Raw genomic sequence first — 228,904 nt, 5'->3', positions numbered from 1 at the left:
AGGGCAGGACATCCGATGAGGGGCCACGGCTTCCTCCTCGCCAACTACGTCCCCGGGGACTCCCTGGTCCACCGGACCCCACTGGCAGTGAAGTTCCTCCTGGTCTTCGCCTGCGGCCTGGCCTCGTTCATCATCCAGGACTGGCGTATCTCGACGGCGGTGCTCGCCGGGCTCTGCGGCCTCTTCCTGCTGACCGGTGCCGGCATCAAGAGGCTCTGGCGGGCCATCCGCCCGCTTGCCGCGGTGCTGCTGGTGATCGGACTGTTCCAGTGGTGGCAGCTCGGCGCACCCACAGCCGCGCGGATCGTCCTGAACATCCTGGTCTGCGTGGTGGCGGCATCACTGCTGACCGCCACCACCCCGGTGCAGAAACTCCTGGACGGCGTGGTCAAGGCCGCCACTCCGTTCAAGAGAATCGGGGCGGATCCGGAACGGTTCGCCCTCACAATCGGCATCATGCTGCGCAGCATCCCGTACATCGCCGGCACCTTCGCCGACGTCCGCGATTCCGCCCGCGCCCGCGGGCTGGAACGCAATCCACGCGCACTGATCCTGCCCGTCTTCATCACGTCCGTGGCCTTCGCCCGTCAGACCGGCGAGGCACTCGCCGCCCGCGGTTTGGGCGAAGCAGAGGACTGAAGCGCCGGAAGCTAAAAGCTCTCGTACCGCAACAACGCTGCCGTACCCATGCCGCCGGCGATGCTGATCATGGCAAGCGCGAGGCTTCCAGACGTTCCGTTCCTGCGCGCCTGGGAAAACAGCCGCGTCACCAAAACAGCGCCCGACGCACCGTACGCGTGCCCCAAAGCCAGCGCACCACCGTCGAGGTTAACCCGCTCAGCAGCAATCCCCAGCTCATCCAGGCTCGCCAGCGTCTGCGACGCGAACGCCTCGTTGAATTCCACCAGGTCCAGCTCATCCACGGTCACGCCCGCATCATCCAGCACGCTGCGCGCCGCCGCGGCCGCACCGATGCCGAGGACCTCGGGTTCCACCCCGGCGGTGCCGCTGCCGAGCACCAGCAATCCGTCCGTCACACCGAGGTCCCGTGCCCGTTTCAGGGAAGTGATAACGACGGCGGAGGCAGCGTCCGCATCGAAGCATGAGTTTCCGGCGGTGACTGTTCCCCCGTCTACGAAGGCGGCAGGGAACCGCGCCATCACCGCGGCATTTAGCCCACTGCGGGGGCCGTCATCCGTGGAGACCAGTCCCGCACCCGTCTCCAGTGCCACCAGTTCGTCGTCGAAGTGGCCCGCGCCAGCTGCGGCCAGGGCCCTTTGGTGGCTCAGCAGCGCGAACCCATCCTGTCGGTCCCTGCCCACGCCGAAATTCTGCGCCACGGTTTCTGCCGCCACACCCATGTCCGGATCGCCGAAGCCTTCCGGCACAAACTGGGCACGCCGGTAAAACTTCGGACCGCCGTCGTCATTCCTATGGGCGCGCAGCGGTGCGGTGCTGGTGCTCTCCACCCCACCGGCGAGGTACAGCGGATTGCCGCCCGCCGCCACCAGCCCGGAGGCAAGGACGATGGCGTCCAGGCCGGAACCACACTGCCGGTCCACCGTGAGGCCCGGCACGCTCACCGGCAGCCCGGCTTCGAGCAGGGCGAGCCGTGCCACGTTGCCGCCGCCGCCCACGGCGTTGCCGATCACCACATCGGTAACATCGGCCGGCCGGATTCCGGGAAGGGCCGCCAGTTCCCGCAGCACCGGCGCCAGGAGCCTATGGGCGCGAAGCGTCCGCAACGCCCCGTTGGTCCGGCAGACAGGGGTGCGCCGTGCCGCGATGATGACGGGCTGGCGGTCCGGGGGAAGGAGCTCAGGCGCCAAGGCTGCGGATCCTGGGATCTCCGGCACTGATCCAGTCCAGCAACAGGTTCCGGCTGACTTTGCCGCGGTCCGAGGTGGGAAGTTCGGTGACGGCGTAGTACTGGAGTGGCCACTTGTCGCGGGCCAGGATATTCTCCAGCCCCGACTTCAGCTGCGTGGCGGTAACGGCACCGGCGGACGGAACAACCGCAGCCACCACCCGCTGGCCCCGCAAGTCGTCCGGCATCCCGGCGGCCATGGCGGCAGCCACACCGGGCACGGCCGCCAGGGCCAGTTCCACCTCATGCGGATACACGTTTTTGCCGGCCGTGAGGATCATGTCCGCGCGGCGGCCGAGGATATGCAGTTCGCCGGCTTCGAGGTAGCCCTGGTCCCCCACCGTGAACCAGCCGTCCAAGGATCTGAGGGCCTGGCCGTCGTCGCCCCACAGGTAGCCGTTGCTGACCATCCCGCTGCGGACGCAGATATTGCCTGCAGCTCCATCCGGAAGGGCGTCGCCGTCGTCATTCAGGATGCGGACCTCAGCGCCGGGGAATGGCCGCCCGATCCCTGTCCTGCCCGCTTCCGCGATGTCCCCGGCCGGCAGTCCCATCCCCGAGACGAAGCTCAGCTCGGAGGCGCCGTAGTACTCGTAAATGGTGGCGTTGGGGGCCCAACGGCGGGCGGCTTCGAGGGTCCGCGCGTCCAGCTTCGACCCCGCGCAGATGATGGTGCGCACCCCGGACGCATCCACGCACCCTGCCATGCCGCGTTCGCTGAGCATCCTCAGCATGGTGGGCACCAGCACCAGCCGGGTGACCCTGTCATGTGTGATGGCCGCATGCACGGCACCGACGTCGAATGACTCGAGGGTCTGGAATTCGGAACCCGCGTACAGGCACTCGGCCAGTGCATACAGGTTCAGGCTTGCCGCCAGCGGGCCCGGGGCCAGCGTCACGTCGTCCTGGCCCAGCCCGAAAAACTCGATCGACGCCTCGAAGGACTCCTGCCAGGAGCGCCGCGACCGTGTGAAGGCTTTCGGGACGGAGGTGGTGCCCGACGTTAGGCCGATCAGGAAGGTGGCCTCCGGCCCGCCGTCGGCCAGTTCATCGTCTGGGGAGACAGCCGCCGGCTGTGCTGAGGACTCAACGCGGCGCATGATGTCCTCCTGCAGCGGTGCAGGCCAGGCTGGATCAAGGACGGCGCACTGGCGTCCGCCGGCCACAGCGGCGGCGAACTTCACGGCGAAGCCCACCGAGTTGGCTTCGCACAGGGAGGTTACAGCCTTGGTCCCGGGGACCAGGCCGGCGGCCCTGTCGCGGAGCTCCGCCCAGGTAAGCCGCTGACCGGCCACTACGACGGCGGTCTCGTGCGGGCGCTCTTCGGCCCAGCGCTGGATATGGTTGAGGAAAGGCATCGGATCAACTTTACCGGCCCACCCGGCTTGAACTTCCGGCGCGCGGGTATTGTGACAATATGAGCTTCAACGACAATGTGCAGCTGGATCCATCACAGGTCCAGGACCGGCGCGGCGGCGGCCGCGGAGTGCTGGTTGGAGGCGGTATCGGCGGCGGCCTGATCCTGTTGATCGCGACGCTCCTGGGCGTGAATCCGCAATTGCTGGAGGGGCTGACCGGCGCGGCGCAGGAACCACAGAGCCAGGGCACCGCACCCGCCTGCGACACGGGCGCCGATGCAGACGCCCGGGTGGATTGCCGCATCACCGGAACCGTGAACAGCCTGAACGCCTTCTGGCCCGGCTACCTGCAGCAGTACAACGTGCAGTACCCGCGGCCGGAAGCCGTTATTTTCACCGGCGGAACCAACACCGGCTGCGGGTCGGCCACCACCGAGGTGGGCCCCTTCTACTGCCCCACTGACACCACGGCCTATTTTGATCCCGGCTTCTTCCAGGAGCTGGTGGACCGGTTTGGCTCTTCAGGCGGCCCGCTCGCCCAGGAGTATGTGGTGGCCCATGAGTTCGGGCACCACATCCAAAACGTCCTCGGCAACCTGGACCGCGCCCAGCAGGATCCGCAGGGACCCGAATCCGGCTCCGTCCGCACCGAGCTGCAGGCCGACTGCTATGCGGGGCTCTGGGCAAAGTACGCGTCCACCACTCCGAACCCGGACACCGGGCAGCCGTACCTGGAGCCGTTGACGCAGCAGGATATCAACGACGCCCTCTCGGCAGCCTCAGCCGTGGGTGACGACCGGATCCAGCAGGCAGCCACGGGCAGGGTCTCCCCCGAGGGCTGGACACACGGCTCCAGTGAACAGCGCCAGCGGTGGTTCTACCAGGGCTACCAGACCGGCGACATCAACCAGTGCGACACCTTCTCGGCGCCGAGTCTCTGACCCGGGCCCAACTCTAAGTACGACGACGGCCGGTCACCTTCCAAAGGGGCGGTTTCTAGGAGTCGTTGCAACACCTGTTGGTTAGGTGGTTAGTAGTAAATCACGTAGACGCTCGGCTGGAGTTTTCCAGCCGAGCGTTTTGCGTGGGCGGCCGTTGAGTTCCTGGGCGACGTGTTCGAGGTCTTCGGGCCCGTAGGCGGACAGGTCGGTTCCTTTGGGGAAGTATTGGCGCAGCAGGCCGTTGGTGTTTTCGTTTGAGCCGCGTTGCCAGGGGCTGGCCGGGTCGCAGAAGTAGACCTGCATGTCGGTGGCGAGGGTGAAGGATTTGTGGGCTGTCATTTCCGCTCCCTGATCCCAGGTCAGGGAGCCTCGCAGGTGTTCCGGCAAGGCGGACATGGTTTTGATTAGGCCGTCGCGGACGGTTTCGGCGGTGTGGTCATTTGGCAGGTGAACGAGCATGACGTATCGGGTGGTGCGCTCGACTAAGGTCGCGATCGCGGACTGGTTCCGGGCCCCGGTGATCAGGTCGCCCTCCCAATGGCCGGGCACCGCGCGGTCCTCGATCTCAGGGGGCCGTTCGGAAATCATGATCATCGGGTCCACGAACCTGGGGGTGCGCTGCTCGTCCGTGCGGTGGGGTTTACGGCGGGTCCGGCCGGTGTAGCGCTGCCTGGACCTCGCGTTTGAGTCCGCCCCGAGACTGGAGGTAGAGGGCCTGATAAATGGTCTCGGTGCTCACGCGCATCTCCGGTCTGTCGGGGAATTCTTCGACCAGGGTGTGGCTGATCTGCTCTGGAGACCAGCGTAGGAGCAACTTGTCTTTCACGTAGTTGCGCAGGCCCGACTCAATGGCCAGTTTGGCGGACTTGGGCCGCCTCCGCCGGGTAGCTGCCTTGCGATGCGCTCCGTGTGGCAAGTAGCCCAGGAGAGGATCGGTATTTCGTGCCAGCTCGCGGCTGACTGTTGAAGGCGATCTGCCGATGGTGCGGGCGATCGCCCTCACCGAGGAGCCAGTTGCCTGCAGATCCCGGATCAATTCCCGTTCCTGAACATTGAGGTATCGCGGGTCAATAGATTTCTCTAACGCCGCTACCTGGACCGGTACCACTCCTGGTGTGCCGGTGGAAGAGGTCTTAGTGCTCACACCACGTTTGTAATCGACCACCCGGCCATCCGGATAAATGCGTCGCCCACCGGACTTCCGGATCCCGCGTTCCCACTCCCGGGCGGTCTTGGGATTGACGCCTACGGCAGTGATGGCTTCGCTTCGGCTCATTCCGATCTCACGCAGCCTGAGGAATTTCTCCCGTCGGTCGGATCCTGGGGCTTTGCTGGCAATTCCCGCTTCCGAGGCCCAGCGGTGGCAGGTATTGACGTTCAACCCAAGTTCGGCAGCGGCCAGAGTCACGCTCTCCACGCGCCGGAGGACCGTGAAGAACTCTTCCTTCTGCTCTGGCGTGTATTGCATCCTGACGGCCTGCTCGTTCCGGACGCCGGCCTTCCGGCACCACTGGTAACAAGTCACCCGATTCAGTCCAAGTTCCGAAGCTGCGGCAGTGACGCTGCCAAGACGATCAAGGGCTTGAAAGAACTTAGTCTTTTGCTCAGGCGCGTACTTCCGCCGGCTTACCGGCTCCTTCTCTAAACACGACACGGTCGCTGCAACTCCCAAAAATTCTGGGTGTTGCAACGACCGCTAGAACCGGCCAGGGAAGTTGACCGGCCGTCGTCGTACAAAAGCGGGGCTCCCTGGCCGAGCTTGCGGGGTCAGGGAGGCGGTGGGGATCAGATGTTGAAGCCGAGGGCCCGCATCTGGTCCTTGCCGTCGTCGGTGATCCGTTCCGGACCCCATGGCGGCATCCAGACCCAGTTGAGGCGCCAGTCGTCAACCACGCCGTCCAAAGCCTTGCCCACCTGCTCCTCGAGGACATCGGTGAGCGGGCACGCCGCGGTGGTCAGGGTCATGTCGATCAGCAGCGCGCCGTCGTCGTCGGAGTACTTCAGCCCGTACAGCAGGCCGAGGTCCACCACGTTGACACCGAGCTCAGGATCGATCACATCCTTGAGCGCTTCCTCAACGTCCTCCAGGCTGGTGCGGGACGCATTGATTTCAGTCATGGCAAAGTCCTTACTAGGCCTGTGCCGCGGCGGGTGCAGCGGCAGCGCCGGCGCCCTTGGCGTAGCGGTCGTAGCCCTCTTCTTCCAGGCGGTCGGCGAGCTCGGGGCCGCCTTCCTCAACAACCTGGCCGTCCACGAACACGTGCACGAAGTCAGGCTTGATGTAGCGGAGGATCCGGGTGTAGTGGGTGATGAGCAGCGTGCCCATGTTGCCGTCGGCGTGGGCACGGTTGACGCCCTCGGAGACAACCTTCAGTGCGTCGACGTCCAGGCCGGAGTCCGTCTCGTCCAGGACGGCGAACTTGGGCTTGAAGAGTTCCAGCTGCAGGATCTCCACGCGCTTCTTCTCGCCGCCGGAGAAGCCTTCGTTGACGTTGCGCTGGGCGAAGTCGGCGTCGATCCGCAGCTGTTCCATGGCGGCCTTGACGTCCTTGGTCCAGGTACGCAGCTTGGGCGCTTCGCCGTCGATGGCGGTCTTGGCGGTGCGCAGGAAGTTGGTCATGCTCACGCCGGGGACCTCCACCGGGTACTGCATGGCCAGGAAGACGCCGGCGCGGGCGCGCTCGTCCACGCTCATCTCCAGGACGTCTTCGCCGTCGAGGGTGATGGAGCCGCTGGTCACGTTGTAGCGCGGGTGGCCGGCGATAGTGGAAGCCAGCGTGGACTTGCCGGAGCCGTTGGGGCCCATGATGGCGTGGGTTTCGCCGGTCCGGATGACCAGGCTGACGCCCTTCAGGATTTCCTTGCTGCCCTGTTCCGTCTCAATGCTGACGTGCAGGTCCTTGATCTCAAGAGTAGACATGTGTCTTGTTCTCCTCTGCACCGTGCCTGGCGGCGGCGGTGCGGTCTCTGTCTGGAAGTTGGTTCGTAATTCTGTGGTGCTAGCTGAAGTTGGGGGCTTCGGCGCCGTTGAGGACGGTGGTGAAGTCCACGTAGACTTCGTCGCCCCGGATCTCGACGGCGAACACGGGCACGGGATCGTAGGCCGGCAGCTGCAGCGGTTCGCCGGTGCGCAGGTCAAACTGGGAGCCGTGGCCCCAGCACTCAATCGCGCAGCCTTCCACATCGCCCTCGGACAGTGAAATGTCCGCGTGCGAGCAGGTATCGCCGATGGCATGGATCTCCCCCATGGAATCTTTGACGATGGCCACGGGGTAGTCGTCGATCAGGATCCGCAGCGCCTGCTTCAGCTGGATTTCATCCACCTTGCAGACAAGCTCGCCCTTTGGCTGGTCAGTCATCTGTAAACCGTGCTCCGTGCCCTCTAGTTGTCCGTCAGCGCGAGTTCGCGCTCAACAGCGTCGGTCAGCCGCTCCTCGATGGAGGGGACCTTGATCTGCTGGATGATCTCGTTCAGGAAGCCGCGGACCACCAGGCGGCGGGCAACATCCTCGGGGATGCCGCGTGCCATCAGGTAGAACAGGTGCTCGTCGTCCATCCGGCCGGTGGCGCTGGCGTGGCCGGCACCCTCGATCAGCCCGGTCTCGATTTCGAGGTTGGGCACGGAGTCGGCGCGGGCTCCGTCGGTGAGGAGCAGGTTGCGGTTGGCCTCGTAGGTGTCGGTGCCTTCAGCTTCCTTGCGGATCAGGACGTCGCCAACCCAGACTGCGTGGGCGTTGCGGCCCTGCAGTGCGCCCTTGTAGAGCACATTGGACTTGCAGTTGGCCACGGCGTGGTCCACGAAGAGGCGCTGTTCCAGGTGCTGGCCGGCGTCGGCGAAGTACAGGCCGAACATCTCAGCCTCGCCGCCGGGGGCGGTGAAGCGGGCCGACGGCGTGATGCGGACGAGGTCTCCGCCCAGGCTCACCATCACATGCTTGAGCTTGGCGTCGCGGCCGATCTTAGCCTGCTGGGAGGAGGCGTGGACGGCGTCGTCGTTCCATTCCTGGAGGGTGATGACCGTCAGGCTGGCACCGTCTTCCACGATGATCTCGACGTTTTCCGACACCACGGCGGAGCCCTTGTGGTTCAGGACAACAACGGCCTTGGAGAACTTTTCAGCCACGATCACCAGGTGCTGGGCTGCGGCCTCAAGGGAGGTGCCCTCGATGTCCACGGTGATTTCCGCTGTCGCCTCGAACTCGGACGGGATGGTCACCACGGTGGCCCCGGCGAAGTTCTCCCAGGCGTTGGCGGACACCCGGTCCTCGGGGATGCCGGCGGTGCCGATGCGCTGGTCGTCGCGGCCAACGCTTTCAACGATGACCTGCTCGGGGCCGTTGACCACCACGGTGGGTGCGGCGCCGGCCAGGACCTCGGAGTGCAGCCCGCGGAGGCGCTTGAGCGGGGTAAAGCGCCAGTCTTCCTCCAGGCCGGTAAGCGGCTTGAAGTCGGCCAGCTTGTAGGACGTGAGGCGTCCGGCGCGTGAGCTGTCCGGAATGCCGACGCCGCCGCCGTGGGAGTGGCTCTTGGCGGAGTCCCCGGCAAGCGGTGCCTTGGTGGTGCCCGCGTTGATGGGTGAGAGGCTCTCGCCTTCTTCGGTGAAGCCGTCGATGAACGGCTGGGCTGAGGGCGCGCCGATGCGTGCCTTTTCAGTAGTGATTTCAGTCATCGTTATCCGACGGACCCTTCCATCTGCAGTTCGATCAGGCGGTTCAGCTCAAGTGCGTACTCCATGGGGAGCTCGCGGGCAATCGGCTCGATGAAGCCGCGGACGATCATCGCCATGGCCTCGTCTTCGCGCATGCCGCGGGACATCAGGTAGAAGAGCTGCTCTTCGCTGACCCGGGAAACAGTTGCCTCGTGGCCCATGACAACGTCGTCCTCGCGGATGTCGATGTACGGGTAGGTGTCCGAGCGGCTGATGGTGTCCACCAGCAGGGCGTCACAACGGACGGTGTTGGCGGAGTGCTTGGCGCCTTCACGGACCTGGACCAGGCCGCGGTAGGCTGCACGGCCGCCGCCGCGGGCCACCGACTTGGAGATGATGGAGCTCTTGGTGTTCGGCGCGATGTGGACCATCTTGGAGCCGGTGTCCTGGTGCTGGCCTTCGCCGGCGAACGCGATGGACAGGGTCTCGCCCTTGGCGTGCTCGCCCACGAGGTAGACGGCCGGGTACTTCATGGTCACCTTGGAACCGATGTTGCCATCGACCCATTCCATGGTGGCGCCCTCTTCGCAGATGGCGCGCTTGGTCACCAGGTTGTACACGTTGTTGGACCAGTTCTGGATGGTGGTGTACCGGACGCGGGCGCCCTTCTTCACGACGATCTCCACCACGGCGGAGTGCAGCGAGTCCGAGGTGTAGATGGGTGCGGTGCAGCCTTCGATGTAGTGGACGTAGGAGTCCTCGTCGGCAATGATCAGGGTGCGCTCGAACTGGCCCATGTTTTCCGTGTTGATACGGAAGTATGCCTGCAGCGGAATGTCCACGTGGACGCCCTTGGGGACGTACACGAAGGAGCCGCCGGACCAGACGGAGGTGTTCAGCGAGGCGAACTTGTTGTCGCCCACCGGGATGACCGTGCCGAAGTATTCCTGGAAGATCTCCGGGTGTTCCTTGAGCGCGGTGTCGGTGTCCAGGAAGATGACGCCCTGGGCTTCGAGGTCCTCGCGGATCTGGTGGTACACAACCTCGGACTCGTACTGCGCGGCAACGCCGGAGACGAGGCGGCTGCGCTCAGCTTCCGGGATACCCAGCTTCTCGTACGTGTTCCGGATGTCCTCGGGCAGGTCTTCCCAGGTGGCTGCCTGCTTCTCGGTGGAGCGGACGAAGTACTTGATGTTGTCGAAGTCGATGCCGGACAGGTCCGCACCCCACGTGGGCATGGGCTTCCGGTCGAAGTACTTCAGGCCCTTGAGGCGCAGGTCCAGCATCCACTCCGGCTCGCTCTTCTTGGCCGAGATATCCCGGACAACCTCTTCGTTGAGTCCACGGCGTGCGTTGGCGCCGACATCGTTCTTGTCAGCCCAGCCGTACTCGTAGTTGCCGATGCCGTGGAGCTCGGGATTCTTTTCCAGAATCTCCGAGATCACAGTGTTTTCGGCGACTGCTTTCTCTGATAGTTGGTCCGTCATCACGGCCTTTCTTGCTGATGGTTGTTTACTTCATGCAGGCTGGCGGGGGCTGCGGGCTGCCTTGTGGGCACCGGGACAGACAGCCTGCCTGTAGGTATGTGGGTGGTGCAGACGTGCCCGCCGCGGGCCAGGGTGGAGAGCCGGCGGACGTCCACGCCCACCAGCCTCGCGAACACTTCGGTTTCCACGTCGCAGAACACGGGGAACCGGGCGGCAAGCTGCTGGATGGGGCAGTGGCCCTGGCACAGCTGGACGCTGGACAGTGCTGCCGGGAGCGGAGGCTTGGCTTCGATGGAGGCGGCGCTGGCAACGAAGTTGTCGCGGCTCAGTGCTTCGGCCAAAGCCCTGGCGCGGTCAGTCACATCGGGCCCGGCCTTGTCGATTTCCGGCGCGTACCGGCGCTCCATGTCAGCAAAGCGTTCAACGGCGAAGGCTCGGACAGCGTCCGGGCCCGCCATTTTCTGGAGCTGCTGGAGGGCCAGGGCAGCGATATCGAGGTAGTCGTTGCCCAGGCTCGACTGGCCCTGCGAGCTCAGGACGTAGCGGCGGGCAGGCCGGCCCGCGCCGGCGCCGGACTTGGCCACGCGCTTGACCTCGATCACGCCTTCGCGCGAAAGGTGGTCCAGGTGGCGCCGCACGGCTGCCGGGGTGAAGCCCAGCAGCTCACCGAGTTCGGCGGCGCTGACAGGCCCGTGCTCCAGAACGGCGGAGAGGACCCGGTCCCGGGTACGCTCATCGGCGTCAGCCACAGGACCGCCGGCCGGGCGGCCGCGGTCAGCGGGAGCCAGCGGCGCCTCGTGCCCGGCAAGGGGCACAGCAGTAGCGTTGGTCATGGAATACACAACACAATAGTGTCGTAATTTAGTCCCGCGTTCCAGTAAGGACAGGCTGACCTGAGCAGGCAGCCAGCTTCAGGATGCAGCAGCGGCTCAAAGGACGGCGGAGAATACTACATCCCGTAGAATACTGGGGTGCGATCCCCCCAAGCCCCGGTTCTGTCCATCAGCGGGCTAGTTAAGGATGTTGGTCCGCTTGCCGGCCTGGACGGAAAAATGCTCCGGGTGGTGAGCGGCGTCTCCCTCGTCGCTGAACGCGGACAAGTGACTGCATTGCTCGGTGCCAACGGCGCCGGAAAAACCACCACTCTCGAGTGCGCGCAGGGCCTCCAGAAGCGCTCCGGCGGCACCATCTCACTGCTTGGCCAGGACCCGGCGGCGGCAGGGGCGGACCTGCGCTCCCGCGTCGGTGTGATGCTCCAGGACGGCGGGCTGCCGCCGTCGTCCCGGCCCGTTCCCTTACTGCGGCACATCGCCGGACTCTACCAAAACCCGTGGCCCGTGGACGACCTCATTCAGCGGCTCGCCATCGATACCTTCAGCCGCACCACCGTCCGCCGCCTTTCCGGCGGGCAGAAGCAGCGCCTGGCCCTGGCCGCCGCGCTGATCGGCAGGCCGGAAGTGCTCTTCCTGGACGAGCCCAGCGCCGGCCTGGACCCGCAGTCCCGCCAGCTGGTGTTCGACCTCATTGCCGAACTGCGCGACGCCGGAATGGGGATCATCCTCACCACCCACCTGATGGACGACGCCCAGCGACTGGCTGACTATGTTTACATCATCGACGGCGGCCGGAACGTCGCCGAGGGCACCGTCCAGGAACTGCTCCAGCGCAATCCTGGAGTGGAGGCGGGCGCCGAACACATCCGTACCCTCGAGTTTGAGGCAGCGGCGGGATTGGATGTCGACGCCGTCCTGCCGGACGGCATTGCCGTGTCCGAGACCCGCGCCGGGAGCTACTCCGTTACGGGCAGCCTGACCCCGGCCCACCTCGCGGCCCTGGCCCGCTGGTGGGAAGAGCACAACATCATGCCGGCTTCGATGAGCCTGCAGGCGCGTAGCCTTGAAGACGTCTTTCTGGACATCTCGGGAAAGGACATCCGATGAACGGGACAGCGCCCGGTCCGGCCGCAGGCAATGCCCCTCTCGGCGGCGTCTCCGGAATCCAGCAACCCGCCCCCCTGCTGCGGCGGGTCCTGCTGCAGGGCAAATACGAGGCCCTGGCCATGCTCCGCAACGGCGAGCAGCTGATCCTGGCAGTGGTGTTGCCGCTCCTGGCTTTGGTTGGCCTGACGGTGACGCCCTTCCTTGACCGAATAGGGGGCAGCCGCGTCGATGTTGCCGTCCCGGGAATCCTGGCCCTGTGCGCAATGTCCACGGCCTTCACCGGCCAGGGCATCGCCACCGGCTTCGACCGCCGCTACGGCGTGCTCCGCTTCCTTTCCACCACGCCGCTGGGCCGCGGCGGCCTGATCGCCGGCAAGGCCCTGTCGGTCCTGGCGGTGCTCTGCCTGCAGGTGGCCGTCGTCAGCGCCGTGGCCTTTGCCCTGGGCTGGCGGCCCGAGCCTGCCGGGTGGATCCCGGGGCTGCTCCTCCTGGCGCTGGGCGCCGCCGCCTTTACGGCGTTGGGCCTGCTGGTGGCCGGAACGGTCCGCCCGGAAGCCACCCTTGCCATCACCAACCTGCTGTGGATCCTGCTGGGCGCCCTTGGCGGAATCGTCATCCCGGCGGAGCGGCTGCCCGCCGGTCCCCAGTCATTGGTTCACTTCCTGCCCTCCGGCGCCCTGGGGGAATCCCTGCGCGAAGCTTTCCTTGGTGGCACCTTCAATGGTGGCGCCGCCCTTATCCTGCTGCTCTGGACGGTCATCGCCGGAGCAGCTGCCATCCGTTGGTTCAAGTGGAATTGAGATATCCGTGAGCACGGCGTCACGCCTTCCCCAGTTCGTTAACCGCCTGTCGTCCCGGCTGCCCCGCACCGTAGACGTCCGGGTGCGGCGCCTCGCCGTTGCTTCGCTGATCGGGCAGACCCTCCTGGTGGTGACCGGCGGCGCGGTCCGGCTGACGGCATCCGGGCTGGGCTGCCCCACGTGGCCGCGCTGCACCGACACGTCACTGGTTAACACCCCGGAGATGGGCCTCCACGGTTTCATCGAATTCGGGAACCGCCTCCTCACGTTCGCCCTCGCCGCCGTAGCGGCGCTCATGCTGGTCTACTTGTGGAACCTTCGCAAGGAGCGCCGCGACCTTTTCCTGCTGGCACTGGGCCTGCTGGCCAGCATCCCGGCGCAGGCCGTGATCGGCGGCATTACCGTCCTGACCAACCTCAACCCGTGGGTGGTGGGCCTGCACTTCCTGGTGTCCATGGCGCTGGTGGTGTTTGCCACCCTGCTGGTGAACCGGGCCTACGGCCGCACCGGACGATTCCCCGCCGTCCGCCACCATGCCTTGCCGGGGATCATGCGTCCGGTGACGGCCGCCGTCGCGCTCTTTTCCGCCCTTGCCGTGATGCTTGGGGTGGTGGTCACCGGAGCCGGGCCGCACGCCGGCGACGCCGATGCTCCGCGCAACGGTCTGGACTGGGACTTGTTTTCGCACATCCACGCCGTGCCCGCCTACCTGGTGACGGCCGGGACCCTGGTGGCTCTGGTCCTGGTATTCCTGCGCCGGATTCCGGGACCCTTCCGTACCGCTGTTTTGGGGCTCCTCGGCGTGACTCTTCTGCAGGCGGTCATCGGATTCACCCAGTACTACAACGGCATTCCGGCGCTACTGGTTGGTGCCCACATGCTCGGGGCGGCGCTGCTGATGGTGGCGTCCACCAACGCCTGGGATCTCGCCAGGTCCAGTCCGCTGGCGTAACAAGTCCAAGCAACACAGCGCCCCCGGTTCGCTTCGAACCGGGGGCGCTGTGGCATTAGCCGCAGATGGATATCGCTCCTGTCACCGGGAAAACGCCGGGGCAGCAGCCTTCGCGGCTGCCTGCGCGGGATCAAGGAACTGGATGCCCGCCGGCTCCACCAGCAGAACGCGGGCGGTGGCGATGTCGTAGAACAGGCCCGTTGCCTGCACCCGGCCTGCAGCCAGTTCCGGGCCAACCACCGGATGGCACTCCAGCTTGCGCAACTGGACGGCCACATTGACCATCGCCAGCTGGTCCACCCGGTTGTAGCCCGCGGCCTCAGCCGCCAACGCTACGGGATGGTCCGCGAGTTCCTGATAGCTGGGCCGCGCGTGGTTCAGCCAGGCATTAAATCCGGCGCCGAGCGAATCGATGCCGTTTCCTTCGGCGTCCGCGATCAGGGCTTTCATGGCGCCGCAGTTGGAGTGCCCGCCGATGACGATCGAGTCCACGTGGAGGGCCTTCACCGCGAAAGACAGCGCCGAGTCGATCGAGGCGTCCTGGCCCTCGTGGCACACCACATTGCCGATGTTGCGCAGCGTCAGCAGGTCACCGGGGCCACTGCTGGTAATCAGGTTGGGGTTCACGCGGGAATCCACGCACGCAACAAACAGGGTGTCCGGGTTCTGGGCGTCCGCCAGGTCCTGGACGAGGGGCTGGACCTGGTCGGCGAAGCGCCGGTGGTACTTGCTGATCCCCTGCAGGAGCGATCCCGTCGCCCCGGTATCCCCGACGGGTGCGTGGTCGGCCCCGTCTCCCGGGGATCCGGCAGACTGCCAGGAGGTCCTGGGCGGAAGCGGAAGTTCCCTGGCCTCCTGACGCTGCGGTGTCCGGTGTGCGGCGTCCCGGAAGAGGGTGTTTCCGTGTTCCTCCAGGCGGACGTTGCCACCGGCGGCCTGGTGCTGCTTCTGCCAGGCGATGAGGGCTTCGCGGAAGGCGTGGTCAACGTAATCCGCGTTCAGCTCCACCACAACATCCTCCCCCGCCGGAACCGAGTGCAGCACCCGGTTCAGCCGCGGCAGGGCGAAAAAGCTGCAGGACCCGGCGATGGTGATCCGCCAGGGGTCCGACGGCGAGACGGGCCGGTGAGCGTGGACTGCGGCCCGCAGCACTCGCCACAGCACGCTGGCCGCGGCCAACGCCAGGCCAATCATCACGCCCTCGAGCAGGTTCAGGAACACCACGCAGAGCAGCGTCACCACATAGATCAGGAGGTCGCCGGTCCGCAGGCTCGTGCGGATATCGGCAACCTTAATCAGGCGGGCGCCGATTACCACCAGCAGGCCGGCCAGGACGGAAAGCGGGATCAGCTGGATCAGTCCGGCGAAGATGGCCGAGAACGCCAGGATCCAAATGCCATGCAGGACGGCAGAGGCGCGGCTGGCGGCGCCGGCCTCCACATTCGTGGCACTGCGGACAATCACGCCTGTCACCGGCAGCCCGCCGAGGGAGCCGGACAGGATGTTGGCCGCGCCCTGGCCCACGAGCTCCCGGTTCAGGTTGGTGCGTGCGCCGGTGTGCATTTTGTCTACCGCGACTGCGGACAGCAGTGATTCGATGCTGGCGATCAGGGCCATGGAAATGACGGCGAAGGCGACGGCACGCCAGCTGCCCTCCGGCAGCTGCGGCAATGCAACGGCGTCGAAAATGGACCCCTCGAAGGAGATGCGCTGGACGCCTGGAGCGAAAGCTACGGACAGTGCGGTTCCGACAACGACGGCGGCCAGCGGCCCCGGAACGCGGCGCACCGCGCCGGGAAGGTACTTCCAACCCAGCAGGATGCCCACGACAGTGAGCCCCAGCAGGGCTGCGTGCAGCTCAACGTTGGTGATGGCCGCCGGCAGCGCGCCCAGGTTCTCCAGGGCCGAGCCGGCGGGTTCGGAGCCCAGCCACACGTGGATCTGCTGCAGGATGATGGTGATGCCGATGCCGGCAAGCATCGCCTTCACCACCACCGGAGAGACGGCCAATGCGGCGCGCCCCACGCGGCTGATGCCGAGCAGCAGCTGGACGACGCCGGCCGCCGCTGTAATGGCGCACGTCGCCTGCCAGCCGAACTCCTGGACCAGCCCGGCCACGACGACGGTCAGCCCCGCCGCGGGTCCGCTCACCTGGAGCGGCGATCCGCCCAGGCTGCCGGCCACGATGCCGCCGATGGCGGCGGCGATCAGCCCGGCCATGATGGGCGCCCCGGATGCTGCGGCGATGCCGAGGGACAGCGGCAGGGCCACGAGGAAGACCACCAGTGAGGCCGGAACGTCGGCACCGGGATGGCCGAGGAAATCCGGCCGCCGGAATTTCCTGCCGTCTTTTCCTGGTGTGGGTGGACTGTGGACTGCAGTGGGGACGGCGGAGGGACCTGGCGCCTGTGTCATGGAATTTCCTTTGCTCGCGGGCAGGAGTCCATTCCACCGTAGCCAGATAGTCACGCTAACTGACAGACCAGGTGACGCATATGACAAAGTTGTCAACCGTTTGGGCTTAACAAAGTTTTTTGGGGAACGGTGCGGGAGCGTCAGCCGTTGAGGTGCCGCAAGCGGGTGCGCGTTGGGGGCGAGTCAGCCACAGGTGAGCGCGCGTTAAGGACCAGGCCGGCACGAGTGAGCGCGCGTTGGCCCTCGGGCAGCCGGGAGCGAGGAAGCGTGGAGACGCTGAGGTGCCGGGTTCAGCCGGCCATCACAGCGGGACCGACGAACGGGTCCACTGCGAGGGCGATGAAAAGCAGGGTGAGGTAGCTGATGGAGCCGTGAAAGACCTTCATGGCCCGCTTGTCCGAGATGTCCTCGCGCTGGGCCCGGTTGTAAAGGGAGTGCGATTCGTACAGGAACCAGGCGCCCGCCAGGACGGCCGTCACGGTGTAAACCCAGCCCGCTCCGCCGGCGGGAACCATCAGCAGCGAGCAGACCACCATCGCCCAGGCGTAGAGGACCACCTGGACCGAGACCACCTTCGCGCCGGCGATGGCGCCGAGCATAGGCACCTTGGCGTTGCGGTAGTCTTCGCCGTACCGCATGGACAGCGGCCAGTAGTGCGGCGGCGTCCAGAGGAAGATCACCATAAAGAGGATGACGGCGGGCCACTCCACCGAGTTGGTGACGGCCGCCCAGGCGATGAGGACGGGGAAGCAGCCGGCGGCACCGCCCCACACGATGTTCTGCGCGGTGCGGCGCTTGAGGATGATTGTGTAGATCACTACGTAGAAGAAGATGGCGCCCAGTCCGAGCCAGGCGGACAGCGGGTTGGCACCAAACCACAGGATGGCGATGGCGGCGGCGCCCAGCAGCCAGGAGAAAATGAGCGCTTCGCGCGGGGTGACTTCGCCGGTAACCAGCGGGCGGTTCTCGGTGCGGTGCATCAGCTTGTCGATGTCGCGGTCGATGTAGCAGTTGAACGCCCCGGCGCTGCCTGCGGCGAAGGCGCCGCCCACCAGGGTGGCCAAAATCAGCCCGATGGAGGGAAAGCCTCGTTCGGCGTAAATCATGGTGGGCAGCGTGCTGACCAGCAGCAGCTCAATCACGCGGGGCTTGGTGAGGGCGAGATACGCCTTTGCCTTACGGGCAATCCCGGCGCTTGTCCGGGATGCGTTCAGCGGCGTATCTGTTGTGCTCACGGTGGCAGTCACCCGTTCTGTTGGCAGTTCTGTCTGGCTGTCCAGCTGTGTCGTTTGGCCTTGCCCGTCCGGGCGCCAGCGGAACCATCGTTCAGTGATCCGCGCACCGGCCGGGAGTCCCCGGGTGGCCACAGAGGTCCGCAACCCGGTGCTGGCCTCCAAATATCATACCGTGCCGCTCCCCTCCCAACGGCCCGTCACGCAGCCACGGCAATCGTCCCCGGATTGGTGCTGGTGATTGCTCGCGCAGCGATTCGAGCAGATTAACTCACGCTCACTTCAGAAGGATTCACATAAGCTGAAATTGCGTCCACAACGTGAGATTTTGGCCGCCCGAAGAGTGGAATGGAGCTAAGCTGTCACCAGATCAGCACGCAGCAGGAAAGCGGTGGAAAACGCATTCCCAGACTGTCCAGCGGCTGAGTGAAAGATCAACGTTTCGATGGTGAGCGGCTGGTACAAACCGCAGCGGGCGCCCCACGGCGTGCCCTGTAAACGGAGCCCGTGTACAGCCTGCCATCAGCACAGAGAGGGGCCCGGTTTTCGTGCCACATTTGGAAGAGCAAGAACTGTCTTGGACCAGCTTGGACCAGCGCGCGGTAGACACCATCCGCGTCCTGGCCGCGGATGCGGTGGAGAAGGTGGGCAACGGCCACCCCGGAACGGCCATGAGCCTCGCGCCGGCCGCATACCTTCTCTTCCAGAAGCTGATGCGCCATGATCCGCGGAATCCTGAGTGGCTGGGTCGTGACCGTTTCGTCCTGTCGCCGGGCCACACCTCACTCACGCTCTACATCCAGCTGTTCCTCTCCGGCTACGGCCTGGAACTGAAGGACCTTCAGGCACTGCGCACCTGGGGGTCGCTGACCCCGGGCCACCCCGAGTACAAGCACACCGCGGGCGTGGAAATCACCACCGGCCCGCTGGGCCAGGGCCTGGCCTCCTCCGTGGGCTTCGCCTACTCGCAGCGCCGCCAGCGCGGCCTGTTCGATGCCGACGCCGCCCCCGGCACCAGCCCCTTCGACCACACCATCTGGGTGATCGCTTCCGACGGCGACCTGCAGGAAGGCGTCACGGCTGAGGCTTCCTCGCTCGCCGGCCACCAGGAACTGGGCAACCTCGTGGTGATCTACGACGAGAACCACATCTCCATCGAGGACGACACCGACATCGCCTTCACCGAAGACGTCCTGAAGCGCTATGAGGCCTACGGCTGGCACGTCCAGCGCGTGGACTGGACCAAGACAGGCGAATACAAGGAAGACGTGCAGGAGCTCTACTCCGCACTCCTCGCCGCCAAGGCCGAGACCTCCAAGCCCTCCATCGTCTCGCTGCGCACCATCATCGGCTACCCGGCCCCGAAGAAGCAGAACACCGGCAAGATCCATGGTTCCGCCCTCGGTGCCGAGGAAGTGGCAGCACTCAAGGAAGTCCTGGGCTTCGATCCGGCCAAGTCCTTCGACGTCGACCAGGAAGTCCTGGCCCACGCCCGCTCCGTGGTTGACCGCGGTGCAGCCGCCAAGAAGGAATGGGAAGAATCCTTCAACGCCTGGCAGGCAGCCAACCCCGAAGGCGCTGCCCTGCTGCAGCGCATCGAGGCCAAGGAACTCCCCCAGGACGTGGACGCTGCCCTTCCGGTGTTCCCCGCCGGTAAGGACGTCTCCACCCGCGCTGCATCAGGCAAGGTCCTGAACGCGCTCGGCCCGGTGCTGCCCGAACTGTGGGGCGGCTCGGCCGACCTCGCAGAGTCGAACAACACCACCATCGAGGGCTCGCCGTCGTTCGTCCCCACGTCCAAGCAGACCGACGCATGGAAGGGCAACCCCTACGGCCGTGTCCTCCACTTCGGTATCCGCGAGCACGCTGCCGCGTCGATCGTGAACGGCATCAGCCTGCACGGCCGGACCCGTGCGTTCTCCGGCACGTTCCTGATCTTCAGTGACTACCAGCGCCCCGCAATCCGCCTCGGCGCCCTGATGGGTGTGCCGTCCCTTTACGTCTGGACGCACGACTCCATCGGCCTCGGCGAGGACGGCCCCACCCACCAGCCGGTGGAACAGCTTGCCTCGCTGCGCGCCATCGTGGGGCTGGACGTGGTCCGCCCCGGTGACGCCAACGAAGTGGCAGTGGCGTGGAAGACCATGCTGGAGAACCACAGCAACCCGGCCGGCATCGTGCTGACCCGCCAGAACATCCCCACCTGGGAGCGCGGCGACGGCGCAGCCGACGGCGCCACGTTCGGTGCTGCAGCAGGCGTCGCCAAGGGCGGGTACGTGCTGGCCGAGGCAGCCAGGGACGGCGCCACCGTCCCGGCCGACGTGATCCTCATTGCCACCGGCTCCGAGGTCCAGCTGGCAGTCCAGGCCCGCGAAGCCCTGCAGGCTGAAGGCATTGCCGCCCGCGTGGTCTCCATGCCGTGCGTTGAATGGTTCAACAAGCAGGACGCCGCCTACCGCGAAGCCGTCCTGCCCGCCGCCGTCAAGGCACGCGTGTCCGTTGAAGCAGGACTGGCCCTGGGCTGGAAGGAATTCGTCGGCGACGCCGGCCGCTCCATCAGCCTCGAGCACTACGGCGCTTCCGCCGACTACAAACGCCTCTTCCAGGAGTTCGGCATCACCGCGGAAGCAGTTACCGCCGCTGCCAAGGACTCCCTCGCAGGCCTGAAGGCCTAACAACCCATTTCTGAGGAGATAAACACCATGACTACTCCCACCCAGCAGCTCTCCGACGCCGGAGTATCCATCTGGCTCGATGACCTTTCCCGCGGACGCCTCGAAACCGGCACCCTTCGCAAGCTCATCGAAGAGAAGAACGTGGTTGGTGTGACCACCAACCCGTCCATCTTCCACGCCGCGATCACCTCCGGCACGGACTACGACGCCACCATCGCCGCCCAGGCAGCAGCCGGCGCCAGCGTCGAGGACACGATCTTCGAAATCACCACCACCGACGTCGCCGACGCCTGCGACCTGTTCGCCCCCGTGGCAGCAGCCACCAAGGGCGTGGACGGCCGCGTGTCCATCGAAGTCGACCCCCGCCTCGCGTGGGACACGGCCGGCACCATCGCCGAAGCCAAGCACCTGTACAAGAAGGTCAGCAAGGACAACGTCCTGATCAAGATCCCGGCCACGCTCGAAGGCCTGGAGGCGATCACCGCCACCCTCGCCGAGGGCATCAGCGTCAACGTGACCCTCATCTTCTCCCTGGAGCGCTACCGCGCCGTCATCAACGCCTTCCAGGCCGGCCTGGAGCAGGCCAAGGAAAACGGCCACGATCTCTCCAGGATCCACTCCGTGGCTTCCTTCTTCGTCTCCCGCGTGGACACCGAGATCGACAAGCGCCTGGACGCCCTGGGCACCGACGAAGCCAAGGCACTCAAGGGCAAGGCCGGCGTCGCAAACGCCCGCCTGGCCTACCAGGTCTACGAAGAGCTGTTCGCCACCGAGCGCTGGGCCCTGCTGGCCGAGTCCGGTGCGCTCCCCCAGCGTCCGCTGTGGGCTTCCACCGGCGTGAAGGACCCGGCCTACCCGGACACCCTCTACGTCACCGAACTCGTTGCTCCCGGCGTGGTGAACACCATGCCCGAGAAGACGCTGGACGCCACGTTCGACCACGGCGTGGTCACCGGTGACACCATCACCGGCACTTACGCCGAAGCCAACGCCACGCTGGACGCGCTCGAGAAGCTCGGCATTTCATACAACGACGTCGTCGCCATCCTCGAATCGGAAGGCCTGGACAAGTTCGTGGCCAGCTGGAAGGAACTGCTCGGCGACGTCGAGGGTGCCCTCGCCTCCGCACGGAAGGCTTCCTAACCAACAATGAGCACACTCAGCTACGAAGCCACCGGTGCCGCCCAGCAGGCACTCGAACAGCACCTTCCCGCCCTGGTGGAGGACCGGATCGCCACCAGGATCTTCGCGAAGGACCACACCCTGTGGGGTCCCGACGCCGAAGCCGAGGCGGCCATCCGCCTCGGCTGGGTTGAGGCGGCCACCGTCTCGCAGCCGCTGGTAAAGGACATCCTTGAACTCCGTGAGGCCCTCCGGGCCGAAGGTGTGACCCGCATCGTGCTTTGCGGCATGGGCGGATCCTCGCTGGCTCCGGAGGTCATTGCCGGTACCGCCGGCGTCGAGCTGACTGTGCTGGACAGCACGGACCCTGACCAGGTCCGTGCTGCCCTGGCGGACCGGCTGGCGGAGACCGCCATCGTGGTCTCCTCCAAGTCCGGCTCCACTGTTGAAACCGACTCGCAGCGGCGGGTCTTCGAGAAGGCGTTCACCGACGCCGGCATCGACGCGAACAGCCGGATCATCATCGTTACCGATCCCGGCTCGCCGCTGGACAAGGCGTCCCGCGAAGCCGGCTACGGGGCCGTCTTCAACGCCGACCCCAACGTCGGCGGCCGCTTCTCCGCCCTGACCGCCTTCGGCCTGGTGCCTTCGGGCCTCGCCGGCGTGGACATCCAGGCCTTCCTGGACGAAGCCGAGGAGGCAGCCGAGGTCCTCAACGAGGACGCTCCGGAGAACATCGGGCTTGCACTGGGAACGGCTTTGGGCGGTACCAGCCCGCTGCGCAACAAGATCGTCATCGCCGAGGACGGATCCGGCATTGTGGGCTTCGCCGACTGGGCCGAGCAGCTCATCGCCGAGTCCACGGGCAAGCTCGGCACCGGCGTCCTGCCGGTGGTGGCGGGTCCCAACTCACCCGAGGTAACCTCCGGCGCCGACGACATCCTGGTGGTCCGGCTGGTAGCCGCAGATGCCGACGTCGAACTCGGTGACAACCAGGTTGCCATCGCCGGCGGTCTTGCCGCCCAGATGATGGTCTGGGAGTTCGCCACCGCCGTGGCCGGCCGCCTGCTGGGGATCAACCCGTTCGACCAGCCAGACGTCGAGGCCGCCAAGGTGGCTGCCCGCGGCCTGCTGGACGCACAGCCTGAGCCCACTCCCGCAGCTTTCGTCGACGGCGTCATCGAAGTGCGCGGCGGTGAATGGCTCGGCAGTGCAGCAACCGCCGAAGAGGCAGTGCGTGCGCTGCTGGATACCCTCGAGGAAGACAGCTACCTCAGCGTCCAGGCCTACTTCGACCGCCTGGCGTTCGCGCAGCTCGAAGGCGTCCGCGACGAACTCGCAGCGGTCACCGGCCGTCCCGTAACCTTCGGCTGGGGTCCGCGCTTCCTGCACTCCACCGGACAGTTCCACAAGGGCGGCCCGGCTATCGGCGTCTTCCTTCAGGTTACGGCTGCAGCTGCGCAGGACCTTTCCATCCCGGACCGCCCCTTCACCTTTGGGGAACTCATCGCCGCGCAGGCCGCTGGCGACGCCCAGGTCCTGGAGGAGCACGGCCGTCCCGTGCTGCGCCTGCACCTGACCGACCGCGCCGCGGGTGTGGCACAGTTGCAGGACATTATTGCTGCGCTGTCCGCCAGGTCAGCCTCCGTCACCGAGAGCTAAGGCACATAAGCAACCATGCCAGAAACTGAATACGGCAGGTCACCCGGGTCACGTTCCGGGACTGCAAAGCGGAATCCCCTCCGGGATCCGCGTGACCGCCGCTTGAACCGGATCGCAGGCCCGTCCTCGCTGGTGCTCTTCGGGGTGACCGGCGACCTTGCCCGCAAGAAACTGATGCCGGCTGTGTACGACCTCGCCAACCGCGGGTTGCTGCCGCCGAGCTTTGCCCTGGTGGGCTTCGGGCGGCGGGCCTGGAGCGATGAGGAGTTTGCCGCCGAGGTGAAGTCCTCGGTGCAGTCGTATGCGCGGACGCCTTTTGATGAGGCGGTCTGGAACCAGTTGTCCGAGGGCATCCGTTTTGTCCAGGGTGAGTTCGACGACGACGGTGCTTTCGAGCGTCTCGGCGAAACCATCAAGGAACTCGACGACGTCCGGGGCACCCGCGGGAACCACGCGTTCTACCTGTCCATTCCGCCGAAGGCGTTCGAGCAGGTCTGCCGGCAGCTGTCCAAGCACGGCCTGGCTCAGGCCGAGGGCGACAAGTGGCGCCGCGTGGTGATTGAGAAGCCGTTCGGGCACGACCTCGAGTCGGCCCGGAAGCTGAACGACATCGTGGAGTCGGTGTTCCCTGCCGACGCCGTGTTCCGGATCGACCACTACCTGGGCAAGGAAACGGTCCAGAACATCCTGGCGCTGCGGTTTGCGAACCAGCTGTTCGAGCCGTTGTGGAACGCGAACTATGTGGACCATGTCCAGATCACCATGGCCGAGGACATCGGAACCGGCGGCCGGGCAGGCTATTACGACGGCGTGGGCGCGGCCCGCGACGTCATCCAGAACCACCTGCTCCAGCTGCTGGCGCTGACCGCGATGGAGGAGCCCATCTCCTTCAACGCCGATGACCTGCGCGCCGAGAAGGAAAAGGTCCTCGCCGCCGTCAAACTGCCTGAGGACCTGTCCACGCACTCTGCTCGCGGCCAGTTCACCGGCGGCTGGCAGGGCGGGGAACAGGTACAGGGCTACCTGGAGGAAGACGGCATCCCGGCCAATTCCACCACCGAAACTTTCGCGGCGATCCGGGTGGACATCCACACCCGCCGCTGGTCCGGGGTTCCGTTCTACCTGCGTGCGGGCAAGCGCCTGGGCCGCCGTGTAACCGAGATCGCCGTGGTGTTCAAGCGTGCACCCAACCTGCTGTTCCGCGACCATGGTGAGGACGACTTCGGGCAGAACGCCGTGGTGATCCGGGTCCAGCCGGACGAAGGCGTGACCATCCGGTTCGGGTCCAAGGTCCCGGGCACGCAGATGGAAGTCCGCGACGTCACCATGGACTTCGGCTACGGGCACTCATTCACCGAGTCGAGCCCCGAGGCGTACGAGCGGCTGATCCTGGACGTGCTCCTGGGCGAGCCGCCGCTGTTCCCGCGGCACGAGGAAGTGGAGCTGTCCTGGAAGATCCTTGACCCCTTCGAGGATTACTGGGCCACCCTGGACGAACAGCCCGAACCCTACGCCCCCGGATCCTGGGGCCCGGCCTCGGCTGACGAGCTGCTGGCCCGCGACGGACGAACCTGGAGAAGGCCATGATTGTAGACCTGCCGGACACCACCACCTCGAACGTTTCCAAAAAGCTGATGGCGCTGCGCGAACAGGGCGGCGTCATCGCCCTGGGCCGTGTGCTCACCCTCGTGGTGGTCACCAAGTCCGGGCTTGAGGAAGAAGCGATCGAAGCGGCCAACGACGCCAGCCGCGAACACCCCTGCCGGATCATCGTGCTTGCCGACGCCGGAGCGGACGCCGAGGACCGGTTGGACGCCCAGATCCGCGTTGGTGGTGACGCCGGCGCCTCCGAGGTGATCGTGCTTCGCGGTTACGGCCAGCTCGCGCACGAAAGCGAGTCCCTGGTGGCCGCGCTGCTCCTGCCGGACGCACCGATCGTGGCCTGGTGGCCGCACGGCGCCCCGGAGAACGCGTGCGAAACCTCCATCGGCCGGATCGCGCACCGCAGGATCACCGACTCCGCGAACGAACCCGACCCGCAGGCAGCCCTGGAGCGCATCCATAAGACCTACCGGGCCGGGGACACGGACCTGGCCTGGACCCGCCTGACCAACTGGCGGATCCAGCTCGCCGCAGCCCTGGACGAGGTGGACTCCTCGCCGGTGACTGCCGTTGCCGTCGAAGGTGCTTCGGACTCCCCGAGCACCATCCTCCTGGCGGCATGGCTCACCCTTGCCCTGGAAGCGCCGGTGACCATCGTGGCGGATCCCGCCGGAACCGGCATCCGCCGGGTCCGGCTTTCCCGCCCCGGCGGGGACGTCCAGCTCTTCCGTCCGGGATTGTCCGTGGCGGAACTGACCCAGCCGGGCCAGCCCGCCCAGCGGATCTCGCTGCCGCGCCGGAGCCTGCGCGACTGCCTGGCCGAAGAGTTGCGCCGCCTGGACCCGGACGAAGTCTTCGGCGAAGTGATTACTATGGGACTGCCACGAACCAATTTAAGGAGCGTCCGACCCAGTGAGCGTTGAGCCAAGAGTAAGCATTCATCCTGATTCGTCGGTGCTGATGGCGGCCATTGCGGCCCGCCTGATAACCAAGCTTGTTGATGTGCAGGACAAGTACGGCGAGGCTACCGTGGTGCTGACTGGCGGCACGGTGGGCATCGGCACCCTGAAGGCTGTTGCTGACTCTCCGGCGGCTCCCGCGGTGGATTGGTCGAAGGTGAATTTCTGGTGGGGCGATGAGCGCTTCGTCGCTTCCAGTGACAGCGACCGGAACACCAGGCAGGCCTACGACGCACTGCTCTCGCACATCCCCGTTGATCCGGAGCGGATCCACGAACCGGGTTCCTCGGATGACTTCGACAGCCCGGAGGAGGCTGCCGAGGATTACGCGCGCCGGTTGCGGGAAGCAGCGGCCGCGGAGCACGCGGCCGACATGTCCGACGACCGCCCGGAGGAGCCTCCCGCGCTTCCCCGCCTGGACGTTGTCCTGCTGGGCGTGGGCCCGGACGCGCACGTTGCGTCGCTCTTCCCGGAGCAGGCCGGGATCCGGGAGAAAGCCCGCACCGTGGTGGGTGTCCGGAATTCGCCGAAGCCGCCGCCGATGCGTGTGTCCTTGACGCTCCCTGCCATCAACACGGCTGCGGAAGTGTGGATGGTGGTGGCCGGCGAGGATAAAGCGGGCGCTGTGGGGCTGGCCCTGGCCGGGGCGAACCCCGTGCAGGTTCCTGCTGCGGGGCCCCGTGGCACGTCGCGGACCCTGTGGCTTATTGACGAAAACGCGGCGTCACGCGTCCCCCGGCAGCTCGTCCGGAAGGATGCTGCGGGCGCGTAGTTTTTCCAGCGCTCCAGCCAGGAGGTCTTCGGCGTCCTGGCTGGAGCGCCGCTCTTTAACGTATTCAAGGTGGCTCTTGTAGCCGTCGTCAAAGGCCTGCAGGCCGGCGGGCGCCACGCCATCCCTGGCTGCCGCCGTCCCGCAGCGCCGGCAGTCCCAGACTGCCGGGATCTGGTCCTCGGGCAGTTTGAGGAAGACCAGCTGCGTCTCATGCCCCTTTGCGCACCAGTAGGAGATCCTGATGCGTGGCAGGCTGCTCCCCTGGTCCTGGCCCTGCAGGCTGGTTCCGGTCCCTGCCGTTACACCGGCGCGGGTGCCCCGGAAACCTGATGTTGGATGGATCATCGCAGGACTCCTGCCTGTTAAACAGAACTGTGGCCGCCGGGAAACCGACAGCCACAGTTTAGTTCTCAGACCGGCGCCGCGGCAGTGCCCGCGCCGAACGTCTTAGGCAGGGATCAGGAGTCGCCGGCCCCGGTGAAGCGCATGATCAGCCCCAGGGCGATGATGACAACACCCCAGGTGACGCCGAGGATGATAGTGAACCTGTTCAGGTTCCGCTCTGCCACGCCTGAGGAGCTCAGCCCGGAGCTCATGCCGCCACCGAACATGTCGGACAGACCGCCGCCCCGTCCCTTGTGGAGGAGGATCAGCAACGTCAGCAGGAGGCTGGTGATGCCAAGGAGGATCTGCAGAATGACATGAAGAACGTCCACGACGGCCTTTCAGAAGGTTGGAATTGCGGGAGTGTGCGCGCGGGACGGACTAGTCCGTCACCAAGTGACTCTCGAACCTGACAATATTAGCAAACTCGGCCGGATCGAGGCTTGCCCCGCCCACCAACAGGCCGTCCACGTCGTGTTCCTTCATGATGGCGGCGGCGTTGTTGGCCTTGACCGAACCTCCATAGAGGAGCCGGGTCTTTGCAGCCGTTGCGGCGTCGAACAGGGACTCAAGCTCGGCGCGGATGGCAGCGCACAGTTCCTGGGCGTCTCCCGGGCCGGCAACCTCCCCTGTTCCGATGGCCCAGACGGGCTCGTAGGCGACAACAAGCTCAGCGGCCTGTTCCGGGCTCAGGCCTGCAACACCGGCGCGGAGCTGCGCCAGGGTGTGCTCGACGTGCGTACCTGCCTGGCGGATCTCCAGGCCTTCACCGACGCAGAGCACGGGCACCAGGTTGTGCCTGAAGGCGGCCTTGACCTTGGCGTTGACGACGTCGTCGGATTCGTTGTGGATGGTGCGCCGTTCGCTGTGGCCCACCAGGACGTACTTGCAGCCCAGCTTGTTCAGGAACTGGCCGGAAATGTCACCGGTGTACGCGCCGGAGTCAAACGGGGAGAGGTCCTGGCCGCCGTACTCGATATCCAGGTCGTCGCCCTGGACCAGGGTCTGCACACCGCGGAGATCGGTAAACGGCGGGAAGACGGCAACCTCTACCCGGCTGTAGTCGTGCTTGGCATCCGAGAGCGTCCAGGCAAGTTTCTGCAGGAGGGTGATGCCCTGGACGTGGTCCATGTTCATTTTCCAGTTGCCCGCGATGAAGGGCTTGCGGTCGAAAGCGCCGTTCGTTGACGATGTCACTTAATCTCCAAAAAAGTCTTGATATGTGTTCGGCCGGCAGGCTGCCGCGGGGCAACCTGCCGGCCGGAGGACGTCCGGTACGGCTACCGGACGCTGTTACTACCGGTCCAGGACGCTGAGCCCCGGGAGTTCCTTGCCTTCGAGGTATTCCAGGCTTGCACCGCCACCGGTGGAAATGTGCCCGAACTGGTCATCCGCGAACCCGAGGGTACGGACTGCGGCGGCTGAGTCACCGCCACCCACTACGGTGAACGCGCCGGTCTCGGTGAGGGCCTGCGCAATGGCGCGGGTACCGGCGGAGAAGGCCTCGAATTCGAAGACGCCCATGGGGCCGTTCCAGAAGACGGTCTTTGCGCCCTTGATCTGTTCGGCGAAAGCTGCCGCCGACTCGGGTCCGATGTCCAGGCCAATGCCCTGCGCACCGAAGCTGCTGCTCTCGATGGCGTCCGCGGCAACGGTTTCGTGGGCTGCGTCAGCGGCGAACTTTTCCGCCACCACCACGTCCGTGGGCACTACGAACACGGTGCCGGCATCCGCTGCCCGCTTCAGGTAGTCCTGGACCACGGGAATCTGGTCTTCTTCCAGCAGGCTGGCGCCAACCTTGTGGCCGGCCGCGGCGAGGAAGGTGAACAGCATGCCGCCGCCCACCAGGATGGTGTCCGCCTTGCCGAGCAGGTTGTCGATGACCGCAAGTTTGTCCGAGACCTTGGAGCCGCCGAGCACCACCACGTAGGGGCGCTGGGTGTCGGTGGTCAGCTTCCGAAGGACCTGCACCTCGGTGTTCACGAGGTCGCCCAGGTAGGACGGCAGCCGGGTGGCGACGTCGTACACGCTTGCGTGCTTGCGGTGCACCGCGCCGAACGCGTCGTCCACGTAGGCGCCGTTGTCACCGGTCAGGGCCACCAGCTCGTCGGCGAAGGCGCCGCGCTGGGCGTCGTCCTTGCTTGTCTCACGGGCATCGAAGCGCACGTTCTCGAGGACCAGCACGTCACCGTCCTGGAGGGAGGCGGCAGCGTCCTTCGCGGAGCTGCCCACGATGTCCGCGGCCAGCGTCACCGTGAAGTCCGCCAGCTCGGCCAGGCGGCTGACCGCAGGCTTGAGCGAGTACTTTTCCTCCGGGGCGCCCTTGGGGCGTCCGAGGTGGGCTGCTACCAACACGCGGGCACCGGCGTCCGTGAGCTTTCGCAGCACTGGCAGGGAGGCCTTGATCCGGCCGTCGTCAGTCACTGTAGAGCCGTCGAGCGGCACATTCAGGTCACTTCGAACCAGAATGTACCGCCCGCGGACACCTTCAGCGATCAGTTCGTTGAGGGTGTGAGATGTCATGTGTCTAACCCTAGCCCAGCTTGGACGCGACAAGCTCCGTAAGGTCAACGAGTCGGTTGGAGTAGCCCCATTCGTTGTCGTACCACGAAACAACCTTGACCTGGTTGCCGATCACCTTTGTGAGTCCGGAGTCGAAAATCGAGGATGCGGGGTCGCCAACGATGTCGGAGGAGACGATGGGCTCGTCCGTGTAGGTCAGGAAGCCCTGCAGGTCCTCGGAATCAGCGGCACGCTTGAGGGCGGCGTTGACTTCCTCCACGGTGGTCTCGCGGGAAACGGTGACGGTGAGGTCCGTGGCGGAGCCGGTAGGGACGGGAACGCGGATGGCGTAGCCGTCCAGCTTGCCCTTGAGCTCGGGCAGGACCAAGCCGATGGCCTTGGCTGCGCCGGTGGACGTGGGCACCATATTGATGGCTGCGGCGCGTGCACGGCGCAGGTCCTTGTGCGGGCCGTCCTGCAGGTTCTGGTCTGCGGTGTACGCGTGGACGGTGGTCATGAGGCCACGCTCGATGCCGAACTCGTCGTTGATCACCTTGGCCAGCGGGCCGAGGCAGTTGGTGGTGCAGGAGGCGTTGGAGATGATGTGGTGCGTGGCGTTGTCGTAAAGGTTGTGGTTGACACCCATCACGATGGTGATGTCCTCATCCGATGCCGGAGCGGAGATCAGGACCTTCTTGGCGCCGGCAGCAATGTGCTTCTGCGCATCGGCGGCCTTGGTGAAGAAGCCGGTGGATTCGATCACGATGTCCACGCCCAGCTCGCCCCAGGGGAGGTTTGCGGGATCGCGCTCCGCAAGGACCTTGATGACGTTGCCGTCGACGACGATGTTGCCGTCCTTGACCTCGATGGTTTCCTTCAGGCGGCCGCCGACGGAGTCGTACTTGAACAGGTGGGCAAGGGCCTCCGGGCTGGTGAGGTCGTTGACTGCAACGATCTCCAGGTCCGCGCCCTGTGCGAGTGCTGCGCGGAAGTAGTTGCGGCCAATACGGCCAAAGCCGTTGATACCAATACGGGTCGTCACTTTTTCAGTCTCCTTGGTGCTTTCAGAAGCACAACTAGTTGAGCGGGCGTTCAAGCCAACTAACAGATCCCGCACGCCATTGGGCAGAGATGATTTACATACGGAGGGCGACCAGCCTCATTGCTGAAGGCTAACCGCCTTCCGTGACCTATCTTACGTTTAACTGGGTCCGCCCCCGCAAGTGCGGGGGCGGACGGTCCACATTGCGGTTGGTTTATGTCCGTAATGTGAGGTTTGTTACAGGCATGTGAAGCGCCGGTCACTACGGGAGGGTGATGAGTCCCGTGGCGTTGGTGCGTGCGGCCTCGAAGCGCTTAGCGACGTCGGCCCAGTTCACGATGTTCCAGAACGCCTTAACGTAGTCGGCCTTGACGTTGACGTAGTCCAGGTAGAAGGCGTGCTCCCACATGTCCAGCATCAGCAGCGGGGTGGTGCCCAGCGCTACGTTGCCCTGCTGGTCGTAGAGCTGCTCGATGACCAGGTTTCCGCCGATGGGCTCGTAGGCCAGGAAGCCCCAGCCCGAACCCTGCAGGCCGAGTGCGGCTGCGGAGAACTGGGCACGGAACGCGTCGAAGGAACCGAATGCGTCATCGATGGCCGCGGCCAGCTCGCCTTCGGGCTTGTCGCCGCCGTCCGGAGAGAGGTTGTTCCAGAACACGGAGTGGTTGATGTGGCCGCCGGTGTGGAACGCGAGGTCCTTCGAGAGCCGGTTGATGTTGGCGAAGTCGCCCTTTTCGCGGGCTTCGGCCAGCTGGGCCAGGGCGTTGTTGGCGCCCGCCACGTAAGCCGCGTGGTGCTTGCTGTGGTGCAGCTCCATGATGCGCGCAGAAATGTGCGGCTCCAGGGCAGCGTAGTCGTAGCTGAGTTCAGGCAGTACGTACTCGGTCACAAAATCCTCCAAAATCGTGGACACTCGGTCCGGTTGGTATATCTCGGATTGTGCATCCGGGCGTCTGGCACCCGGAATCTTTTTGATTCTATGGGCCCGTTACTCGTCCAGCATTTCAGGCGTCACATTGGCGTCCGTTCCGGGGATGCCCAGGTCAAGGGCGCGTTTGTCCGCCATGGCCAGCAGCCGGCGGATCCTTCCGGCAATGGCGTCCTTGGTCATCACGGGATCGGCCAGCCGGCCCAGCTCGTCGAGGCTGGCCTGCTTGTGCGCCACCCGGAGTTCTCCTGCGTATTTCAGGTGCTCCGGGACGTCGTCGCCAAGGATCTCCAGGGCCCGGTCCACGCGGGCACCGGCGGCCACGGCGGCCTGCGCTGAGCGGCGGAGGTTGGCGTCGTCGAAGTTGGCGAGCCGGTTTGCGGTGGCGCGGACTTCCTTGCGCATCCGGCGCTCCTCCCACACCATCAGGGCGTCGTGGGCGCCCATGCGGGTGAGGAGTGCCGCGATGGTGTCACCGTCGCGGATGACTACGCGGTCCACTCCCCTGACCTCGCGTGCCTTCGCCTGGATGTCCAGCCGGCGTGCCGCCCCCACCAGTGCCAGCGCCGATTCCGGGCCGGGACAGGTGACCTCCAGCGAGGAGGAGCGCCCGGGCTCGGTGAGCGATCCGTGCGCCAGGAACGCGCCGCGCCACACGGCTTCGGCGTCGGCTGCGGAGCCGTTGACGACGGCGGAGGGCAGCCCCCGCACGGGGCGGCCGCGGCCGTCAAGGAGGCCTGTCTGCCGGGCCAGCGCCTCGCCGTCCCGCACCACGCGGACCACGTAGCGGCTGGCGCGCCGCAGTCCCCCGGCCGAGACCACAATGATTTCGCTTTGGTGTCCGTAGACTTCTGCGATGGCCGCGCGGAGGCGGCGGGCAGTGGAGGCCAGGTCCACTTCGGCTTCGATGACGATCCGGCCGGAGATGATGTGGAGTCCGCCGGCGAAGCGGAGCATGGCTGAGACTTCCGCTTTGCGGACTGATGACTTCTTGATGTCCAGACGGGAAAGTTCTTCCTTGACTGATGCTGTCAGTGCCATGGCACCTTCCTAACTGTTCCCGAAAATGTCGTGGTACGCCGTGGCCAGACGCAGGGGGTCATGGACGGGTCGGCGGCCCGACGCCCCTACTTTACCCAAGACCACCTCGGCTCCGATCATCGCGGCGGCCTTCTCGAACTCGGGCCGGTCGGGAACCGAGGCGGGGTCGGCCAGGACAACATCCACGCTGAAGTCCGGCGCGTACCGCCGCAGGACATGCAGGTGGTCGGCGGCCGTCATGCCGGAGGTTTCCTTGGTGTCCGTGGCCAGGTTCATGGTCAGGAGGCGTTTGGCCGGAGTGTGGCACAGCGCCTGCCGCATTTCGGGCAGCAGCAGGTGCGGCAGGACCGACGTGTACCAGGAGCCCGGGCCCAGGATCACCCAGTCCGCCAGTTCGATGGCCGAGAGTGCTTCCACGCAGGCGGGCGCCGCTTCGGGCAGGAGCCGGACTTCTTCCAGCGACCCGGCCACGGCGCAGCGGGCCTGGCCGTGGATGGTCTGCAGGTGCGAGGTACCGTCAGGGGCGGTGACCCGGACGTCGCCTTCAATGGTCAGCGGCTCGGTGGACATGGGCAGGACCTGCCCGCGGGCGCCGAGCAGCGCACCCGCCCACCGGAGTCCGGCGACGGCATCCCCGAGCAGTTCCCAGAGGGTGACGATCAGCAGGTTGCCGGTGGCGTGGTCGTCCAGGGAGCCGCCGGGTCCCTTGCCGGGGCGGAAGCGGTGCTGCATTACATCGCGCCAGGTGCGTCCCCAGTCCGTGTCGTCGCACAGGGCGGACAAGGCCATGCGCAGGTCCCCGGGCGGGAGGACGCCGTACTCATCACGCAGACGCCCGGAAGACCCGCCGTCGTCCGCTACCGTGACGATGGCCGTGAGCTCGCTGGTAAGCAGGCGCAGCGCCGAGAGGGAGGCTGACAGGCCGTGGCCGCCGCCGAGTGCTACAACATTCCGCCCTTTATCCTGCTGGTTCGCCGCCGTTCCGGCCGGTGGAACCAGCGGCAGGGCCCCGGTGAACAGCGACATTACTCGCGGCCCAGGTCCCGGTGCGTGGTGGTCACGGTGACCCTGGGGTACTGGGCCAGTTTCTTGGAAAGTTCGACGGCGACCGCCACCGAGCGGTGCTTGCCGCCGGTGCAGCCCACTGCGATGGTGGCGTAGTGCTTGTTCTCGCGGCGGTAGCCGTCGAGGACGGGTTCCAGCGCCAACACATACCGGTCCACGAAGTTCTTGACCCCTTCGGCTTCGAGCACGTAGTCGCTGACATCCTTGTCCAAACCGGTGTGCGGGCGCAGCTGCGGCACCCAGTGCGGGTTGGGGATGAACCGGACGTCCGCCACGTAGTTGGCGTCCACGGGCAGGCCGTACTTGAAACCGAAGCTCATGATATTCAGGCGCAGGGCCACCGGGCCGGTTTCGCTGAACAGCTCGGTGATGGCTGTAGCCAGGCCATGGACGTTGTAGCCCGAGGTGTCCAGGACGACGTCGGAGCTGTCGCGCAGTTCCTGCAGCAGCTCGCGTTCGGCGGCGATGCCGTCGAGGATGCGGCCGCCGCCCTGCAGCGGGTGCGGCCGGCGGCCCTGTTCGAACCGGCGGACCAGCACGTTGTCGCTGGCGTCGAGGAAAAGGACGCGGAAGGTGACGCCGCTGGCGGCCAGCGCGCCCAGGGCCGCGCGGATGTCCGCGAAAAGTCCCTTGCTGCGGACGTCGATGACAACGGCCAGCCGCGGGATGGACTGCGGGGCGTGCGAGACGAGCTCAGCGAGGGTGCCCAGCATCTGCGGCGGCAGGTTTTCCACGACGTACCAGCCGTGGTCCTCCAGCGCGTCCGCAGCTGTGCTCCGGCCCGCTCCGGACATCCCGGTGACCACCAGCAGTTCCGCTTCGAGCGGCTTGACGGGCTGCATCCCGTCCTCCCCCGCTCCGGATTCCGCCGTTGTGTCTGCCATTAAGTCCGCCCCGTTTCCTAAGTTGCCTGGTGGGGTTTCCGGCGCCCGCCGTTACCCCTCCCCAACCCTAGCTAAGTTTGAATCAACTCCGCCAAGTTTCACCGTGTCCGGTCAGGTTTCGATGACTTCGCCGGTGGTCATGTTGATGGCGGGCACCGGGGAAGCCTCCGGCCCGTTGCCGGAGAAATGGTGCACGATGGCGCTGGCCAGGGCAGGACCGATCCCCTTCGCTTCGGAGAGCTGCGCCGCCGACGCCGCCTTGACGCCCTTGACAGATCCGAAATGCGCCAGGAGGGCCTTGCGTTTGGAGGCACCGAGTCCCGGCACGCCGTCCAGGGCGGACACGGTCATGGCCTTGCCGCGTTTCTGCCGGTGGAACGAGATGGCGAAGCGGTGGGCTTCGTCGCGGATGCGTTGCAGCAGGTACAGGCCCTGCGAGGTCCGGGGCAGGATGACCGGGAAGTCGCTGTCCGGCAGCCAGACTTCCTCCAGCCGTTTGGCCAGGCCCACCACGTACACGTCGTCGATACCCAGATCGGCGAGGGCCCGGGCCGCCGCATTGACCTGGGGCTTGCCGCCGTCCACTACCACCAGGTTGGGCGGGTAGGCGAACTTCGCCCGGGGCGCGGGCGTGGTGGTATCCAGGAGGGCGGTGTCCTGGCCGGGTGCTGCCAGGCTGAGGTCCACCTCGCCGGGTTCCGCGGGCACCGGGTCCTGTCCCGCCGGACCGCCCGCGTTGAGGACGGACTCGTCCACCTGGGCCGATTTGTCCTGCAGGTAGTGCCGGAACCGCCGCGTCAGAACGTCGTGCATGGCGGCGGTGTCATCGGAGGCCGCGGCGCCGGTGATGGAGAACTTCCGGTAATCGGACTTCTTCGGCAGCCCGTCCTCCACCACCACCATCGAGGCCACCACGTTGGTGCCCTGGACGTGCGAGACGTCAAAGCATTCGATCCGCAGCAGCGGCACGGGCAGGTCCAGCGCCTCCTGGAGTTCCTGCAGCGCCTGCGACCTGACGGTGATGTCGCCGGCACGGCGGGTCTTATGGAGTTTGAGGGCATGTTCGGCGTTTTCCCGGACCGTGGACATCAGCGCGGCTTTGTCCCCGCGCTGCGGAACCCGGATGTCCACCTTCGCGCCGCGGATGCCACTGAGCCACTCCGTCAGCTCCGCCTGGTTGCTGGGCGCCACGGGCACCAGGACTTCGCGTGGCAGCCTGCCATGGCTTTGCCCTTCATCGCCGTAGACCTGCTGGAGGAGGTGCTCCACGAGGTCGGGTGGGGTGGAGTCCTCCACCTTCTCCACCACCCAGCCACGCTGGCCGCGGATCCGGCCGCCCCGGACGTGGAACACCTGAACGGCGGCTTCCAGTTCATCCTCGTGGAGGGCGAAGACATCGGCGTCGGTCTCCTCCGCGAGCACCACCGCGTTGCGTTCGAACACCTTGCGGAGCGCAGTGATGTCATCGCGCAGCCGCGCTGCCCGTTCGTAGTTCAGCTCGGACACGGCGTCGGCCATCTGCTTCTCCAGCTTGCTGATGAAGCGTTTCGCTTCACCGCCCATAAAGGCGCAGAAGTCTTCGGCGAGGGCCCGGTGGTCGTCCGGGGAGATCCGGCTGACGCAAGGTGCGGAGCACTTGTCGATGTAGCCCAGCAGGCACGGCCTGCCGCTCGCCTCGGCGCGCTTGAACACCCCGGCACTGCAGCTGCGCACCGGGAAGACCCGGAGGAGGGTGTCCATGGTTTCCCGGATGGCCCCGGCGGTATACGGGCCGAAGTAGCGCGTGCCCTTCTTCTTGTCGCCGCGCAGTACCTGCACGCGCGGGTACTTTTCGCCCATGGTGACCGCGAGGTACGGGTACGTCTTGTCGTCGCGGAAAACCACATTGAACCGCGGTTTGAATTCCTTGATCCACGTGTATTCCAGCTGCAGCGACTCCAGCTCGCTGCCCACCACGGTCCATTCCACGCTGCTGGCCGCGTGGACCATGGCATAGGTCTTGGGCAGCAGCCCGGCAGGGTTGGCGAAGTACGAGTTCAGCCGGGAGCGGAGGCTTTTCGCCTTGCCCACATAGATGACCCGTCCGTTCGGGTCGCGGAACCGGTACACCCCCGGGTTCGTGGGAATTTCGCCCGTTTGGGGCCGGTAACTAGCTGGATTTGCCACCTATCCAGTCTACTGAGGCCTGCAGGGTGCCATGGCCGGCCCCGGCTACTCCGTGATTTTGCTCTGGTTATAGCTGGTGGAGCGTTCCTGGCCGCTGAGTTCGGCGATGGCGTCCATGATCCGGTCAGTGACTTCCCGGCGGGCCGGGAGGGAATGGTCCGGCCCTGTCTTGTCGAAGTACAGCGGTTCCCCCACCTTCATGGTGAAGTGCTGCGGCCTGACGCCCTTCTCCCCGGCGCGCTGCAGGTTTTCGGTGCCGATCAGGCCCACCGGGATCACGGGTGCGCCGGTGGTCAGCGCCAGCCATCCCACGCCGGTGCGGCCGCGGTAGAGGATGCCGTCACGGGAACGCGTTCCTTCCGGGTAGATTCCGATGCCACGGCCGGACTCGAGGATGTCCAGCAAGGTTTTGAGCGCCTGGACGCTGGCGGCCTGCTCGCCGCGTTCCACAGGGATGGAACCCACGGATTCGAAGAAGGCCTTCATGACCTTGCCCTTGACTCCGCCGGTGGTGAAGTACTCGGCCTTCGCGAAGAAGGCCACCGGCCGGGGCATCAGCGCCTGGACAATGACGCTGTCAAAGAAGGACAGGTGGTTGGGTGCCACGATGAACGGCCCGTCAGCGGGCACGTTCTCAATGCCGACGACGGTGGGCCGGCAAGTGCCGGCGATCAGGCTCCGGGTGGTCCAGCGGACGGCTTCAAACATTTCCATCGTTGGTCACCTCGCTCATGGCCGCCGCGTGGATGGACTCGAGGCGGTTGATGGTGGTCACCAGCTCTTCGGCGGTCTCCACGACGGCAACGGCGCCGGCAGTTTGAAGTTCGCCGTCGGGGGCAAATCCCCAGGCAACCCCAATACAATCCAGGCCGTTGGCCAGGGCCCCCGCGACGTCCTGTGCGCGGTCCCCCACCATCAGGGCATGCTGCGCGCCCAGGCCCCTCAGTGCAGCAGCGATAATCTCTGTCTTGCCCACCGGGACCCCGTCCACGGCGGACTCGTCATCCGCCGATCCGTGGATTCCGTGGAAGACTCCGTCGATACCGTGGTGCTGCAGGACCGTGCGGGCCAAACCCTGGGGTTTCTGCGTGGCCACGGCCACCGGCCGGCCTTCAGCCGCGTAAGACTCCAGGACTTCACGGACACCCGGGTACAGCCGGCTCTGGCCGATCCCGGTGGCGACGTAGTACTCGCGGTAGCGGCGGATGACGTCCTCCAGCAGGTGGGCCGGGACGTGGGCCACGTTCAGCAGGGAATCGCTCAGCTTCGGGCCGATCATCGCTTCGAGGAGGTCCTGGCCGGGAACCGGAAGCCCCAGCGCCCGGAGGGCCACAGCAATTCCATCTGTTATTCCGCCGGCCGGATCGACAAGAGTGCCGTCCAGGTCAAAGATCACGGGCACTGTTGTTTGAGTCACCGGGTTAGTTTCTCACGACAGCGCTGATGCCTGAAACTCGCATTCCCGACACGGAATACTTCCCGGCTGAGGGGGCCCTATGGCAGGATCTCGGCGAGGAAGGCCGCGGTGTGGCTGGTGGTGGACTTCGCGATTTGCTCAGGCGTGCCGGCAGCCACCACCTGGCCACCGCCCGAACCGCCATCCGGGCCAAGATCCACAATCCAGTCGGCACTCTTGATGACGTCCAGGTTGTGTTCGATGGTGATCACCGTGTTGCCCTTGTCCACCAGGCCCTGCAGCACCATCAGGAGCTTGCGGATGTCCTCGAAGTGCAGCCCGGTGGTGGGCTCATCAAGGACGTAGACGCTGCGGCCGTTCGACCGCTTCTGCAGTTCGGCGGCCAGCTTGACGCGCTGGGCCTCGCCACCGGACAGCGTGGTTGCAGGCTGCCCCAGCCGGACGTACCCCAGGCCCACATCGACGAGCGTGTTCAGGTGCCGTGCGATCGGCGAGAACGCAGCGAAGAACTCCGCACCCTCCTCGATGGGCATGTTGAGGACGTCCGCGATGGTTTTGCCCTTGTAGTGGACTTCCAGGGTCTCGCGGTTGTAACGGGCACCGTGGCACACCTCGCACGGCACGTAAACGTCCGGCAGGAAGTTCATCTCGATCTTGAGCGTGCCGTCACCGGAGCAGGCCTCACAGCGCCCGCCCTTGACGTTGAAGGAAAAGCGTCCGGGAAGGTAGCCGCGGACCTTCGCCTCGGTGGTCTCCGCGAAGAGCTTGCGGATGTTGTCGAAAACGCCGGTGTAGGTGGCCGGGTTGGAGCGCGGCGTGCGGCCGATGGGGCTCTGGTCCACGTGCACCACCTTGTCCAGGTGTTCCAGGCCCTGCACGGTCTTGTGCCGGCCGGCCACCTGCTTGGCGCCGTTGAGTTTGTTGGCCAGGACCTTGTACAGGATCTCGTTGACCAACGTGGATTTCCCGGAGCCGCTGACGCCGGTGACGGCGGTGAAGAGACCCAGCGGGAACGCGGCATCAACATTGAGGAGGTTGTTCTCCCGGGCGCCGACCACCTTCAGTTCGCGCTTTTTGTCGTACTTCCGGCGTTTCTTGGGGACGTCGATCTTCTTGCGCCCGGACAGGTAGTCGCCGGTCAGCGAAGCGGTGTTTTCCAGCAGGTCCTTGTAGGAGCCGGAGTGGACCACCTGGCCGCCGTGCTCGCCGGCGCCCGGTCCGATGTCCACCACCCAGTCCGCCACGTGAATGGTGTCCTCATCGTGTTCCACCACGATGAGCGTGTTGCCCATGTCGCGGAGCCTGGTCAGGGTGTCGATCAGGCGCCGGTTGTCCCGCTGGTGCAGGCCGATGGATGGTTCGTCCAGCACGTACAGGACGCCCACCAGGCCGGACCCGATCTGCGTAGCCAGGCGGATGCGCTGGGCTTCGCCGCCGGACAGTGTGGCCGAGGGACGTTCGAGGTTGAGGTATTCCAGCCCGACGTCCAGCAGGAAGGTCAGCCGCGCCTGGATCTCCTTGAGGACCTGGTGCGCGATCTGGGCTTCACGGCCGGTCAGCACCAGGTTGTTCAGGAATTCGGCGCAATCGCGCATGGGCAGGGCCGCGACGTCGGCGATGGACTTCCCGTTGATGAGCACCGACAGGGAGGCCGGGTTGAGGCGTGCACCGTTACAGGCAGGGCAGGGGATCTGCCGCATGTACTCTTCGTAACGGTCCCGGGCCCACTCGGAGTCCGTCTCGCCGTGTTTGCGGTGGACGTATTGGATGGCGCCTTCGAAGCCGGTGCTGTATTTCCGTTCCCGGCCGAACCGGTTCCGGTACTGCACCACCACCTTGTGGTCCTTGCCGTGCAGCACCGTCTGGCGGACATCGCTGCCCAGCTTCTCCCAGGGCGTGTCCATGGAGAACCCGAGTTCCTTCGCGAGGCCTTCCAGGAGCCGGTTCCAGTATTCGGTGGTGGCAGTACCCAGGGACCAGGGTGCGATGGCGCCCTCGGACAGGGAGAGCTCGGGGTTGGGGACGATGAGTTCCTCATCCACCTCCAGCTTGGTGCCGATGCCGCTGCAGGCGGCGCAGGCGCCGAAGGGGTTGTTGAAGGAGAAGGACCTCGGCTCGATCTCGTCGATGGCGAGGGGATGTTCATTGGGACAGGCCAGGTTCTCGGAGAACGCGCGGAGCCGGTGCGGATCGTCGGCTTCCAGGTCCACGAATTCGGCCAGGACCCTGCCCTCGGCCAGGCCCAGTGCGGTTTCGATGGAGTCGGTGAGGCGCTGGCTGATGCCTTCCTTCACCACCAGGCGGTCCACCACTACCTCGATGGTGTGCTTGAACTGCTTTCCCAGTTTGGGCGGATCGTTGAGTTGAACAAGGTTGCCGTCCACCCGGGCGCGGGAGTAGCCCTTGGCGGTGAGTTCTTTGAAGAGGTCAACAAACTCCCCCTTCCGGCCGCGGACCACGGGGGCGAGTACCTGGAAGCGGGTGCCTTCGTCCAGCTCGAGCAGTTGATCGACAATCTGCTGAGGTGTCTGCTTGGCTACCGGTTCGCCGCAGACGGGGCAGTGCGGGCGGCCGACTCGCGCCCAGAGCAGGCGCATGTAGTCGTAGATCTCCGTGATGGTGCCCACGGTGGACCGCGGGTTCTTGCTGGTGGACTTCTGGTCGATGGAGACCGCCGGCGACAACCCCTCGATGAAGTCGACGTCCGGCTTGTCCACCTGGCCCAGGAACTGGCGCGCGTACGCGGAGAGCGATTCGACGTAGCGGCGCTGGCCTTCGGCGAAGATGGTGTCGAAGGCCAGGGATGATTTGCCGGAGCCGGACAGCCCCGTGAAGACGATCATGGCGTCCCGGGGCAGGTCCAGGTCCACGTTGCGCAGGTTGTGCTCCCGGGCACCCTTGACCACAAGGCGGGACAGGTCTGGACGCTTGGGCGCGGCGGAGCGGGCCAGCGAAACTTCAACGGATTGGAGGGCAGATTCTTCAGCTACGGCTTTAGGCACCCACTAATGCTAATCGAAAACTTCTTCGAACACCCACGCGGGGGCCATCAGGAGCCGTCGTAGGCTGCAGCGAGCAGTTGGACGGCCTCCGCGAACGATGCGCCCTGTGCCTTGGCGGCCGCAGCGTACTCGGCGGCTGCGGCCGACAGCCCGCCCAGGCGCTCATCGCGGGCACAGACGACGGTGCCGTTCCTCCCCCGGGTGGCCACGACGCCGGCTGCTTCGAGTTCCTTGTAGGCCCTGGCCACGGTGTGGGGTGCCACGTCCAGCCGTTCCGCCAACGCACGCACAGCGGGCAGCCGCGTTCCCGGCGGCAGCTTCCCGCCGTCGGCCTGATGGATCACCTGGAGCCGCAGCTGCTCGAACAGCGGCACCGAACTGGCCGCATTGGGCTTCCAGGACCCCGGGAAGTCGGGCACCGTTTTCAAATCCCGGCCTCCAGCACGCCGCCCCGTCCCGCCTGCAGTGCGAACTGGGCGTTGTAGAGGCGCGTGTAGTAGCTGTTGGCAGAAAGGAGCACGTTGTGGGTGCCCTGCTCAACGATGCGTCCGTGGTCCATAACCAGAATTAGATCAGCGTCGCGGACTGTGGCCAAACGATGGGCGATCACAAAGCTGGTCCGGCCCCGGCGCAGCCGCTGCATGGCCTGGCGGATCAGCAGCTCAGTCCTGGAGTCCACGGAACTGGTGGCCTCATCAAGGATCTGTACCGCCCGTCCCGCCAATTGTGCCCTGGCAATGGTGATCAGCTGCCGCTGGCCCTGGCTCAGCCCGTCTCCGCCGTTTTCCAGCACGGTGTCGTAGCCATGCGGCAGGGACCTCACAAAACGGTCCACGTGGCTGGCTTCGGCCGCGGCCAGGATGTCAGCCTCGGCGGCTCCGGGGCTGCCGTATGCGATGTTGTCCCGGATGGTGCCGGCGAAGAGCCATGCGTCCTGCAGCACTACGCCGAACCCGGCCCGCAGGGTGTCCCGCGGAAAGGCCGCGATGTCCGTCCCGCCGATGGTGATGCGCCCGGAGTCCGGTTCGCAGAAGCGCAACAGGAGGTTGATGACGGTGCTCTTGCCGGCCCCGGTGTGTCCCACGATCGCCACGGTCCGGCCCGGTTCCACCGCAAAGGACAGGTTGCGCACCGCCGGCGCAGCGTCCGGATACGCGAACGTTACGTCGTGAAATTCAATGCGGCCGCGCTCCTGGACCACAGTGTCAGGTGCCGGCCGCTCGGGCGGCTCCTCCTGTGTATCGAGCAGCGCGAAGACGCGGGACGCCGAGGCCATGCAGGACTGCATGAGGTTGAGCATGCCGCCGATCTGGCCCACCGGCGTGGTGAACAGCCTGCTGAACTGGATAAAGGCCTGGATGCCCCCGATTGTCATGGCTCCGGCGGTGACCTGGAGGGCACCGACCACCGCCACCGCGATGTAACTGAGATTGGACATCAGGACCATCAGCGGCTGCACGACGCCCGCCGAGTACTGGGCTTTGGTGGCCGCACGCGCCAGCCGGTGGTTGCTCCGGGCCACGACTTCCGCTGCCTGCGCCTGCCGGCCAAAGGCCTTAATGACCTCGTGGCCGGTGATGAATTCCTCCACGTTCGCGTTCAATTCGCCCGTTTCCGTCCACTGCCGGTCGAACTGTGACTGGGATTTCCGGGCCACCTGCACGGTGACCAGGGTGGTCAACGGGACCGCGGCGATGGCGATGGCGGCGAGCAGCGGCGAGATCCACAGCATCATGGCCAGCGAACCGCTCAGCATCAGCACGGACATGATGAGTTGGGTCAGGAGCTGGTTCATGGCCTGGGTGATGTTGTCGATGTCGTTGGTGGCCCGGCTCAGGACGTCGCCCCGGGACCGCTCCCGGAAATACGTCACCGGCAGCCGGTGAAGCTTCTCCTCGACCGACTCCCGGAGCCCGTACATCACTCCCTGCACCGAACGGGCGGCAAGTGCCCCCTGGATCCAGTTGAACAGGGAAGCGCCGACGTACATGAGTGCCACCGCGCCCAGGATGACCCCCAGCATTTCCTGGTCGAGGTTCCCGCCCATAGCGGCGTCCACCACGACGTCGGTGGCGTCGCCCAGGTACTTTGGCGCGGCGACGTTGAGGCCCGCGAACGCGCAGGTGGCAGCAACGGCGCCCAGCATGTGCCGGCGGAAGGGCCGAAGCAGTCCAAGGAGCCGGCGGGCAGTAGGCCAGAACCGTCCTGCCGTCTCGGCTGCGGGGGCCGGCGAAGTCATGGGCGGCCGTCCAAGGCAAGCTGCGATTCCGCTATTTCCCGGTAGGTGGCCGATGTCTCCAGCAACTCCCGGTGTGTTCCCTGCGCCACCAGCCGCCCGCCGTCGAGCACCAATATCAGCCCGGCGCCTTCCACCGCGGAAATCCTTTCCGCCACCACAATGACCGTGGCCGGGGCCAGCACCGCCTGGAGGGCCTGCCTCACCCGGGTATCGGTGTCGTAGTCCAGCGCGGAAAAGCTGTCGTCAAAAAGGTACAGGGGGGCCTTGCGCAGCAGCGCACGGGCAATGCAGAGCCGCTGCCGCTGGCCGCCGGAAAGATTGGTGCCGCCCTGGCCCAGCGGCGTGGCAAGCCCCAGCGGCAGGTCCCGCATAAAGCGCATGGTCTGGGCGGTTTCCAGGACCTCCCACAGTTCCGCGTCTGTCGCGCCAGGTTTCGCCATCCGGAGGTTGTCGCCGATGGTGCCCATGAAAAGGTGGGACTGCTGGGGAACGATAGCCATGGATTCGCGGAGGCTCTCCAGGGCCACATCCTTGATATCCACCCCGCCCAGGCTGATGTGCCCGGCCGTGGAATCGAGGAAACGTGGAATGAGGTTGAGCAGGGTCGATTTCCCGCTTCCGGTGGAGCCCACAATCGCGGTCACGGTGCCGGGGCGGGCGGTAAAGCTGATGCCGGACAGCACCGGCGCCTCCGCGCCTGGATAGGAAAAGCGCACCTGGCTGAACTCGAGCGTTGCCGGCACCAGGCGCGGTGGCCGACGGCCGTTTCCGACGGCGGCATCCGCCAGTGGGAACGGCCGCGGCACATCCGCAGCCAGGGCCGGGGGCTGCAGGGGCGCCAGGAACAGGGATTGGGGGTTCACTGGCTGGCGCACGGATGGTTCTGTACTGAGGACGGCGCCGATCCGTTCGGCACTGACGGAGGCGCGCGGCGCCGTCATCAGGACGTACATGGACATCATGATGGCGAGGAGGATCTGGAAGATGTAGGCAATGAACGCCGTCAGGGCACCAACGTTCATCTCCCCGGCCTGGATCCGGTGCCCGCCGAACCACACCACCGCCACAGAGGAGATGTTCACCACGAGCATGACCAGCGGAAGCATGCCGGCAACCAGCAGCGCGGACTGGAGATTGTTGGTGGTGAGGCTGCTGTTGGTCCGCGCGAAGCGGCGGATCTCATGGTTCTGGCGGACGAACGAACGGATCACGCTGGCGCCGATGATCTGCTCCCGAAGAACGCTGCCGGCACGGTCCAGCAGTTCCTGGCCCTCGCGGTAGAGCGGGATCAGCCGCCGGACAATCAGGTACATGGTCAGCAGCAGCAGGGGCAAAATCACGATGATCACCGAGGACAGCGCCACGTCCTGGTGCAGTGCCAGGACCACCCCGCCAACGCCCATTGCGGGACCGGCCACCAGCATAGTGAAGACCAGCACGGCGAACGCCTGGATCTGCTGGGTATCGTTGGTGGCCCGGGTGGTCAGGCTCTGGGTGCCGAACACGGCGACGTCCTGGGAGGACAGCGACTGGATCCTGGCAAACAGTTCGCCGCGGAGCTGTTGGCCCATCCTCATGGCCACCACGGCGGCAAGGTAGCCCGCGGTGATGGCGGCCGCCGCCTGCAGGACGGCGATGACCGCCATCACCATGCCCAGGCGCCAGATGAGTGCGGTGTTGCCCGCAACGATGCCGTCGTCAACGATCGCCGCATTAACGGTGGGCAGCAGGAGGTTGGCGGCAGCCTGGACCAGTTGCAGGAGCACGATGGCGGCGATACGGACTTTGTGGCCCATGAGCAGCCGCCTCATCAAAGCGATCAGCACCAAACCTCCACTGCGTTCTGGGATAGCCGGGAAGGGCGGACGGCGGCGGCTCCCGTACGGCCAACTCCGCCATTGTAAGGCAGATCACTTTTCTGTGCTGTCACGCAGCGTGACTGCCACGTGGAGAACGTCCAGCGAATGGACTTTACCTCCTATCCCTTGCGCCCTACAGCGAAGATCCTGCGGAAAGGGAAGACGGTGCCGTGCTGCATTGCAGGGTAGGCCTCGCGCAGCGCCGCGGCGTAGTCCGCCTCGAAGGCAGCACCGTCCTCCGGTGACAGGACAGCCAGGACGGGTCGGAGCGCGGTGCCGCGCACCCACTCCAGCACGGGGTCCGGGCCGGCCAGCACCTGCTGGTAGGTGGTCTCCCACGCATCGGCCGTGAAGCCGGCGTCGAGCAGAACGCCCAGGTATTCCGCGGGCTCATCCACCGATTCGCCGCCCCGCAGGACACCGCGCAGCTTCGGCTCCCAGCGGGACGAGCCGGCCAGGGCCCGCATCAGCGCGTGGGACGGGGCATTGAAATTCCCCGGAACCTGCATGCCAAACCACGAGCCGGGCCGGAGCGCCGCCGCCCACTTCCGGATCAGTTCCTGATGACCGGGCACCCACTGCAGTGCCGCGTTGCTGACTACCACTTCCGTATCAGCGGACGGCATCCAGTGGGCCATATCCCCCAGCTCGAAGCGCAGGGACGGCGTTCCGTCCGCAACGGCCGCAGCCTTGGTGAGCATCTCGGCCGAGGAATCGACGCCCACAACGTCGGCTCCCGGCCAGCGCTCCGCCAAAGTGGCGGTGAGGTTCCCCGGACCGCACCCCAGGTCAACCACCTGCACTGGCCGGTCAGCATGGATCCTGCCGGTGAGGTCAAAGAACGGGCGGTCCCGGTAGTCGCCGAACTGGACGTACTTTGCCGGATCCCATTTCATACAGTTCTCCACTTTCTGGTTCGGCAGGTATCCGGAAGCCTAACCCGCTGGACGCGGAAATCCCGGTGCATCCGGGCACTAAGCTGGAAAACAATGAAACTCGTTGACCAGCTGCCTGATGTCTCCGCCCCCGGTCTGCCGGCGTCCGCCGTCGACCCTGACGCCCTGTACACCCGGTTCCTGGAGTGGACGGAGAGCCGGGGCCTGGTACTGTACCCGGCCCAGGACGAGGCGATCATGGAGCTGGCCACGGGCGCCAGCGTGATCCTGGCGACGCCCACGGGCTCCGGAAAGTCGCTGGTGGCCATCGCCGCGCACTTCCAGGCCATGGCACAGGGCCGGCGCAGCTACTACACAGCCCCCATCAAGGCGCTCGTCTCCGAGAAGTTCTTCGCGCTGTGCGATATCTTCGGGGCCGAAAACGTGGGGATGATCACGGGCGATTCGGGCGTCAACCAAGACGCGCCCATCATCTGCTGCACCGCCGAAATCCTGGCCAACACCGCCCTCCGGGAAGGAGCGGCCGCGGACCTGGGATCTGTGGTGATGGACGAGTTCCATTTCTATTCGGACCCGCAGCGCGGCTGGGCCTGGCAGGTGCCCCTGCTGGAGCTCCCCCAGGCGCAGTTCCTTCTCATGTCCGCCACACTGGGTGACGTCAGCCGCTTCGAGAAGGGCCTGACGGACCTGACCGGGCGTCCCACCACCACGGTGAGTTCGGTGGAGCGGCCCATCCCGCTGCATTACTACTACCACGAGACTCCCGTCCACGAGACGCTGGAGGAACTGCTGTCCACCAAGCAGGTGCCGGTGTACGTGGTGCACTTCAGCCAGATCGAGGCCATCGACCGCGCCCAGACCCTGATGAGCATCAACGTCTGCACCCGCGAGGAGAAGGACAGGATCGCGGAGCTGATCGCCAACTTCCGTTTCGCCGCGGGCTTCGGCAAGACCCTCAACCGGCTGGTGCGGCACGGCATCGGGGTGCACCACGCAGGCATGCTCCCGAAGTACCGCCGTCTGGTGGAGCAGCTGGCGCAGGCAGGGCTGCTGAAAGTCATCTGCGGCACGGACACGCTGGGCGTGGGCATCAACGTGCCCATCCGCACCGTGGTCCTGACCGCCTTGAGCAAGTACGACGGCGTCCGCACCCGGCTGCTGAACCCGCGTGAGTTCCACCAGATTGCCGGCCGGGCCGGGCGGGCAGGCTACGACACAGCGGGCACGGTGGTGGTGCAGGCTCCGGAACATGTCATCGAGAACGTGAAGGCCATGGCCAAGGCCACCGCCAAGTTTGGCGACGACCAGCGGAAGCTGCGCCAGGTGGTGAAAAAGAAGCCGCCGGAGGGCTTTGTCTCCTGGGGAGAACCCACGTTCAAGCGGCTGGTGGAATCCGTCCCCGAGCCGTTGGCTTCCAGCTTTACGGTGACGCACGCGATGCTGATGAACCTGATGGAACGCCCCGGCGACCCCTTCGCGGCCGCCCGCCGGCTGCTGACGGAAAACCATGAGACCCGGCCCGCCCAGCTGCAGCTGATGCAGAAAGCGCTGGGAATCTACCGTGAGCTGCTGGCCGCCGAAGTAGTGGAGCGGATTCCGCCGGAACAGCAGGGCCCGGATGGCCGCACGGTGCGCCTCACCGTCCACCTGCAACCCAACTTCGCCCTGAACCAGCCGCTGTCCCCCTTCGCACTCGCGGCGCTGGAGCTCCTTGACCCGGAGTCGCCGTCGTACGCCCTGGACGTGGTGTCCGTGATCGAGGCGACGCTCGAAAAGCCGCGCCAGATCCTCTCTGCCCAGCAGAAGAAAGCCCGCGGCGAAGCCATCGCCGCGATGAAGGCCGACGGCATCGAGTACGACCAGCGGATGGCCATGCTCGAGGAAGTGACCTACCCGCAGCCGCTCGCCGACATCCTCGGCGAAGCGTTTGAGGTGTACCGCAAGGCGGCCCCGTGGGTTGGAGACTTCGAACTGGCGCCCAAATCAGTGGTGCGGGACATGTACGAACGTGCCATGAACTTCGGCGAGTTTGTGCAGTTCTACGGCCTGGCCCGCTCCGAAGGCATTGTGCTGCGGTACCTCGCGGACGCATTCAAGGCGCTGCGGCAGACGGTACCGCAGGACATGCTGCGCGACGACCTGGAAGATCTCAATGCCTGGCTTGGCGAGCTGGTCCGGCAGGTCGACTCGAGCCTGCTGGACGAGTGGGAGGAACTCGCATCAGGCGCTGCGCCCACCCCGCACGACGCAGCGCCGCCTCCCCCGCCGTCCCTCACGTCCAACATCCGCGCCTTCCGTGTGATGGTGCGCAACGAGATGTTCCGCCGTGTGGAGCTGTTCGCTGACGAGGACGCCGCGGCCCTGGGCGAACTGGACGGCGCCGCCGGCTGGGACGCGGACCGTTGGGAAGACGTCCTGGACCTCTACTTCGACGAGCACAACGACATCGGCACTGGCCCGGATGCCCGCGGCCCCGGGCTGTTGATCATCACCGAGGAGCCCGGCGTGTGGAAGGTCCGGCAGATCTTCGACGACCCCGCCGGCAACCACGACTGGGGCATTTCCGCGGAAGTGGACCTGGACGCCTCGAACGAAACCGGAACGGCCGTACTCCGCGTGACGGACGTGAACCGGCTCTGACGGCGCGGCCCCGCTGCCGCAACTGCTGCCCGGCGCTGCTGCTGCAGAGGCCGGGATGGCGGCGGTAAGCTCGAACAATGAGTGTAATCCGCCCGGCAACCCCGCACGATGTCCCTGCCATCCTCCGTATGATCCACGAGCTGGCGCACTACGAGAAGGAACCGGACGCAGTCCGGAACACCCCGGAAATGCTGGAGCGTGTCCTCTTTGGCGAGAGCCCCCGGGTTTTCGCGGCCATGGCGGAAAACCACAACGGGGACGTCCGCGGCTTCGCGCTGTGGTTCCTGAACTACTCCACTTGGGAAGGTGTGCACGGGATCTACCTCGAGGACCTGTACGTCAGTCCGGAAGCGCGCGGCGAGGGACACGGCAAGGCGCTGCTGCAGCACCTGGCCGGGATCGCCGTCGCGAAGGGCTACGCGCGGGTGGAATGGAGCGTGCTGGACTGGAACGAGCCGTCCATCAACTTCTACCGGCGGTTGGGCGCCCGCCCCATGGACGGCTGGTCCACCTTCCGGCTCACCGGCGAGGCGCTCGAGCAGTTCGGCAGCAGCGTTCCGGCGTCCGCCCATGGCTGACGTGGCCGAGGCGCGCGCAGCGGCCAGCCAACTGACGGCAGGACGCCTGACCTCCGGAACGGGTGCTGTCCGGCACGAGATCAGGGCCCGGCACGAGTTCCGCGGCCTGCGGACCGTTGAACACTCCTTCACCGTGCCCCTGGACCACTTCGGCGCCTCGGGCAGCTCCGAAACGATCACCGTTTTCGCCCGCGAGTACGTTTCGGCCGCCCACAGCCCCGAAGAGGCGGCAAAGCTGCCGTGGCTGCTGTTCCTCCAGGGCGGTCCGGGGGGACGCGGCAACAGGTTCGGTTCCCTGGGCGGCTGGAGCAAGGCCGCAGGCAAGGATTTCCGGATACTGATGCTGGACCAGCGCGGCACCGGGCTGTCCACTCCCCTGGACCGGAACACGCTGCCCCTGCGCGGCACGGCAGCACAGCAGGCGGCGTACCTGGAGCATTTCCGCGCGGACTCCATCGTGGCCGACGCCGAACTGATCCGTGCCGCGCTGGGCTCACCGCCCTGGAGCATCTACGGCCAGAGCTATGGCGGTTTCTGCGCGCTCACATACCTCTCGTTCGCGCCCGAAGGCCTTCGGGAGGCTCTCATCACCGGCGGCCTGGCGCCGCTCGCGGGCCCGGCGGAGGACGTGTACCGGGCCACCTTCAAGCGGGTGGCCGCACGGAACGCCGAATATTTCGCCTGGTACCCGGAGGACCGGGCCACCGTTGACAGGATCGCGCACCACCTGCGGAGCACCCCGGAAGTCCTGCCCGACGGCGGCCCCCTGACCGTGGAGCGCTTCCAGATGGTGGGTGCTTTCCTGGGCGGCAACACCCGGGTGGACAGCCTCCATTACCTGCTCGAGGACGCCTTCACGGAGGCCGACGGCGGCACCCGGCTTTCGGATGCGTTCCTGGAGCAGGTGCAGGGCGTGGTGTCCCGTCGGTCCAACCCCCTGTATGCCCTGATGCACGAGTCCATCTATGGGCAGGGCGAAGGGACGGACTGGGCGGCTTGGCGGGTGCTGCGCGAGTACCCGGAGTTCCGGCCGGACGCGGACCCCCTGCTGCTCACCGGTGAAATGGTGTACCCGTGGTATTTCGACCAGGACCCGGCGCTGCGGCCGCTGCGCGACGTCGCCGGAATCCTCGCGGCGAAGAATGACTGGAAGCCGCTTTACGATCCTGACCGATTGGCCGTGAATACCGTTCCGGTCGCCGCGGCTGTCTACTCGGACGACATCTATGTGGACCGCGGCCTCTCCCTGGAGACGGCCGCAGCGGTCCGTGGGCTGCAGGTCTGGGAGACGCCTGACTTCCACCACGACGGGATCGCCGACGACGGCGAGGGGATCTTCAACCGCCTCCTGGGAATGGCACGCGGGGCCTAGGAAACCAGTTTGTCACGCCTCTGCACCACCCGCGTGGCCATGGCGACGGCCAGCACCGCAGCCAGCACCGCGGCGCCTGCCATATTCAGTCCCAGGTAGCCGGCCTGGCTGAGGACCAGGCCGGAGGTGGCGCCTCCCACCGCGCCGGCGAAGCCCATCAGCATGTCCGATACACCTTGGACCACCACCCGGGATTCCTGGCCGACGCTTTCGGCCAGGAGGGTGGAGCCGGAGATGGTGGACGCGGACCAGCCCACGCCCAGCAGGACCAACCCTGCCGCCACAGCCACAGTGGACGCCTGGCCAAATCCCGCCACGGCCACGGCTGCGAGCATGGTGGCGAAACCAATCATGATCGTCTCGGTCCTGCCGGCCTTGTCCGTCAGCCAGCCCATCACCGGTGACAACGCAAACATCCCCGCGATATGCAGGGAGATGGTGAACCCGATGATCACCAGCATGTCCCCGGTGGCGGCATGCCCGGCATGCCCCGGCCCGGCCACCAGATCCTGCAGGTGCAGCGGCGTCATGGACATCACGCCCACCATCACCCCGTGGGCTCCAATGACGGCGGCCAGCGCGAGCAGGGCGCCGCGTGATCCACGGACCGCCCGCACCCCCAGGACAAGGGACCCGGGCGCCCGCGCCTGCAGCACTGCCGGCTGACTCACGGGCGGAGCAGCGGGCTTTAGGGCCTGTTGGCCGGCGGCCAGTTCCCGCGACAGCATCAGGGGGTCCGGCCGCAGGCCAACAAAGAGCAGGACGACGGCGAGCAGGAGTCCCGCCGCGGAAATCACGAATGGACCCGCTACGGGCGGGAGGCCAAGCGCCACACCCACCACGGCGCCGGGCTGGATCAGGTTGGGCCCGGTCACGGCCCCGATCGTCACCGCCCACACCACGGCGGCCAGTGCCCGGCCGCGATGTTCGGCGTCCGCAAGGTCCACGGCCGCAAAGCGCGCCTGCAGGCTGGCAGCCGTACCGATGCCAATTCCGGCCGCACCCAGCATCAGCAGGACAAAGACGCCGGACACCACCGAAAGCACCATTAGCCCGGCGCCCACCAGGGCAGCAAGAAGTCCTGCCACCTGGCCCACACGACGTCCCCGCCGGTCGGACAGGGCGGCCAGCGGCAGGGCAGCCAGCGCGGCGCCGAGTGTCATTACCGTGGCTACGGCGCCCGCCCAGGCGCTGGAACCGGATAGCTCCACGGCCAGGATTGACCCGATGGAAACCGTGGCACCCGTACCGATCCCGCCAAAAACCTGGGCGGCACTCAACAGCATCACGGTGCGCCGCTGCACCTGGCGCACTCCACTTTCCGTCATCAACGGGCCGGCCATAATCCGAGCATAGCCCCGGCGCGCGGGTCCCGCAGTGCCGATTTAAGCAAGTGATCCCGGCCGCCACGCGGCCGGGATCACTTTCGTTCAGCAGTACAGCGGATCAGTCGACGTCGCTGTGGCTCTTCCGTGCGTCTTCCTCGAGCCGCGGATCAAGGTGGGTTTCCTTGGCCTTGGAGCTGAGCAGGCTGGCCACCACTGCGATGATGATGGTGCCAACGATGACTGCCAGGGACACAAACGTGGGGATCTCGGGAGCCCATTCGATGTGCTTGCCACCGTTGATGAACGGCAGCTCGTTGACGTGCATGGCGTGCAGGACCAGCTTGACGCCGATGAACGCCAGGATGAAGGACAGAGCATGCTTCAGGTAGATCAGTCGGTTCATGAGGCCACCCAGCAGGAAGTACAGCTGGCGCAGGCCCATCAGGGCGAAGAGGTTCGCCGTGAAGACGATGAACGGGCTCTGGGTCAGGCCGAAGATGGCGGGAATGGAGTCCACGGCGAACAGCAGGTCCGTCAGGCCGATGGTGATGAACACGATCAGCATGGGGGTGAAGACCTTCTTGCCGTTCACCTCGGTGCGCAGCTTGCCGCCGTCAAACTTCTCCGACATGGGGATGACCTTGCGGATCCTGGCGATGAGCGGGTTTTCCCGATCCTCTTCGTCTTCGCCCTCATCCTGTGCCTGCTTCCAGGCGGTCCAGAGCAGGAAGGCGCCGAAGATGTAGAAGACCCAGCTGAACTGTTCGATCACGATGGCGCCGAGCAGGATGAAGATGCCGCGCAGGATCAGGGCGATGATGATGCCCACCATCAGCACTTCCTGCTGGTACTTCCTGGGAACTGAGAACCTGGCCATGATGATGATGAAGACAAACAGGTTGTCGATGCTGAGGCTGTATTCCGTCACCCAGCCGGCAACGAACTGCCCGCCGAATTCAGGTCCGGTGAAGGCGAACATGGCGCCGGCGAACGCCAGGGCCAGGCTGACGTAGAACGCCACCCACAGTCCGGCTTCCTTCATGGAAGGTTCGTGGGGGCGGCGGATGACCAGGAGAAGGTCGATCAGGAGGATCAGGCCGAGGACGACAAAGGAGCCGACCTCGAACCACACGGGCAAATCGAGCACAGGGTAGCCTTTCGCAGGGTACAGAGATGCAGTGTAAGTCTCTCCGGCCTGCCTGTGCACTTGGTGCTGATGTGGCGGCCCGCTACGCCCGGCGGGGCAACCATGCCCTGCGTGTTGACGATCGTAGCGCTCAGGATACTCCCCTACGTGACGTTAACTGTACCCCAGGCAGATCCCCGGGCCGTCCAATCGTTGCTATTGCGTCAGGCGTGCCCGGCGGCCTGCATCTGGCGCAGCTCCTTCTTCAGTTCGCTGACTTCGTCCCTGATCCGGGCCGCAACTTCGAACTGCAGCTCGGCGGCGGCACCATGCATCTGTTCGGTCAGCTGTTCGATGAGGCCCACCAGGTCCTCTGCCGGCGCCGCTGCGAGACCGTCGGAGCGCACTTGGGCAGCGCCCTTCGCCGCGGACTTCCGCTTGGCGCCCTTGGCCAGGCGGTTGTTGCTGAGCAGCTCCTGGGTATCGGCGTCTTCCTTGGCCAACTGATCAGTGATGTCCGCGATCTTTTTCCGCAGCGGCTGCGGGTCGATGCCCTTTTCGGTGTTGTAAGCGACCTGGATGGCGCGCCTGCGGTTGGTCTCGTCAATGGCGTGCGCCATGGAATCCGTGATGCGGTCGGCGTACATGTGCACTTGGCCGGAGACGTTGCGGGCAGCACGGCCGATGGTCTGGATCAGGGATGTGGAGGAACGCAGGAAGCCTTCCTTGTCCGCGTCCAGGATGCTGACGAGCGAGACTTCCGGCAGGTCCAGGCCTTCGCGGAGCAGGTTAATGCCCACCAGGACGTCGAAGCTGCCCATCCGCAGTTCGCGGAGCAGTTCCACACGGCGCAGGGTGTCGACGTCGGAGTGCAGGTACTCCACCTTGACGCCGTGGCCCAGGAGGTAGTCCGTGAGGTCCTCGGCCATGCGCTTGGTCAAGGTGGTGACCAGGACGCGTTCGTCCTTTTCCACCCGGGTCCTGATTTCGCCCAGGAGGTCGTCGATCTGGCCCTTGGTGGGCTTGACGATGACCTCGGGATCGATCAGGCCCGTGGGGCGGATAATCTGCTGGACGAAGCCGTCAGCCTTGCCCAGCTCATACTTGCCGGGAGTCGCGGAAAGGTAGACGGTCTGGCCGATGCGCTCCAGGAACTCATCCCATTTCAGCGGCCGGTTGTCCATGGCGGACGGCAGCCGGAAGCCGTGGTCCACCAGGGTGCGCTTGCGGGACATGTCCCCTTCGTACATGGCGCCGATCTGCGGGATGGTCACGTGGGATTCGTCCACCACCAGCAGGAAGTCGTCCGGGAAGTAATCGATGAGGCAGTGCGGGGCCGTGCCGCCCGCACGGCCGTCGATGTGCCGTGAATAGTTTTCGATGCCGTTGCAGAAGCCCATCTGCTGCATCATTTCGAGGTCGTAGGTGGTCCGCATCCGCAGCCGCTGCGACTCCACCAGTTTGTTCTGCCCCTCAAGGACTGCCAGCCGGTCGGCGAGTTCGTCCTCGATGGACTTGATGGCGCGGGTCATCCGCTCGGGCCCTGCCACGTAGTGCGAGGCCGGGAAGACGTACATCTCGGTTTCTTCCCGGATGACTTCGCCGGTGAGGGGATGCAGCGTGTAGATGTTCTCCACCTCGTCACCGAAGAACTCGATCCGCAGCGCCAGTTCCTCGTACATGGGAATGATCTCAACGGTATCGCCGCGCACCCGGAAGGTGCCGCGGTGGAAATCCATGTCGTTGCGGGCGTACTGCATGGACACGAATTTGCGCAGCAGCGCATCGCGGTTCATTTCCTGGCCTTTGCGGAGAGTCACCATTCCGGCGATGTACTCCTCGGGGGTACCCAGGCCGTAGATGCAGGAGACCGTGGCCACCACGATCACGTCCCGGCGGGTCAGGAGGGCGTTTGTGGCGGAGTGCCGAAGCCGCTCCACTTCCTCGTTGATGGAGGAGTCCTTCTCGATGAAGGTGTCCGTCTGCGGCACGTAGGCTTCGGGCTGGTAGTAGTCGTAATAGGAGACGAAGTACTCCACCGCGTTGTTGGGCAGCAATTCCCGGAACTCGTTGGCCAGCTGCGCGGCGAGGGTCTTGTTCTGCACCATCACCAGGGTGGGGCGCTGGACCTGCTCGATCAGCCAGGCAGTGGTGGCGCTTTTGCCGGTACCGGTGGCGCCGAGCAGCACCACGTCCTTTTCACCGTTCTTGATGCGTTCGGTCAGCTCAGCGATGGCGGCGGGCTGGTCGCCTGCCGGCTTGAACTCGCTGATCACCTCGAAGGGCGCTACAACACGGTTGATCTCCTGCGCAAGGCTCATGGATCTAATCTACAACCGGGCACCGACACCGGAGGCCGAGTCCGTTACGGGCGAACAGGCGCGGGCTCCGCGGTAAGGCTTCAGGACGTGTACGACGGCGGGACCCACCGGGTTGCCTCGGCCCAGGCAGCCATCCGCGGCCAGGCAACATCCGCGAACCAGGGTTCCTTGGCTTCCGCATACTCCCGGGTGCCGCCCGAGCCGGCATAGCGGGCGGCAAGGCCAGCCTTGTGCTCCGAATAGAGCATGACCGCGGACGGGTTGTCCCGCAGCCAGTCGCGGAACAACAGCGCGTAGCGCCATCCGGGCGAGCCGGCCACCCGGACGTGGAGGTTCACTGGCCGGCCGGGGTCGGCGTTGGCATGGAAACGCTTGTGCCACTGGCCGGGGTCCGGGTCCGTCGGCTTAGGGGTATCAAAGCCGGCGCCGGGGACCAGGGGAAATCCCGCTGCCGCCAGCGCGGGGGCAAGGGCGTCGGCAGCATCCAGGTCCGGCACGGCCAGCTGCAGGTCGATGACGTCCTTGGCGTTCAGTCCGGGTACTGCCGTGGAACCGATGTGGTGCAGCCGCGCGGTGTCCCGCTCCTCCGCGGGCAGGACTTTTGCGATCCGGTTCATCAGCCGCTGCGCCTCCTGCGCCCAGTCCTCGCGGTGCGGTTCCAGCACGGGTCCGCTGTTCCGTGCCGCGCGCTTCCCTGCGGCGAGGTTCCGGGCGAAGGGCACCAGCCGGTGGTCCCAGAGCCGGTCCACCTGGTCCAGCAGGTCCTGCACGTTGCGTGAGTTGTCCAGGAAGACGTCGGCGGCGGCCAGCCGGTCCTCCCGGGTGGCCTGGGCGGCGATGCGTGAACGGGCAGCTTCGGCGGTCATCCCCCGGTGCTCCAGCATCCGCTGGAGCCGGACGTCCTCCGGTGCGTCCACCACCACCACGAGGTGGAAGTCGCTGCCTTGGCCGGTTTCTACAAGCAACGGAATGTCCTGCACCACCACGGCGTCGTCAGGTGCCGCCGCGATGATCTCCGCAGCGCGGGAGCGGACCAGCGGGTGGACAATCGAGTTCAGGACAGCCAGCCGTTCCGGGTTGCCGAACACCGTCTCGCCGAGCCTGGCCCGGTTGAGGCGCCCGCCGTCGCCGAGCATTTCATCGCCAAACTCGGCGACGATCCGCGCAAGACCCCGCGTTCCGGGTTCCACCACTTCCCGCGCCAGCGCATCGGCATCCACCAACAGCGCTCCGCGTTCCCTCAGCCGTGAGGCAGCGACTGACTTCCCGGACGCAATTCCGCCCGTCAACCCGATTTTCAGCACCCTCCCACCCTAATGGCCCTTAGACTGGGGCGGGTGCAGGAGCAAGAGAGCCGGTCGGCGAGCTACACCACGCTGGCATGCGGACCGGATGTCCGCCATGAGATCGAGATCAAACGCTCCCGGTTCATCACCGTCCTCCGGCGGGCAGGCACGGAGGACGCCGCGCGTGACCTGGTGGCTGGCCTCCGCCGCGAGTTCCACGACGCCCGCCACCATTGCTCGGCGTTCATCATCGGCCCGGACCGGGACATCCAGCGGTCCAGTGACGACGGCGAACCCTCCGGAACGGCCGGGATCCCCATGCTCGATGCCCTGGCCAAAAGGGAAACCGCACCCGGGGTGGCCGACCTCAGCGACGTCAGTGCCGTCGTCGTACGCTACTTCGGCGGGGTTCTGCTGGGCGCGGGCGGCCTGGTCCGCGCCTACTCGGAGTCCGTGTCCTCAGCGCTTGCGGTGGCGCCCATGGTACGTCGCGGCCGGCTGCGCCTCTGCGCGGCCGAAGTTCCGCATGCTGCTGCAGGCAGGCTGGAAAACGACCTTCGTGCAGGAGGCTTCGTAATGGCCGAAACAAGCTACACCGCCCGGCACACCATCCTGCGCGTGGCCGTGCCGGACGACGCCGCGGCGATTGCCGCCGCGGCCGGACGCCTGCAGTTGCTGACTGCCGGCGGTGCTGTCCTTTCCCCCGAAGGAACGGAGTGGGTGGATGTCCCCCTCGCCTGAGGTGACGTTGTTGGACGTGGATGAGGAGATGCTGGAGAGACTCCTGGAACTGGCTAAGCGCGACGCCTCGCCGGACGAGGTGGCTCCCCCGCTGGGCGGACCCGGCTGGAACCTGGAACGGACCACTTGGTTCTTCGGCTACCACCGCGCTGCAGCCTACGGCCTGGACGGTGACGCCGGGGAGAAATCCTGGGCCATTCTGGCCGGTGGGGACGTTGCCGGGTCCGTCCGGCTCAAACGCGTCGACACCGGCAACGGCCGGAAAAGCGCGGAAACCGGGATCTGGCTCGGCAGGAGCTTCCGCTCGCGCGGCATCGGAAGCGCGGCGCTTCGCCTGGTCCTGGCGGAGGCGCGCCGGGCCGGGCTGGCTGAGGTGACTGCCCGCACCCTGGCCGGAAACGCCGGCGCCCAACGGCTTTTGGCGGCGGCGGGGGCAATCCTGACGTCCGGCGACGACGGAACGGTACGTGCCGTCGTCGTCCTTGAAGGAACCCGCTGACCGGAGTGCGCAACTCAGGCGTCCTGGCAGACCTGCGGGCCCCGCGATAGCTCGCAGCACCGGGGCCCGGGCCACCATAAGCCAGGGTCCCGCGAGCCGGCGGAGCGGCGGATTAAAAGCAACGGACCCCCTGCCTGAAGGCAGGGGGTCCGTTGTGTCAGCCCGGAAAGGCCGGGCCGGCGGCAATTAGTTGCCGGTCAGCTTCTCGCGGAGAGCAGCAAGTGCCTCGTCCGATGCCAGGGTGCCGGCACCGGTGTCGGTGGCAGCAGGCTCGGAGGAGTAGCTGGTGGTGCCGGAATCGCTGTCACCGGACGTTGCAGCTGCAGCGTCGTCGGCAGCGTGCTGGGCAACCTGCTTCTTGTGGGCTTCCCAGCGGGTCTGGGCGTCAGCGTACTGCTGCTCCCAGGCGGCGCGCTGGTTCTCGTAGCCTTCGAGCCATTCGTTGGACTCGGGGTCGAAGCCCTCGGGGTACTTGTAGTTGCCCTCTTCGTCGTACTCTGCGGCCATGCCGTACAGAGCCGGGTCGAATTCGGTGCTGTCGGCGTCGACGCCCTCGTTGGCCTGCTTGAGGGACAGCGAGATGCGGCGGCGCTCGAGGTCGATGTCGATGACCTTGACGAACAGCTCGTCGCCAACGGACACAACCTGCTCGGCCAGCTCCACGTGGCGGACAGCCAGCTCGGAGATGTGGACGAGGCCTTCGATGCCGTCTTCGACGCGGACGAACGCACCGAACGGAACCAGCTTGGTGACCTTACCCGGAACAACCTGGCCGAGGGCGTGGGTGCGGGCGAAGGTCTGCCACGGGTCTTCCTGCGTAGCCTTGAGCGACAGGGAGACGCGCTCGCGGTCCAGGTCCACCTCGAGTACCTCGACGGTGACTTCCTGGCCAACTTCGACAACCTCGGACGGGTGGTCGATGTGCTTCCAGGACAGCTCGGAAACGTGAACCAGGCCGTCTACGCCGCCCAGGTCCACGAAGGCACCGAAGTTGACGATGGAGGAAACGACGCCGGGACGGACCTGGCCCTTTTCCAGCTTGTTGAGGAACGTGGAGCGGACCTCGGACTGGGTCTGCTCGAGCCATGCACGGCGGGACAGCACAACGTTGTTGCGGTTCTTGTCCAGCTCGATGATCTTGGCTTCGATCTGCTGACCGATGTACGGAGCAAGGTCGCGCACACGGCGCATCTCGACGAGGGATGCGGGCAGGAAGCCGCGCAGGCCGATGTCGAGGATAAGACCACCCTTGACAACCTCGATGACGGTACCGGTGACGACACCGTCTTCTTCCTTGACCTTCTCGATGTCGCCCCAGGCACGCTCGTACTGCGCGCGCTTCTTGGAGAGGATCAGGCGGCCTTCTTTGTCTTCCTTGGTGAGCACCAGGGCTTCGACCTGATCGCCAACGGAGACAACGTCTCCGGGATCAACGTCGTGCTTGATGGAAAGCTCGCGGGAGGGGATGACACCTTCGGTCTTGTAACCGATGTCGAGCAGAACTTCATCGCGGTCGACCTTGACGACGGTACCTTCGACGAGGTCTCCGTCGTTGAAGTACTTGATGGTCGCGTCGACTGCTGCGAGGAAGTCCTCAGCGGTACCGATGTCGTTAATGGCGACTACGGGGGTACCGGGCTTCTCGGTGGAGGTGATGGTCATGTAGTAGGGGCTCCGTTGTGGATAGTTAGTCGGTCAGGCAAACCGGCGCGCCCGCGTTATGGAACGCAGGCGCGATGTGCGGTGGATCCGAACGGAACCACCGGGTCATCCTGATTTTGTGGAATCTTTCAATGCAGCCCTTACAGGACTGCAAAAACGTGCACGTGGTACACGCCCGTTTATTCTAGTCGGTGCGGCCAACACGGGTCAAAGCGGCCACCTGGTGCTCCTAGAAGTGGGTGAGGCAGTGCGTTGACCGCTCGACGGCGAACAGCTGCCGTGCCTTCAACGCCGAGCCCGGGGTGTTTTCTACGATCCGGCCCGCCGCCGTGAGCGTGACCGGACAGACGGCGCCAAGATAGATGGAGGACAGGGCGGAGATGTCCAGTGACAGGTCCGCTTCCGCTGATTCCGGCAGGCGTTCGACGGCGGCATGGCCACCTTGGACGTTGACGGCGAACGTTCCTGCCGTGAGGCCGAGGGGGTCGTTGACTTCCAGGACCAGGTGTCCGTCCGCCGGATAGTGCCTGGCTTCCAGCGCCTTCGCGGCGTCGAGGATGCGGAGCCAGAGCATGTCCCGGCTGTCCGAGGAAACGATGCAGCGGGGATCGGCCAGTGCCCAGGCCAGCGGGTCGTCGAGGGGCGCCTCGGCCCAGGAGACCCGCTCCACGAGGTCGATGGCGCCGAGGAACTGCCAGAGCTCGAGGTAGGCACTGTTTCCGGCGGCCACGAGGTCCACCACTTCCACCGTGTAGGGCTCGGTGTCCCAGCCGAGGAATTTGTAGGAGACGTAGCCGTCCACGGTTCCGTCCGCTGAATAGTGGAGGGCCACCTTGATGGCAGGATCTTCCTTGCCCTCCCGGCCCAGGGATCCCGAGGCAAGCTGCCGGTACCAGTCCTGCCGGCCGATGGAGCCCGGGGTGAGCCGGTGGACGCGGCCGAAGATTTCCGGCGCCAGCTCCAGCAGGACCTTGGGGTCCGCGATCTCTACACTGCCCGTGGGCTGGTGCCGCACGCTGAACCGGGCCGTGGTGTCCACGTTGACCTGGCGTTCGAAGCTGGCCACGCCGAAGCCGAAGCGGCCGTAGATGGTTCCTTCCGAGGCGGTCAGGGCGGCCATTGCGATGCCGTCCTCCCGGGCCAGGCGCAGGTCTTCGCCCATCATCCGGCGGAGCAGTCCGCGCCGGCGGTGCGAGGTGCGCACGGTTACGGCCGTGACGAGCTGGCTTTCAAGGGTCCTGCCGAAGCCGATGTTGAGGCTCTTCCGGAGGGTGGCGAACGTGGCCACCGGGACGTCCGCCGGGAGGGACGACGGTGCCACCTCTCCGGTCTGGTACACGCCGGTCAGGATCCGGCCGTCTGCTTCATAGGTGGCCAGCGACTTCGCCACGTGTTCCGGTGTCCGCCTGGACTCGTGGAACCCAAAGGCCACGGCCCGGATCCAGGTGGCAGCCTCGGCATAGCCGTCTTTGCCTTCGGATGCCGCCGGGAAGCGCCGGATCTCATAGTTACCGCTCAGTTCAGCCACTTGCCCGAGCCTAGCCAATGATTCCGGCGCCCCGCCAGCAGCGACACGCTAGTGCCCGGCGTCGTACCAGCTGGGGCCAACACCGATCTGTACTTCCAGCGGAACGCTGAGGTCCGCGGCGGCGGCCATCTGTTCGGTGACCAGCTTCTCCACGGCTTCACGCTCCCCCGCGGCAACTTCGAGGACCAGTTCGTCGTGGACCTGCAGCAGCATCCGGGACTTCAGGCCCTGCGCCTGGAGTTCGCCGTGAACGCCGAGCATGGCGCGTTTGATGATGTCCGCGGCTGAGCCCTGGATGGGGCTGTTGAGGGCGATCCGCTCGGCGTTCTCCCGGAGCTGCCGGTCGGTGCTGGTCAGGTCCGGGAGGTAGCGGCGGCGCCCCTCGATGGTTGCCGTGTAGCCGTCCACCCGGGCCTGGTCCACCACGCCGCGCAGGTAGTCGCGGACGGCGCCGAACCGGTCGAAGTAGTCCTTCATGAGGGTGCGGGCCTCGTCCACCGAAATCTCCAGCTGCTTGGAGAGTCCGAAGGAGGTCAGTCCGTAGGCCAGGCCGTAGGACATGGCCTTCACCTTGGAGCGCATGGCGCTGGTGACTTCTTCGGTGGGCACGTGGAAGATGTTCGAGCCCACGAACCGGTGCAGGTCTTCCCCGTCCTTGTACGCCTGGATCAGGCCGGCGTCGCCGGAGAGGTGCGCCATGATGCGCATCTCGATCTGCGAGTAGTCGGCGGAGAGCAGGCATTCGTAGCCGTCGCTGACCACAAAGATCCCGCGGACGCGGCGGCCCTCTTCACTGCGGATGGGGATGTTCTGCAGGTTCGGGTTGTTGGACGAGATACGCCCCGTGGCGGCAACGTTCTGGGCGTAAGTGGTGTGGATCCGGCCGTCCTCGGCAACGGACTTTTTCAGCGACTCCAGCATCTGGCGCAGCTTGGAGGCTTCGCGGTGGGCCATGAGCTGGACCAGGAACTCGTGGCCGGTTTTGTCCAGGAGGTTCTTCAGCGAGGCGGCATCCGTGGTGTAGCCGGACTTGATCTTCTTGGTCTTGGGCAACTGCAGTTCCTCGAACAGCACGGTCTGCAGCTGCTTGGGCGAACCGAGATTGACCTCGTGGCCGATCGCCGCGAACGCCTGCTCCTGGGCGTTGTCCACCACCCTGTCCAGGTCCGCGATCTGCTCGTCCATCCGGGCCAGGTCGATCCCGATGCCGGCAAGCTCCATGTCTGCGAGCACGCGGCTGACCGGGAGTTCGAGGGTGGAGAGCAGTTCCTCGGCGCGGCGCTCCTTCAGTTCCGCTTCGAAGTACCGGCTCAGTTCACGGACGACGGCGGCGGCCTGTACCAGCGCACCCGCGGCGGCTTCGTCGTCGCCGTCGAAGGAGAGTTCCAGCTGTCCGGCCTTGGCTGTGGCGGCCGGGATGCCAACGTTGAGGTGGTGCTGGGCCAGTTCGGCGAGTTCGTAGGTGCGCCGGTCGGGCTGGATGAGGTAGCCGGAGATGGAGGTATCGTCCACCACGCCTTCGAGTTCCAGTCCGCGGGAGGTGAGGGCTTTCAGCGCGGCTTTGAACCCGTGCAGCACCTTGGGCGATTCGGGATCGCGCAACCATCCGGCGAGGACGTTTTCGGCTTCCGCGTCCTGGGTGGCGAGGTCGATGTAGGCGGCCGCGCCGTCGCGGACGATGGCCAGGGCGGCAGCGTCCTCACCGATCCGGCCGGGAACCAGGTCCACGGCGACGGCGGACCGCTGGCCGGCGCCGGCCGCCAGGAACGCGGCCAGTTCAGCAGCTCCAGCGGGTGTGATGAAGTCCGGGGTTTCGATGCTTGCCCGTTCGGGGGCCGGGGCGTTGTCATCGCCGTAGAGGGCGAAGAGCCGGCCGCGGATGGCTTTGAATTCAAGCTGGTCGAACAGGTCCTCGAGGGCTGCCTGGTCCGGGCGGGGCTCGTAAAGTTCGTCCAGGGTGACCGGCAGTTCGAGGTCCGTGTGCAGCTGGTTCAGGCGGCGGTTGCGCTTGACGGCGTCGACGTTTTCGCGGAGTGCGTCGCCCACTTTGCCGCCGATGGCGTCAAGGTTTTCCAGCACGCCTTCGAGGCCGCCGTACAGGTTGATCCACTTGGCTGCCGTCTTCGGGCCGACGCCGGGCACGCCGGGAAGGTTGTCCGCAGTCTCCCCCACCAGCGCCGCGAGGTCCGAGTACCGTGCGGGGCTGACGAAGTACTTTGCCTCAATGGCGGCGGCGTCCATCCGCGGGATATCGCTGACACCCTTCTTTGGGTACAGCACAAACACGTTGTCCGTGATCAGCTGGAACGCGTCCCGGTCGCCGGAAACGAGCAGGACCTCGAAGCCGGCCTTTTCGCCCATCGCGGCGAGGGTGGCCAGAATGTCATCGGCCTCGTAGCCGGGCATCTTGATGGTCTTGATGCCCCAGGCCTCCATCACCTGGCCGATGAGGTCTATCTGGTTGTTCATCTCACGGGGCGTCTCGTTGCGGCCGCCCTTGTATTCGCTGTAGTCGGCCTTGCGGTGGGTGGTTTCGTCCGAGACGTCGAAGGCCACGGCGATGTGCGTGGGCTGCTGTTCCTTGATCAGGTTGATCAGCATGGACGTAAACCCGTGGATGGCGTTGGTGTGCTGGCCGTTGGCGGTGGAGAACTTGTCCGCCGGCAGGGCGAAGAAGGCGCGGAACGCCATGGAGTGTCCATCGAGTACCAGCAGCCGCGGCTGCCCGGTCATCGGAACCACCGGGGCTGCAGTTGCTGAAACCGATCCGCCGGCCCCCGCCGGGCCCTTGTCCTGAAGCGCAGCGTCCTGGCCTGCGGTGTCCTGGACTGCAGCGTCCTTAAGGGCGGTTGAGCCCTGCTGGGCGGTGTCCTCCTGGAGAACGTCGGACGGGAAAGGGGCCGGTTTGGTTGTTTCACTCACAGGTGCCAGCCTAGTTGCCATGATGGACAATTTCACGCCCGGCCCCTACGCCGGGGAGCTCACGGCCGCCGGAGTACCGGAGCAACTGCACGGCTGGCTCAGCCAATTCGGGATCGGCGCGCTCGTGGTGAAAATGGGCATCCATTTCCTGGAGATGAGCCCCGAGCTGACGGTGGCCACCATGCCGGTGGAGGGGAACACCCAGGTGGCCGGCATCCTCCACGGCGGCGCGCATGTGGTCCTGGCGGAAACGCTTGGATCGTTTGCTGCCGGGATGCACGCGGGACCCGGCCGGCATGCGGTGGGCATCGAGGTCAGCGCCACCCACCACCGGTCCATTTCAACCGGTACAGTGACCGGGACCTGCACCGCCATCCACCTGGGCCGGACCCTGGCAACACACGAAATCGTGATGACGGACGAGCAGGGCCGCCGCCTGTCCACGGCCCGCATCACCAACATGATCCGGGACAACGCACCGCGCCAGGGCTGAGGGCATGACCGGCAGGTACGACGACGGCACGCAGGCAGCCTTTTGGCCCACCCTTGGCGCCGCTCCCCTGAAAAGCTGCGCCGCCGCCATCGGACGCTGCCCAAAAACGTGCTCCGTGTGACGCCGTAAGGGTCAGGCGGCGCCGCTGGAACCGGCCGCTGTGTTGCCGTTCAACTGGTACCGCAGCTCCACGATGCCCCTGCCCATGGCGCGGGACGCAGTCAGCTCAAGGGGCGGCGTCGGGCCTGACAGCGGCAGGAGGCGCTTACCGTTTCCCAGCACTACCGGGATAACGGAGAGGATGAGATCGTCCAGAAGGCCGGCGTCGGCGAACTGTGCGGCGAGGTCGCCGCCGCCCACCACCCAGACATTTTTACCCGCGGCGTCGGCCGTGAAGTCCGCGATGAACTCGCTCACGTTCCCGCGGACGAACGTGATGTCGGCACCCAGCGGTGCTGTGTGCTCATGCCGGGTGAAGACGTAGCAGGGTGTTCCGGGGTATGGCCACCGGCCCGGCTCGTGCTCCATGAGCCAGGCGTAGGTGCCACCGCCCATCACGATGCAGCCCACGCCGGCCATAAAGGCCTCGTAGCTTTCCATGCCGCCGTCGAAACCATCGAACTGCAGCAGCCAGCCAAGGTCGTCGGTGGGTGTGGCGATAAAACCGTCAAGGGACGCGGCTACGAAGTACTGAATCCGGGACATGGCTCCAGACTAGCCACCCGCCCGCGCCGGGCCAATGGCTGACGCGCTAAGGGCCGGCAGGGCCTCGACCTGACGTGGTCAGCGCGAGAAGTAGGGAATGATCAGGTACAGCCCGAAGAGCACGGCCAGCCCGCAGAGGCCGAAGCAGGCGTAGGCAAGGGACCGCTTCAGCCCCGGCGAGGGCTGCTCCGCGTCACCGGCAATCGCCGTCAGCCGGACGCCGAGCGAGTAGAGGACCACCACAGTTACTGCGGCCGCCAGGGTGGCACCGGCCACGGTCAGCAGTTCCAACCACTTCATCGCTGGGCATCCTTCGTTGTGATGGCTTCGGCTTCCGCGTCAGCCGGGGTTTCCGTGGGCGGGCTTTGTGTGGCGCCCGGCGTTTCCGCAGTAGACGGGGCCTGCGGGTTCGCTTTGGCCCTTGCCTTGGCTTCGGCCTTGGCCTTCGCTTTGGCTTCCGTACGGGCACGGGCCATGGCCTTCTTCTTGGCAAAGCGGACGGCCTGGCCGGCTTCCTCGACCTCGACGGCGTTGTGGTGGCCCACAACAGACTTGCGGGAGTAGAAGAACATAAAGAGGACAGCGGCGGTACCGGCGACGGCGGCGATCAGCACGCCCACCACTCCGGTCTTGACCAGCAGCGCCGTAAGCGCCCCCACGATCCCTGCAGCGGGGAGCGTGAAGAGCCAGCCCAGGGCGATCTTGCCCACCATGCTCCAGCGCACCGTGGTCCCCCGGCGTCCCATGCCAGAACCGATCACGGAACCGGACGCCACCTGAGTGGTGGAAAGCGCAAAGCCGAGGTGCGAGGACGCCAGGATGGCGGAGGCGGTGCTGGTTTCAGCGGCGAAGCCCTGCGCGGGCTTCACCTCGGTAAGGCCTGAACCCATGGTGCGGATGATGCGCCAACCGCCTGCGTAGGTGCCGATGGCGATGGCCAGGGCGCAGGCTGCGATCACCCAGAACTGGGGGCCGGAGCCGGGCGTCTGGGTGCCGGCCGCAATCAGGACCAGCGTAATGATGCCCATGGTCTTCTGTGCGTCGTTGGTGCCGTGCGCCAGTGCCACCAGGCTCGAGGTGAAGATCTGGCCGGTACGGAAGCCGCCACGCTTCTGTGTTAGCTTGCTTCCCGTTTCGGGGTCGTGGCGGGAGGTGAGTGCGTAGGCAAGCCGGGTACAGACGTAGGCAACGGCGCCGGCGATGAGCGGGGCGAAGATCGCCGGGAGGATGACCTTCTGCAAGAGGGTCTCAAGGTTGATGGAGTTGAACCCGATGCCGGCGATGGCCGCGCCGATCAGGCCGCCGAACAGCGCGTGCGAGGAACTCGACGGCAGGCCCTTCAGCCAGGTGATCATGTTCCACAGGATGGCCCCCATGAGGCCTGCGAAGATGATCTCCGGCGTGATCTGCACGCCCTCCGAGCCTTCACGGATGATCCCGCCGGAGACGGTTTTCGCCACTTCCGTGGACAGGAATGCGCCCACCAGGTTCAGGATTGCGGCGAGGGTCACGGCTGTCTTCGGCTTGATGGCACCGGTCGCGATGGGCGTGGCCATGGCGTTCGCAGTGTCGTGGAAACCGTTCGTGAAGTCGAAAAAAAGTGCCAGTGCGATGACCAGCGCCACCATAAAGGTGATATCCACCTGTTGCCCAATCTGCAGAGTCGACGTTCAGCAGTTTCTGTCCCCGGCTGCCTTGCACAGCATAATTCACCAGCTGTTCGCTTGGAATGACCTGTGGCGTTAACTCAGCCGGCGTGAAACCTTATCGATCGTACGCGCCCCGGGCAGGAGGTCAAAACACCGGCTGTCCGAGAAAGGAACTGACGGCTTCGAGTTCCGACGGCGAAATTCCCCGCCGGGGATCCGGCGAGACCACCAGCAGCCGGTGGCCCATTATCCGTGCCCAGGCCTGGGCTTCGGCCTCGTAGGCGAGCTGGTCGTCCACCCATGCGACGGCATCCGGCCCGGTACGTTCCACATCGTCCCGGATGGCGTCGAGTTTCCACCACCCGGGCCCGCTTCCGGCTCCTTCAGCCGTCAGGTACGGCCAGCGGGCCCCGTGCAGCCCGATCGCCCGGCAGAGGTACCTGGGCGCCAGTTCCTCCCAGCTGGTAAGCCACACGCAACGCACTTCGGCCGTCGCCGCCAGGCTGTTGAGCCCGGCCACGAGTTCGGGCGAGAACGCCACGGGCAGGAGGCCGGCATCGGCACGCCGCCACGCGGTTCCCCAGCCGTTGCGCCCAGTGGGACCAAAGGGACAGACGACGCCGTCGACGTCGAGATAGAGCGTGCGGAAGGCCATGGTTCCTCCACGGGGATTTCAGCTTTGCTGCGGGTCCGCCGGCCGCGCGCCCGGCTCCAGCATGGGAGCGATCTTGTCCTCCAGTGCCGCCACGGTGACATCGGGCAGCACGATCAGGCCGTCCAGTTCACGGCGTGCACGCTTGTACGCCGCCTGCCGCTCGGCGGGCGTCGCTGCGTGGTCTTCGGCGATCTTCAGCAGCTGCCGGGCGGTGGCCAGCCGCTCACGTTCCGGTCCCGTGAACTTGCTGTCCCGGAGGCGCCTGGCCTCCCGCTCGGCAACATCGAGGGCCACGCTGAAGGCGTCTACGGCGTTCCGATACGACTCAACCCGGGCAGGAGAGGTCATGTCCCCCGCTGATGCGGGCCGCAGGCCGTCGGCTTCCCGCTTGGCGCGCAGGAACGCCACGGTGAGGGGTTCACGGACATCCGTCATCAGCGGAAAGTCAATGAGCTTGCCCACGTCCAGTTCGTACTCGAGCCAGCGCTTGTTCGTCACCTCATGGGCGGCCATCAGCGATTCGACGTCGGCCGTTGATGCTTTCTCCGCCTGGTCCGCCTGGTTCCGAAGCCTGTACAGCTCAACCTTCCGCTGGTGGCGCCGGTCGCCGGCCTTGCGCCATGAATTTGCCCAGTGGCCGGCGAGGGCACTCATCGGGAAAACAAGCCACCATTTGTCGGAGAGGAAATCAAAGAGGGACTCCACGCGTACATCGTCGCACTGCGTAGCGCCCCTCCTCAACAGAGCATGCCGGGTCCTGCCCGGCCGCCGGTTTGTTCAGGCTCCGGCCGCCTGCGGATTGTTGACGTTGACCAGCCAGGCCACCCCATACCGGTCGGTGCACATGCCGAAGATGTCGCCCCAGGGAGCCTTCTCCATCGGCACTGTCACGGTGCCGCCGTCACCACTGAGCTTGTCGTAGTAGCCGCGCAGTTCCGCCTCGTCATCGCCGCTGAGCGAGATGGAGATGGATGAGCCCGCGCTGTACTCCATCCCGTTCGGGGTGTCCGCCCCCATCAGCACCAGGCCCTGGCTGGTGGTGAGCATGGCATGCATGATCTTGTCGGCTTCAGCCGGGTCCTCGGTTGCCTGGAACTCCCCGAAGGTGCTGACCGTCAGGTCACCGCCAAAAACCGCCTGGTAGAAGTTCATGGCCTCCCGGGCGTTGTCACGGAAGCTGAGGTACGGATTGAGGGTGGTGGGCATGGCTGGATCTCCTTGAGTCGTACCGAAAGGGATGGAACCAGACAACATCCTGCCCCAAAGGGCTGCCTCTTGGGTAGGGGCATCTCCCCCGCCCCGCGTTTCCCCGTTTTCAGGGCACGAAGCGGTACCCGATTCCGGGTTCGGTGAGGAGGTGCCGGGGGTTGCCGGGATCGGCCTCCAGTTTCCGGCGGAGCTGCGCCATGTAGACGCGCAGATAGTTGGCTTCCTTTTGGTACGCAGGCCCCCACGCATGGGCCAGCAACTGCTGCTGCGTGATGAGGCTTTTCGGGTTCCGGACCAGGATTTCGAGGATGTTCCACTCCGTCGGGGTGAGCCGGACCGCGGTCCCGTCACGCAGCACCTGCCGGTGGACCAGGTCCACGGTGAAGCCTGAGGACGCCACCACCGGGACGGATTCCGGGCCCGGGACGCGCCGCATCAGCGCACGGAGCCGGGCCAGGAGTTCGTCCAGCCCGAAAGGCTTGGTGATGTAGTCGTCCGCGCCGGCATCCAACGCCCCCACCTTGTCCGATGATCCGTGCCGGGCTGACAGGACCAGCACCGGGACCGCACTCCATCGCCGAAGGTCGCCCAGGACATCCGCGCCTTCCATGTCCGGCAGGCCGAGGTCCAGGACCACAACGTCAGGGATGTTGCGGCCCGCGGCGAGCAGCGCGGACGTCCCGTCGTTTGCCACGTCCACGTCGTAGCCGTGCGCGGCCAGCGTGATGCGCAGCGCCTTGAGCAGGTGGGGGTCGTCATCAACCACGAGGATCCTGGCACCGTGCCGGGGCTGGACGTCACCGGAACCCGTGTCCTGCCCCGCCGTCACGTCAACACCGTCCCCGTGCTCTGCGCCGCACCCACATCCTCCACCGGGCCGGTGGACAGCGGCAGCCGGATGATCATGGTGAGCCCTCCTCCTGGCGTACCCTCGGCCGTGAGGGTCCCCCGCATCGCCTGCACGAAACCCTGGGCAACCGCCAGCCCGAGGCCCAGCCCGCTGGCCTGCGGAAGGTCGTCCATCCGCTGGAACGGCCGGAACATGTCCAGCACCTTCCGCTCCGGCACTCCCGGACCGTGGTCGACGATGCGGAGTTCGCCGCAGGGATGCCCGTCCGGAGTGACCCCGCCCAGCCCGTCCGCCGTCGTCGTGATGGCAACTCCCGACCCCGGGGCATGCTTGAGTGCGTTCTCGAGGATGTTCGCGATGACCCGTTCCAGCAGCCCGCGGTCAGCCTCGACCGGGGGCAGGTTGGCGGGCAGCGCCACGGCTACGGCACCTTCCGGGAGCCCGCGCAGCGCGGCATCGATGGCCTCGTTCCACCGGACCGGCCCCAGCAGCGGTTCCACCGAACGGGCCGTAATTCTGGACATATCCAGCAGGTTCCCCACCAGCAGATCCAGCCGGTCAGTGCACGCGTCGATGGTCTCCAGCAGCTCCCGCTGTTCGGCCGGCGTATAGGCGACGCCGTTTTGCAGGAGCCCGCCCGCCGCCAGCTTGATGCCGGCCAGCGGGGTGCGCAGGTCGTGGGATACGGCCTGCAGGATGGCCGTGCGCATGGTGTTCCCTTCGGCAAGGCGCAGGATCTCGTTCCGGCTGGCCTCCAGTTGCCGGCGCTCGAGCTGTGCCTTGACATGGACTGCGAACGCGCCCAGCAGCCTGCGGCCCGACGGCGGTACCTCCCGGCCGAACAGGACCAGCCACGTGGAGGGGTCCACTTGGACCGTGGTCATCCCCGGCAGCCCGCGGGGGTCCTGCTTCCCGTCCTCCCAGCCGGAGATGTCACCGGCACCGGCCAGCAGTAGCGGTGTGTGCCCTGATCCCTGGCCCGCCCGGCCCTGGTTCCCGGCTGCGGGAAGGTTGCTGACGACGGCGGCTCCCTGGGCGCCGAACGCATCGAGGGCTTCGGCGAGGAGCCCGTGCAGGGTGTCCTCGGAGCGCGAGGCACCCAACGCAAGATCACCCAGCGTGGCGGCTTCAGCCTGTGCCCTGGACGCCTCCCGGGAACGCCGTGCGGACCCGTCCACCACCCCTGCCACTGCCACCGAAACACCCACAAAAACGGCCAGCGACAGGAGGTCCTGGGGGTCGTGGATGGCGAGGTCGCCGAGGGGCGGAGTGGAAAAGTAGTTCACCAGGAGGCTGCTCCAGAGCGCGCCGGCAACAGCGGGCCATAACCCGCCCACCAGGGCAACCGCTACCGCCCCGGTGAGCTGGATCAGCACCGCGGTGGCCACACTGTGGTCGAACACGGCCAGGAGCAGCTGCAACAAGGCCGGAAGCACTGCGGCAAGGGCAAATCCGGCAGCCGTCCGGGCCCGGCCCAGCCCGGTCCGCGTCCGCCGCGTGCTGGCAGACCGGTGGAGGGGCACTACCTGGACATTGATGTCCGCTGCCTCGCGCACCACCTTGGTATCCACGCCCACGGTGAAGGGGGCCGTAAAACGGTGGCGGGACTGGCCCACCACGATGTGCGAGGCCCGCGCCGAGCGGGCGAAGTCCACCAGGGCCGACGCGGTCTCGGACGCGGATACCGTGTGGTAGCTCCCTCCCAGGTCTGCGACCAGCCGGCGCTGGGCTTCGAGTGCCTGCGGGGACTCGCTGCGGGTGCCGGCCGGGGTGCGGACGTGGACGGCGAGCAACTCGCCGCCGTCGCCCCGGTGGAGGAGCCTCGCGGCGCGGCGCACCAGGAGTTCCCCGCCGTCGTCGCCCTGGAGGCCAACGACGATCCGATCCATAGCCATGAGCCACATTCTGCCACTCCAGCGGCCACGCGGGTGCGCCCTGCGGGGCCTGGCCGGGCCCGCCTGTGCCGCCTGTCACGGCGGCGTTAAGGTCGCGTCAAGATCTTCGGAGTTCCGGCGGCGCGTCGCGTTGCCGGTGTTAGGTTCGGCCTTGCCCGGCGCGTGGTGCGCGGGGCAAGGCGTTGCGAAAGGCGTGGCAATGACCACCATGAGCCGGCCGCCGGCTGATCCGTCAGTTCTTCCCCTGCCACGAAGGGTTGCTCTGAAAAACTGGCTCCTGTTGGGCCTGCAGGATGCCAAGGGCGCGCACCAGGGCCCCGGCGGCACCCCGCGCGGTGACCAAAAGAAGCACCACTGGTGGCAGGTGATGTGCCTGACCGGGGTGGATTACTTCTCCACCCTCGGATACCAGCCCGCGATCGCTGCACTCGCCGCCGGCGTCATCTCCCCCCTGGCCACCCTGGTCCTGGTGGCGGTGACGCTCCTGGGCGCACTGCCGGTGTACCGCCGGGTGGCGGGGGAAAGCCCGCGGGGCGAAGGATCCATCGCCATGCTGGAGCGGCTGCTTCCGCGGTGGGGCGGCAAAATCCTGGTCCTGGTCCTGCTGGGGTTCGCCGCTACCGACTTCATGATCACCATGACCTTGTCCGCGGCCGACGCCACGGCCCACCTGATCGAGAACCCTTTCGTGCCGGACTGGCTGCACGGCCAGCAGGTGATGGTCACCGTGGTCCTGCTGGCACTGCTCGCCGCGGTCTTCCTGCGGGGCTTCAGGGAAGCCATCGGCGTGGCCGTGGTCCTGGTGGTGGTGTACCTGTCCCTGAACGTGGTGGTGATCGGCCGGGCACTGCTGGAAACCGCCGGCCACCCGGCAGCCATCAACGACTGGTGGCAGGCGCTCGCCACGAGCCACGGAAACCCGCTGATGGCCGTTGCCATCGCCTTGCTGGTCTTTCCCAAACTCGCCCTGGGGCTGTCCGGCTTCGAGACCGGCGTTGCCGTGATGCCCCAGGTCCGCGGGCACGCCAACGACTCCGAGGCCAACCCTGCGGGACGCATCCAGGGCGCCCGCCGGATGCTGACCACCGCGGCCCTGATCATGAGCACGTTCCTTGTTACCAGCAGCTTTGCCACCGTGGTGCTGATACCGGAAACGGAGTTCCAGCCGGGCGGCCAGGCCAACGGCCGCGCCCTGGCATACCTCGCCCACCTGTACCTCGGACCAGAATTCGGGACCGTCTATGACGTGAGCACCATCGCCATCCTGTGGTTCGCGGGCGCCTCCGCCATGGCCGGCCTGCTGAACCTGGTGCCGCGCTACCTTCCCCGCTACGGTATGGCCCCGGCCTGGGCCAAGGCGGTCCGGCCGCTCGTGCTGGTGTTCACCGCCATCGGGTTCCTGGTCACTTGGCTTTTCGAGGCCGACGTCGATGCCCAGGGCGGTGCCTACGCCACCGGCGTCCTGGCGCTGATGACGTCCGCCGCGGTGGCCGTGGCCCTTTCGGCACGGCGGCTCCGGCAGCAGCGACGGACGGTTGGCTTTGGTGTCATCGCTGTCCTGTTTGTGTACACCACGGTGGCCAACATATTTGAACGGCCTGAGGGAATCCGGATCGCCGGCTTCTTCATTTTGGGCATCATCGCCATTTCACTGCTGTCCAGGCTGCTGCGTTCCTTCGAACTGCACGCCACCCACGTCCGCCTGGACACTGAAGCGCTGGAGTTCCTGGCGCCCACCCTGTCCGGCCCCATCGGCATCATCGCGCACGAACCGTTGCGGCAATCAGCGGAGGCCTACCAACGGAAGCTGGCGTCAGCGAGGGAAGCCAGCCACTATCCGGCCGACGTCCGGCCGCTCTTCCTGGAGGTCGTCGTCGACGATTCATCCGATTTCGAGACGGCACTGGAGGTCCGCGGCGTGGTGCGGCACGGTTTCGCCGTCCTGGAAGTCCACGGGCCGGGAATCCCGAACACCATTGCCTCGGTGCTGCTGCACATCCGAGACGTCACCGGGCTGATGCCGCACATCTACTTCCGCTGGACGGAGGGCAATCCGGTCCGGAACCTCCTGCGCTTCCTTATCCTGGGTGAGGGTGAAATAGCGCCGGTCACCCGGGAGATCCTGCGGGAGGCCGAACCGGACATCCAGCGGCGGCCCTGGGTCCACGTGGGCTGAGCCGTCCGCGCGTCCCTTCGCGAAGTGGTGCGGCGGCCGGGCGGGGAACGTAGGCTCGGGTGCATGGCCAGATATTTTGATGTTCACCCCCAGGATCCGCAGCCCCGGGCCATTGCCCAGGCAGTGCGCATAGTGCTCGACGGCGGCCTGATCGCCTACCCCACGGACTCCTGCTACGCGCTGGGAGCCCAGATGGGCAACAAGGACGCCCTGGACCGGATCAGGGCCATCCGCAGGCTGGACACCAAGCACCATTTCACGCTGGTCTGCAAGGACTTTGCCCAGCTGGGACAGTTCGTGAACATCGGCAACGACGTCTTCCGCAGTATCAAGTCCGTGACGCCCGGGGGCTACACCTTCATCCTGCCGGCCACCAAAGAGGTTCCGAAGCGACTCCTGCACCCCAAAAAGAAGACCGTGGGCGTCAGGATCCCGGACAACAGGGTGGTCCAGGCGCTGCTGGCAGAACTTGGGGAGCCCCTGCTGTCGAGCACCCTGCTGATGCCGGACGAGGAGGACCCGCTGACACAGGGCTGGGAGATCAAGGAACGGCTGGACCACCAGGTGGACGCCGTGATTGACGCCGGCGACTGCGGATCGGAACCCACCACGGTGGTGGATTTCTCCAGCGGCGTGGCCGAGGTGGTCCGGCGCGGGACCGGCGACCCGTCCCGCTTCGAATAGGCTTTCGGTCCTTCCGGCGGCCTAGTCCTGCTTCCGGGCGCGGCTGGGCTGGACCCTGGGCGGTTCACCCGGCATCTTGGGATAGTCCGGCGGGAATGGCAGTTCCCCGAGGCCTGCCTTCAGGTCCCGCTCCCACCACTCCAGCAGGATGTCGATGGTCCCCCGCTTGCTGTGCATGTCAGCCCACGGATCACCCACGGTTTTGAGCCGGTCCGGAACAGTGAGGATGGTGAAGTCCTTAGGGTCCGCGGTCTCCAGCTCATCCCACGTGATGGGGCAGGACACGGAGGCGTGCGGGAGGGCCCGGGGGCTGTAGGCGCCGGCGATGGTGCGGTCGCGATTGGCCTGGTTGAAGTCCAGGAAGACCCGCTCGCCCCGCTCTTCCTTCCACCAGGCGGTGGTGACCTTGTCCGGCATCCGGCGCTCCACTTCACGCGCCGCAGCAATAACCGCATGCCGGACGTCGAGGAACTCCCGCGTGGGTTCGATGGGCGCGTAGACGTGCAGGCCCCGGTTGCCTGAGGTCTTGATGAAGCAGGTGAGCCCCGCCTCGGCCAGCACCTCCTTCAGCACCAGCGCGGCGGGGACGGCGTCCCCGAAGTCCGTGCCCGGCTGCGGATCCAGGTCAATGCGCAGCTGGTCCGGGTTGTCGGTGTCCGCGGCGCGGGACGGCCACGGGTGGAACACCACGGTGTTCATCTGGACTGCCCATACGGCAGCGGCGGGCTCGTCCAGGATCAGCATGGGATGGGAGCGGGCACTGGGAAACACCACTTTTTGGGTCCGGATGAAGTCCGGCGTCCCCTTGGGCGGGTTCTTGGAAAAGAACATCTCGCCGTCCACGTTGTCCGAGTACCTCTGCAATGCCACGGGCCGGTCACCGTTGGCGGCAATGAATGCCTCTCCCACGTCGCAGATGTAGCGTGCCAGGTCCAGTTTGGTGAGTCCGAGGTCCGGCCACAGGACCCTGCGGGGGCTTGATATCCGCATCTCGCGATCGCCGTGTGGGCCCGGAACGGTGATGGTGGTCTGTTCGCTCGCCATGGGGACAACGTACACCCCGGCCGCGGGAACCGGGCGGATTTCGGCGTTCCCGTCCGGCATGATGGAGGAATGCCAGCTCCCGAAGTGCCCCTGACTCTTGCGGTGGGCGACGCCACTGTCAGCGCCGCCTACGCCCGCCCCGACCATCCCGCCGCCACGGTGGTGGTGGCCCACGGCGCCGGCGCCGGGATGGAGCACCCGTTCCTGACGGGGTTCACGGCGGCACTGAACGGGCTGGGCGTGGCCACGCTGCGTTTCAACTTCCCCTACCGCGAAGCCGGCAGGAAGTTTCCGGACCGTCCACCGGTGGCGATCGCCGCGTGGCGTGTTGCCATGGCTGCCGCCGCTGACCAGGCTGCCACCCACGGTGACACCGGCCCTCTCTGGGCGGCCGGTAAATCCTTTGGCGGGCGGATGGCGTCCATGGCCGCAGCCGAGGGCATGGCGGCCGCAGGGCTTGTGTACCTGGGTTATCCCCTGCATCCGCCGGGAAAACCGGAGAAGCTGCGGGATGAACACCTGTACGGGCTTACCACCCCGATGCTGTTCCTGCAGGGCAGCCGGGACACGTTCGCCACCCCGGAGATCCTGGCGGACGTGGTGGCCCGCATCGGCTCCACTGCTGTCCTTACATGGGTGGAGGGAGGCGACCACTCCTTCGCCGTCGCCGGGCTGAAGCGCCCGGCAGCGGAAGTGGGTGCCTCCCTCGCCCCGCCCGTGGCTGACTTCGTCCTTGGCAAGTCCTAGTAGGGGCTGTCCTGGGTGGGCAGCGGCCTAAGCTGCCGCCTCCTCGTGCCACCAGCCTTCCCAGGCGGCGGACGTCAGGCGGCCTGCAGGGAACCCGCCCGCTGCGGCGCCGTTGTGGGACCGGCCGTCCTCCAAACGGCGGCCGTCGAGCAAAAGGTTAAGGCTGTTCAAAAGAAACATCATTACGTCCTTCCATGTCTGATGTGGACCACGCTGTCCAGGTAGGAAAGAGCCTAATCACGGCATGTTTCAGCCCATCGACGGCACGTTTCGGCTGTGTATCCTTGTTCTCACCCGCCCTGCCGGTGTCGTGCAGGAGTACCCGGAAAGAAGCTATTGGTGCGGTTTGACCCGTGCGGTGGCGGCCGCTGACCAGGGATCCTCGGGCCAGGGGTGCTTGGGGTAGCGTCCGCGCATTTCGGCCCGGACCTGGGCGTAGGGGCCGGACCAGAACGAGGTGAGGTCGTCTGTCACGGCCAGGGGGCGCCGCGCCGGTGAGAGCAGGTGGAACAGGACCGGCACGCGGCCGCCCAGGAGCCGGGGCGTTTCCGCCCACCCGAAACACTCCTGCAGCTTGACGGCCACCACGGGCCGGGCTGCAGCGTCCGCAACAGCCGGGTACTCGATCCTGATCCGCGAACCACTGGGCACCTCAAGGGTTTCCGGTGCGAGGTCATCAAGCTTCGCGGCCTCGGGCCAGGGCAGCAGCCGGCGGAGCGGGTGGGCCAGGTCGACGGACCGGGCGGCGGCGCCGCCGGCGAGGGCTTCCAGCTCAGGACCCAGCCACTCCTCGAGCCGCAGCAGCAGGGCCTGGTCCGAGACGTCCGGCCACGGCGCGCCCAGTCCGTGGTGCAGGAAGGCGAGCCGACGCCGGAGTCCGTCCGCCGCCGTCGACCATTCCAGGACGCCGAGCCCGTCCTTCTTGAGGGCTTCCGCGACGGCGGAGCGCCCCTCAGCCTGCGAAGGCCGCAGCGGAGTGGACGCCAGGATGATCGCGCCGAGGCGCCGGACCTTCCGGGCGGAAACGCGCCCGCCGGAAAACTGAGCCTCGACCGAGTCCGTCAGCAGGTGCGAGGCCGCGGTTTCGGCGAGCCCGGGCGTCAGCGGTGCAGCGGACCGGATCACGGCGCCGGTGCCGGCGGCGTCCCGGCCATCAGCCCGCGTCACTTCCGCGACAGCCAGCCATTCGTGGCCGGAAAGGGAGCTGCCGGCGGGCAAGCCGGCCCGGGTTCCGGAGGTCAGGAGGTACCGGTCGGGTGCGCCTCCGTCCACCAGGCGTGCCACCCGGTCCGGGAAGGCGAGGGCGACGACGGCACCCACCACCGCGGACCCGGTCACCGGTGTCTTCGCCGCGGGAGAAGCGGAGCGCGCGCCGCGCTGCGCCAGGGCCGCCAGGCGGCGCGTGTCCTCCGCCCAGCGCCGGGCAGCCGCTCCCGGCTCGGTCCGGAACTGGGCCAGGAGCCGGGTCAGGTCGGCCCCGGGGGCGCGGTGGTCACCCGAGACCAGGGCTACGGCCTCCGCCGCAGCGACGTGACCGGCGGCCGCTGCCCCGTCCAGCAGGGCGCGGCCCAGTCGAGGATCCGCCGGAATGGTTGCCAGGAGCCGACCTGTGCCGGTGGCGTGGCCGTCGTCCGCCACGGCGCCGAGTTCGCGCAGGATTTCCACCGCATCGTCCATGGCCTGCTGCGGCGGCTGGTCGGGCAGGGCGAGGCCAGCACCACGCGGGGATCCCCAGACCGCGAGCAGGAGGGCGGCTCCGGTGAGGTCCGCCACCTTGATTTCGGGGGTGACGTGGGCCGGGGCGGCGCCGTAGGCCTGCTGGTCGTAACAGCGCACAACACGTCCGGGACCCTGGCGGGCGGCGCGGCCGGCGCGCTGGTCCGCGGACGCGCGGGAGCAGGAAACGGTGACGAGGCCGCTCATGCCCCGGCCGGAGTCCCGCCGCGGTTCCCGTGTCAGCCCGGAATCAATCACCAGCCGGACACCGGGAACAGTCAGCGAGGACTCGGCGAGATCGGTGGAGACGATGACCCTGGCCCTGCCGCCAGGCGGCCGTCCCGAGACGGCGCGGTCCTGCTCGGCAGCTCCTGCCTGGCCGTGCAGTTCCAGGACATCGATGCCGTTTCCCAGCCGGTTCCGCAGATCCGCAGCAACCCGGGAAACTTCCCTCGCACCGGGAAGGAAGACGAGGGCATCAGTGGAGGTGTCGCCGCTGAGGGCCTGCCTGAGCTCCTCCGCGGCCGTCCGTGCCACATGGTCCAGGAACGCCGGGGTCACTCCCCGGCCATCCAGCCGTGGGCCCGGCGCGGGCCGCCAGTCTGTCTGCAGGGGGTGGAGCACCGAGGGGCAGTCAACGACAGGAGCCGGCATCCCGCCGTCGCCCGTTTCGCCGGTGTCCGCCTCTCCGTTGTGCGTGGGGAGCAGCGCGGCAAACCGGGGCGCGTCCAGGGTGGCGGACATGGCGACGACGGTGAGGTCGCCACGCAACGCCCGGACCTCGGCGAGCATGCCCACCAGCAGGTCCGTTTCGAGCCCGCGTTCGTGGACCTCGTCCAGGACCACGGCCGCTACGCCGTCGAGGCCGGGATCGGTCAGGAGCCGGCGCAGCAGGATGCCGGGGGTCACGAATTCGACACTTGTTGCCGGCCCCGCCTGCCGCTCGCCGCGCACGGAGTAGCCCACGCGGCCGCCCAGGGGGCTGCGGTCCAGCTGCGAGAGACGCCGGGCGGCGGCGCGGGCGGCGACCCTGCGGGGCTGGGTAACGATCACCCGTCCGCCGCCGTGCACCGGAAGGTTCGCCAGCAGCGGCGGCACGAGGGTAGTTTTGCCGGTGCCTGGCGGGGCCTGCACTACAGCCGCCCCGCCTGCTTCAGCACCCAGGGCCCGCGCCAGGGCAGGCAATGAGCCGGCGAAGGCCAAGCCCGCCCCTATCGCCCCGAGGTCGAACGCGTTGCCGGCGGATGGCTGCCGCTGCCTGCCCGGAGAAGTCATCCGTCCATTGTGCCCGGAACTGCCGCTAGGGTTTTCCCTTGCCTTTGCCCTTACCTTCCTTGCCATCCTTGGCGGGTGCCGGCCACACCGGTTCCTGCCGGCCCGGGCGCGGGGCAGGGACAATGGCCGGTGGTGCGACGGGGGCAACCTGCTGTGCCTGCTGGGGCGCCTCCGGGAGAGCCGGTGCCGAGGTGTCCGATACGGTTGCCGCGGGGACTTCCGCAGTGGCCGCGACGGCCGCCAACTGGCCGGTGATGTCTGCCCGCACATCCTTGACTGCGGCTTCGATTCCGCGGTAGCGGGACAACGAGATCCTGCCTTGGCCGGCCGCCTCGTTCAGGTCCTTCTCAAGCGCTTCGAGTGCCGCGAGGGCACCGTCCATCCGGTTTTCCGCTGCCGCCTGGCTGATGTTCAGGACCCTGATCTGCAGGCCGCGGAGCGTACCCTCGGAATCCGCAGGCCGCAGGAGCGCCGGGGCGGCATACACGGCCACGGCAAGGCCCGCGGCCGCTGTAAGGGCGACTGCCGCGGGCCACAGCCAAAGGTTTTTCCTGCCTGGTTTGGCGGCCTTGTCCCCGGCAGGTCCCGGAGCCTCAGGCGGCATGCCGGCCCCGAAGCGGGGTCAAGGCAGCTGACGGAGCCGGCAGAAGGGTCACGGGGGCGGTGGCCGCCCGGGCAGCGTGCGCCGAAACCAGTGTTGCGGGGCGTGCTGCTGCCGGCGCCGCTGCTCCGGGCTGGCGCCGTGCGGCGCTGACGGAAGCATCCTGCCCCGGAGCGGCCCGTACAACGTCGCTGCCCAACCGCCTGGCAACGGACCGTGTGACAACCAGCCGCTTGGCGGCGGTCCGCAGCATGAGGGCGATCGACTGCCCGAGTCCGAGCCCCAGCAGGACGTGGCCCGCCAGGTACTGGCCACCATTTCCGGCAGCGCCAAAGGGAGCACTGAGAGCGGCGGCCGCGCCGACGGCGGCCACTACCAGTGCTGAGGCGGCAGCAAAAACCGTACCCATTGCCCTGCTCCTGTCCTCGCTTGATCAGCAGGCTTACCAGTATTGATCAGCAAGCTTACTACCTGACCGGGGGGAAGCAAACACGGATCCCATCGGTGCGGTCGGTTCGCCCGGGGAGGCCGGCAGGATCAGCGTGGCCGGCAGGATCAGCGTGGCCGGCGGGATCAGGGTGGCCTGGGCACGCCAAAAGGCTGCCACCCGTTACAGCACGGGTGGCAGCCCCCCTTCTTAATCCCTTTGTTGCGTGGGGAACGTCAGCCTGCCGCCTCCAGCACGCGCCCCGCTGCTGCCAGTTCCACGTACCGGCCCTTAAAGAACAGCAGCGGCTCCGCATTCTCCCGCGCACTGAGGTGCCGCACCGCTGCCACCACAATGGTGTGGTCGCCGCCGTCGTACTCCGCGTGCAATTCACAGTCGATCCAAGCCAGGGCGTCATCCAGGATCGGGTTGCCCAGCGGCGAGGACTTGTGGCTCACCCCGGCGAACTTGTCGGCACCCGAGCGGGCGAACTGGCCCGCGAGGTGCTGGTGCTCGGCGGGAAGGATGTTGACCGTAAACGACCCCGCGTCCCGCAGCACCGGCCAGGTGGTGGACGTCCGCGCCGGGCTGAAGGTAACCAGTGCCGGGTCCAGGGAGAGCGATGCGAAGGACTGGCATGTGAAGCCGGCCGGCCCCTGCGGGGTGGAACTGGTGATCACCGTCAATCCGGTGGCAAAAGTTCCAAAGATATCGCGAAGCCGGCGCGGAGCAAGATCTGATGTGGCTGTCATGGATGTGGCCTCTCGTTGGATCGTTACCTCACCAAACCATCACGGGATTGGTTTATTCAACCGCCTTTGAAATGGTCAGACGCGTACCGCAACGAATTGTCATGGGGCTTCTTTAGGCGTAACCGATGAATATTACGAGACGCAGAATGTCGCTGTTTTACGAACCGCGAATTCCAGTTACCCGGCATCTCGAACTATTGATGGACGTGTCATTCCAAGTGGCGGCGCATTCCCGCGCCCGCCTAATTTCTCAACAATGAGTCCCGGCCACCTGCTGCCGGTGAATCATCACGACGCCTGCGGAGCCCGGCGGATCGAGGGCTCCGCAGGCGTCGTGCCGCATGTGCGGAGTTGGCCGGGTACGGGCCACGGAAATTCTTCTGCAGGTGCATCCACGGGGCGGCTGCCGGCGGTAGTACGGGTGTAAGCAAAAACCGCCCGCCCGGCGGGCCGAAGAAGGAGCAATCATGCGCACCCGCATTTTCGCATCAGGAGCAGTGGCCATCGCAGCGGCACTGGCTTTCGCCGGCCCGGCCCAGGCCGCCGAGGGAGACGCCCGGCTCTCCGTCCTGCACGGCGTCCCAGGCCTGACTGTGGACGTCTGGGTCAACGGGGAACGGACCCTGGACGACTTCACACCCGGCACACTGGCCGGTCCGCTGTCCCTGCCGGCAGGAAATTATGCCCTTGCCATCACCGCCGCCGATGCCGCAGACGCTTCCGCCGCGGTGATCGGACCGGTCAACGTGACTCTCGCGGCCAACGGCAACTACACCGCGGTGGCCAACGTGGATGCCGCCGGGAAGCCCACCGCGAACCTTTTCACCAACGACGTGTCGACGATTGCCGCCGGCAAGGGCAAGCTGACCGTCCGGCACACCGCTGCCGCTCCCGCCGTGGATGTCCTGGCCGCCGGGTCCGCCGTCATCTCCAACCTCGCGAACCCGAACGAACAGACCCTCACCCTGGATCCCGGGACCATCCCGGCAGCAGTGGCGGCGGCTGGAACCACCCAGCCCGTCATCGGCCCCGCGGACGTGGCAGTTGCCGAAGGCACGCACACCATCGTGTACGCCTGGGGCAGCCTGAACGACAAGAACCTGCAACTCGCAGTACAGACCATCGAGGGGCTGCATTCGGCTCCGGCAGCCGTCCCGGGGAGCCGGCGGGGTGCAGCGGAGGAGGCTGAAGCAGGACAGGCCCTGGCAGTTGCCGGCATGGGAGCGGCAGGACTTGCCCTCATCCTGGGCACCCTGGCTGCCTCCCGCACCGTGGTCCTGCGCACGGCGGGCCGCAAGTAGCCGGCACCATGGAGATCACGACGGCGGCACCCAGGTTCCGGACGTACCCTGGCGTTCCGGCACAGGCAGCCACACCGTGCCCCGCCGCCCGTGTGCGGGCGGCGGGCGGCGTCGTCGTCTTTGCAGCCGCGCTGCTCTCTGCCTGCGGCACCGCGGCACCAACGGAGGCTGTCCCGAACGGGACAGCCTCCGTTGCACCCGATGCACCCGATGCACCCGTGGCGACCGCGCTTCCGCCCGCGCCTCCGGCCGGCCCCGCAGCCCCGGTGCCGGCCGCAGTCCCCCGCGTCCCCCGCAGGGAGGCAACCCCTGCCCCGGCGGCTCCCCGGGACCCGGCACCGCGCTTCCTGACAGTGGAGGGCACCACCATCGGCATGGAGATCGTAAACGTGGGCGTGTCCCCGGACGGGGCGATGGAGATTCCGGAAGCCTTCACCCAGGCGGGCTGGTACAGGTATGGACCGGCGCCTGGCGCGGAGTCCGGCGCAGCCGTCATCGCCGCCCACGTGGACACGACGTCGGACCGGGCGCCCGTCTCCCACTTGAAGGATCTGGCGGCGGGAACACTGGTGACCGTTGAGCGCTATGGTGCCCCGGCACTGAATTACCGGGTCCGTTCCGTGGAGCTGATGGCCAAGGACAGGTTCGACGGCGGTTCCCTGTTCCGCCGTGACGGGCCGCACCGGCTCAGGCTTGTCACCTGCGGCGGCCGGTGGCTGGACGATCAACAGGACTACGGTGACAATGTCATTGTCACTGCGGAACTGGAATGAGCCGCGAGTCAGCCCTGACACTCACTGCCGGGGAGGGGAAGGAGGCCGGTATGGCACCTTCGGGCCAGCCGTCCTCCGGCGACGCTGAGCACCTCAACCAATCCGGCCACCAACTGGCCGCCGGCTGGAGCCAACAGCTTGACCAGGCATTCTCGGCCGGGGACGAAGCTGCCCTGGCCGAGGCATACCGCCAGTTCTCGCCGCTCGTCTACACACTCGCCCTGCGTGCGCTCCGGAACCGCAGCGCTGCCGATGACGTCACCCAGGAAGTATTCATCCGCGTATGGAAGTCACGCGCCGCCTTTGATCCGCACATAGCCGCACTTCCTGCGTGGGTTGTCGGCATTACCCGCAATGCCATCTCCGACGCACTCGGCGCCTCTGCCCGCGAGGCCCGCACAGTGACCGCGGCAGCGGAACTGCGGTCCGGGCCGGAGGACGCGGTAGCTTCCCCGTCCGCCGAAGTCCTGGCGGACCGGCTGCTCCTGGACGGCGAACTGGCCCGGCTCGGCGAGCCCCAGGGCTCCATCATGCGCCTGGCGTTCTATGACGACCTGACGCACGACCAGATTTCACGGAAACTAAACCTTCCCCTTGGTACGGTCAAGAGTCACATCCGCCGCAGCCTTAGCCACCTGAGACACCGATTGGAGGTGGACCATGCAGCACCTTGACCCCGAAGCCCTGAGCCTGTTCGCCCTGGACGAGCCGTTGGACGCCGAGGGCACGCACCACCTCCGCTCCTGCCCCGAGTGCACCGCCGAGGTCGCCTCGTTGCGCCGCGCCGTCCATGCAGCGCGGACCGCCCCGGACACCGGCTGGCTGGAGGCGCCGGGAGCCAACGTCTGGGCGGGTATCCACCGGAGTCTCGGACTCGGCGACGCGGTGGCCGCAGACCCGCTGGGCCCTGACAGCAGGGCAGATACCGCCCCTGAGGCAGAAGCCCCGGGCCCCGGGGAGTCAGGGCAGCCGGCAGGGAAACCGCCCGCCAGTGTGACCTGGCTGCGCCGGCCGGTGACCTGGCTGGCAGCGGCAGCGGCCGCCGTGCTCATCGCGGCCGGTGTGGTGGTGGCCGTCAACCGAACGGCCGCGCCAGTGACCCTCGCCTCCGCGCAGCTGGAACCGCTGGACCGGTTCACCGCCACCGGTTCGGCCACCGTGACGGAGTCCGGCGACGGCTCGCGCACCATCGAGGTGCAACTGAACAAGGCAGAAGCCCGGGGCTACCAGGAAGTCTGGCTGATTGCCCCGGACCTGACCCGGCTGGTCAGCCTGGGAATCATGAACTCGGCGTCCGGCCGGTTCGAAGTACCGGCCGGACTTGACCTGTCCAGCTACCCCATTGTGGATGTGTCCGACGAGCCGCTTGACGGCAACCCGGCACACTCCAGCATCAGCATCGTCCGGGGCACGCTCACCTCCTGAAGGCCGGTGCCGTCAGCGGGCGGCAGCGGCGGCGGCCAGGTTGCCCGGCACGGGGTCATGCCGGAGGTAGCGGCGGCTGAAGGTGCCGGTGCCGGCCGTCAATGCGCGAAGTTCCACCGCATATTTCAGGAGTTCCTGGTCCGGCACTTCCGCGGTGATTTCGGTCCGGTCCCCGCCCGATGACGTTGTCCCGGTGAGCCGGCCGCGGCGGCCGGAGAGGTCGCTCATCACTGTTCCCACGTGCACTTCCGGAACGCTGATGACCACCGACGAGACAGGTTCAAGGAGCTGGACGCTGCCCGCTGCGGCCGCCTCCCGCAATGCCAAAGCGCCGGCTGCCTGGAAAGCTGCGTCGGAGGAATCAACGCTGTGCGCTTTGCCTCCCACCAGGGTCACGCGCAGGTCAACCACCGGGAAGCCGGAGGCCACGCCTTTCTGCATCTGCGCGCGGACGCCCTTCTCCACGGAGGAGATGAACGTTCCCGGGATGACGCCGCCCACGGTCTTGTCAACGAATTCGAAGCCGGCGCCCCTGGCCAACGGTTCCACCTCGATGTCGCACACCGCGTACTGGCCGTGCCCGCCGGACTGTTTGACGTGGCGCCCGTGCCCCGCGGCCGGGGTGGCGAAGGTTTCCCGGAGGGGTGTCACCACCTCCACAGTGTGCAGCTTGACGCCCTGGTCCCGCAGCCGGTCCAGCACCACTTCGGCGTGCGCCTCGCCCATGCACCACAGGATCAGCTGGTGGGTTTCGGCGTTCCGTTCCACCCTGAGCGTCGGATCCCCGGCGGCCACCTTCCCCAGGCTGCGGGCCAGGGCGTCCTCGTCGCTGTGGGAATCGGCTTCGATGGCGACCGGCATCAACGGTTCCGGCATCTCCCACGTGGCCAGCAGCAGCGGCTGGTCTTTGGCCGAGAGGGTGTCGCCGGTCTCGGCCGTGCCCAGCTTGGCGACGGCCGCGATGTCACCGGCAATACAAAAGGGGACGGGCCGCAGGGTGGCCCCCAGCGGCGAATAAAGGTGGGTGAGCCGTTCGTCGGTGTCGTGGTCCTGGTGGCCGCGGTCCGCCAGTCCGTGTCCGCTCACATGGATGGGGGTGTCGCCGCTGAGGGTCCCGGAAAAGACCCGGACCAGGCAGACCCGGCCCAGGAAGGCGTCCACCGTGGTGCGGACCACCTCCGCCGCGAGCGGCCCGTCGGGGTCGCAGGCCAAGGCGCGGACGGGGGAACCGGACAGGTCAGTGGCCCGCGGCAGGCCGCGCTCCGGAGGCGATGGAAACGCTTTGGTCAGGAGTTCCAGCAGTTCGGCGGTTCCCAGCCCGTTCACTGCCGAGGTGGGCACAGCCGGGAAGAAGGACCCGCGGGCGACGGCGGTTTCCAGATCCGCGGTGAGGACGTCGGCATCGATGTCCTCACCACCGAGGTAACGGTCCATGAGGGACTCATCTTCGCTTTCGGCGATGATTCCCTCGATCAGCTCGGACCGGGCGGACCCGGCGGCCACCAGCTCGGCCGGTTCCGCCGGACGCGGCGACGGGCCGGAAGTCCCGGCCGGATACTCGAAGACTTTCCCGGACAGCAGGCCCAGCAGTCCGGTGACCTCCGCGCGGACCGGGACGTACAAGGGAAGCACCGTCTCGCCGAACGCGTCGCGGCAGGCGGCCAGGACGCCGTCGTAATCAGCCCGTGGATGGTCCAGCCGCGTGATGACCACTGCGCGCGGCATCCCCAGGTATTGGCACTCCTGCCAGATGGCCGTGGTTCCCGCATCCACCCCGTCCACGGCGGAAACGGCGAACAGGACCGCATCCGCGGCGCGCAGCCCGGCGCGGAGTTCGCCAATGAAGTCCGGATAGCCGGGCGTATCGAGCAGGTTGATCTTCATTCCCGCCACGGGCAGCGGCACGACGGACAGTGCCACCGAACGCTGCTGGTGGATAGCGGCGGGGTCGGAATCGCTCACCGTGGTTCCGTCAACCACCGAGCCCTTCCGGGCGATCATCCCGTTGGCTTCCAGCAGCGCCTCGATCAGGGTGGTCTTGCCGGCACCGGAGCGGCCCACCAGCGCCACGTTCCGGACCAGGGCAGGGTCCCTGGGCGTGAGGCCGGCGGAGCCATTGCCCTGGCGCCCTTCCGGCCCGCCCCGGCCTGCAGTGCCTGCTGCGTCCTTGGTACTTTTGACAGACATCGGAACCTCCTGGCGTCTTTGCCTGGTTGTTTTTATTTGCCGCGTGCCTTGCGGGTAGCGGAGTCGTTTGCCTTTTGCAGCGCCTTAACGAGTTCTTCTTTATCCATCCTGGACCGCCCGCTGATATCCAATTCCCTGGCACGTTCCAGCAGGTGCTTCTTCGAGGCGTTCGCGTCCACGCCGCCGGCGGTGGGCTTGGACGTGCCGGGCCCCTTTTGTTCGGCCCGCTTGTCCGACGGCCCGCGCTTCTCCTTGGCCTCCCAGTGGTCCCCCACCTTTTCGTAGCTGTGCTTCAAGGAGGCGTAGGCGGCGCGTGCAGCCCGCTCTTCGTCGTTGTTGTACGACTCCATGGCGGAATCGTAGGTCTTGGCGAACGTGTCCTGGGCCTTTTGGTCCGACCGCTGCAGGGTTGAAGGAAGCTCGTCCTTGCGGGCGTGGTCATTCTTTCCAGTCTTCGGCACCGCATTCACCGCACTTTCATCAGCAGGACTGATCGTGGCAGAACATACCCCAGCTTAGCCACGCCCTGCTTTGCTTGTCTGCTGTTAGGCGGGACCGGAACCTGTTTCCTGAAGCCTCATACGCCACCGGGCATCAGTGTGACTCAGGCCACTGGTCCGGGTCGTAGCCATACAGGCCCGGCGGGCGGCGGGGTGCTTCCTCCGGGACGGCAGGCGCTGCTTCGGGTGCGGCTGCCTCTGGTTCTTCCTGCGGCAGCTCCCCGGCATCACCGGGACCAACGGCCGGGTGTTTTTTCGGCTCGTCGTCTTTTCCTGCGCCGCGCGTGCCCGGGCTGTCAGCCATGACCCACTCCAATCCCCCGATGAAGAGGTCCGGCTGCTTGAACCATTGAATTTCACCCTAGCCCGGAGCCAAGGTTCCCAATATGCCAATTTTGCTCAAGAAATAGGCAGTTTCCCCGCCACGAACCCGGCAGGCAATCGGCGAGGGCGCCTCTCCTGCGCTGTCACGCCTGCTGGATCCGGTCCAGCGCGTCGAGGAGGCGGCGGACAGAGCCGCCCAGGTTCCATTCTGTGGCGAGGCGTTCCAACTCGGCGCGGGCTTCCCCGGTGACGGGGCGCAGGTGGGCGCCGGCCTCCTTCAAGGTGGGCAGCTCGAGGTCCCGGACAAGGCGTACGACGGCGGGCGCGGCCCCGAGATAGGCGGCGGCGGCTTCCAGCTTGGCCCGGACGGGTGACGACAGGCCGCTGCCGGCGTCGGCCGCAGCCTCAAGAAGGTTTTCGAGGGATCCGTATTTCAACAGCAGTGACGCCGCAGTCTTCTCGCCGATGCCGGCCACGCCGGGGAGCCCGTCCGAGGCGTCGCCGCGCAGGGTGGCGTAGTCGGCATACTGCTGGGGCAGCACGCGGTACTTGCCCACCACCACTTCCTCGGTCATCACCTCAAGGTTCCTCATGCCGCGCGCGGTGTAGATGACGCGCACCTGGCGCTGGTCATCGCAGACCTGGAAGAGATCGCGGTCCCCCGTGACCACGTCCACGGGGATGACGGCATGGCTGGCATAGGTGCCCACAACGTCGTCGGCCTCGTGGTCGGCCGCACCGACGATGGCGATACCCGCCAGGCCCAGGACCGTCCGGATCATCGGAAGCTGCGCCTCGAGCGCGTCCGGCACCACCTCCACGTCCGGGATGCCGGTGTTGGCCTCCGCCACGCGGTGGGCCTTGTAAGTGGGCACCAGGTCCACCCGCCATTGCGGCCGCCAGTCATCATCCCAGCACGCGATCAGGTGCGTGGCCCCGAAGTCGATGGCCAGCCGGGCGATCATGTCCAGGAGGCCCCGGACCGCGTTGACCGGTGTCCCGTCCGGCCGGCGGATCGAGTCGGGCAGGCCGTAGAAGGCACGGAAATACAGCGAGGCGGTGTCCAGCAGCATCAGGCGGTCAGGCATACCTCGATCCTGACACGGAACCGGGCTGACAGGGGACACGACGGGCGGTCCGCCTGACCAGCTCTGGCATACCGGCCTGATCGGGGCGAGAATGGCCTCGTGTTCCGTGCTATCCGCAGCCGGGACAGCGAACCCATGAACGCTGCCGCCCGGAAGATCCAGCGCATCTACCTGACGTTGACGCTGGGAAATACCCTTGCCGCATCCTTCATCTGGGGCGTCAATACGCTGTTCCTGCTGGACGCGGGGCTTACCAACTTCGAGGCCTTTGCCGCCAACGCATTCTTCACCGTTGGCATGGTGATTTTCGAGGTCCCCACGGGGGTGGTCGCTGACGGGTGGGGACGCCGGGCCTCCTTCCTGCTGGGCACCGTAACCCTGGCCGGCTCCACTTACCTGTACTACCTCTTGTGGCAGTACTCCGCCCCGTTTCCGCTGTGGGCCGTGGTGTCTATCCTGCTGGGGCTGGGCTTCACGTTCTTTTCCGGTGCCGTTGAGGCGTGGCTGGTGGACGCGCTGCGCTACTCCGGATACGACGGCGGACTGGAGGCGGTGTTCGGGCGGGGGCAGATGGTCTCCGGCGTGGCGATGCTCGCCGGTTCGGTGGCCGGCGGTGTGATTGCCCAGGCCACCAACCTCGGCGTGCCGTTCCTGATCCGGGTGGGCGTGCTGCTGGCCATGTTCGCCGTGGCCTTCGCCCTCATGCACGACGTCGGATTCACGCCGGAGCGGTCCACGCACCCCCTCAAGGCGACCCGCGCTGTCCTGTCGGCCTCCATCGACAACGGCCTGAAAATCCCGCCCGTGCGGTACGTGATGCTGGCCGCCCCGTTCAGTGCCGGCGTCGGAATCTATGTCTTCTATGCACTGCAGCCGTTCCTGCTGGAACTCTTCGGCGACCCCCGCGCCTACTCGGTGGCGGGCCTGGCGGCGGCCATCGTTGCCGGTGCGGAGGTGGTGGGCGGCTGGCTGGCGCCGTACGCAAGGAAAATGTTCCGCAAGCGGACGTCGGTGCTGATCCTTAGCGGCAGCATCAGTACCGTGCTCCTGCTCTCCCTCGGATTCACCCGGATGTTCTGGCTGGCCCTGGTCCTGCTGACGCTCTGGGCGGTGATCGATTCTGCCGCCATGCCGGTGCGGCAGGCCTATGTGAACGACATGATCCCGTCGAAACAGCGGGCAACGGTGCTCAGCTTCGCCTCCCTGATGGGATCCAGCGGCGGTGTGGTGGTGCAGCCGGTGCTGGGCCGGAGCGCGGACCTCTACGGTTATCCGGTGTCGCTGGCCCTGGCCGGCATCGTCCAGAGCCTGGCGGTTCCGTTCCTGGTGGCCAGCCGGCGGCAGGGTTCCCCGGCGGACACGGCCAGCCCGTCCCCAGAGCCCTCGGACCAGGGCCCGGCGGAGGATTCGCGCGCCTGACCCGGTAGGTATAGTTGGTGGTCTCCAACCTGGAAGGCCCCCCATTGATCGAGATCCTGAACCCCGCCGAAATCGCCCGGGCAAGGGAAACAGGAGCCCTGGTGGCCGGCATCCTGCAGGCCATGAAGGGCCGCGCCACAGTGGGTACCAACCTCCTGGACATCAACCGGTGGACCGGGGAAATGATCATCGCCGCAGGAGCGTCGTCCTGCTACATCGACTACGAGCCGTCCTTCGGACGCGGGCCGTTCGGCCACTACATCTGCACGGCCGTCAATGACGCCGTGCTCCACGGCAAGCCCAGCGACTACGCCCTGGCCGACGGCGACCTGCTCACCCTGGATCTCGCCGTCGCCAAGGGCGGAGTGGCCGCGGACTCCGCCATCAGCTTCGTTGTTGGCGACTCCCGGCCGCTCGAGAGCCTCACCATGATCAACGCCACCGAACGTGCTCTGCAAGCGGGGATCGCCGCTGCCGGGCCCGGCGCCAGGATCGGCGACATCTCCCACGCCATCGGTTCGGTCCTCAGTGAGGCCGGTTATCCGATCAACACCCAGTTCGGCGGCCACGGCATCGGATCCACGATGCACCAGGACCCTCATGTACCGAACACCGGCCGGCCGGGCCGCGGCTACACCCTGCGCCCGGGGCTGCTGCTGGCGCTGGAACCCTGGGTCATGGCGGACACCGCCGAACTCGTCACCGACCCGGATGGCTGGACCCTCCGCAGCGCCACCGGCTGCCGGACCGCCCACAGCGAGCACACCATCGCCATCACCGAAGACGGCGCGGAAATCCTCACGCTGCCCACGCAGCAGTAGCACCCCAGCCCAACAGTTACCGGTCCCAGGAAGCCCAGTCGCCGTCGTCGAACGCCTGTCCGCGGAAGTGCGCGCGCAGGTATTCCCCCACCACGGCGGCGCCGAGGCCGCCCACCTCGGGCGCCACCACCCGGGCACCCACCCGCCGTGCCATCCGCTGGACAAACCGCTCAAGGCTGGGGTCGTTCCCTAAGCGGAAAAACGTGGTTTGGGTTCCGCCGCGTCCCAGCCGGTCCAGCTCTGCCACCGTGACCCTGATGGTCTCCGGGTCCGAGGGCCAGCAGAACCAGGGCTCGCCGTCCGGCAGCAGGTGCGCGGTGGGTTCGCCGTCCGTCACCAGCAGGAGGACATGCTGCATGGACGGATGCCGGCGGAAGAACCGCCCGGCCAGCAGCAGGCCGTGGTGCAGGTTGGTGCCCTGCTCCCGCCGCGACGGCAGGGCCGTCAGCTCGCCGATGTCCATGGACCGGGCGTAGCGGCCGAACGCGATCAGCTCCAGCCGGTCGCCGCGGAAGCGCGTGGAGATGAGGTGGTGCAGGGCCAGGGCGGTGCGCTTCATCGGCACCCAGCGCCCTTCGGCGGCCATGGAAAAGGACACGTCCACCAGCAGGACGACGGCGGCCTGGGTACGTGCCTCGGTTTCGCTGACTTCGATGTCGGCAGCAGTGAGTCGGAGCCCCTGGGCCGGGTTGCCGCCGTCGGCCGCCGTACGGTGGATCGCGTTGGTCATGGTGCGGGTGACGTCCCACGGCTCGGCGTCCCCGAACTCCCACGGACGGCTGGAGCCGGTCTGCTCGCCGGCGGCACCGGCGACGCGGGTGTCCCGCCGACCCTGCCGGCCGGACAGCTGCTTCGCGGTGTCCCGCAACAGGGACTTGCCGAGCTGCCGCATGGCCTGCGGGGACAGCCGCAGGTCGCCGTCACTTCCGCGGCGCAGGTAGCCGCCCTCCTGCATTGCCCGTTCGATCCCGGCCAGCGTGCGGGCGGAAACGGCGGCGTTCTGCCCGAGCTGGCGTGCCAGGGCATCGAGGTCAAGGTCGTCCAGGCTGGACCCGTTGTAGGACTGGGAGAGCTGTTCGGCCAGGCCGTCCAGTTCTGCGATGTCCTGGAGGACGCCGGTGCCGTCGCCCAGCCCCAGGCCTTCCTGGCCCTCGAAACGCTCGGAGCCGGTCCAGTCCTCGCCCGGACGCAGTGCCCGCAGGCTGGAATCAAGCTGGTCCAGCTGGGCCATCAGTTCCGGTGAGCCGAAAGCCTGGGCGGAGAGCCGCATCAGTTCGTCCCGCTGTTCGGGTGACATCGACTGCAGGAGGCGTTGGGCCGCGGCAGCGCGCTTGGCCAGGGCATCGACCAGCTCCTCGACGGACTGTGGATTCTCCGGAAAAAAATCGCCGTGCCTGGCCACAAACTCCTGGAAGTCCTGGTCCGTGTCCTCGCCGCGCCGGTGTTTGTCCAGCAGGTCGTTGAGGTCGCGCAGCATCCCGGCCACGGCTGCCCGGTCCTCTTCCGTGGCGTTTTCGAGGGCCTGTTTCATGCCGGCGAACCGCTGGTCCAGGACCTCCCGGCCCAGCAGGTCCTTGATCTGTTCGTAAGCCTCCCGCGCGGCGCCCGATTGCCAGTCGTAGGAGGCAAGCTCGTTGACCGCGGCGGCCGTGGACGGCGGCAGGTTCTGCAGCTGCATCTCCCGGAACTCGCGGTCGTTGTTGTCCATCATGGCGTCGCGGGCGAGCTGCTTGCGTTCCTCCAGCACTGCCGTCTCGAGGAGCTTCTTGACCTCGTTGAGCGTGCCGTCCAGCCTGTGCCGGCCCAGCAGCTCGCTGCGGCGCTGCTGGACGCGCCGGGCGAGGTCATCCAGGCCTTCCATGCCCTGGCCGCCGCGGCGGAGGAACTCTTCCAGGGCGTGGCGGGGTGAGTAGCCGGCCATGACGTCCTCGGCCACGGCGTCCAGCGCCTCGGCCAGGTCAACCGGGGGCGCGAGTGGATCCGGGCCGCCCGCGTACCGGCCGTACCTGGCGGAGTGGTTGTGGCTGGCCATGGTGGCTCCTGTTCCCTGCCGGCAATACTGCTGCCGGCCTGCTAGCCGTAGATGGTTTCTTCGTCGTCGGATTCCTTGGAGATCCGGCGGGCGAGGTACAGGCCTTCCAGGGCAAGTTCGATGGCGGCGGCACGCTGCCCCTGGTTCTTCGCGCCCAGGCGTCCGCTGATCTGGTCGTAGAGTCCCGACCCGTTCAGGGAGGGCAGGTTGCCCAGGAACTCCTCCGCCGTGACGTGGTCTCCCGTGGTCACTGTCCGGTGGCCGTCCAGCGCAGCGACGAGGGCGCCCATATCGATGCCCTGGTAGTGCGCCCGTACCGCCTCGGCAGTGGCCGTGCGCAGGAGGTGGTCCAGGACAGCCTGTTCGCGGCCTTCTTCGCCGGACTCGAATTCGATTTTGCCGGTGAGGACTTCCACCGCGGCGCCGAGGTCCACGATCCGCGCCACCGCCTGGGCCTCACCGCGCACGCTGGCCCGCCGCAGTGCTGCCGCCGCCACTGTTTCGGCGCCTGCGATGGCGAACCGGGCGGAGACGCCGGAGGTCTGGTTGATGGCCGGGGACTGCCGGAGCGCCCTGGTGTAACGGGCCAGGATTTCGAGGATGACCGGTGGAACATCGGCCACCAGCTGGCCCTCCTGCCGGATCACGGACACCTCGTCCTCCAGCTCAATGGGGTAGTGCGTGCGGATCTCAGCCCCGAAACGGTCCTTGAGCGGCGTGATGATCCGGCCGCGGTTGGTGTAGTCCTCAGGGTTGGCCGACGCGACCACCAGCACGTCCAGCGGCAGGCGCAGAACGTAACCGCGGATCTGGATGTCGCGTTCCTCCATGACGTTGAGCATGGATACCTGGATGCGCTCGGCGAGGTCCGGCAGTTCGTTGATGGCGATGATCCCGCGGTTGGAGCGCGGGACCAGGCCGTAGTGGATGGTCTCCGGGTCGCCCAGGCGTCGGCCCTCGGCCACCCGCATCGGGTCGACGTCGCCGATCAGGTCCGCGACGGAGGTATCCGGGGTGGCGAGTTTCTCCACGTACCGTTCGGACCGGTGGCGCCACGCAACGCGCAGCCGGTCCCCCTCGGTCAGGGCGCGGGCACGGGACTGCTCGGTGATCGGCGTGTAGGGGTGCTCGTTCAGCTCCGAGTCCTCGATGACGGGTGACCATTCGTCCAGCAGCCCGGCCAGGGTACGCAGGAGCCGGGTCTTGCCCTGCCCCCGCTCGCCCAGCAGGACCACGTCATGCCCGGCGATCAGGGCGCGCTCCAGTTGGGGAAGGACAGTGCGGCTGAAACCGTATAAGCCGGGCCACGGGTCGCGTCCTTCGGCGAGCGCGGCGAGCAGGTTGTCACGGATTTCATGGCGCAGGTCTTTCCGGACATGGCCGGAAGCACGCAGTTCGCCAAGGGTGAAGATTTCGGGTCGATCAGTCACCCCTCCACGGTAGACCCCACCGCGTCGTGAATCGAGGAAATCTTCGAATCAGGGCAGGGCCCTGCAGGAGAGCTGCCCGGGGCTACGCTTAGTGCTGATGACTGTTGAGAGCACCCTTCTCCTTCTGGTCCGCCACGGCGGGACGCCCGCCACGGGGAGGGCGCTGCCCGGCGCACCCGGCAGCCCGTCGTCGTCTGCTTCTCCCACGCCGGCCCCATCAAGGCGGCCGTCGCGCACCGGGCGGGCTGAGGGCGCCGTGATAGCGCCCGGTACCAGACAAGGGGATGGCCGGTGTCAGGGCGGGAACTGACAATGCTCGGCGAAGGCCGGGTGGAATTGCTGGCACGCATTCCCCGCAGCAGCAACGCGACCTTCCTGGTCCGGGTCACCTGCGGCGGGGACTCGTCCCACGCGGTGTACAAACCGGAGTCCGGGGAACGGCCGTTGTCCGACTTCGAGCCCGGGCTGTACCGGCGTGAGCGCGCAGCGTACCTGCTGAGCGAATACCTGCGGTGGGGCCTCGTACCGCCCACGCTCATCCGCGACGACTCCCCCTTGGGCGTGGGCTCCCTCCAATGGTTTGTGCCCTGCGACTACAGCGAGCACTACTTCACCCTGTACGAAGACGACCCGGAGACCCATGCTGCGTTGTCCCGGATTGCCCTGTTCGACTACGTCGCCAACAACACCGACCGCAAGAGTGGGCACGTGCTGCGCGGCCACGACGGACGCATTTGGGGCATTGACCACGGGCTCTGCTTCGCGGCGGACTTCAAGCTGCGGACCGTCATCTGGGACTTCGCCGGCCAGGCGGTTCCCGACGCGCTGCTGGAGGATCTTGCGCCACTGGTTGTGGATGTGCCCGCCAACCTGGCGGACCTTCTGGATGCTGCGGAGGTCCGGGCGTTGCGGCGTCGGGTGCAGCGGGTGCTGGACACCGGTGTCCTCCCCGTTGACCCCACGGGCATGCGCTACCCCTGGCCGCTTGTGTAGAAACCGAAAGCCGGCGGTCGGACCGGGCGCAACCGCAGGCAGTACGATCGACCGGTGAAATCCAAAGCCACCGGCTGGCACCCCGCAGACCATGTCTCCGAGCCGGCCCCGGGAGTCTTCTTCGTCCAGGGCCCGGCCTCCAACTGGATAGTGGTCGTCGACCAGACCGGCTTTCTGCTCATCGACACCGGCTACCCGGCGGACTGCCCACTGGTCCTGGCGTCCATCCGCCACCTGGGCCTGGAACCCGCCGACGCACTCGCCGTCCTGATCACCCACGGCCATGTGGACCACACCGGGTCCGCGGCCCACTTCGCCTCCGCCTACCGGACGCCCGTCCTGTGTGCCCCGGAAGAGCTGGCCCACGTCCAAGGCAAGGAGAAGCACCAGGTTACATTCGGCCAGGTCATGGTCCGCGCCTTGCGCCCCCGCGTCTTCCGCTGGATGCTCCACGTCATCAAGGCGGGCGCCCTGAAGGCCCAGCCGGCAACGCAGGCGCAGGCGTGGGATGCGGCCACCCTTCGTACGCTGCCGGGCCGGCCGGTGGCGATCCCGGTCCCGGGACACACCCCGGGCAACGCAGCGATCCACCTCCCCCAGGCGGGCGCCATCGCCGTCGGAGATTCCTTTGTCACCGGGCACCCGCTGAGCCGGAGAAACGGACCCCAGATGCTGCACCCGATGTTCCACTCGGACCCGGCCGCAGCCCTCGAGGCAACGCACCGGCTGGATGGAGCCACCGCCACCGTGATCCTTCCCGGACACGGCCCCGCACTGCACATCCCCCTGGCCGATGCCCTCGCGGACCTCCGCGGCTAACGGCGCCTACTGCCCGGGAGGCATCACCGGCGGGACAAAGTCAAACGTCATCCCCAGGAGCCAGACCAGCAGCAGCACCACCGGGAGGTGGAACACAAACTGCAGGAACGTGAAGCCCACGAGGTCCCGGGCGCGCAGCCTGAGGACCGCCAGCAGCGGCAGCATAAAGAACGGGTTGATGAGGTTGGGCAGCGCTTCAGCGATGTTGTAGATCTGCACGGTCCAGCCAAGGTTCATCTGCACATCGGTGGCGGACTGCATCACGTACGGCGCCTCCACCAGCCATTTCCCGCCGCCTGAGGGCACCAGCAGGCCCAGTACGGCGGTGTAGAGCGCAATCACGACGGCGAACGCACCGTTACCGCCGATGTCCGAGAAGAATTCGGCCAGGTGGGACGAGATGGTCATGCCGCCGTGGCCCGTGGCCTTGGTCAGGATCGCGGCCATGGCCGCATACAGCGGAAACTGGACCAGGATCCCGGCGGTGGCCGGGACAGCCTTGGTGACGGCCTGCAGGAAGTTCCGCGGCGTCCCATGCAGCACCAGGCCCAGGATCAGGAACACCAGCAGGTAGCCGTTCAGGCTGCTGACCACGGTGAGGAACGGTTTGGTCAGGTACTGCGACACCAGCCAGCCGAGGGTGAGGATACCGGCAAGGATGGGCAGGATCCTGCTGTACTCCAGCCATTCCCCCGGGCGCGAGCGTGGTGCCGGCTCGCTGGGTTCGTCGTCGAGGTCGACGCCGAGATCCTCCGCCGTGCGGATCGCACCGCCGCGGGGTGCGGAGAAGTGTGCGATCACCGTGGTGAGGGCCATCAGGATAACGAGCGTGAGCAGCGACTGCCAGGTGAAGATGGTTGTCCCGAAGTCCAGGATGCCAGTGATCTTGAGCAGGGCCGGGGGCAGCGAAGCCGCCGTGGCCTGCAGCTGCGCAGCGGAGGAGGACAGTCCCAGCGCCCAGACGGCGCCCAGGCCCATAAAGGCGGCCGCACCGAGCGCCCGGTAGTCCACGGTGAGGTCCTTGCGCCGGGCAACCGCCCTGGCCAGCAGCCCGCCGAATATCAGGCTGAGCCCCCAGTTCAGGAAGGACACGGACATGGACATCAGGGCCACGAAGCTCACCGCCGTGCGGGCGGTGGCCGGCACGAGTGCCAGCCGGTTGATCAGCCTGGCCACCGGCGGGGAGGTTGCCACCACGTAACCGGTGAGCACCACCATGGCCATCTGCAGCGTGAAGGCGGTCAGGTCCCAGAAACCGTTGCCGAAGGAGTCTGCGATGGACTGCGGTGAGGCGCCGATGGCCAGGGCTGCGACGGCGATGATGACCACACCCGCCAGGGCGAAGATGTAGGCATCCGGGAACCATTTCTCCGTCCAGGCCGCCATCCGCTGGGCGACCCGGGCCAGGCCTCGTTCGTCGGTTGCGGTCTGCGCCAGGACTGTGTTTCCCACGGGGACTACCTCTCCATCGAGTGCGTCGTCTGTACCCGAGGGAGCTTAGTGCGGATTGGCCCGAAAACCGGTTAATCCGCACTAACCCTGCGTGCCGCGGCTCAGAGGTCGTCGGTGTCAGTGGGCGCGGCGCGGTGATCCACGGCGGCGGTCAGTTCGTCGATCCGCTCCAGCGCAGCGTTGAGCTGCTGGACCGTGGCCCACAGGGCGGGCTGTTCGGCGCGGACCTGTTCGAGGGTGGCCCCGGCGGACCGAAGGGTGGCGAGGTCGAAGCTGACATTGGTGCGGGCACCCGTCACAGCTGCCCGCAGGGCGCCGAACGCGACGACGACATCGGCTATGAGCGCCGGGTTTCCGTTGGCAGCCAGCCAGCCAAGGTCTTCGATGGCTTCGACGGCACGTGCGCCCAGCACGGCCGATGCTGCGGCGGCGTCCACCGACGCCTGGCGGATTGCGTGGTCGCGTTCGGGCCCTTGCTCCAGGCGGAAGGCGGCGCCAAAAGCTTCGGAGGCGGCAGCATCGCCGTCGGCGAGTTCAAGCGCGGCACTTCGCAGTCCAAGCGCGCGTGCGTGGATCTCCGCCAGTTCCCGGCGCTGGTCTTCTGCGGGGTCGGTGTAGCCGGCCACCATCGACGCCAGCGACGCGGCAATGGCAAGCATCACTCCCGTCCCGGCCCCACCGCCCGGCGAGCCCTTTGACTCCGCGAGGGCCTGCGTCCAGGCTTCCACCGTCGAGTCCTGGGTGGTCACCGTTTCAAAATCAGCCATGGCACCCATTGTGCCCGCATCTTCGGCCGATCTTGAGCCAATTTTGGGTGTACGCAAGCTGATTCCTGATGGTGATGCAGCAGGATCAAGGCAAGCTTGGGTCTCCGCTGAAGGAAAGCAGGGTGAACGGTATGGCAAATGACGGTCCACCGTCAGGAGTTCCCGGCGAGGACGGGCCGGACCAGCCGCCGCTGCCCATGGGAACCATGGTCATCCGCACCTGGAACGAACCACACCGGACCCCGGGGTTCCGGGCCCGGATGACCTACAGCCATTCGCCCACGGCCGAACCGGAAACCACCTACACGGTGGATCCGGAAGAAGTGGTGGATACAGTGCGCCGGTGGCTCCTCCCCCACACCGAAACCCAAAGCCAGTCCTAGCCTTGGCGCCCTGTCAGCCCTTCCATTCCGCCCGGTAAGCCCGCGGGCTGACGCCGTGCAATCGCCGGAACCGTGCGGGCCGGTGACTGGGCCTGCTCCACCGCGTGCTTGCGGACGCCTGGGACCGGCTCATCGACGCGCTTACCCAGGTGGATGGCCTGCCAGTGCCGGGGCTGTCCGAACCGTGTTCCCGTGGCAAAGATGCGGGAGTATATGGACGATTGTGTACGGCTATGGATCTGCGACAGCTTTTATGCCGGCTCCTGGGATCCAACGTTGTGGGCGCCGCGGGTGGTGGTGCGGATCCGGTAGAGGCTGGTGGTTGCGGTGATGTACAGGTCCTGGCCGTCCGGACCTCCGAAGCACAGGTTCGATACTCTCTCGGGTACTTCGACGGTGCCCAGCAGTTCAAAGGACGGCGAATAGATGCGGACGGCGGGGCCGGCGGAAGTCCAGATCCTGTCCTGGACATCCACCCGCAACCCGTCAGCAGCGTGGCCGTCCTCAAGTTCGAGGGCGGTCCCGTTGCGGTGGCAGGCATCGCCCCGCACGTCGTAGGCGACCACCCGCAGCGGCACTCCATGGGCAGGACCGGCCGTGTCCGCGACGTAAAGGACCGACTCATCCGAGGAGAAGGCGAGCCCGTTGGGGTGCACGAGGTCGGTGATCATCGGGGTGAGGATTCCTTCGGCGGGCTGGAAGCGGAAAACGTAGCAGCCGCCGTACTCCTGCTCTCCCTCGTGCCCTTCCTTGGTGCCCGGAAGGATCCCGTACGGCGGGTCCGTGAACCAGATGCTGGAGTCGCGGGCCACCACCACGTCGTTCGGCGAGTTGAGCATGCGGCCCCGGAAGGACCCAATCAGCCCTGTTACCGCTCCCCCTCGGTCACGTTCAACCCGGCGCCGGCCGTGGCTGCACTGGATGACCGTTCCGTCCGCGTCGAGGGTCCGGCCATTGCTGAATCCGACGCCCCGCGCGTACTCACGGGTCAACCCTGTGGCGGGATCGAACTCGAGGATGCGGTCATTGGGGATATCGCTCCAGCGCACAGTCTGTGACGACGGTACCCATAGGGGCCCCTCGGCCCAGACCGAGCCAGTGAACAGGCATTCCAGCGCGCCAACAGTCAGTCCGGCACCCATCCGGTTCCCCCTTCGCTTTAAGCTTCCCGGCGGCGTACCCGTTACCTGCCGCGACGCGGCCTCGTGCACCCGCATTAGGGGACACGATAGCGTGGGCAAGCCTCTTGGGGTGCGGGGCCCCTCAGTGGCCCCGCATACGGTGTGTCCGGGCGGTGTCAGTGGCGGCCACGCCCCTGGTTCAGGTCAACAACCTGGACCGCGGCGGCCAGGGTGCCGTCAGCCAGGCTGCCCCAGGCGTATACGATGGTGTTTTTGCCGCCCTCGACCGTGACGTCGGCCGGCCCGATCAGTGGCGCGGTGGTCCCGGCCGCGGCAACGGAGGCGGAGATGGTTCCCGCCTTCAGCTTCAAGGTGGCCTCGTCAGGATTCCGGAGCCCTTCGATCACTGGTTCTCCCCCGGCCAGGACGTCGACGGCGGGGGCTGCAGCCACGTGCCTGACCGTCAGCTTGCCTTTGTTGTTGTTGCGCGGGGCCTTGGTGTCATTGGTGAAGAGGGTGGCCGTGGGGGCCCCGTCAGCGTCGAGGTGGGCTACCGCGGTGTAGTTTCCGCCCTCCTCCAGGTCGACTGTCACCGGGCCGATCACGGGGTTGTCGGCGCTCGCAGCGTCCGGGGCGGTGATGGCGATTTCGTAGTCGCCGGCTGCGAGTTCCAGGGGGCCGGCGAGGCTTCCGGGAGTGAAGTCGTCAAGGGTGAGGGTGCCGTCGACCCAGACGTCCACAGTCAGGCCCGGCACTCCGTGCAGGACCGAGAGCTGGGCGGGGTCATCGCCGTGGTGGTGCCACCCGCCGGCCTGGGCCGGAGCCGCGAAGGCAAGTACGGCTGCAAGCGAGAGTGCTCCGGCGGCGTAGGTTGTTGTGCGCATAACAAACTCCTCAGAAGGGACGCCCGTGGGAAGGGCTGTGCTTGTGCTTACACCTTCACTACCGGCGGGACGTCCCCTGTGGATGCACAACAGTCCAAACTTTTTAGGCGTGAATCTGGTTTTCTCCAGTGAAGACAGGTGGGGCCAGGCTCTTCCCCGCCCGCCCCAGGGTCTACCCGTGGTGGCGGCGTGCGTGAGAGCATACGGGCATGTCACCCATACAGCGCATCCGCCCCGCGGGACTCGTGAGAAGTCCGGCCTTCAGCCACGTTGCCATCGTGCCGCCGGGCGCCACCACTGTATTCGTCGGTGGCCAGAATGCGGTGGACGCCAACGGGTCGCTGGTGGGGGCGGGCGATGCAGCGGTGCAGTCTGCCCGCGCACTCCAGAACGCTAAAACCGCCCTCGCTGCCGGTGGCGCAACCATCGGCGACGTTGTGCAGTGGACCGTGCTCTTTGTCGACGGCGCCGACAGCGCTGCAGGGTACGGCGCCATCGCCGCCGAACTCGCCTCCGAAGACCCGCCCTTGGTGACGGCGGCGTTTGTGGCGGGGCTCGGCGTGCCCGGAGCACTCGTGGAAATCAGCGCTGTCGCCGCCGTGCTGCCGCAAGCGGAAGGGAAGCCATGAACAGCGTCACCTGCGATCTCACCGTATCCCTGGACGGATTCCTTGCCGGCCCCAACCAAACACCGGAGAACCCCTTGGGCGAGGGCGGAGAGGCACTGCACCGGTGGCAGTTCGAGGAACCCGAAGCCAACGCTGCGGCGCTCAAGGGCATCCTTTCGGCCGGCGCCTACATCATGGGCCGCAACATGTTCGCGGGCCCTGGTCCCGGCCCATGGAGTCAGGACTGGCGCGGCTGGTGGGGTGAGGAACCTCCCTATCACGCCCCCGTTTTTGTGCTCACGCACCACCCGCGCCCTCCCCTGGAGCTGGAGGGCGGCACAACGTTCCACTTCGTGGCTGACGGGATCAACTCCGCCCTCGCGCAGGCGCGGGAGGCCGCGGCCGGCAAAGACATCGCCGTAGCCGGCGGCGCCGGGACGGCCCGGCAGTTCCTTTCGGCCGGGCTGGTCGACGAACTGCGCCTGCACATCTCACCGCTGCTGCTGGGCGGCGGCGAGCGGCTGCTGGACGGTGTTGGGAACATCAAGCTGGAGCCGACCGAAGTGGGCGGCACCGGGCTGGTGACCCATATCCGCTACCGGGTGCTCCGGTAAAAACCAGGGGGCTGCCACCCCCTTGACCCGTTTCAGGGCCGGGCGTATACCGGGAGTATCATCACGCTGGCGCCCGCTGGGCCCTGTATGGAGCCGGCCGTCCCTTTGGTCTCTCGGGAAATATCTGGAGTTGTGATGGGCAGCGATCGCTTCGACGTGCTTCGCGAACAGGTCCGCGGGCAGGTCATCGACGAGGGAGACGCCGAATACGACACGGCCCGCACCGTGTTCAACGGCATGATCGACCGCCGGCCCGCGGCGGTGCTGCGGGTCTCCCAGGTTGCCGACGTCATGGCCGCCGTCCGTTTTGCCCGCGGCCTAAAGATTGACGTCGCCATCCGCGGCGGCGGGCACAGCGCTCCGGGCTTTGGAACAGTCGACGGCGGCCTGGTCCTTGACTTCTCGGCCCTCCGGGGTGTGCGGGTGGACCCCGGTGCCAGGACGGCTCGGGTGGAACCGGGTGCCACATGGGCGGACTACAACCATGCGACGCACGCGTTCGGCCTCGCGAGCACCGGCGGGATCATCGGCTCCACCGGTGTCACCGGGCTTACGTTGGGCGGCGGCATCGGTTACCTTTGCCGCAAGTACGGCCTCGCTTGCGACAACCTGGTGTCGGCCGATGTGGTCCTGGCTGACGGTTCGTTCGTGACGGCCAGCGAAGCGGAGAACGTGGACCTGTTCTGGGCCCTCCGTGGCGGAAGCGGCAACTTCGGCGCGGTGACGTCAATGGAGTTCCGGCTCCACCCGGTGGACATGGTCCATGTGGGAATCATCTTCTTCGACGCCGCCGACGGCGTCGAAGTGGGCAGGGCATACCGCGAGTGGATTGCCGCCGAGCCCGAGGAGATGGGCGCCTTCCTGGGGTTCCACCAGGGTCCTCCGGTGCCCTTCCTGCCGGAAGAGTGGCATGGCCGTCCGGTCGCGGTCATCGCAGGGATGTGGACGGGCGACGTTGACGCGGGTCCGAGGCACTGGCAGCCGATGCTGGACGCTGGCCCGGCACTGGGCAGCTTCTTTGCTCCCATGCCCTACCCGGGTCTGAACATCATGTTCGACGGGCTCAGCGGCGTCCCAGGATTGCAGGGCTACTGGAAAGCTGATTTCCTGAAGGCCCTCAGCGACGACGTGCTGCGCACCGCCGTCGGATTCTCGCCAGGTATCCCCACCGTCCACTCGGCCAACCACTTCTACCCGATTGACGGGGCAGTCCAGCGCGTGGCGCCGGAGGCAACCGCTTTCGCCTACCGGAACGTGAACTTCGCCCCGGCGATTGCCGGGCAGTGGCCTGACGCGTCCGACAACGCGGCAAATATCGCCTGGGTCCGGGACTACTGGGCTGCGCTGCACCAGTACTCCGAGCCGGGCGGATACATCAACTTCCAGGACGCGGACGACCAGTCCAGGATTGAGGACACCCTCGGATCGAACTATGCACGCCTTGCCGAGCTCAAAGCCAAGTACGATCCCGATAACTTCTTCCACATCAACCAGAACATCAAGCCGGCGGTGCCCGCCGGAGCCGCCAGCGGTATCGAAACCCGGACGCCAACAGAACGGGAGGCGCGCCCGGCGGAAGCACGGCAGAACCAGGGCACGCCGAAGAGTAATCCGGCCGAGGGGGCCTCAACCACGTGAGGCCCGGCAGGCACGTGTGGCGTCCGCGTGAAGGAGGCAGCGTTGGCCGGCTTGAACGTTGATACCGCGGCTCAACGCCGGGTGGAAGCGCAGCGCCAGGGGAACAGCTGATGGAAAGCCTGTCCACGTCACTGGTGCTGATCGCGTTGCTTGCTGTTGCCGCACCCCTCGCCGCCCGTTTCCTGGAGCGGGTGCTCAAGGTGCCCATTGTGGTGTTCGAGATAGTCCTCGGCATCGTGCTCGGCCCCAGCCTGCTGGGGTGGATTCAGTCCACCCAGTTCACTGACACCCTGGCGGATTTTGGGCTGGCCATGCTCTTCTTCGTGGCAGGCAACGAGATTGATTTCGCAGCCATCCGGGGCCGGCCTGCCAACCGTGCAGCGGCAGGCTGGGTCATGTCGCTGGCGGCAGGTATCGGTGCCGGGCTCGTCCTGGCCCCTGGGCCGGAGGCGGCGGTGATTATTGGCGTCGCATTGTGTTCCACGGCTCTGGGCACCTTGCTCCCGATCCTCCGTGACGCCGGCGATTTGAAATCCCCAATGGGTATCGCTGTGGCCGCGCTGGGTGCGGTTGGTGAGTTTGGTCCATTGGTGGCAATCTCGCTGTTCTTCAGCGGACGGGAGCTGGGACCTGCCACCGCGGTGCTGCTCGGATTTGTGCTGCTCACCGGCCTGGCAATCTATCTCGCCTCCCGTGCACGGCACTCCCTGTTCCACTCCCAGGTCACCCGGACCCTGCACACCAGCGGCCAGTTCGCCGTCCGGTCCATCATGTTCATCCTGAGCGTGCTCGTTGTCCTGAGCATGGTGCTGGGACTCGATATGCTGCTGGGTGCTTTCGCCGCGGGAGTTCTGTGGAAGGTCGCGATCGCGCGGGCGCCCGAACACGACCGGCATGTCATCGAGATGAAGATCGACGCGATTGCGTTCGGATTCCTGGTGCCTGTCTTCTTTATCGACACCGGTATCGATTTCGAACTCGGCGCGCTGACGGGCAGCCCCGCCGCCCTGGCCCTGGTCCCCCTGTTCCTGGTGCTCCTGCTGGTCATCCGTGGGCTGCCCTCGTTGCTCGCCGCTCCGCCGAAATCGCCGCCCGGCGACAAACGGGCCATCGTCCTGTTCGCGGCCACAGGACTGCCCATCATCGTGGCGGTGACGGGCATTGGCCGGGACGAGGGGCTCATTTCCAGCGGCATCGCGTCGGCACTCGTGGGGGCCGGGATGCTCTCGGTGCTCCTGTTTCCGCTGCTGGCCCTGCGGCAGCATCAGCGCTCGTCCGCAACCCCGCCCGGCACGGGGAGGCCCGCTGCCCGAAGGCCGGACCGGGCCGACGTCCCGGGTGAGGCAACGACGTAGGCCCGGCACCCAGCCCGCGCCCGACGACGTGAGCCAAGTCCCGTCGTCGTACGCCAATTTGTTCGTTGCCGAAGGCAAATATCGCCGGGCTCTGGACTCTTGGGCGGCGCCCAATCAGACTGGCTACACCATGCCTGTTCCGCCCCCTGAAAGGATCTGGCCATGCCGGACGTCTCAGCATTCTTCCCGCTGATTGCCACGATCCTGGGAGTGCTTGTGGCCGTCGGTTTCATTTGGCTGGCCACAAAGCTGATGTGGAAGGTGGCGGAACCCAACGAGGCCCTCATCATCTCCGGGCTGACCCGCGGAACCCTTGAAACCCGGGCGGGGATGGATTTCAAGATTGTGACGGGGAAGGGCGCTCTGGTCCTGCCCGGCCTGCAGACGGTGCGGGCTCTGTCGCTGACGCTGAACGAGACTGAGCTCAAGGTCTCCTGTGTCACGTCCCAGGGCATCCAGGTAATTGTCGAGGGTGTGGTCATTTACAAAATCGGAGACGCTCCGCCGTTTATCGCCAATGCGGCGCGGCGGTTCCTGGGCCAGCAGCCGAAGATGGAGAGCCAGGTGTACAACGTCTTTGAGGGGCACCTGCGGTCCATCATCGGCAGCATGACCATGGAGGAAATCATCCGGGAGCGGGACAAGCTTGGTTCACAGGTCCGCAGCGCCAGTGGTGTGGAGATGGAAAAACTGGGGCTCGTGGTGGATTCCCTGCAGATCAAGGACCTGCAGGATCCCACGGGGTACATCGAGAACATCGCCAAGCCGCATATTGCCCAAGTGAAAATGGAGGCCCGCATCGCCGAGGCTACCCGCAACCGCGAAGCGGCTGAGAAGGAAGCCGAAGCGGCGGCGCTGATCGCGGATGCGCAGAGCATTTCGGCGATTCGGCAGTCGGTGGCGCAGGCGAATGCGGAGCGTGCCAAAGCCAACGCCGCCCAGGCCGGGCCGCTGGCCGAGGCGACTGCGCGGCAGCAGGTGGTGGTCCAGGAGACGGAGGTCGCCAAGCTGGAGGCGGACCGGGAGGAGCAGAAGCTGCAGACCATCGTCCGGAAACCGGCCGATGCGAAGGCCTACGCCACCCGGACGGAAGCGGAAGGCAAGAAGGCGGCGGACATCAGCGCCGCCGAGGCACTGGCACGCCGTACCGAGCTTGAAGCCCAGGCCAATGCCCGGCGGACAGAACTGCTGGCCCAGGCGAATGCCACCGCAGCGGCTGCTACCGCAGGGGCCACCAAGGTCACCGGTGAAGCCGAAGCCGCAGCCACCAAGGCGAAGGGCGACGCCGCGGCGTCCGCGATCAAGGCGAAGGCGCTGGCCGAGGCGGACGGCATCAAGGCCCGGGCTGAGGCGTTGGGGACCAACCAGGACGCGGTGATCTCGCAGCAGCTCGCCGAAAACATGCCGGCCATCATCGCCGCGGCAGCCGAGCCGTTCTCGCACGTGGGCCAGATGACAGTCCTCAATGGCGGCGAGGGAGTCAACAAAATGCTTGGCGGAATCCTCGCCCAGGCTGGCGACTACCTTCCCGCCCTCGCCTCCGCGCTTAAGAACGGCAAGGAAGCCAAACGGACACCTCCGGCTCCCAAGGCACCGGATGCATCGTGAGGTTGACCGGAGCCTGACCGGGAAGGTCGGGCGGGTAACCGGACGCATCGGGCCGGGCACCATCGGCGAAGTGATGTTGCCCTACCTCGGCGGCACGATGGCTTTCCACGCCCACCCTTTCGACAAAACGAGTGGCTTTGCAGTGGGTGACGAGGTGCTGGTGATCTACTTCGAGCCGCCACAGACGGTGTATGTGGACGAGCTGCCCGACGTGTTGCGGCACGATTGAGCTGCCGGGAGGGGGCGGAATGCCGGTTGGAGCCCCCGACGGCGGAATGCAGTTCTTCTTGTGCCTGGCACTTCGCCAGGGGCCGGTTGGGTCACTGACGGGTCCCGGTCTTCGTGGCGTAGTCCGTGGCTTGGGCGCGCACCTGGCTGATGTAGGCATCGGATTGGTTGTAGGAGTAAATGGCCTTCCTCCAGCCTTCGGAGGTTGTCAGATCCCGCCCGTTGGCGCACAGATAGGTGGCCGCGCTGAGTGCGGCGTCGTCGATATTGAACGGATCCGCTGTTCCGTCCCCGTTCCCGTCCCGCCCGGCAAGCCGCCAGGTGGAGGGAATGAACTGCATGGGTCCGACGGCACGGTCCCAGCGGGCGTCGTTGTCCACGGCGCCTCCGTCCGTGTCCGGAATGGCCGCGAAGCCTGCGCCGTTCAGGCTCGGTCCCACAATGTGGCCGCCGGCCTGCCCTGCGGCGTCAAGGCTGCCGCCGCCGTAGGTTCCGTGTGCTGATTCGACGAAGCCGACCGCCGCCAGCGTATTCCAGCCGATTCCGCAGCCCGGCATGGAATCATTGGCCGTTTCGGCCGCGGCAACGTACGCACGCAGCGCCCGGGCAGGGATCCCGGTCTGCTCCCCGGCATCCATCAGCCACTGGGCCTCCGGGTTCCGCGTGACGTTCACGGCGGTGGTGATGCCGGCCGAGCTCACTTCGAGGTCCGCGGCCGCCCGCGGCGGCGCCGGCAAGGCGCCTCCCGTCTCAAGGCCTGACGGCCCCAGAGCCCAGAATGAAAACCCGGTGCTCACACAAACTACGAACAGGATCAAAACCACAAAACGTTTTACGCGGAGCACTGACCCATCAAACCATCAAACCTCCGAACGCAAGTTCAAGAGACGGTTCTCCGCGCGTGGGTGTCGCAGGCCCCGGCGCGCGGCCTCTAGAGATCGTCTTCGGGGCGGGCAGCAAGGATCCGATTGGCTCTGACCTGCAAAATGCTCAGCGACTCCTGGATCAGGGGTGATGCAATGCTGCCCCTCCGTACCGCGGCGACAATGCGGCGCGCGGGCTTCCCTTTCCCGGCAATGCGCAGTCGAACCACGTTTTCGGCACTGCGCAGGGGTGCCAGCCGCGGCAGCAGGCCCACGCCGAGCCCCGCACCAACGAAAGCGATCTGGGTTTCCCATTCAACCGCTTCATGGGCAATCCGCGGCGTTACCCCGACTGCGGTGAACGCGGCCGTAAACAGGGCATGGTAAGTGGACCCGGCCGACTCTGTGATCCAGGGTTCCGATGCCAGCTCCTCGAGCGTGACCGTTTCCCGCGAGGCCAGCGGATGGTCGGAGGGAATGATCACGTCCAGGGGATCGTCCAGCAGGACCGTCTGCTCGAAGCGTGGATCGTCCTCAACGTAGCTCCCGGACTGCATGGCGATGATGACCGCGAGGTCGATTCGCTCGGCGACCAGCAAGTCGAAGCAGCGGGCAGGATTGGCTTCCAGTACCTGCACCTCAAGCAGTGGTCGTGTTGAGCGGAGGGTGGCGGCCAGTGGCGCGAGCAACTGGGCGGCTGCCGTGGAAAACCCCCCGAGGCCAAAACGGGCCGGCATTTGGTCGCCGGCCTCCATGGCCGCCGCGCGCAGGCTCTCCCAATCCGCCATAAGGGTGTCCGAACCATCAACGAGGAAGCGGCCCGTGGCGGTGAGCCGCACACCGCGACCGTCCTTTGTCAGCAGCTGCATTCCCAGTACGCGCTGGAGCTCCCGCAGTTGCGCGGAGACGGCGGACGGGGAGTACCCGGTGAGCTGCGCGGTGGCGCCAACGGTGCCGCACTGGGCAAACACCCTCAGGGTTATGAGCCGGGGATCAATCATGCACCTATTGTGCACTGTTATCTCCCAAATCTTGCGCTTTTGTTGCAGTTCAAAGGTCCCTAATCTCATGACTACCAAGATTTCGACGCCGGTTGCCCACCAACTCCGTATGGTCCCCACCACCTAAGTTACTCAGCCTCCCAAAGGACACTCATGACTGCTCAAGTGAACGCGCCCCTCACTTCACGCGGAAAACTCGCTTCGTCGCTGCCTCCTGAGCAGCTGGCGGAAATCAAAGATCTGTTCGACTTCCGGCGCAAGGGATTTTCCCTCGGCGCGCCCTTCTACACTGATCCGGCGATTTTCAACACCGACATGGAGGCCATTTTCGGCCAGCACTGGATCTTCGCCGCCAGCACAGCCGAACTGCCGGAGCCGGGCGACTACGTCACCGTCGACTACGGGCCCTACTCCCTGATTGTGCTTCGCAATGACGACGGCGACGTGAACGTTCTGCACAACGTGTGCCGCCACCGCGGCGCCCGGGTTCTGACTGAATCCACCGGCTCGACCGGAAACCTTGTGTGCGGCTACCACTCCTGGACCTATTCCCCCAGCGGCGACCTGATCCACGCGTCCGCCCCGGGAGAAGCGAAGTTCGACAAGAGCTGCTTCGCCCTCAAGCGCGCCCACGGACGCGAGATCGCCGGCCTCATCTTCGTCTGCATTGCAAACGAACCGCCGGCCGACTTCGACGAAACGGCGAAGATCTTCGAGCCCTACCTCGCGCCCCACAACCTGTCGAAGACGAAAATCGCCTACCAGCAGAACATCATCGAAGAGGGCAACTGGAAGCTCGTCATGGAGAACAACCGTGAGTGCTACCACTGTGACGGCCACCCTGAGCTCGCCTGCTCCCTCTTCCCCACCTGGGGGCTGACGGAGGGCTTGATTCCGCCCCACCTTGAGGAAGTGTGGGACCGCAACAAGAATGCCCAGTCCGCCCTGGAAGAGCGCTGCCGCCGCTATGGCCTGCCCTACGAGGTGGTCGAGGAGCTCGACACACGCATTGCGGGAATCCGGATCTCACGGGAATCGCTGGACGGCGAGGGCGAATCGTTCTCGGCCGACGGGCGCAGGCTTTCCAAGAAGCTTCTCGGCGACCTGCCGGACTTCCGCCTCGGCCGCTGCTCCATGCACCTGCAGCCGAACAGCTGGTTCCACTTCCTGGGCGACCACGTCATCACGTTCGGCGTTTTCCCCATCAACGAACACCAGTCGCTGGTGCGCACCACCTGGCTGGTGGCTGACGACGCCGAGGAAGGCGTCGATTACGACCTGGAGAAGCTCACCTACACCTGGAAGCAGACAAACCTGCAGGACAAGGCGTTCGTGGAGCTGTGCCAGCAGGGTGCCGGCAGCCCCGCCTACGAGCCTGGCCCGTACATGAAGAGCGAATACCAGGTTGAGGCGTTCATCAACTGGTACGTGCAGCGCGTGCAGGAGCACTTGGCATGACTGAAGTCCTCACTGAGACGGCGGTCCAGGAACCACAGCAGGTCCAGGAGACGCAGCGTATCCGCGGTCTGGAGATGCCGTGGAACAGGGTGATGGGCAGTACCGAGGCACCTGCCCGCGCCGCCCGTGCACTGGGCCCCTGGCACCCACAGGAGTTCACGGCCGAATGCGTGGAGACCATTCCCGAGGCAGGCGGCATCATGACCTTCGTGTTCCGCCGCTGCGACGGAGCGCCCCTGGCGTTCCGCGCGGGGCAGTACGTCAACGTCGCGTTCCCCGTGAACGGCGAGGACCAGGATCCGGTGGACCGCAGCTACTCGCTGTCCAGTTCACCCACGGAGCCGTGGACCTTCAGCATCAGCGTCAAACGTGACGCCACTGGACTGGTGTCACCGTGGGTGCATGAAAACGTCCGGCCCGGCACCGTCCTCGAGATGCTCGGCCCGGTCGGGGCATTCCACCTGCCCGATGCTGACCGCCGGGCACGGTACCTCCTGCTGGCCGCCGGTGCAGGCATCACTCCCATCATGTCCATGGTGCGGACCATCCATTCCCTGCCTGGACATGCAAACGTCGTGGTGCTCTACCACGGAGCCGAGGCCGGAGGTTTCGCCTTCCACCGGGAACTGGCCTACATCGCCTCCGTGGACGCGCGCATCAAGGTTTTCTACTCCTTGGGCAACCGCAGCCAGCCCGAGGGCTGGGAAGGCCTCAGCGGACGGCTGACGGCAGCCATGATCGACGAAGTGGCCCCCGATGCCAACGGCCGCCAGGTCTATGCCTGCGGCCCCGAGGGTTACCTGAACACCGCCACCGAGCTCCTCAAGGAGGTTGGCGTTGATGAGACCTCCATCTACATGGAATTCTTCTCGGGCGATCGCCAGACGCTCCTTGAATACCAGGCAGAGATCGCGCTGGCGTCGGACATCGCGGAGGAGATCGCGGAGGAAATCGCCGATTCCGCCGAGGAGTACTTCGAGAACCAGCCCAGCGCGTTCGGGCTGTACGAGCCCGGCTATGACGCTGAGGGAACATTGCCTGCCACGGGGCTGGCGCTGGAAACCATCGAGCCTGAAGCGCCTGCTTCCGAGGGCACCGCGGACACTGCGCCGGAGGCCGCGGCCCCCGATGCCTCGAGCTTCGACACCGTGGGAACAGGCAGCCTCACCCTGTCCTTCCTGCGGACCGGCATCAACGTGCGGATCGATCCGAGCGAACACATCCTCGGGGTGGCGCAGCGGGCAGGTGTAAGGATCGGTGCGAACTGCAAGGAAGGCATGTGCGGCTCCTGCAAGGTCGTCAAGCTTTCCGGAGAGGTCGAGATGAACCACCAGGGCGGGATCCGAAAACGGGAAATCGACGCAGGCAAGTTCCTGCCCTGCTGCTCCACGGCACAGAGCGACTTGGTGATCGATGCCTAGCCGCTTCCAGCCGTTTTGAGCCGCCCGTGCGCACAGCCCCGGGGCGGGAGAGGCGCCGGCAGCCATGCTCAACAGGCATGCAGCTGAGCCGTCGCGTGCACCCGTCCAGTCGAGCAGAGCGTCATAGCCCCAGGAAGACACATGATCAGTTCAGAAACAATAAACGGCTACCTCGCCAGGCTTGCCTCCCGCGAGCCCACCCCGGGCGGGGGCGCAGCAGCGGCTCTCCACGCGGCCCAGGGCGCGGCACTTGTCGCCATGGTGGCCAGGTACACCACCGGCACGAAATACGAACAGCACGCCGGACCCGTGTCCCGGATCATCAGCAGCGCTGACGAACTGGTGGGCCAGTCGCTGCGCCTCGCGGACGCCGATCAGGACGCGTTCCAAGGCGTCATCGACGCCTACAAGCTCCCCTCAGGCACTGAGGAGCTCAAGGCCGTACGCACAGCCTCAATCCGGGACGCGCTCGTCCAGGCCGCGGAAACGCCGGCACAGCTGATCCTCCTTGCCGGAGCGGTGGTGGATCTTGCCACGGAACTGTTCGAGGTGGCCAATGCCAACGTGATCAGTGATATCGCCGCCGCCGTGGACGCAGCCCGGGCCGCCGCCACCACTGCACGGGTAAACATCGACATCAATGTGGTGGCCATCAAAGACAACGAAGCGCGTTCCCGGCTGGCTGACCAGACCGATGGCCTTGAGGACAAAGTCATCCTGGCCGCCGACTCGCTCGTGAAGCGCGTGCGCGAAAGGATCCTCGGTTGAGCACCACACTCCTCTCTGGACGAAACCTGGCAAAGCTCATTCAGCAGAAAGTCCGCGACCAGGCCCGGGACCTCGAAGCGGACGGCCTGCGCCCCACCCTGGCAGTGGTTGTGGCCACCAACGATGGCTCCACGCAGTGGTATGTGCGGTCCATTGAACGGGCTGCGGAAGGGGCGGGCGTCCATTGCCGGATCGTGGACCTGGGCAGCGACGCAACAGAACAAGCCTTGGCTTCAGTCCTGAAAGACCTCAGCGCCGAGCCGTCCGTCAACGGCATCATCCTGCAGACACCATTGCCTCCCGGCGTCGATGCAGATGCGCTGGTTGGGCACATCGCCCCTGAAAAGGACATCGACGGCGCGAATCCTCTCAGCCTTGGCCGCCTTGCTGTCGGCCAGCCAGCGTTCGCCCCTGCCACGGCCCGGGCCGTCACCGAGATCCTTGACCACTTCGACATCCCTGTTGCCGGCCGGAACGTCGTTGTGATTGGACGTTCCGCCGTCGTCGGAAAACCGCTGTCCCTGCTGCTGCTGGAACGCGACGCCGCCGTCACCGTCTGCCACTCAAGGTCGGGGCCGCTGGAGGAATACACCAGGAAGGCCGCCGTCGTGGTGGTCGCCGCCGGGCGCACCGGCCTGCTGAACGGCAGCCACATATCGTCAGGGACCGTGGTGATCGACGTCGGCACCAACGTCCTTGCCGACGGGTCCCTCGTGGGGGATGTGGACGAAGCCAGCGTCCGGGGCATCGCCGGGGCCCTGACGCCTGTTCCGGGTGGCGTCGGCTCAGTCACGACGTCGTTGATACTTCTGCACACCACCCGGGCCGCGCGGCAACAGTCATGTGCACAGGTCCGGGAAACAGTCCCGATCTGATGCTCCTCGACGACGGCGCCACCCACTGCAAAACCATTGAGCGGGACGAGTCCGTCGTCTGATACATCTCTACCCGCCACAAAAATGTCAGCTCTGTCCCGTTCCCGTGAATGGTGCTTCGGTGGCCTGAAACCTGGGGAGGTATCCTCATCGAAGCACCGCTTCCGGGCAACGGGGCAGAGCCGGCAACCGCCGGACGCGTTCAAGGCCTCCCCCCACACACAGGGCCGGCCACCAGATCCCAGCACCAAACCCCCGTAGCCAAAGGAGTCTCCATGTCAGGAAACAGAGCCGTCGCATACAAGGAACCCGGTGTCGTTGAGATCATCAACACCGACTACCCCACCTTCGAACTCAAAGACGGCCCCGGCGTCAATCCAGCCAACGTGGGCCGGAAAGTACCCCACGGTGCGATCCTGCGAACGGTGACCACCAACATCTGCGGCTCGGACCAGCACATGGTCCGGGGCCGCACCACTGCACCGAAGGACCTGGTCCTCGGCCACGAAATCACCGGCGAGGTTGTGGAAGTCGGACCGGATGTGGAGTTCATCAAGGTGGGAGACATCGTCTCGGTGCCCTTTAACATCTCCTGTGGCCGCTGCCGGAACTGCAAGGAGCGCAAAACCGGCATCTGCCTGAACGTCAATCCGGATCGGCCGGGCAGCGCCTACGGGTATGTGGACATGGGCGGCTGGGTGGGTGGCCAGGCAGAGTACGTGCTGGTCCCCTACGCCGACTGGAACCTCCTCCGGTTCCCGGACCGCGACCAGGCCCTGGAGAAGATCATGGACCTGACCATGCTGTCCGATATATTTCCCACAGGGTTCCACGGCGCCGTCACCGCGGGAGTCGGCGTCGGGTCCACCGTTTATATAGCCGGCGCAGGCCCGGTGGGACTCGCAGCCGCCGTGGGCGCCCAGCTGCTCGGTGCTGCCGTCGTGATTGTCGGTGACATGAACGAGGACCGCCTGGCGCAGGCCCGCTCCTTCGGGTGCGAAACGGTGAACGTCTCCATGGGGGACCCGAAGGACCAGATCGAGCAGATCCTTGGGGTTCCTGAGGTGGATTGCGGTGTCGACGCCGTGGGGTTCGAAGCCCGCGGGCACGGCAAGGACGCATCCCACGAATCCCCGGCCACGGTGCTGAATTCCCTCATGGACATCACGGCAGCAGGTGGCGCCCTTGGCATCCCCGGCCTGTACGTTACCGGCGACCCCGGTGGCATTGACGAGGCCGCCAAGCACGGTTCCCTGTCGCTGTCGTTGGGCACAGGGTGGGCAAAGTCCCTGTCCTTCACCACCGGCCAGTGCCCCGTCATGTCGTACAACCGGCAACTGATGATGGCCATCCTGCATGACAAGGTCCAGATCGCCAAGGCCGTGAATGCCACAGCGATCCCACTGGAGGATGCACCGCGCGGGTACGCCGAATTCGACGCCGGCTCGGCAACAAAGTTCGTTCTGAACCCCAACGGATACGTTAAGGCGTAGCCCCCGGTTGACGGGCCGGGGACCGGGATGCAGCACCATGTGGTGCCGCTCGGTCCCCGGTCCCCGCACGATTCAAGCACTACCTTCGGAAAAAGGGGGGGGCGACCTGCCGCGCCAGCGCACCCGTGCAGACCCCGTTCCTCCTGGTGCTGAGTACCCCATCTCCCCCGCCCGCAGTTTGAAACGACCCTGGTGCCTCAGCCTTTGGCGCCTAGTCCGGCCTGCGAAATGAGCTCGGTGAGCCACGGCCGGTGTCCACGGTGGAATGTGATGCCCTCCGGCAGACCCTGCACCAACGGCCCCGAACGGGTGATGTCAATGGTGATCCTGCCGCCGGCCAGGGGTGCGTTGGTAATGTGCAGATCCCCGTAAGTTTCCGGCAGGGCCGGGTCCAACCAGAAGCCGCCCCGCGAAACGTGGGCGTCGTACCGCATCAGGCTGGTGATCAGCATGATGGGTGTAGTGGCTGCCCACGCCTGGGGTGAGCAGGCCGTCGGGTACGGCACCGGTTCACTCACCTGTTCCCGGCTGAAACCGCAGAACAGTTCGGGCAGCCGCCCGCCGGAGTAGTCCGCTGCTTCGAGCAGGGCCGTAGCGATCCGTTGCGCCTCCTCCACGAAGCCGTAGCGCATGAGGCCTGCGGCGATGATGGCGTTGTCGTGCGGCCAGACAGACCCATTGTGGTAGCTTGCCGGGTTGTAGGCGCCCATGTTCGCGGCAAGGGTCCGGACGCCCCATCCGCTGAACATTTCAGGCGACATCAGCCGTTCGGCCACCAGCGGCACCTTGTCATCGTCAACAATGCCGTGCCACAGGCACTGGCCCATGTTTGAGGCACAGGCGTCCACCGGACGCTTCCTGCCATCCAGCGCCACAGCGAAGTAGCCGCGTTCCGGCAGCCAGAATGCCTCGTTGAACTTCTTCTTCAGCGCCGCCGCCTCTTCGGTGAGCTGCGCCGCCAAAGGCGCGTCGCCGCCGTCGTACGCCATCCACGCCCGTGACAGCAACGCGGAGTACACCAGCGCCTGCACCTCGCATAGAGCTATCGGCGGCTCGGCGAGGGTGCCGTCGGCGAAGTTGATGCCGTCCCACGAGTCCTTCCAGCCCTGGTTGAGCAGGCCGTGGTTATTGAGACGGGAGTACTCGACGAAGCCGTCTCCGTCCTTGTCGCCGTACTTCCGGACCCAGTCCAGTGCGCGGTCCGCGTTGGGCAGGAGGGCGGCGATGGTGTCCTTCGCGAATCCCCACCGGCTCACGGAGGCCAATGTCATCACGAACTGGGGAGTGGCGTCCACGCTGCCGTAATAGACGGACTTGCCGCCCAGAGCCAGCCCGGAGGACACCCCCAGCCGTACCTCGTGGAGGATCTTCCCGGGTTCCTCCTCACTCACCGGGTCCACCACCTTGCCCTGGCGGTCAGCCAGGGTCTGCAAGGTGCCAAGAGCCAGCGAAGGGTCCACAGGCAGGGCCATTTCGGAAGCCCACAGCGAATCACGTCCAAACAGCGTCATGAACCATGGCGCTCCCGCAGCCACCACAATGCGCTCCGGATGCGCGGGGTCTTCGATTCGAAGTGCGCCGAGGTCGTCGTAGCTGCGCCGCAGCGTCCGCATGATGGACCGGTTGGTCATCTGCAGCCTGGGGATTTTCGCTGCCCACTCCTGGTGCCGGTCGCTCGGTGAGGTACCGTGCCTGACCGGCCGCGAAACGTTATGCTCCCCGGCCGGTGCGACGCTGAGCTGCGCGCTCCATTGGCCGTGACCGGGCACCATGGCCTGGTACGTAAGCGCGCCGGTGGTGGCTACGGCCCCGCGCCCCCGCACCAGGACAGCCTTCCGCAGGTCCTGCCAGGCCGCGCTGATAATCAGGGAATCGCCGTCGGCTCCACGGATGACCTGCCACCGTCGCTGGACCCTCGCCTCCTTTACCTCGAACAGGTCCGCGAAGTCCGAATCGACGCCGACGGAGATGCTGCACTCCACTGGGTCCCCGGAATAGTTGCGGAGGGTGATTTCCTCAACAACGCCGGCAGCCACTTCCCGCAGCCGCTCCACGATCAAAGGGCTGTCCGCGTATCCGTCCTCGCGCGGAACCCGGCCGATGAACAGTGCCCGGTAGGGTTCCCTCGTTTCCGTGGCCAGCGGCTCGAGCGACCGGCCGTTCACCGTCATGCTCCACCCGGACAGGATCCGGGTGTCCTCGTGGAACACACCATGGGGTAGGTCCGGGTGGATGTCGCCGTTGGCGGCGGAGATGCAAAAAGATGAGCCCTCCACCAGCGTTACCGTTCCCGCCCCCACGGGCCCCGCAGCTGTGTCTGCATTCCATCCAGCCATGTCCGCTCCTCTGACGGCTACGACCGTTCCCGGCGGAATTGACCCTACGCCTCCGGGAGGGCTGATGAAAGGGCCGGTGCGCAGAAGCGCGGGACGTCGTCGCCTGGGCAGCAGGATCCGTTTTCCCTACCTCCTGGCCTTAGCCTCATGAAGTCCTCGGGCGCTGAAATTCTGCAGCATTTGCCACTACCCCTCGACTTTTTTAATAAGGGTACTTAGCATAAAGGTTCAGTAGCTAGCCATTTCGCTAAGGGGCCGGCCAGCGGGGTTCCCCGGGCAGCCAGCCACCTTAATCCTTGGGCCTCCCCCAGTTCCGGTGGACCCAGAGGTCCTACACATATCCCACTACCTCGCAGCTCAGCACGCGTACCTGGGTGACGTGCGCCCGGAAACACGGATACGCGACCTGCAGGGTGGACACAGGAAAAGAGCGGACAGTGAAGGCAGTAGTTTACAAAGGACCCAACAACGTCAGCGTCGAGGAAATACCCGACGCCAAAATCGAACATCCCGCTGACGTGCTGGTGCGGATCACATCCGCCAACATATGCGGCTCGGACCTCCACATGTACGAAGGGCGCACCAGCTTTGAAACCGGACGCTCCTTCGGACACGAAAACCTGGGCGAGGTGGTGGAGACCGGCCCTGCGGTGAGCAAGGTAAAAGTAGGCGATCGTGTGGTTCTGCCGTTCAACATCGCCTGTGGGTTCTGCAAGAACTGCGAACGTGGCTTCACGAACTACTGCCTGACGATGCAGCCTGAACCAAAGCTCGCCGGCGCAGCCTATGGGTTTGCGGACATGGGACCGTACCAGGGCGGCCAGGCCGAGTACCTGCGCGTGCCATATGGCGACTTCAACTGCCTGCGCCTGGGCGAGGACTCCGTAGAGAAAGAACTCGATTACGTGATGGTCGCCGACATTTTCCCCACCGGCTGGCATGCCACGGAAATGGCCGGGGTCTACCCGGGGGACTCCGTGGTTATCTATGGTGCAGGGCCCGTCGGGCTGATGGCGGCCTACTCCGCCATCATCAAAGGGGCCGGCAAAGTCATGGTGGTGGACCGCCACAACGACCGCTTGAAGCTGGCCGAACAGATTGGTGCCATCCCGGTTAACGATGCGGAAGTGGACCCCGTCGAATTCGTCAAGGACCAGACCATGGGGTTCGGGGCAGACCGGGGCTGCGAATGCGTTGGTTACCAGGCGCACGATCCGGGCGGAACCGAGCATCCGAACATGACCCTGAACCGGCTCGTGGATTCCGTGCGGTTCGTCGGCGGCCTGGGTGTGGTTGGTGTGTTCCTGCCCCAGGACCCTGGAAGCCCTGACAAGCTTGAGCAGCAGGGCCAAATAGCCTTCGACTACGGAAAATTCTGGTTCAAGGGACAAACGATGGGCTCAGGCCAGTGTCCCGTCAAAAAGTACAACCGGGCCTTGCGCGACCTCATCGCCGGTGGAAAGGCCAGCCCGTCCTTCATTGTCAGCCATGAACTGCCCCTGGATCAGGCCCCTGAGGGCTACAAGAACTTCGACAGCCGCGAAGACGGCTGGACAAAAGTCGTTCTCCACCCGGCCGGGGCCTGAGACGCCCAGAGAGGAAGACCTTCGATGACGAAACGAGCGATTCCCGGGACGTGGTACTAATGCGGGCCATGGTTTACCGCGGCCCGTACAAAGTACGGGTTGAAGAAAAGGACATTCCGAAGATCGAACACCCGAACGACGCGATAGTGCGGGTCAGTAAGGGCGCCATTTGCGGATCCGACCTGCACCTCTATCACGGCATGATGCCCGATACCCGGGTGGGGATGACGTTCGGCCATGAGTTCGTGGGCACCGTGCATGAAGTGGGGTCCTCGGTGCAGAACGTGGCGGTCGGGGACCGGGTGATGGTGCCGTTCAACGTCTACTGCGGCTCCTGCTACTTCTGTTCCCGCGGCCTGTATTCCAACTGCCACAACGTGAATCCCAACGCAACGGCGGTGGGCGGCATCTACGGCTACTCCCACACGTGCGGCGGGTACGACGGCGGCCAGGCAGAATTCGTGCGTGTCCCCTTCGCGGACGTGGGGCCTTCGAAGATTCCGGACTGGATGGACGAAGAGGACGCGGTCCTGCTCACCGACGCCTGCCCCACCGGCTACTTCGGCGCCCAGCTCGGCGACATCGCGGAAGGCGATACCGTGGTGGTGTTCGGCGCCGGCCCGGTGGGGCTGTTCGCGGCGAAGTCCTCCTGGCTGATGGGGGCGGGGCGGGTGATCGTGGTCGACCACCTGCAGTACCGTCTGGAGAAGGCCCGCAGCTTCGCGCATGCCGAGACGTTCAACTTCGTGGAATACGACGACATCGTGGTGCACCTGAAGAAGGAAACCGACTACCTGGGCGCCGACGTCGTTATTGACGCAGTCGGGGCCGAAGCGGACGGCAACTTCCTCCAGCACGTCACGAGCAGCAAGCTGAAGTTGCAGGGCGGCTCCCCCATTGCCCTCAACTGGGCCATCGATTCCGTCCGCAAAGGCGGCACGGTATCCGTCGTGGGGGCGTACGGTCCCATCTTCAGCGCCGTGAAGTTCGGCGACGCCATGAACAAGGGCCTGACCCTGCGGATGAACCAATGCCCGGTTAAACGGCAGTGGCCGCGCCTTTTCGAGCACGTCCGCAATGGCTACCTGAAACCCAGCGACATCGTCACCCACCGCATTCCGCTGGAACACATCGCCGAGGGCTACCACATGTTCTCCTCCAAGCTGGACAACATCATCAAGCCGCTCGTTGTTGCCGGCCAGTCCTGAAGGGAAAGCGCACCATGACTGAGACAGCCACACCATACATTGCCAACAAACGCATCCCACGCAAGTCCGCCGACGAGCTCCGGGCCCAGATCCCGGGATGGGGTGCCGACCTGGACCCCGCCGACCGCCCCTCCTACCCCCGCGAGCAACCCGGCATAGAGACGGGCGCGCGCTGGGACTTCCCGGAGCGCCAACCGGAGAAATGGCCCCGGGAACGGTCGGTCGAGCATGCCTTCCTGCCTCCGGTTTTTGGCACCTCAACCCCTCCTGCGGGGGTCTCCGGCGCCATCCGGAAATACGCCTACAAATACAGCGAGGGGCGGGCCGCGCACTGGCTGCTGCTGATCGCCGCTGACCGGGTGGACGCCACGGAACACCACCTGAAGTCCCTGGCGACCCTGCACCCGGACAACCCCGTCACCGAAACCGGAGTGCTCAGCGAGTTCTCCCACCACCCCATCCACTCACGATACGGACAAAAACGCGCTGACGTGAACCACCAGTGGATGGACCCGATCATCGTCGCCGGACCCTGGGTGATGGCTGCTGTAGGGCTCGCAGCGGCCTATAAGACCCTGCGAAAGGAGCGCACACAGCCTGACGACTGATCTGCCAGGACGGATAAGGGTGTCACCAGCAAGGCGCGTGCTGGTGACACCCTTCCGTCATCCTGGTCCGGAGTCCGAGGTCCGCGGGCGATGGCAGCCTGCCTTGATCAGGCCGATCGAACTCAAACACCGGCATCACAGCCACTGACATCACCCGTCTTCCGGTGGTTTTCCCTTCACGGGCGTGGCGCGGGTTGAGCTGCTGCGTACAACAAGTGTCGGCGGGATCGGTGTACGGTCCACCTCCCTGCCCTCCATCGCGCCGATCAGCACTTCCATGCTCATGAGGGCCAATGCGGTGAAGTCCTGGCGGACCGTGGTCAGCGGCGGCAGGAAATAGTCTGAACCTTCGATATCGTCGAAGCCGACCACACTCACGTCCTCCGGGACACGCACGCCATTTTCAGCGAATGCGCGTATCAGCCCGAGGGCGGTATGGTCACTGGCCGCGAAAATCGCTTGGGGGACCCTGTCCTCGCGCACCAGTTGGAGGCCTGTTTCGTAGGCCCAGCGCGGGCTCCAATCGCCCTCCAGGCAAAGCCCGGGTGACAGCCCGGCATCGCGCAGCGCGGCTTCCCAACCGCGCTTGCGGACACGTCCGTCGAACCACTCCATGGAGCCGGCTAAGTGGGCGATGTCCGTGTGGCCCAGGTCGATGAGATGTTGAGTGGCCAGCCGTGCGCCGAGCTCCTGGTTTTCGGAGTAGGTGAAGACATTTGGGGTTGACGATGCTCCGGCGGCAATCATCTCCACCGGCACCCGGCATGAGGCATTCCAGACCGCTGCCGCCATATCGACCACAGGTGCGATGACGATGATTCCCCCGGCGCCGACGTCGTCAAGGGTGTCCAGTGCCGCCTGAACCGATTCGCCGTAAGGTTCCTCGGCACTGATGACGGTTGTGGCATAGCCCTTCTTCCGGGCAACGTTTTCAAGGGCCATCAGAGTCCCGACAGGCCCGAACCGGGGCGAGCCATCTGTGACTATCCCAATGGAGGTGGACCGGTTGGTGACCAGCGCGGTTGCTGCCCTGTTCCGGCGGTACCCGATGTCCTGAATTACCTGCAGGACCCGCTCACGGGTTGCGGCACTGACATCCGGCGCACTGTTGAGAACACGTGAGACGGTCCCAAACGAGACTCCGGCAACTTGGGCCACGTCATTGATGGTCGGCTTCCGGCGCTGCGGGGATTCCGGGCGCCGTCCCTTCGACCCGCGCGGGATTGCAGCCTCTGTCATGCACTCTCCTGTCTCGCGCCTCGCCCCATAATCCCCAGGGGACTTCTGCTCGTCCTCATCCTACGGTGGCCTCCGCTGCGCAGGGCTTCCCGGCCGGCGGATGTGAAGTTTGACACTACCGACCGTAAACGCTTACGATCGGTTCGTAAACGTTCACGGAACACCGTTAGCGTTTACGGAAAGAGGAATTCGAAGAGGAAAGGAGCGCAGATGCCCGGCACCGTTGCAGATGCACTTGCGCTCGATTCCCGTTTCAGGCTTCGAAATGTTCACGGCGCCCAGTTGGCAAATCTTGCATTGCTCCTTACTGACGAAGAAGCAGTGGACGATCTCGCCTTAGCTGTCCGAACATTCGTCGCCGCCGGCTCCTCGGCCGTTGTTTGCGTCTTGGAGAACAACGTCCTTTGGGCCAGCATGATCATCACCGTCGACGAGTCGGGTGGGACCGCATCGGTTTCCACAATGGACACGCCAAACGCCGGCGGTGACATGACCCAAACCGCAGGCGAGGCGGTGAACTGGGTCCAGGCCCATTACGGGCCGTGTTCCCTGGGCTTCTTTGTCGAAAGAGAGCATGCGCAGGCTCTCCTGCGGGCTTCTGACAAGGCAGGGGCTGTCCGCACGGCCTCAGCCGCTGGGGCGCTCGTCCTGTCGCCGATTCCCCCGGCCCTGGCCGTCGCCCTCGCCTGATCCATCCAACCGTCCATCAACCCCAAAGCACTGGAGAACAATGATGATCCGCAGGCTTCCCTTTGTTGCCGTGGCAGCAGCCCTGTCACTTTCTATCGCTTCCTGCAGCAGTTCCACCACGGCCACTTCAAACGCTCCCGACGCCGGCGTTTCCGAAAAGGCACAGCAGGCCCTGGACAAGATCACAGGCCAGGTCCTGAGCAAGGGTCCCAACGGGGAGACCCCTTCCCCGGCCTCCGTTGCAGACCTGACGCCCGAAGAAATCGGAAAGATCAAGGCCCTCAACGCCACCGCCGCCATTGTTATGCACTACGGCGGCAATGACTGGGCCACCGCACAGACCAACGGGCTCAAGAGCGAATTCGAAAAGCTCGGCATCAAAGTCATCGCCACCACGGACGCCAACTTCAAGCCGGACAAGCAGGTGTCCGACCTTGAGACAGTGATGACGCAGAACCCGAATATCATCGTCTCCATCCCCACCGATCCTGTGGCCACTGCAGGCGCATACAAGAAGGCTGCAGCAGCCGGAGCCAAGATCGTCTTCATGGACAACATTCCCCAGGGCCTGACTGCCGGACAGGACTACGTCTCCGTCGTCTCTGCCGACAACTACGGCAACGGCGTCGTCTCCGCCCACCAGATGGCGAAGGCCATTGGCGGCAAGGGCAAGATCGGACTCGTCTTCCATCAGGCCGACTTCTTCGTGACCAAACAGCGCTACGAGGGCTTCAAGGAGACGATCACCAAGGAGTACCCCGAGATCCAGATCGTTGAGGAAAAGGGCATTGCCGGTCCTGACTTCGCCGGTGACGCGCAGGCCGCCGCGAATGCAATGCTGAGCAAGTACGCCGACCTGAACGGCATCTGGGCTGTTTGGGACGTCCCCGCTGAAGGCGTCATGGCTGCCGCCCGCGCCGCCGGCCGGCAGGACCTGAAGATCGCAACGGAGGACCTCGGCAAGAACGTCGCCATCGCCTTGGCCAAGGACCAGCTCGTCGTGGGCCTCGGAGCCCAGGTTCCGTTCGACCAGGGAGTAACCGAGGCCCGCCTCGCCGCAGGAGCACTCATCGGCAAGCAGGCACCGGCCTACGTGGCATTGAGCGCCCTGCCGGTGGACCACTCCAACGTTCTGGAGGCCTGGAAGCAGGTCTATCACGAGGATGCTCCGAAGGACATCCAGGACTCCTACAAGAAGTAGCCAGACCCGACGGTGCGGGGGAATCGATTCCTCCGCACCGTACCGAAAGGGCAACAATGAACACCGCAGACAATGTCGTCGAAATGCGCTCGATTTCCAAGGGCTTCAACGGCGTATCAGTTCTGAGGGACGTCAGTTTCGATGTCCGGAAGGGCGAAGTCCACGCCCTCGCGGGAGGCAACGGCGCCGGCAAGTCCACCCTCATGAAAATCCTCCAAGGCGTGTACCAGGCCGACGCCGGCGAGATCATCATTGGCGGCAAGCCGACTGTCATCAACTCGATCCACGATGCGAAGGCCGCTGGGATCGGCATGGTTTTCCAGGAGTTCAGCCTCGTGCCGAGCCTGACCGTTGCCCAAAACATCTTCCTCTCAGCCGAACCGCTCGGCGCCGGCGGCCTGATCGATGACCGGGCCGCGGTGCGGCGGGCCAGGGAGCTCTTCGCCGAGATGGAAGTTACCGTGGACCCCCAGGCTGAAGTGTCCCGCCTCGGGACGGCCTACTGGCAACTGACCGAAATCGCCAAGGCGCTCTCACAGGACGCCCAGGTGCTGATCATGGATGAACCCACCGCGAGTCTTGCCCGGCATGAGTCCGAAGCCCTCTTTGAACTCATCGACCGTCTCAAGGAACGCGGTATCTCCATCATCTACATCTCGCACCGCATGGACGAGGTCTACCGTCTCGCCGACCGGATCACGATCCTGCGCGACGGCAGCCGGCTCCTGACCGAACCGCTGACCAACGTGACCCCGGAGCAGATCGTCGAAGGCATTGTCGGCAAGAAGATCGAGGGCGAACTTGCCTACCGGGAGCGCGATCGGGTGGACCACGAAGGCGCTCCCCTGCTCGAGGTCCGTGGCCTGAACGCCGGGAGGCGTGTGAAGGATGTGTCCTTCGCGCTCCGGCCCGGGGAAATCCTGGGGTTGGCCGGCCTCATGGGCAGCGGCCGGACGGAACTCGCGCGCGCTCTTTTCGGTATCGACCGCAGGGACAGCGGCGACATCCTGATCCGTGGTGAGAAAGTCAGCCTGACCTCACCACAACAGGCCATCGACGCCGGGATAGCACTCATTCCGGAGGACCGGCGGGCCCAGGGACTTGTACTGGACCACTCCGTCCGCGACAACCTGCTTCTGCCCCTGCTTGGCCAGATCAAGCGCGGGCCGCTCCTTGACTCCAACAAAGGCAAGGACCTGTCCTCGTCGTTGATCAAGAAGTTTGCAGTCAAGGTCGCCCACCCCCACCGTCCGGTGCGCCTGTTATCAGGCGGCAACCAGCAAAAGGTTGTTATTGCCAAATGGCTGGGCACCGACCCGGACATCCTGATTCTGGATGAACCGACGGCCGGCGTCGACATCGGCACGAAAAGCGAAATTTTGGACATGATCCGTGAGCTGGCCAGTGCCGGCAAAGCCGTCATCGTCATCTCTTCGGAGTACCCCGAACTACTCGCGGTCAGTGACCGCGTCCTCGTCCTGAAGGACGGCTCCGTCATCCGTGACATCCCCCGCAGCAACATCGCTGACGAGGAATATCTTCAACTTGCAGTCCAGGGAGTCTGACCAGTGAGCAAGGCAAACACCATCGCGCCCCGGGACACCGCGGCACCCCGCAATATCGGAACAATGCTGAAAGACCTCGACTGGCGGCGCTACGTCATCTATATCGGTTTCGTCGTCGTCTTCCTCTTCTTCGCCGTTCTGCTGCGTGACCAGGGCTTCCTGTCACCGCAAAACCTGCTGAACATCTTCCGCCAGACCGCCACCATCACGGTCATCGCCGTGGGCATGACGTACGTCATCTCCTGCGCCGAAATCGACCTCAGCGTCGGATCAGTTGCCGGCCTGTCCAGTGTCTGCACCGCGATGGCACTGTCGCAGTGGGGCCTGATCCCGGGCATCCTTGCCGGACTCGCCGTCGGACTTGTGGTCGGGTCCATAAACGGCGCACTGGTAAGCCTTCTCGGCATCCCCTCCTTCCTGGTAACACTGGGCATGCTCGGTATCGCCGTCGGTGTAGCCCAGTGGATCACGGCCTCTGCCCCGCAGCCGATCCTGAACGACACCTTCAACATGCTGTTCGGATCCGGCGACTTCGGCCCCGTGCCGGGCCTGGTTGTCTGGAGTGCCATCTTCGTTGCCATCGGGGCCGTTGTCCTGAACCGCACGAAGTTCGGCCGCCAGGTACTCGCCACCGGCGGCAACCGCAATGCCGCAGAGTTCACCGGCATCAACACCAAACGCATTAAGTTCCAGGTGCTCCTCATCTCCGGCATGGTCGCCAGCGTCGCCGGCATGCTGTACGCCGGCCGCCTCCAGTCGGGCAGGTTCCAGTGGGGAGCCGGAGACGAACTCTCCGCCATCGCCGCGGTCATCCTGGGCGGAACCAGCCTCTTTGGCGGATTCGGCTCAATCGTCGGAACCCTCTTCGGTGCACTCCTGATCGGCCTGATCAACAACGGACTGATCCTGGCCGGACTGGACAGCAGCCAGCAGCAGGTGGTCCGAGGCGCCATCATCATCCTTGCTGTTGCACTCGCCCGGAAGAAGTAAAGGACCTTGACCTCCACAGCACGAGCCGGGATCATCCCGGCAGTTGAAAGGCATAAGCAATGAAACTTGGTTACTGTTCCATCACCTGGGGCGGCGTCGTCGGCCACCCCCAAGGCGTGACAAGCGTCAAGGACCTCTTCTACATGACGCACGGGTCCATGCGGGACGCCGTCCAGGACATCGCCTCCGTCGGTTACCAGGGCGTGGAGATGTTCGATGGCAACCTTGCCGAATACGCGGACAAGCCCGAAGAGCTCAAAGAGATCCTCAGCAGCAACGGCATCGCATTGACCAGTGTGTACACCGGCGCAAACTTCATCTACGGCGACATCCTTCCGGACGAAATGCACCGCATTCACCGGGCCGCGGAGCTTGCCTCAAGCTTCGGCGCGGAACGGCTGGTCGTGGGCGGCGGCGCGAGGCGTGCGGCCGGGACCACCGAGGAGGACTACCGGCGTCTCGGTGAAGCCCTGGACCAGGTCACGGACATCGCAGAGAGCTTTGGTCTGTCCGCGAGCTACCACCCGCACCTGAGCACCATCGTCGAAAGCCCGCAAGAACTGGACAAGCTCATGCCGCTGACCCGGATCGGCTTCTGCCCGGACACCGCCCACCTTGCAGCAGGCGGAGCAGATCCGGCCGCAGTCATCCGGAAGTATCCCGACAGGATCCAGCACGTCCACCTCAAGGACTTCCAGCAGGAACCGTTCAACTTCCTCCCCCTCGGCGAAGGCGAACTCGATTTCCCTGACATCATCGCCGCGATCCGCGAAAGCGGATACGACAGCTGGCTCATGGTCGAGCTGGACAACTACGACGGCGACCCCCGGGCAGCAGCCGAAATCAGCAAGAAGTACCTCGAAAAACTCCTCTGACCACATTTTGACCGCACGGGCTGCCGCAGCCGGCGCCCGCATTGTCCGAAAGGAACAGAATTATCATGCAGAACCTCAATGTCGGCCTCATCGGAGGCGGCTTTATGGGCAAGGCCCACTCCCTGGCCTACGCCGCCATGCCCATGTTCTTCTGGCCGGCACCGGCATTGCCGGTCCGCAAAGTCATCGCTGAAGCCAACGGGGACCTCGCCGCCGAAGCAGCACGCCGCTTCGGCTTCGAGAACTCCACCTCGGACTGGCGCAGCATCATCGACGACCCTGACATCCACGTCGTCGACATCGCCACGCCCAACCACCTTCATGCAGAAATCGCCATCGCCGCGGCAGAGGCAGGAAAGCACATCATCTGCGAAAAGCCCCTGGCCCGCACGGGCGAGGAATCCAAGGCCATGTACGACGCGGTCAAAGACAAGAACATCGTCCATATGGTGGCCTTCAACTACCGCCGGACCCCGGCCGTCGCGCTGGCAAAGAAGTACATTGAGGAAGGCGCCATTGGCCGCATCCTGAACTTCCGCGGAACGTACCTCCAGGACTGGAGCGCAGACCCCAACTCCCCGCTGTCCTGGCGTTTCCAGAAGTCGATCGCAGGTTCCGGCGCCCTCGGCGACATCGCCACACACGTCATTGACATGGCCCGCTACCTCGTTGGCGAGTTCAGCGCCGTCAACGCCGTTCTGTCCACCTGGATCCCGGAGCGGCCGCTGCAGACAGGTGGAGCCGACGCACTCGGAAACGTCCGGGGCGGGGAGGGCCCCAAGGGCCAGGTCGACGTCGATGACGAGGTCATGACCATGATCCGCTTCGCCAACGGGGCCGTGGGTTCCGTGGAAGCAACCCGGAACGCCCACGGCAGGAACAATTACATCACCTTCGAAATCCACGGAACCGAAGGCAGCATCGTCTTCAACTACGAACGACGCGACGAACTGCAGGTGTCCTTCGCCTCCGACCCGGCCGACCGGCGCGGATTCCGCACCGTCTACACCGGGCCCGCCCACCCGTACGGCGAAGGACTGTGGCCCATCCCGGCACTGGGCATCGGGTACGGCGAAACGAAGATCATCGAAGCGCATGACTTCTTCAAGGCCATCGCGGAAGGCGGCAGCGTAAGCCCGAGCTTCGCAGACGGCTACCAGGTCGCCCTGATCGACGACGCCATCGTCGAATCCGCTGCCAAAGAGTCATGGGTCGAGGTCCCACAGATCAACGCCTGACCCAGCAATCCCGGGAGGGGCGGTATCGCGCCGCCCCTCCCCTCTCCCCCGACCTCAAGGACCGACAATGACCGAACCCCTCCTGACCCGCCAGGGCACGGACGAAGTCTGGCTCATGCCGGTCTTCATCGCCAAAGCGGGATACGAAGCCGACCTTCAGGAAGCGCTCCTGGCCCTGCAGACAGTAAGCCGCGGAGACGAGGGCTGCCTGCACTACACGGTATTCACCGACGCCCAGAGACCGGGAACGTTCGTACTTTTCGAAGGATGGTCCAGTGCAGACGACCTGAAAGCCCACAACGAAGAGAGCCACGTCATGGAATTCGTGCAGGCAGTGGATTCGCTCCTGGCCGTCCCGTTCTCCGTAACTCCCCTCGCTCCCCTGGCCTGACCCTGCCCACTACGATTTTGGGGTACGTACCAGGTGACGGCAGCTACCAGGGGCGCTATGGGTGCACAAGAAAGTCCGCCCGTCCGTCCAAGTGCCGCCCCTGTTGACGGGGTGGCCCTAGGGCGGCTTTTGTCGCTTCTGGTGGACGGTGTTTCTGCTGGGGAGCTGGAGTCACAGCTGGCCAGGGATCCAGGCGAAGAACCTGCTAGAGCCGGGCACGGCAGCAGCTGCCCGCAGCCTTAACACCAGGCTGCGGGAAGCGGGCAGGCGTGAAGGCCTGCTTCGGGTCCTGTATGACACTGCCACAGACCTGACGGGTATCCGCGATGTGGAGGCTGTCCTCAAAGCCATCGTTCGCTGGACCCGCTCCCTTATCGGGAGCGACATCGCCTACCCGAGCCTGAATGACTACACCACCGGGGAGTCCTACATCAGGGTGACCGACGGGGCCGCGACAGCGCTGTTCCGCAACATCCGGATGCCCCTCGGGGAGGGCGTCCTCGGTGCCGTGGCTACCGGAGAGGCACCTGCGCAGAGCGCTGATTACCTGATCGACAAAACAAAGTCACACCTGGAGTCGAGTGACGCCGCCGTCGCTGCCGAAGGGCTACAGCGGCGCCTCCATGGGCTACCAGTTCGGATCGGTCCTTGCCGGCGGTATCGCGCCGCTGGTCGCCGTGGCCCTGCTCAACGCCGGTAACGGCGAACCAGGCTGGGTGATCCTGTACTTCAGTGTCATCGGTGTCATCACCGTGGCCTCGGCGATCCTTGCACCGGAAACCGTGAAGCGCGTCCGCGGCCGCCTCGAAACGGCAGCTGTCCCCGCTGCGGACTCAGCTGAGAAGGCCCGCGCGAACTAAGCGGCGTTGCAAAGCGAAAGCGCCGGTGCCACCCGCAATGAGCGGGTGACACCGGCGCTTTCGGTTCGTGGGCACCCCGTCAGTCGTCAGCCTTCTAAACGCTGCCCTGTTGGTTGCGCGGGGGTCAGGTGAAGTTTCGGATTGCTGCTGCCAGCAGCGGTCCCGGTTCGCCAAGGGTGTGATGGTGGCCGTTCGTCACGACGAGTCTGCCGCCAATGATGACGCGGGCAACGTCGCTGGCCGTGGCGGACAACGGGAGTTGTTCGGGCCGGGACCCTGCAGTCCTCGCCGAGTCGGGAACGATTGCCACCACATCGCAGACAGCCCCGACGTGCAGGGCGCCCGGCGCAACCGGTGTGGCCATGGATCGTGCGGCACCTTGCGTGGCGGCTTGCAGGAGTTCAGCCGGGGAGAACCGGCCGCGTTGTCCTGAACTGAGGCGCTCACCGTGTTCCAGCGCCCGCATTTCGATCCATGGGTCGATGACGGCGTGCTGGTCAGTTCCCAAAGCGATGGTGGCTCCGGCATCGGCAAGCACCCGGGCAGGTCCGATGCCGTCGGCCAGGTCGGCTTCCGTGGTGGGACACATCACCACGGTTGTGCCCGACTCCCCCAGCAAGTTGATGTCCGCTTCTGTCAGATGGGTGCAGTGGACGGCGGAGAGCTTTGGGCCAAGGAGGCCGTGCCGCGCCAGCAGCCCGGCCGGCGTCAGGCCGTATGCCTCGACGCAGGCATCATTTTCAGCAGGCTGTTCACTGAGATGGATGTGCAGCGGCAGGTCATCAGGCAGTTCCCTGGCCACCACTGCCAGGTCCTCCTCGGGAACTCCACGCACGGAGTGCAGCGCGGCTCCCACGCTCACCATCTCCGGCGGGAAAGTGCTTGCGACCTCGGCCCGCAGCGACTCAAGCCGCTTCAGCCAGGCATGGACGTCCACGTCACCGAATCGGGCCTGCTCTGCGCTGAGAGGCATGCCGATGCCGCCGGCCACGTACAGGGTGTCCAGCAGCGTCAGCCGGATGTCGGCAGTCACTGCCGCACGCGCCAGGGCGAGCTCCATGGCGTGCGGCTCCGGATAGGGCCGGCCGCCGGGCTGGTGGTGGACGTAGTGGAACTCCGCCACGCTGCTGAAGCCGGCAACCACCATCTCGGCAAATACAGCCGTAGCCAGCTGCTCGTAGCTCTCCGGTGTGAGCTCTGATGCGCTCCGGTACATGTGCTCGCGCCAGAGCCAGAAGTCGCCGCGGCCGGCATGCGTCCGGCCGCGAAGCACCCGGTGGAAAGCGTGCGAATGCGCATTTGCTGCCGCCGGGAAGGCGACGCCCGGCAGCACCTGCGCGTCCGGCGAGGCGGCCACTCCAGAGGAGATCCGCACGATCCGTCCGCCGTCGCTTTCGATCTCGACCCGGTCGGCGGTTACGGGTCCGTCGGTGCCGGACAGAATTGCCTTCTCGCACCAGTACCGCATCACAGCAGGCCTGCCAGGACGTCCGCGAGGGCGGCAGCACCGGCGTCGGCATCCCTGTCCGCCACGTGTTCCTCGGGGGAATGCGAAATACCGCTCGGATTCCGGACGAACAACATGGCGGAAGGGACGAAGCCGGCCAGGACGCCGGCGTCGTGACCGGCTCCGGTAGCGAGTACGGGCGCGTGAGGCAGCAGGCCGCTGATCCTGCCGGTGAGGCCGGCGTCAAAGTGCACAGTGTTGCTGTATGACTCCTCAGTGAGGGTGACGGTGCATCCTTCCTCCGCTGCAACGCGTTGGGCCCTGCCGTGGATGCCTTCAACCAGGTGGGCCGTGACCCTGTCATCCGGGTGGCGGGCATCCAGCCACAGGTCCACGCGCGAAGGAATCACATTGGTGCCGCCAGGCACAGGAACAATCCGGCCTACGGTGGCCCGCGCATCGGGTTGCCGGGCAGCCGCCTGACGTACGGCCACGATAATCTGCGCCGCGGCAACCATGGGGTCGGCGCGATCGGCCATCAACGTGGTGCCCGCATGGTTTCCCTGCCCGTGGATGCTCAGTTTCCAGCGGCCATGGCCGAGGACGGAACTGCCGACGGCAATGCCGGGGCCGTCTGTCCCCAGGCCAATGCCCTGCTCGACGTGAAGCTCTACGAAGTCACCGATCCGGGCAAGCGCTTCGGCATCGGGGCCCATATAGCGGGGATCCAGTCCGTTGGCGCGCGCGACATCGGCGAAAGTGTTGCCGTCGGCATCGCGAAGATTGAGGGCCTTGTTGGTGTCAATGGCCCCGGTGAGCAGCCGGGAGCCGAGGCAGGCAACGCCGAAGCGCGAGCCCTCTTCTTCCGGAAACACCGTGATGGCCAGTGGACGGCTCGGGGCGGTTCCGCGCGCCCTCAGGAGGTCTACGGCGGCCAGCGCCGAGGCCACGCCCAGCGGCCCGTCGAAGGCGCCGCCTCCGGGAACTGAGTCGAGGTGACTGCCCGTCACCAACGCCCCGTCCGACGGCTGGCCCCACCACGCCCAGATGACTCCGTTACGGTCGGTTTCAACCTCGAGGCCGCGCCGCCCGGCCTGCTCGACAAACCACCCGCGCAGGTCGAGTTCGGCCGTTGAGTAGACGGGCCGGGTGTAGCCGCCGCGGAAGGCATCCCGGCCTACATCCTTGATTGATTCCAACAGCTGGGTGACGGTTTCCACATGGCCCTCCGATTGAATACGCATTGCCACCAAGTAAAAACTACTTTTCATGTAACGGCAATGCCCCAGAGCCGCCGGCAGCGCCGTTAACAGCCCTGAAACACCGCCGAAACGTGCGGTTTTCGGTGGCCGTCATAAAGTGCCGCCGGGCTCGTAACCTGACGAAAGCTATTGCCATTCCGTGAAAATGGGTTTTTACTAAATGGCAAGACAACGTGATTCGGACCACTTGAAAGCGGGCTGGCAGTGGCTGCAGACTCCTCGACGCGGACGGTAGAGCGGGCATTGGCCCTTCTGAGCGCCGTGTGCACGGACGGGGCTGTCAGCCTCAGCGACGCGGCACGGTTGGTGGACCTCTCCGCCAGCACCGCGCTTCGGCTCCTGCGGACTTTGGAAGGCAGCGGTTTTGTCTCCAGGGATTCCGCCGGAAACTTCAGGCCAGGAGCCAGTGTCATCCAACTCGGAGCCCTGGCACTAAGCCACGAGTCACTGGTCTCCCTGTGCACCCCGGTGATGAAAGAGCTCGTCGCCAGGACCGGCGAATCCTGCTACTTGAGCATCACCGGCCCGGGTGAGACGGGGATCTACATTGCCATCGTTGAAGGCACCCATTCCATCCGGCATGCCAGCTGGGTCGGCAGGAGCATCCCGCTGGAAGGATCCGCTGCGGGCAGGATCCTGACCGGTGGTGGAACAGAAAACGGCTTCGCAGTCATGCGGAGCGGCGTTGAAGATGACGTGACGGCCGTTGCCGCTCCCGTCATCATGGGTGGCCGGACCGTGGCCGCCCTCAGCATCGTGGCGCCCAGCTACCGGCTGGACGGAACGAAGGCAAACAAAATCGGCGAGGAGCTGGCGACCGTGGCGAAGAACATCCTCGCCACACCCTCCAAAGACCATGAGCTGCCCCAGGAAAGCATGGAAAAGAAATGATCAGGTTTGAAAGCATTACCAAGGCCTACCCGGACGGGACGGTGGCTGTAAACGGGCTGGACCTTGAAGCCCCCACCGGCAAGCTGACCATCCTTGTAGGACCATCGGGCTGCGGCAAGACGACGTCACTGCGGATGATCAACCGGCTTATTGAGCCGACCAGCGGCACCATATACCTGGACGACCAGCCGACCTCGGGGATGGATGCAGCGTTGCTTCGCCGGAGGATCGGCTACGTCATCCAGCATGCCGGCCTCTTCCCGCACCGAACCATTGTGGACAATATCGCCACGATGCCGCTACTGCTCGGTGAGAGCCGCCAGAAGGCCCGCCACCGTGCCCTGGAACTGATGGAACGGGTGGGGCTCCCCGAAACCTTCGCCAACAGGTACCCCTGGCAGCTCTCCGGCGGGCAGCAGCAGCGCGTAGGCGTGGCCCGCGCCCTTGCCTCGGACCCGGCCTTTATGCTGATGGACGAGCCCTTCAGCGCCGTGGACCCCGTGGTCCGGGCCCAGCTGCAGGAAGAATTCCTCCGCCTCCAGCGCGAGATCGGCAAGACCATCATCATGGTCACGCACGATATCGATGAAGCCCTGAAGCTGGGCGACCAGGTGGCCGTAATGCGCGTCGGCGGGAAGCTCGCCCAGATGGCCACGCCCTCCGAGCTCCTCACGTCCCCCGCGGATGAGTTTGTGGCCGATTTTGTCGGCCGCGACCGCGGCTACCGCTCCCTCGGTTTCACCGCCGCCGCGGGAAGTGTGGCTGTGGGTGAAGAATGGACAGTGCAGCTCGGTGCGTCCGCTGCCGAAGCCCAGGCCAAGGCCACCGGTGCCTGGGTCCTGGTGGTGGACGCAGGCAGGAGGCCCCTCGGTTGGGCACAGCCCGAGCAGGTGCACGGCGAACTGCGCAAGGAACACCTCAACCTCAGCGGCACGTCCGCCCAGGCGTCGGGAACCATGCGCCAACTCCTCGACGCCGCGCTCTCCTCGCCCAGCCGCCGCGGCGTCGTCGTCAACGAACACGGCGAACTGCTCGGCACAGTCACAGCCACCGACGTCGTCAAGGCCATTGAGGCAGAACCGCACCTGGAGACCGCCCGATGAACTTTGAATGGCTGGGACGCCAGTTCGACAACATCGTGTTCCTGCTGGGATGGCACGTACTGCTGGCCGTCACGCCGCTGATCCTTGGCCTGCTCATCGCGCTCCCCCTGGGCTGGTGGGCCCACCGCAGCCGCCGCATCTACCCTTTCCTGGTCGGAGTGGCGGGACTCCTCTACACCGTCCCGTCCCTGGCGCTGTTCGTCCTGTTGCCGGTAATCCTCGGCACCAAGATCCTTGACCCCCTCAACATCGTCGCCGCCCTGACCATCTATACCGTTGCCCTGCTGGTAAGGGTGGTGGCCGATGCACTGGATTCCGTTCCCCAGGACACCGTCCAGGCGGCCAAAGCCATGGGATACCGCGCCTACCAGAGCCTGCTGAAAGTGGAGCTTCCCGTCGGTGTCCCGGTGATCTCGGCCGGGCTCCGTGTTGCGGCCGTCTCCAACGTCAGTCTGGTCTCAGTCGCTGCCCTGCTGGGCATCCCCCAGCTCGGTTCCCTTTTCACGCAGGGGTTCCAGTTGCGTTTCTTCACCCCCATCATTGCCGGCATCGTCCTCTGCGTGGTCCTGGCGATGATCCTCGATGGACTGATCATCCTCCTCAACCGGTGGCTCACGCCCTGGACCCCCAAGGTGGTGGCATCATGATCAACTACTTGTTCGACCCGGCCCACTGGAGCGGCGCCGACGGCATTCCCACGCTGATTGGCGAACACCTGATCTACTCCCTGATCGCACTGGCCATCGCAGCGGTCATAGCGGTCCCGCTCGGGATCTATATCGGGGTCACCGGGAAAGGCGTGTTCATGATCGCGGGCCTGGCCAACGCCCTGCGCGCCCTGCCCAGCGTTGGCCTGCTGATCCTGCTGGTCCTGCTCATCTCCCCCGCTTTTCCTTCCAAAATGGGTTACATCCTCCCCAGCCTGATCGTGCTGGTTCTCCTGGCCGTCCCACCCATCCTGACCAATACATACGCCGGCGTCCGCGCCGTTGATGCCGCAGCCGTCGACGCCGCCCGGGGCATGGGTTTCCGCACCATGAAGATCCTCACCGACGTGCAGCTTCCCTGCTCGCTTCCGCTCATGCTCTCCGGCGTCCGAAGCGCTTTGCTCCAGATCATTTCGACGGCGACCATCGCGGCCTACATTTCGCTCGGCGGACTGGGCCGGTTGCTCATCGATGGCAAGGCGCAAAACGACTACAGCCAGATGGTTGCCGGTGCAGTGCTGGTAGCACTTCTAGCGCTGTTCTTCGACCAGTTGCTGGCATTTATCACCCGCCGCGTGGTGTCACCCGGACTGACGCGCCGCACCGTCAAGGCCACACTGCCTTCGGGGGAAGTGATTCCCTCAGAGACCGCGAAAACCCCCACCGCCGTCTGAACCAGCCGGCCCGCTTTCCTTGCAGCACAAAGTACCCCCACCTGGCTGCCGCATGCCTGCGGCACCCCTCACAGGAGAAACCCCATGAAAAAGTACCTGACCGGATTCACCCTCGCGGCAGTCGCCGCCATCACCCTGAGTGCCTGCGGCGGAGATCCAATGAGCACCGCCAATAACAACAGCCAGGCCTCATCAGGCGACAGCATTATTGTGGGGTCCGCGGATTTCCCGGAAAGCCAGCTCATCGCCAAGATCTACGCTGAAGCGCTGAAATCCCAGGGTGTCGAGGTGGCCGAAAAGCCCAGCATCGGCAGCCGCGAGGTCACTATCCCCGCGCTCAAGGACGGCTCCATCGATCTCATGCCCGAATACGGCGGCGCACTGCTGCAGTACCTCGACGCCGAAACCAAGGCAGTCTCCTCTGAAGAAGTAGCAGCGGAGCTGGCAACGAAGATCCCCTCCGGCCTTACCCTCCTGACCGCTTCCGAAGCTGAGGACAAGGACGTACTGGCCGTGAAGAAGGAAACCGCGGAGAAGTACAACCTCAAGACCATCAGCGACCTGGAGCCCGTGGCCAAGGAACTCGTCCTGGGCGGCCCGCCGGAGTGGAAGACCCGCGTCAACGGCGTCGCCGGCCTCAAGTCCGTCTACAACCTCGAGTTCAAGGAATTCTCAGCGCTCGACGCCGGCGGCCCGCTGACGCTGAACGCCCTCCTTTCCGGCCAGGTCCAGGTTGCAGACCTCTTCAGCACCGACCCTGCGCTGTCGGAAAACAACCTCGTAGCGCTGGAGGACAGCAAGAACCTCTTCCTGTCCGAGAACATCGTTCCCGTCATCAATGAAAAGAAGTCCAGCAGCACCGTCAAGGACACCCTGAACAAGGTATCCGCGGCCTTGACCACCGAAGACCTGATCGAGATGAACGGCCGCGTGGCAAAGTTCGAAGACATCGGGGAAATCGCCAAGGAATGGCTTCAGTCCAAAAACCTGGCCTGATCCGCAGTCCTTAGTACTAGGAGAACTTGAATGACAGCTGATTTCACTTCCGGTGCCCGCCCGGTCAAAGCTGCCCGGGGTACTGGGCTCACGGCCAAGTCCTGGCAGACCGAGGCGCCGCTGCGGATGCTGATGAACAATCTGGATCCGGAGGTTGCTGAACGCCCGGATGATCTGGTGGTGTACGGCGGCACGGGCCGGGCTGTGCGGTCCTGGGCGGCGTTTGATGCGATCACCCGGACGCTGGAGAGCATGGAGAAGGACGAGACGCTCCTGGTCCAGTCCGGCAAGCCGGTGGGGGTGTTCCGGACCAACGAGTGGGCACCGCGGGTGTTGCTGGCCAATTAGACCACCACCGTCATTCCGCCGTCGATAAAAATGGTCTGCCCGTTCACGAAGTCAGAACCGCTGGAAGCCAGCCACACGGCCGGTCCGGCGAGGTCCTGCACGGTCCCCCACCGGTTGGCCGGGGTGCGGCCCAGGATCCAGGAGTTGAACTGCTCATCATCGACCAGGTTCTGCGTCATCTCGGTGTGGATGTACCCCGGCGCGATCCCGTTGATCTGCAGCCCGGATGCCGCCCACTCCGCCGTCATGGCCCGGGTCAGGTTCCGCAGCCCGCCCTTCGCCGCGATATACGGGGCGATGGTAGGCCGGGCCAGGTCCGTCTGGACCGAGCAGATGTTGATGATCTTGCCGTGCCCGCGCGGGATCATGAACCGGGCCGCCTCCCGGCCCACCAGGAACGCACTGGTCAGGTCCGTGGTAATCACCCGCTCCCAGTCCTTCACGTCCAGGTCCAGCATCGGCACCCGGTGCTGGATCCCGGCGTTGTTCACCAGGATCTCCAGCGGGCCAACATGCTCCTCCACCCAGGCAATGCCGCGGGCAGCCTCANGGACCGAGCAGATGTTGATGATCTTGCCGTGCCCGCGCGGGATCATGAACCGGGCCGCCTCCCGGCCCACCAGGAACGCACTGGTCAGGTCCGTGGTAATCACCCGCTCCCAGTCCTTCACGTCCAGGTCCAGCATCGGCACCCGGTGCTGGATCCCGGCGTTGTTCACCAGGATCTCCAGCGGGCCAACATGCTCCTCCACCCAGGCAATGCCGCGGGCAGCCTCAACGTCACTCGTGACATCAAACGCGACACTGTGCACCCTCCCCGGCGCGAAGTCGGCAGCCATCGCCGCCACGGCGGACTTCAGCCGCTCCTCAGTAACACCGTTCAGCACCACTGTTGCACCGGCGTCGGCCAGTGCCCTTGCCAGCGCGTTGCCAATCCCGCGGCTCGAACCGGTGACCAGCGCAACCCGGCCCGTCAGGTCAAAAAATGAACTCATGCGAACGGACCTGCCTGTACCAGGTTGGCCGGAGCCTTGCCCGCAGCGAGCGCCTCAAGCTGCCTGCGGAGGAGGTTCAGGATGCGCGGCTGGAAGGCTGAGGCGTTGCCCCCCACGTGCGGGGTGATCAGGGCGTTGGTGGTGGACCACAGCGGGTGGTCCTGCGGCAGCGGCTCGGGATCGACGACGTCGATGGCGCACTGCAGGCGGCCGGACACGACTTCCTTGGTCAGCGCGGCGGTGTCCACCACGGAGCCGCGGCCTACGTTCACCACCAGGGCGCCGTCCGGGAGGGCCGCCAGGACCTCTTCGCCGATCAGCTGGTGGGTGTGCTCGTTAAGCGGCAGCACGGAAACGAGGATGTCGTGGCTGGCGGCGAGTGCGGCCAGTTCCGAGGAGGCGTGGACCTCGCCCTGCTCATCGGTCCGGGCCGAGCTGCCCACCCGGGTCAGGGTCACTTCGAAGGGTTCCAGCCGGCGTGCGATCTCGTGCCCGATCCCGCCCACACCCACCAGCAGGACCCGCCGGTCCGCCAGCGACTGCCGGCGCTCCGGCCGCCACAGGCCGTGCTGCTGGTCCCGGACGGCCGCGTCGATGCCGCGCAGCTTCGCCAGGATCAGCCCGATGGCCAGTTCCGCCGTCGCCGCCGTATGGACACCCGAGGCACTGGCCACGCCGGCTGCCGGGCCCGCGGCCTCAATCACGCCGTCGTAGCCGGTGGACTGCGTCTGCACGTACTTCAGCTGCTCCACCTTGGCCAGGGACCCCAATACCGCGCCGGCATTGATATACGGCAGGATGACGCCGTCGATCTCAGCCAGCGTCCCGCCGTCGGGGTCCTCCTTCAGGTCCCAGACCACTCCCCGCAGCCCTTCGGGCAAAGGTGAGAGGTCATCGAGGAGCTGCTGGTCGGGGAAGCTGACGGTGCGGACTGTGTGCATGGGGAAACCTATCAATCTGGAGCGGGTGGGCGGGGGCTAGCGCCGGTCGAACGTGAGTCCGCCGGGGACCTGGAACGTGGGCATCAGCTCCAGCATGCCAACATTCACGTGCCGGGGTGTTTCGATGGCGTAATCCATGGCGTTGACGATGTCATCGGTGGTCAGGGATTCGTAGCCCTCGTAGTAGGTCTTCCAGGCCTCTTCCATCGCCTCGGGCGTGCCGCCCATGTTGCGGCCGAAGATTTCGGTCTCCACCCGGCCCGGGCAGATTTCGGTGACGCGGATGCGCTTGCCCACGGTGTCGTTGCGGAGCTGGCGGGAGATCTGGTGCACCGCCGCCTTGGTGGCGTGGTACACCGTGTGGCCGTAGAAGTTGTAAACGCCGGCGATGGAGCTGACGTTGATGACGTGCCCCAGGTCGCGCTCCACCATGCCCGGGAGCACCAGCCGGGTCAGCTGGAGCAGGCCGCGGAGGTTGACGTCGATCAGTTCGTCTATGTCGTCCTCGCTGGAGTCCAGGATGTTGCCGGGCCGGGAAACGCCGGCGCAGTTCACCAGGACGTCCACCTGGAGATTTCCGACGGCGGCAGTCATGGCTGCCGTGTCCGTCAGGTCAACCACGTGCGGCACTGCCCCGGTCTTGTCCGCGAGTTCCTTCAGGCGGTCCTCGTTCCGGGCCACGGCGTGCACGGTGAGCCCGCGCTTGGCCAGGCGTTCGGCGATGGCGGCGCCCATACCGGTGGAGGCACCGGTAACGAGGGCGGTCTTGTAATCAGAAAAAGTCATGCGGATCTCCTGTCAAGGTGCAGCGCTGAGCTGCCGGGTGGAAAGTTAGGCGTCGCGGAGGGGCTGGTGCGCCCGGTCCTTGACCGTGCTGACGGCGGCAAGCGTGCCCAGCGCGGTGATCACCGCGTAGAAGGCGGGCATGTAGATGTTGCCGGTGGATGAGATCAGCCAGGTCATGAGCAGCGGCGCGGTGCCACCGAACAGGGCTGAGGAGATGTTGTAGCCCAGGCCGTAGGCGGAGTAGCGGACGCGGGTGGGGAACAGTTCCACGATCAGGATGTGGATCACTGCCGTGTGGCCGGCGAAGACCAGTGCCATGATGCAGGCACCCAGGATGGCGAAGGCCATCTGGCCGGTGGCGATCAGCGCGTAGGAGGGGATGCCCAGCACTGCCATGGCGATGGCGGAGCCGGCGATCACCTTCTTGCGGCCGATGCGGTCGGAGAGGGCGCCCATGAAGGGGATGGCGATGCAGATGACCACCAGGCTGCAGGCGGTGACCAGCAGGGCCTCGCCGATGGTGAAGTTGAGCTGCTTGCCCTTGAGGAAGGTGGGCATGTAGGAGAACAGGACGTAGTAGCCGGAGCCGTTCATCAGGGGTATGAAGAGGGCCAACAGCATGGCACGGCGGTGTTCGGCGGACTGGAAGGCTTCCTTGAGAGGGTTCTTGGAGAGTCCGCCCTCTTCCTTCAGCTTCTCAAAGTTGGGGGTGTCGCTGATGGCCTTGCGGATGTACCAGCCGATGATGCCCATGGGGATGGCGACCAGGAACGGAATGCGCCATGCGAACGCGCCGAACCCGCCGCCGTCGATCGCTGCCTGGGTGAGCCACGGGGACATGGAGTAGGCAACCAGGGTGCCGGTGAGCAGTGCTGCGAAGGAGGCGATCTGGGCGTAGGAGGTGATGATGCCGCGCTTGCCTTCGGGGGCGTGCTCGGCGAGGAAGGTCATGGCGCCGGCAGCTTCGCCGCCCACGGAGAAACCCTGCAGCAGGCGGAGCAGCACCAGCAGGATGGGTGCCGCGATGCCGATGGCCGCGTACGGCGGCAGCAGGCCGATGCCGGCCGTCGCCACACTGATCAGCAGGATGACGAACACCAACAGCTTTTGCCGCCCGATCCTGTCACCAAGGTATCCGCACACCACAGCGCCGAGGGGGCGCACAAAGAAGGAAACGGCGTAGCCGGCGAACACGAACAGCAGGGCGTTGTCCGGGTTTCCCGGTGCCAGGAAGACGAGGGCAAGCGTTCCGGCCATGAAGGCGAAGATGCCGTTGTCATAAAGTTCCACGAAAATGCCGACGCAGCCGGCCGTGACAACCTTGCGGGTCTGCTTGCTGCTGAGCCGCTCTGTGTGCGGCTGGGCCGCGTGCGTAGAGGTGGACATGGCGTTCCTTACTTAAGGGGATGGTAACAATGCTTGGCGGGTGAAGCGAGGGTCTTTAGGTTCCGGCGGCGGGCACGGGTTGCTGCCAGCCCGGCTGGTTTCCGATGCCCAGGAGGGAGAACACTGTGCCGACGGTGGAACGCAGTGCTTCCAGTTCCCTCAGCGCCGCCCGGTGCTTCGCTGTGGCTTCGGGGACGGAGGTTTTGCGGAAGGTGATCTTGTGTCCGGGACGTGCTTGGGCCAGCACGTCCAGAGAGCGGCTGGTGACCACTGCCAGGACGGGATAGCCGGCGGTGACCCCGCGGCCGCGGTGCAGCACCAGGAGCTCATCCCGGGACGGCACCTCGATGGCGCCTACCGGGACGCCCCGGGACAGCACCTCCGCGGTGGTCTGGCGCTCGGGAAGTGCTCCGCCCAGCCGGAGGCCGATGTGGTTGCTCCGGCCGCTGACGGTGTATTCGGTGTTGTAGAGCAGGCTGGCGGTGTCGCCGAATTCCTCCACATCGGGGCCGTCAGTTACCTCCACCACCGCGGTGCTGTGGAATTCCGGCCGGGTGAGGCCTAGCCGGAACAATGGGAGGTCGTAGTACGGCTGGCGGATGGGCGGGACGCTGCGGTTGGTCTTCAGTTCGGTGCCTTCCGCCAGGCGCAGGCCGAAGCCGACGACGGTGTCCGGCGCGCAGCTGCCCAGGAGTACCGGGGCGTCCACTGAGCCGTGGACGGCGACGTAGGCGCGCAGGCCGCCGTCGATCCTTCGCAGCGCCACAGTCTCCCCGGCCCGCACGGATACCGGCTCCCACTGCTGGCATTCGCGCCCGCCCACCGTGAGGTGCAGCGGGGCGCCGGTGACGGCGATGAGGAGGTCCGTTGTGGCCTGCATGCGGAAGTCCAGCGCGGTGACTTCGAGCAGCGGGGCGTTGTCGCCGTTGCCGGCCAAAATGTTGGCGGCCCGGGCGGAGAACTGGTCCAGGGCACCGTTTACCGGCAGGCCGAACCGGGGTCCGCGGAAGCGTCCCAGGTCCGTGACCACGGAGTTGCCGGGCTGTTGGATGATCAGGCTCATCGCGCTGCCTCCAGCTTCCTGCCTGCGTACTGGGCGAAGTCTTCGGGCTGGATCTGGTGGAAGCGCAAGGTGTCGCCGGGGACGTAGGGAACCAGCGGTTCGCTTGCCGCATCCAGGACGGTGAGCGGGGTCTGGCCGATGACGCACCAGCCGCCCGGTGCCGCCGCGGGGGCGATCACTGCCTGCCGGCCGGCCACTGACACGGCGCCGGCGGGCACGGACAGCCTGGGATCCTTCAGGCGCGGCACCGGGAAGGGGAAATCGGGGCCATCCATCATGGGCGAGCCGGCCGGGGCGCCGAGGCAGCGGATCACGTAGGACTTGGTGGTATGAAGCTGAATGATTTCCTCGACGGTGAGCTGCTGCTGCTCCGCAACGCGCACCAGGTCCGGGCCGTACTCGCCGCCGTACACCACGGGAACGCTGAATTCGCGCGGTTCGCGGGCGGGGACGCCGGTGAACTCAAGCTGGCGCAGGCCCAGGAGGACAAAGGCCCGGACCTGGCGGGCGGAGGTGACGCCGGGATCGAATTCCACGAGCAGCGAGTCGTAGGTGGGCACTGCGCCGTGAACGCCGTCGGCACCGGCAGCGTCCAGCCACGCGGCGAGGGCGTGGACGGTGGCCCAGTTGGCTTCGCGGTCCGGGGAGGACGCGACGACGCGCAGGGCGGCGTCGCCGGATTCGAACACCTCCACGGGAGGCTGCGCTGGAGTGGCGGCCATGTCAGGCGGCTTTCGCTTTGGCGGCCAGGACCTGGCCGAGCGGGGCGATGGTGACGCCGGCACGCTCGAGTTCGGCGCGGACCTGGCGGGCCAGCTGCACGGCCCCGGGGGTGTCCCCGTGGAGCAGGATGGTGTCGGCAACGATCGGCAGGTCCGTTCCGGCGACGGTTTCGATGACGCCTTCGCAGACCATCCGGATGGTGCGCCCAACGATCGCTGAGGGATCGTGGATGACGGCGCCGGGGCGGCTGCGCGGCACCAGGGTGCCGTCCGCTTCGTAAGCGCGGTCCGCGATGCCCACAATGCCCACCGGGAGCCGGCGGGCAGTGGCGGCGTCGGCGAGTTCGCCGTCCTGTGCCAGGACGATGAGATCCGGGCTGATGCGGGCGGCGGCGTCAGCTACGGCTTCTGCGTAGTCTGTACGGGTGGCCACCAGGTTGCCGAGGCGGCCGTGGGGTGCAAGGTGTACGACGCCGGCGCCATGGTAGGCGGCGAAGGCGCTCAGGGCCCCGAACTGGTACAGGACGTCGTTGCGGACTTCGTCGGCGTTGAGGTCCATGGCGCGGCGGCCGAAGCCGCGCAGGTCCGGGAAGCTGGGGTGGGCCCCGATGCTGACGCCGCGGCGCACGCATTCGGCCACCGTGGCGTTCATGATGTCCGGGTCTCCGGCGTGGAAACCGCAGGCGATGTTGGCGCTGGTGACCACTTCGAGCAGGGCCGCGTCGTCGCCCATCGAGTAGGCGCCAAAGCCTTCTCCGAGATCTGCTACGAGATCAACTATGGGTCCCATGTGAGCCCTCCTGTGGGGTCTTGGCGCAGGCAGTGCCCTGAGGCTCAGCGTCTGCTGCCGGAAGCGGAAGTGGTGGGGACCAGCCGTGTGGGCTGCTGTCCCGTTGCCCGAATTACCGGGCTTGTAGAAAAAGTCTGACACCGGGACTTTGATCACACAAAGACGTAATAGGTGTCACGGGATAGGTGCCGGTTATGACCCACACCTGTCCTGGACGCAGTCCTGCCCGGTCCGCTTTTGCGGACCGGGCAGGACCATTTAGTTGTTGTGGCAGGGGCTGTCTCCGGGCAGCGCGGCTTGCCGGCGGCGTCAGCGGAGGGCTTTGCGGAGCCCCATGACGCGTTCGACGACCACCACCACCACGAGCGAGATCAGGATGAGGATCACGGACAAAGCCGCAACGGCGGCGTCGGCCGAGTTTTCCACGTACCGCAACACTTGCACGGGCAGGGTGGGCAAGCCGGATTCCGCCACGAACAGGGAGATAACGGCTTCGTCGAAAGAGACAATGAACGCGATGACACCGCCTGCGATGACGCCGGGCTGGATGATGGGCAGGGTCACGCGGCGGAAGACCGTCCACGAGTCGGCGCCAAGGATCCGGGCCGCCGCTTCACAGGACGTGTCCGTGGTTGCCAGGCTCATCAGGGTGGTCCTGATGACGAACGGGATGGTGATGGCCACGTGTCCGATGATGATGCCCGCGTAGGTGTTGGTCAGCCGCAGCGGGCCAAAGAGCAGGACCATGCCGAGCGCCAGGACGATGCTGGGGATCAGCAGCGGCGACAGGAAGAACGACTGGACCGCGCCTTTGGCCTTGAACTCGTAGCGGTCAAGGGCCAGCGCGGCCGGTACTCCCAGTGCCAGGACAATGACCGTCACAATGACGGCGACGATCAGGCTGACCCGCATGCCGTTCATGAACGTGCTTTCCTGCGGGAGCATCCCGTACCACTTCAGCGTGAATCCTTCGGGCGGGAAGGACAGGTACTGGTTGGAGGCGAAGGACACCACGAAGACGATCAGCAGCGGGGCCAGCAGGAACAGGTAGAGCAGGAACACGAGGATTCCAAAGGCCGGTTTCGCTGCGTTGAAGCGCGGCTTGAAGAGGGGTGCTTCATTCATGGCTAACCGCCGATCTTTCGCGTGAGGCGCTGGTACACGGCGATGATCAGGCCGAACAGGACCAGCAGGATGACTGACAGCGCAGCAGCGAAGGGCCAGTTCAGCAGCCCGGTGGTCTGGTCGTAGATCTCGGTGGCCAGGACCTGGACACTGCCGCCGCCGAGCAGGCGTGGCGTGATGAAGGTGCTGATGGACAGGACAAAGACCAGCAGGAACGCCGTCAGGATGCCGGGCAGGCTCAGCGGCAGGGTCACCCGGGTGAACACGTTGAACTTGCTGGCGCCCAGGGAACCGGCCGCCTCCTCAAGCTGCGGGCTGAGCCGGCCGAAGCCGGAAATCATGGCCAGGATGGCGTAGGGCATGAAGATTTCCACCAGGCCGATGGTCACGCCGGTCATGTTGTTGGTGAGCTTCAACGGCGTATCGATAATGCCCAGGCCTGTCAGTGAGGAATTGACCAGGCCGTTGGTGCCCAGAATGACCATCCAGCCGTAGGTGCGGACCACCGCGGAAGTCAGCAGCGGCGCGATGGCGATGGCCAGGAGCAGGCTGCGGTACTTGCTTTGGCTCCTGGCCAGGAACAGCGCCACCGGATAGGAGACCAGGACGCACAGGACGCCCACGGTCACACCCATTTGGAAGGTGTCCAGGGTGACCTTCCAGTAATACGGGTCAGTCAGCGGCTGGATGTAGGTGTCAAAGGTGAAGGTTTCCTCGATCACCCCGTCCGGTGCGCCACGGTTGAAGGACATTCGGACCATGTACGCCAGCGGGAAGACGAAGCTGACCAGCAGGCCCAACAATCCGGGGATGAGCAGCGCCAGGTAGGCGCGCCGGTTGCGCTTTTCTGTCGCCTTTTCGAGTTCTCCAGCTTCTGCCGGCCGAAGGGGTGTTTGCCCCGGCGCCTGCAAAGTGGTCATGATGCCGGCCCCTTGCCGTTCACTGGCAGGATGTAGGCATCCTCCGGGGACCAGGAGAGGTAAGCCGTGTCGCCCGGACGGGGCAGGTCGCCGCTGGACGTAAGCAGTTGGGTATTGAACGTCTTGCCGCCCACCTTTACGGCAACGGACAAGGCATCGCCGGTGTAGCTGACGCGCTCGATGGTCCCCTTGATGGCGTCCCTGTCAGCGGCGTTGGCCACCGTCACCTTGAGCCGGTGCGGACGGATCACCAGTTCGTGGCTGCCGGACAGTCCCGCGGAGCCGACCGCCCCGAACCCGCCCAGGCCTTCGATGTCCACCTTGTAGTGCGACTCACCGGCCCCGGCCGGTCCTACTTCGGAGACCACAGTGGCCTGCAGGAAGTTGGCCTGGCCGATGAAGTTGGCCACAAAGTGCGTGCGGGGGCGTTCGTAGACCTCGGTGGGCGAGCCGAACTGCTCGATCAGTCCCCCGTTCATCACCGCGATCCGGTCCGCCATGTCCAGTGCCTCATCCTGGTCGTGGGTGACGAAGAGGGTGGTGGCGCGGGTCCGCTGCTGGATGGACCTGATCTCCGTCCGCATCGTTTCGCGGAGCTTCGCGTCCAGGTTGGACAGCGGTTCGTCGAGGAGGAGGAGCGTGGGTTCCACTACCAGTGCGCGGGCCAGCGCGATGCGCTGCTGCTGCCCACCCGACAGTTCCCGGGTCTGGCGCTTGCCGAGGTGTCCGAGCTGGACCATGTCCAGGGCTGCGGCGACCCGCTTTTTCTGCTCCGCCTTCGGCGTCTGGCGCATTTGCAGGCCGAAGGCCACGTTCTGCTCAACGTTCATGTGCGGGAACAGTGCGTAGGACTGGAAGACCATCCCCATGCCGCGTTTGTTCACGGGGGTGTGGGTGATCTCCTTGCCGTCCACGGTGATGGACCCGGCGGTAGGATCCATCAGTCCGGCCACCATCCTCAGGGTGGTGGTTTTACCGCACCCGGACGGCCCCAGGAGCGCCACCAGGTGCCCCTCCTCCACCTGCATGTTCAGGCGGTCGACGGCGGGCTCCAGGCCTGCGGCGTATCGCTTAGTCAGATCCACGATCGACAGTTTTGTTTGACTCACGGTTCAGTTCTCCAGATGCGAAGGGAGGAAGGGGCGCCGGCGGGGCGGCTATTTGGTGATGATTTCGCGCTTCCAGGTGTCGGTCCACTTGTCGCGGGCCGAGGAGAGGAAGTCGACGTCGAGGGGGATGATGTTCAGCGAACCGTCGGTGGGCACCACACGGTCCTTTACATCGGCAGGCAGGTCGGCGTTCGTAACGGACGGGGCGTAGAAGAGTGCCTTGGCGAACGCACTCTGCGCTTCGGGAGACAGGGCGTAGTTGATGAACGTCTTGGCGGCCGCGGAGTGCGGTGCATCCTTGACCAGGTTGACCGTGTTGATCTGGTAGACAGTTCCCTCCTTGGGGAACGTCACACCCATCTTCTTGTTGCTCTGGTCGCTGTAGAACTGGCCGCGGGCGTTCTGGCCAAGCCCGAGGACCGTCTGGCCCGTGATCACGTTCTGGTACTCGTCCGGGTTAGGGGCGAACGTCTGCACGCCGGGCGCCATCTCCTTGAGCTTTGCAACTGCCTTGTCGGTGCCCTTGGTGTAGTCCTCGCCCTCCATCTTGGCCGTGATGGCCGTGAGTGAAAGTCCCAGCAGGGACGGCGGCGCGTTGACGTTGATCTTTCCGGCATAGGCCGGGTCCCAGAGAACATCCCAGCTCTCCGGCGCCTTGGGGAACGCGGCCGTGTCGTAGAGCAGGCCGACGGCGTCCACCATCGCTACAGGCCCGAAGCCGCCCTTGTCCCGGAACTTCTCGGGCACGTTGGCCAGGTTGGGGACTGCAGCCTCGTCCACTTTCTCGAAGAGTCCCTGCTTGTTGCCGGTAGTGGATACGGAATTGTCCATGATGGCTACGTCCGTGGCCGGGTTGCTTTTCTGCCCCTGGAGGGCGCTGAGCATCTCCGCAGAGGAGCGCTTCGAGGAGAAGTTGATCTTGATGTCCGGGTACTTCGCCTTGAAGGGTTCAATGACGGCAGCGGTGTACTGGTCCTGCCACACGCCGGAGTAGGCAATCAGGTTCACTTCACCCGATGTGGAGCTGCCGCTGCTGGCGGCCTCGTTGCCGCCCCCGCAAGCGGAGAGTGCCAGCACGGCGGCCGAAAGCGCGGCCATTGCTGCCATTTTGCCTTTGATTGTTGCTCGCATTTACCATCTCTTTCTAAAGAAGAACCCGGTTTAGGTGGCGGATCCTGGATGCTCCGAATTTATGGAGGGCATATTTCGGAAATGTAAAGGAAAACGTCCATTTCGGTAAACCCCACCTTTATGCAAAATGTATCTGACGTCATCGTGGAATTGCATGCCTGCCCAGGGGGTTAGAATGTACTGCTAGTGAAATAGCGTTCTGGGTTCAACCTAGTGTCAGAGATGTGGATCACACAAAGACCAGTTGCGTATCCCTCCATAGCATCCGGTTATGACCTTTCTGGGTTCAGGACGCCGCAGAGAGAGAAGGCGGCATGGATACGCGGAAGCTTGCGTACTTTGTGCAGATTGTGGACTCGGGGAGCATTACCAAGGCCGCGGCAGCATTGCACGTGGCTCAACCGGCCCTCAGCCAGCAGGTTTCGGCACTGGAGACGGAGCTGAAACAGCGGCTCTTGATCCGCAGCAAGCAGGGCGTGAAGCCCACTGCCGCCGGGCACACCCTCTACCGGCATGCCCAGTCCATCCTGCGCCTCGTTGACCAGGCCCGGGTGGATGTGGCCCGGTCCGGGGCCGCACCGTCCGGCCGGGTTTCCATTGCCATTGCGCCCTACAGCATGGCGTCCAGCCTGACGCCCCGCATCATCAGCGAAGTGGCCAGCCGGTATCCCGATATCACGCTGCACGTCACTGAAATCTATGGCGGCGTACTCAGCGAAGCCATCAAGAACGGCCGGCTGGACATGGCCCTCATCTACGAGCCCGGGCCCATCCGCGGCGTGCTGTTTACCACCATGATCGTGGAAGACCTGCACTTCGTGGTGAACGCCAACCGAGTCGACGTCAAGCACGAAAACGGTGAGATCTCCCTTGAGGAGGTGGCCCGCCACGGATTGTTCCTTCCCGAGCAGATCCACACCCTCCGGCAGACGGTGGAGGCTGGCTTCACCAGCAAAGGACTCAAGGTCCAGCTGGTGGGTGAAGTGGAGTCAGTTCCGTCCCTGGCCCGGTTGCTGCGGGCAGACCTGGGCGCCACCATCATGCCGAAGTCAGCGGCGGATGCGCTGTTCCACGAAGAGGACTTCCATGTGCTTCGGATTATGGATCCTGCGCTGCAGTGCAAGATCGCGCTGTGCACGCCGGACCACGATCCGCTTTCCGAGGCCGCGTCCGCAGTTCTCCTGGTACTGAAGGAAATGCTTCAGGAAATGCTCAGCACAAAATACGCCCGGTAGCGCGGCCATACCATCCTCTTATTGGGGCACGCATCATTCGTCTTAGCGCCCGGGCACCCCTGATCCTAAACTGAATTCATGGCCGGAATTTACGGCCGATACATTCTTTCAAGGATTGATTGGGAGCACGTTGTGAAAAAGATCAACACCCTCCGGAAAATATCAGGCCGAGGCCTGGGCTTAATGGCAAAAACTGGGTTCCACTGCCCCGCGAACGGTTTCTGGCGTCCGGAGGACCGTTCGATGGACCCCGTCTTTGTCTTCGAAGGCAGCATCATGCCGGCGGGCAGGAGCGGATCCACGGTTTGGCTCCTCGAAGACGCCGTGGTGGGCCCCCCGACCCACATGCTGCCGGCGCGGTAGCAGCACTTGAAAGGGGCGATCCCATCAGGGGGTTAGCCCGTCAAGACCCTGCCCGGTGGTTGAACCTGTCGAAACCCCGCCCGGTGGTTGAGCCAGCCGCCAGCCCCATCTGGTGGTTGAGCCGTCGACCCCCGGTGGTTGAGCCGGCCGCCTCTGGTGGTTGCCAGCCCCCTCTGGTGGTTCAGCTTGTCGAAACCCCAGCGCGGACCGAAACCTGCAGCCAAAATGTCGTACCCCCTTGTCATGATGGGTTTATGGGGAAAGCGGCGGTGGCGAAGGCGATTGAGGACATCAATGCCGCCCTTGCTGTGCTCACTGCCGAGGCGACGGGTGCTGGTCTGGAGCCGTTCTCTGCTGCTGATCCGTTGGCCGGGTTGGCGGATGGGTGCCTGGAGATCCTCACCGGCGCGGCCGGGGTCCAGGCCCGGGTGTCGGCAGTAGTGGTCAACGCCGTAGGGACGTACGCCGACAGGGCCCGGGTGGCGGCGCCTCCGGAGGCACCTGTGCAGGGACTGGAAATGGCGATCGCGGCGGAGATCGGAGCCCTCCTGTCCCTGAGCGGCCGGGCCGCCGGCGCGCTGCTGGCCCAGTCCCACGCCCTGACCATCTCCCTGCCCCGGACGCTGGCTGCCCTCGAAGCCGGGACCATCTCGTGGCAGCACGCCTTGGTCATGGTCGACGAGACCGCCACCCTCGACCCCTCCGGGGCGGCGGCCCTCGAAGCGCACTTCCTGGACCCGGACGTACCAAGACCGGCCACGGCAGCAGCGGTCGGGGAGATGCCGGCATACCGGTTCAAGGCCAAAGCCCGGACCTGGCGGGAACGTCACCACGCCGAATCCATTGAAAAACGCCACGCCAAGGGAGTCGCGGAGCGTCGGGTGGAATACCAGCCGGACCAGGACGGCATGGCCTGGCTCTCGCTGTACCTTCCCGGTGACACCGCCTGCGCGATCTGGAACCGTGTCACGGCCCTCGCCCGCGGACTCCAGGGCCCCGACGAACCACGCACGCTCACACAACTACGGGCCGACATTGCCACCGGCCTGCTGCTCACCGCCCCCGGTGCGGGCACCGCCCGCGACGGGGATAGCGCTGCAGACCTTGGAAAGGTACCTCCACCCAAAGCCGACGTGCTTGTCACCGTCCCAATATTCGCCCTGCTGGGCCTGACAGATGAACCGGCGCTGCTGGACGGGTACGGACCCATCCCACCCTCGATGGCCAGGGACCTCGTCGGCAACGGGGCTGGCTCGTTCTACCGGGTGCTCGTGGACCCGCGGGATGGGGCGCCGCTGGAAATCGGCCGCACCAGCTACCGCCTCACCAAAGCCATGAAAAAGGCGCTGCAGCTCCGGGACGGAAAATGCACCTTCCCCGGCTGCAACAACCCATCCCTGGACAACGAAGCCGACCATCTTCACCCCTGGCACCACGGCGGAACCACCGGAATCAGCAACCTTGGACAGCTCTGCCCCAAGCACCACCACCTCAAACACGCCACCAGCTGGAAACCCACACCCGCCAGCCACAATCAACCACCCGCCTGGACCTCACCCACCGGACGGCACTACAAAGCCGAACACCACGACTGGGAACCACCACACTGGCCACCCAGCCTCCTCCCCACCGGCGGCCCTCCGGACTTTATCTACGCCGGCCTCTCCCCCGGAGAAGAAGGACTCGAGCGGTTCCTGCATGCCCCGCCCGCCTGACCCAGCCGCGCTGCTGCGCCCGGCGGCATGCCCACCCGCCGGGTTGGGTTCCCGGTTCCGGGTTTCGACCAGCTCGCCACTTGGCATCGGGTTTCGGGTTTCGGGTTTCGGGTTTCGGGTTTCGGGTTTCGGGTTTCGGCTTTCGGCTTTCGGCTTTCGGCTTTCGGCTTTCGGCTTTCGACCAGCTCGCCACTTGGCATCGGGTTCCGGGTTCCGGGTTCCGGGTCCGGTGTTTCGGGTTTCTCCCAGCTCGTCCACCGGGTCCCCCGGTCCGGGTTCAAGCTCAGGCATGCAGCAAAGCCGCCGCAGGATGATGCCTGCGGCGGCTGCACTGGTACAGTATTGGTGCAGTATTGGCTTTGTTCCGGCGCTGTACTGCCTGGTGCTGCTAGGCCTGCTCGACCAACAGGCCCTTGGCCTTCAGGACGTCGGTCAGGTTGCACAGGTCGATGGTGGTGCCGCCGGCCTTGTACAGGCCGATGAGCTCGCGCTCGGCGTCGTCACGTTCCTGCGAGAGACGGATGACTTCCTCGATCTCGTTTTTACGGACCACCACAACACCATCCGCGTCGCCGCGGAGGACGTCGCCGGGGTAGATGATTTCGTCGCCGAACACCACGGGGTGGTTGATGGGGCCGATGGTTTCCTTGACGGTGCCCTTGATGGAGACGCTGCCGGAGAACACGGGCAGGCCCAGCTCAATCAGGTCTTGGGTGTCGCGGACGCCGGAGTCCGTCACCAGGCCGGCGAGGCCCTTGGCTGCCATGGCATTGCCGAGGACGTCGCCGAAGGTTCCGGCTTCCTCGTACTCCCCCGCCGCGGCCAGGATGACGTCACCAGGCTGTGCGTAGTGGATGGCCACCTGCAGCATGAGGTTGTCCCGGGGCGCACAACGGACGGTGGTGGCCGGGCCGCAGAAGGACATGGCCCTGTCGATGGGCTTGATCTTGGAGCTGAGGGCACCCTTGCGTCCCTGTGCCTCGTGGATGGTGGCCGACGAGAACTTTGCGAGCCGGCTGACGGCGTCCGCGCTTGGACGTTCGATGTTGGTTTTGACGTGGATCACGGCGTTTTTCCTTCGGTGGGTTGGATCAGTTGAGGGCCTGGACGGCCTTGTCTATGGCAGCGATGGATTCTTCGATGATGTCCAGGCTGGTGGCGTAGGAGATGCGGAAGTACGGCCCCAGGCCATAGGCCGATCCCTGGATGACGGCCACGGAGGCGGCCTCAAGCAGGTAGAGGGTGAAGTCCTGGTCGTCGCGGATGACCGATCCGTCCGGAGCTGTCTTGCCGATGACCCCCGCACAATTGACGTACGCGTAGAAGGCGCCTTCCGGCGTCGTGCATGACAAACCTTCGACGGCGTTGAAGGCTGCCACTGCCACGTCCCGCCTCTTGCGGTACACCTCGAGGCTCTCGCTGACGAAGCTCTGGTCGCCGGTGAGGGCGGCAACGGTGGCAGCCTGGCTCACGGAGGAAGGGCAGGACGAGATCTGGGACTGCAGCTTGTTGATGGCGGCAATCACCGGCCCTGGTCCGGCCGCGTATCCAAGCCGCCACCCGGTCATGGCGTAGGCCTTGGACACGCCGTTGACGGCGAGGATCCGGTCCTTCAGTTCAGGGGCCACCGCCACCAGGCTGGTGAGCTTGCCGTCGCCGAAGTAGATCTGGTCGTAGATTTCGTCGGTGAGGATGTAGACGTGCGGGAAGCCTGCCAGGACGTCGGCGAGCGCCCGGAGTTCCGCCGGTGAGTAGACGGCGCCGGTGGGGTTGGACGGTGCGTTGAGGATGACCCACTTGGTGCGCTCCGTCAGGGCAGATGCCAGTGCCTCGGGCGTGAGCTTGAACCCCACGTCCTCGCCGCAGGAGACCACCACGGGTGTGCCGTCATTGGCCAGCACCATGTCCGGGTAGGAGACCCAGAAGGGGGCGGGAACGATCACTTCGTCGCCGTCGTCGAGGGTGGCCATGAAAGCGGTGTAAATGACCTGCTTGGCGCCGCCACCGATGGTGATCTCGGCCGGGGTGTACCGGAGGCCGGTGCGCTGTTCGACGGTCTGGAGGATGGCCTTCTGCAGGGCGGGGGTGCCGGTGACGGACGTGTACTTCGTTTCGCCGCGGTTGATGGCCTCGACGGCTGCGGCCTTGATGTGCTCCGGGGTGTCGAAGTCCGGCTCTCCGACGGTGAGGTCGAGGATGCGGCGTCCTTCGACCTTAAGCTCACGCACACGGGCCGCGGCGGCCACGCTGGCGGAAGACTTGATGCGGGACACCCGCGATGCAGGTACAAATTCAGACATGGTCTCTTCCTAGGGAGTCAGCAGCGAGCGGTACTGGTTTCCTTCGACCCTAGGGAAGTCCGGCGGGTATGGATAAGACCAATAGTGCGTGGACGGATAAGCGTCCCTTATGGCTGGCAGGCCCACAGTTTCCGGTTATGGCTCCACTCACAATTGGTATTTCCGCGCGCCGTGCCCTGCTGCCTAGCCTCATAGGTGGCCCATCCGGCAGTATCCAACCGAGGAGTGATCTTGGCCGTTACGCACCAGACCGACGCCGGCTACTACCGCTACCGCGGCGCACCCAAGCCCGACAAGGCGGGCATCCAGGCGGAAAAGATCCGGAAGCTGCTGAAAGCGAACCGGCAGCGGCTTGCCTTCAATTCGAGCAGTAGCCGCCCGCTGTCCGCACGGCTGAACCAGCACATCGCGCAGGCGCTCCGTGACGGAATGAAGGTCACCCGGCTGGCCCAGGCTGCCGGGGTTTCGCGCTGGACCATCCGCACCATCGGCCTGACGTTTGACGATCTGCTCCCGTCCGGCCAGCCGGCTGAGCAGCAGCTCGCCGTTATTGCCGGGCTGAAGTCCGAGCTCGCTGAACTGGAGGAATCCAGGGCTGCCCTTGAGGAACGGCGGTTGAACCTCCTGGCCTCCGCCCGCAGGCTTGGCGTGATGGACGACTTCGAACTCGCCGCCCTCAGCGGGCTCCAAAGCGAGGCCATCCGCAAAATGACATGGGGTTTGCAGGCACAGGTTCTCTAGACTGGCACATGAACGCCAAATGACGGATACCAGTAAAGGAGCAACACATGAGTGACGTAGTAGTTGTAGGTGTTGACGGCAGCGAGTCGGCCAGGAAAGCCGCCGAGGCCGCACGGGACCTGGCGGCGTCGCTGGGAGCTGCACTGCACGTGGTGACCGCCTTCGAGACCGAGAGCGCCGAGACGTTCGGTGTCGGTTCGGACAGGGTGCGGATCTCGAACGCCGACGCCGCCGAGATAGTTGCGGACTCCCTGTCCAAGTCAGGGCAGGTGCCCATTACCTACTCGGCCGCCCGGGGCAAGCCGGCTGATGCCCTGATCAAGGAAGCCATCCGCCTGGACGCGCGGGTGATTGTGGTGGGCAACCGCAGGATGCGCGGCATCGGCCGGCTCCTGGGCAGCGTCGCCAACAGCGTGGCACACAACGCCCCCTGCGACGTCTACATCGCCAACACCTACGACGACTGACCCCCCTTTCGGGAGAAGGAAGCGGACGACGACGGGATCTCCCGCCGTCGTCCGCTTTCGTTAAGTGCGCATCACCTGCGCCGCCGTCACCCAGGCCCGCAGCACACTCTTCAGCCGCTAGGTTGCGGCTTCGGCCTCCGCCAGCGTGATCATGCGGATTTCCTCGGCCACGGCGTGCGAGGGCCAATGGCTGTTGGCCAGTTCCCTTGCCCGGTGGCGATCAGCATCGGGAAACAGCTTCTCCAGTAACCCCGTCACGTGCAGCAATCCGATCAAGGCCGTGGTCCTGGCGTTGGGCGTTCCGCTGCCCAACCCGGCCTCGGTTTCCTTGAGCAGCGCCGCCTTCGGGGCATGGTCCTGCTCCGGGTACCTCGTGATCCTGAACAGGCCAAGGCGCTTTTCGCCCACGTGCTTCACAATTCCCCGCACCGCCATACCCTCGTAGATCCGCCGCACTTCTTCACGGCTCTCCAGCATGGACACCCAGCGGTGGGGAGTGTGCGGCCGGGACTTATGCCGGATGAGCTCCAACTGCGGATCGAAATCGGACCCGGCTGCGGTGTCGGTGGCCCGGACGTGTTTATTGCCCTGCAGTTCGATCGCGCCCAGCAGGTGCAGTTCCGCCAGGATTGCCCCGGCCACGCCGGCCTGGAGAACGGGCTGGGCCACTTCAGGCTCGCCGTTGGTGTCGTTGGTTGCGAGAAGGAGGAATGCCTGGGGCAGGTTCAGCTCCCCGGACTTGGGAGATTCAGCGTCCATACTGCAATCGTCCCGCTGGCGGCGCAGTACCACAATGAGGATTTACCTCCCGGTAACAGAAACGGCTGGCCGCAAGGCAAATTGCAGAGTAGTTTTAATGCAATCAGCCTTGCAGAGTGATCTGCGTTACAGAACAGGTCCCCCTTGAACACGAACGCCCCAGAACTGGAAGCCGCCGCGCCTCAAACACCCGGCATCAACGGCGCCGCCAACAGTTCCCGGGCCTGGCTCGGCGACGCGATCCCGGACGTTCCCCTCACCAAGGCACAAAGCCGCGTGGTGGACGTCATCGCCCGCAATCCGCAGCTTTCTTCCTACGCGGACATCGCCGAAATCGCCCAGCGCGCCGACGTCAACAACTCCACTGTGGTCCGCGCCGCCCAGCACCTGGGCTACAGCGGCTGGCCGGACCTGCAGCGCGAACTCCGCTCCCGCTACCTCGTGATGATCTCCACCGAAGACACCCTCACGGAGCACGGCGAACACCGCAGCCCGCTCCACGACGCCCTGAACCACGACATCGAAAACCTCCGCCTGACGCTCGACTCCAATACCGCGGACGACGCCGAGGCCGCCATCGCGGCGATGGCAGCCGCTACGTCCATCACCGTCGTCGGGATTGGCTCCTTCGCCGGGCCCGCCAGCGTGATGGCCCACCTCGGCTCCACCATGGGGTACCCCATCAGCCTTGAAAACCGGGGCGGCGTCCACCTCGCTTCCAGCACCAATACGCTGGGCCCGGGCGACGTGCTGGTGGTCATCAATATGTGGCGGTCCGTCCGGCAGGTCATCGTGGCAGCCGAAGCCGCCAAGGCCGCAGGGGCCACAGTCATCGCCATCAGCGACATGCGCCGCGGCCGCCTGGCCGCCGCCGCCGACCACCTGCTGGTGGTGGCCTCGGAAGGCATCTCCTTCTTCCAGTCCGTCACCGCCGCAAACTCCCTGGTCTACGGCCTGCTCGCCGGCATGGAGGCAGCCCACGCTGAGCGGAGCCGGGCCGCCATCCGCCGCACCCAGCAGCTGTGGAAAGACCTCGACATCTACCTCGACTGACGCTGTCACCCCCCAAGCACCCCTCTGCGTACCAACCCCAGGAGCACTTCCATGAATGACCAAATCGACCGCCGCATAGCCGTCATCGGCCTCGGCGCCATGGGCGGAGCCATGGCCGCAACCCTGCACAAAGCGGGCTGGGAGGTCACCGGCTTCGACCCCTTCGACGCGGCAAGGGCCGCCGCAGAGGAAGCCGGCATCACCACCACCGCGGACCTCGCGGACGTCGCCGGCACACCCTATGCCGTCCTCTCCCTGCCCGCCGCCGGCATGGTGGAAACCACCGTGCCCCAACTCCTCGAAGCGCCGGGAACCGTCGCCATCATCGACACCACCACGTCCGAACCGGGCACCAGCAAGAACATGGCGGAACTTGCCCAGGCGCAGGGCGCGGCCTTCGTGGACGCGCCGGTCTCGGGCGGCCGCGACGGCGCCGCAACCGGTTCACTGAGCGCCTTCGTTGGCGCCACGGACGAAGCCCTCGCCGCGGCCGGGCCCGTCCTGCTCGCACTGACCGGCGGAAAGTACAGCCACATCGGCGGCCCGGGCAGCGGCAACGTGGTCAAGCTCCTCAACAACGTCCTCGCGGCGGCCAACCTGGTCTCGGTGGGCGAGGCGCTGGGCGTGGCCAAGGCCTACGGCATCGACCCCGCCAGAGCGGCGGCCAGCATCAGCAACGCGTCCGGCGGCAGCAAAGTCTCCGCCGCCATGTACCCCAACTGGGTGCTCAGCGGCACCCACGATTCCGGCTTCTCCCTGGGCCTGATGGCCCGCGACGCCGCACTCGCCGTGGAAGTCGCCCACCAGATCGGTGAGAACCCTTCGCTCCTGGCCGCCGTCGCCGGCCAGTGGCAGGACGCCCTCGCCGCCCTCGGCCCGAAGGCGGACTTCACCGAAATCGCCCGTACCGTGGCCCCCGCCATCACCCCCGCCGGCGCCGCGCCTGGCACCCCGGACACAACAGCACCGAGCGCAGGCGCCACCACCGCCGTCACCTCAGCAAAGCACTGAGAGCTTCAGACATCCAGCTCCCCAGCCCCAAAGGACCACCACATTGAGCATCACCTCAACACCAACTTCCTCGTCGGCAGCCACCGCCAAAACCGTCCTGGACGCGGCCTTCCCGTCCGGCCTCGGCGCCTTCGTTGACGGCAGGGTAGTTACCGGCAGCGGCGAGTCCATCACTCTCACCGCGGCGGCCACCGGCGAACCCTTCGCCACCTACGCCGATCCCGGTGCCGAGGGCGCCCACGCCATCCTGGAAAGCTCGACGGCGGGTGCGAAGGTTTGGGGCGGACTGAACGGTTTCGAACGGGCTGCCATCCTCCGCAACGTCAGCCGCGCAGTGGAACAGCACGCGGAAGAACTGGCCATCCTCGAATCCGCCACCACGGGCAAGCCCATCCGTGACGCCCGGGTGGAAGCCGCCAAGGTGGCCGAAATGTTCGGCTACTACGCCGGCTGGGCGGACAAACTGACCGGCCAGACCATCCCCGTCCCCGGCAACTGGCACACCTACACCGAGCGGGTGCCGTGGGGCGTCGTCGTCGCCATCACTCCCTGGAACGCACCGATGTTCACGGCTGGCTGGAACTCCGCCGCCCCGCTCGCGGCCGGCAACGCTGTGATCATCAAACCCAGCGAATTCACCCCGGCGTCCTCGGTCCGGCTGGCCCAGATCGCGCACCAAGCCGGGCTGCCCGCCGGTGTCTTCAACGTGGCCGCAGGGCTGGGACAGACCGTGGGCGCCGCCCTCACCACCGACAGGCGCGTGGGCAAGGTCAGCTTCATCGGCTCCGTCCCCACCGGACGCCGAGTCGCCGTGGCCGCCGCCCAGGCCGGGATCCCCGCCCTGCTGGAACTGGGCGGCAAAAGCGCCAACATCGTGTTCGCTGACGCGGACCTGGACCGTGCTGCCGACGGTGCCATCTCGGCCATCTTCTCCGGTGCCGGCCAGTCCTGCGTCGCCGGGTCCCGCCTCCTGGTGGAGCGCAGTGTGCACGCCCGGTTCGTGGAACTGGTGGCCGCGAAGGCAGCACGCCTCCGCGTGGGCGATCCCCTTAGCGCTGACACCGAGGTGGGCCCCATCATCACCGCCCAGCAGTTCGCCACCGTGACCACACTCATCGAGGCAGGAATGAACGACGGCGGGCGCAGGGTCACCGGGGCCGCGTTGCCGGAGTCCCTGGCCGGGTCCGCCCTGGCCGGCGGGCACTGGGTGATGCCCACCCTCCTCGACGGCGTGACCCCGGCCAACCGCCTGGAAACCACCGAGGTCTTCGGACCGGTGGTGGGCGCTGACGCGTTCGACACCGAAGCCGACGCCATCGCCCGGGCCAACAACACCAGCTTCGGCCTGGCCGGTGCCGTCTGGACCTCAGACGTGTCCCGCGCGCACCACATTGCCCGCGAGGTGAAGGCCGGGACGTTCTGGATCAACTCGTACAAAACCATCCACGTTGCGGTTCCGTTCGGCGGCTTCGGCGATTCCGGCCACGGCCGCTCCTCCGGCCCGGGCGTGCTGGACGAGTACACCCAGGCCAAGGCCATCTGGGTGCCAACCCGCGCCGCCGGGTCACCCTTCCCGTCCCTGTCCTACTAGGCACTGTCCTACTAGTCACTGTCCTACTGGAACCCTGTTCCACTCAGCCCAGACCCACCACCAACTGCGTACCCGAAAAGGCAGATGCCCATGGAACTGACCAACCCAACCCCCGCCCTGGCGGCCCTCCGCGGCGCCCTGGCAGACGGCGTCGACCATTGGAGACCCCGCGTCCAGGCACTGGCGCAGGAAATCCACGCACTCAAGGAGATCTCCTTTGAGGAGGTGCGTTCGGCAGAAGCGATTGCCGCCCTGCTGGAGGAAGCCGGATTCGAGGTGGAACGCGGCACCTCAGGCCTTCCCACCGCTTTCTCCGCGAGCGCCGGGACCGGCGACCTGACGGTGGCGCTCTGCGTGGAATACGACGCGCTGCCAAACATTGGCCACGCCTGCGGGCACAACCTGATCGCCGGCGCCTCGGTGGCAGCCGCCCTCGCCCTCCGCCCCTTCGTGGACGAGCTGGGCATCACGCTGAAGGCCATCGGCACCCCGGCCGAGGAGCACGGCGGCGGCAAGGCGCTGATGCTGGAACGTGGAGCGTTCGACGGCGTGGGGCTGGCTCTGATGGTCCACCCGGTCCAGGACGGACTCACCTACAACCCGGCCGGAACCAGTGCCCAGGCCGTCGGCAGGTACAAGGCGACGTTCACGGGCAAGGCAGCACACGCTGCGGCGGCCCCGCACCAGGGCGTCAACGCCGCCGACGCCGCGGTGCTGAGCCAGGTGGCCATCGGCCTGCTCCGGCAGCAAATCCCCAGTGACCACCGGATCGCCTGTTTTGTGGCCGAGGCCGGGCACGTCACCAACATCATCCCCGAGAAGGCCGTGGTCCAGTTTGAGTGCCGGGCGTTCACCCTGCCGGAGTACCACGCCCTGCACCAGCGCGTCCGGAACTGCTTCGAAGGCGCCGCGCTGGCCACCGGAACAACGCTGGTCATCGAGGAGGCAGAGCCGCTGTACGAACCGCTGCTGCAGGACGACGCCCTCGCAGCGCACTGGACCGGCGCGATGGACGCGTTCGGTAAGGACACGTCGCGCTCCTCGGGCCTCAGCGGAGGCTCCACCGACATGGGCAACATCTCCCAGGTCATACCGTCGCTGCACCCCTGGCTGAGCATTCCCGGTGCGGACGTACCCATCCACTCGCACGCGTTTGCTGCGCTTGCGGACACCCCGGCGGCCTACGGCGTGATGTTCGAGGCAGCCACAGCGCTGGCCTGGACAACCGCCGGGGCTGCCTCAACCCCCACCGAACGCGAACGCTTCATCAACGCTGCGTACCGCCGTCGTACTTTCACGCAGGAAGGCACATCATGAGCACCACCAAAACAGCCCGGGTTGAGAAAGCCGGGACCAAGCTGACCATCCCGATTGCCGCGCTGGCACTGGTGATCGCGCTGGCGGTCCAGTTCATCGGGCAGGCGAAGATCGACCTGGGAATCGGCGCCATCATCATCTTCCCCATGGTCTGGGGCCTGATCCTGGGCCTGCTGGTCTCGGTCCAGAAGTTCAAGCCCCTGGGCCTTGACCTGCAGCGGGTGGCGGCCGCCCTGGTGGGCGTGGCCGTGCTGCTGCTCGTGGCCCGGCTGGCGTTCAACATCGGTCCCAGCCTGCCCAGCCTGATCAAGGCCGGGCCCGCGCTGCTCCTCCAGGAAGTAGGTCACCTGCTTGGCACCATCGTGCTGGCGCTTCCGCTGGCCGTGCTGCTGCGGATGGGCAAGGCCACCGTGGGTGCCACCTTCTCACTGGACCGCGAGCCCTCCTTCGCCATGGTGTCCGAGAAGTACGGCCCGGACTCGGACCAGTACCGCGGCGTGCTGGCCATGTACGTGTTCGGCACGCTGTTCGGCGCCGTGTTCATCACGCTGCTGACCTCGCTCGTGTCCAACTGGAAGATCTTCGATCCGCTGGCCCTGGCCATGGGCGCCGGCGTGGGGTCCGGCTCCATGATGGCGGCGTCGGCAGCCAGCATCGTGGCCGCCTACCCGGCCGATCAGGAAGCGATCCTGGGCATGGCCGCCGTGTCCAACCTGATCACCACGGTGCTGGGCGTCTATGTGGGCATCTACATCGCACTGCCGCTCGCCGACCGGTTCTACAAGGTCCTCACCCGCAAGCAGACCGCCCGGGAAGAAGCAGCCGTAACGGCCGGCGCCCCCGCCGCCCGCACCGCCGCCGACATCGACCGCGAGGCCGCCCAAGCAGAGGAAAACCGCCGGTTCCGCGAGCGCGTTGCCGAGTCCTCCGCGGCCATCAAGCTGCCGCTGTGGCTATCCCTCTCCGTCCTCACCGTCCTGGGCATCGGCACCGCGTCGGTGGCGGCGAAGGGCTTCAGCCTCACCATCGTGGCCGGGTACGCCATCATGCTGGCGTTGGTCCTGGTCAGCATCGTGCTGGCGAAGCTCACCCGGAAGATCTCGGCGATCGTCTTTATCACCACCATCGGCGCGTACATCTCCAGCCCGTGGTTCTTCGGGGCCGAAGCGTTGAACGCGGCCGTTAAGACGGTTGACTTCCTGTCCATCGCCACCGTGATGCTCACCCTGGCGGGCCTGTCGCTCGGCAAGGACATCCCGCTGCTGAAGAACATCGGCTGGAAGATCATCCCGGTCGGTTTGGTCGCGATCACGGCATCGTTCCTGCTCTCCACGGTGATCGCGGAGTTCGCCCTCGGCCTCTGGCACTGAGTCCCCCGGAGTTTTTGAGGCCTGGGCAAAAGGAAGCGGACGACGGCGGGCAGCACCCGCCGTCGTCCGCTCGCTTTAAGCAGGTTCGGGTTAAGCGGGGGTGCGGGCCACCTGGACCACCGGTATGACTTCGACAAGCCATGCGCCCAACACGGCCAGCGCACTAATCCAGGTTGTTCCCTGCCGTTTCAGGCCCGCACGGTCCTGTCACCTTGAGGGCGTCAGACGTTGGCCCTTCGTTTGAACCAGCCCCACACGGCGGTGGCCACAAACAGGATCAGGCCAAGGAACGCCAGCCACAACAGCCCTTTGATGACGAAGCCCAGGACCGACAGAACAAGTCAGATGATAAGTAGTGTGATGATGAGTCCCATAAAGGAAGCTTAGGCCACCTTGAAGGCCGGGCGTGGCACCCTAACTGGATGCGTCCCTCTCGATTTCCTCGGCGAGGTCGTCCACGGCTTCGGGCCGCAGGTCGATTCCGGCCTCCTCGAAACGCTCCTCCAGAACGTGGCTTACGTCGTCCTGCACATGGCCCAGGCGGATCTCGTCCTTGACGTCTTCGGCGATGCTTTCCGCCGTCTCCACGCCGTCAACCACCTCCGCGCCGTCGTCGTTGAAGGGGGCACCGGTACCAGCTGAGTCAGTCATACCTCATCGTTGCCGCTCGGCGGCGGGTGGTCAATGCCGGGAACGGCACCAAGGAAAGCGGACGACGCCGGGTCCTCCCGCCGTCGTCCGCTTCCCGTTACCGCGCCTGCCCTGCGACCTCCACCTGGACGAAGTCCTGGCGGTGGAACATCCGGCGCTCGGACCAGCCGTCCATCACCACCCAGAGGATGGAGCCGTCAGGGGTGGTGCCGTCCACCACGCCGACGCCGATGTGCTGCCCGTCGCGTGAAAGCCGCACCCACTGCCCCGGCGGCAGGGCGTTCCAGGACACCCGCCGCCAGCTGTGCGCTGCGTTCGGTTCCATTCGCGCCTACCGCAGGATAACCGTGCGGTTGCCCAGCAGCAGGATCCGCCCCTCGCAATGCCACCGGACAGCGTTCCTGAGGGCAACGCATTCCGCGTCCCGCCCCACAGCCACCAGGTCGTCGGCAGTATACGTGTGGTCCACCTCGATGACCTGCTGCGAGATGATCGGCCCCTCATCCAGTTCCGCGTTGACGTAATGGGCGGTGGCACCCACAGTCTTCACGCCGCGTTCGTAGGCTTGGTGGTACGGCTTCGCGCCCTTGAAGCTGGGCAGGAAGGAGTGGTGGATATTGATGGTCTTGCCCGCCAGCTGTGCGGAAAGTTCGTCACTGAGCACCTGCATGTAACGGGCCAGGACCACGAGTTCCACGTCGAGTTGGTCCACCAATTCCAGAAGCCGGGCCTCGGCGTCGGGCTTCGTGACGGCAGTGACCGGCACATGGAAGAACGGGATGCCGTGCCACTGGACCAAGCCTTCCTGGTCGCGGTGGTTGGAGACGACGGCGACGATCTCTACCGGTATATCGCCCGTCCGTGCCCGGAACAGCAGGTCGTTGAGGCAGTGGCCCATCTTGGACACCATCACAAGCACGCGCCGTTTCCGGCCCTGCGGCTCAAGCTGCCAGTTCATTTGCCACTTCTCCCCCACAGGCCCGAAGTTCCGGCGCAGGTCCTCGGTGGTGACCGGCTGCGCATCCGGCCCGGACGGCCCGGACGCGAAGTGCACGCGCATAAAGAAGTGCCCCTGCGCCTTGTCCCCGTACTGCTTGATGTCCACGATGTCGCAGCCGTGCTCCAGCAGGAACGCCGACACTGCATGGACAATACCCGGGGACTCCGCGCAGTCAACCGTCAGGACATGCTCGATGGCGGCAGGGTCCGCGGCTGTGGCGCTTGCCGCCGGGGCTGGTACTGCGAGGGCGATGCTCATTTCTTCGCCCCCTCTTTCAACGCACCATCCAGGTCCCGGCCGATGGCGGACGCCTCGGTGTCCAGGTCCTGTGCAAGCTCGGACTTGAACGTCTCGTGGCGGGCCAAGTGGGCAGGCCGGCGGCGGAGCACCAGCCAGGCGGCGCCGAGGACCAGGAACCAGACCGGCGTAACCAGGAGCGCCAGCAGGGTGTCCGGCTGCGTGGTCAGCGCCCAGAGGACGAAGGCGAAGAACGCGAACACCACCCACACCATCGGGATCCCGCCGGGCATCCGGTACTTGGACGCCTCGTGCAGGTGGGCCCGGCGGCGGCGGAATGCGAGGTAGCTGGCCAGGATAATGGACCAGACGAACACGAAGCAGACGGCGGACACTGTGGTCACCATGTCGAATGCCCTGCCGATGTCCTGGCCCGCGTACATCAGCACCACGCCGGAGAGCAGCAGGACGCAGGAGAGGAACAGGGCGTTCTGCGGGACCTTGCGGGTGGACAGGTTCCGGAAGACCGACGGTGCGTCGCCCTCCTGAGCCAGTCCGTAGACCATGCGGGAGGTGGAGTAGATGCCCGAGTTGGCCGAGGACATGGCCGAGCTGAGCACCACCAGGTTCACCACGGTGGCCGCGGCACCGAGGCCGGCCAGGGAGAACATGGCGATGAACGGGCTGTGGCCGGCCTGGAACTGGGTCCACGGGGTGACCGACATCAGGATGATCAGGGCGCCCACGTAGAAGAGCAGCACGCGGATGGGGATGGAGTTGATGGCCTTGGGCAGGTTCTTCTCCGGGTCCTTCGCCTCGGCCGCGGTGGTACCCACCAGCTCGATGCCCACAAACGCGAACACCGCGATCTGGAAGCCGGCCACAAAACCCATGAACTCGTTCGGGAAGAACCCGCCGTGGCTCCACAGGTTCGTGAAGGTGGCAGGGCCGGCGTCGGACTGGAAACCGGTGAAGATCATGAACATGCCCACGATGATCAGCGCCGCGATGGCGATGATCTTGATCAACGCGAACCAGAACTCGGTCTCGCCGAACGCCTTCACTGTCACCAGGTTCAGGAACAACAGGATGGCCACGGTGGCCAGGCCCGGGATCCATAAGGGCAGCCCCGGCCAGAGTTCCTTGGAGTAGCCGGCGATGGCGATGACGTCCGCGATGCCGGTGATCACCCAGCAGAACCAGTAGGTCCAGCCGGTGAAGAAACCCGCCCAGGGGCCTAAAAGGTCTGCCGCGAAGTCACTGAAGGATTTGTAGTTCAGGTTGCTCAGCAGCAGTTCGCCCATGGCCCGCATCACGAAAAACAGCATGAAGCCGATGATCATGTAGACGAAGATGACGGACGGTCCGGCCGCGGAGATGGTTTTGCCCGAGCCCATAAACAGGCCCGTGCCGATGGCGCCGCCAATAGCGATCAGCTGGATGTGCCGGTTAGATAGCTGCCGCTCGAGATGCGGCTCCTGGTGGCTTACGGGGTTAGTTGTCACGTGCTGCTCCTTGGGTCAATGCTTTCTGGAGTGCTGAAGTGGTTGCCTGGTCCGGCCCCGTGGGCACGGAATCAAGGCTGTTAAAGCTGTAGAGGTGGATGCCGGCGATGCTGCCGGGGCGGTTTTCCAGCCCGGTGATCAGGCTGTCCGGCGAATAGCGGTCCCCGCTCAGGAGCTTGCGGGCCAGCGGGCCCTTCCTGCTGAGGAACTTGAGGGAACTTCCGACGCCGATCTGCGCGCCGAGTGCCACCAGCTTGGTCCGCGGGACGGACCCCGCCACCCCCGCCCAGACGGGCAGGTGGACGCCTTCGCGGCGCAGGAGCGCCGCAAAGTCCTGGATTTTTTCCGCAGCGAAGCACATCTGCGTAACCACGTGCGAGGCCAGGTGCTGCTTGGCCAGCAGTCCGTCCAGCAGGTCCACCGGACTGATCGAAGGGTGGCCCTCCGGGTAGCCTGCCACGCCGGCCCGCATGGTCCCGCCGGTGTACTGGGCGATGTCTTCGAGGACCGGAAGCGCCGAGCCGTAGGCCCCGACTTGCTGCTTCCGGTCACCCCCAATAACGAAAACTTCGCGGATACCCGCGGCGTCGCAGCCGCGGACAATCTCGGTGAGCTCGGCGCGGCTGCGGATGCTCCGCGCGGCCAGGTGCGGGACCACTGTGTAGCCGGCGTCACTCAGTTCCACCGCGGTGCGCATGGTCCGTTCGATGCCGTGGTGCGGCAGGCAGGTGACGCTGAGCGTGGTGGTCTTGGGCACCAGGGCCTGGACCTGCTCAACAATCCCCTGCGCTGGGATGATTTCGATTCTGATGGGGAACATCATTGGTCCTGTCTATGCATCAGTCGTGGTTATTCCAAATCAGGCCGTGGCTGCGAGCAGTGAGCTGGCTTCCTGGCGGGTGGTGCCGGAGTCCTGGATGCCGTCGGCGATGTGGGCCAGTTCGGCGGGGATGTCGCGGCCCTTCTTGCGCATCGCGGTGGCCCAGAGCCGGCCGGCCCGGTAGGAGGACCGCACCAGCGGGCCACTCATGACGCCGAGGAAGCCGATCTCGTTGGCTTCTTCCTNTCAGACTCAGGTACAGGGTCCAAGCCAGCGGGAAGACAATCAGGACCCCGACGAAGATCATCGCAGGGGCGGCAAACAGCCATTTGCGGTGCCGGTTTGACCAGGCGGAGAAGTTACCGCCCATGCTCGGAGGTCGGCCGGCGCTTCGCGCCGGGGCGCTGCCGGGAGCGTTTGTTACAGACATGGTTCACCTAAGCGTTGGGGTGAGATAGGAGCGGTGCCCGGCGGGACGGCACATGCCGTCCCGCCGGGCCCTGGCGCGCAACCTGGGATGAAGCCCGGGACTGCTACTTCTTTTCGCTGTCCAGGAACTTCTGGAAGGCGTCATGCGCGGAATCGGCCGCAGCGGAAGCATCGGCGCCGGTGATGCTGGCGACGATGGGCTCGCCCACGATTTCGCGTGCCTTGCCCACGGTGACAACTTGCGGGCGATCATGGCCCACACCGTTCTTGGCGCTGACGGAGATGGCCTCGGCGAGGTCCTTGGGGTAGGTGGAGGTTCCTTCGGCGTTGGCCCATACCGAAGCGCGGGGACCGGGGACGCCGGCCTTCTGTGCTGCGAGCGTGCGTTCCTTGCTGGTGGCCCACTGGATGAACTTCCAGGCGTTGTCCTGGTTGCTGGAAGCCTGGTTCACGGCCAGGCCCCAGGACGGGATGTTGTAGGGCTTGGAACCGGCGGGACCTGCCGGCAGCGGGGCGAATCCAACGGTGTCCGCCACTTTGGACTTGGCAGGGTCAGTGGCGTTCTTGTACAGCGAGTCGGCCTCGGTGTAGAAGGCAGCCTTGCCCTGGGTGAAGATGGCCATCGCTTCAGGCCAGCTCATATCAGTGCTCACGTTAGCGGGGCCGTAATTCTTGATCAGGCCGCCGTAGTAGCCGTAGGCCTTCTTGGCCGCGTCCGAGTTCACGGCGGACTTGCCGCTGGAATCGGTGAAGTCGCCTCCGAAGCTGTACAGGAAGCTGGAGAACTGGGTGACAGCCGCGGATTTGCCCGTGCGGGCAACGAACCCTGCTACATCGGGGTTGGCTGCCTTGATGGTTTTGGCTGCCGCTTCAAGCTCCTCCATGGTCTTGGGAACCTGGAGGCCGGCTGCCTGGAGCAGGTCCTTGCGGTAGTAGAGGACTTCGCGCTCGGTGATGATCGGGACGCCCACAACCTTGTCGTCAACGGTTGTTGCCTTGACCGGGCCCTCCTGGTAATCCTTCCAGTCCCAACCGGAATCCGAGGAGACCTTTTCCGTGAGGTCCGCCAAGTAGCCATTCTTCGCGAAAGCCTTGCCCTCCTGGAGCGGCCGGTACATCATCACGTCGATCTCATCGCTTCCAGCATTGAGCTTGACGTTGTACTGGTCCGAGAGTTGGTCTTCGCCGAGCTGGGTGAGTTCCACCTTCAGCCCGCTGGACTGCTCGAATTCCGGAATGGCGGCCTTGATGCCTTCGGTCCACACGTGGTTGGCCAGGGTGACCCGGACGGTTCCTGATTCCTTGGCATCATTGCTGCCACCGCCACCGCTGCAGGCGCTCAGCCCGAGCGAAAGCGCCGCGGCTACTGCCGCGTACTTCATAACTGCACGTCGCTTCATTACGACTCCCTTGATCCATGAACTGGCCTGATCCGGCCTGTCGGGACGCAGACGCCTCTTTACGTCTGCTCTGGATGTGAGCATAGGCTTATAAGTCAGACTTAGACAACCCCTTTTGGGCCAGCAGTATGATTTAGAAATGAGAATTCCGAAGGCGGCCTCTCCGACGGACAGGCATGCGGCTCTGGTACAAAACCTTGGCCTGGCCATTGCCGACGGGCGGCTCGCACCGAACTCCATCCTGCGCCTGGATGAGCTTGAGACACAGCAGAACGTGTCCCGGTCCGTGGTACGCGAGGCGGCACGGGTGCTGTCGTCCAAAGGCATGCTGGAATCCCGGCGCCGGTTTGGCACCGTGATCCAGCCTGAAGAAGCCTGGAACCTCTACGACCCCGAAGTGATCCGGTGGCGGCTGGCCTCGTCGCGCCGGCTTGAGCAGCTGCAGTCGCTCAACGAACTCCGCGGAGCCATTGAACCGCAGGCGGCGCGCTTGGCCGCCGGCCGGGTGGGGTGGGATGCGGGCAGCGAACTGGTGGCCCTTGCGGCAAAACTGTGGGCCGCCGGCCAACGCGGCGACGAGGAAGAGTTCCTCCGGCTCGATGTGGAGTTCCACTCGGCGGTGCTCCGGGCTTCGGGCAACGCCATGTTCGCCCAGTTGACGAACCTCGTCACCGAGGTCCTGACAGGGCGCACACAGCATGGACTGACGCCGCACCTCCCGCATCACGAGGCCTTGCAGCTGCACGTGGACGTGGCCAGCGCGATCCAGCGCGGTGAAGCCGCCGCGGCCCATGCCGCCATGAGCAGAATCGTGGAGCAGTCCACCGAGGAGATGAGCCAGATCTGGTCAAGCAGCCATGGCGCTGGCAACGTTCCGCCCGCCGCGCCGGATCAGGCTGTGGGATAGGCCCCAGCCCCTCCCCGCGCGGGACTGCTACTGCGGCTTCGCAGACGCCAGTTCCTTCGCCAGGAAGTCCAAAACCGGCTGTGCCTCCGGGCTGCCCGCCGCGTGGTTGAGGTGGCCGTGTACGGCACCGCGTGCCAGGAAAAAGGACACCGGGACGCCGGCCTGCTCCAGGTTGGCGGCGAAGAGCTCCGAAGACCCGCGCACGTCGTCGTACTCGCAGGCCACGATGGCGGTCGGCGGCAGCCCGGACGGGTCGGCGTACCCGGGCATGGCATAGGACGACGCCATGCTCACGGGACCGCCCACATAGTTCTCGGCACTCCGCACGCAGTCCTCGAGCGTGAAGCGAAGGTGCCGGGGCAGGGTTTCCATCACGGCCTCGTCCAGCCCACCCGCGGGCGGCGGTAACTCCGCATGAAGGAAGGGGTAGGCCAGCAGGAGCTTCGCGGGAAGCGGCTTGCCGGCGTCGGTCAGGTACAGCGCCGCGCCCACGGCAAGGTTTCCGCCCGCGCCCGCGCCGCCCAGGCACAGGAGTTCCGGATCCAGCCCCAGCCCGGCGGCGTTTCGGCGCACCCAGGACCAGGCCGCCAGCGCATCCTCATGGGGAACCGGGAAGTGCACTGCGTCGCGGGCCAGCCGGTAATCGACGGACAGCACCGGAATCCCTGAGGCTGCCAGCACCCGGCCCAGGTAGTCGGATTCGGGCATGTCCAGGCCGCCGCTGACAAAACCGCCGCCATGAAGCCACACCAGCGCCGGCGCGGCCGTCGAAGGCTTCCCATAGATCCGGATGTCTACCGGTCCGCGCCCACCTTCCGCCGAAACGGTGCGGATGGGCACGTCGGGACCCACCTTGCCCGGCAGGGTTTCCGGGCCTTCCGGTGCCGCCAGGTACTGGGCGAAACCCGCATCGGGCGCCAGCGTCGGCTCGTCCACGGGGATGGAGGATTCCCGGGCGGTCATGGCCGGCCCAGCTTCGCCGCGAAGAAGCCCACGGCGGCCGCGAGGATGGCGTCCAGCTGGTCCTCGGCCCCAAAGAAGCAGTGATCCCCGCCTTGGATGGTGACCACCTGATGCTCCACTCCGGCGTCCGCGAGCGCGGCGGCCAACAGGTCGCTTTGCGCGTGCGGCACCAGGTTGTCGCTGTCCCCGTGGATCAGCAGGAACGGCGGCGCGTCCGGGGTTACGTAGCTGACGGGACTGGCCGCGGCCAGGAGCGCGGGATCATCCGAGCCGCCCACCAGCATGTATTCCGGCTGAAGCGGCATCCCGGCGGGAACCGCAGCGGTCAGCGCCGGCGGGAACAGGCCTGCCGGGGTATCCATCGGCGGGATGTCCACCAGCGAGGAGACACCATAAAAGTCGACGACGACGCTGACGCCGCCGGGGTGCCCCTGCGCACCAAGGCCGCCGTGCAGGTCCTTCCGGTTTCCCGTGAGTCCCAGCAGTGCCGCGAGGTGGCCGCCGGCGGATTCGCCCCAGGCTCCGAACCGTTCGGGATCGACGCCGAGGTCCCCGGCGAATTCCCGCAGGTACCGGACGGCCGCCTTCAGATCGTGCAGCTGGGCGGGGAACGGCGCTTCCAGTGAGTGCCGGTAGTCAACCGTGGCGCAAGCAATCCCGGCCTCGTTCAGCAGCCGGAATACCGAGTCCGGCGTAAACGTGGGCGGCAGTTCGCGGCGGTCACCGAGCTGGAAGGCGCCGCCATGGATCCAGACCACCAGCGGCACCGGAGCTGCGGCCGCGCGCGGCAGCCAGATGTCCATCTTGAGCGGCCGGAAGCCGATGGCGCGCGCGTACGTGATTTCGCGGTGCACCGCCGACCCGTCGGAGACGTTTTCCGGAATACCCGGGGCATCGAACACGGGGAACGGCGGGATTTCCACACCACCGGGGCGGGCAGTATCAAAAGGTTCGGCGTGCTGGACCTCGGTGGCTTCGTTGACACTCATCGTGCGCTCCTTGCTGGCTGGGGATGTGCCGGGGCGGTGCCGCCGGCGGGGGCGGTGAAGTGATGGGTTCCGGGCCCGACGACGGCGGGAAGCCGGCCGGGGAGCCGGACTTCGGCGATGGTCCCGGCCGGGACGGCGGCACGGAGCTGCAGCCCGCCGTCGTCCGTTGTCCACTGCACCTCAATCAGGCCCTGCGGGCCCTGATGCGAGGTGGCCGCGGAGGTCAGCCCGGCGCCGGGGCGCGGTTCGATGATGATCCGTTCGTATCCGGCGCTGCCCGTTGCCTGCCGGAGCCCGGCGGTGTAGCGGTGGAGGAAGGACACCACGGCGCCCTTGCTGTAGTGGTTGAGCGACTGGTGCGGGGCGCCGCTAGCGTCAATGCCGTTCCAGAGCTCCCACATGGTGGTGGCGCCGCGGTCCACCATCACCAGCCAGGAGGGTTCCGTGTCCTGCATCAGCAGCTCGTAGGCCAGGTCCAGTTCGCCGTTGTCGGCGAGGACCGGCAGCAGGTAGGGCGTAGCGAGGAAGCCGGTTCCCACGTGCGTGCCGGCGGCCCTGATCAGCGAAACCAGCTGGGCCGTGACGTCAGCGCGACGCCCGGCGCTGACCAGGTCAAAGGCGAGCGCCCGGACGCAGTTGGCCTGGCTGGGCCGGGTAACGCGCCCGGTGGAATCGAGGTATTCCGCTTCCCACGCGTGCCGGACGTTGTCCGAGAGTTCAGCGAGCGCATCAGCCTCATCCGCGTGGCCCAGGACCAGCGCAGTTTTCGCCATCAGCGCGGTGGTGTTCCGGTAGTAGGCGGTGGCCACTATCCCGTGGTCGGCGGAGCGGGCGGCGAACAGGTCCGGTTCCGGTCCGTCCGGCTCCATCCATTCGCCCCAGTGGAAGCCGGTGTCCCAGAGGTACTGTTCGTGCGCCGCGGGAACAGGGTTGGCGGCGGCGCGGTCAGGGTGCCGTTTGCCCTCCGCTGCACTCCTGACAAAGCCGAGCCAGCGCTTCATCGCCTCCCAGTTCTCGGCGAGCACGGCTGTATCGCCGGTGGCAAGGTACACCTCCCACGGCACCATCACGATCGCATCGCCCCAGCCCGCCGAGCCGTTCACGAAGGCCATGAAGTCAGCGGATGTCACCTCAGGGCCGGGTGAGGGCGAAATGTTGGCAACCACGCCGTTCTCCCACTGGTCGGCGCGGACGTCGTTCAGCCACTTCCGCGAAAAACCCGCCACGTCATAGAGGTACGCCGCCGTGGGGACGAACAGCTGCCAGTCCCCCGTCCAGCCGGCCTTCTCCCGCTGCGGGCAGTCGGTGGGGACCTCGCAGGCATTGTCCCGAAAGCTCCACCGTACGATCTCGTGGAGCTTGGTCAGGCGTTCATTGCTGCAGGTAAAGGTGCCCAGGGGTTCCAGGTCGGTCTGGACCAGGCAGGCGGTGATGTCCCCGGCCGCCAGGTCCGCGGCGAGTTCCTGGACCGACACGTACCGGAAGCCGTGGGTGGTGTGCCGCGGCTCGAACACCTCCCCTGGAGCACCCGACGCCGTCACTTCATCAACCTGCCCGGCGGACAGGAACTGGCCCGGCCGCTTGAAATCGTGCGGGCGCAGATGCTCCTGCATGACGTCGCCGTTGGCGTCCAGCGCCTCGCCATACGTCAGGCTGACCGGCTCCCCCGGCGCGCCCAGCCGGCTGAGCCGCGCCCAGCCGTGGATGTTCTGGCCAAAGTCCACCACCTGGTGCCCACTGGCGAGGCGGGTGATGGCTACCGGCGCGAGTTCTTCCACGATGCGGGTGGGCGGCGCCACTGGCCCGGTCAGCGTTTCGTAGCTTCCTTCACGCACGACGGCGGCACCCGGGACCGGGGCCGCGGCGTCGGTGGGTGCCTCGCGGCGCCCGCGCCGGAAGTCCACGCGCTGTCCCGCCATCAGGTCCGCGCTGACGATCTCCGTTGCGGACACCAGCCAGGACTCATCGGTGCCGATGACCGTCCTGCTGTTACCGGACTGGATCTCCACCTGCGCAAGGAACGCGGTGTGCGTGCCGTACATGTCGGCGTCGCGCGTGTACCCGAAGGTTCCGCGGTACCAGCCGTCGGTGAGGACGGCCCGGATGGTGTTGGCACCGGGGCGCAGCAGCGCGGTGACGTCGTAGGCCTGGACCTGGAGGGTGGTGTTGTAGCTGGTGGAGCCGGGCGTGAGCTGCTGGTCCCCCACGCGTTGTCCGTTGAGGAACAGTTCATAGAGGCCGTGGGCGGTGGCATAGGCCCGTGCGCTCTCCGGGACGGAGTCCATGGTAAAGGTCCTAGACAGGGCGTAGCCGGGGCGCTCTCCCGGGGCCGGAATGTCGGGTTCCGCCGGGCCGATCCACTGCGCGGTCCAGTCGGAGGGGTGCAGGAGTCCCAGCTCCACGGGCATCGGTTCAGACCATGCACTCTCAATTTCGGTGCCGTCGGAATCCGTGGTCCACGTCCGGACCCGCCACTCGAAACGGGCCCGGGATTCCAGCGCCGGGCCGGGGTATGGCACCAGGACGTGCTGCCCGGAATCCACCCGGCCGGTGTCCCAGCCGGTGGTCGCGGTGATCCGGTACGCTGTCTGCGCTCCACCGGGGGTCCAGCTGAGGCGGGGTTGGACGTTGGTGATGCCTATCGCTTCGCGGAGGTGTTCGACGCGGAGCCGGCTGGGCGCGGCCGGGGCCAGGAGGGTTTCCTCGACGGCGGCGTCGAGACTGGTGGAGGTCATGCGGGAAGCTCCTGAACGTGGGACAGCTGGGTTTCCAGCTTCGTTTCCGGCAGGTGGCCCTCCACAGGCATCTTTCATTGGTTGGAATGGTATTGTGTTCCAGCTCACGGACCTTGGTCCGGACCTCCAACAGCGCAAGGACCCAAAAGCCATGACTGTCCCTCCGGACACCGACCCCACTCCTGCCCGCGGGAAGCGACCCAAGCAGGGCGAACCGGTGATTGACCGGGCGCTGAGCCTGCTCGCAGTCTTCTCCGACCGCCGTCGTGCGCTGACCCTCTCGGAACTGGCCCGCCATGCCGGGATGCCCGCGCCCACTGCGCTGCGCCTGATCGCGCGGCTGGTGGCGTGGGGTGCGCTGGAGCGGCTCGACGACGGCAGGTATGTGGTGGGGGTCCGTTTGTGGGAGGTGGCGTCCCTGTCGCCGCGCGGCCACGGGGTGCGCGAGATCGCGTTGCCCTACCTTGAGGACCTGTTCGAGGTGACCCGGCACCATGTGCTGCTGGCGGTCCGGGACAATGAGGAGGCGGTGCTGATCGAGCGGCTGTCCTCGAAGGATGCAACGGAAGTGGCATACAGGGTGGGCGGACGCGCGCCGCTGCGGAGCACCGCCGTCGGACTGGTGCTCCTGGCGGGCGCGGACCAGCAGTTCCAGGAGGCCACGCTCCGGAAGCCGCCCGAGAACGAGCCCGGGGTGGAGCACATGCCCGAGGGCCAGCTGCGCCGGACCCTGTCCGATGTGCGGCGGACCGGGATTGCCATGATCCGCCGCTCGGCGCCCTCGAAGACGGTGTCCGTCGCGTCGCCCATCTTCGACGCGCAGGGCTCGGTGGTGGCCGCATTGTCCATCGTGGTGCCGGACGGTTCAACGCCGCCCAACGTGCTGGCCCCGGCGGTCCGCGCTACGGCACGTGCCGTCTCGAGGAACCTGGGCCACCTTGCCGAGATCAGCCCGGACGTGCGGACGCACTCCCAGGGGTAGGACCGCGGCAGGGTCAGTGGTGCAGTTGCATCCGTTGCAGGACGGTGGCGGAGATTTCCTCCACCGACATTGACGCCGAGTTCACGTAGGGCACCTGGTTGACCCTGTACATGTCCTCGGCGTTGCGCAGTTCGAAGGTGCACTGGCCGAGCGAGGCGTAATCGCTGCCGGGCCTGCGTTCCTGGCGAATCTGGCTCAGCCTGACGGGCAGCGAGGTGAGCCCGAAACACTTGTCCACGAACGGCAGCAACGGTTTGGGCAGGGACATGCTGGCGAAGTCTTCCTCCACCAGGGGAAAGTTCGCGGCGAGGATGCCGTGCTGCAGCGCCAGGTACATGGTGGTGGGCGTTTTCCCGCAGCGCGACGGGGCGATGAGGATCAGCTCGGCGCGCTCGAGCGCACGCAGCGACTGGCCGTCGTCGTGCTCTATCGCATACTCGACGGCGGCCATCCGCGACTGGTAGCGGACGGCGTCGCCCACGCCGTGGGCCTGGCCCGGCTGCCCGCTGGCGGGGACGTGGAGGGCCTGTTCCAGCTGGCCGATGTGGGCGCCGAACAGGTCGAAAAAGTGCCCGCGGCTCCGGGCGAGGACGGCCCGGATGTCGTTGTCCACGGTGGTGGAAAAGATGAGCGGCCGGGGCCCGGCCACGGCGAGCCGGTCGATGACGTCCACTACCTCGTGCGCCTGCTCCACCGTGGTGATGAACGGGATGGTCCGGCGCTCCAGGTGCCGGCTGGGAAATTGGGTGAGCAGGGTGTTGCCCAGGGTTTCGGCGGTGATGCCGGTGCTGTCGGAAAGGAAGAACACCGTGGGGGCGGACGAGCTGCCCGTCCCCACGGTATCCATCTGGTGTTCGTCCGCCACTTAGACCGCTGAGCGCGTTCCGGAGCGGGCCAGGCGCAGCCAGGTGTCGGTCACGGCGTCGGGGTTCAGCGAGATGGAGCTGATGCCCTGGGCCAGGAGCCACTCGGCAAAGTCCGGGTGGTCGCTGGGGCCCTGGCCACAGATCCCGACGTACTTGCCCTTGGCCCGGCAGGCTGCAATGGCCATTTCCAGGAGCCTGGTCACCGCGGGATTGCGTTCGTCGAAGCCTTCGGCCACCAGTGCGGAGTCCCGGTCCAGGCCCAGCGTGAGCTGGGTCAGGTCGTTGGAGCCGATGGAGAAGCCGTCGAAGTACTCCAGGAACTCGTCGGCGAGCAGGGCGTTGGCGGGCAGTTCGCACATCATCACGATCTCCAGGCCGTCCTCGCCCCGGCGCAGCCCGTTGGCGGCGAGCAGCCCGGTGACGCCGCGGGCTTCATCCAGGGTCCGCACGAACGGGACCATGATCTTGATATTGGACAGGCCCATGTCGTTGCGCACGAATTTCAGGGCTTCGCACTCCAGCTCGAATGCCTGCCGGAACGAGTCCGAGAGGTACCGGGACGCGCCCCGGTACCCGATCATCGGGTTCTCCTCGGACGGTTCAAACGCAGGACCGCCCAGCAGGTTGGCGTACTCGTTGGACTTGAAGTCCGAGAGCCGGATGATCACCGGCTCCGGCGCGAAGGCCGCGGCGATCGTGGAAATGCCTTCGGCCAGGCGGCGGACGTAGTAGTCCCGCGGCCCGTCGTAGGCTGCGGTCTTTTCGCGGATCTGGCGCACGGTGTAGTCCGAAAGACCGGCCGGGCGTTCGATGTCGCCCGCCACCGCCAGCAGGGCGTTGGGGTGGATGCCGATCTGCCGGTTGATGATGAATTCGAGGCGGGCCAGGCCAACACCGTGGTGTGGCAGCCGGGCGAAGCTGAAGGCCTGCTCGGGGGTGCCCACGTTCATCATGATCTTGACCGGCGCCGGCGGCATGGTGTCCAGGCTGGTCTCATTCAGTGTGTAGTCCAGCAGGCCTTCGTAGACCAGGCCGGCCTCGCCCTCCGCGCAGGACACGGTGACCGGGATCCCGTCCGTCAGGACCCGGGAAGCGTTGCCGGTACCGACGACGGCGGGGATGCCCAATTCGCGGGCGATGATGGCTGCGTGGCAGGTGCGGCCGCCGCGGTCCGTGACGATGGCGGCGGCCTTTTTCATGATGGGTTCCCAGTCCGGGTCCGTCATGTTGGCCACCAGGACGTCTCCGGCCTGGAACGATGCCATCTGGTCGATCGAGGTCAGGACGCGCACCTGGCCGGCGCCGATCCGCTGGCCGATGGCACGACCCTCGGCCAGGACAGCCGAGCGCTCGTTCAGTGTGTACCGGGAGATGGTGCCGGTGGCTTTGCGGGACTCGACGGTTTCGGGGCGGGCCTGGAGAATGTAGAGTTCCCCGTCCACGCCGTCCTTGCCCCATTCGATGTCCATGGGGCGGCCGTAGTGCGCCTCGATGGCCACGGCGTGGCGGGCCAGCTGCTCGACTTCTGCGTCCGTCAGGCTGAAACGGCGGCGCAGGTCCTGCGGCACGGGAACGAAGTCCACGGTCCGGCCCACCTCTTGGGACTCCGTGTAGGTCATCTGGACCGCTTTTTCGCCCAGGCCGCGCTTGAGCACCGCCGGCCGTCCGGCTGCCAGGGCGGCCTTGTGGACGTAGAACTCGTCAGGGTTGACTGCGCCCTGGACCACAGCCTCGCCGAGGCCGTAGGAGGAGGTGATGAACACGGCGTCGTTGAAGCCCGTTTCGGTGTCCATGGTGAACATCACCCCGGACGCGCCGACGTCGGAGCGGACCATCCGCTGGACGCCGGCCGAGAGTGCAACTTCTGAGTGCGTGAAACCGTGGTGCACACGGTAGGCGATGGCCCGGTCGTTGTAGAGCGAGGCGAAAACGTCCTTGATGGCGAGCAGGATGTTGTCCACGCCCCGGATGTTCAGGAAGGTTTCCTGCTGCCCGGCGAAGGAAGCATCCGGCAGGTCCTCGGCCGTAGCGCTGGAACGGACCGCCCAGGACACGTCGTCGCCGTGCTGGTCCGTCAAGCGGCCATAAGCGGACCGGATTTCCTCTTCGAAACCGGCCGGGAACGAGGTGCTGCGGATCAGGTCCCGGATCTGACTCCCGGCAAGGGCAAGCGCGGTCACATCGCCGCTGTCCAGGCCCTCGAGTATGCCTTCGATCCGGGTATCAAGCCCGGTACCGCTGAGGAAACGCCGGTAGGCGTCGGCTGTGGTGGCGAAACCGCCGGGTACCTTCACCCCGGCCGAGGCGAGGTTCCGGACCATTTCGCCGAGTGAGGCGTTTTTGCCGCCGACTTGGTCGAGATCGGTCAGGCCGAGGTCCGAAAACCAAAGAACGTCAGTCATAGGTGGTGCTCCTTCGTTGGGCACGCTCTGACAAGCGCTGAAAAAAAGATGTGTTGCAAGGGTGGGCGGATAAGCCGCGCGGAAGCAATTGGATGTGACCTATGCGACACCCCGGCGATGTAACGAAGAGTCACCGAAGCGGGAATTGCCCCCGGAACGGTGCTGCAACGAAACCGCGCCAGCCACACCGCCTGCCGGGGCAGAATAGTTAGAACGGTGGTGGTTCCAGCTGCCGGAACGGATACTCCGCTTGTCCGGCGTCCGCTGGTTCGGTGGTGTATTTCCGGCCCAGCGGTGAACGCCACTCAAGATCCCCGGAACGGGATCCGTGTTTGTAGCTCCACGCGCCGAGGGACTTCAGTGCATGATGGCGGCGGCAAAGCATAGTCAGGTTGCCGGGGTCGGTGGTGCCGCCGTCCTGCCACTCGGTGGTATGGTCGGGTTCGCAGGCGGTGACACGGCGGGTGCATCCCGGGAACCGGCAGGTCCCGTCGCGGCACTGCAGGAAACGGCGCAACGCCTTTGGCGGCCTATAGGCCCTGCGCCCCACACCCAACGCCTGCCCCGTGATTTCTTCCGTGAACACCAGATGCCACGCAGGAGCCAAAGCCGCCAAGCGCCGGGCCGTTGCAGCATCAATGGGCCCATACCCATCAAGCTCCGCCGTTCCGAAGTCAACTGCCGGCGGCCCAGTCCCACCAGGTCGAGCCGCGCCAAGTCCAGCGGTTGCGGGCCCGGCAGCGCCAAGTCCAGCGGTTGCGGGCCCGGCAGCGCCAAGTCCAGCGGCCGCTGAGGGCGATTTGTCAGGTTCGGCAGGTTCGGCACCATCATCGGAACCCGGGCCCCCGCCAAATACCTGCCCTACGGGAATAGTCACCACAATCTCGGGCCGGAACACCCGCGATCCCGCCCCGTCATGGCCACCAAAGAGCTCGTCACGCCCACCAAGAAGCTTGTCAGGTCCACCCGATTCAGGGCCCTCAAAAACAGTGCCGCCAAAGAGGCGGTAGGCCAGCGCTTCAGCGCGGAACTCCGACAACGTAAGGGAATCCACAGCAACGCCAGGCCCGGACGCAGCGTCGGGTCCGGAAGTACTGCCAGCTCCAAGTGCAGCGCCGTGCCCGGGAAGCCCCTGTTCCTTGGGCTCAGCGGCCCGGCCGCTGGCCAGCCGCGCATCACGATCGAGCCCGCGATAAATCGCCAGCCCCACCTCCGCGTCCAGGAACGCCGAAAGCGTACACATCCCGTCCGGCTCAGCCCTGAACCACACACCCCGCTCCCGCTGGGCCGCCCTCTTACGCGCCGCGGGACTCTCCGGATGCAACCGTTCCCGCAACCGCCGCAAACAAGCACGCAATTCAGCCGGAGTACGCCGCCGCCCATGCCGCGTCCAGGCCCGCCGCAACGCCACCGACGCGAACCTCTCCGCCAGCCCCGCAGGCAGCGAACGCGCCTGATCAACAATGACCCGGGCATGCGCCTCGGAAATCTCCCCCGCCTCCAACGCTTCAAGAACCTCCCAGTGAGTCGTCGTCAACTCCGCGGCATCATTGAGCAAACGCGCGGCCGTGCCCTCCGACAGCGCACAGGCAGTAGACACCTCCGTAACCGCCAACGCATGGGCCTCATCCCCGCCAAACCGCAACGGCTGGCACACCTCCCGCCCCGACGCTTCCTCCGCAACAGCCTCCTCAACCCGGGCCAGCCCGCCCCGCTTCATCGCCACAGCCCAAGCAATCAACCTGTCAGCCGACTCCACCATCCGCACCGCACCATCAGCCGTCAGAAAAGAAGGAACCGGAAAACTCACCGTCCCGGCCAGGAGCGAATCCTCCCCGTCCGAGAACACCACAGCCGGAACCCACGCCTCGTCACCAACGACGAACGCCTGAACCTCCACGCCGCACCACCCTCCCGGAACGCTTACCGGCCCCTCAACCTCGGGACACTTCCAGACTAGGGAGAGGGTCTGACATTCAAGCCCTAACCAGTGCGTTCACCGGTCGAGGGCAGCCGGGTCTGCAAAAAGGCCGGTTACCACCAGGCCCGGACCGACAACGGTTGCAGCTGCTGCGGAGCATAAGCAGGAATCAGTACTGGCCCTTGATCACAAAGTAGGAGCCGCGGATCACGCCGGCGAGCTTCGACTTCTGGCGCGCGAACTTGAAGCTGGACGCCAGCTCCTCGGGGACGTCCATGCCGTCGGAGAGCTTGAAACCGACCGCCCGCTTCGAACCTTCCTCGATGCCGTACATAACGTTGATGGACAGGCCGGATTCGTAGAACACATACGCCATCCGCAGCCCATCCACCTCGAAGGCCGAGACCTCAAGCGGCCGGGAGGAGATGACCAGGTTTCGCTCTGTGGCGAGGATGTTGTGGATGTACTCCAGGATCTCCGGCGCCTCATCAGCCGGCGTAACGGCGAAGTCGTGGCCGTACTTGGTTTTGTAGTAGCGCGCCTCGTTGGCGCGCAGCCCTGCCAGCGCCTCCGCGACGGGTGATGACTCCAAACCAATGGCGGAGACGTTCTTGAAATCTACGGTGTACGGCAATGGATCCTCCTGGCATTTTTCCTTCGCACATCGTCGCAGATCGGGGCGCACTCCCGCAGTGGAAGGGCGCCCCAATCCTCACTATGCCGGAATCGGCACGGGCTTAGGCGAGGTTCTCCACCAGCGACACGTCCCGCACGGCGCCCTTGTCGGCGGACAGGGCCATGGCGGCATAGGCGCGAAGGGCCGGGGACACCTGCCGGTCCCGGTCCTTGGGCCTGAACCCGCCGTTGGCCAGCAGTTTCTCGCGGCGTTCGGCGAGGATCTCGTCGGAAACATCCAGCTGGAGGGAGCGCTCGCTGATGTTGATGCTGATGATGTCGCCGTCCTCCACCAGCGCGATGGTGCCGCCGGAGGCAGCCTCCGGGGAGATGTGTCCGATCGACAGGCCGGAGGTGCCGCCGGAGAAGCGGCCGTCCGTGATGAGGGCGCACTTCTTGCCCAGGCCGCGGCCCTTGAGGAACGACGTCGGGTAGAGCATTTCCTGCATGCCCGGACCGCCGCGCGGGCCCTCGTAGCGGATGACCACTACGTCGCCTTCCTTAACGCCCTTGTTCAGAATCTTTTCCACGGCTTCGTCCTGGGACTCGCACACAACGGCCGGGCCTTCGAAGGTCCAGATGGATTCGTCGACGCCGGCGGTCTTCACCACGGCCCCGTCGACGGCCACGTTGCCGCGGAGCACAGCCAGTCCGCCGTCCTTGGAGTAGGCATGCTCCACGGAGCGGATGCAGCCTTCCGCGGCGTCAGCGTCCAGGGATGTCCACTCGTTCGACTGGGAGAATGCGGTGGAGGAGCGGACGCCGCCGGGAGCTGCATGCCACAGGGCCTTCGCTTCCTCCGTGGCCTTGCCGCCGCGGACGTCCCAGTCATCGAGCCAGCCGTCCAGGTCCGCCGAGTGCACGGAGTGGACGTCCTTGTGCAGGAGCCCGCCGCGGTTCAGCTCACCCAGCAGTGCGGGGATACCGCCGGCGCGGTGCACGTCCTCCATGTAATAGGTCTTGTCCTTGGCGACGTTCGGGGCCACCTTCGCCAGACAGGGTACCTGGCGGGACTTGGCGTCCATCTCGGCCAGGCCGTAGTCCACGCCCGCCTCCTGGGCCGCGGCCAGCAGGTGCAGGATGGTGTTGGTGGAGCCGCCCATGGAGATGTCCAGGGCCATGGCGTTGTCGAAGGCCTTGGCGGTGGCGATGGAGCGCGGCAGCACGGAGTCGTCGTCGCCGTCGTAATAGCGCTTTACCAGCTCGACGACGGTGGCGCCGGCCTTCTCGTACAGGGCCTTACGCGCCGTGTGGGTCGCGAGCACGGAGCCGTTGCCGGGCAGGGCCAGGCCGATGGCCTCCGCGAGGCAGTTCATGGAGTTGGCGGTGAACATGCCGGAGCAGGAACCGCAGGTGGGACAGGCGTTCTCTTCGATGAGGTTGATGTCCTCGTCCGAGATGGACTCATCCACGGCGTCGGCAATCGCGTTCACCAGGTCCAGGGAGCGCACGGAACCATCGGTCAGGGTCACGCGGCCGGCCTCCATGGGGCCGCCTGAGACGAACACCACGGGGATGTTGAGGCGGAGGGCCGCCATGAGCATGCCCGGGGTGATCTTGTCGCAGTTGGAGATGCAGACCAGGGCGTCGGCGCAGTGCGCGTTGACCATGTACTCCACGGAGTCGGCGATCAGGTCGCGGGACGGCAGCGAGTACAGCATGCCGGCGTGGCCCATCGCGATGCCGTCGTCCACGGCGATGGTGTTGAATTCGCGCGGGACGGCGCCGGCGGCGAGGATCGCGTCGGAGACGATCCGGCCCACAGGGGCGAGGTGGGTGTGGCCCGGGACGAATTCGGTGAAGGAGTTTGCCACGGCGATGATCGGCTTGCCGATATCGGTGTTGGCGACGCCGGAGGCGCGCAGCAGTGCGCGGGCTCCGGCCATGTTGCGGCCATGGGTGACAGTGCGTGAACGGAGAGGAGGCATGCTACTGATCCTGCCGTTCCGGCCTGCTCGGCGGAAGACAGTGTTGATACTAGTAGTACGAGTAACAGAGTACTAGTGTTGGTTGGCGTGAAAGACGCCGGCGAAAAGCGCAAGGAACTGGGGCTGTTTCTGCGGGCCCGCCGCGACCAGGCTTTGCGGTCAGAGTATGGGCTGCCGCCGGTGGCGCGGCGGCGTGAACGGGGGCTGCGCCGCGAGGAAGTTGCGTTCCTTTCCGGGGTCAGCGTCACCTGGTATACCTGGCTTGAACAGGGACGGGAGATCAGGCCCTCCCGGGAAGTCCTCGAAGCCGTGGCCCGGACCCTGCACCTCTCGGAGACCGGACGCTCGTACGTCCTGTCACTGGGCGGCTATTCCGTGCCGGTTGCGGCCGGTCCGGCGGCCGCAGACGCGCCGGCCCACATCCAGCGCCTCCTCGATGCCCTGGGACCCAATCCGGCCTTCGCACTGGCGCCCGACTGGAGCGTTACGGGGTGGAACCGCGCCTACGCCGCGCTGTATCCGAACATTGCCAACGTGACGGCTCCGGAACGGAACCTGCTGTGGCTGGTCTTCACCGACCCCTATGTCAAGGAACTGCTGCCCGACTGGGATGTCACCAGCAGGCGGTTCCTGGCGGAGTTCCGGGCCGAAGCCGGGCAGCGGCTCGGCGACCCGGACGTTGCCTACCAGGTGGAGCGGCTCAAGGAGACGAGCCCTGAGTTCAAGGAGGGCTGGGACCGGTACGACATCCATGGCTTCGAATCCCGGGAACGCCTGTTTCACCACCCCTCGGTGGGCGTTCTCAGGCTGGAGCACCACCAGGTTTCACCATCGGACCGGCCGGACCTGCATATTGTGGTCTACACCCCGGCCCCGGACAGCGACGCGGCAGAGCAGATCCAGCGGCTTTTAGCTGCCGGCAGCTAGAACCGGCCTTCAATAATGCCGAAGATGCTGCAGGGAACTAATGCTTCGGCGTTCCGCTGGACTGGCGTGGGATGAGCGTCGGCATCGAGCGCCTGATGAGGGGTTCCGTACCGGGGTTGACGATGAGATCTATGGCTGTGGCGGCGATCTGATCCAAGGGAACGCGGACCGAGCTTAAGGGTGTGGGCAGCCGCGCCGAAAGGGGGGTGTCGTTGTACCCGACCAGTGCGAGGTCATCGGGGATGGTGATGCCGCCGCGGTGCGCTGCCGCCATGACGCCCATGGCGATGTTGTCGTTGGCCGCGAAGATCGCTGTGGGACGACGGTCGGCGGCCAGGAGTGTTTCACCTGCGGTGTAGCCGTTTTCAATGCCGTAACCTGCGGCGATGAGCCACTTGTCCGGCGGGTTGATGCCAGCTTCTTCCATGGCCCTGCGGGCGCCGGCGAGACGGGCAGTTCCGGTGGACGTGAAGGCGGGGCCGGTCACGACGGCGATGTCGCGGTGGCCGAGGTCGACGAGGTGGCGCACGGCGAGGTAACCCCCTACTTCGTCGTCTCCGAGCGCTGACGGGCTGATGCCGTCGGTGCGGAGTACCAGTGCGTGCGCTACCCGGCGTTCACGCAGGAGCCGGGGGAGTTCGTCGTCGAGCCGGGCCGTAGCAAGGATCAGCCCGTCCACGTTTCTGTCCAGGAGTGTTTCAGCGGCGCTGCGTTCTTCGTCAGGGTCATCCCCGCTGGTAGCGACCATGGCGAAGTATCCGCGGGAGGACGCGGCCTTCTCGAGCTCTTCGAACATCAGCGCCATGACGGTGTCGCTCAAGCGGGGGACAAGGACGCCCAGCGTCCGGGTCTCACCGCGGCGAAGGCTGGAGGCGAAAGAGTTCCTCCGGTACCCGAGCTGTTCGGCAATCTTCCGCACGTTCGCTGCGGCTGCAGACCGGGACGTGGTCCGTTCATCCAAGGCGCGGCTGGCCGTGGAAATGCTAACGCCACTGGCCGCTGCGACGTCCTTGAGGGTGACGACATTGCCGGTGGCGGCCGGTTCCATGGCGGTTCTCCTGGTCAGCAGAGGTGTTACAGACACTCTAGTCCTCCTTGATTGCAAACGTTCTCTTGACAGTGAGCTGCGACACGTGGAAACTTGAAAACGTTCCCGCAAACGTTCTCACCATAACGGGATTACCGACCATCAAAGAAGACAAGAAGGTAGCTGCAATGACACTCGATCTCCGCGGGCTCAGCCCCGCACCTGTCACCCCGTTCACTGAAGACGGTGCCGTCGACTACGCGGCGATCCAGCGCCTGGGTTCGTGGCTCGGATCGATTGACGGCGTGAAGAGCCTGGTCGTCCTGGGGCACGCCGGCGAAGGCACGTTCCTTACCGAAGAGGAACAGCTGGACGTCATCCGCGCGTTCGTGGCGTCGACTGACGGCCGCGTGCCGGTGGTGGCCGGCATCACGAAGGAGGGCAACAAGACCGCGGCCCTTGAGGCCAAAAAGGCCGTCGAAGCCGGCGCGTCAGCTGGTCTCGTCTATCCCTCGCACGGGTGGCTGCGCTTCGGGTACCAGAAAGGCGCGCCCCAGTCGCGCTACCAGGAGATCTACGAAGAGTCCGGCCTGCCGCTGATCCTGTTCCAGTACCCCGACAACACCAAAGCGACCTACGACCTTGATACCCAACTGGAGATCGCGGGCCAGGAGGGCGTCTTTGCCACGAAGAACGGTGTCCGGAACATGCGCCGGTGGTACACCGAGATCCCCGCGCTGCGCGCCGCGTACCCCGAACTGCAGGTGCTGTCCTGCCATGACGAGTACCTGCTGCCGACGATGTTCGATGTCGACGGTCTGCTCGTCGGCTACGGCAACATCGCCCCCGAACTGCTGGTCGAACTGATCGAAGCCGGCAAGGCGCAGGACTACCGGCGTGCCCACGCCATCCACGAGCGACTGCTCCCGGTCACCAAAAACGTTTACCACCGCGGGTCCCACATGGAGGGCACCGTCGCCTTGAAGTGGGGCCTCGTGAACCGCGGCATTCTGGAGCACGCCACAGTGCGCACCCCGCTCCTGCCCCTGCCCGAGGGCGCCGACACCGAAATTGCGGAAGCCTTCGCCGCCGCAAACATCGGCAAGGTCACCGTCAGCGCCTGACGGACAACAGGGTGCGTGCGGGAAAGGTTGCACCGCACGCACCCTGGCTCGAACACTGCTCGCGTTTACGCGGGAAATCGGCCACTTCGGTCGGCCGCCCACCCGACATTGAGGTCGGAATCAAGAAGTCAAAGAAGACTGTGCGGGAGAATAGTCCCGTGGAAGGAGGGCGCGCCGTGACTGAACACACGAAGACGCCTAGCACCTCTAAGCCGGGAACCGGCTTCGGACATCTGTCCACCAGCAGCGTCCAGAGCAACGTCGAGGCCCGAAAGACCCGTCGATCATTCTGGGGCCAACTTGCCCTGATTGGTCCAGCCTTCGTCGCCGGCGCCTGGCAGTTCGGGCCCGGTAACCTCGCCACCGCCGTCCAGGCTGGCAGCGGCTACCAATACACCCTGATCTGGGTGATCATTGTCTCCACCATCCTGATGATCTTCCTCACGGACATGAGCGTGCGTCTTGGCATCAAATCGCCCGTGTCACTCATCCAATCGATCAAGGACCACCTGGGAAAGAAGGTCGGGGTCATCGCCGGCATCGGCGTCTTCCTGGTCACCTTGTGCTTCTCGGTGGGCAACGCCGTCGGCCTAGGCCTGGGCGCGTCAATGCTGCTAGGCGGATCGCCGGTGATGTGGACGATCATCGGCACCGCCGTGGTCGCCACGATTCTTCTGTTCCGCAACGTCTATCGGGTAATCGAGAAGGTGCTCGTCGTGATGGTTGGCGTCATGGCGATTGCCTTCGTCACATCGGCGTTCATCGCGAACCCCGACTGGGCCGCGGCAGCATCCGGGCTTGTTCCCAGCGTCCCTGACGATGCCTGGTTATTGGTGATCGCATTGGTCGGCACGAACTTCTCCGTAAATGCCGCCTTCTACACCTCTTACGGCACGAAGGAGCGCACACGCAGCGAGGACGACTACCGCGACATCACCATGGTCGATACGGTTCCCGGCATCGTTGCCCCTGGCATCATGACGTCGCTCGTCATCGTCGTTGCGGCCTCCGTACTGGGTGCCACGGGCAAGGTCGCCTCAATTATGGGCCAGCTTGGCAGCGTCTTTGAGCCCCTGGCCGGCCCGATCGGCACCGCGATCTTCGCCATCGGGTTCACCGGCGCCGCTTTCTCTGCCATGACCGCCAACTGCACCGCCGGCGGCACCATGCTCTCCGACGCACTCAACAGGCGTGGCACTAACGGCATCACTTCGGGCACACAGAAGCTGATCAGCGGGATCATCCTCGCGTTCGGCCTCACCATCACGGTCATCTTCCAAACCTCACCGGTGCAGGTCATCGTTATCGCCCAGGCGCTGACGATCCTGGTTGCACCTCTGCTGGCAACACTGATCGTGGTGATGGCCAATCGCCGCGACCTGATGGGTTCGCTGCGCAATAAGTGGTGGCAGAACCTCTTTGGCGTGGTGGGCCTCCTCGCGGTGCTCGCCCTGTCCGTTCGACTGATCCTCAACTTCGCGGCCGGCGGCTGACGCTCTCGTTATCCGCACACAAAGTAGTGCCCCCATCCGAAGGGTGGGGGCACTACTGGCATATCCACCATTAGTACCCGTGGGCGCCGAGCTGCCCGAGCAGGTCGTCCCACAGTCCGCCGTGGTCGACCTGGTGGTGGATGACAGTTCCGGGCACGGCCGGGATTGCACAAGCGCCAACGCCCGGCACAAACGGCACCAGGACACTGTCACCCAGCGTCAGCGTGGCGCCGAGCTCCACGAACGGCGGCACGTCGAGAAGCCGTTCCGCCAGCCAGGAGCCCACCGGCGATGCAGCGGCCAGGTCATTCTTCACCGCGTCCACGGCAACGGTCATCCGCGTGTACTCCTCGAAAGGGATCCGGACCATGGGCATCCCCGACGCCAGGACGTCCGCCGCCGCTTCCAGGTCAGTATCCGCGTTGTACTCTCCGCTGCCTGCCTCGGCCAGCGTGCCCCCAACCCACACGAGCGTGACGCGCTCGGCGAGCACCGGGTCCAGCCGCAGCGCGGCAGCGACGTTGGTCAGCGGACCGCCGCACAGAACCGTGGTCCGCCCGTAGCGGGCGGACACCTCCACGATGGCGCGCGCCGCATCACTGACCTGCACCGGACCCGTTCCGGTGGCCTCCGCACCGGTCACCACGGGCACGCCGGTGACTCCCATCAGCTCAAGGAGATGAGAGGCAAGCTCCGCGCCACGGCTGGACGTAGCCGCCGCGTCCAGGGCAGCCACCCGGGCCAGGCCCGGGTCCAGAAGCGACGAAGTGACCAGCACCTCAGGATCCGGCCCGCAACGCAGGAGGATGTGCGCCAGGGCCACCAACCCGTCAGGATCGCCGCCGAAGTCGTTGTCGACGATCAGCAGGCCGCCGAAAGTTTCAGCCACAGCGCCTACACTCCCGTCGGGACGGCCAGGGCCGCAGGCCCGGTGAAGCTGTGCGTGCCGGCGCCGACAGTGCGGGACGCGCCGCCCGGAAGTACGACGTCGGCCTCCACTCCCCCAGGTACCGTCGCCTCGAGGCGGAACCCGCCGTCGTCGTTCTTCCATTCCACGCGGATAGTGCCATGCGCCGTTTTCAGGGAGGTGGTGGCCCAGTCGATGCCTTCGCCCGGGACGGGTGCGATCCGGACCTTGCTGTATCCGGGTGCCAGCGGGCTGAGGCCGCCGACGCCCTTGTGCAGCCAGTCGGCCACGGCGCCCAGGGCGTAGTGGTTGAAACTGGTCATCTCGCCGGGGTTGATGGTGCCGTCCGGCAGCATGGAGTCCCAGCGTTCCCAAACAGTGGTGGCGCCCATGGTGACCGGGTAGAGCCAGGACGGGCATTCCTGTTCCAGCAGCAGGCGGTAGGCCTCCTCGCTGTGGCCGGTGTCCGTGAGGGCGCCGGTGATGAACGGGGTCCCGGCGAAACCGGTGGACACACGGTAGTTGTTCTTCCGGACCAGCTCGGCAAGGCGGTTGCCCGCGAAATCGATGTGTTCCGCGCTGGGCAGGATCCCGAAGGCAATGGCCAGCGCGTAGACGGTAGTGCAGTCGCTGTGGATGGTGCCGTCGGCAACCACGTAGTGCTCGAGGAACGAGGTCTGGACGCGGGCGGCGAGCTGCTCGAAGTGCTCGGCATCCTCATGGTGGCCCAGCAGCCGGGCGGTCTTGGCGGTGATGGTGGCCGTGCGGAACAGGCAGGTGGTGGCCACCACGCCGGTGTCCGCCTTGGCTGCCCACGGCTGGTCCGGAGCGGCGTCCGGGTCCAGCCAGTCGCCGAACTGGAAGCCCGTGTCCCACAGCCCGGTGGGTGAGAGCAGGCCCTCCACCCGCCCGGTATGCGCAGCCATCGATTCGTACTGGGTCGTCAGGACCGTGTCATCGCCGTACGCCTCCCACATCGCCCAGGGCACCCACACGGAGGCTTCGCTCCACAGCGCGGAGGATTCCGGCGCCGGGAAGCCGGCTGGCTGCGGGTTGTATTTGAGGGCGTCCGGGACGGTGATGGGCACCAGCCCGTCAGCTGCCTTCTGCTCGGCGGCGAGGTCCAGGAGCCAGTCCTGCAGGAAGCCCTTGACGTCGTAGAGGAACGCGGCCGTGGGTGCGAAGACTCCGATGTCGCCGGTCCAGCCGAGCCGCTCGTCGCGCTGCGGGCAGTCAGTGGGCAGGTCCAGGAAGTTGCCCCGCAGCCCCCAGACAATGTTGCGGTGCAGCTGGTTCACCAGTTCGTTGGAGCACTCGAACGTGCCGATGCGCTCCAGTTCGGAGTGGACCACCACCGCCTCCAGCGAGTCCTCGGTGAGGGTGCCCGGCCAGCCGGAAATCTCGGCGTAGCGGAAGCCGTGGAAGGTTTTGGTCGGTTCGAAGGAGTCCTCATCGCCGGACAGGATGAACGTGTCCGCGGCCTTGGCGGTCCGCAGCGGACGGACGCCCAGCTCGCCGTCTTCCAGCACTTCGGCATGGCGCACCGTGATGGTCTCCCCCGCCTCGCCCTGGACGGTGAACCGGACCCAGCCCACGAGGTTCTGGCCGAAGTCCACGAGCGTCTTGCCGGCAGGTGAGGTAAAGACTTTCACGGGACGGACGACGGCGGTGCGCACCACGGGCGGTCCCACCGGCTCAGCCAGCCGGTCGACGTCGAACGCCACCTTATTCACGCCGGTCCAGTCAGTGCCGGGAGCGAAGCCGGGCTCGGCCCAGCCGGGCTGGTTGCGCCGGGCGTCGATGGTCTGCCCATCGTAGAGGTCATTGAATGTGGTGGCGGAAGGGCCGGACTGCCAGGACGCATCCGACGCGATGGACTGGACGTGGCCGTCCTCGAACACAACATCCAGCTGCCCGAAGAACCCCAGCTGGTCGCCGTAGAGGTTGGACAGGCCGTGCCATGCGAGGCGCCCGCGGTACCAGCCGTTGCCCAGCGAAACGCCAATGACACTGGTTGGCCGGATCAGCGGCGTCACGTCATAGCTGCGGTACCGGAGCCGCCACTCGTAGGAGCTCCAGCCGGGGCTCAGCACGTCCTCACCCACCGGAACGCCGTTGATCAGGGCCTCGTAGACTCCGAACGCGGTGGCCCGCAGCGTCGCCTTGGCCACTGCGCCGTGGCCCTCGTCCAGCTGGAATTCCTTGCGCAGGAGCGGGGCGCCGTCGCAGTCTTCAGCGGGGGTGATCATGGCGGCGAACCAGGGTGTTGACGTCATGGAAGGTGTGTTCCGTTCGGTAGGAAGGCGGGTCGAGGAAGTCGGGGATGTTGCGCGGTCACGCGTAGTGGCAGGCGACGTCGGAGCCGCCCACCTGCCGGAGCGCCGGGCGTTCGGTGGCGCACAGTTCCGTGGCCAGCGGGCAGCGGAGCCGGAACGGGCAGCCGCCGGGTCCCGGCACCGCCGCCGCGCCGGTGCGGACGCCCAGGGACTCCCGCGCCTCCCGGCGTGCTGCCTGCTCGGCGGGCCGCGGTACGGGGGACGCGGCGACGAGCGCCTGGGTAAACGGGTGCTTCGGGTTCTCGGTGACGGCGGCCGCAGGCCCGCTTTCCATCACCTGGCCGCGGTAGAGGACCACCACGCGCTGGGCCAGGAACTGCACCACGGCGATGTCGTGGGCAATAAAGAGGTAGCTGAGTCCCCGTTCGTCCCGCAGGTCGGCCAGGAGGTTCAGCACCTGCGCTTGGGTGGAGAGGTCCAGGGCGCTCACGGCCTCATCGCAAACCACCAGGTTGGGATCGCAGATCAGGGCGCGGGCCACGGAGATGCGCTGCCGCTGCCCGCCGGAGAACTGGCTGGGGTACCGGTCCACGGCCTCGCGGGGCAGGCCCACGCGTTCCAGCATGTCCTCGGCCCGCTGCCGGGCTTCCGCGGCGGAGACGCCACGGAGGCGGAGCGGTTCTGCCAGCGAGGAGCCCACCGTGTTCCGCGGGTTCAGCGAGGAATTGGGGTCCTGGAAAACGGCCCGCAGCTCACTCCCCAGGGCCCGGCGCTGGGACGCGCCCGCGGCGGTGATGTCCTTGCCCTGGTACGTGATGGACCCGCCGGAGACCTTTTGCAGGCCCAGAATCGCCTTGCCAATGGTCGATTTTCCGGAGCCCGACTCCCCCACCAGCCCCACAGTCTCGCCGGGAGCGATGCTGAAGCTGACGCGGTCGACGGCGGCGGGCCCGGCGGCTGCCTTGCGCCCCCGTCCGTAGCGGACCACCAGGTCCTCGACCTCCAGCAGCGGCTGGGCGGCACCGGGCAGCGAAGCTTCGGGGCGGACCGAGGTTGCGGTGCTCATGCGTGATCCTTTTCTACGGTCCGGGTTTTAACTGCCCTGGCTTCGGACAGGGTCAGAACGTGGTGGCTGGGGACATCGGTGGCCACCCAGTCCAGGCCCTCGACGGCGAGTTCGTCCGCCTTGACGCAGCGGACCACACCGTCGGCGGTTCCGGAGGGCAGCAGCGGGATGGGGACCAAGCACGCGGAGCCGGCGAACTGGCAGCGGGCGGCGAAGCGGCATGTGGCGGGCCAGTCCTTGGGCTGCGGAACCTGGCCGCTGATGGTGGCCAGCCGTTCCGGCATGTCAGCGGCGCGGTTGGCGTGCGGGTCCGCGGCGAGCAGGGCAAGGGTGTAGGGGTGGCGCGCGTTGTCCAGGATGCTGTCCGTGCGGCCGTTCTCCACCACCTCGCCCGCGTACATCACGGCCACCTGGTCGCAGAGGTCCGCCACCACACCGAGGTCGTGCGTGACCATCACCACCGACATTCCGGTGTCTTTTACCAGGCTGCGCAGGAGCGAGAGGATCTCGGCCTGCACGGTGACATCCAGGGCCGTGGTGGGTTCGTCCGCGACGAGCAGGCGCGGTCGCCCGGCGAGGGCCAGGGCGATGGCAACGCGCTGGGCCATGCCGCCGCTGATCTGGTGCGGGTAGGTCTTCAGGATCCGGGATGCATCCACGATGCCCACCTTTTCCAGCAGGCTGAGGGCTTCGGCCTTCGCTTCGGCCCTGCCCATCCGGCGGAGCCGGCGGACGGTGGCGGTGAGCTGGTAGCCCACGGTGAACATGGGGTCCAGGGCTCGCATGGGTTCCTGGGAGATGAGGGCGATATCGCGGCCGCGGATCCCTTCCATGTCCTTGTCCGTGGCCGCGGCAAGGTTCTTGCCGTTCCACAGGATCTGGCCCCCGGTCACCGAAACGCCGGAGGGCAGCAGGCCCAGAAGGGACAGCGCGGTCATGGTCTTGCCGCAGCCGGATTCGCCCACGAGGCCCAGGACCGTGCCGGGTTCGACGTCGAAGGAGACGTCCGTGACCAGGCGGACGCCCTCGCCCGCACCTGCAGAGTCGACGCCGACCGAGAGGTTGCGGACGCTCAGCTTCCCTTTCGCAGCGTCCTTGGGCGCCGGGGCAGCAGCGGCGATGGTCGCAACAGCTTTGGCCCGCTGGCGCCGCGCCGCGGCGGAGGGCAGGTGCGAGGCTGTGGCGTTCGGCGACTTGCCCAGGGCATTTCCGATCGCGTTGGCGGCCAGGACCGTCAGCGCCAGGACGGCGCCGGTGGGGACCATCAGCCAGGGAGCGTCATAAACGTGCTGCGAGGCGCCCTGAATCATGCCGCCCCAGCTGGGCTGCGGGATGGGCGGGCCGAAGCCGATGAACGCGAGGCCGGCCTGGATCAGCATGCCGACGGCGAAGATCAGGGCCGCCTGGACCACAGTTGTGTTCGTCAGGCCGGGCAGCACGTGGCGGACGCTGATGCCGGCCCTGCCCATGCCGTCCACCTTGGCCGCATCCACGTACAGCTGGGACTGCAGGGACTTGGCCTGACCCAGCATCACCCGGTAAATGCCGGCCGAGATCAGCACACCCAGGATGCCCATGATCAGCGGGATGTTGGTTCCCACGGCGCCGATGACCGCCAGGATGATCACGGTGCCCGGCAGCGACATCATGATTTCGGTGACGCGGCTGATGACGTTCTCTACCCGCTCACCGCAGGCCGCCGCCAGCATGGCCAGGAGTGTTCCGAGGCCGACGGCGACAATCACCGTGATCATGGACGTCCCCAGAGTTCCGGCTGCTGAGGCGAAGATGCGGCTCAGCAGGTCCCGGCCCAGTTCGTCGGTGCCAAGCCAGTGGGCGGCCGTCGGTCCGGAGAGGACCGCGGTGAAGTCCTGGTCCTCGGTCTTGAACGGCAGCCAGAGCGGCGCGGTGAGTGAGGCGGCCACGAGCGCGGCCAGCCAGATTACGCCGGCGATGCTCGCCGGGGAGGCGAACAGCTTGCTGCCGGAGAATTTCTTCGCCGCGCTTTGGCGCGGGGCCTTGGGAAGGACGGCAGCCGCCGTCGGCTCCGCTGCATCTGCAGGTGCGGGGGCAACGTTGGGAATCATGAGGCACGCAACTTCGGGTCGAGGAACTTGGTGGCCAGTTCCAGCACCAGGTTCACGGCGACCACCACCACGGTGGCGATCACTACGACGCCCTGGACGGACGGGGCGTCATGGGTGCTGACGGAGTTCTGGACGGCCTGGCCCAGGCCCGGCATGGCGAACAGCTGCTCGGCGATGACAGATCCGCCGAAAAGTTGGATGAACTGCAGCGCGATGCCGGCCACGATGGGGAGGCTGGCGTAGCGCAGGGCGTGGACGTAGAGGATTTTCCAGGTAGGGGTGGCGGTGGCCCGGAGGGTGCGGATGTGTTCCTGCTGGAGCGCCTCGAGCATGGAAGCCCTGGTTTGGCGGGCGATGAACGCAGCGCCGCCCACGGCCAGGGTGATCACCGGCAGCGCCAAGGACAACGCCCAGTCCTGCGGGGAAGCCTCGAACGGTACGTAGCCGGTGGCCGGGAAGACGGAGGACTGGACGGCGAGGAGGTAGACGAAGATGATGCCGATCCAGAAGGCGGGGAGCGCCACGGCCATGCCGGCCACACCGCCGATGATGCGGTCCACCATGCCGCCGCGGACAGCGGCCGTGACGCCCAGCGCGATGCCGAGGACGGCGCTGAGTATGGTGGCTCCGGCCGCCAGGGAAGCGGTGACGGGGAGCCTGCCGGCGAGATCGCCGCTGACCGAGCGGCCGTCGATGAGCGAAATGCCGAGGTCACCCTGGACGGCGGCACCGAGCCAGTTGAAGAATTGGGCCACGAGGGGTTCGTTCCAGCCGAGGCGCTGGTTGACCTCGTCGATGGCCTCCTGGGAGGCGCCGGCGCCGAGGGATACGGCTCCCGGGCTGCCGGGCATTGCATGCACCAGCAGGAATGCCAGCACCGCAACCACCAGCACGGTGGCCAGCGCCATCAGCAGGCGCTTGGTGATGAATAGTGCCATGGTGACCTCCATCGGTCAGGCCCTTGCCAGGCGGGCCCTCGTCCTTGGGGGGGGGAGGGCCCGCCCGGCAGGTGCGGGTATTAGCTGGCCGGCTTGTAGGACGAGAGGAGCGGGTAGGCGTTGGTGCCGGCGAACTCCACCGGAGCCACCTTCCTGGTGTTGTAGCCCTGGTTGGTGAGCGCCTCGTACAGCGGGATCATCCAGCCGGATTCCACCAGGCGGGTGTTCAGCTTGGTGGCCGCTGCCTTGACGGCGGCGTCATCCGTGGCGGCGGCCAGCTCGCCGGTGGCTGCGCTGAGCTGGTCGTCGGTGGCCTTCTGCACGTTGGTGAAGCCGTTGAGGATTGCTCCGTACATCACGCCCACGGGGTTGTCCCAGTTCAGGGGTGCGTAGCCGAGGGGCGTGGTGGCGACGGCGGCGAAGGCTTCGTCAGTGGAGGCAGCCATCTTCACGTTCATGGTGATTCCGACGGCGGCAAGGTCCTTCTGGACTGCCTGCAGGTCCGTCTGGGTCTGGGCGCCGGCGATGATGGTGAACTCGAAGCCGTTCGGGTAGCCGGCCTCGGCCAGCAGGCTCTTGGCCTTGTCCGGGTTGTAGGCGAACGTGGTTTCAATGTCCTTGCTGAATCCTGCGGAGTCCTTGGGCAGGGCGTTCCAGGCGGGGATGTCGCCCTTGTGCAGTGCGTCCACCAAGGCCTGGCGGTTGATGGCGTACTGGATGGCCTGGCGGACCTTCTCCTCGGCGAAGGCCGGGGCGGTCTTGCCGATCTTGTCGAAGGAGATCATGGTGTTCACGGTGCCGCCGATCTGGGACACCCCCACACCCTTGGACTTGACGAAGTCAACGGTGTTGGAGGTCAGCATGGCCACGTCCGCCTGGCCGGACACCAGGGCGTTGGCGCGGGCCTGCGGGTCAAGGACCACACTGAAGATGACCTTGTTGAAGGCGTACTTGGAGGCTTCGGGGCTCTTGCTGTTCTTCACCAGGACGTACTTGTTGCCCTTCACCGTGGCCGGATCCAGGATGTAGGGGCCGGAGCCGTCCGGGGTGGCGGCGAGGGTGGCGGTGTCCGTGACGCCGTTCTTGCCAACGATCATGCCGGTGGTGGACGCCAGGTTCTTCTCGAAGCCGGGCTGCGGCTTGGTGAAGGTCAGGGCCACCTGGGTGGGGCTGACTACATCCACGGAGGCAATTTCCTGCGCGCCGCCCTTTGCCACGGCGGAGTAGGCGCTCAGTGCGGGATCGGACCGGCGGTCCAGGTTGGCCTTGACCAGCTCGGCGTCGAGCTTGGAGCCATCCGTGAAGGTCACGCCGTCCTTGAGGGTCAGCGTCAGGACGGTGTTGTCGGCGTTGTAGCTGAACTCCTTGGCCAGGCCCGGAGCTGCCGAACCGTCCGGCTGCAGCGTCATCAGGCTCTCGTAGAGGCCCTCGAAGAACTGCCGCTGGGCAGCCGAGACACGCAGTGGATCGTAGCCGAATGAGGCCGAGTCGCTGTCGATGGCGAGGGTCAGGGTGCCGGTGTCCGCCTTGGCGGTGGCCTGGCTGGAGCCGCCGCCGCAGGCGGTCAGCGATCCGAGCAGGAGCGCTCCGGCCAGAACGGCGGAGCTCGCACGGGCGGTGGAGTTCAGGAGTTTCATGTAGTGCGCCTTTGCATTCTGATGTCAGCGGAGAAGAACGTTGTGGGGCTGGCTGCTCGCCGGCTCCCACCAGCATCAGCCGCGCGCAAGGAGCGCTCACATGAGAATGTCATTGATTGAAAAAGTATTGTGGCCCCGGTCACGCGGCCCGTCAGGATTGAAAGCCAGGGCAGAGAGGCCCCGCGCGCTGCTCCCAGGCGCTGAACCGAAAGGAACCACATGACCACCGCATCACCCTTCCCGCAGGACTTCCTCTGGGGCGTCGCCAGCGCCGGCCACCAGGTGGAGGGGAACAACGTCAACAGTGACACCTGGTTCCTTGAACACCTGCCGGGCAGCATGTTCTCTGAACCGTCCGGGGATGCCGTGGACCACTACCACCGCTACCGCGAGGACATCGCGCTGATCGCCGGCCTGGGCTTCACCACATACCGGTTCTCGATCGAATGGGCCCGCATTGAGCCGGAGGAAGGCCACTTCTCGCAGGCGGAGCTGGACCACTACCGCCGCATGCTGGAGGCCTGCCACGAGCACGGCCTCACCCCCGTTGTCACGTTCCACCACTTCACGTCACCGCGCTGGCTCCTGGCCCTGGGAGGCTGGGAAGGCGCCCGCACCGCAGAGCTCTTCGCCCGCTACTGCGACCGGGTCATGGCGCACCTTGGCGACCTGATCGGCGTCGCCTGCACCCTGAACGAACCCAACCTGCCGTGGCTGCTCGAGTCCTTCGGCATCGGCGGAGTGGCACCGGAAAACCGTGGCTCCGTGCCGGTGTGGGCGGCTGCAGCGGAGCGCCTGGGCGTTGATGCCAGCACGATTGCGGCGTTCCAGTTCTGCTCCACCGAGGCCGGCTTCGACGTGAAGCTGGCGGCGCACCGGGCCGGCACCGCCGTCATCAAGTCCCACCGGCCGGAGCTTCGGGTGGGCTGGACCCTGGCCAACTCGGACATCCAGTCGCTTGACGGCGGCGAGGAGCTGGCCACGCAGGTGCGCCGCCACGTGAACGAGCGCTTCCTGGAGGCGTCCCGGGGTGACGACTTCGTGGGCATCCAGACCTACGGCCGCACCGTGTACGGCCCGGACGGCCACGCGCCCGCCCCGGACGGCGTGGCAACGAACCAAATGGGCGAAGAGATCTACCCGCAAGCCCTCGAAGCCACCATCCGGGAGGCCCACCGGATCGCCGGCATCCCAATCATCGTCACGGAAAACGGCCTGGCCACCAAGGATGATTCGCAGCGGGTGGACTACCTCCGCGTCGCGGTGGCCTCCGTGGCTTCCTGCCTGGCCGACGGCATCGACGTCCGCGGCTACATCGCCTGGACGGCGTTCGACAATTTTGAATGGGTGTTCGGTTACGGGCCGAAGTTCGGCCTCATCGCCGTGGACCGGGAGACCCAGGAACGGACGCCCAAGGAGAGCGCGTACTGGCTGGGCCGGCAGGCGCAGGTGCGCACCGCAGAGTCAGACGATACAGGGGTCAGCAGGGCGCCGCAGCCGGCCTGACCGCCGTCGCGCATTCAACGGGCGCGCGCTGCATGTCCGCGACAACCGGCATTGACCCGGTGAGGACCTCAACCACGGCAAGCTGGCCGGTGGTGTCCGGGACGCCCGGGAACTGAACCTGCGGCTCCTCAGCCGGGACCACCGGCTGGGGAGCGGCGGCGCGCATTCGGAAAAGCGCGATGGCGGAGATGAGGAACCAGGCCACATTGGTCACCACGGACGGCCAGGCCCCGTGGACCGTGCCGTTGATGATGAACGCAACGGCGCCAAAGAGGTTCGCGGCCTGGAAACCCTTGCCGGCCTTCAGCCAGCCCATGGAAACGGAGAGGTAGGCACTGAGGATCGCAACCGCGCCGGTCCAGCCGGCGATTTCCCACAGCAGTTCCATGGTGTCCTTTCAGGGGTGGCGCCTGGCAGAGAGAAGCCGGGCAGGCGTAGTGGCACGGGTTTTAAAAGGGCTTGTTGTGCCGGATTCCCGGGCTGGATCAGCTGGTCGGCGGGACAATCATACTCTGCCGGAACAGTGCAACCACCTCTCCTTTGGACGAGGTGTCCATTCTCACATTCATGAACGTTCCGTTCAATAGCTGAACGTCCCCTGCGGCGGGTGCGAAGGCTCCCGCTCTGGACAACTCCCCCGCCGCGTAGCACCATCTGAAAGGTGACCACCAGTTCCGTCCCCGAGGCGCGCCTGCGCGAGCTCCGGGACCTTCGCCGCGTCAAGGACCGGATCGACAGGGAGTACGCGCAGCCGCTCGACGTCGAATCCCTGGCCCGCGGGGTGCACATGTCCGCCGGGCACCTGAGCCGCCGCTTCAAGTCCGCATACCAGGAATCTCCGTACAGCTACCTCATGACCCGGCGCATCGAGCGGGCCATGGCGCTGCTCCGCCGCGGCGACCTCTCGGTCACGGAGGTGTGCTTCGCCGTCGGCTGCTCCTCCTTGGGAACGTTCAGCACCCGCTTTACCGAACTCGTGGGCATGCCGCCCAGCGTCTACAAACAGGAGGCGCAAAGCTCGACGGCGGGCATCCCCGCGTGCGTGGCCAAACAGGTCACCAGACCGGTCAGGAATCGAGAAGCGCCCGCCCCGGAGCCGCAACTAGCATGACTGCCATGAACAACATCACCATTTCCTCAACCTTCCTTCCGCACACCGATCCCGACGCCTCCCTGGCCTTCTACCGCGACGCCCTGGGCTTCGAGGTCCGCAACGATGTTGGCCGCGGCACCATGCGCTGGATTACGGTAGGCCCCGCCGGTCAGCCAGGCGTCTCCATCGTCCTGCATCCGCCGGCCGTGGACCCCGGCATCACCGACGACGAACGCCGCATCATTGCCGAGATGATGGCCAAGGGCACCTACGCCACGGTCATCCTGTCCGCCCCGGACGTGGACGCCGCGTTCGCCGCGGTGGAGGCAACCGGAGCCGACGTGGTCCAGGAACCGGTTGACCAGCCCTACGGCATCCGTGACTGCGCCTTCCGCGACCCTGCCGGCAACACCGTCCGCATCAACCAGCAGCAGTGAGCTGGGAGGATTGACACCAGCGACGCCTCGGGGAGGCTGCGGGCGCCTCCCCCAGCACCAGCCCAACAGATGGAGACCCGATGAGCACGGACACCAGTACCGCCACCAGCACCGATCCCCGGACCAATGGGTTGCACGCCGCCGACACCCACGACCTGATCCGCGTGCAGGGTGCGCGGGAAAACAACCTCAGGGACGTCAGCGTTGAGCTGCCCAAGCGCCGGTTGACCGTCTTTACCGGCGTGTCCGGCTCGGGCAAGAGCTCGCTGGTGTTCGCCACCATCGCCGCAGAGTCGCAGCGCATGATCAACGAGACCTACAGTGCGTTTGTGCAGGGCTTTATGCCCTCGCTGGCCCGGCCCGAGGTGGACTTCCTGGAGGGGCTCACCACGGCGATCATCGTGGACCAGGAGCGCATGGGCGCCAACCCGCGCTCCACCGTGGGCACCGCCACCGACGCCAACGCCATGCTCCGCATCCTCTTCAGCCGGCTCGGCTCCCCCTACGCCGGCCCACCCACCGCGTTCTCGTTCAACGTTCCCACCCGCAAAGCCAGCGGCGTGATGTCCACGGAAAAGGGCGGCCGGGTGGAAAAGGCCGTGGTCCAGCAGGCCGTCTACCTGGGCGGCATGTGTCCCCGCTGCGAGGGCATGGGCGCGGTCAGTGACATCGACCGCACAGCTCTGTACGACGACCAAAAGTCCCTGGCCGGGGGCGCGCTGCTTGTTCCGGGCTACTCCATGGACGGCTGGTACGGGCGGCTGTTCGAGGGGATGGGCCTGCCGATGGACAAGCCCATCGCGAAGTTCACCGCCAAGCAGCTGGACACGATGCTCTTCGCTGAGCCCACCAAGATCAAGGTGGAGGGCGTCAACCTGACGTTCGAGGGCATCATCCCCAAGATCCAGAAGTCAATGCTGTCCAAGGATCCGGAGGCCATGCAGCCGCATGTGCGCCGATTCGTGGAGCGGGCTGTCACGTTCCAGACGTGCCCCGAGTGCGAGGGGACCCGGCTGACTCAGCAGGCACTGTCCTCCAAGATCAACGGCAAAAACATCGCCGAGCTGTGCCGGATGCAGATCAGCGACCTCGCCGAGTGGGTCCGCGAGCTCAAGGACCCCTCGGTGGCTCCGCTGCTCAAGGGCCTGCAGCATCTGCTGGACTCGTTCTCCGATATCGGCCTGGGCTACCTCAGCCTTGACCGGCCCGCCGGCACGCTCTCCGGCGGCGAGGCGCAGCGGACCAAAATGATCAGGCACCTCGGGTCCTCGCTCACCGACGTCACCTACGTCTTTGACGAGCCCACCATCGGCCTGCACCCGCACGATATCGAGCGGATGAACCAGTTGCTGCTGCAGCTGCGGGACAAGGGAAACACGGTGCTGGTGGTGGAACACAAGCCGGAGACCATTGCCATCGCGGACCACATCGTTGACCTGGGTCCGGGGGCCGGCAGAGCCGGCGGCACCGTCTGTTACGAGGGCACCGTGGAGGGCCTGCGGTCCAGCGACACCATTACCGGGCGGCACCTCGGCGACCGGGCTTCACTGAAGGACAGCGTCCGGAAGGCTTCCGGTGCGCTGGAGGTGCGCGGGGCGTCCACGCACAACCTGCAGGCGGTCGACGTCGACATCCCCCTGGGCGTCCTCACCGTAGTTACGGGCGTGGCCGGCTCGGGCAAGAGTTCGCTGATCCACGGCTCTGTGGCCAAGCGCGAGGGGGTGGTGGTGATCGACCAGGGCGCCATCAAGGGGTCCCGCCGCAGCAACCCGGCCACGTACACCGGCCTGCTGGAGCCCATCCGCAAGGCGTTCGCGAAGGCTAACGGAGTGAAGCCTGCCCTGTTCAGCTCCAACTCCGAAGGCGCCTGCCCCACCTGCAACGGCGCCGGCGTGATCTTCACCGAGCTGGGTGTGATGGCCACGGTGGAGTCGCCGTGCGAGGACTGCGAGGGCCGCCGCTTCCAGGCGTCGGTGCTCGAATACACGCTGGGAGGGAAGAACATCGCCGACGTGCTGGCCATGTCCGTGACCGAGGCCGCCGCCTTCTTCGCCGAGGGCGACGCCAAAACACCGGCCGCGCGGACCATCCTGGACCGGCTGGAGGACGTGGGCCTGGGCTACCTCAGCCTCGGCCAGCCGCTCACCACGCTCTCCGGCGGCGAGCGCCAGCGCCTCAAGCTTGCCAGCCAGATGGCCGAAAAGGGCGACATCTACGTGCTGGACGAACCCACCACGGGCCTGCACCTCGCCGATGTGGCGAACCTGCTGGGACTGCTGGACCGGCTGGTTGATTCCGGCAAGTCCGTGATGGTGATCGAGCACCACCAGGCCGTGATGGCGCACGCAGACTGGCTCATCGACCTGGGGCCGGGAGCAGGGCACGACGGCGGGCAGATCGTTTTTGAGGGCACGCCGGCGGACCTTGTGGCTGATGCAGCGACGCTCACCGGCAAGCACCTCGCGGCCTACGTGGGTGGTTGAGCCCGCCGGTGGTTGGGCCTTACTGCAGCCGGCCCGGGAACAGTGGCCGGGAAGGAGGTGTCCATGGTTCATAATCCTTCCACCGGGTGGCCGGACTTCCATACCGGGCTGGCCTACGCTGGCGGTATGGCCCAACATTTCCGGTACGACGTCGAGATCCTGCACCTGCTGGTGTCACCCGTGCATGCCTACTTCGGGCGGGCACGTGACGGTGCTGCGGACGTCGCCACGTTCGACGCCGAAACCGCGGAGGTGGTGGCGGGCAAGGGGATTGTGGGCGACCGGTTTTTCGGCAAGGCCGCGCACATGGACGCCGCGGTGACCCTGTTCGCCGTCGAGGCCCTGGAAGCGATGGCCTCGGAGCTTGCGGCCGGGCCGTTCAACCCGCTGGCGACGCGCCGGAACGTCATCCTCCGTGGCGCGCAGCTGGCTCCGCTGGTGGGCCAGGACTTCGCGCTCGAATCGGGTGGTTCCGTGGTGGAGTTCCACGGCGGGCGCCCTGCGCACCCCTGCGCCTGGATGAATGAGGTGCTGGCACCCGGAGCCCATGCTTCGATGCGCGGCCGGGGCGGGATCCGTTGCCGCGCCCTTTCCGGCGGCATCCTGCACCGCGGCCCGGCAGTGCTGGTCAGCCCGGTTGCCCTGGATCCCGGGGAAGCCGGGGTACCTTCCCTCCTGCGGCCGGGCCGGCTGCCGTAGGAGTTGGAACAACTAGTCCAGCCGAACACCCCGGAGCAGCAGGAGTGATCCGCCCACCACCACCGCCGACGCGAGGAAAACCCCGGCCGCACCAAGTCCGGCTGCCACACCGCCGATGGCGCTGGGCAGGATCACTTGGCCTACCCGGTTTCCGGCGAGCCGGAGGGCGAGCGCCCGGCCGCGCTGCCCGGGAGGGGCCTGTGCCGAGAGCCAGGACATGGTGAGTGGCTGGCCGATGCCAAGACCGAGTCCGAGGACTGCCATGACCACAAACAGCAGCCAGGCCGGCATGGGAATCGCAGCCACCGCCAGTGCAACGGTGGACAAGGCGAGGCTTAGCACCAGGAGCCGCATGCGGCCGATCTTCCGGGACACACGTCCCAGCAGCAGCCGGGAAACCATCGAGAAGACGGCACGGACCGTGAGCATCGCACCAACAGTTGCCGCCGTGAGTCCCCGGTCGGTTCCCAGGGCGGGAAGGTAGACCATGGTCAGGTCCACCACGGCAAGGACGGTGGCACTGGTGGCCAGGGCGCGGGCGACGCCCGGGGCCCTGAGGAGTGAGACCGCGTTGCCTTTGCCGCCACCAGCCGTGACAGCCTTCCTCCTGCCTCCGCTGACCTCGGCGCGGACTGCGAACGTGGTCACGAAAAGCACCAGGCTCATGCCGGCGGAGAGGAGGAAGATCGCCTGTGTGTCCGGCTGGATGGACGCGCCTCCCACGAGGGAAATCGCCAGTGGTCCCAGGGCCTGGCCCAGGGATGCCGCGAAGGTCAGGTACCCGAAGGCGGAATCCATCCGGGCCGCAGCAGCGTTGTTGGCCACCACAGCCTGTTGGCCCACCACGCATGCCAGCTGGCCTGCACCGAGCAGCGCCGTTCCGATGACCAGCGTGGTGATCGACGAGCCCCACAGCAACAGGAAGGCAGACGAGGCCAGAACGACGGCGGACCCCATGGCCATGAGCCGGCGCTCACCTAATTTGTCCACCAGGCTGCCCGTAGGAACGGCAAGCAACAGGGGGAACACGGCGTAGCTGGCCGCCAGCAGGCCCAGGGCAAACGAGGGAACGTCCAGCTCCAGGGCGCGGTACGTGGCAGCCGGCCGGACCAGGAAGGTCACCGCCTGGATCAGCGCGGAATGAAGGAGTAAGGCAGCGGCCGAGCGGCGTCCGAGTTCCCCGATCATGAGATGCCCACGCCGCTGCCCGAGATGGCCTTCAGGGCCGCATCCCGGGCGCCCATGACGTGCTCGAACGCAATTTTTGCGGCTTGGTCCGGGTTACCGGCAGCAACGGCGTCCACCAGGGTCCGATGCTGGGCGAGGGCCTGCTCCCGCCGTCCCAGGGTGCTGTTGGTGAAATGCCTGTACCGCTCCATCTGGCTGGAGACCTGTCCGTGGAACCGCCGGGCCCACGAGTTGCCGGCCACCGCGGCAATCTTCGCGTGCAGCGCCATGCCCTGCTGCATGGCGTCGTCGGCAAACTCCACGAGCGCGGCGTTGCGGGCGAGGATGGTGCGGAGCGCTTCGATATCGGCCGCGGTCGCGTTGATGCAGGCGTTCCGGGCCATCAGGGATTCGATCGCCGCCCGGACTTCGTACAGTTCCGAAATCGTTGCGGCGTCGAGCACCGGCACCAGCACGCCACCCGTGGGTTGCTGTTCCAGGAGGTTCTCCGAAATCAACCGCCGGATGGCTTCGCGCAGCGGCGTGCGGCTCACCTGCAGCGCGGAGGCCATCGCAGGCTCGTAAAGGCGCTCCCCCGGCTTCAGTTCAAGGGCGAGGATCTTCCGCTTCAGCTCGGCGTAGACAAAATGGGCGCCCGTGTTCCGGGCGGGTGAATCTGGCATGGGGAAACCTCCACGGCTATTGTACTTGTATACAAGTACACTTCACGCACGGGAAAATTCTGAGGGGAAGTGGCACGCATATTCATCACCGGTTCCGCTGACGGGCTGGGACGCCACACGGCCGGGACTTTTTTGGAGAACGGCCACGACGTCGTCGTGCACGTACGGAATCCTGCACGCCTGGACGCCGTCCGGGACCTTCTGGACCAGGGCGCCTCTGTGGTGACGGGCGACCTCGCTGACCCGGAGCAAACACGCGACGTCGCCGAACAGGTCAACAAGACTGGCCGGGTAGACGCCGTCATCCACAACGCGGGCGTGCTGCACAGCCCGGACATCTTCCAGGTGAAAGTTGTGGCCCCGTACCTCCTGACCGCACTCATTGACCGCCCGCAGCGGCTGGTCTATCTCAGCAGCGGCATGCACCGGGGCGGCCACGCGGACCTCACGCGCCTTTACCAGGGCACGGACAACGTCACCTACTCGGACAGCAAGCTCTACCTCACGGCCCTCGCCGCCGGCGTCGCGCGTTTATTGCCCGACGTCCTCAGCAACGCCGTGGATCCCGGTTGGGTGCCCACCCGCATGGGCGGCGCCGGCGCCCCTGACGACCTCAGGCTCGGCCACCTTACGCAGGAATGGCTGGCCACCAGCGACGACCCGGCGGCCCTCACCAGCGGCGGCTACTGGTTCCACCAGCACCGGGAAAAGCCGCATCCGGCCGCCCGGGATGAGCGGTTCCAGGACGGACTCCTGGACTACCTGGCCGAGGCCACCGGGGAGCGCCTGGCCTGACGGGTACTACACCAGTGCGGTGGCATTCGCTGGTGACCCGGTCCTGCCGGTGATGTTCAGCGGCTTGATGGTGATGAAGGCATCCCACCGGCCGGAACTCCGCATGTGGCCTGCGAGGGGCCCGAGCCGCCACAGCTCCCCCAGCGGCATCCTCAGCTTGGCGAGGAGCTGCTGGTGCATCATGCCGTGGTCGTTGAACGCGCTCTCCCGGTAGGGGCTCGACGGCGGTCCTCATGGACGGCCGGATCGTGGGGACGGGTGTTGTGCGGACTGCTGCTCAGGTGCCGGTGCTCCGCGGGCAGGATGTTGACGGTGAACCGGCCCGCGCTGCGGAGCTGCGGCCAGGTGCTGGAGCTCCGGGCAGGGCTGAAGGTGACCAGGGCCGGGTCCAGCGACAGCGACGAGAACGACTGGCAGGTAAAGCCGGCGGTACCGCTGTCCGTGGCCGCGGTGATGACGGTCAGTCCGGACGCGAAGTGGCCCAGGACGTGGCGCAGGCGCCGCGGGGTGAGGTCAAAATGTTCCGTCATGTTGTTTCCTTTCGAGACCGGTGATTCAAACCAACCACCCGTCAGCGTGCTGTTCAATCGATGGTGAAACGCACTGACGCCGTAGGCAATCCGGGGTCACAGCCCGCCGCATGAAGTAACGAAACGGCTCGTTGACCAGCGGTTACCCGCCGCCATGCAGGTGGGATTTTCCGGGCCGCTGGTCTGTACAGCGGATACCGGCTTGAGAGAGACTGGCGCCATGCGCAAGCTGACCTTCGCCATGAACCTGAGCGTTGACGGCTACATTGCCGCGCCCGGCGGCGACCTCGGGTGGAGCGTACCAAGCGACGAGCTGTTCCAGTGGTGGTCCGACCGGGTAGGGATGACGGGCCTGGCGCTGTACGGGCGCAAACTGTGGGAGACGATGAGCTCCCACTGGCCTACCGCCGACCAGCAGCCTGGGGCCACCCCGGCGCAGGTCGAGTTCGCCCGCCGCTGGCGGGACATGCCGAAAGTGGTGTACTCCTCAACGACCCGCTCGGTGGACTGGAACACCCGTCTGGTCACCGGTGACGCGGTCACCGGGATCACCCGGCTCAAGGCCGGCGACGGCGGCTCCATGGACATCGCCGGAGCCACACTCGCCGCGTCGGCCATGCGGGCCGGCCTCATCGATGAGTATGTGCTCGTGACCCATCCGGTCCTGGTGGGCGGCGGCACACCGTTCTTCACAGCCCTGGACAACTGGGTGAACCTGAGCCTGGTGGAGACCCGAAGGTTTCCCGACGGTGTAAACATGACCAGGTACGAGACCAGGCGAATTTAATCCGCGGTCTGCAAAACGGCTGATGCGGGTTCGAATCCCGCCAGGACGTCCAGCCCCCGCACGGGGTGGCGCGTAAGAATTCGACGTGCGGGAACACATAGCGCAACGGCGGGAAACACCGCTCAACGGCTTTTCGGCTGCCGGAATTGGGACCGTATCGCGTGCCAAGCCCCCACCGCCGCCGGGCGGGCAAGCGAAGAAAGCCGGGACACCGCCGTCGTCTGACGCTTTGCAGAATCCTCGAAGGATAGTGTGGGCGGATGGAGATGCGACTTGAGGTTGTGCAGGTACCCGTGGCCGACGTGGACAGGGCAAAGTCCTTTTATTCGGAAAAGCTGGGCTTTGTGCTTGACCACGACGTGGAGCATGTTCCCGGGATGAGGGTTGTCCAGTTGACGCCGCCCGGTTCTGCCGCTTCGATCGTTATTGGAACGGGCATGACCGCCATGGTGCCGGGCAGCCTGGAGGGGCTGCAGCTGGTGGTGCCGGACCTTCCTGCCGTGCGCGATGACCTGGTGCGCCGCGGCGCGGACATCAGCGAGGTCCAGGACATGGGTGGCGTGCTTTTTGCCCACTTCGCCGACCCGGACGGGAACCGCTGGGTTCTCCAGGGCGCCACGCCGCCCGCCGTCAGGGATGCGCACCTGAACGGTGCCTGACCCTGCTTTTTCCGATGCGGTTCAGCTGCGCGGCAGACCGATGGCCCGGCTGATCAGGGCGTCGAACTGGCGGTCACCGAGCAGTGCACGGGCGGTGATCAGCGGCTTGGCGCCGAAGCCCATGGCGTAGCGGGTCCTGGGGGCCTTGGCGGCCACGGCCTTTCCCACCGCGTCGGCCACTACCGATGGCGGGGAGTTCCGGTTTCCGGCCGACTCCGCGCGGAGGGTCCTGGCCACGGCCGCCGCCTGTGCTGCATAAGGTCCGTGCCCGGAGGTCGCTTCCAGGTTGTCAGCCGCGATGGCGCCCCACTCGGTGGCGATACCGCCGGGTTCGATCACCACAACATCGATGCCGAAGGGTTTGACCTCCAGGCGCAGGCAGTCGCTAAGCGCTTCGAGGGCGAACTTCGTCCCGTGGTACCAGCCGCCCAACGGGGTATAAATCTTCCCGCCCATGGAGGTGATGTTCACGATGGTGCCCGAACGGTGCGAGCGCATGTGCGGCAGCACCAGCTGTGCCAGGCGGATCGCACCAAAGACGTTCACCTCGAACTGCCGGCGGCCCTCGTCGATGGGGACGTCCTCCAGCGCGCCGTAGGACCCGTAGCCGGCGTTGTTGACAAGGACATCGATGCGGCCGGTATCGGCGATGATCTGCCCGATGCCGGCGCTCATCGATGCTTCGTCAGTGACATCCATGGCGAGGGGACGGATGCCCTCCGCCGCCAGTTCCTGCAGCCGGTCCGTGCGCCGGGCCGCGCCGTAGACGGTGAGGCCGAGGCCCTGCAGCTTGAGCGCGGTGGCCTCCCCGATGCCTGAGGATGCGCCGGTGACAAGTGCCGTTTTGGGGGTCATGCTCCTAACCTAGGACAGACCCGAACCACCCGGCCAGCGCCTCCTTCAGTCCGGATGAAGATCCCTCCCCCACCCAGGCCACATATCCGTCCGGCCGGACCAGGACAGCGGCGGGAGCAGGGACTTCCCCAAGCACTGGCAACTCCCAAGGCCCGTCATATCGCGCGTCCAACAGCTTCACCCCGGCCGGGAGGACAACGCCATCGAGCGCCCCGGGCGGCCCGAAATTCAGCAGCAGCGGCCTCGCCCCGTGCAGCAGTGCATAGGCCGTCACGGGACCGTCGGAGGTGCCAAGGTCGACGTCGGGCATCCGCCGTCCCAGAAGCGGGTGGCCCTCGCCGAGGTCGTAGTGGACGTCCAGGCCGGACTGCATCCCGGCGAACCGTTTCCGTGGCTCTTCCATGCCCAGGAGCTCGGAGACCACCTCCCCTGCCGCCTTGGTCCGGGGGTCCGGGCGGCGCAGCGCAGTCTGGGCCATAGTGTTGCGCAGCACGCGGGCCGCCACCGGATGCCGTTCAGCGTGGTAAGTATCCAGCAGGCTTTCCGGGGCCGTCCCGTTGACCACCTGTCCCAGTTTCCAGCCCAGGTTCACGGCATCCTGTACCCCGATGTTCAGGCCCTGCCCACCGTCCGGGGCATGGACGTGCGCCGCGTCCCCGGCCAGCAGGACCCGCCGGTCACGGTAGGACGCCGCCTGCCGGGTCATGTCGGTGAACCGGGAAATCCAGGTGGGGCTGTGCGCCCCGTAATCGGTTCCACAGACGGCAATCAGGGCCGCGCTGAGATCGGCCAGCGTGGGTTCCGTGGCCGGGCCCACGTGCTCCTCGGTCACCATCACCCCCACCGGACCGCTGTCCGCATACACCACCGCGCCGTCCACAATTTCGTACTCCCGCCGGCCGAAGGAATGGATCCCGAAAGCGTTCCGGTGCACCCCGAATTCCGGCTGGCCGGTCATCTCCACCTCGGCAATCAGGGCGCTGGTAGTGGGATCCCAGCCGGGAAAATCGATCCCCGACGCCTTGCGCACGAGGCTCCTGCCGCCGTCGCACCCCACAACATAGCTGCCACGCAGCGTCCTGCCGTCCTTGAGCTGGAGGTCGACGCCGACACCGTCCTGAGCGAGGCCTGCCACCTCAGCCCCGCGGTAGAACGTCACGGCCAACTCCGCCACCCAGCCCGCCAGGATGCGTTCAATGTGGTTCTGCCACAACCCCAGCCCGTAGGGATGGCGGGTGGGAAAGTCGCTGAGATCCAGGCGGGTCTGCGCGAATCCCGCCACCTGGGCCACCTGCCCCTCCGCGATGAACCTCCCGGCGATGCCGCGCTGGTCCAGGACTTCAATGGTCCGCGCGTGCAGTCCGCCTGCCCGCGCACCGGCGAGCTCCTGGCTCGGGCGCCGCTCTACAACCGCCACGTCGACGCCTGCCAATGCCAACTCCCCGGCCAGCATCAACCCGGTTGGGCCGCCGCCCACAATCACTACCGCGTGCTCAGTCATCACACTTTCTCCCGTTCTTCCGGTTGAGGCCTGTGCGATTATCCGGCCCCGCCGGGGCCTTGCCGCAAGCCCCACCCGAGGCGATACATTGGAAATGGAAGGAGTGCACCAGCCTCCGCGTCCGTCTGCCGAGGTACCCGGTCAGGGCCAAGCGGCAAGGAGCAGGCGTGGACACCCGCCAACTCAAGTACTTCCCCGCAGTGGTGGCCCACGAAGGCTTTAACCGCGGCACGGGGGCGCGGGCAGCGCAGGCGGAATTGGCTACGCGTGCCTCCTGCTCGGGGCACGACAGGTGTCCGGCGCGGACTGCTTCCTGGACCTGCTCGACTTCAACACCTGCAAGGACAACTGCAGCATAGTGATCACCGGCGAAGGCAGCATCGATGAACCAACGCTGGCCGAGTAAACGGACCAGGACTCCTCCAGGGATCCGGAACTGTCAGCGGCGCTGCTGCACCGGATCGGGCGGGATATCGGCACCAGCCTGCTATAGGGGCCCAACACCAACGATTGCCCCGTAACTGTCCGTTTCCGGGGTGGAAACGGACAGTTACGGGGCAATCGTTGTTTAAGGTGCGGTTACCAGGCCTGGTGTTCGCGGGTCAGGCCGAAGGGAACGGTCTCGCTCAGGTCCACGGTGAACTTGTCCGCTCCGTGGCGAGTGACCAAAATGCCGTGCCGCTTCTCCGCGAGCGCACGGGCCTTGGCGGCAGCGACAGCGGCCTCAAGCTCGCTGTCCATGCTCTGGCGGTCGGCAACAGTGAGGGTCAGGGGGAAGTTCATGGGACAAACCTTTGGATCGGGGAATTGGGGTCATACACCTGCGCTCCCCATGGCGGCAGATGAAGTTAGGGGTCTGAGTACCTAAGACGTCCATGATGCCCCAGGGGCCCACGGCCCAGCAACTTGAAAAATCAAGTAAAAAGAAACCGCAGGTCAGGAGCGTCCGCGCTGCAGATGCTTCACCAATTACTGGGCGGAAGGGCCGTGAATTAGAGTTGGAACAGAGTGGAAGCTGTTCCAGGACGGCTCCGATGCCCCTGAACACGCGCCACGCGGCCGAACCCCCGCCGCCGGCGCAGCACCATGCGTGTGCCACGACCTGACAAGGATCCCGCCATTTCCACCGACGCTTTCTTCGGCAATCTCACCCGGATCCGCAATGCCATCCTCCCTGCCCCGGTCCGAACCCGTCTGAACAGCGGGCGGGGGCTCTTGGGCGGCTTCATCGTGGTGCACCTGGTCTTCCTCATCTTCGCGGCCTCACTATCACTCCGCGGCGAAGCCTTCAGCGATACGTTCATTTACCGCGACTGGGCCACGGCAGGGTTCAACGACGCCAACCTTACCGGCGGCCCCAGCCCCTGGGTCTACCCCATCCTCGCGCTGATCCCCATGGCCATCGCCGGCGTCGCCGGGCCCGGACCGTTCTTCTTCCTCTGGGTCCTGATGACCACCCTCCTCAACGGTTGGGCGCTGCTCAAACTGACCAACCGCGGCCGCGACCGGAACGCCATTCCCGCCGGCTGGTGGTGGCTGGCGTTCACCTTCCTCATGGGATGGCTTGGCTTCGCCCGCGTGGACGGCCTCACCGCCCCGCTCGTGCTGGTGGCCCTCGCGTATGGCGTGGGCCGGCCGTTCGTCGCCTCCATCCTGCTGGCCATCGGCACCTGGGTGAAGGTGTGGCCTGCGGCCATCATGCTGGCCCTGTTCGCCGTGGTCCGGAACCGGATCCTGGTGGTCCTTGCTGGAGTTGCGACGACGGCGGTGGTGGTTGCGCTGGCCGCTGCGGTAGGCAGCGTCCCCAAGCTTTTGAACTTCCTCACCCAGCAGGGCGACCGAGGTATGCAGCTCGAGGCCACCTTCACCACTCCGTGGCTCTGGCTGTCCGTCCTGAACGTGGACGGGTCCCGGATGTACATGAACACGGACATCAACTCCATGCAGGTGGACGGACCGGGCACGGCGCTGATGTCCGTGCTGATGCAGCCGCTCCTCATCCTGGCCGCGCTGGTAGTGGCCGGACTGACGTTTTGGGCCCTGCACAACGGAAAGGTCAGCGGGGGCGTGGACCGCACCGAACTGCTCCTGGCCGGCGCCCTCACCCTGGCCACCGCGTTTGTGGTCTTCAACAAGGTGGGCTCCCCGCAGTTCATGGTGTGGCTGGCCCCCGCGGTTGCCGTGGGCCTGGCCCACAGCTGGCGCGAATGGCGCGTCCCGGCCGCCATGCTGATCTTCATCGCCGTGGCCACCTACTTCATCTACCCGCTGTTTTACGACGCCCTCAGCCACAACAACCCGTGGATGGCCCTGGTGCTGACCATCCGCAACATCCTGCTGGTCGTGCTTTTCATCTGGAGCGTCCGGCGCCTCTACCTGCTGGGCAAAAAGACACCCGCAGCCGCCCCCGCGCTCAAGGAGTCCTAAGATTTCCACGAAGTTCTTTGACCGGCTGGTAACTGTCCGCAGCAAGGTCCTCCCCGCCTCGGTGGTGGATTGGTTCGCCCGCCCTTCCAGCGTGTGGTGGGGCTTCGCCGTCGTCCATCTCTACTTCCTGGGCTGGATGGCGTCCTTCTTCCTGAACGGCGATACCTTCAGCGACACCGAGCAGTACCGCCAGTGGGCGCAGGACGGCTACAACCCCCGGGACCTCAGCGGGAAGATCAGCCCCTGGGTATACCCCGTGCTGGCCCAGCTGCCCATCTTCCTCGCCAACATCGCCGGTCCCAACCTGTACCTCCTGGTGTGGTTCCTGATCATCACGGCCCTCAACGCCGTGGGGCTGGCCTTCCTCACGCGCGGACCACGGAAGGTCAGCGGCATCGCCCCGGCCTGGTGGTGGCTGTTCTTCACTGTTTTTATGGGCTATCTCAGCTTTGCGCGGGTGGAAGGCATCACCGCGCCGATCGTGCTGATTGCGCTGCTGTACGCGGCGCAGCGGCCGGTTGTGGCCGGTGTCCTGCTCAGCGTCGCCACCTGGATCAAGGTGTGGCCGGCGGCCGTGCTGGTGCCGATTGTGATCGCGAGCCGGAAGCGGATCCAGGTGGTCCTCGCCGGCGTCGCGGTGACGGCAGTAGTGGGACTGGGCACCTGGCTCTCCGGCGGGCTCCGGCACATCATGGACTTCCTCCTGAACCAGGGCGAGCGCGGCATGCAGCTGGAAGCCACCTTCTCCACGCCGTGGGTGTGGCTGAGCGTCTTCAACATCGCCGGTTCGAAGATGGCGGACAACACCGCCATCAACTCCACCGAGGTCTACGGCCCGGGCGCCTCCATGGCTGCGTTCCTGATGCAGCCGCTGCTGATCCTGGCCGCCGTCGTGGCCGCCATCCTACTGGTCCGGGCCCTGAAGCGCGGAGCCGAACGCGAGGAACTGTTCCTTGAGGGCGCGCTGATGATGGTCACCGCGTTCATTGTGTTCAACAAAGTGGGCTCGCCGCAGTTCATCATCTGGCTGGCGCCGGTGATCATAGCCGGCCTTACCCACGACTGGGAGCGGTGGAAGGTCCCGGCAGCCCTGCTGATGGGGATCGCCTTGACCACCTTCGTGATCTACCCGCTGTTCTACACCCCGCTGATCCACGCCCACCCGGTGATGGCCGCCATCCTGACCACCCGCAACGTGCTCCTGGTGGTGCTGCTGTGGTGGTCGGTGAAGCGGACGGCGGAGCTCGGCCGGAAGTCCCCGGCCGAGGTGCCGGTCGGCGCCTAGCTCACGCTTGGCCGCTCCGGGACGCCTGGTACTTGTCCCGCCGGTCCAGGACCCAGTGCCAGCCCCGCTTGGCGAGGTCCCACGGCTTGGCCTCGATGAGTAGTTTCCGTGTATGCACGTCGAGGAATAAAAGATAAAACGTAAATGCCAGGGCCGTGATGAACGCCAGCGACGACGCGTCGATGGGCAGTTCCACGAAGGACCATACCGAGAGCTGGTCCTGGGCGCCGAACACCACAAAGAACGTCACGGCCACGTAGAAGGACCGGATCTGCCAGTCGTCCCGGATGCCGGTGACAGCCAGGAACGGAATGAACCAGAGGATGTACCAGGGCTGGATGATCGGCGAGAGCATCACCACGGCAGTGAACGCCAGGGCCATCCGCCGCACCGCCCGGGAGTAGTCGCCGCGGAACATCAGCAGAAGCACCAGGCCGATGGCGGCATATTTCATGCCGGTCCGCAGCACGGTGGCGAACGTGCCGCCGGGCAGCCCCAGCACGTTGGCCAGGAACTCCACCTGCTGGCCCAGGAAGCCGGAGGGTGAGTAGCCCGTGTAGCCGGGCGTGGGGTCCATGATGGCCCAAGTCCAGCCAAGCCCCAGGCTATACGGGATGCCGCTGACGGCCAGGACGGCAAAGCTGATGCCAGCCGTCGCGCCCCAGATCAGGAACCTGCGCGGCCACGAGGCTGCCGGCCCCGCCCACATCACGCCAATAAACGGCAGCAGCAGCACGGTGATCGGCTTGATGCCGATAGAAAGGGTGACCAGCAGGATGCCCAGCAAGTACCGGCGGGTGGCCGCAAAATAGACGCCCGCCACGGCGAGGCCCACCATCAGGGCGTCGTTGTGGGCGCTGGCGATAAAGCTGATCAGGAACAGCGGGTTGGCCACGGCGATCCACAGCGCGCGGGCCCCGTTGATGCCGTGCAGTTCGGCGAGCTTGGGAACGTAGATCACGCAGAGCAGCACGCCCACGCCGGCCAGGAGGCGGAAGAGCAGCACGGAGGCGTCTGGCTGGGCGCCGGTGAGTCCGACGACGGCACGCGCCAGCCAGAGGAAGTACGGGCCGTAGGGCGTCCTGTTTTCCGCCCAGGCCGGGTCCGCGCCGAGCGCGAACCAGTTGTTGAGCGTGGAGATGCCTGCCTGGTACGGGTTTTGGCCTTCCATCACCAGCCGGCCCTGGCCGGTATAGGCGTAGACGTCGCGGGAGAAGACCGGCACGCAGAACAGGAGCGGGACGGACCAGGCGGAGATCGCAATCACCACCGACCGCAGCGACGATGCACCCCAGTCGGCCAGGCGCTGTCCCAGCCGCAGCCAAGAACGCATCAGCACCATTGCACCCACCGTGAGCAGCACGGTGGAAACGGTGACTCCCCAGCCCTCGGTGCGCAGCGCGATGACCACGGGCTGGCGGATCATGGGGGAACCGTTGGCGATCCAGCCGGTGCCGATCGAGCCGACGAACATCATGAGGGCGCCGAGGAATCCTTCGATGGTTGCCACAAAGGCCCGGCGTTTTGGCGGCGCGGCGGCAGCGGTCGGGCCCGCCTGGCTTTCCGACGTCCCGAGGTGTGCACCGCCTGCCGTCATGTGTATTGGTCCCCTGCTTCGTTACGGCGCTGGCTGCACCAGCGAAAAAGGCCGCCCTGCAACCCAGCTATTTTACCAGCCGTCCTGGGCGCTGTTCCCGGATGACGGCCCCCTGAATCGAGTCAGGGTAGTGTTGAATCCGCAGCCGGACGTCATCGGCGCATTCACACACAAGAGCCAAGTCCCTGGAGCCGCTCTTTGGCTGTCGCCGACCGTCCCCGCCCCCTTCGACAACCGATCACCGTCCGTACCGCCCTTCGCTCGCCACGGCAGCTGTCCCGCGAAGTCCTCGCAGGCATGGTCACCACCCTGGCGTTGGTCCCGGAAGTGATTTCGTTCTCGATCGTCGCCGGGGTTGATCCCATGGTGAGCCTGGTGTCCTCTATCGTGCTTGCCCTGGCCATGTCGGTCCTTGGCGGCCGACCCGGGATGGTCACCGCTGCAGCGGGGTCCGTCGCACTCGTGATCGCCCCGCTCGTCCACGATCACGGTGTCCAGTATGTTTTACCGGCAGTGCTCCTGGCCGGCGTGATCCAGGTGGTCTTTGGCCTGGCTGGCCTGGCGCGCCTGATGCGGTTCATCCCGCGGTCGGTGATGCTCGGGTTCGTCAACGCCCTGGGCGTGCTGATCTTTATGGCGCAGGTGCCCCACGTACTCAACGTCCCCTGGCTTGCCTACCTCCTGTTCGCCCTCACACTGGCGGTTATTTTTATCCTTCCGCGGTTCACCAGGGTGGTCCCGTCTCCGCTGGTTGCCATCGTCCTCGTCACCGCCATCGTGATCATCGCGGGCCTCGCCGTTCCCAACGTCTCGGACGAGGGCCCGCTCACCGGCAAGATGCCCGGGGTCACCCCATTCCTGTTTCCGCCCACCCTCGAGACCTTCCAGCTCGTTCTGCCCACGGCGTTGAGTGTGGCGTTCGTGGGCCTGATGGAGACCCTCCTGACGGCGAAACTCGTTGATGACATCACCGATACCCCTTCGCACAAGGGCCGGGAATCCTGGGCCTTGGGTGTCTCGAACATCCTCGCCGGCTTCTATGGCGGCATTGCCGGCTGCGCGATGATCGGCCAGACCGTCCTCAATGTAAAGACCGGACAGGCGCGCACCCGGATTTCGACGTTCGTGGCGGGGCTGTTCCTGCTGGCGCTGGTGACCGGGCTCAGTTCGGTCATGGGCCAGATCCCCATGGTGGCCCTTGCCGCCGTCATGATGGTGGTCGCTGTAACTACGGTCGATTGGCACAGCGTTAGGCCGTCCACCCTGAAAAGGATGCCCCTGCCGGAGACCATCGTGATGGTTGTCACCGTCGCCGTTGTGGTCCTCACCGGCAACCTCGCTTACGGCGTCCTCGTGGGCGTCGTCCTGGCCATGGTGCTGTTCGCACGCCGGGTGGCCCATGTGATCAGCGTGGACCGGACCGTGGCCGGCGACGGCGGAAGCGTCCGCTACGCAGTGGTGGGGCCGCTGTTCTTCGGGAGCAGCAATGACCTGGTGGAGCACTTCGCCTACGCCGACGATCCCGCCACGGTGGTCATCGACCTGAGCCGGGCCCAGATCTGGGACGCCTCAACTGTGGCCGCCCTGGATTCCATCGAAACGAAATATGCCGCCTACGGTGCCACCGTGAGCATCCAGGGGCTGGACGAGCGCAGCACCGGCTTCCACCGCCGCCTCACGGGACATTTAGGGGCCTGACGGCGCTACAGGATGCCGTCGCTGCGGGCAGCACGGTTCCTGCCCTGCGACTTGGCCACATATAAGGCCCCATCAGCGGCGGCGATGAGATCATCCAAGCCTGGAGTGCCGGCGTCGTAGGTTGAAATGCCGTAACTGACGGTTGGCATCTCCATGCCGTCCATGGTAGGGGCAGCGGCCAGGCGGCGGCTGATGTCTTCGGCGATGGATTCTGCCCGTTCGGCATTGGTCCCGGGCAGCAGGAGGACGAACTCTTCGCCGCCGTACCGTCCCACCAGGTCCGTGGATCGGACCGTGGCGGTGCAGGCATCGGCGAAGGACTGCAGAGCGGCGTCCCCGGCGGCGTGGCCGTAGGTGTCGTTGACGGACTTGAAATGGTCCAGGTCGGCCAGGATGAGGGTGCCGGCGCCGCGGGTTATGGCGCGGTCCGCCAGTTGTTCTGCCGCCAGGTCCAGGAAGGCCTTGCGGTTGAGCAGCCCGGTGAGGTCGTCGCGGGAGGCCACCACGCGCAGGGCTCGGGTCTGCTGTTCGCTGCTGAGGGCCGCCATGCTGAACGAGACCACCACCAGCAGCACCATGGTCACCAGGGTGGTCACGGCGGAACCGAAGACCGTGACGAAGGTGGGTCCGTTCTGGCCTTCTACCAGGAAGGCCAGCCACCGGAAGAAATAGAAGACCGCGAGGCCGCCGGCCGCCGCGGCCATGGGGATCCGGACGCGCGAATACCCCGGTTCCAGGCGCCAGAGCTCGCGTGACGCGAGCCCGATGGTAAGGCTCATGGCCGCCAGGAAGACGGGGCCGCCGGACCAGGTGTTGGTGGCGGGGCTGTCCAGGACGGAAGCCACCAGGGTGACCAGCGGGATCCCGGTGAAAGCCCATTTGACGGGTGGAACAGTGCGCAGCGACCGGGCGCCCGTCCAGACAGCCACGCCGCCGTGGACCAGCAGGACGTTGCCCAGCGGGTTGGCCCACACCTGGTGCGGGGTACCGTCCAGCAGGAAACATGCGGAGCCGGTGAGGAAGAAGAGCAGTGCCAGGCACCACCAGCCGCTGTACGGCGAGCGCGTGAGACGGTAGGCGGAGAAGTAGAAAAGGAACACCAGAACCAGGGCCATGAGGCCAAACGCGATTCTGAGGGTGGCCGTATCCAGAAGCATTTAACCGAAGTCCCCTCGATGCGGAAAAGCGTGCCGACCCCAGTATTACACCGGTCCGGGAGCCTGTCAGGACAAGCGCGGGGGCGGCACGGGGGCCTAAGGTTGTGTGACAGCCCGCAGGACCCTCCCGAAAGGTAAAACTGTGCTGCTTCTCTTCGGTTTCAAGACTGTGCTCAAGGCCCTGCCCGGCAAGCCCGCCACCTGCCGGAACTGCGGGTCTTTCGCGCACCACCACCTTGAGGAGCGGGCCACCAGGTTCACGCTGTTCTTCATCCCCGTGTTCACCACGTCGCGGTCCTACCGCATCAGCTGCACCAACTGCGGCTTCGTTTCAAGCATCTCCGCCCGGCAGCGGCGGGCGTTGGAGTTGCAGCGCTAAGCGCTGCCGGAAATCCCTTTAAGCATCCCGTCGAGCACCAGTTCGTAGTGGTCCACGCTGCCGTAGCGGCCCATGGGTCCGGCCGCCGAGGCGGTCAGCGGAAAGGCCTCTGCCACGCCCGGGTCCGCGAGGTCTTCGGCCAGCGGCCCTCCCGCACCGGCCGCCCGCGCCACCACAAAGGATGACCAGCCGTAGTTCAGGGCGATGATCCCGCTGAACGCCGCCACCGCCGCGTCACCGGTGATCCCGCCGCGCTCCAGGATCCGCAGGGCCCACTCGCCGATGGGCAGGGCATTCGGCCCCGGGGCGGGGTGGGCGAAGAGTCCGGAAACGGCCCACTGGTGCCGGCTGAGCAGCTCCCGGTGGTTGCGGGCGAAGTCACCCAGGTCCTCGATCCAGCTGGCGCTGTCCGACGGCGGCTCCATCCGCCCCAGGACCCGGTCCAGGAGTGCGTCCACCAATTCGTCCTTCGTGCCGAAGTAGCGGTACAGCGCCATGGGTGAGGACTTGAGTTCGGCGGCCACCGCCCGGATGGTCAGCGACTCGATCCCGCCGGCCGCCACCCGCTCGGCCACATCGAGGATTTCGTCCAGGGTGAGCGAGTTGCGGGGGCGCCGGGTGCGGGGCTCGGAAACTGTTGCGGGCATGTCAAACCTTCTGTCGGGACCTCTTGTGTACAGTGTACGTTAGGCGTAACGTACAACGTACACTAGGCCTTCGCGCAGGAGCATTCGATGCAATACCTTCGCTGGATCTTTTCATTCGTCGGCTTCCCCCTGGGCGGCTGGGTGGCGTTTCTCCTTGTGGGTTCAGCCAACAGTCCGCTGGCAGCCGCTGCAGCCGGGGCGATTGCCGGTACGGCCATCGGGGCCGCCCAGTGGCTCGCCCTGCGGCCGGCCGTCAGCCCGGCCTGGATCGCGGCAGGTACCGGGGGAATGGGGCTGGGCAGTGCCGCAGCGGCCCTGACTACAGGATCCACGACGACGGTTCCTGGCTTGGCATTGACCGGAGCCATCGCGGGCGCGGCCGTGGGCCTGGGGCAGGGGATGGTGTTCCGCCGCGGCTGGCGGGTCGCCGCGCTGTGGGCCGTGACCGTCAGCGGAGCGTGGGCGCTTGGCTGGGTGGTTACGGCCAATGTGATTGTCGACGCCGACAGCGGCTATGTCTGCTTCGGCTCCAGCGGCGCACTGGTGGTCACGGCCATCACCGGGCTCGTCCTGCACCGCCTCCTTGGCTGCCGGGGCACCGTGGCCGTTTCCCCGGCGGCGGATGCCGCCGCCGCCGGAGCGCAGCGATGAGTCCCCCCGTCGCGGCCGGCGTACTCCTGATGGTGCTGCCGCTGGCGTTCAACGGCGCGTTCGCCGCGCTGGCCGCGAAATTCGACTATCCGGACATCCTCCGAAAGCCCACGCAGGAGATTCTGCAACGTTTCCGCGACGGCGGGTCAGGCCTCGTGCTGCTGTGGTGGTCGTTCGCCATGACGGCCGTGCTGCTGGCCCCGGCGGCGGTCCTGTTGTCCGGCGCGCTGGCAGGGGCCGACCCAACCCTGCTGTCCCTGGGATCCGCAACAGGGGTGCTGGCCGCCGTCGTGCAGTTCCTCGGACTGGTCCGCTGGCCGTTCCTGGTGCCGTTCCTGGCCCGCGAAGCCACCGACCCCGGCGCCACGGCGGCCCGCAAAGAAGCGGTGGACGTGGTGTTCCAGTCGTTCAACCGCTTCCTGGGCGTTGCGGTCGGTGAGCACCTGGGCTACCTGCTGACCGGCGCGTGGAGCGCGCTGGCCGGGGTGGCCATGATCCAAAGCCCCGCCGTTCCGGCCTTGCTGGGGATCGTGGGGATCGTCGTGGGCGCGGTGCTCGCCCTGTGCTCGCTGGAATTCGTGGGGCCGTTCGAGCCGGGTGGCTGGAAGCTGGCGGCCGCCCTGACGCCGGTGACGTACATTGTGTGGTCGCTGTGGCTCGTGGCCGTCGGACTGTTCCTGTTGCCCTAGGGTGCGAGGTCGCAACGGCTACTGCGAGGCGTCGAAGCCGATCAGCAGGCGCCGGGAGGCGGTCTCCATGTGCGAGCGCATGGTCGCTGCGACGGCCGCGGGGTCCCGGGCCACCAGGGCGGCGTGAATCTTGGTGTGTTCCTTGAGGGCGGCGGCCGCGTGGCCCTCGTCCGTGAGTGCCCGGTCCACCCAGATCCGGAGCAAGGAACGGATGCTCTGCAGCAGCTCCTGCAGCACCTGGTTCCCCGAGCCTCCGGCGATTTCACGGTGGAAGGCCGCGTCAGCCTCCACGAAGGCGGCGAGGTTATTAAGATTGGCCGCCATGGCGTCCAGGTTGCCCTGCATTCTTTCCAGGGCTTCGTCGGTGATGCGCTCAGCAGCGAGCTGCGCGGCCTGCACTTCCATGCCGCTGCGCAGTTCAACGAGTTCGCGGGTGCGCGGAGCACCAAGCATCATGCCCCAGCTCAGGGTCCGTGGCAGCAGTTCGGATATCCCGTCGCGCAGGTATGTTCCGGAGCCCGGACGCACCACCACGATGCCCAGGATCTCCAGTGCGGCCAGAGCTTCCCGCACTGCCGATCGGCCCACTCCCAGCGACGCGGACAGCTGGCGCTCGGCCGGGAGCCTGGTTCCGGGAGCGATGTCCCCGCTGGTGAAGTACGCAAGCAGGCGTTCAGCCACTTCCGTCACCACGGAGCCCTGGCCTACCGTGCCAAGCGCTTCGCTGATCTTGGCCGCTGACAGGTCGGAGGAGTTAAGGGACACCCTCCAAGCGTAGCAACGCCACCGGAGCTTTCGTGCGGACCGCCCAACAGAACCTATCAACCGGTTGACCAATTCCGGTGGAAGCCCTATGGTGGAACTCACATGATTTAGCCGCCGGTTGGTCCGCAGACCCTTCCCGGCCTGAAGCAGATCCCATGCATCCACTGACGGACGCGGCCGGGACATCAATATCTAGGAGTCAACGTGGACACCACACAATCGGTGGTCGAAAAATCAGCAATCAGGAAAGTGGCGGTCCGGCTTGTCCCGTTCGTCGCCCTGATGTTCTTCATCAACTACCTCGACCGCACGGCCATCTCGTTTGCCGGACCCAACGGCATGAACACCGACCTCGCATTGAGTGCGGCGCAGTTCGGCTTCGCGTCCGGCGTGTTCTTTATCGGCTACATCCTGCTTGAGGTCCCCAGCAACCTGGCCCTGCACAAGTTTGGCGCCCGCCGCTGGCTCGCCCGCATCATGGTCAGCTGGGGCATCGTGTCCCTGCTGTTCACGTGGGTGGGCAATGTGGAGCAGCTCTACATCCTGCGCTTCATCCTCGGTGTTGCCGAGGCCGGCTTCTTCCCCGGCGCCATCCTCTTCCTCAGCCTGTGGGTCCCGTCCCGCCACCGCAGCAAGATCCTGGCCCTGTTCTACCTGGCCCAGCCGCTGACCACCGTGATCGGTGCGCCGCTGGCAGGCCTCCTCATCCAGCAGCACGGCCTCTTCGGGCTCGCCGGCTGGCGCGTGATGTTCTTCGGCGTGGCAGTCCCCGCCATCATCATCGGCATTATCGCCTGGTTCTACCTCGCAGACTCCCCCGCCAAGGCCAAGTGGCTGACACAGGAAGAGAAGATCTGGCTCACCGGCGCCCTGGAGAAGGAAAAGAACGAAACTGCGGCCAGCAACAAGCACGTCAGCGTCCGCACCGTCTTCGGCAACGGCCGGGTCTGGATGCTCTCCCTGATCTACTTCGGGTTCATCTACGGCCTGTACGCCCTCGGCTTCTTCCTGCCCACCATCATCGCCGGCTTCGAAGGCATCTATGGCACCAAGTTCGACGTCTTCCAGAAGGGCCTGATCACGGCAATCCCGTACCTGCCGGCCGCCGTCGCCCTCTACTTCTGGTCCAAGGACGCCACCAAGCGCGGCGTCAAGACCTGGCACATCGCACTCCCCGCCCTCATCGGCGGCCTCAGCATCCCGCTGGCCCTGTTCGCCGGCTCCCCGGCGGCCACCATTGCCGTCATCACCATCACGGCAATGTCCATCTTCGCGGCCCTGCCCAACTTCTGGACCGTGCCCACCCAGTTCCTCACCGGCGCCGCAGCCGCCGCAGGCATCGCCCTGATCAACACCGTGGGCAACCTGGCCGGCTTCAGCGCAGGCTACGTCACCGGCTGGCTCAAGGACTGGACCGGCAGCTACACCGTTCCCATGTTCGTTGTGGGCGGGTTCATGCTCCTGTCCTGCATCCTCATGGTCACCCTCAGCCGCTCCGGCAAGGTCAGCGAAGGCGTCCGGGCTGAGGCCCTGGACCCGAGCGGTGCCGGCCAACACGCCGAGCCGTAAGCACTACAGACCCGGTGGCGTCCCCCTCACCCGGGGACGCCACCGCCCCAACCCCCACCGACCACGCCGTCCCCTTCAGTTAGGCCCAGGAGCTTTCCCATGACCCGCCTGTTCAACGAACCCGCAGCCTTCGCTGACGAAATGATCGAGGGCTTTGCCGCCTCCCACGGCCGCTGGGTCAAGCGCGTCTCCGGCGGCGTGGTCCGCAACACCAAAAGCACGCCGGACACCGTGGCACTGGTAATCGGCGGCGGCTCCGGCCACTACCCCGCCTTCGCCGGGCTCGTGGGCCAGGGCCTGGCCCACGGCGCGGCGATGGGCAACCTGTTCGCTTCGCCGTCCGCACAGCAGGTCTACAACGTGGCCAAGGCTGCGGAGAACGGTGGCGGCGTACTGCTGGGCTACGGCAACTACGCCGGCGACGTCCTGCACTTCACCCAGGCCCAGGAACGCCTCCGCCGGGAAGGCATCGACTGCCGCAGCATCGCCGTGACCGACGACGTCTCCTCGGCTCCGCTGGCTGAGCGCACGAAGCGCCGCGGCATCGCCGGGGACTTGACCGTTTTCAAGGTGGCAGCGGCCGCCGCTGAAGCTGGCTACTCCCTGGACGACGTCGTCGCTGTCGCCGAGCGTGCGAACGACCGCACCCGCTCGTTCGGCGTCGCGTTCACCGGCTGCACCCTCCCGGGCGCGGACAACCCGCTGTTCTCCGTCCCCGAGGGCCGGATGGCCGTGGGCATGGGCATCCACGGCGAGCCGGGCATCGACGAGACGGACATTCCGACGGCGGATGAGCTCGCCGAACTGCTCGTGTCCACGCTCCTCGCCGAGGTCCCGGACGGCCTCGCCGCCGGAGGTGACAACACCGGCGCCCGTGTGGTCCCCATCCTCAACGGGTTGGGCAGCGTGAAGTACGAAGAGCTTTTCGTTGTCTACCGCCGGGTGGCCCAGCTCCTCGCCGAAGCCGGCCTGGAAGCGGTGGATCCGCAGGTGGGCGAACTCGTCACCAGCTTCGACATGGCCGGCACCTCCCTGACCCTGTTCTGGCTTGACGACGAACTTGAGACCCTCTGGAACGCTCCGGCCGACGCACCCGCCTTCCGCCGCGGCGCCGTGACCGCCGCCGCCCTGGAGGCGGGCGACGCTACTGATGATGCCGGGGCCGAGCTGTCCATCCCGGATTCGTCCGCGGACTCCCGCGCCGCCGCGGCACGGGTCCTGGCCGCACTGGACGCTGCGAAGGCAGTGGTGGACGCCAATGCCGACGAACTGGGCAGGATCGATGCGATCGCCGGCGACGGCGACCACGGCATCGGCATGGAGCGCGGAGTCCGCGCTGCCGTCGAAGCCGCAACGGAGGCCGTCGGACGCGGTGCTGGAGCGGCCACCACCCTCTACATCGCCGGCGATGCCTGGGCCGATAAAGCCGGCGGCACCTCCGGTGCGCTGTGGGGCATGGCTCTGCGGGCGATCGGTGACGCCCTGGGCAACACCGACAAGCCAGACGCCAACGCCGTCGCCACCGGTGTGGCGCAGGCGGCCGCGGCCATCATGGAGTTCGGCAAGGCCAAGCCAGGGGACAAAACCCTGGTGGATGTGCTGGTCCCGTTCCGCGACGCCCTCACCTCCGAAGTTGCGGCCGGGAAGGCCCTCAGCGACGCCTGGGGAGCCGGGGCCGTGACCGCCCAGGAAGCAGCCGACGCCACCGCCGGCCTGCTTCCCCTGATGGGCCGGGCCCGCCCGCACGCCGAAAAGAGCCTCGGCACCCCGGACGCCGGAGCCGTGTCCCTGGCCCTGATCATCTCAGCAATCCACGCCACCCTCGTCCAGAACACCGTTATGAAGGAGAAAGCATGAGCGCCAAACTGCGCCTGGTCATTGGAGCCGACGACGCCGGTTTCGAGTACAAGGAAGCCCTGAAGGCTGACCTGGAAGCCTCCGAGCTGGTCGAGTCCGTGCAGGATGTGGGGGTGGACGCCACCAGCCACACCCCGTACCCGTCCGTGGCCATCGCTGCCGCCGAGCTCATCGCCGCCGGCAAAGCCGACCGCGCACTCCTGGTCTGCGGCACAGGCCTCGGCGTGGCAATCGCAGCGAACAAAGTCCCCGGCATCCGCGCCGTCACCGCCCACGACAGCTTCTCGGTGGAACGCTCGGTCTTGTCCAACAACGCCCAGGTCCTCACCTTCGGCCAGCGCGTCGTGGGCTTGGAACTCGCCCGCCGGCTGGCCAAGGAATGGCTCACCTACACCTTCGACGAATCCTCCGCTTCCGCCGAGAAAGTCACCCTGATTAAGGACTACGAAGGTGTCACTTCCTGCTAAGAACCCGAAGGCCATCATCGGCGTCAGCCTGAAGATGTACTTCGGCTACCAGCGCTCGGTGGACTACTGCCGCGACGTGGCAGCCATCGCCCTGGCCCATCCCGCCGTCCAAAGCGGTGAGATCGAGCTCTTCGTCCTGCCTACCCTCCCGGTCCTTCCCGAGGCCGCCCGGATCCTGGGCCCGGCCCGGGCCGCAACGGGTGCCCAGGACATCTTCTGGGAAGACGAAGGCGCCTACACCGGTGAAGTGGGCGGCAAAACCGTGGCAGAGCTTGGCGGCCGCTACGCCGAAGTGGGCCACGCCGAACGCCGCCGCATCTTCGGCGAGGACGACAGGATCATCGGGCTGAAGACAGCCGCGGCCTACCGCAACGGCCTCACCCCGGTGCTGTGCGTCGGGGAGCTGGCTTCAGGCTCACCCGAGGAAGCCATCGCCCGATGCACGGCGGAGATCAACGCCGCCCTCAACCGGGCGCAGTCGCTTGGTCCTGCCGGTCGGACCATCGTGGCCTACGAGCCGCAGTGGGCCATCGGCGCCCCGGCACCCGCCACGCCGGAATACATCAGCGCCGTCATCACCGGCCTGGACGCGCACCTGCGCACCCTGCCCGGACAGGAGAACAGCCGGGTGATCTACGGCGGCAGCGCCGGTCCCGGCCTGATCACCCAGCTGGACACCGCCGTCGCCGGCCTGTTCCTGGGCCGCTTCGCACACGACCCGCAGGCGCTGAAGAAGATCCTGGACGAGACCGCCGCACGCCTTGCCGCGACGGAGGTGCCCGTATGACCTCCCGCATCGGCTTGAGCAGCTACGCGTTCTTCTGGCAGCTTTCGGACAAGGTCTCGGAGCCGCTGAGCATCCACCAGGCTCTGGAGCGGACGGCGGAACTCGGCGTGGACCTCTTCCAGGTCTGCGACTACGCCCCGCTGGAGGCCATGACGGACTCCGAACTGGAAGCCGTCCGGGCCACCGCGGACCGGCTGGGCATCTCGCTGGAACTCGGCACCAAGGGCATCCGCCCGGAGCACCTGCGCAAGTTCCTGCACATCGCCGAAATCCTGGGCTCGCCCCTGCTGCGGACCATGTTCAACACCCCCGGCCACACCCCCACGAACGAGGAAGCGGTGGGGATCTTCAAGGAAGTCCTGCCCGAGTTCGAGGCCGCGGGCGTGAAGATCGCGGTAGAAACCTACGAGCAGGTGCCCACCTCACGGATCCTGGACGTGATCCGGGGCGTGGACAGCCCGTACCTGGGCATCTGCAGCGACCCGGCCAACACCGTCGCTGCCCTGGAGATGCCGCGCGAGGTGATTGACGCCGTCGCGCCTTTCGTCCTGAACATGCACATCAAGGACTTCGCGTTCAGCCGCAAGGACGGATGGGTCGGGTTCACCTACGCCGGCGCCCCGCTCGGCGAAGGCCTGCTCGACTACGGCTACATGGTCGAAAAGATCCAGCCCCATCACCAAGACATCAACCAGATCGTCGAACACTGGCTGCCATGGCAGGACACCGAAGCGGACACCATCCGCCTCGAAAACCAGTGGACCCGGCACAGCATCGAATTCCTAAGGAGCAAGTGAAATGTCAGCAGAAAAATTGACCGTCGCCGTGATCGGAGCCGGAGGCAAGATGGGAATGCGCGTTTCCCGGAACCTCCAGAAGAGCGCCCACACCGTCTTCTACAGCGAAAACTCCCCCGCCGGCCAGGAGCGCATCCTGGCCGAGGGCCGCGAAATCACCGCCACGGACGAGGCCGTCAAGGGCGCCGACGTGGTCATCCTCGCCGTGCCGGACACCGTCTTGGGCGTTGTGTCCGAAGGCGTCGTCCCCCGGATGAAGGCCGGCGCCATCCTGCTCACCTTGGACCCCGCCGCCGCCTACGCCGGCCTGCTGGCAAAGCGCGACGACGTTGTCCAGGCAGTTGCCCACCCCTGCCACCCGTCGGTCTTCCTCGAGCGCACCACCAAGGAAGAATGGGCCGACACCTTCGGCGGCGAAGGCGCCCCGCAGAACGTGGTGGCCGCGATCGACGACGACGCCACCGAAGCCACCAAGGCAGCCGCCGAGGCCGTCATCCGCACCATCTACGCCCCCGTCATCGACGTCCACTGGGTCACCGTGTACCAGCTCGCCGTCCTCGAGCCCACGCTCGTGGAGACCGTGGCCTGCATGATCGGCACCCTCCTGAACGAGGCACTGCACGAGACCGTCCACACCATCGGCGTTCCCGAGGAAGCCGCCAAGGCCATGCTCTTCGGCCACGTCCAGATCGCGCTGACCAACGCCCTGCGCGGTTCCAACCCGTTCTCCGAGGCCTGCGAAATCGCCATCCAGTACGGCAAGGACACCATCATCAAGGACGACTGGAAGAAGATCTTCGACGACTCCGAACTGGACAACGTCATCGCCAAGATGCTGAAGCTGGACGCCGTCAAGCGCTAAAGCTTCGTCCGGCTAAAGCGGCCGGCGAGCCACAAGGCGGAGGCCGTACCGAAAGGTGCTGCCTCCGCCTTTGTCTGTTTGCCGCTCGTAGGCTGACAGGTTCTTGACCGGGTTTTCCGCGAAACATCTCGGCACCTATCGATCCCCGCAACGGCCAGCCCACCGCGCACCACGAGATCTACTCCGGCGGACCACCGATGGCGGCGCCACGTGGCAGTGGGAGGCCGTCACCACGGCATCGGACGTGGACAACCTCCGCCCGCTCGTGGTCCCCGGGGACGCCGGGCTGCACGTTGTGTGCTGGTTCCGCGGCACCATGGTCTCCTCGCAGGCCTACAACGCCGAAGTTGCGGCGCTCATCCAGCCCGCGGACTAAGAAGAGGCCTGAGCGCGGCAAGGGACCGGGCTCAGGCTCCCCCTTTGCCCTCAAAGGTCTGGCGGAGGCGGGTGCCCCGCGCTACAGTAGGACCGGTTCCAAGCGAGGGAGAGGGAGGTGGTTTTGATGACTGTCACAGCCGTGCGCCCTGAGCGCTCCGCACTCATCCAGACCCTTCCCCTGTACCTCACCGGCCGCGCCTGACCAGCGGAGCGCCGAGACACTCAGGCAGTCGCCGGTGCACAGGGGACATTCCCGAGGTATCACCGTGAACATTTACCCCCTCCTGTACGGCTACACCCCCGCCGTAGCCCAACACTTCGAGGACCATCCCCTTCCGGACGCCCGCGAGCGCGGCCGGGTGGTCCGCGTGGACCGCAACCTGCTGCTCGTGGCCGTCGGACCCGACCTGCTGCACCTGCCTTACCCGCTGAGCGGCGAAACGGCAATGACCGGCGACTGGGTGTGGATCGGACCAAACCGTGCCGGCGGCCGCCAGATCCTTGGTGTGCTCCCCCGACGCTCGGAGCTGAGCCGCAAGCGGGCCTTCGAGGACTCCTCCGCCGCGCAGGTCCTGGCCGCGAACATGGACATGGTGGGCGTGGTGGTGCCGGTGGACCGGCCCCTCACGCACAACCGCCTGGAGCGCACGCTCGTGGCGGCGTGGGACTCCGGCGCCACTCCCCTGGTGATCATCACCAAGGCGGACCTCGCCGCAGTGGCGGACGACGTCGTCGGCAAAGTCATTCTCCAGGCCGCGGGCGTAGCGGTGGTCACCACCTCTGCGGAAAACGGCGACGGCATCGACGAACTGCTGGCCCACATTCCGGCCAGCGGCACCATCGTCCTCCTCGGGCCGTCCGGGGCGGGAAAGTCCACCCTCATCAATGCCCTGGTGGGCCGGGACGTCCAGGACACCGGGGAGGTGCGCAGCGGGGACTTCAAGGGCAAGCACACCACCACGTCGCGGGCGCTGGTGCCGCTTCCCAACGGGACGGTGCTGATGGACACGCCCGGCGTGCGCGGCTTCGGACTGTTCGACGCCGAGGACGGCATCGGTGAGATGTTCGGCGATGTGGAGGTGCTGGCGGGTCAGTGCAGGTTTTCCGACTGCGCCCACCAGGGCGAGCCCGGCTGCGCCGTGCAGGAAGCGATTGCGGACGGCGTACTTGAGGAGCGCCGCTGGCACAACTACCAGAAGCTGCAGCGCGAACTGGCGGCGCTCGCCCGGCGGAGCGACGCCGCGGCCCAGCGCGCCTACCAGCGGGAGTGGCACCAGAAGGTGGTGGCCGCCGGAAAGTCGCAGCGGTGGGCGGAGCGCGAGACGGTCGAGCGGAAGGAAGGCCCGGGAAGTAGGGGGCGGGGACGCAAGCGCCGCTGACCGCCGGGCCGTTCAAACTGTCACACCCGGATAGTAGGGTGCCGTTATGGACATCATCCTGGTTCCCGGTTTCTGGTTGGAGGCCTCATCGTGGGCGGAGGTGACGCCGGCCCTGGACGCAGCGGGCCACCGGACGCATCCGCTCACACTGCCTGGCATGGAGTCCGTTGACGCCGACCGTTCCGGCATCGGGCTCCGGGACCATATCGACGCCGTGGTTGCCGCCGTCGATGCCCTGGACAGCAGGGTGGTGCTGGTGGGGCATTCCGGCGGCGGCGCCATCATCCACGGTGTCCTCGACGCCCGGCCGGACAGGGTAGCCCGTGCCATCTACGTGGACAGCGGGCCGCTCGGCGAAGGGGGCGTCATCAACGACGAACTGCCGGCCGACGGGGACGACGTGCCGCTGCCGCCGTGGGAGTTGTTCGAAGATGCCGACCTCGTTGACCTCGACGAAGGGCTGCGCGCAGCGTTCCGCGCCCGGGCGGTCCCCCAGCCCAAGGGCGTTGCCTTCGACCAGCAGCACCTCAGCGATGAGCGCCGCTATGACGTGCCGGCCACCGTGATTGCCTGCGAGTTTCCGTCCGCCATGCTGAAGGAATGGATCGACGGCGGCCACCCCTTTGTGGCCGAGTTGGCCAGAATGAAGGACGTCGAGTTCGTGGACCTGCCCACCGGGCACTGGCCACAGTTCACCAAGCCGGCGGAACTGGGACGCGCGATTCTGGCGGCGGTTGACCGGACTCTGTAGCGGCCACCTGACAAGCGGCAGCCCGGCGTCTGCTGAAACACCTCCCCCTATTACCCGCCCGTAGCGTAGCGCCGCGTTTTGGCACGGAGCATACTGGAAGCGCCGCTCCAATCGATGGACGAAACCGTCCGGGCGGCCCATTCACCGGCACTTTCCAGGGAAATCTGCCGGCATCCTGGCGAA

General features: G+C 66.3%; 205 protein-coding genes and 6 pseudogenes (1 of these 211 cut by a window edge). 97 read left to right on the top strand and 114 right to left on the bottom strand.

Going from position 1 to position 228,904, the window contains the following annotated elements:
• A protein-coding gene (locus BACI348_RS10595) for an energy-coupling factor ABC transporter ATP-binding protein (RefSeq protein ID WP_159825604.1) crosses the window boundary here: on the top strand, positions 1-19 show its end. The gene continues 713 nt to the left of window position 1, outside the view; 19 of the gene's 732 nt are visible here — the last part of the coding sequence; its start codon lies off the left edge, out of view; its stop codon occupies positions 17-19.
• On the top strand, positions 16-639 hold the full coding sequence (locus BACI348_RS10590) for an energy-coupling factor transporter transmembrane component T family protein (protein WP_159825602.1): 624 nt from the start codon (positions 16-18) through the stop codon (positions 637-639). The genes BACI348_RS10595 and BACI348_RS10590 overlap by 4 nt, the downstream gene beginning before the upstream one ends.
• Before the next feature lie 11 nt (positions 640-650).
• On the opposite strand, the gene BACI348_RS10585 is transcribed toward BACI348_RS10590, so the two are convergent.
• Positions 651-1,829: a thiolase family protein gene (locus BACI348_RS10585; protein ID WP_159825600.1), complete on the bottom strand. Its 1,179-nt coding sequence runs from the start codon at positions 1,827-1,829 to the stop codon at positions 651-653.
• Complete coding sequence (locus BACI348_RS10580) at positions 1,819-3,225, bottom strand: class I adenylate-forming enzyme family protein (protein ID WP_159825598.1); 1,407 nt, start codon at positions 3,223-3,225, stop codon at positions 1,819-1,821. The genes BACI348_RS10585 and BACI348_RS10580 overlap by 11 nt, the downstream gene beginning before the upstream one ends.
• Positions 3,226-3,284: 59 nt before the next feature.
• Here BACI348_RS10580 and ypfJ point away from each other — a divergent pair, with 59 nt between their 5' ends.
• Positions 3,285-4,166 carry a KPN_02809 family neutral zinc metallopeptidase gene (ypfJ, locus tag BACI348_RS10575; protein ID WP_159825596.1) on the top strand — a complete coding sequence of 294 codons (882 nt, stop codon included), beginning with the start codon at positions 3,285-3,287 and terminating at the stop codon, positions 4,164-4,166.
• Positions 4,167-4,247: 81 nt separating this feature from the next.
• Here the strand turns inward: ypfJ and BACI348_RS10570 are convergent.
• From BACI348_RS10570 to BACI348_RS10540, 7 genes and pseudogenes are all read right to left on the bottom strand, one after another.
• A pseudogene (locus BACI348_RS10570) lies at positions 4,248-5,442 on the bottom strand (IS30 family transposase).
• A gap of 509 nt (positions 5,443-5,951) precedes the next feature.
• A complete protein-coding gene (locus tag BACI348_RS10565) occupies positions 5,952-6,284 on the bottom strand; it encodes a metal-sulfur cluster assembly factor (protein WP_091418789.1) in 333 nt (110 codons plus the stop codon).
• Positions 6,285-6,297: 13 nt separating this feature from the next.
• Positions 6,298-7,086, bottom strand: coding sequence for a Fe-S cluster assembly ATPase SufC (gene sufC / locus BACI348_RS10560; protein ID WP_159825594.1), 789 nt, complete (start codon positions 7,084-7,086; stop codon positions 6,298-6,300).
• A gap of 79 nt (positions 7,087-7,165) precedes the next feature.
• Entirely contained in the window at positions 7,166-7,525 is a 360-nt protein-coding gene (locus BACI348_RS10555) for a non-heme iron oxygenase ferredoxin subunit (RefSeq protein WP_159825592.1), read from the bottom strand.
• A 23-nt stretch (positions 7,526-7,548) separates the two neighbouring features.
• Positions 7,549-8,835: a Fe-S cluster assembly protein SufD gene (gene sufD / locus BACI348_RS10550; RefSeq protein WP_159825590.1), complete on the bottom strand. Its 1,287-nt coding sequence runs from the start codon at positions 8,833-8,835 to the stop codon at positions 7,549-7,551.
• Between the two features lie 2 nt (positions 8,836-8,837).
• Complete coding sequence (gene sufB, locus BACI348_RS10545) at positions 8,838-10,301, bottom strand: Fe-S cluster assembly protein SufB (RefSeq protein WP_159825588.1); 1,464 nt, start codon at positions 10,299-10,301, stop codon at positions 8,838-8,840.
• On the bottom strand, positions 10,301-11,134 hold the full coding sequence (locus BACI348_RS10540) for a helix-turn-helix transcriptional regulator (protein WP_159825586.1): 834 nt from the start codon (positions 11,132-11,134) through the stop codon (positions 10,301-10,303). The genes sufB and BACI348_RS10540 overlap by 1 nt, the downstream gene beginning before the upstream one ends.
• 138 nt (positions 11,135-11,272) lie before the next feature.
• Here BACI348_RS10540 and BACI348_RS10535 point away from each other — a divergent pair, with 138 nt between their 5' ends.
• Genes BACI348_RS10535 through BACI348_RS10525 form a run of 3 tightly spaced genes read left to right on the top strand, consistent with a single transcriptional unit; the run spans position 11,273 to position 13,993 of the window.
• Entirely contained in the window at positions 11,273-12,241 is a 969-nt protein-coding gene (locus BACI348_RS10535; protein WP_159825584.1) for an ABC transporter ATP-binding protein, read from the top strand.
• A complete protein-coding gene (locus BACI348_RS10530) occupies positions 12,238-13,041 on the top strand; it encodes an ABC transporter permease (RefSeq protein WP_236557522.1) in 804 nt (267 codons plus the stop codon). Before BACI348_RS10535 ends, BACI348_RS10530 begins: the two co-directional genes overlap by 4 nt.
• Before the next feature lie 7 nt (positions 13,042-13,048).
• Positions 13,049-13,993 (top strand): COX15/CtaA family protein, encoded by a 945-nt coding sequence (locus BACI348_RS10525; RefSeq protein WP_159825582.1) that lies wholly within the window; start codon positions 13,049-13,051, stop codon positions 13,991-13,993.
• An 81-nt stretch (positions 13,994-14,074) separates the two neighbouring features.
• Here the strand turns inward: BACI348_RS10525 and BACI348_RS10520 are convergent, their stop codons facing one another.
• The gene (locus tag BACI348_RS10520) at positions 14,075-16,408 is read right to left on the bottom strand and encodes a SulP family inorganic anion transporter (RefSeq protein WP_159825580.1); all 2,334 of its coding nucleotides are present in this window, start codon (positions 16,406-16,408) and stop codon (positions 14,075-14,077) included.
• Positions 16,409-16,698: 290 nt separating this feature from the next.
• Complete coding sequence (locus tag BACI348_RS10515) at positions 16,699-17,655, bottom strand: heme o synthase (RefSeq protein WP_159825578.1); 957 nt, start codon at positions 17,653-17,655, stop codon at positions 16,699-16,701.
• A gap of 542 nt (positions 17,656-18,197) precedes the next feature.
• Between BACI348_RS10515 and tkt the strand changes: the two genes are divergently transcribed.
• The 6 genes from tkt to pgl are packed head-to-tail and all read left to right on the top strand — an operon-like array spanning position 18,198 to position 26,432.
• Positions 18,198-20,315 carry a transketolase gene (gene tkt, locus BACI348_RS10510; RefSeq protein ID WP_159829994.1) on the top strand — a complete coding sequence of 706 codons (2,118 nt, stop codon included), beginning with the start codon at positions 18,198-18,200 and terminating at the stop codon, positions 20,313-20,315.
• Between the two features lie 27 nt (positions 20,316-20,342).
• A complete protein-coding gene (tal, locus tag BACI348_RS10505) occupies positions 20,343-21,458 on the top strand; it encodes a transaldolase (protein ID WP_159825576.1) in 1,116 nt (371 codons plus the stop codon).
• Positions 21,459-21,464: 6 nt separating this feature from the next.
• Positions 21,465-23,099 carry a glucose-6-phosphate isomerase gene (locus BACI348_RS10500; protein ID WP_159825574.1) on the top strand — a complete coding sequence of 545 codons (1,635 nt, stop codon included), beginning with the start codon at positions 21,465-21,467 and terminating at the stop codon, positions 23,097-23,099.
• A 15-nt stretch (positions 23,100-23,114) separates the two neighbouring features.
• The gene (zwf, locus tag BACI348_RS10495) at positions 23,115-24,686 is read left to right on the top strand and encodes a glucose-6-phosphate dehydrogenase (RefSeq protein ID WP_159825572.1); all 1,572 of its coding nucleotides are present in this window, start codon (positions 23,115-23,117) and stop codon (positions 24,684-24,686) included.
• Entirely contained in the window at positions 24,683-25,624 is a 942-nt protein-coding gene (locus tag BACI348_RS10490) for a glucose-6-phosphate dehydrogenase assembly protein OpcA (protein ID WP_159825570.1), read from the top strand. Before zwf ends, BACI348_RS10490 begins: the two co-directional genes overlap by 4 nt.
• Positions 25,614-26,432 (top strand): 6-phosphogluconolactonase, encoded by an 819-nt coding sequence (gene pgl / locus BACI348_RS10485; RefSeq protein ID WP_159825568.1) that lies wholly within the window; start codon positions 25,614-25,616, stop codon positions 26,430-26,432. The genes BACI348_RS10490 and pgl overlap by 11 nt, the downstream gene beginning before the upstream one ends.
• Here the strand turns inward: pgl and BACI348_RS10480 are convergent.
• The 17 genes from BACI348_RS10480 to BACI348_RS10400 all read right to left on the bottom strand — a co-directional run bounded on the left by BACI348_RS10480 (position 26,385) and on the right by BACI348_RS10400 (position 45,857).
• Positions 26,385-26,777 (bottom strand): RNA polymerase-binding protein RbpA, encoded by a 393-nt coding sequence (locus BACI348_RS10480; RefSeq protein ID WP_159825566.1) that lies wholly within the window; start codon positions 26,775-26,777, stop codon positions 26,385-26,387. The genes pgl and BACI348_RS10480 overlap by 48 nt on opposite strands.
• A 113-nt stretch (positions 26,778-26,890) precedes the next feature.
• Positions 26,891-27,148 carry a preprotein translocase subunit SecG gene (gene secG / locus BACI348_RS10475; protein ID WP_159825564.1) on the bottom strand — a complete coding sequence of 86 codons (258 nt, stop codon included), beginning with the start codon at positions 27,146-27,148 and terminating at the stop codon, positions 26,891-26,893.
• Positions 27,149-27,197: 49 nt separating this feature from the next.
• Positions 27,198-28,013, bottom strand: coding sequence for a triose-phosphate isomerase (gene tpiA / locus BACI348_RS10470; protein ID WP_159825562.1), 816 nt, complete (start codon positions 28,011-28,013; stop codon positions 27,198-27,200).
• A 99-nt stretch (positions 28,014-28,112) separates the two neighbouring features.
• The gene (locus BACI348_RS10465) at positions 28,113-29,339 is read right to left on the bottom strand and encodes a phosphoglycerate kinase (protein WP_159825560.1); all 1,227 of its coding nucleotides are present in this window, start codon (positions 29,337-29,339) and stop codon (positions 28,113-28,115) included.
• A 10-nt stretch (positions 29,340-29,349) separates the two neighbouring features.
• The gene (gene gap / locus BACI348_RS10460; RefSeq protein WP_159825558.1) at positions 29,350-30,360 is read right to left on the bottom strand and encodes a type I glyceraldehyde-3-phosphate dehydrogenase; all 1,011 of its coding nucleotides are present in this window, start codon (positions 30,358-30,360) and stop codon (positions 29,350-29,352) included.
• Positions 30,361-30,622: 262 nt separating this feature from the next.
• Positions 30,623-31,249, bottom strand: coding sequence for a superoxide dismutase (locus BACI348_RS10455; protein ID WP_159825556.1), 627 nt, complete (start codon positions 31,247-31,249; stop codon positions 30,623-30,625).
• Between the two features lie 99 nt (positions 31,250-31,348).
• A complete protein-coding gene (gene whiA / locus BACI348_RS10450; RefSeq protein WP_050055346.1) occupies positions 31,349-32,329 on the bottom strand; it encodes a DNA-binding protein WhiA in 981 nt (326 codons plus the stop codon).
• 9 nt (positions 32,330-32,338) lie between these two features.
• On the bottom strand, positions 32,339-33,355 hold the full coding sequence (locus BACI348_RS10445; protein ID WP_159825554.1) for a gluconeogenesis factor YvcK family protein: 1,017 nt from the start codon (positions 33,353-33,355) through the stop codon (positions 32,339-32,341).
• Positions 33,355-34,278, bottom strand: a complete 924-nt coding sequence (gene rapZ / locus BACI348_RS10440) for an RNase adapter RapZ (RefSeq protein ID WP_159825552.1) — start codon at positions 34,276-34,278, stop codon at positions 33,355-33,357. The genes BACI348_RS10445 and rapZ overlap by 1 nt, the downstream gene beginning before the upstream one ends.
• Before the next feature lie 111 nt (positions 34,279-34,389).
• A complete protein-coding gene (gene uvrC, locus BACI348_RS10435; protein WP_159825550.1) occupies positions 34,390-36,444 on the bottom strand; it encodes an excinuclease ABC subunit UvrC in 2,055 nt (684 codons plus the stop codon).
• A 45-nt stretch (positions 36,445-36,489) separates the two neighbouring features.
• Positions 36,490-37,158 carry a lysophospholipid acyltransferase family protein gene (locus BACI348_RS10430; RefSeq protein WP_159825548.1) on the bottom strand — a complete coding sequence of 223 codons (669 nt, stop codon included), beginning with the start codon at positions 37,156-37,158 and terminating at the stop codon, positions 36,490-36,492.
• Entirely contained in the window at positions 37,145-37,861 is a 717-nt protein-coding gene (locus BACI348_RS10425) for an HAD hydrolase-like protein (RefSeq protein ID WP_159825546.1), read from the bottom strand. Before BACI348_RS10425 ends, BACI348_RS10430 begins: the two co-directional genes overlap by 14 nt.
• Positions 37,862-37,938: 77 nt before the next feature.
• The gene (uvrA, locus tag BACI348_RS10420) at positions 37,939-40,863 is read right to left on the bottom strand and encodes an excinuclease ABC subunit UvrA (protein ID WP_159825544.1); all 2,925 of its coding nucleotides are present in this window, start codon (positions 40,861-40,863) and stop codon (positions 37,939-37,941) included.
• 47 nt (positions 40,864-40,910) lie between these two features.
• Positions 40,911-41,291 (bottom strand): GntR family transcriptional regulator, encoded by a 381-nt coding sequence (locus tag BACI348_RS10415; protein WP_159825542.1) that lies wholly within the window; start codon positions 41,289-41,291, stop codon positions 40,911-40,913.
• On the bottom strand, positions 41,288-43,102 hold the full coding sequence (locus tag BACI348_RS10410; protein WP_159825540.1) for an ABC transporter ATP-binding protein: 1,815 nt from the start codon (positions 43,100-43,102) through the stop codon (positions 41,288-41,290). The genes BACI348_RS10415 and BACI348_RS10410 overlap by 4 nt, the downstream gene beginning before the upstream one ends.
• A complete protein-coding gene (locus tag BACI348_RS10405; RefSeq protein ID WP_201298505.1) occupies positions 43,099-44,913 on the bottom strand; it encodes an ABC transporter ATP-binding protein in 1,815 nt (604 codons plus the stop codon). The genes BACI348_RS10410 and BACI348_RS10405 overlap by 4 nt, the downstream gene beginning before the upstream one ends.
• A 167-nt stretch (positions 44,914-45,080) precedes the next feature.
• Positions 45,081-45,857: a trans-aconitate 2-methyltransferase gene (locus BACI348_RS10400; RefSeq protein ID WP_159825536.1), complete on the bottom strand. Its 777-nt coding sequence runs from the start codon at positions 45,855-45,857 to the stop codon at positions 45,081-45,083.
• A 93-nt stretch (positions 45,858-45,950) separates the two neighbouring features.
• On the opposite strand from BACI348_RS10400, the gene BACI348_RS10395 reads away from it, so the two are divergent.
• From BACI348_RS10395 to BACI348_RS10385, 3 genes are all read left to right on the top strand, one after another.
• Positions 45,951-48,497 carry a DEAD/DEAH box helicase gene (locus BACI348_RS10395; protein WP_159825534.1) on the top strand — a complete coding sequence of 849 codons (2,547 nt, stop codon included), beginning with the start codon at positions 45,951-45,953 and terminating at the stop codon, positions 48,495-48,497.
• Between the two features lie 77 nt (positions 48,498-48,574).
• Positions 48,575-49,075, top strand: a complete 501-nt coding sequence (locus tag BACI348_RS10390; protein WP_159825532.1) for a GNAT family N-acetyltransferase — start codon at positions 48,575-48,577, stop codon at positions 49,073-49,075.
• A gap of 79 nt (positions 49,076-49,154) precedes the next feature.
• Positions 49,155-50,447, top strand: coding sequence for an alpha/beta fold hydrolase (locus BACI348_RS10385; protein ID WP_236557691.1), 1,293 nt, complete (start codon positions 49,155-49,157; stop codon positions 50,445-50,447).
• Here BACI348_RS10385 and BACI348_RS10380 read toward each other — a convergent pair.
• The 4 genes from BACI348_RS10380 to coaE all read right to left on the bottom strand — a co-directional run bounded on the left by BACI348_RS10380 (position 50,444) and on the right by coaE (position 56,526).
• Entirely contained in the window at positions 50,444-51,790 is a 1,347-nt protein-coding gene (locus BACI348_RS10380; protein WP_159825529.1) for an MFS transporter, read from the bottom strand. The genes BACI348_RS10385 and BACI348_RS10380 overlap by 4 nt on opposite strands.
• Positions 51,791-51,893: 103 nt before the next feature.
• Positions 51,894-52,922 (bottom strand): TerC family protein, encoded by a 1,029-nt coding sequence (locus tag BACI348_RS10375; RefSeq protein ID WP_159825528.1) that lies wholly within the window; start codon positions 52,920-52,922, stop codon positions 51,894-51,896.
• Between the two features lie 203 nt (positions 52,923-53,125).
• Positions 53,126-55,222 (bottom strand): excinuclease ABC subunit UvrB, encoded by a 2,097-nt coding sequence (uvrB, locus tag BACI348_RS10370; protein WP_159825526.1) that lies wholly within the window; start codon positions 55,220-55,222, stop codon positions 53,126-53,128.
• An 80-nt stretch (positions 55,223-55,302) separates the two neighbouring features.
• The gene (coaE, locus tag BACI348_RS10365; RefSeq protein WP_159825524.1) at positions 55,303-56,526 is read right to left on the bottom strand and encodes a dephospho-CoA kinase; all 1,224 of its coding nucleotides are present in this window, start codon (positions 56,524-56,526) and stop codon (positions 55,303-55,305) included.
• A 33-nt stretch (positions 56,527-56,559) separates the two neighbouring features.
• Here coaE and BACI348_RS10360 point away from each other — a divergent pair, with 33 nt between their 5' ends.
• On the top strand, positions 56,560-57,249 hold the full coding sequence (locus BACI348_RS10360) for an IMPACT family protein (RefSeq protein WP_236557521.1): 690 nt from the start codon (positions 56,560-56,562) through the stop codon (positions 57,247-57,249).
• Positions 57,233-57,748, top strand: a complete 516-nt coding sequence (locus BACI348_RS10355) for a GNAT family N-acetyltransferase (RefSeq protein WP_159825520.1) — start codon at positions 57,233-57,235, stop codon at positions 57,746-57,748. Before BACI348_RS10360 ends, BACI348_RS10355 begins: the two co-directional genes overlap by 17 nt.
• Before the next feature lie 186 nt (positions 57,749-57,934).
• On the opposite strand, the gene rpsA is transcribed toward BACI348_RS10355, so the two are convergent.
• From rpsA to polA, 3 genes are all read right to left on the bottom strand, one after another.
• Positions 57,935-59,410 (bottom strand): 30S ribosomal protein S1, encoded by a 1,476-nt coding sequence (rpsA, locus tag BACI348_RS10350; RefSeq protein WP_142031173.1) that lies wholly within the window; start codon positions 59,408-59,410, stop codon positions 57,935-57,937.
• Positions 59,411-59,639: 229 nt separating this feature from the next.
• The gene (locus tag BACI348_RS10345) at positions 59,640-60,929 is read right to left on the bottom strand and encodes a GNAT family N-acetyltransferase (RefSeq protein WP_159829992.1); all 1,290 of its coding nucleotides are present in this window, start codon (positions 60,927-60,929) and stop codon (positions 59,640-59,642) included.
• Between the two features lie 57 nt (positions 60,930-60,986).
• Positions 60,987-63,629, bottom strand: coding sequence for a DNA polymerase I (polA, locus tag BACI348_RS10340; RefSeq protein ID WP_236557690.1), 2,643 nt, complete (start codon positions 63,627-63,629; stop codon positions 60,987-60,989).
• A 250-nt stretch (positions 63,630-63,879) separates the two neighbouring features.
• Here polA and BACI348_RS10335 point away from each other — a divergent pair, with 250 nt between their 5' ends.
• Complete coding sequence (locus BACI348_RS10335; protein ID WP_159825518.1) at positions 63,880-64,353, top strand: hotdog fold thioesterase; 474 nt, start codon at positions 63,880-63,882, stop codon at positions 64,351-64,353.
• A gap of 132 nt (positions 64,354-64,485) precedes the next feature.
• On the opposite strand, the gene BACI348_RS10330 is transcribed toward BACI348_RS10335, so the two are convergent.
• The 8 genes from BACI348_RS10330 to BACI348_RS10295 all read right to left on the bottom strand — a co-directional run bounded on the left by BACI348_RS10330 (position 64,486) and on the right by BACI348_RS10295 (position 71,316).
• Positions 64,486-65,058 (bottom strand): dihydrofolate reductase family protein, encoded by a 573-nt coding sequence (locus BACI348_RS10330; protein WP_159825516.1) that lies wholly within the window; start codon positions 65,056-65,058, stop codon positions 64,486-64,488.
• Positions 65,059-65,136: 78 nt separating this feature from the next.
• Entirely contained in the window at positions 65,137-65,358 is a 222-nt protein-coding gene (locus BACI348_RS10325) for a hypothetical protein (protein ID WP_159825514.1), read from the bottom strand.
• Positions 65,355-66,701, bottom strand: coding sequence for an inorganic phosphate transporter (locus BACI348_RS10320; protein ID WP_159825512.1), 1,347 nt, complete (start codon positions 66,699-66,701; stop codon positions 65,355-65,357). Before BACI348_RS10320 ends, BACI348_RS10325 begins: the two co-directional genes overlap by 4 nt.
• Before the next feature lie 151 nt (positions 66,702-66,852).
• Positions 66,853-67,362 carry an HAD domain-containing protein gene (locus tag BACI348_RS10315; RefSeq protein WP_159825510.1) on the bottom strand — a complete coding sequence of 170 codons (510 nt, stop codon included), beginning with the start codon at positions 67,360-67,362 and terminating at the stop codon, positions 66,853-66,855.
• A gap of 18 nt (positions 67,363-67,380) precedes the next feature.
• Positions 67,381-68,067, bottom strand: a complete 687-nt coding sequence (locus tag BACI348_RS10310; RefSeq protein ID WP_159825508.1) for a hypothetical protein — start codon at positions 68,065-68,067, stop codon at positions 67,381-67,383.
• A gap of 72 nt (positions 68,068-68,139) precedes the next feature.
• Positions 68,140-68,568, bottom strand: a complete 429-nt coding sequence (locus tag BACI348_RS10305) for a VOC family protein (protein WP_159825506.1) — start codon at positions 68,566-68,568, stop codon at positions 68,140-68,142.
• Between the two features lie 109 nt (positions 68,569-68,677).
• Positions 68,678-69,400: a response regulator gene (locus tag BACI348_RS10300; RefSeq protein ID WP_159825504.1), complete on the bottom strand. Its 723-nt coding sequence runs from the start codon at positions 69,398-69,400 to the stop codon at positions 68,678-68,680.
• Positions 69,397-71,316: a DUF4118 domain-containing protein gene (locus BACI348_RS10295; RefSeq protein ID WP_236557520.1), complete on the bottom strand. Its 1,920-nt coding sequence runs from the start codon at positions 71,314-71,316 to the stop codon at positions 69,397-69,399. The genes BACI348_RS10300 and BACI348_RS10295 overlap by 4 nt, the downstream gene beginning before the upstream one ends.
• Positions 71,317-71,515: 199 nt before the next feature.
• On the opposite strand from BACI348_RS10295, the gene BACI348_RS10290 reads away from it, so the two are divergent.
• Both BACI348_RS10290 and BACI348_RS10285 read left to right on the top strand, forming a co-directional pair.
• Positions 71,516-73,492 carry an APC family permease gene (locus BACI348_RS10290; RefSeq protein WP_159825501.1) on the top strand — a complete coding sequence of 659 codons (1,977 nt, stop codon included), beginning with the start codon at positions 71,516-71,518 and terminating at the stop codon, positions 73,490-73,492.
• Positions 73,493-73,555: 63 nt separating this feature from the next.
• On the top strand, positions 73,556-74,176 hold the full coding sequence (locus BACI348_RS10285; RefSeq protein WP_159825499.1) for an L-threonylcarbamoyladenylate synthase: 621 nt from the start codon (positions 73,556-73,558) through the stop codon (positions 74,174-74,176).
• Positions 74,177-74,197: 21 nt separating this feature from the next.
• On the opposite strand, the gene ligD is transcribed toward BACI348_RS10285, so the two are convergent.
• Positions 74,198-75,220: a non-homologous end-joining DNA ligase gene (ligD, locus tag BACI348_RS10280; RefSeq protein WP_159825497.1), complete on the bottom strand. Its 1,023-nt coding sequence runs from the start codon at positions 75,218-75,220 to the stop codon at positions 74,198-74,200.
• A gap of 69 nt (positions 75,221-75,289) precedes the next feature.
• Between ligD and BACI348_RS10275 the strand changes: the two genes are divergently transcribed.
• Complete coding sequence (locus tag BACI348_RS10275) at positions 75,290-75,967, top strand: alpha/beta hydrolase family protein (protein WP_159825495.1); 678 nt, start codon at positions 75,290-75,292, stop codon at positions 75,965-75,967.
• Positions 75,968-75,994: 27 nt separating this feature from the next.
• Here the strand turns inward: BACI348_RS10275 and BACI348_RS10270 are convergent, their stop codons facing one another.
• The 5 genes from BACI348_RS10270 to BACI348_RS10250 form a co-directional block, all read right to left on the bottom strand.
• On the bottom strand, positions 75,995-76,150 hold the full coding sequence (locus tag BACI348_RS10270) for a hypothetical protein (RefSeq protein WP_159825493.1): 156 nt from the start codon (positions 76,148-76,150) through the stop codon (positions 75,995-75,997).
• Between the two features lie 150 nt (positions 76,151-76,300).
• Positions 76,301-78,958, bottom strand: coding sequence for an ATP-dependent helicase HrpB (hrpB, locus tag BACI348_RS10265; protein ID WP_159825491.1), 2,658 nt, complete (start codon positions 78,956-78,958; stop codon positions 76,301-76,303).
• A 25-nt stretch (positions 78,959-78,983) separates the two neighbouring features.
• Positions 78,984-79,562, bottom strand: a complete 579-nt coding sequence (locus tag BACI348_RS10260; RefSeq protein ID WP_159825489.1) for a hypothetical protein — start codon at positions 79,560-79,562, stop codon at positions 78,984-78,986.
• On the bottom strand, positions 79,552-79,968 hold the full coding sequence (locus BACI348_RS10255; RefSeq protein ID WP_159825487.1) for a hypothetical protein: 417 nt from the start codon (positions 79,966-79,968) through the stop codon (positions 79,552-79,554). The genes BACI348_RS10260 and BACI348_RS10255 overlap by 11 nt, the downstream gene beginning before the upstream one ends.
• A gap of 254 nt (positions 79,969-80,222) precedes the next feature.
• On the bottom strand, positions 80,223-80,738 hold the full coding sequence (locus BACI348_RS10250; protein WP_159825485.1) for a flavin reductase family protein: 516 nt from the start codon (positions 80,736-80,738) through the stop codon (positions 80,223-80,225).
• Positions 80,739-81,205: 467 nt separating this feature from the next.
• Between BACI348_RS10250 and BACI348_RS10245 the strand changes: the two genes are divergently transcribed.
• From BACI348_RS10245 to BACI348_RS10230, 4 genes are read left to right on the top strand one after another with little or no spacing between them, the layout of a single operon-like run.
• Positions 81,206-82,039 carry a DUF4397 domain-containing protein gene (locus BACI348_RS10245; protein ID WP_159825483.1) on the top strand — a complete coding sequence of 278 codons (834 nt, stop codon included), beginning with the start codon at positions 81,206-81,208 and terminating at the stop codon, positions 82,037-82,039.
• Positions 82,040-82,047: 8 nt separating this feature from the next.
• A complete protein-coding gene (locus tag BACI348_RS10240) occupies positions 82,048-82,812 on the top strand; it encodes a class F sortase (protein WP_159825481.1) in 765 nt (254 codons plus the stop codon).
• A gap of 50 nt (positions 82,813-82,862) precedes the next feature.
• Positions 82,863-83,486: an RNA polymerase sigma factor gene (locus tag BACI348_RS10235; RefSeq protein WP_159825479.1), complete on the top strand. Its 624-nt coding sequence runs from the start codon at positions 82,863-82,865 to the stop codon at positions 83,484-83,486.
• Positions 83,473-84,237 carry an anti-sigma factor gene (locus BACI348_RS10230; protein WP_159825477.1) on the top strand — a complete coding sequence of 255 codons (765 nt, stop codon included), beginning with the start codon at positions 83,473-83,475 and terminating at the stop codon, positions 84,235-84,237. Before BACI348_RS10235 ends, BACI348_RS10230 begins: the two co-directional genes overlap by 14 nt.
• Before the next feature lie 12 nt (positions 84,238-84,249).
• On the opposite strand, the gene BACI348_RS10225 is transcribed toward BACI348_RS10230, so the two are convergent.
• From BACI348_RS10225 to BACI348_RS10210, 4 genes are all read right to left on the bottom strand, one after another.
• The gene (locus BACI348_RS10225; protein ID WP_159825475.1) at positions 84,250-86,424 is read right to left on the bottom strand and encodes an elongation factor G-like protein EF-G2; all 2,175 of its coding nucleotides are present in this window, start codon (positions 86,422-86,424) and stop codon (positions 84,250-84,252) included.
• Between the two features lie 32 nt (positions 86,425-86,456).
• On the bottom strand, positions 86,457-86,885 hold the full coding sequence (locus BACI348_RS10220) for a ChaB family protein (RefSeq protein ID WP_159825473.1): 429 nt from the start codon (positions 86,883-86,885) through the stop codon (positions 86,457-86,459).
• A 133-nt stretch (positions 86,886-87,018) separates the two neighbouring features.
• The gene (locus BACI348_RS10215) at positions 87,019-87,228 is read right to left on the bottom strand and encodes a hypothetical protein (protein WP_159825471.1); all 210 of its coding nucleotides are present in this window, start codon (positions 87,226-87,228) and stop codon (positions 87,019-87,021) included.
• A 163-nt stretch (positions 87,229-87,391) separates the two neighbouring features.
• Positions 87,392-88,336 (bottom strand): 5'-3' exonuclease, encoded by a 945-nt coding sequence (locus tag BACI348_RS10210; RefSeq protein ID WP_159825469.1) that lies wholly within the window; start codon positions 88,334-88,336, stop codon positions 87,392-87,394.
• Positions 88,337-88,471: 135 nt separating this feature from the next.
• Between BACI348_RS10210 and BACI348_RS10205 the strand changes: the two genes are divergently transcribed.
• Together BACI348_RS10205 and map are read left to right on the top strand one after the other, a co-directional pair.
• A complete protein-coding gene (locus tag BACI348_RS10205) occupies positions 88,472-89,755 on the top strand; it encodes an MFS transporter (RefSeq protein ID WP_159829988.1) in 1,284 nt (427 codons plus the stop codon).
• Positions 89,756-89,799: 44 nt separating this feature from the next.
• The gene (gene map, locus BACI348_RS10200) at positions 89,800-90,576 is read left to right on the top strand and encodes a type I methionyl aminopeptidase (RefSeq protein WP_159829986.1); all 777 of its coding nucleotides are present in this window, start codon (positions 89,800-89,802) and stop codon (positions 90,574-90,576) included.
• Positions 90,577-90,592: 16 nt separating this feature from the next.
• Here map and BACI348_RS10195 read toward each other — a convergent pair whose 3' ends face one another.
• Both BACI348_RS10195 and BACI348_RS10190 read right to left on the bottom strand, forming a co-directional pair.
• Positions 90,593-92,608 carry a vWA domain-containing protein gene (locus tag BACI348_RS10195; protein ID WP_159825467.1) on the bottom strand — a complete coding sequence of 672 codons (2,016 nt, stop codon included), beginning with the start codon at positions 92,606-92,608 and terminating at the stop codon, positions 90,593-90,595.
• Positions 92,609-92,649: 41 nt separating this feature from the next.
• Positions 92,650-94,038: a sigma 54-interacting transcriptional regulator gene (locus tag BACI348_RS10190; RefSeq protein WP_159825465.1), complete on the bottom strand. Its 1,389-nt coding sequence runs from the start codon at positions 94,036-94,038 to the stop codon at positions 92,650-92,652.
• 291 nt (positions 94,039-94,329) lie between these two features.
• Between BACI348_RS10190 and BACI348_RS10185 the strand changes: the two genes are divergently transcribed.
• Both BACI348_RS10185 and BACI348_RS10180 read left to right on the top strand, forming a co-directional pair.
• Entirely contained in the window at positions 94,330-95,031 is a 702-nt protein-coding gene (locus tag BACI348_RS10185) for an SCO1664 family protein (protein ID WP_159825463.1), read from the top strand.
• 54 nt (positions 95,032-95,085) lie between these two features.
• Positions 95,086-95,850: an MBL fold metallo-hydrolase gene (locus BACI348_RS10180; protein ID WP_159825461.1), complete on the top strand. Its 765-nt coding sequence runs from the start codon at positions 95,086-95,088 to the stop codon at positions 95,848-95,850.
• Between the two features lie 6 nt (positions 95,851-95,856).
• Here BACI348_RS10180 and BACI348_RS10175 read toward each other — a convergent pair whose 3' ends face one another.
• Together BACI348_RS10175 and BACI348_RS10170 are read right to left on the bottom strand one after the other, a co-directional pair.
• Positions 95,857-97,302, bottom strand: coding sequence for a short-chain fatty acid transporter (locus tag BACI348_RS10175; RefSeq protein WP_159825459.1), 1,446 nt, complete (start codon positions 97,300-97,302; stop codon positions 95,857-95,859).
• A 101-nt stretch (positions 97,303-97,403) separates the two neighbouring features.
• Complete coding sequence (locus BACI348_RS10170; protein WP_159825457.1) at positions 97,404-98,069, bottom strand: cyclodeaminase/cyclohydrolase family protein; 666 nt, start codon at positions 98,067-98,069, stop codon at positions 97,404-97,406.
• A 122-nt stretch (positions 98,070-98,191) separates the two neighbouring features.
• Here BACI348_RS10170 and BACI348_RS10165 point away from each other — a divergent pair, with 122 nt between their 5' ends.
• Positions 98,192-98,452 (top strand): hypothetical protein, encoded by a 261-nt coding sequence (locus tag BACI348_RS10165; RefSeq protein ID WP_159825455.1) that lies wholly within the window; start codon positions 98,192-98,194, stop codon positions 98,450-98,452.
• Positions 98,453-98,703: 251 nt separating this feature from the next.
• On the opposite strand, the gene BACI348_RS10160 is transcribed toward BACI348_RS10165, so the two are convergent.
• Together BACI348_RS10160 and BACI348_RS10155 are read right to left on the bottom strand one after the other, a co-directional pair.
• Complete coding sequence (locus BACI348_RS10160) at positions 98,704-99,594, bottom strand: SMP-30/gluconolactonase/LRE family protein (RefSeq protein ID WP_159825453.1); 891 nt, start codon at positions 99,592-99,594, stop codon at positions 98,704-98,706.
• Between the two features lie 155 nt (positions 99,595-99,749).
• Entirely contained in the window at positions 99,750-100,457 is a 708-nt protein-coding gene (locus BACI348_RS10155; protein WP_159825451.1) for a DUF4397 domain-containing protein, read from the bottom strand.
• 209 nt (positions 100,458-100,666) lie between these two features.
• Between BACI348_RS10155 and BACI348_RS10150 the strand changes: the two genes are divergently transcribed.
• The 6 genes from BACI348_RS10150 (at position 100,667) to BACI348_RS10125 (ending at position 106,509) form a co-directional block, all read left to right on the top strand.
• Positions 100,667-101,086: a RidA family protein gene (locus tag BACI348_RS10150; protein WP_159825449.1), complete on the top strand. Its 420-nt coding sequence runs from the start codon at positions 100,667-100,669 to the stop codon at positions 101,084-101,086.
• Entirely contained in the window at positions 101,083-101,679 is a 597-nt protein-coding gene (locus BACI348_RS10145; RefSeq protein WP_159825447.1) for a dihydrofolate reductase family protein, read from the top strand. Before BACI348_RS10150 ends, BACI348_RS10145 begins: the two co-directional genes overlap by 4 nt.
• Before the next feature lie 135 nt (positions 101,680-101,814).
• Entirely contained in the window at positions 101,815-103,317 is a 1,503-nt protein-coding gene (locus tag BACI348_RS10140) for an FAD-binding oxidoreductase (protein WP_159825445.1), read from the top strand.
• A gap of 110 nt (positions 103,318-103,427) precedes the next feature.
• Positions 103,428-104,672: a cation:proton antiporter gene (locus tag BACI348_RS10135; RefSeq protein WP_159825443.1), complete on the top strand. Its 1,245-nt coding sequence runs from the start codon at positions 103,428-103,430 to the stop codon at positions 104,670-104,672.
• A gap of 162 nt (positions 104,673-104,834) precedes the next feature.
• On the top strand, positions 104,835-106,280 hold the full coding sequence (locus tag BACI348_RS10130; RefSeq protein ID WP_159825441.1) for a flotillin family protein: 1,446 nt from the start codon (positions 104,835-104,837) through the stop codon (positions 106,278-106,280).
• Complete coding sequence (locus BACI348_RS10125) at positions 106,270-106,509, top strand: NfeD C-terminal domain-containing protein (RefSeq protein ID WP_159825439.1); 240 nt, start codon at positions 106,270-106,272, stop codon at positions 106,507-106,509. Before BACI348_RS10130 ends, BACI348_RS10125 begins: the two co-directional genes overlap by 11 nt.
• Before the next feature lie 91 nt (positions 106,510-106,600).
• Here the strand turns inward: BACI348_RS10125 and BACI348_RS10120 are convergent, their stop codons facing one another.
• The gene (locus BACI348_RS10120) at positions 106,601-107,353 is read right to left on the bottom strand and encodes a lytic transglycosylase domain-containing protein (protein WP_159825437.1); all 753 of its coding nucleotides are present in this window, start codon (positions 107,351-107,353) and stop codon (positions 106,601-106,603) included.
• A gap of 86 nt (positions 107,354-107,439) precedes the next feature.
• The gene (locus BACI348_RS10115) at positions 107,440-108,372 is read right to left on the bottom strand and encodes a LysR family transcriptional regulator (RefSeq protein ID WP_159825435.1); all 933 of its coding nucleotides are present in this window, start codon (positions 108,370-108,372) and stop codon (positions 107,440-107,442) included.
• 153 nt (positions 108,373-108,525) lie between these two features.
• On the opposite strand from BACI348_RS10115, the gene BACI348_RS10110 reads away from it, so the two are divergent.
• The 5 genes from BACI348_RS10110 (at position 108,526) to fdhA (ending at position 114,387) form a co-directional block, all read left to right on the top strand.
• On the top strand, positions 108,526-109,830 hold the full coding sequence (locus tag BACI348_RS10110; protein WP_159825433.1) for an aromatic ring-hydroxylating oxygenase subunit alpha: 1,305 nt from the start codon (positions 108,526-108,528) through the stop codon (positions 109,828-109,830).
• Positions 109,827-111,251 carry a ferredoxin reductase gene (locus BACI348_RS10105; protein WP_159825431.1) on the top strand — a complete coding sequence of 475 codons (1,425 nt, stop codon included), beginning with the start codon at positions 109,827-109,829 and terminating at the stop codon, positions 111,249-111,251. The genes BACI348_RS10110 and BACI348_RS10105 overlap by 4 nt, the downstream gene beginning before the upstream one ends.
• Positions 111,252-111,392: 141 nt before the next feature.
• Positions 111,393-112,019 (top strand): cyclodeaminase/cyclohydrolase family protein, encoded by a 627-nt coding sequence (locus BACI348_RS10100; RefSeq protein WP_159825429.1) that lies wholly within the window; start codon positions 111,393-111,395, stop codon positions 112,017-112,019.
• A complete protein-coding gene (locus BACI348_RS10095) occupies positions 112,016-112,894 on the top strand; it encodes a bifunctional 5,10-methylenetetrahydrofolate dehydrogenase/5,10-methenyltetrahydrofolate cyclohydrolase (RefSeq protein ID WP_159825427.1) in 879 nt (292 codons plus the stop codon). The genes BACI348_RS10100 and BACI348_RS10095 overlap by 4 nt, the downstream gene beginning before the upstream one ends.
• Positions 112,895-113,169: 275 nt before the next feature.
• Complete coding sequence (fdhA, locus tag BACI348_RS10090; protein WP_159825425.1) at positions 113,170-114,387, top strand: formaldehyde dehydrogenase, glutathione-independent; 1,218 nt, start codon at positions 113,170-113,172, stop codon at positions 114,385-114,387.
• A gap of 197 nt (positions 114,388-114,584) precedes the next feature.
• Here fdhA and BACI348_RS10085 read toward each other — a convergent pair whose 3' ends face one another.
• Complete coding sequence (locus BACI348_RS10085) at positions 114,585-116,723, bottom strand: amylo-alpha-1,6-glucosidase (protein WP_159825423.1); 2,139 nt, start codon at positions 116,721-116,723, stop codon at positions 114,585-114,587.
• 437 nt (positions 116,724-117,160) lie between these two features.
• Here BACI348_RS10085 and BACI348_RS10080 point away from each other — a divergent pair, with 437 nt between their 5' ends.
• From BACI348_RS10080 to BACI348_RS10070, 3 genes are read left to right on the top strand one after another with little or no spacing between them, the layout of a single operon-like run.
• The gene (locus BACI348_RS10080; protein ID WP_159825421.1) at positions 117,161-118,309 is read left to right on the top strand and encodes a glutathione-independent formaldehyde dehydrogenase; all 1,149 of its coding nucleotides are present in this window, start codon (positions 117,161-117,163) and stop codon (positions 118,307-118,309) included.
• Positions 118,310-118,368: 59 nt separating this feature from the next.
• Positions 118,369-119,517, top strand: coding sequence for a zinc-dependent alcohol dehydrogenase (locus BACI348_RS10075; protein ID WP_159825419.1), 1,149 nt, complete (start codon positions 118,369-118,371; stop codon positions 119,515-119,517).
• A gap of 14 nt (positions 119,518-119,531) precedes the next feature.
• Positions 119,532-120,125 carry a hypothetical protein gene (locus BACI348_RS10070; RefSeq protein ID WP_159825417.1) on the top strand — a complete coding sequence of 198 codons (594 nt, stop codon included), beginning with the start codon at positions 119,532-119,534 and terminating at the stop codon, positions 120,123-120,125.
• A gap of 150 nt (positions 120,126-120,275) precedes the next feature.
• Here BACI348_RS10070 and BACI348_RS10065 read toward each other — a convergent pair whose 3' ends face one another.
• Positions 120,276-121,364, bottom strand: coding sequence for a LacI family DNA-binding transcriptional regulator (locus tag BACI348_RS10065; protein WP_159825415.1), 1,089 nt, complete (start codon positions 121,362-121,364; stop codon positions 120,276-120,278).
• A 210-nt stretch (positions 121,365-121,574) separates the two neighbouring features.
• Here BACI348_RS10065 and BACI348_RS10060 point away from each other — a divergent pair, with 210 nt between their 5' ends.
• The 8 genes from BACI348_RS10060 (at position 121,575) to BACI348_RS10025 (ending at position 129,174) form a co-directional block, all read left to right on the top strand.
• On the top strand, positions 121,575-122,054 hold the full coding sequence (locus BACI348_RS10060; protein ID WP_159825413.1) for a hypothetical protein: 480 nt from the start codon (positions 121,575-121,577) through the stop codon (positions 122,052-122,054).
• Positions 122,055-122,094: 40 nt separating this feature from the next.
• Positions 122,095-123,255, top strand: coding sequence for a substrate-binding domain-containing protein (locus BACI348_RS10055; RefSeq protein WP_159825411.1), 1,161 nt, complete (start codon positions 122,095-122,097; stop codon positions 123,253-123,255).
• Positions 123,256-123,311: 56 nt separating this feature from the next.
• Positions 123,312-124,820, top strand: a complete 1,509-nt coding sequence (locus tag BACI348_RS10050; protein WP_159825409.1) for a sugar ABC transporter ATP-binding protein — start codon at positions 123,312-123,314, stop codon at positions 124,818-124,820.
• Between the two features lie 3 nt (positions 124,821-124,823).
• Positions 124,824-125,810, top strand: a complete 987-nt coding sequence (locus BACI348_RS10045) for an ABC transporter permease (RefSeq protein ID WP_159825407.1) — start codon at positions 124,824-124,826, stop codon at positions 125,808-125,810.
• Between the two features lie 59 nt (positions 125,811-125,869).
• Positions 125,870-126,685: a sugar phosphate isomerase/epimerase family protein gene (locus BACI348_RS10040; protein ID WP_159825405.1), complete on the top strand. Its 816-nt coding sequence runs from the start codon at positions 125,870-125,872 to the stop codon at positions 126,683-126,685.
• A gap of 65 nt (positions 126,686-126,750) precedes the next feature.
• Positions 126,751-127,923: a levoglucosan dehydrogenase gene (locus tag BACI348_RS10035; RefSeq protein WP_159825403.1), complete on the top strand. Its 1,173-nt coding sequence runs from the start codon at positions 126,751-126,753 to the stop codon at positions 127,921-127,923.
• Positions 127,924-127,990: 67 nt separating this feature from the next.
• The gene (locus tag BACI348_RS10030; RefSeq protein WP_236557519.1) at positions 127,991-128,314 is read left to right on the top strand and encodes a putative quinol monooxygenase; all 324 of its coding nucleotides are present in this window, start codon (positions 127,991-127,993) and stop codon (positions 128,312-128,314) included.
• 581 nt (positions 128,315-128,895) lie between these two features.
• Entirely contained in the window at positions 128,896-129,174 is a 279-nt protein-coding gene (locus tag BACI348_RS10025; protein ID WP_201298408.1) for a hypothetical protein, read from the top strand.
• Positions 129,175-129,298: 124 nt separating this feature from the next.
• Here BACI348_RS10025 and BACI348_RS10020 read toward each other — a convergent pair whose 3' ends face one another.
• Together BACI348_RS10020 and BACI348_RS10015 are read right to left on the bottom strand one after the other, a co-directional pair.
• Positions 129,299-130,642: a formimidoylglutamate deiminase gene (locus BACI348_RS10020; protein WP_159825401.1), complete on the bottom strand. Its 1,344-nt coding sequence runs from the start codon at positions 130,640-130,642 to the stop codon at positions 129,299-129,301.
• Positions 130,642-131,865, bottom strand: a complete 1,224-nt coding sequence (locus BACI348_RS10015; protein ID WP_236557689.1) for an allantoate amidohydrolase — start codon at positions 131,863-131,865, stop codon at positions 130,642-130,644. The genes BACI348_RS10020 and BACI348_RS10015 overlap by 1 nt, the downstream gene beginning before the upstream one ends.
• Before the next feature lie 261 nt (positions 131,866-132,126).
• On the opposite strand from BACI348_RS10015, the gene BACI348_RS10010 reads away from it, so the two are divergent.
• The 6 genes and pseudogenes from BACI348_RS10010 to BACI348_RS09985 all read left to right on the top strand — a co-directional run.
• Positions 132,127-132,774: an IclR family transcriptional regulator gene (locus BACI348_RS10010; protein ID WP_236557517.1), complete on the top strand. Its 648-nt coding sequence runs from the start codon at positions 132,127-132,129 to the stop codon at positions 132,772-132,774.
• On the top strand, positions 132,771-133,877 hold the full coding sequence (locus BACI348_RS10005; RefSeq protein ID WP_159825399.1) for an ATP-binding cassette domain-containing protein: 1,107 nt from the start codon (positions 132,771-132,773) through the stop codon (positions 133,875-133,877). Before BACI348_RS10010 ends, BACI348_RS10005 begins: the two co-directional genes overlap by 4 nt.
• Complete coding sequence (locus BACI348_RS10000) at positions 133,874-134,524, top strand: ABC transporter permease (RefSeq protein ID WP_159825397.1); 651 nt, start codon at positions 133,874-133,876, stop codon at positions 134,522-134,524. Before BACI348_RS10005 ends, BACI348_RS10000 begins: the two co-directional genes overlap by 4 nt.
• Positions 134,521-135,258, top strand: coding sequence for an ABC transporter permease (locus tag BACI348_RS09995; RefSeq protein ID WP_159825395.1), 738 nt, complete (start codon positions 134,521-134,523; stop codon positions 135,256-135,258). Before BACI348_RS10000 ends, BACI348_RS09995 begins: the two co-directional genes overlap by 4 nt.
• 84 nt (positions 135,259-135,342) lie before the next feature.
• Positions 135,343-136,254 carry an ABC transporter substrate-binding protein gene (locus BACI348_RS09990; protein ID WP_159825393.1) on the top strand — a complete coding sequence of 304 codons (912 nt, stop codon included), beginning with the start codon at positions 135,343-135,345 and terminating at the stop codon, positions 136,252-136,254.
• A gap of 30 nt (positions 136,255-136,284) precedes the next feature.
• Positions 136,285-136,599 (top strand): annotated as a pseudogene (locus BACI348_RS09985) (urocanate hydratase); the annotation flags it as partial.
• Here BACI348_RS09985 and BACI348_RS09980 read toward each other — a convergent pair.
• The 12 genes and pseudogenes from BACI348_RS09980 to BACI348_RS09925 all read right to left on the bottom strand — a co-directional run.
• Positions 136,599-137,151 (bottom strand): annotated as a pseudogene (locus BACI348_RS09980) (SDR family oxidoreductase); the annotation flags it as partial. The pseudogenes BACI348_RS09985 and BACI348_RS09980 sit on opposite strands and share 1 nt — an antisense overlap.
• Position 137,152: 1 nt before the next feature.
• A partial coding sequence (locus BACI348_RS09975; RefSeq protein WP_236557515.1) for an SDR family NAD(P)-dependent oxidoreductase occupies positions 137,153-137,597 on the bottom strand: 445 nt, incomplete at its 3' end.
• Complete coding sequence (locus tag BACI348_RS09970) at positions 137,594-138,538, bottom strand: 2-hydroxyacid dehydrogenase (RefSeq protein WP_159825389.1); 945 nt, start codon at positions 138,536-138,538, stop codon at positions 137,594-137,596. The genes BACI348_RS09970 and BACI348_RS09975, both read right to left, overlap by 4 nt.
• Before the next feature lie 36 nt (positions 138,539-138,574).
• Complete coding sequence (locus BACI348_RS09965) at positions 138,575-139,324, bottom strand: SDR family oxidoreductase (RefSeq protein ID WP_159825388.1); 750 nt, start codon at positions 139,322-139,324, stop codon at positions 138,575-138,577.
• A 45-nt stretch (positions 139,325-139,369) separates the two neighbouring features.
• Positions 139,370-140,710, bottom strand: a complete 1,341-nt coding sequence (locus BACI348_RS09960; RefSeq protein ID WP_159825387.1) for an MFS transporter — start codon at positions 140,708-140,710, stop codon at positions 139,370-139,372.
• 55 nt (positions 140,711-140,765) lie between these two features.
• Positions 140,766-141,773, bottom strand: coding sequence for a 5-oxoprolinase subunit C family protein (locus BACI348_RS09955; protein ID WP_159825386.1), 1,008 nt, complete (start codon positions 141,771-141,773; stop codon positions 140,766-140,768).
• Complete coding sequence (locus BACI348_RS09950) at positions 141,770-142,495, bottom strand: 5-oxoprolinase subunit B family protein (RefSeq protein WP_159825385.1); 726 nt, start codon at positions 142,493-142,495, stop codon at positions 141,770-141,772. The genes BACI348_RS09955 and BACI348_RS09950 overlap by 4 nt, the downstream gene beginning before the upstream one ends.
• Position 142,496: 1 nt before the next feature.
• On the bottom strand, positions 142,497-143,285 hold the full coding sequence (locus tag BACI348_RS09945; protein ID WP_159825384.1) for a LamB/YcsF family protein: 789 nt from the start codon (positions 143,283-143,285) through the stop codon (positions 142,497-142,499).
• Between the two features lie 309 nt (positions 143,286-143,594).
• Positions 143,595-144,410 carry an ABC transporter permease gene (locus BACI348_RS09940; protein WP_159825383.1) on the bottom strand — a complete coding sequence of 272 codons (816 nt, stop codon included), beginning with the start codon at positions 144,408-144,410 and terminating at the stop codon, positions 143,595-143,597.
• A gap of 2 nt (positions 144,411-144,412) precedes the next feature.
• Positions 144,413-145,330, bottom strand: coding sequence for an ABC transporter permease (locus BACI348_RS09935; RefSeq protein ID WP_159825382.1), 918 nt, complete (start codon positions 145,328-145,330; stop codon positions 144,413-144,415).
• Positions 145,327-146,415 carry an ABC transporter ATP-binding protein gene (locus BACI348_RS09930; RefSeq protein ID WP_236557514.1) on the bottom strand — a complete coding sequence of 363 codons (1,089 nt, stop codon included), beginning with the start codon at positions 146,413-146,415 and terminating at the stop codon, positions 145,327-145,329. Before BACI348_RS09930 ends, BACI348_RS09935 begins: the two co-directional genes overlap by 4 nt.
• A gap of 72 nt (positions 146,416-146,487) precedes the next feature.
• Positions 146,488-147,570, bottom strand: coding sequence for an ABC transporter substrate-binding protein (locus tag BACI348_RS09925; protein ID WP_159825378.1), 1,083 nt, complete (start codon positions 147,568-147,570; stop codon positions 146,488-146,490).
• A 314-nt stretch (positions 147,571-147,884) separates the two neighbouring features.
• On the opposite strand from BACI348_RS09925, the gene BACI348_RS09920 reads away from it, so the two are divergent.
• Together BACI348_RS09920 and BACI348_RS09910 are read left to right on the top strand one after the other, a co-directional pair.
• Positions 147,885-148,805: a LysR substrate-binding domain-containing protein gene (locus BACI348_RS09920; protein ID WP_159825376.1), complete on the top strand. Its 921-nt coding sequence runs from the start codon at positions 147,885-147,887 to the stop codon at positions 148,803-148,805.
• 617 nt (positions 148,806-149,422) lie between these two features.
• Complete coding sequence (locus BACI348_RS09910) at positions 149,423-150,883, top strand: HNH endonuclease signature motif containing protein (protein ID WP_159825372.1); 1,461 nt, start codon at positions 149,423-149,425, stop codon at positions 150,881-150,883.
• 388 nt (positions 150,884-151,271) lie between these two features.
• Here the strand turns inward: BACI348_RS09910 and BACI348_RS09905 are convergent, their stop codons facing one another.
• Both BACI348_RS09905 and BACI348_RS09900 read right to left on the bottom strand, forming a co-directional pair.
• Positions 151,272-151,949 carry a 4-carboxy-4-hydroxy-2-oxoadipate aldolase/oxaloacetate decarboxylase gene (locus BACI348_RS09905; protein WP_159825370.1) on the bottom strand — a complete coding sequence of 226 codons (678 nt, stop codon included), beginning with the start codon at positions 151,947-151,949 and terminating at the stop codon, positions 151,272-151,274.
• Positions 151,950-151,974: 25 nt separating this feature from the next.
• The gene (locus BACI348_RS09900) at positions 151,975-153,183 is read right to left on the bottom strand and encodes an aspartate transaminase (RefSeq protein WP_159825368.1); all 1,209 of its coding nucleotides are present in this window, start codon (positions 153,181-153,183) and stop codon (positions 151,975-151,977) included.
• A 231-nt stretch (positions 153,184-153,414) separates the two neighbouring features.
• Here BACI348_RS09900 and BACI348_RS09895 point away from each other — a divergent pair, with 231 nt between their 5' ends.
• Positions 153,415-153,924 carry a hypothetical protein gene (locus BACI348_RS09895; RefSeq protein WP_159825366.1) on the top strand — a complete coding sequence of 170 codons (510 nt, stop codon included), beginning with the start codon at positions 153,415-153,417 and terminating at the stop codon, positions 153,922-153,924.
• A 47-nt stretch (positions 153,925-153,971) separates the two neighbouring features.
• A complete protein-coding gene (locus tag BACI348_RS09890; protein ID WP_159825364.1) occupies positions 153,972-154,391 on the top strand; it encodes a universal stress protein in 420 nt (139 codons plus the stop codon).
• A gap of 117 nt (positions 154,392-154,508) precedes the next feature.
• Here BACI348_RS09890 and BACI348_RS09885 read toward each other — a convergent pair whose 3' ends face one another.
• The gene (locus BACI348_RS09885; protein ID WP_159825362.1) at positions 154,509-155,150 is read right to left on the bottom strand and encodes a GOLPH3/VPS74 family protein; all 642 of its coding nucleotides are present in this window, start codon (positions 155,148-155,150) and stop codon (positions 154,509-154,511) included.
• 144 nt (positions 155,151-155,294) lie between these two features.
• Here BACI348_RS09885 and BACI348_RS09880 point away from each other — a divergent pair, with 144 nt between their 5' ends.
• The 5 genes from BACI348_RS09880 (at position 155,295) to BACI348_RS09860 (ending at position 161,492) form a co-directional block, all read left to right on the top strand.
• Positions 155,295-156,203 (top strand): MurR/RpiR family transcriptional regulator, encoded by a 909-nt coding sequence (locus BACI348_RS09880; protein ID WP_442858496.1) that lies wholly within the window; start codon positions 155,295-155,297, stop codon positions 156,201-156,203.
• Positions 156,204-156,254: 51 nt separating this feature from the next.
• Complete coding sequence (locus BACI348_RS09875; RefSeq protein ID WP_159825360.1) at positions 156,255-157,214, top strand: NAD(P)-dependent oxidoreductase; 960 nt, start codon at positions 156,255-156,257, stop codon at positions 157,212-157,214.
• Positions 157,215-157,257: 43 nt separating this feature from the next.
• A complete protein-coding gene (locus BACI348_RS09870) occupies positions 157,258-158,805 on the top strand; it encodes an aldehyde dehydrogenase family protein (RefSeq protein ID WP_159825358.1) in 1,548 nt (515 codons plus the stop codon).
• Between the two features lie 90 nt (positions 158,806-158,895).
• Entirely contained in the window at positions 158,896-160,122 is a 1,227-nt protein-coding gene (locus tag BACI348_RS09865) for an amidohydrolase (protein WP_159825356.1), read from the top strand.
• Positions 160,119-161,492, top strand: a complete 1,374-nt coding sequence (locus BACI348_RS09860) for a DUF3100 domain-containing protein (RefSeq protein WP_159825355.1) — start codon at positions 160,119-160,121, stop codon at positions 161,490-161,492. Before BACI348_RS09865 ends, BACI348_RS09860 begins: the two co-directional genes overlap by 4 nt.
• Positions 161,493-161,906: 414 nt before the next feature.
• On the opposite strand, the gene BACI348_RS09855 is transcribed toward BACI348_RS09860, so the two are convergent.
• From BACI348_RS09855 to BACI348_RS09825, 7 genes and pseudogenes are all read right to left on the bottom strand, one after another.
• A complete protein-coding gene (locus BACI348_RS09855) occupies positions 161,907-162,143 on the bottom strand; it encodes a hypothetical protein (RefSeq protein ID WP_159825353.1) in 237 nt (78 codons plus the stop codon).
• A gap of 97 nt (positions 162,144-162,240) precedes the next feature.
• A complete protein-coding gene (locus BACI348_RS09850) occupies positions 162,241-162,468 on the bottom strand; it encodes a hypothetical protein (protein ID WP_159825351.1) in 228 nt (75 codons plus the stop codon).
• Positions 162,469-162,474: 6 nt separating this feature from the next.
• Positions 162,475-163,401, bottom strand: a complete 927-nt coding sequence (gene purU / locus BACI348_RS09845) for a formyltetrahydrofolate deformylase (protein ID WP_159825349.1) — start codon at positions 163,399-163,401, stop codon at positions 162,475-162,477.
• Positions 163,398-164,885 (bottom strand): D-serine/D-alanine/glycine transporter, encoded by a 1,488-nt coding sequence (gene cycA, locus BACI348_RS09840; RefSeq protein WP_159825347.1) that lies wholly within the window; start codon positions 164,883-164,885, stop codon positions 163,398-163,400. Before cycA ends, purU begins: the two co-directional genes overlap by 4 nt.
• Positions 164,875-165,708 (bottom strand): methylenetetrahydrofolate reductase, encoded by an 834-nt coding sequence (locus BACI348_RS09835; RefSeq protein WP_159825346.1) that lies wholly within the window; start codon positions 165,706-165,708, stop codon positions 164,875-164,877. Before BACI348_RS09835 ends, cycA begins: the two co-directional genes overlap by 11 nt.
• 36 nt (positions 165,709-165,744) lie before the next feature.
• Positions 165,745-165,950, bottom strand: a pseudogene (locus BACI348_RS09830) (lipoyl synthase); the annotation flags it as partial.
• A 288-nt stretch (positions 165,951-166,238) separates the two neighbouring features.
• On the bottom strand, positions 166,239-167,534 hold the full coding sequence (locus tag BACI348_RS09825) for an ABC transporter substrate-binding protein (protein ID WP_159825345.1): 1,296 nt from the start codon (positions 167,532-167,534) through the stop codon (positions 166,239-166,241).
• A 139-nt stretch (positions 167,535-167,673) separates the two neighbouring features.
• Here BACI348_RS09825 and BACI348_RS09820 point away from each other — a divergent pair, with 139 nt between their 5' ends.
• Positions 167,674-168,441, top strand: a complete 768-nt coding sequence (locus BACI348_RS09820) for a FadR/GntR family transcriptional regulator (protein WP_159825344.1) — start codon at positions 167,674-167,676, stop codon at positions 168,439-168,441.
• A gap of 27 nt (positions 168,442-168,468) precedes the next feature.
• Here the strand turns inward: BACI348_RS09820 and BACI348_RS09815 are convergent, their stop codons facing one another.
• From BACI348_RS09815 to BACI348_RS09805, 3 genes are read right to left on the bottom strand one after another with little or no spacing between them, the layout of a single operon-like run.
• Positions 168,469-169,404, bottom strand: coding sequence for an alpha/beta hydrolase (locus BACI348_RS09815; protein WP_159825343.1), 936 nt, complete (start codon positions 169,402-169,404; stop codon positions 168,469-168,471).
• Positions 169,401-170,393: an alpha/beta hydrolase gene (locus BACI348_RS09810; protein ID WP_159825342.1), complete on the bottom strand. Its 993-nt coding sequence runs from the start codon at positions 170,391-170,393 to the stop codon at positions 169,401-169,403. The genes BACI348_RS09815 and BACI348_RS09810 overlap by 4 nt, the downstream gene beginning before the upstream one ends.
• The gene (locus BACI348_RS09805; protein ID WP_159825341.1) at positions 170,390-173,128 is read right to left on the bottom strand and encodes an alpha-L-rhamnosidase; all 2,739 of its coding nucleotides are present in this window, start codon (positions 173,126-173,128) and stop codon (positions 170,390-170,392) included. Before BACI348_RS09805 ends, BACI348_RS09810 begins: the two co-directional genes overlap by 4 nt.
• 151 nt (positions 173,129-173,279) lie before the next feature.
• Between BACI348_RS09805 and BACI348_RS09800 the strand changes: the two genes are divergently transcribed.
• On the top strand, positions 173,280-174,110 hold the full coding sequence (locus tag BACI348_RS09800; RefSeq protein ID WP_159825340.1) for an IclR family transcriptional regulator: 831 nt from the start codon (positions 173,280-173,282) through the stop codon (positions 174,108-174,110).
• 13 nt (positions 174,111-174,123) lie between these two features.
• On the opposite strand, the gene BACI348_RS09795 is transcribed toward BACI348_RS09800, so the two are convergent.
• From BACI348_RS09795 to BACI348_RS20685, 3 genes are all read right to left on the bottom strand, one after another.
• Positions 174,124-174,957, bottom strand: a complete 834-nt coding sequence (locus BACI348_RS09795) for a pyruvate, water dikinase regulatory protein (RefSeq protein ID WP_159829978.1) — start codon at positions 174,955-174,957, stop codon at positions 174,124-174,126.
• Between the two features lie 18 nt (positions 174,958-174,975).
• Positions 174,976-177,378 (bottom strand): phosphoenolpyruvate synthase, encoded by a 2,403-nt coding sequence (gene ppsA / locus BACI348_RS09790; protein ID WP_159825339.1) that lies wholly within the window; start codon positions 177,376-177,378, stop codon positions 174,976-174,978.
• A gap of 208 nt (positions 177,379-177,586) precedes the next feature.
• The gene (locus tag BACI348_RS20685; RefSeq protein ID WP_442858526.1) at positions 177,587-178,978 is read right to left on the bottom strand and encodes an HNH endonuclease signature motif containing protein; all 1,392 of its coding nucleotides are present in this window, start codon (positions 178,976-178,978) and stop codon (positions 177,587-177,589) included.
• Between BACI348_RS20685 and BACI348_RS20680 the strand changes: the two genes are divergently transcribed.
• Complete coding sequence (locus BACI348_RS20680) at positions 178,947-179,270, top strand: hypothetical protein (RefSeq protein ID WP_236557512.1); 324 nt, start codon at positions 178,947-178,949, stop codon at positions 179,268-179,270. The two genes, BACI348_RS20685 and BACI348_RS20680, sit on opposite strands and share 32 nt — an antisense overlap.
• A gap of 198 nt (positions 179,271-179,468) precedes the next feature.
• Here the strand turns inward: BACI348_RS20680 and BACI348_RS09780 are convergent, their stop codons facing one another.
• Complete coding sequence (locus BACI348_RS09780) at positions 179,469-179,933, bottom strand: DUF8821 family protein (protein ID WP_159825335.1); 465 nt, start codon at positions 179,931-179,933, stop codon at positions 179,469-179,471.
• 103 nt (positions 179,934-180,036) lie between these two features.
• Complete coding sequence (gene ilvD / locus BACI348_RS09775; protein ID WP_159825333.1) at positions 180,037-181,902, bottom strand: dihydroxy-acid dehydratase; 1,866 nt, start codon at positions 181,900-181,902, stop codon at positions 180,037-180,039.
• Positions 181,903-181,989: 87 nt separating this feature from the next.
• Between ilvD and BACI348_RS09770 the strand changes: the two genes are divergently transcribed.
• Positions 181,990-182,829: a helix-turn-helix transcriptional regulator gene (locus BACI348_RS09770; RefSeq protein WP_159829976.1), complete on the top strand. Its 840-nt coding sequence runs from the start codon at positions 181,990-181,992 to the stop codon at positions 182,827-182,829.
• A 37-nt stretch (positions 182,830-182,866) separates the two neighbouring features.
• On the opposite strand, the gene BACI348_RS09765 is transcribed toward BACI348_RS09770, so the two are convergent.
• The gene (locus BACI348_RS09765) at positions 182,867-183,877 is read right to left on the bottom strand and encodes a LacI family DNA-binding transcriptional regulator (protein WP_159829974.1); all 1,011 of its coding nucleotides are present in this window, start codon (positions 183,875-183,877) and stop codon (positions 182,867-182,869) included.
• Positions 183,878-184,044: 167 nt separating this feature from the next.
• On the opposite strand from BACI348_RS09765, the gene BACI348_RS09760 reads away from it, so the two are divergent.
• Positions 184,045-184,980, top strand: a complete 936-nt coding sequence (locus BACI348_RS09760) for a dihydrodipicolinate synthase family protein (RefSeq protein ID WP_159825331.1) — start codon at positions 184,045-184,047, stop codon at positions 184,978-184,980.
• A 176-nt stretch (positions 184,981-185,156) separates the two neighbouring features.
• A complete protein-coding gene (locus tag BACI348_RS09755) occupies positions 185,157-186,473 on the top strand; it encodes an Nramp family divalent metal transporter (protein ID WP_201298406.1) in 1,317 nt (438 codons plus the stop codon).
• A 70-nt stretch (positions 186,474-186,543) separates the two neighbouring features.
• Here the strand turns inward: BACI348_RS09755 and BACI348_RS09750 are convergent, their stop codons facing one another.
• The 6 genes from BACI348_RS09750 to BACI348_RS09725 form a co-directional block, all read right to left on the bottom strand.
• Positions 186,544-187,362, bottom strand: a complete 819-nt coding sequence (locus tag BACI348_RS09750) for a nucleoside hydrolase (protein WP_159825329.1) — start codon at positions 187,360-187,362, stop codon at positions 186,544-186,546.
• A 5-nt stretch (positions 187,363-187,367) separates the two neighbouring features.
• Positions 187,368-189,656, bottom strand: coding sequence for an alpha-L-rhamnosidase (locus BACI348_RS09745; RefSeq protein ID WP_159825327.1), 2,289 nt, complete (start codon positions 189,654-189,656; stop codon positions 187,368-187,370).
• Positions 189,657-189,714: 58 nt separating this feature from the next.
• Positions 189,715-190,722, bottom strand: a complete 1,008-nt coding sequence (locus BACI348_RS09740; RefSeq protein WP_159825325.1) for an oligopeptide/dipeptide ABC transporter ATP-binding protein — start codon at positions 190,720-190,722, stop codon at positions 189,715-189,717.
• A complete protein-coding gene (locus tag BACI348_RS09735) occupies positions 190,719-192,809 on the bottom strand; it encodes a dipeptide/oligopeptide/nickel ABC transporter permease/ATP-binding protein (RefSeq protein ID WP_159825323.1) in 2,091 nt (696 codons plus the stop codon). The genes BACI348_RS09740 and BACI348_RS09735 overlap by 4 nt, the downstream gene beginning before the upstream one ends.
• Positions 192,806-193,759 (bottom strand): ABC transporter permease, encoded by a 954-nt coding sequence (locus tag BACI348_RS09730; RefSeq protein ID WP_159825321.1) that lies wholly within the window; start codon positions 193,757-193,759, stop codon positions 192,806-192,808. Before BACI348_RS09730 ends, BACI348_RS09735 begins: the two co-directional genes overlap by 4 nt.
• Before the next feature lie 68 nt (positions 193,760-193,827).
• Positions 193,828-195,384: an ABC transporter substrate-binding protein gene (locus tag BACI348_RS09725; RefSeq protein ID WP_159825319.1), complete on the bottom strand. Its 1,557-nt coding sequence runs from the start codon at positions 195,382-195,384 to the stop codon at positions 193,828-193,830.
• Between the two features lie 219 nt (positions 195,385-195,603).
• Here BACI348_RS09725 and BACI348_RS09720 point away from each other — a divergent pair, with 219 nt between their 5' ends.
• A complete protein-coding gene (locus tag BACI348_RS09720; protein ID WP_159825317.1) occupies positions 195,604-196,890 on the top strand; it encodes a glycoside hydrolase family 1 protein in 1,287 nt (428 codons plus the stop codon).
• Here BACI348_RS09720 and BACI348_RS09715 read toward each other — a convergent pair.
• Positions 196,865-197,278, bottom strand: coding sequence for a CBU_0592 family membrane protein (locus BACI348_RS09715; protein ID WP_159825315.1), 414 nt, complete (start codon positions 197,276-197,278; stop codon positions 196,865-196,867). The two genes, BACI348_RS09720 and BACI348_RS09715, sit on opposite strands and share 26 nt — an antisense overlap.
• 273 nt (positions 197,279-197,551) lie before the next feature.
• Between BACI348_RS09715 and BACI348_RS09710 the strand changes: the two genes are divergently transcribed.
• From BACI348_RS09710 to BACI348_RS09695, 4 genes are all read left to right on the top strand, one after another.
• Complete coding sequence (locus BACI348_RS09710) at positions 197,552-198,001, top strand: helix-turn-helix transcriptional regulator (RefSeq protein ID WP_159825313.1); 450 nt, start codon at positions 197,552-197,554, stop codon at positions 197,999-198,001.
• The gene (locus BACI348_RS09705; RefSeq protein WP_159825311.1) at positions 197,998-198,420 is read left to right on the top strand and encodes a VOC family protein; all 423 of its coding nucleotides are present in this window, start codon (positions 197,998-198,000) and stop codon (positions 198,418-198,420) included. Before BACI348_RS09710 ends, BACI348_RS09705 begins: the two co-directional genes overlap by 4 nt.
• A gap of 80 nt (positions 198,421-198,500) precedes the next feature.
• Complete coding sequence (locus BACI348_RS09700; protein WP_159825309.1) at positions 198,501-200,903, top strand: ATP-binding cassette domain-containing protein; 2,403 nt, start codon at positions 198,501-198,503, stop codon at positions 200,901-200,903.
• A gap of 126 nt (positions 200,904-201,029) precedes the next feature.
• A complete protein-coding gene (locus BACI348_RS09695; RefSeq protein WP_159829970.1) occupies positions 201,030-201,602 on the top strand; it encodes an MOSC domain-containing protein in 573 nt (190 codons plus the stop codon).
• Positions 201,603-201,614: 12 nt separating this feature from the next.
• On the opposite strand, the gene BACI348_RS09690 is transcribed toward BACI348_RS09695, so the two are convergent.
• Positions 201,615-202,790, bottom strand: coding sequence for an MFS transporter (locus BACI348_RS09690; RefSeq protein WP_159825307.1), 1,176 nt, complete (start codon positions 202,788-202,790; stop codon positions 201,615-201,617).
• Positions 202,787-203,452: a GntR family transcriptional regulator gene (locus BACI348_RS09685; protein WP_159825305.1), complete on the bottom strand. Its 666-nt coding sequence runs from the start codon at positions 203,450-203,452 to the stop codon at positions 202,787-202,789. Before BACI348_RS09685 ends, BACI348_RS09690 begins: the two co-directional genes overlap by 4 nt.
• A gap of 69 nt (positions 203,453-203,521) precedes the next feature.
• On the opposite strand from BACI348_RS09685, the gene BACI348_RS09680 reads away from it, so the two are divergent.
• Positions 203,522-204,247 carry an SDR family NAD(P)-dependent oxidoreductase gene (locus BACI348_RS09680; protein WP_159825303.1) on the top strand — a complete coding sequence of 242 codons (726 nt, stop codon included), beginning with the start codon at positions 203,522-203,524 and terminating at the stop codon, positions 204,245-204,247.
• A gap of 6 nt (positions 204,248-204,253) precedes the next feature.
• Here the strand turns inward: BACI348_RS09680 and BACI348_RS09675 are convergent.
• Positions 204,254-204,472, bottom strand: a pseudogene (locus BACI348_RS09675) (cyclase family protein); the annotation flags it as partial.
• Positions 204,427-204,777 carry a flavin reductase family protein gene (locus BACI348_RS09670; protein ID WP_159825301.1) on the bottom strand — a complete coding sequence of 117 codons (351 nt, stop codon included), beginning with the start codon at positions 204,775-204,777 and terminating at the stop codon, positions 204,427-204,429. The gene BACI348_RS09670 and the pseudogene BACI348_RS09675, both read right to left, overlap by 46 nt.
• A 220-nt stretch (positions 204,778-204,997) precedes the next feature.
• Here BACI348_RS09670 and BACI348_RS09665 point away from each other — a divergent pair, with 220 nt between their 5' ends.
• A complete protein-coding gene (locus BACI348_RS09665; RefSeq protein ID WP_159825299.1) occupies positions 204,998-205,564 on the top strand; it encodes a dihydrofolate reductase family protein in 567 nt (188 codons plus the stop codon).
• Positions 205,565-205,824: 260 nt separating this feature from the next.
• Positions 205,825-206,223, top strand: coding sequence for a VOC family protein (locus BACI348_RS09660; protein WP_159825297.1), 399 nt, complete (start codon positions 205,825-205,827; stop codon positions 206,221-206,223).
• Between the two features lie 21 nt (positions 206,224-206,244).
• On the opposite strand, the gene BACI348_RS09655 is transcribed toward BACI348_RS09660, so the two are convergent.
• A complete protein-coding gene (locus BACI348_RS09655; RefSeq protein WP_159825295.1) occupies positions 206,245-207,078 on the bottom strand; it encodes an oxidoreductase in 834 nt (277 codons plus the stop codon).
• Positions 207,079-207,082: 4 nt separating this feature from the next.
• A complete protein-coding gene (locus BACI348_RS09650; RefSeq protein ID WP_159825293.1) occupies positions 207,083-208,579 on the bottom strand; it encodes an FAD-dependent monooxygenase in 1,497 nt (498 codons plus the stop codon).
• A 247-nt stretch (positions 208,580-208,826) separates the two neighbouring features.
• Between BACI348_RS09650 and BACI348_RS20675 the strand changes: the two are divergent.
• Positions 208,827-208,985, top strand: a pseudogene (locus BACI348_RS20675) (glycerate kinase); the annotation flags it as partial.
• A gap of 173 nt (positions 208,986-209,158) precedes the next feature.
• Here BACI348_RS20675 and BACI348_RS09640 read toward each other — a convergent pair.
• Entirely contained in the window at positions 209,159-209,362 is a 204-nt protein-coding gene (locus BACI348_RS09640) for a hypothetical protein (protein WP_159825291.1), read from the bottom strand.
• A gap of 303 nt (positions 209,363-209,665) precedes the next feature.
• On the opposite strand from BACI348_RS09640, the gene BACI348_RS09635 reads away from it, so the two are divergent.
• Together BACI348_RS09635 and BACI348_RS09630 are read left to right on the top strand one after the other, a co-directional pair.
• Positions 209,666-211,006 carry a glycosyltransferase family 87 protein gene (locus tag BACI348_RS09635; RefSeq protein WP_159825289.1) on the top strand — a complete coding sequence of 447 codons (1,341 nt, stop codon included), beginning with the start codon at positions 209,666-209,668 and terminating at the stop codon, positions 211,004-211,006.
• A 61-nt stretch (positions 211,007-211,067) separates the two neighbouring features.
• The gene (locus BACI348_RS09630; RefSeq protein WP_201298405.1) at positions 211,068-212,291 is read left to right on the top strand and encodes a glycosyltransferase 87 family protein; all 1,224 of its coding nucleotides are present in this window, start codon (positions 211,068-211,070) and stop codon (positions 212,289-212,291) included.
• A 1-nt stretch (position 212,292) separates the two neighbouring features.
• On the opposite strand, the gene mptB is transcribed toward BACI348_RS09630, so the two are convergent.
• Entirely contained in the window at positions 212,293-213,888 is a 1,596-nt protein-coding gene (gene mptB, locus BACI348_RS09625) for a polyprenol phosphomannose-dependent alpha 1,6 mannosyltransferase MptB (RefSeq protein WP_159825287.1), read from the bottom strand.
• Positions 213,889-214,086: 198 nt separating this feature from the next.
• On the opposite strand from mptB, the gene BACI348_RS09620 reads away from it, so the two are divergent.
• Entirely contained in the window at positions 214,087-215,586 is a 1,500-nt protein-coding gene (locus BACI348_RS09620; RefSeq protein ID WP_159825285.1) for a SulP family inorganic anion transporter, read from the top strand.
• Positions 215,587-215,591: 5 nt separating this feature from the next.
• Here BACI348_RS09620 and BACI348_RS09615 read toward each other — a convergent pair whose 3' ends face one another.
• The gene (locus BACI348_RS09615) at positions 215,592-216,743 is read right to left on the bottom strand and encodes a GGDEF domain-containing protein (RefSeq protein WP_159825283.1); all 1,152 of its coding nucleotides are present in this window, start codon (positions 216,741-216,743) and stop codon (positions 215,592-215,594) included.
• A 142-nt stretch (positions 216,744-216,885) separates the two neighbouring features.
• Between BACI348_RS09615 and BACI348_RS09610 the strand changes: the two genes are divergently transcribed.
• Positions 216,886-217,122, top strand: coding sequence for a zinc-ribbon domain-containing protein (locus BACI348_RS09610; protein WP_159825281.1), 237 nt, complete (start codon positions 216,886-216,888; stop codon positions 217,120-217,122).
• Here BACI348_RS09610 and BACI348_RS09605 read toward each other — a convergent pair.
• Positions 217,119-217,769 carry a TetR/AcrR family transcriptional regulator gene (locus BACI348_RS09605; protein ID WP_159825279.1) on the bottom strand — a complete coding sequence of 217 codons (651 nt, stop codon included), beginning with the start codon at positions 217,767-217,769 and terminating at the stop codon, positions 217,119-217,121. The two genes, BACI348_RS09610 and BACI348_RS09605, sit on opposite strands and share 4 nt — an antisense overlap.
• Before the next feature lie 87 nt (positions 217,770-217,856).
• Here BACI348_RS09605 and BACI348_RS09600 point away from each other — a divergent pair, with 87 nt between their 5' ends.
• Positions 217,857-218,420, top strand: coding sequence for a hypothetical protein (locus tag BACI348_RS09600; protein ID WP_159825277.1), 564 nt, complete (start codon positions 217,857-217,859; stop codon positions 218,418-218,420).
• The gene (locus BACI348_RS09595; RefSeq protein WP_159825275.1) at positions 218,417-219,109 is read left to right on the top strand and encodes a DUF4386 domain-containing protein; all 693 of its coding nucleotides are present in this window, start codon (positions 218,417-218,419) and stop codon (positions 219,107-219,109) included. Before BACI348_RS09600 ends, BACI348_RS09595 begins: the two co-directional genes overlap by 4 nt.
• Before the next feature lie 18 nt (positions 219,110-219,127).
• Here BACI348_RS09595 and BACI348_RS09590 read toward each other — a convergent pair whose 3' ends face one another.
• Positions 219,128-219,874, bottom strand: a complete 747-nt coding sequence (locus BACI348_RS09590) for a FadR/GntR family transcriptional regulator (protein ID WP_159825273.1) — start codon at positions 219,872-219,874, stop codon at positions 219,128-219,130.
• A 204-nt stretch (positions 219,875-220,078) separates the two neighbouring features.
• Here BACI348_RS09590 and BACI348_RS09585 point away from each other — a divergent pair, with 204 nt between their 5' ends.
• The 9 genes from BACI348_RS09585 to BACI348_RS09545 all read left to right on the top strand — a co-directional run bounded on the left by BACI348_RS09585 (position 220,079) and on the right by BACI348_RS09545 (position 228,721).
• Complete coding sequence (locus BACI348_RS09585; RefSeq protein WP_159825271.1) at positions 220,079-221,443, top strand: MFS transporter; 1,365 nt, start codon at positions 220,079-220,081, stop codon at positions 221,441-221,443.
• Between the two features lie 99 nt (positions 221,444-221,542).
• Positions 221,543-223,300 (top strand): dihydroxyacetone kinase family protein, encoded by a 1,758-nt coding sequence (locus BACI348_RS09580; protein ID WP_159825269.1) that lies wholly within the window; start codon positions 221,543-221,545, stop codon positions 223,298-223,300.
• A complete protein-coding gene (locus BACI348_RS09575; protein WP_159825267.1) occupies positions 223,297-223,767 on the top strand; it encodes a ribose-5-phosphate isomerase in 471 nt (156 codons plus the stop codon). The genes BACI348_RS09580 and BACI348_RS09575 overlap by 4 nt, the downstream gene beginning before the upstream one ends.
• Complete coding sequence (locus tag BACI348_RS09570; RefSeq protein ID WP_159825265.1) at positions 223,751-224,554, top strand: triose-phosphate isomerase family protein; 804 nt, start codon at positions 223,751-223,753, stop codon at positions 224,552-224,554. Before BACI348_RS09575 ends, BACI348_RS09570 begins: the two co-directional genes overlap by 17 nt.
• The gene (locus BACI348_RS09565; protein ID WP_159825263.1) at positions 224,551-225,351 is read left to right on the top strand and encodes a sugar phosphate isomerase/epimerase family protein; all 801 of its coding nucleotides are present in this window, start codon (positions 224,551-224,553) and stop codon (positions 225,349-225,351) included. The genes BACI348_RS09570 and BACI348_RS09565 overlap by 4 nt, the downstream gene beginning before the upstream one ends.
• A gap of 1 nt (position 225,352) precedes the next feature.
• Positions 225,353-226,213 (top strand): phosphogluconate dehydrogenase C-terminal domain-containing protein, encoded by an 861-nt coding sequence (locus BACI348_RS09560; RefSeq protein ID WP_159825261.1) that lies wholly within the window; start codon positions 225,353-225,355, stop codon positions 226,211-226,213.
• Between the two features lie 103 nt (positions 226,214-226,316).
• Positions 226,317-226,589: a hypothetical protein gene (locus BACI348_RS09555; RefSeq protein WP_159825259.1), complete on the top strand. Its 273-nt coding sequence runs from the start codon at positions 226,317-226,319 to the stop codon at positions 226,587-226,589.
• A gap of 268 nt (positions 226,590-226,857) precedes the next feature.
• Positions 226,858-227,970, top strand: coding sequence for a ribosome small subunit-dependent GTPase A (gene rsgA, locus BACI348_RS09550; RefSeq protein WP_236557508.1), 1,113 nt, complete (start codon positions 226,858-226,860; stop codon positions 227,968-227,970).
• Between the two features lie 46 nt (positions 227,971-228,016).
• A complete protein-coding gene (locus BACI348_RS09545; protein ID WP_159825255.1) occupies positions 228,017-228,721 on the top strand; it encodes an alpha/beta fold hydrolase in 705 nt (234 codons plus the stop codon).
• Positions 228,722-228,904 lie beyond the last annotated feature (183 nt).

It is taken from the genome of Arthrobacter sp. 9AX (assembly GCF_902506095.1).
Taxonomy (GTDB): Bacteria; Actinomycetota; Actinomycetes; order Actinomycetales; family Micrococcaceae; genus Arthrobacter.
This window is presented reverse-complemented; position numbering and strand designations above follow the sequence as displayed.

Bases quoted from the DNA above. Each gene is read 5' to 3' on its own strand.
- BACI348_RS10590 (WP_159825602.1), top strand. From the start codon at position 16: ATGAGGGGCCACGGCTTCCTCCTCGCCAACTACGTCCCCGGGGACTCC.
- BACI348_RS10580 (WP_159825598.1), bottom strand. From the start codon at position 3,225: ATGCCTTTCCTCAACCATATCCAGCGCTGGGCCGAAGAGCGCCCGCAC.
- ypfJ (WP_159825596.1), top strand. From the start codon at position 3,285: ATGAGCTTCAACGACAATGTGCAGCTGGATCCATCACAGGTCCAGGAC.
- BACI348_RS10565 (WP_091418789.1), bottom strand. From the start codon at position 6,284: ATGACTGAAATCAATGCGTCCCGCACCAGCCTGGAGGACGTTGAGGAA.
- sufC (WP_159825594.1), bottom strand. From the start codon at position 7,086: ATGTCTACTCTTGAGATCAAGGACCTGCACGTCAGCATTGAGACGGAA.
- BACI348_RS10555 (WP_159825592.1), bottom strand. From the start codon at position 7,525: ATGACTGACCAGCCAAAGGGCGAGCTTGTCTGCAAGGTGGATGAAATC.
- sufD (WP_159825590.1), bottom strand. From the start codon at position 8,835: ATGACTGAAATCACTACTGAAAAGGCACGCATCGGCGCGCCCTCAGCC.
- sufB (WP_159825588.1), bottom strand. From the start codon at position 10,301: ATGACGGACCAACTATCAGAGAAAGCAGTCGCCGAAAACACTGTGATC.
- BACI348_RS10540 (WP_159825586.1), bottom strand. From the start codon at position 11,134: ATGACCAACGCTACTGCTGTGCCCCTTGCCGGGCACGAGGCGCCGCTG.
- BACI348_RS10530 (WP_236557522.1), top strand. From the start codon at position 12,238: ATGAACGGGACAGCGCCCGGTCCGGCCGCAGGCAATGCCCCTCTCGGC.
- BACI348_RS10520 (WP_159825580.1), bottom strand. From the start codon at position 16,408: ATGACACAGGCGCCAGGTCCCTCCGCCGTCCCCACTGCAGTCCACAGT.
- tal (WP_159825576.1), top strand. From the start codon at position 20,343: ATGACTACTCCCACCCAGCAGCTCTCCGACGCCGGAGTATCCATCTGG.
- BACI348_RS10500 (WP_159825574.1), top strand. From the start codon at position 21,465: ATGAGCACACTCAGCTACGAAGCCACCGGTGCCGCCCAGCAGGCACTC.
- zwf (WP_159825572.1), top strand. From the start codon at position 23,115: ATGCCAGAAACTGAATACGGCAGGTCACCCGGGTCACGTTCCGGGACT.
- BACI348_RS10490 (WP_159825570.1), top strand. From the start codon at position 24,683: ATGATTGTAGACCTGCCGGACACCACCACCTCGAACGTTTCCAAAAAG.
- BACI348_RS10480 (WP_159825566.1), bottom strand. From the start codon at position 26,777: ATGATCCATCCAACATCAGGTTTCCGGGGCACCCGCGCCGGTGTAACG.
- BACI348_RS10465 (WP_159825560.1), bottom strand. From the start codon at position 29,339: ATGACATCTCACACCCTCAACGAACTGATCGCTGAAGGTGTCCGCGGG.
- whiA (WP_050055346.1), bottom strand. From the start codon at position 32,329: ATGGCACTGACAGCATCAGTCAAGGAAGAACTTTCCCGTCTGGACATC.
- BACI348_RS10445 (WP_159825554.1), bottom strand. From the start codon at position 33,355: ATGTCGCTGTTCACCGGGGCCCTGCCGCTGGTTCCACCGGCCGGAACG.
- rapZ (WP_159825552.1), bottom strand. From the start codon at position 34,278: ATGGCAGACACAACGGCGGAATCCGGAGCGGGGGAGGACGGGATGCAG.
- BACI348_RS10430 (WP_159825548.1), bottom strand. From the start codon at position 37,158: ATGGAAATGTTTGAAGCCGTCCGCTGGACCACCCGGAGCCTGATCGCC.
- BACI348_RS10410 (WP_159825540.1), bottom strand. From the start codon at position 43,102: ATGACTTCGCCGGCCCCCGCAGCCGAGACGGCAGGACGGTTCTGGCCT.
- BACI348_RS10405 (WP_201298505.1), bottom strand. From the start codon at position 44,913: ATGAGGCGGCTGCTCATGGGCCACAAAGTCCGTATCGCCGCCATCGTG.
- BACI348_RS10400 (WP_159825536.1), bottom strand. From the start codon at position 45,857: ATGAAATGGGATCCGGCAAAGTACGTCCAGTTCGGCGACTACCGGGAC.
- BACI348_RS10395 (WP_159825534.1), top strand. From the start codon at position 45,951: ATGAAACTCGTTGACCAGCTGCCTGATGTCTCCGCCCCCGGTCTGCCG.
- BACI348_RS10390 (WP_159825532.1), top strand. From the start codon at position 48,575: ATGAGTGTAATCCGCCCGGCAACCCCGCACGATGTCCCTGCCATCCTC.
- BACI348_RS10380 (WP_159825529.1), bottom strand. From the start codon at position 51,790: ATGGCCGGCCCGTTGATGACGGAAAGTGGAGTGCGCCAGGTGCAGCGG.
- uvrB (WP_159825526.1), bottom strand. From the start codon at position 55,222: ATGAGCCTTGCGCAGGAGATCAACCGTGTTGTAGCGCCCTTCGAGGTG.
- BACI348_RS10355 (WP_159825520.1), top strand. From the start codon at position 57,233: ATGTCCCCCTCGCCTGAGGTGACGTTGTTGGACGTGGATGAGGAGATG.
- rpsA (WP_142031173.1), bottom strand. From the start codon at position 59,410: ATGACCATCACCTCCACCGAGAAGCCCGGTACCCCCGTAGTCGCCATT.
- polA (WP_236557690.1), bottom strand. From the start codon at position 63,629: ATGGCGTTCCGCGCCTTCTTCGCCCTGCCGGCGGACAAGTTCTCCACC.
- BACI348_RS10335 (WP_159825518.1), top strand. From the start codon at position 63,880: ATGATGGACAATTTCACGCCCGGCCCCTACGCCGGGGAGCTCACGGCC.
- BACI348_RS10330 (WP_159825516.1), bottom strand. From the start codon at position 65,058: ATGTCCCGGATTCAGTACTTCGTAGCCGCGTCCCTTGACGGTTTTATC.
- BACI348_RS10325 (WP_159825514.1), bottom strand. From the start codon at position 65,358: ATGAAGTGGTTGGAACTGCTGACCGTGGCCGGTGCCACCCTGGCGGCC.
- BACI348_RS10315 (WP_159825510.1), bottom strand. From the start codon at position 67,362: ATGGCCTTCCGCACGCTCTATCTCGACGTCGACGGCGTCGTCTGTCCC.
- BACI348_RS10305 (WP_159825506.1), bottom strand. From the start codon at position 68,568: ATGCCCACCACCCTCAATCCGTACCTCAGCTTCCGTGACAACGCCCGG.
- BACI348_RS10295 (WP_236557520.1), bottom strand. From the start codon at position 71,316: ATGGCTATGGATCGGATCGTCGTTGGCCTCCAGGGCGACGACGGCGGG.
- BACI348_RS10290 (WP_159825501.1), top strand. From the start codon at position 71,516: ATGACCACCATGAGCCGGCCGCCGGCTGATCCGTCAGTTCTTCCCCTG.
- BACI348_RS10285 (WP_159825499.1), top strand. From the start codon at position 73,556: ATGGCCAGATATTTTGATGTTCACCCCCAGGATCCGCAGCCCCGGGCC.
- ligD (WP_159825497.1), bottom strand. From the start codon at position 75,220: ATGGCGAGCGAACAGACCACCATCACCGTTCCGGGCCCACACGGCGAT.
- BACI348_RS10275 (WP_159825495.1), top strand. From the start codon at position 75,290: ATGCCAGCTCCCGAAGTGCCCCTGACTCTTGCGGTGGGCGACGCCACT.
- BACI348_RS10270 (WP_159825493.1), bottom strand. From the start codon at position 76,150: ATGATGTTTCTTTTGAACAGCCTTAACCTTTTGCTCGACGGCCGCCGT.
- hrpB (WP_159825491.1), bottom strand. From the start codon at position 78,958: ATGACTTCTCCGGGCAGGCAGCGGCAGCCATCCGCCGGCAACGCGTTC.
- BACI348_RS10260 (WP_159825489.1), bottom strand. From the start codon at position 79,562: ATGCCGCCTGAGGCTCCGGGACCTGCCGGGGACAAGGCCGCCAAACCA.
- BACI348_RS10255 (WP_159825487.1), bottom strand. From the start codon at position 79,968: ATGGGTACGGTTTTTGCTGCCGCCTCAGCACTGGTAGTGGCCGCCGTC.
- BACI348_RS10250 (WP_159825485.1), bottom strand. From the start codon at position 80,738: ATGACAGCCACATCAGATCTTGCTCCGCGCCGGCTTCGCGATATCTTT.
- BACI348_RS10245 (WP_159825483.1), top strand. From the start codon at position 81,206: ATGCGCACCCGCATTTTCGCATCAGGAGCAGTGGCCATCGCAGCGGCA.
- BACI348_RS10240 (WP_159825481.1), top strand. From the start codon at position 82,048: ATGGAGATCACGACGGCGGCACCCAGGTTCCGGACGTACCCTGGCGTT.
- BACI348_RS10235 (WP_159825479.1), top strand. From the start codon at position 82,863: ATGGCACCTTCGGGCCAGCCGTCCTCCGGCGACGCTGAGCACCTCAAC.
- BACI348_RS10230 (WP_159825477.1), top strand. From the start codon at position 83,473: ATGCAGCACCTTGACCCCGAAGCCCTGAGCCTGTTCGCCCTGGACGAG.
- BACI348_RS10225 (WP_159825475.1), bottom strand. From the start codon at position 86,424: ATGTCTGTCAAAAGTACCAAGGACGCAGCAGGCACTGCAGGCCGGGGC.
- BACI348_RS10215 (WP_159825471.1), bottom strand. From the start codon at position 87,228: ATGGCTGACAGCCCGGGCACGCGCGGCGCAGGAAAAGACGACGAGCCG.
- BACI348_RS10210 (WP_159825469.1), bottom strand. From the start codon at position 88,336: ATGCCTGACCGCCTGATGCTGCTGGACACCGCCTCGCTGTATTTCCGT.
- BACI348_RS10205 (WP_159829988.1), top strand. From the start codon at position 88,472: ATGAACGCTGCCGCCCGGAAGATCCAGCGCATCTACCTGACGTTGACG.
- BACI348_RS10195 (WP_159825467.1), bottom strand. From the start codon at position 92,608: ATGGCCAGCCACAACCACTCCGCCAGGTACGGCCGGTACGCGGGCGGC.
- BACI348_RS10170 (WP_159825457.1), bottom strand. From the start codon at position 98,069: ATGGCTGATTTTGAAACGGTGACCACCCAGGACTCGACGGTGGAAGCC.
- BACI348_RS10160 (WP_159825453.1), bottom strand. From the start codon at position 99,594: ATGGGTGCCGGACTGACTGTTGGCGCGCTGGAATGCCTGTTCACTGGC.
- BACI348_RS10155 (WP_159825451.1), bottom strand. From the start codon at position 100,457: ATGCGCACAACAACCTACGCCGCCGGAGCACTCTCGCTTGCAGCCGTA.
- BACI348_RS10150 (WP_159825449.1), top strand. From the start codon at position 100,667: ATGTCACCCATACAGCGCATCCGCCCCGCGGGACTCGTGAGAAGTCCG.
- BACI348_RS10145 (WP_159825447.1), top strand. From the start codon at position 101,083: ATGAACAGCGTCACCTGCGATCTCACCGTATCCCTGGACGGATTCCTT.
- BACI348_RS10140 (WP_159825445.1), top strand. From the start codon at position 101,815: ATGGGCAGCGATCGCTTCGACGTGCTTCGCGAACAGGTCCGCGGGCAG.
- BACI348_RS10135 (WP_159825443.1), top strand. From the start codon at position 103,428: ATGGAAAGCCTGTCCACGTCACTGGTGCTGATCGCGTTGCTTGCTGTT.
- BACI348_RS10130 (WP_159825441.1), top strand. From the start codon at position 104,835: ATGCCGGACGTCTCAGCATTCTTCCCGCTGATTGCCACGATCCTGGGA.
- BACI348_RS10125 (WP_159825439.1), top strand. From the start codon at position 106,270: ATGCATCGTGAGGTTGACCGGAGCCTGACCGGGAAGGTCGGGCGGGTA.
- BACI348_RS10115 (WP_159825435.1), bottom strand. From the start codon at position 108,372: ATGATTGATCCCCGGCTCATAACCCTGAGGGTGTTTGCCCAGTGCGGC.
- BACI348_RS10110 (WP_159825433.1), top strand. From the start codon at position 108,526: ATGACTGCTCAAGTGAACGCGCCCCTCACTTCACGCGGAAAACTCGCT.
- BACI348_RS10105 (WP_159825431.1), top strand. From the start codon at position 109,827: ATGACTGAAGTCCTCACTGAGACGGCGGTCCAGGAACCACAGCAGGTC.
- BACI348_RS10100 (WP_159825429.1), top strand. From the start codon at position 111,393: ATGATCAGTTCAGAAACAATAAACGGCTACCTCGCCAGGCTTGCCTCC.
- fdhA (WP_159825425.1), top strand. From the start codon at position 113,170: ATGTCAGGAAACAGAGCCGTCGCATACAAGGAACCCGGTGTCGTTGAG.
- BACI348_RS10085 (WP_159825423.1), bottom strand. From the start codon at position 116,723: ATGGCTGGATGGAATGCAGACACAGCTGCGGGGCCCGTGGGGGCGGGA.
- BACI348_RS10075 (WP_159825419.1), top strand. From the start codon at position 118,369: ATGCGGGCCATGGTTTACCGCGGCCCGTACAAAGTACGGGTTGAAGAA.
- BACI348_RS10070 (WP_159825417.1), top strand. From the start codon at position 119,532: ATGACTGAGACAGCCACACCATACATTGCCAACAAACGCATCCCACGC.
- BACI348_RS10065 (WP_159825415.1), bottom strand. From the start codon at position 121,364: ATGACAGAGGCTGCAATCCCGCGCGGGTCGAAGGGACGGCGCCCGGAA.
- BACI348_RS10060 (WP_159825413.1), top strand. From the start codon at position 121,575: ATGCCCGGCACCGTTGCAGATGCACTTGCGCTCGATTCCCGTTTCAGG.
- BACI348_RS10055 (WP_159825411.1), top strand. From the start codon at position 122,095: ATGATGATCCGCAGGCTTCCCTTTGTTGCCGTGGCAGCAGCCCTGTCA.
- BACI348_RS10050 (WP_159825409.1), top strand. From the start codon at position 123,312: ATGAACACCGCAGACAATGTCGTCGAAATGCGCTCGATTTCCAAGGGC.
- BACI348_RS10040 (WP_159825405.1), top strand. From the start codon at position 125,870: ATGAAACTTGGTTACTGTTCCATCACCTGGGGCGGCGTCGTCGGCCAC.
- BACI348_RS10035 (WP_159825403.1), top strand. From the start codon at position 126,751: ATGCAGAACCTCAATGTCGGCCTCATCGGAGGCGGCTTTATGGGCAAG.
- BACI348_RS10030 (WP_236557519.1), top strand. From the start codon at position 127,991: ATGACCGAACCCCTCCTGACCCGCCAGGGCACGGACGAAGTCTGGCTC.
- BACI348_RS10020 (WP_159825401.1), bottom strand. From the start codon at position 130,642: ATGCGGTACTGGTGCGAGAAGGCAATTCTGTCCGGCACCGACGGACCC.
- BACI348_RS10015 (WP_236557689.1), bottom strand. From the start codon at position 131,865: ATGCGTATTCAATCGGAGGGCCATGTGGAAACCGTCACCCAGCTGTTG.
- BACI348_RS10005 (WP_159825399.1), top strand. From the start codon at position 132,771: ATGATCAGGTTTGAAAGCATTACCAAGGCCTACCCGGACGGGACGGTG.
- BACI348_RS10000 (WP_159825397.1), top strand. From the start codon at position 133,874: ATGAACTTTGAATGGCTGGGACGCCAGTTCGACAACATCGTGTTCCTG.
- BACI348_RS09995 (WP_159825395.1), top strand. From the start codon at position 134,521: ATGATCAACTACTTGTTCGACCCGGCCCACTGGAGCGGCGCCGACGGC.
- BACI348_RS09990 (WP_159825393.1), top strand. From the start codon at position 135,343: ATGAAAAAGTACCTGACCGGATTCACCCTCGCGGCAGTCGCCGCCATC.
- BACI348_RS09970 (WP_159825389.1), bottom strand. From the start codon at position 138,538: ATGCACACAGTCCGCACCGTCAGCTTCCCCGACCAGCAGCTCCTCGAT.
- BACI348_RS09965 (WP_159825388.1), bottom strand. From the start codon at position 139,324: ATGACTTTTTCTGATTACAAGACCGCCCTCGTTACCGGTGCCTCCACC.
- BACI348_RS09960 (WP_159825387.1), bottom strand. From the start codon at position 140,710: ATGTCCACCTCTACGCACGCGGCCCAGCCGCACACAGAGCGGCTCAGC.
- BACI348_RS09955 (WP_159825386.1), bottom strand. From the start codon at position 141,773: ATGAGCCTGATCATCCAACAGCCCGGCAACTCCGTGGTCACGGACCTG.
- BACI348_RS09950 (WP_159825385.1), bottom strand. From the start codon at position 142,495: ATGGCCGCCACTCCAGCGCAGCCTCCCGTGGAGGTGTTCGAATCCGGC.
- BACI348_RS09945 (WP_159825384.1), bottom strand. From the start codon at position 143,285: ATGGGACCCATAGTTGATCTCGTAGCAGATCTCGGAGAAGGCTTTGGC.
- BACI348_RS09940 (WP_159825383.1), bottom strand. From the start codon at position 144,410: ATGAATGAAGCACCCCTCTTCAAGCCGCGCTTCAACGCAGCGAAACCG.
- BACI348_RS09935 (WP_159825382.1), bottom strand. From the start codon at position 145,330: ATGACCACTTTGCAGGCGCCGGGGCAAACACCCCTTCGGCCGGCAGAA.
- BACI348_RS09925 (WP_159825378.1), bottom strand. From the start codon at position 147,570: ATGCGAGCAACAATCAAAGGCAAAATGGCAGCAATGGCCGCGCTTTCG.
- BACI348_RS09920 (WP_159825376.1), top strand. From the start codon at position 147,885: ATGGATACGCGGAAGCTTGCGTACTTTGTGCAGATTGTGGACTCGGGG.
- BACI348_RS09910 (WP_159825372.1), top strand. From the start codon at position 149,423: ATGGGGAAAGCGGCGGTGGCGAAGGCGATTGAGGACATCAATGCCGCC.
- BACI348_RS09900 (WP_159825368.1), bottom strand. From the start codon at position 153,183: ATGTCTGAATTTGTACCTGCATCGCGGGTGTCCCGCATCAAGTCTTCC.
- BACI348_RS09890 (WP_159825364.1), top strand. From the start codon at position 153,972: ATGAGTGACGTAGTAGTTGTAGGTGTTGACGGCAGCGAGTCGGCCAGG.
- BACI348_RS09885 (WP_159825362.1), bottom strand. From the start codon at position 155,150: ATGGACGCTGAATCTCCCAAGTCCGGGGAGCTGAACCTGCCCCAGGCA.
- BACI348_RS09875 (WP_159825360.1), top strand. From the start codon at position 156,255: ATGAATGACCAAATCGACCGCCGCATAGCCGTCATCGGCCTCGGCGCC.
- BACI348_RS09865 (WP_159825356.1), top strand. From the start codon at position 158,896: ATGGAACTGACCAACCCAACCCCCGCCCTGGCGGCCCTCCGCGGCGCC.
- BACI348_RS09860 (WP_159825355.1), top strand. From the start codon at position 160,119: ATGAGCACCACCAAAACAGCCCGGGTTGAGAAAGCCGGGACCAAGCTG.
- BACI348_RS09855 (WP_159825353.1), bottom strand. From the start codon at position 162,143: ATGACTGACTCAGCTGGTACCGGTGCCCCCTTCAACGACGACGGCGCG.
- BACI348_RS09850 (WP_159825351.1), bottom strand. From the start codon at position 162,468: ATGGAACCGAACGCAGCGCACAGCTGGCGGCGGGTGTCCTGGAACGCC.
- purU (WP_159825349.1), bottom strand. From the start codon at position 163,401: ATGAGCATCGCCCTCGCAGTACCAGCCCCGGCGGCAAGCGCCACAGCC.
- BACI348_RS09835 (WP_159825346.1), bottom strand. From the start codon at position 165,708: ATGATGTTCCCCATCAGAATCGAAATCATCCCAGCGCAGGGGATTGTT.
- BACI348_RS09825 (WP_159825345.1), bottom strand. From the start codon at position 167,534: ATGAAGCGACGTGCAGTTATGAAGTACGCGGCAGTAGCCGCGGCGCTT.
- BACI348_RS09820 (WP_159825344.1), top strand. From the start codon at position 167,674: ATGAGAATTCCGAAGGCGGCCTCTCCGACGGACAGGCATGCGGCTCTG.
- BACI348_RS09815 (WP_159825343.1), bottom strand. From the start codon at position 169,404: ATGACCGCCCGGGAATCCTCCATCCCCGTGGACGAGCCGACGCTGGCG.
- BACI348_RS09810 (WP_159825342.1), bottom strand. From the start codon at position 170,393: ATGAGTGTCAACGAAGCCACCGAGGTCCAGCACGCCGAACCTTTTGAT.
- BACI348_RS09805 (WP_159825341.1), bottom strand. From the start codon at position 173,128: ATGACCTCCACCAGTCTCGACGCCGCCGTCGAGGAAACCCTCCTGGCC.
- BACI348_RS09800 (WP_159825340.1), top strand. From the start codon at position 173,280: ATGACTGTCCCTCCGGACACCGACCCCACTCCTGCCCGCGGGAAGCGA.
- BACI348_RS09795 (WP_159829978.1), bottom strand. From the start codon at position 174,957: ATGGATACCGTGGGGACGGGCAGCTCGTCCGCCCCCACGGTGTTCTTC.
- ppsA (WP_159825339.1), bottom strand. From the start codon at position 177,378: ATGACTGACGTTCTTTGGTTTTCGGACCTCGGCCTGACCGATCTCGAC.
- ilvD (WP_159825333.1), bottom strand. From the start codon at position 181,902: ATGCCTCCTCTCCGTTCACGCACTGTCACCCATGGCCGCAACATGGCC.
- BACI348_RS09765 (WP_159829974.1), bottom strand. From the start codon at position 183,877: ATGGAACCGGCCGCCACCGGCAATGTCGTCACCCTCAAGGACGTCGCA.
- BACI348_RS09760 (WP_159825331.1), top strand. From the start codon at position 184,045: ATGACACTCGATCTCCGCGGGCTCAGCCCCGCACCTGTCACCCCGTTC.
- BACI348_RS09745 (WP_159825327.1), bottom strand. From the start codon at position 189,656: ATGACGTCAACACCCTGGTTCGCCGCCATGATCACCCCCGCTGAAGAC.
- BACI348_RS09740 (WP_159825325.1), bottom strand. From the start codon at position 190,722: ATGAGCACCGCAACCTCGGTCCGCCCCGAAGCTTCGCTGCCCGGTGCC.
- BACI348_RS09735 (WP_159825323.1), bottom strand. From the start codon at position 192,809: ATGATTCCCAACGTTGCCCCCGCACCTGCAGATGCAGCGGAGCCGACG.
- BACI348_RS09730 (WP_159825321.1), bottom strand. From the start codon at position 193,759: ATGGAGGTCACCATGGCACTATTCATCACCAAGCGCCTGCTGATGGCG.
- BACI348_RS09725 (WP_159825319.1), bottom strand. From the start codon at position 195,384: ATGAAACTCCTGAACTCCACCGCCCGTGCGAGCTCCGCCGTTCTGGCC.
- BACI348_RS09720 (WP_159825317.1), top strand. From the start codon at position 195,604: ATGACCACCGCATCACCCTTCCCGCAGGACTTCCTCTGGGGCGTCGCC.
- BACI348_RS09715 (WP_159825315.1), bottom strand. From the start codon at position 197,278: ATGGAACTGCTGTGGGAAATCGCCGGCTGGACCGGCGCGGTTGCGATC.
- BACI348_RS09705 (WP_159825311.1), top strand. From the start codon at position 197,998: ATGACTGCCATGAACAACATCACCATTTCCTCAACCTTCCTTCCGCAC.
- BACI348_RS09700 (WP_159825309.1), top strand. From the start codon at position 198,501: ATGAGCACGGACACCAGTACCGCCACCAGCACCGATCCCCGGACCAAT.
- BACI348_RS09695 (WP_159829970.1), top strand. From the start codon at position 201,030: ATGGCCCAACATTTCCGGTACGACGTCGAGATCCTGCACCTGCTGGTG.
- BACI348_RS09690 (WP_159825307.1), bottom strand. From the start codon at position 202,790: ATGATCGGGGAACTCGGACGCCGCTCGGCCGCTGCCTTACTCCTTCAT.
- BACI348_RS09685 (WP_159825305.1), bottom strand. From the start codon at position 203,452: ATGCCAGATTCACCCGCCCGGAACACGGGCGCCCATTTTGTCTACGCC.
- BACI348_RS09670 (WP_159825301.1), bottom strand. From the start codon at position 204,777: ATGACGGAACATTTTGACCTCACCCCGCGGCGCCTGCGCCACGTCCTG.
- BACI348_RS09665 (WP_159825299.1), top strand. From the start codon at position 204,998: ATGCGCAAGCTGACCTTCGCCATGAACCTGAGCGTTGACGGCTACATT.
- BACI348_RS09660 (WP_159825297.1), top strand. From the start codon at position 205,825: ATGGAGATGCGACTTGAGGTTGTGCAGGTACCCGTGGCCGACGTGGAC.
- BACI348_RS09655 (WP_159825295.1), bottom strand. From the start codon at position 207,078: ATGACCCCCAAAACGGCACTTGTCACCGGCGCATCCTCAGGCATCGGG.
- BACI348_RS09650 (WP_159825293.1), bottom strand. From the start codon at position 208,579: ATGACTGAGCACGCGGTAGTGATTGTGGGCGGCGGCCCAACCGGGTTG.
- BACI348_RS09640 (WP_159825291.1), bottom strand. From the start codon at position 209,362: ATGAACTTCCCCCTGACCCTCACTGTTGCCGACCGCCAGAGCATGGAC.
- BACI348_RS09635 (WP_159825289.1), top strand. From the start codon at position 209,666: ATGCGTGTGCCACGACCTGACAAGGATCCCGCCATTTCCACCGACGCT.
- mptB (WP_159825287.1), bottom strand. From the start codon at position 213,888: ATGACGGCAGGCGGTGCACACCTCGGGACGTCGGAAAGCCAGGCGGGC.
- BACI348_RS09615 (WP_159825283.1), bottom strand. From the start codon at position 216,743: ATGCTTCTGGATACGGCCACCCTCAGAATCGCGTTTGGCCTCATGGCC.
- BACI348_RS09605 (WP_159825279.1), bottom strand. From the start codon at position 217,769: ATGCCCGCAACAGTTTCCGAGCCCCGCACCCGGCGCCCCCGCAACTCG.
- BACI348_RS09600 (WP_159825277.1), top strand. From the start codon at position 217,857: ATGCAATACCTTCGCTGGATCTTTTCATTCGTCGGCTTCCCCCTGGGC.
- BACI348_RS09595 (WP_159825275.1), top strand. From the start codon at position 218,417: ATGAGTCCCCCCGTCGCGGCCGGCGTACTCCTGATGGTGCTGCCGCTG.
- BACI348_RS09580 (WP_159825269.1), top strand. From the start codon at position 221,543: ATGACCCGCCTGTTCAACGAACCCGCAGCCTTCGCTGACGAAATGATC.
- BACI348_RS09575 (WP_159825267.1), top strand. From the start codon at position 223,297: ATGAGCGCCAAACTGCGCCTGGTCATTGGAGCCGACGACGCCGGTTTC.
- BACI348_RS09565 (WP_159825263.1), top strand. From the start codon at position 224,551: ATGACCTCCCGCATCGGCTTGAGCAGCTACGCGTTCTTCTGGCAGCTT.
- BACI348_RS09560 (WP_159825261.1), top strand. From the start codon at position 225,353: ATGTCAGCAGAAAAATTGACCGTCGCCGTGATCGGAGCCGGAGGCAAG.
- BACI348_RS09545 (WP_159825255.1), top strand. From the start codon at position 228,017: ATGGACATCATCCTGGTTCCCGGTTTCTGGTTGGAGGCCTCATCGTGG.